Origin of the sequence: Synechococcus sp. MIT S9509 (assembly GCF_047303035.1) — a bacterium.
In the GTDB taxonomy this organism is placed as follows: domain Bacteria; phylum Cyanobacteriota; class Cyanobacteriia; order PCC-6307; family Cyanobiaceae; genus Synechococcus_C.
The window spans coordinates 1,701,538-1,925,672 of sequence record NZ_CP138940.1 but is presented as its reverse complement, the minus strand read 5'-3'; the positions used below and the strand labels follow the sequence as shown (position 1 = coordinate 1,925,672).

Sequence of the window (224,135 nt, the reverse complement as noted above, 5' to 3'; positions counted from 1 at the left end):
GCAGCAGTGCTGTTCTGCACGGGTGTCTGGGGTCTGATCAACAGTCGCAATGCCGTGAGGGTGCTCATGAGTATCGAGCTGATGCTGAATGCTGTGAACATCAACCTCATGGCTTTTTCGTCCTATGTGGATGGCCAGTTGATCCGCGGTCAGATTTTCTCAGTGTTCGTGATCACTGTTGCTGCGGCTGAAGCTGCCGTTGGTCTGGCCATTCTTTTGTCTCTCTATCGCAATCGCGTCACAGTGGACATGGAACGCTTCAACCTTCTGCGCTGGTAGGGCCGGCGCCCTCGTCATGCGCCTGAATCGGGTCTGGTTGATCTACAGGGCTGAAAGCCCACTGGCCTTGAAAGAGGCCAAGGCCTGCGCCAAGACGCTGGAGTCACTGGGTGTAACTGTGTCCGTCGCGATGAGCGGTCTCAGTGCGGATCCCTTCCCTGGCTTGCTCGCATCTGAACCGGAGCTCCCTGACCTGGCAGTGGTGCTTGGAGGAGATGGCACGGTTCTTGGTGCCGCAAGGCATCTGGCTGTGTATGACGTACCGATTCTCTGTTTCAACGTCGGCGGTCATCTCGGTTTTCTCACCCATGAACCTGGTCTGATTCGGCGTGATGGTCTGTGGCAGCGCCTGCAGGATGATCATTTTGCGATGGAACGCCGCATGATGCTCGAGGCTGTCATCAACAGGGCGGATGATCTCAACTGTTCCGTGTCTGGAGACGAGCGGCGAGCAGCTGATGACACCGAGCGTCACTGGGCTCTGAATGATCTCTATCTGCGTCCCTATCAGGAGGATCTTGCGCCCACCTGCACCCTTGAGCTGGAGATCGATGGGGAAGTCGTCGATCAGGTCCGCGGTGATGGTCTGATCCTGGCGACCCCAACCGGTTCAACCGGCTACGCCATGGCAGCGGGCGGACCCATCCTGCATCCAGGCATTGACGCCATCATTGTGAGCCCCATCTGTCCGATGAGTCTCTCCAGTCGTCCGGTGGTGCTTCCACCCAGATCAAGATTGGTGATCTGGCCTCTTGGAGACGGGTACCGGCCGGTGAAGCTCTGGAAGGATGGTGCCGGTGGGCCGGTGCTGTGTCCAGGTGAATGCTGCGTGATTCAACGGGCCCCTCACCATGCGCTGATGGTTCAGCTGGAGCAGTCGCCTTCTTACTACCGAACCCTTTCCCGCAAATTGCACTGGGCCGGCAGCCTGGTGGACACGATGCCCTCGCCCAACTGACAGCTCAGCGATGCCACTTGAGATCGAACGCCGTTTCCTGGTGACCGGGCCCGGCTGGCGTGCTCATGCAGAAGAGCCACAGCACCTCAGGCAGGGCTATCTGGCATCCACTGAAGACGGTTTCACGGTGCGGGTGCGGCTTCGGGCGGATGGGAAAGCCTGGCTCACGCTCAAGGCGCCTGCTGAGGGGATCGCGCGTCATGAATTCGAATATGAACTGCCGACCGCCGATTCCGAAGCCCTCTGGACTCTCGCGCCCCATCGACTGATCAAGACCCGTTATGCCTTGTCACTTCCAGGTGGTGATTGGGTTGTGGATTGCTTCGAAGGAGACAATGCACCCCTTGTGCTGGTGGAGGTTGAGCTCAGTGACGCTGCAGATGCCTTTGACCGACCGGATTGGTGTGGTCAGGAGGTCACGGGCGAAGGGTGCTGGAGCAATGCGGCACTGGCTCATCAGCCGATTTCAAGCTGGTCTGTGGAGATGCGACAGCGCCATGGTCTGGCGCTCACCTGAGGCAACCAAGCCATGCCCCTTGAAAGAGTCTTTGGTTTTCCTTTAGATTTGGTATGGGAATTGTGAAGTGATTCGTGCACGGCCTCTACGACCACGATGGAATCCTGAGGTTCATCGGACTGGATCGAGAAGCCTGTGTCGCGTATGCCGAGCTGTTCGATCTTTCTCTGGCCAGATGTTCCCTGATGGATCTGCCTTTACCACTGCCGCTTGCGGTCAGGACGCGTCGGCGGATGAATCCGGGAGCAGGCAGCAGTTGAAGCCATCGCGGCAGATTTTTCCGTGATCCATCGCCCAGTTGAGCAGGGCGACTCTGTTCTTGGAACCAGTCTTGGTGAAGACGTTGCTGACGTGATTGTCAACCGTCCGTTTGCTGATGGTGAGCCGTTCGGCGATCTCCTGGTTGGTCAACCCTTCTGCCACAAGCTCGATGATTTCAACCTCCCGTGTCGAGAGTGAGATGTTCGAGGACCCGGATCCATCGCCATTCACCATGCTGGACACCGACGATTCTTCCAGGCCCATCCTAGGCATTCATTCCTGACCGGCGATCTTCCATAGTGGCCATCAGAAGCATTTGAAGGGTTTGGGTTCAGCGCTGCAGCGCAGTCTTGAGGCTGGTGCGGTCACAGTCACAGCTGAGGTGATGCCGCCCAGAGGGGGAGATCCCAGTCATACCCTGGCGATGGCCAGCCTTCTGCGAGACTGGGTGCAGGCCATCAATGTCACTGACGGCAGCCGCGCAGTGATGCGCATGAGCAGCCTCGCGGTCTGTCGTCTGCTTTTGGACGCCGGCCTTGAGCCTGTGCTGCAGATGGCCGGGCGTGACCGTAATCGGATCGGGATTCAGGCCGATCTGCTCGGGGCCCATGCGCTTGGGATCCGTAATCTTCTCTGTCTCACAGGGGATTCAGTGAAGGCCGGAGATCAACCTGACGTTCGCCCGGTGCATGAACTGGAGTCGGTGCGGCTGCTTCAGCAGGTGAGCGCCTTCAACCGTGGCGAGGACCCTGTCAAGGAGAGCCTGCCCGATGGGCCTACAGCCTTGTTTGCTGGGGCTGCCGCTGATCCGCACTGTGCCAGCTGGTCGGGTCTCAGGCGCAGGCTCGAACGTAAACGTGACGCAGGTGCCCGTTTCGTTCAGACCCAGATGGTGATGGATCCCCAGGTGCTGGAGCGTTTCTGTCAGGACATGGCAACTCCCATGGAGTTGCCTGTGCTTGCAGGGGTGTTCCTGCTCAAATCAGCCAGGAATGCCAGTTTCATCAATAAGAAGGTTCCAGGAGCCAGCATTCCCGACAACCTGATCGCCCGACTTGAGGCCGCTTCAGATCCTGCGGCTGAGGGCGTCGCCATCGCCGCTGAGCAGGTTCGTCAATTCTCCGGAATTGCAAACGGCGTCCATGTCATGGCTGTGAGAGCGGAAGAGCGGATCCCTGAAGTGCTGGAGAGGGCTGGGCTCAGCTCGCAGCGGTCGTGAGATCGGTTCCGAGCAGTTCGGCCATTGCTTTCTGCTGAGGGGAGGGCTCGATCAGATCCTGGCGCCTGGCATCGGTGATCAACCAGTCGAGAGCAGCTTCCTGAAGGTCGAAATGGTCGCCATTTTTGCCGACGCAGTAGCGGCCGAACACCAGCTTTTCAACGAGCTGAACACCTGCACCGATGCGGGAGTAGTCGAAGATGATCGAGTTATCAATTGTGGCGCCCTCGCAGATGTGGCAGCTCGGCCCGATCATCGTTGGCCCGATCAGCGTTGCACCGTCTTCGATCTTGGTCATGCCGCCCACATAGACAGGGCCCTGAACCTCGATGCGGTCCCAGTTGGCGGCCACATTCAGACCGGTGTAAACGCCTGGCCGAACCTCTTTGCCAGGAATGCCCACCTGGCGAACATCCCCTTGAAGCACGCTTCGGATCGCCCTCCAGTAATCGGGAACCTTGCCGATATCGACCCATTCGAATTCCATTGGAAGGGCATAGAAGGGTGCACCGACCTCCACCAGCCTGGGAAACAGATCCGAGCCGATGTCGAAGGACTCACCCGATGGAATGTGCTCGAAAATCTCCGGCTCGAACAGATAGATGCCTGTATTGATGGTGTCGCTGAGGGCTTCGTCCACCTTCGGCTTTTCCTGGAAGGCCTGAATCCGACCCTCGTCGTCGCTGACGACGACTCCGTAGCTGCTCACCTGATCCTTGGGGACGCGCTTGGTGATCAGGCTGGCGAGAGCGCCTTTCTCTCTGTGGCGTCTAACCGCTTCACTGAGATCGAGGTCGATCAGTGCATCCCCGCACAGCACCACAAAAGTGTCGTCGAAGAACGTCTGGAAATCCTGGATTTTCTTCAGTCCGCCAGCGGAACCGAGAGCGTCACCGATGAGTTCCCCATCCTCGATTCGCCCTTCGAAGCTGTAGGCGATTTCAACACCAAAGCGCTGGCCGTCCCGGAAATAGTTTTCGATCTCTTCTGCCAGGTGCGAGACGTTGACCATCACCTCTGCGAAACCATGCTCTCTGAGCAGTTCCAGCAAAAACTCCATCACCGGCTTCTGCAGGATCGGAATCATTGGTTTAGGGATCACATGCGTGATCGGCTGAACCCTTGTTCCCTTGCCCGCGGCCAGGATCATCGCCTTCATCGGCGTTACAGGCTTACAACGGTCCTGCCAACATAAGGGGGTGATTAAGCAGCCACGGCTCCTTTGGCCGGCAATACAGCTGGCACGTCCAGGCTGGTCAGAGGCATCTGGGCCATGGTCCCGGGGGTGAGCAGGCGCTTGAGCCGGATCGGCCCGTGCAGAGAGTCCATCTGCTCCAGTTCAACCTGGCCTTGTGAAGACAGGAACAGAAGTGCCCAGAACACCCCCACGCGGTCTTTATCCAGGTCTTCATCGGCAATGTCGTTCCACTGAACCACCAGCTGTTCGAAATTGACCCATTGCAGGGCGGCTTCCCAGCCATTCAGAAAGACACCCATGGCAGCTGTGGTCTCTGGCAGTTTCTCTCGATGGGCGAGAGCTGCTACCTGAGCGATGGCTTCCTTGTTGGAGTAGCGCTTCTGACGCTGACGCCGGCGCATGTCCAGTTCGTCCGACTCGAGCTGCTCCGCAATCGATTCCAGTTGTTCGATCAGTTCCCCAAGCGTGACCGGGCGCCGCAGCGGCGGCGGAGCGACCGGTCGGCGTTGAAGGTGCCGTTCGGGGTGGCGTGGGATGTCAAAGCTGGGATCCAGCCATCCCTGATCAGCAAAATCGGCCTCGAACATCTCCTCGACCTCCGGCTGTGGTGGAAACGTGCTGGCTTCGAGGACTTCCGCCTTCAGGCCAACAAGCACCGACGCTGCCAGGAAGGCCTCACTGCTGTCGGCCAGGTCACGTTCGTAGCTTCCGCCGCGGCGCTTCAACGCTTCCTCCACCTGGCGGGGAACTTCGATCCGTTGTTTCAGCTGATCCAGAAAGCCATCGATCACGGCGATGACATCCACATCCCATGGATCAAGGTCACCTTGCTGAGCCGCGTCCTGAAGCAGGCGGATGGCGAGTCTGGCACCGGCATCAGCTCTCTGACTCAGCCGGGCATTCATCTCAGCCTGAGGCCGTCTTCAGGAAAAATACCGGTGATGGATGGACCGGGCCAGCCCCTCCCAGCGTGATTGATCAGGATCCGTTGCTGGAGATCACCTGAGGTGCCCTGAGCATTGCTGGCGTCAGGCTTCCACTGCGAATCAGCGGAGCTGTCGGTCGGCTGATCACCTCCATCGCTGACACATCTCGTTCAACAAGCGCTTCGATTGCTGTGCGGTAGCTGTCGGTCATCAGACGTGGGTAGAGACCGATACCGATGATCGGCACCAACAGGCAGCCAATGATGTAAATCTCACGGGGCTCGGCATCCACCAGATTGGTGTTGGTGGTGAGCTGAGCATTTTCCTTGCCGAAGAAAATTTCTCTCAGCATCGAGAGCAGATAGATCGGAGTCAGGATCACTCCGATCGCAGCCAGTCCGTCGATGACGATCCTGAAGCTGAGTGTGTAGGCCTCGTCAGTGGCAAAACCTGTGAACACCATCAGTTCACTCACAAATCCGCTCATGCCTGGCAGAGCGAGGGATGCCAGGGAGCAGACGGTCCAGAGTGCAAACATGACCCTCATCTTCTGCCCCACTCCTCCCATCTCGTCGAGCTGCAGGGTGTGGGTACGGTCGTAAGTGGCACCCACCAGGAAGAACAGGCTGGCTCCGATCAGGCCATGGCTGATCATCTGCAACATGGCTCCGCTCGTTCCCAGAGCGCTGAAGCTGCCAATGCCTATCAGCACAAAGCCCATATGGCTGATGGAGCTGTAAGCAATTTTGCGTTTGAGGTTGCGCTGAGCGAAAGAGGTGAGTGCTGCGTAAATGATGTTGACCACACCCAGCACAACAAGCAATGGTGCGAACTGAGCGTGCGCTTCAGGCAACATCTCGGCGTTGAAGCGCATCAGGGCATACCCCCCCATCTTCAGCAGGATTCCCGCCAGCAGCATGTGCACTGGAGCAGTCGCTTCGCCGTGAGCATCAGGCAGCCAGGTATGCAGCGGAACAATCGGCAATTTGACGCCGAAGGCGATCAGGAGTCCTGCATAACAAAGCAGCTGGAATCCTGTGCCGAATCCTTTCTGGGCCAGCACGGTGTATTCGAAGTTGGGAGTGTCGCCCCCCATGAAGCCCATGGCCAGTGCGGCAAGCAGGATGAACAGTGAGCTGCCTGCGGTATAGAGGATGAATTTCGTGGCGGCGTACTGACGCCTTTTGCCGCCCCAGATGGCCAGCAACAGATAAACGGGCAGCAGTTCCAGTTCCCAGGCCAGGAAGAACAGCAGCATGTCCTGAACTGCGAAGACTGCGATCTGGCCACCATCCATGGCCAGAATCAGAAAGAAGAACAGCTTGGGCTTGAAGGTGACAGGCCAAGCTGCCAGGACAGCCAGTGCGGTGATGAAGCTGGTGAGCAGGATGAGAGGCATGGACAATCCATCCGCTCCAACAGCCCAGGTGAGTCCAAGATTCGGCAGCCAGCTGACACGTTCGGACAGCTGCAGACCGCTGAAACCGGGGTCATAGCCGCTCAGATAGGCCCCCACCGTGATCAGAAAGGTGACCAGAGCGATTGCCAACGCGAACCAGCGAACCTGTTTCCCCTCCCCCTGATCAGGGATGAAAGGAACAATGAGCGCTCCGACAATCGGAAAGAGGATGGAAAGACTCAGCCAAGGGAACTGAGCTGGAATGATTCCCGCTGCGATATCCGCTGCAGGATCAAAGGGGGCACTGACGGCAAATTCCAGCAAGGGACACGCCTTTCACCACTCATAGGAGTGTAGAAATCCTGGCTGAACTCGCACTGAGTCGATAGGCGTTGACACACATGCCCCGGATTGGTGTGCTGATGTGCTGATCAGATTTCTTCAAAACCTTGAAATTCAAGAAAAGCTCATGATTTCTTCAGTCACAACTTGTGGGTTTGAAGAAAATAGTCTGCGGGCTCAATCTGGTTTCGGAACGGTAGGTAGGGTCCGGATGACATTTCATGATATCAGTCTGAACAGAATCTTCTTTCCAGCTTCGAAGAAGCATCGATTGAAGAAGCATGCTTGGAGAGGAAATCTAATGCCGTGCACGATTCAGGTAATCGGCCCGCCAAGGACACCGAAGAGAACCACAAGTCCGATCACACCGCCAAAAACGATCAGGGCATAGAACTGAGCGCGGCCGGTTTCAAAGTATTTAAGACCTTCTCCGCTGCCGAGAGTGAGCAGACCGGTGAGATTCACAACACCATCAACCACCTTGGCGTCCACCTCCAGCACCTCGCGCGCAATCTTGCGGCTACCCCGGACGAACAGCTTGTCGTTGATGTCATCGAGGTACCACTTGTTGGCAAGGAAGGCATTGACGGATGGGAACCGCGCTGCCACGAGTTCACCCAGATCGATCCGTCGCAGTGCGTAGGCCAGTACGGCCACGCTGATGCCCGTCAGGGAGATGGCCACTGATGCTCCGGCCAGCGGCAGGAATTCCCCCCAGCTGAAGTGTTCTGCCATCTCAAGTGCCTCTTCAGGGTCAAGCAACCCTGCAAAACGACTGTTCCAGGGAGTCCCGAGCAGGCCTATCAACACTGAGGGAACCGCGAGCACCACCAGCGGCAGAGTCATCGGCCATGGCGACTCATGCAGGCTGCCCGCGTGGTGAGCATGCTCTTCATCAGAGGACTTGCCGGCAGCGGCCATGAGCTGGGCCTGCATGGTTTCATCATTCCCCCTGAACTCTCCCTCGAAGGTGAGGAAATAGAGGCGGAACATGTAAAAAGCAGTCATGCCGGCGGTCAGAAAGCCCACCGCCCAGAGGACTGGAAAGGTTTCAAAGGCTTGGCCGAGAATCTCGTCCTTGCTCCAGAAACCTGCAAGGGGAGGAATGCCACTGATGGCAACGCATCCGATCAGGAAGGTGATGGCCGTGATAGGCATCTTTTTGCGCAGACCTCCCATGAGTCGCATGTCCTGAGCGAGCACGGGTTCATGTCCCACCACATCCTCCATGGCATGGATCACGGATCCCGATCCCAGGAAGAGCATCGCCTTGAAGAAGGCGTGGGTCACGAGATGGAACATGCCGGCCACAGGTGCTCCACAACCCATGGCCAGCATCATGTAGCCAAGTTGTGAGACGGTGCTGTAAGCCAGCCCTTTTTTGAGATCCATCTGGGTGAGCGCAATCGAGGCACCCAGAAAGCAAGTGATCGTGCCGGTGACAGCGATGAACACCCCAACGCTCGGGAACTGGCTGTAGAGCGGCTCAAGTCGTGCAACCAGAAACACGCCAGCAGCCACCATCGTTGCCGCATGAATCAGTGCGGAGATGGGTGTGGGCCCTTCCATCGCGTCAGGTAGCCAGACATGCAGTGGGAACTGGGCTGATTTCGCCATCGGGCCCATGAACACAAACAGGCAAAGAGCCAGTGCTGCCCAGCCAGGCACCATCCCACTGCTCACGCCTGCTGCAAGCCCATCAGCGATTCCCTGAAAGTCGAAACTGCCTGTTGCCCAGAACAGACCGAGAATTCCGAGCAGGAGGCCGAAGTCGCCAACCCGGTTGACAACAAAAGCTTTCTGGGCGGCATGCGCTGCGCCATCGCGGTCGTACCAGAAGCCCACAAGCAGATAGGACGACATGCCCACCAGCTCCCAGAACACATAGATCTCCAGAAGATTGGGGCTCACCACAAGCCCGAGCATCGAACTGCTGAAGATGGCCAGATAGGTGAAGAAGCGCACATAGCTTTTGTCGTGCGCCATGTAGCCGTGTGAATAGATCATCACCAGCAGAGCCACCGTGGTGACCAGAGCCAGCATCACCGATGCCAGAGGATCGATCACGTAGCCCATCGGCAGGATGAACTCTCCGGCGCTGGCCCACACGAACAGGTGTTCAACCGGTGGAGCTCCTGACAGCTGTTCCAGCAGCACCGCGTAACTGATCACGGCAGCAGCACCGATGCAGCTGATCAGCAACAGCGCCACCGGTTTTCGCAATCGGTTGATCGTGCGGTTGAAGCTGATCAGGCCGAGACCTGTGATCAGGGCCCCGAACAGGGGCAGCACTGGAATCAACCAGGCGGAGTCGGCAGCCGAGGGCATCCGGACAAAAAAGCTTTTAGCGAGTGTAATCAGCTCAGTTCAACAGCTCACCGAGTCGGGAGTGCAGGAATGCCATGCCCCCTCGGGGGATGTAGCGGTGGGCCCACCAGAACACACCCACAGCGATGGTGATCCCAAGCTGGGCTGGTCGGACCAGTTCGCTCCAGACAAGCTGCTGGCGGCCATCGATTACGGCGGCGAACGGAAACACGGATGTTTCGGCCTGCAGACTGTCGAAGGCTTGCCCGAAGCGGGCTTTCAGGCGCCGGTCGCCATGCCAGACGGCAAACAGATGGTGAGCAATCAGGCCAGCACAGGTGACCAGCATGAAGCTGCTGCCGATCCAGAGAGCGTGGCTCATGCACCAGAGGATCTGGCCAACGGCCTGGGGATGTCGGCTGATCCGGATGATTCCGGTGGCGTAGAGCCGCACCTGGGGCTTCAACACCGCAGGTATTTCCAGCAGGTTGTAGGTGGCTGGGTAGAGGAACAGAAAACTGATCGCTGTCACGATCCAGATGGAAGGCACCATCCCCGGGACTCCCTGCAGGTTCCAGATCCTGATGCCGTCGTAGCGGTGAGCCAGGAAGTAGCCGATCACCACCACTGCAGAGGGAATGCTCAGGGCTGCAAACACCAGCCGCCAGGCGCGCGCGCCGATCCTGGCTTCAGCCCGCGTTCGCAAGGCTGCACCACCGCTGTGGATCACTGCGAAAACAACGAGCAATCCCAGCATCACCAGGCTGCTGTGATGGGTGCCTGCTGTTGCGTCAGCCAACGAGATGCTGCGGGAGACGTGATTCTGGCGTTCTGCAGGAAAGAGCACCCCTACAGTTTTCTGGCTTCCGCTGTTCGCCGGGCAGCTTTTCATGGCCGATCTGCCCTTCACCCTGGATCAGCTGCGCATCCTGCGGGCCATCGTCAGTGAGGGCAGTTTCAAAAAGGCGGCCGACAGCCTCTACGTCACCCAGCCGGCAGTCAGTCTGCAGATTCAGAACCTGGAGAAGCAGCTGGAGGTCGCCCTGTTCGATCGCGGTGGTCGCAAGGCTCAGCTCACTGAAGCGGGCCACCTTCTGCTCAGCTACTGCGATCGAATTCTCAGTCAGTGCCATGAGGCGTGCAGGGCGCTTGATGATCTCCACGACCTCAAAGGGGGGTCTCTCCTGGTCGGCGCCAGCCAGACAACAGGGACCTATCTCATGCCTCGAATGATCGGGTTGTTTCGCCAGAAATTTCCTGACGTGGCCGTGCAGCTGCACGTGCACAGCACGCGGCGCACCGGCTGGAGTGTCGCCAACGGACAGATCGATCTGGCGATCATTGGAGGAGAACTTCCTTCTGAACTGAATGAACTGCTTCAGGTCGTGCCCTATGCCAGCGACGAGCTGGCTCTGGTGCTGCCTGTGAAGCATCCCCTCGCGCGTCTGGTGGAGCTCAGCAAGGATGACCTCTATCGGCTTGGCTTTGTCAGCCTGGACGCGCAGTCAACCACTCGCAAGATGGTTGATCAGCTGCTTGGACGCTCCGGCTTGGATGTGCCGCGCCTGCGTATCGAGATGGAACTGAACTCATTCGAGGCCATTAAAAATGCTGTTCAGGCTGGCCTGGGCGCTGCTTTTCTGCCGGTGGTCTCGATCGAGCGCGAGCTCACTGCCGGAACCCTGCTACGCCCGACTGTCGTCGACCTTCAGGTGCGTCGTCAGCTCAAGCTGATCACCAATCCATCCCGCTACTGCTCAAGGGCTGCCGAAGCGTTCCGAAGAGATGTGCTGCCGGTCTTCGCCAGTGCCGACAGTCCTCTGCGCCAGGGAAGAACAGGCGGCGTTCCGCCTCAGGAAAATGACTTCGAAGAAGCTGAGGGAACCGATCAGAACTGATCAGCTTCTGGTGTGATGCCAACCGTGTCATCCGCCACGCCCCTGGTCAGGAACTTGTTTTGGCTGATGTCGGTCTGGTAGACGCAGCGCACAACCGGTTTGTCTCGAACTGAGCCGATGTAAGCAAACGTGTTCATGCGTTGTTTGCACTCGCGTTCCTGCGCTGAGGTGATGGCTCCTTCCTTGCGCAGCACTGCCCAGTTCTCTCGTCGAATCACGCATCCAGGCTGCAGTGTCGGCTGTGTCACGAAACTGCTGGATGGATTCAGCGTTGTGTACATCTCGATATCCATCACGAAGGCACTGGCACCCCACTGTCTGCAGAATTCCGGGTCTGGAACCGCCATGTCCAGTTGTTGAGAGCTGGCGATGTTGCCCTGGTCTCCCTGCGTGGTGCTGGTGACCGCACTGCCGATGCCGATTCCCACAATCAGCACTCCGGCGAGAACAGCGATGGTGGCGGTGTTCAAGCTCATGCCGTTGCCACCGTTCTTCGGCGGTGGCGGTGGACCTCCATAGCCCCTGATCTCTCGGCGGTCATCTCTCCTGGACTCGTCACGGCGGCGTTCACCGTTTCTCCGGTCGTAGCCGGATCCGGAACGGTCGTAGGGGGAACGACTCACAGCAGTTCAGGGGACCTGGGAAGACCCATCGAATAGTTAAGGACCCGGCAGTCAGGGTTGTAACTCAGCTTCCCGGCCTGAAGAAGTTCGCGAATGCAGCCTTCGAGTTCGGTGCCGATGCGACGCAGGTTGTAGTCATTCAGCGCCTGACCCGCATGGCTTTCGACCAGTTCGCGGAAGCGTTCCTGAACGGTTGCGACGGTGCTGTCAGACCAGATGAATTCGTTGTCGGGATCCAGGTCAAGGGTGAGCCGGCTCGGGTCAGCGACCAGATCGCCATTTTCGACCCGAGCCGTGAACAGGCGCACGTGGCGGGTTGTGCTTTTCAGCAGGGTCTCGGCCATGAATCAGCGGAGCGATGGAAGGATCGCGCAGGCGTGTTGTCGATGACTTTAGGAAGCAGAGAGGAGACCTCTCCTTTTAAGGTTGTTTTCAACTTGTGTTCAGAAGCATGCGCGTCGCCATCGCGGGGGCCGGTCTGGCAGGTCTTTCCTGCGCCAAGTATCTGGCCGATGCTGGTCATACGCCGGTCGTGGTCGAGGCTCGCGACGTGCTGGGCGGCAAGGTTGCGGCCTGGAAAGACGAGGACGGTGACTGGTACGAAACCGGGCTTCACATCTTCTTCGGGGCCTACCCGAACATGCTGCAGATCTTCAAGGAGCTGAATATCGAAGACCGGTTGCAGTGGAAAAGCCACTCGATGATTTTCAACCAACCGGAGGAACCAGGCACGTACAGCCGTTTTGATTTTCCCGACCTACCGGCCCCAGTGAATGGTGTAGCCGCAATTCTGGGAAACAACGACATGCTCAGCTGGCCGGAGAAGATCAGCTTCGGCCTGGGTCTCGTGCCCGCCATGCTCCGCGGTCAGGGGTATGTCGAAGAGTGCGATAAATACTCCTGGACTGAGTGGCTGCGGGTCCACAACATCCCCGAGCGGGTCAATGATGAGGTGTTCATCGCCATGAGTAAGGCTCTGAATTTCATCGACCCCGACGAAATCTCAGCCACAGTTGTGCTCACTGCTCTCAACCGCTTCCTGCAGGAAAAGAGTGGCTCCAAGATGGCGTTTCTGGATGGTGCGCCGCCCGAGAGGCTCTGCCAGCCCATGGTTGAGCACATTGAATCATTGGGTGGTGAGGTTCATCTCGACAGCCCACTGCGTGAAATCAAGCTTAATGACGATGGCTCAGTCGCTGCTTTCCACATCGGCGGCATCAAGGGCAGGGAGAGCTTTGATCTCACAGCTGATGCCTATGTCAGTGCTCTGCCTGTTGATCCCTTCAAGCTGCTGCTGCCACAGCCCTGGAAGCAGATGGACATCTTCAAAAAGCTCGATGGCCTGCGAGGGGTGCCTGTGATCAATCTGCACCTCTGGTTCGATCGGAAACTCACCGACATCGATCATCTGTTGTTCAGCCGCTCACCGCTGCTCAGCGTCTATGCAGACATGAGCATCACCTGCAAAGAGTACGAAGATCCCGACAAGTCGATGCTGGAGCTTGTTTTTGCACCCGCCAAAGACTGGATCGGACGCTCGGATGAAGAGATCATCGAGGCCACGATGGGCGAACTGCACAAGTTGTTCCCCAACCACTTCGGCGGAGACAACCCCGCCACATTGCGCAAATACAAGGTGGTGAAGACACCGCTTTCCGTCTACAAGACCACGCCTGGCTGCCAGCAGCTTCGTCCGGATCAGACCACCCCAATCCGCAACTTCTTCCTGGCTGGGGACTACACAATGCAGCGCTACCTCGCATCCATGGAAGGTGCGGTTCTGAGCGGCAAGCTCTGCGCTGGCGCGGTGGACCGCAAGAGCGATCAGCTGGCATCATCGTCACCTGTCAGCGAGCCGGTCTCGGCCTGAGTCATGCCTCTCGCAGCATCGGATCTCGACGCGGCCTTCGAGGCCTGTCGTCGGGAGACCGCCGAGTGGGCCAAAACGTTCTATCTCGGAACGCTGCTGCTGCCCTATGAAAAGCGAAGGGCCATCTGGGCCATCTATGTCTGGTGCAGGCGTACCGATGAGCTCATGGATAGTCCTGAGGCTCAGGAGCGCCCTCAGGCTGAGCTGGCCGATCGTCTGAATCGCTGGGAGCTGAAGACCCGTGATCTGTTCAGGGGACATGTTGATGATGAACTCGATGCGGTCATGGTTGACACGCTGGAGAGGTTCCCTCAGAGCATTCAGCCTTATCTCGACATGATCGAGGGGCAGCGTATGGATCTCACCTGGACCCGCTACCCCCGCTTCGAAGACCTCAAGCTCTACTGCTACAGAGTCGCAGGCACCGTTGGTCTGATGACACAGGGGGTGATGGGGCTGGATCAGGCCTACAGCTCCGCACCCTGGAGTGACAGCCCTGATACATCGGATGCTGCGGTCGCTCTGGGGATTGCCAACCAACTCACCAACATTCTTCGTGATGTAGGAGAAGATCGTGGTCGTGGCCGGATCTATCTTCCTCAGGAGGATCTCGAGCATTTCGGATACTCCGAGGACGACCTGATGGCAGGACGGCTCAATCAGGCCTGGAAGGATCTGATGGCGTTTCAACTGCGTCGCGCCCGCGAGTGGTTTGATCGTTCCGAGGCAGGCGTGCGCTGGCTCTCACGTGACGCCCGGTGGCCTGTCTGGACCTCACTGCGTCTTTACAGGGGAATTCTCGACGTGATTGAGCGCCACGATTATGACGTTTTCAACAAACGTGCCTATGTCGGGAAACTCAACAAACTGCTTGATCTTCCCCGCTCCTTCGTGCTCGCACAATCTCGCTAACTCTTCGCTGTCGATCAAAAACCGGCGATTTCAGATGGCCGGTTTTTGATCTTGATGCGGTCGTCTCAGACAGCCGTTTTCTGGTTGGCCAGCAGGTCCTTCAACTTGGAGAGCTCACCGGCCCAGCGAGGATCGGGAGCTTCTTCAGCCTTGGCGTCACTGTGAACAACTTTATTCACTGCTTTGCGGGCTGAACCGGGGGCATGGCCACCTCCTGCCTGTCCGCGACGACCACCACCGCCTGCGTTGCTGTCACGTCGTTCAGAGCGTTCGACACGAAGTGCGTTTCCACCGAACTCCTTGCCGTTGAACTGCTCGATCAGGGCATCTGCGACTTTCTCGTCGTCGACATTGGCGAAGCCGAAGCCGCGGCAGGCACCTGTCTCGCGGTCGAGAACGGCTTTGAAGCGAATCCCCTCCCCCACGCTGGTGAGCTGAGCCTCAAGCTCCTTGCTCTCAAAATTCTGCGGCAGATTGCCGATGTAAAGACGCACGCTCATGAAACGGGGAAGGGAAACGGAAGACTGCGTGTCAGGCCGATCGTTGTCGTCACTGCTAGGGCAGTTAATCACAGGACCCATTCGGGTCTGCCTGAACCGCTCGATGGGACAACCAGGATCGCGCTGCATTGAGCGCCTGTTCGCCGGTCGAGATCCGACCATACGCACGCTCGAGGCACAGGTGTTGAATCAGTTCCCCCAGAGCGGGGCCCGCCGCGATGGGGAGTGCATTCAGAAGGGTCGTTCCATTCACAGGGGGGTAAGGGTGGAAAAGGGGGTCCTGGGGGTCTCTCCAGCGCTCCAGCCATGGCTGCTGCAGTGCTTTGGGCCAGGTCACGATCAGCGCAGGCAGATCCATTTCAAGATCCTTGTGAAGCTGCAAACGTTCCTGCTCCGAGAGCTGTTCAAGGCACGGATCCCCCTGCTCAGCTGTCGAACGCTCGATCCAATGACGCAGCCGTTCACAACGCTTCAGCTGACGGCGACTGAAGCGGAGCTCTTTCAGCCCTTCATCAGGCAGCAGCTGGGTGAGCCTCGTAAGGGGGAGAGCCTGCAGTCGTTCGCTGTCTGTCAGCAGATCAGCGTTCTTCACGGTCCCGGCAATCTTCTGATCACCTGATGTGTTGTTCTGCTTTGTCCAGGGCTTCAGCAGCTCCAGATCGAGAAGGGTCTCAATTGCGAGGTCTGCGGCCGGTGCGGCGGTCAGCCGCAACAGTTCCGCCTGAATGCGTTCGGGGGCGGCCTTCGGCAGCAGGTCACGGTTGCGGCGCAACATCGACAGCGTGAGCGGGGCCATGCGCATCTCGAGCTCCGCCATGAGACGCAGGCCGCGAAGCAGGCGCAGTGGGTCGTCCTGAAGATTGGCCTCCTCCACTGCAACGATCGTGCTGGACTGAAGATCCTCCAGGCCACCTGTCGGATCAATCAGTCGTGGGGCGCCATCGAAGCTCAGGGCAATGGCATTGAGCCGATAGTCACGACGGTTGAGATCGTCCTCCAGCGTTACGCCGTCCTGCCTGGCCAGATCGATCGTCCACCCCCTGAGCACCAAGCGGGCCATGTCGCGTGCTTCATCCAGCACAACGCAGGCGCCTCCATGCTTCTGCGCCAGCTGCCGGGTGCTTTCGAGGGCATTCCCAGGCACCACTAGGTCGAGATCAGGGGTGTCCGTGAGTCGGTCCAGGAGGGCGTCACGCACCGCTCCCCCCACCAGCACCGCCCCTGTCGGCAGCTGCGCCGGTGACACCGGCCATTTTGCCGGTTTCAGACGCTGCAAACTGATTTCAGCCAGCTTGTCCCGATCTCCCGCCAGAATGGGAGGAGAACCGCAGCGGGGGGGCATGTGCATCTGTGTTGACTGCCGCTGGGTAGACCGTTGTCAGGCCTATCACGCTGTGGAGCGGCAGCACGGTGCTCCACATCTCGCTGAAACGCCTGATCTCAAGCCGTCAGATCCCCGAATTCACATCAGTGTGATGGATCTGCCTGCTGGACAGGTTGGTGTCGAATGGGATGTGAGGGGCTGTGGATCGTTTCAGCTGGAGCGGGGGCGTTGGAGCAGACTCAGGCCCGGTGAGGAGGTGCCTACATGAGCGGCTGGCTGCTCGCTCTGCACAGCTCCACTGAAACTCTCGGGATCGCACTGGTTGGCGCGGAAGCGCCCCTGCAGGAAGCCCGTGTGCTGTGTCGCTCGCTTGGACGGGCTCTCACCAATGAACTGGTGATTTCGCTGCAGCAGCTTCTGCCCGCGGATCAGTGGACCGGCATCAGGAGGCTGGCGGTGGCCACCGGACCGGGCGGATTCACAGGGACGCGTCTGACCGTTGTGCTGGCGAGGACGCTGGCTCAGCAGCTGGGAGTACCCCTGCACGGTGTGAGCAGCTTCGCCCTGATGGCTCCCAGACTGCGCAATCAGCTGCCGCAGCAGCAGCAGCAGCAGCCGTTCTCGATTGTGCAGACGCTGCCCCGACGAGGAAAGGTGGCCGGTCGCTATCGGATCGCGGACACCGTGGTCGAGGAGCTGGAATCCCCTCGCCTGCTCAACGATCGTGATCAACCTGCTCCGACCGTTCCGATGGACGTTGATGTTCCTGCAGATGTGCTCGAGCTTCTGAAGTGCTGCAGGGACTTTCATGTCCGCGATCTCCCTGGTCCCTGGGATCCGGTCCTGCCGATCTACCCCACATCGCCTGTGGGGCCGGTCTGATGGGTCTTGGTTGTCGTTCGCTGCTGCTTTGTGCGGCGGTGCTGGCCGGTGCCGGCGTCGCCGGCCCCTTGCGCCCTTTCGTTGAGGCCGCCCTCACCAATCATCAGCCGCAGCGCATTCTGGTGCTCGGAGGTGATGCCGATCGTGAGCGCATGGGACTGAACCTGGCCCGTCGGATGAACCTTCCTCTGGTGGTCAGCGGTGGGACCAATCCCGAATATGCACGGTGGTTGATGCGGGATGCCGGTCTGGAGCCGGACAGGGTTCGGCTGGATTACCGGGCCAAGGACACCCTTGGAAATTTCACGTCGCTGGTGGATGAACTGCAGCGCGATGGGGTGCGCCATCTGCTGCTGGTCACCAGTGAAGATCATCTGCCGCGGGCGATGGCAGTGGGTGGCATCGTTGCCGGAAGCCGTGGAATCCGGCTCACGGGCGTTCCCGTCAGCTGCCGGTCCAGATGCCGTGATGAGGGCCTGGGCAAGCGTTTCGGAGATGGCATTCGTGCCGCTGCCTGGGTGATCACAGGTCGGGATCTCAAGCCCTGGGCCCGCAGACAATGGCCTCAGCTGTTCACTGCTCCCTGATCAAGCAGAGCATTGATGCGTTGCTGGAGTTCGCGTGTGGTTGCTTCCAGCTCCGGTTTGCGCCGGCTGCTCGGTGCGGGCACAGGAATTCCGATCCGCATTTCCAGCCTCACCAGCCGTGGTCGGCTGCGACCCACTCCGAGTGCTCTGTGGCTGTTGAGAATGGCCACGGGCAGAAGAGCTGCTCCTGATCTCGCCGCCAGGAGAGCTGCACCTGGCATGGGCTGATTCACACGACCGTTCTCCTGGCGGGTTCCATCAAGAAAGACGCCGATCGCCCAGCCCTCCTGGAGTCTTGCTGTGGCTGTGCGGATGGCTTCGCGGTCGCTGGCGCCACGCTTCACCGGATAGGCGCCACAGGCCCGGATCACTCTTCCCAGAAGAGGGATGCTGAACAGCTCGGCTTTGGCCATGAACGCCACCGGGCGGCCAAGGGCATGGCCAAGCAGCGGTGGATCGAGATGGGACCCGTGGTTGGCCACGACAACCAGAGGCCCGTCCATCGGGACGTTGCCGTTGCCGCGGGTGCGTCCTCGGAACAGAATCCTGAAAACCGGAAACACCAGAAGGCCGCTGACCAGTCTGTAGGCCAGACTCGGCCGCGGCGCCTTGAAGGTCTGCAGGTCGGTGGAGTCGGCCTCAGGGTTGCTGCTCATGGTCAAAGGCCCAGGTCGCCGGCACTCGCCAGCTGTGAGGTGGTGACACCTTTCATTGCGCGTTTGGCCAGTCCGCTGAGCACGTTCCCCGGTCCGATTTCGACCAGGGTGTCCACCCCGGCGGATGTCATCCCAGTCATCGTTTCGCGCCAGCGCACACCTGTGGTCATCTGGCGGCGCAGTCGCCGCTTCAGCTCTGCGGAATCGAGGCTGGGTGTGGGGTCGGTGTTGCTCAGCACGGGAAAGCGCGCGTCCTGGAAGCTGAGACCATCCAGATGGGTGGCGAAGGCATCCGCTGCCTTGGCCATGAAGGGGGAATGGAAGGCCCCGGAAACGGCCAGGGGAATCGCGCGCTTGCAGCTGACGGTCTCACTGACGGAGTTCACCGCAGCCGGGCTCCCAGACAGCACCACCTGGGCATCGCTGTTGTCATTGGCAATCACCACCCCCTCCGTTGCACTCACAATCTCCTCCAGTTCGCTGCGATCGAAACCGATCACCGCTGTCATCGCTCCACCGCGGGCGTTCGCCATCAGCTCCGAGCGGCGTTGCATCAGCGCCAGCCCGGTGGCTGCATCAAACACACCCGCTGCATAAAGAGCCACGAGCTCCCCAAGGCTGTGTCCGGCCACCAGGTCGGGTTCCCTGCTCTGGCGCAGCAGCTCGTCCACAATCAGCGATTCCACAACGAACAGAGCCGGCTGAGTGTTCCGGGTGTCGTTCAGATCGGAGGGGTCAGCGGAACCTGAGACCTCCCCCCTGCAGATCGCGAGCAGATCTCTGCCGAGTAGTTCCGAGGCCAGGTCAAAGCGTTCCTGTGCACCAGGCAGGGTGAGGACGGGATCGGCCATGCCGGCTTTCTGAGACCCCTGTCCGGGGAACACCCAGGCGATCGACATTCACAGTGGTGCAAAGGTCTTGGGAGCCTAAGCGGGACCCTGCCAGCGGAACAGAGCAGCACCCCAGCTCAGGCCTGCGCCGAAGCCGCTGCTGGCCAGCAGGTGCCCCGACCGGACGCGTCCATCACGCACGGCTTCATCCAGAACCAGCGGAATGGTGGCCGCCGATGTGTTGCCGTAGTGCGCCAGGTTGCTCAGCACCTTCGGCCTGGGAATCGCGAAGCGATCGGCAACCGCGTCGAGGATGCGCTGATTGGCTTGATGCAGAAGCAGCCAGTCGAGGCTCTCAGCGCCAACTGCACAGCGCTCAAGCAGGCATTGCAGAACGGCAGGCACTTCCCTGATGGCGAACTTGTACACCTCCTGACCATTCATCTCGATCGGGCGGTACCCGCCCTGACGATGCCGGGCATCCGCTGCCAGGACTTCATTGCTGTCGAGAGCAGGCAGGTTCAGCACTCCGCCGCGAGAGCCATCGCTGCGCAACAGAAATCCGAGCAGCCCGTCTTCATCGGCGGCTTCGATGGCGACGGCTCCGGCTCCATCGCCGAACAGCACACAGCTGCGGCGGTCATCCCAGTCCACAAAACGGCTCAACTGGTCGGCGCCGATCACCAGGGCCCGACGCATGCTGCCTGTGCGCAGGAATTGCGCTGCCGTCACCAGCGAAAACAGAAAGCCACTGCAGGCGGCGGTGAGATCAAAGGCCACCGCGTTGGTGGCTCCAAGAGCGGCCTGCACCGCCGGAGCGGTTCCGAACAGATCATCAGGAGTGGAGGTGGCCAGCAGCACCAGATCGAGGCTTTCGGGGGACCAGCCGGCCATGGCCAGAGCAGACCTTCCCGCGTCTGCCGCGAGGTCGCTCAGGCGTTGATCAGGACTGCTCACCCGTCGTGTGGAGATCCCTGTGCGGCTCTGGATCCACTCGTCACTGGTGTCCACCCGCAGCCCCAGCTGGTTGTTGCTGATCACCTGGGCTGCCTGAGCGCTGCCGCTGCCGATGAGAGCGACGCCCCGGGAGTGCGGTGATGCTCCAGCCAAAAGAGGGTCCAAGCGGTGGCGTCAGTCAATCACAGTCCATCAGAACCCCCTGTCAGGCCAAAGGGTTGCTCAGGCTGCCAGCCGAGATCTGATGATCTCTATGTCGGCCTGCGTTTCAGGTCTTTGAGGTGACCTTCGCTCCCAGCTGGGCAAGGTGGTCCATCACGCCATGGCTGGCGGCGGAATGGGCCAGACGCAGGGCACTGACAACCGACAGTGCCTTGCTGCTGCCATGGCCGATCACGCAGATGCCGTTGACACCCAGAAGCAGCGCTCCGCCGTGTTCGGCATGATCCAGCCTTTTCTTGATGCGCTTGAGGTTGGTGCGCAGGAAGGCGGAACCAACCTTGCCTCGTCGCCCCCGTGGCAGTTCGGCTCTGAGCACGCCGAGCAGCACACTTCCGACCGACTCCAGGAACTTCAGCAGAACGTTGCCGGTGAAGCCGTCACAGACCACAACATCGAACTCGCCGGACAACACATCGCGGCCCTCACAGTTGCCGGCGAAGTGCAGACGTGATTCCCCGATCAGCAGTTCATGGGTGCGCACGGAGAGATCGTTGCCCTTGCACTCCTCCTCCCCGATGTTGAGCAGGCCGATTCTGGGTTTGCTCACCTGAAGCACATCTCTGCTGTAAATGTCTCCGAGCAGAGCGAACTGGTGCAGGTAGGAGGGTTTGCAATCCATGTTGGCCCCCACATCGAGCACCAGAACTGGCTGACCTGGATCCTTCGTTGGAAACAGGGCGCCGATGGCGGGTCTTTCGATCCCTGCCAGTCGTCCCAGCCGGAAGATGGCGGAGGCCATCACGGCTCCGGAGTTACCCGCGGAATACACCGCCTGGGCCTCCCCCCGCTTCACCAGGTCCATGGCCACGTTGATGCTGGCATCACGCTTGCGTCGCACCACTGTTGCCTCCTCATGCATCTCCACCGACGGCCCGCTGGTGATCAGCTCCAGCAGTCCTGCATCGATCGCCGCATTCATCGACTCTCCTAGTCCGGCCGCGGCGGCGGCTTCAAGCACCCGGTCCGTTTCGCCGACGAAGCGGATTTTTACCGCCAGTCTCTCGATGGCCTGCAGACATCCCTCAAGAATCGCAGCTGGAGCGTTGTCGCCACCCATGCCATCCACGGCCATCCAGATGCGCTCGTCGTCGTTGATCTCGAGCTCTTCACCAGGGATTCCCCCCTGCAGACGTCTCAAGGGATCCATCACCGGTTGCAACACTGAACCGGCCATGTTTCCGGCGTTGTTGACCACCGTGCCTGCCATGGAGGTGACGGAACCTGCCACGTTGCCGGCTGCACTTGCTGATGTGGTTGCAGTGTCCACAAGTGTCGTCACTGCCGCATTGCGCCGATACCAGATCACAAGACGACGAACGGCCTTTGAGCGTCGGGCTTTGATCCTCGGCGCAGCGTCCGGGGTGAGATCAGGATCCTTCGGAGGCAACGGAATCGATGATGCGCTGGAACAGATAGCCGGTTCCGCGAGCGGTGAGGATCAGCTCGGGGTTGGCCGGGTCATCTTCGAGTTTGGAACGAAGACGTGAGATGTGAACATCCACCACCCGGGTGTCGACATGACGTTCAGGGGTGTAGCCCCAAACCTCCTTCAGGATCTCACCACGGCTGAACGGTTCTCCCGAGCGGCTCACCAGCAGCTCGAGCAGGCTGAATTCCATTCCGGTGAGTCGGATGCGCTCGTCATTGCGGAACACCTGCCGTTTGTTGGTGTCGATCTTCAGATCCGAAACCTGGATCACGCCCGAGTTGGGGATTCCCGCAGCATGCTCTTTTTCAACACGGCGCAGAACGCAGCGAATTCGAGCCTCCAGTTCCTTCGGGCTGAAGGGTTTGATCACGTAGTCATCCGCTCCAAGCTCCAGTCCGGTGATCCTGTCGGCGACATCACCGAGAGCTGTGAGCATCACGATCGGAACATCCGACTCCTTGCGAAGTTCCTGGCAGACCCCGTAGCCATCAAGCTTCGGCATCATCACGTCCAGGACCACCAGATCCGGATTGCACTCCTGGAAACTCTCCAGGGCTTCCGTTCCATCACAGGCAGTGACCACGTTGTACCCGATCATCGAGAGCCGGGTTTCGAGGATCCTGCGGATGCTGGCCTCGTCATCCACCACGAGGATGGTTTCCTTGGAGGGTGCTGAGGCCGTCATATCGCCGGCAAGGAGCAAAGATAGTGCTCACAAATAGGTGATCAGCGGGTTCAGTCGTTCACGTAGCGCCAACTTTCTTCATCATTCGACGTGCCCCGATCAGCCAATCTCTACGTCTGTCAGAGCTGCGGTGCCCAGACGCGGCAGTTCTTTGGGCGATGCAGCAGCTGTGGAAGCTGGAATTCTCTGGTTGAGCAATCGGTGCCCAAGGATGACGGCCGTAGGCGTCGCACCGGTGCCGACCCTGCAGCTGCGCCCAAAGCACGACGCTCCAGGTCAATGGCCTCACTGGGCGATCAACCGCTAGAGCGCATTGCCTGTGGTTACGAGGAACTCAACCGGGTTCTCGGCGGTGGGCTGGTGCCTGGATCACTCGTGCTGGTGGGCGGGGATCCAGGGATTGGCAAAAGCACCCTGCTTCTTCAGAGCGCATCGGCCATCGCCAGAGAACGTTCGGTGCTCTACGTGAGCGCTGAGGAATCGGCCCAGCAAGTCAAGCTCCGTTGGCAGCGGTTAACAGTCGACCGTGGCGATCTGCAGCTGCTGGCGGAGACAGACCTTGAACTGGTTCTTCAGGAACTGGAGGCTCTGAGGCCAGAGGTGGCGGTCATTGACAGTATCCAGGCGTTGCATGATGCCGAACTCGCCAGTGCACCTGGTTCCGTCGCTCAGGTCAGGGAATGTGCGGCTGCTCTGCAGAGACTGGCGAAGCGTCAGAACACTGCCCTGCTGCTGGTGGGCCATGTCACCAAGGAGGGCGCGCTTGCGGGTCCCAAGGTGCTTGAACATCTGGTGGATGCGGTGCTCACTTTCGAGGGAGACCGCTTCGCCAGCCATCGCCTGCTTCGGGCTGTCAAGAACCGTTTCGGGGCCACCCACGAGCTTGGGGTGTTTGAAATGCGCGGTCAGGGCCTCGAGGAGGTCGACAATCCAAGCGAACTGTTTCTCAGTGGCGAGCGTGCCAATGGGGTGGCAACGATCGTGGCCTGTGAAGGCACCAGGCCACTGGTGGTTGATCTGCAAGCGTTGGTGAGCTCAACCAGTTACGCCAGCCCGCGGCGAACAGCCACCGGCATCGCTGTGAACAGGCTGCATCAGATTCTGGCGGTGCTCGAGAAGCACATGGGTTTGCCGCTGTCCCGCTTCGATTGTTATCTGGCGGTGGCCGGTGGTCTGGATGTGGAGGAGCCCGCGGCGGACCTGGGAGTGGCAGCAGCGGTTGTGGCCAGTTTCCGTGATCTGACTCTGCCCGCTGGAACGGTTCTGCTCGGGGAACTCGGTCTGGGAGGTCAACTGCGACCGGTGGGGCAGCTGGAGCTGAGGCTGCAGGAGGCTGTTCGGCTGGGGTTCAGGCGTGCCGTCGTGCCAGGCGGAAGTGGCCTGGGTCCACTGGCATCGGGTCTCGAGCTGGAACTGCTGGAAGCGGGATCCATCACCGAAGCCCTCGTGCTTGGGCTTGGGGTGAACCCGGAGGACGACGCGACCTGATTCACTCAGCCATCAGAAGTAAACATCCACGTTGCTGCGGCCGCTGGATTTGAGCCAGTTTTCAATGTCCAGGTATCCACCTGGGTTGAGTCGCACGGCCTGTGTCCAGGCCTCAGCCGCTTTGTCAAGCCAGACGTCTGCTTCATCTCGTCGACCCTCCTCTTCGGCGATCCGTCCCCGTTTTTCGTAGATCAACCCCATGTTCTTCAGGCAGGAAGGCTGCTTGGGATTTTCATCAAGAGCCTTTTGATAGGTCTCAATCGCCCTGTCCTCCTCACCGTTGCTCATGTAGATAATCGCCATGTTCTTGAGGGTCTCCCCACGGTCGATCGGGTTCTCCTCGAGCTTCAGACTCTCCTCGTAGTTCTCGAGGGCTTCGGCGTAATCCCCGTCGTTCTGTGCGGACAATCCGTCGCGGTAGTAGACGTAGGCCTCCTTGGCCCGGGCATTGATCGGCAGCAACTTCACGATCAGGTCGGCCATGACCGTGAAGCTCTTGTCGATGAAGTTGTCGTTGCGGTTGCTGCGTGGCACGGAAAGCCGGACGGATCAAACCATCCTGAACCCAACAGGTGCTGCCTAGCGTGGAGTGGTGTGAACCGTTGAAGTGTCAGCAGCGTCTTCCCATATCCATGAAATGACCGCCCAGTCCCACGCTGTGGTTCTGGACGTGGAGGGAATGAAATGTGGCGCCTGCGTACGTGCGGTGGAACGCACGTTGCTCGCTCAGCCAGGTGTGCAGGAGGCCAGTGTCAATCTCGTGACCCGCAGCGCCTGGCTGCGACTGGACAGTGGGTCGACCTCGGCGTCGAAGCCGTTGCTGGATGAGGTGCTGGCGGCTCTCGATGGCCGTGGTTTTTCAGCGAAGCCCCGTCAGAGCGGATTGCTCTCACAAGACATGGAGTCCGACCGGACCAGGGGGTGGTGGCAGCAGTGGCGACAGCTGATGGTCGCTCTTGTTCTGCTTTTGCTGTCAGTGCTTGGTCATCTTGCCGAGGCAGGAACATTCGCATTGCCGCTGATCGGCACACTCAGCTTCCATGCGGCACTTGCCACGGTTGCGCTGCTCGGGCCTGGTCGCCCGATCTTGATCAACGGCTGGTCAGCGGTTCGCCATGGAGTGCCCAGCATGGACACCCTGGTCAGTCTGGGCGTTGGCAGTGCCTACCTGGCAAGTGTGGTGGCGCTGATCTGGCCTTCGGTGGGGTGGCCTTGCTTTTTCAATGAGCCCGTGATGCTGCTCGGCTTTGTGCTGCTGGGTCGATTCCTTGAGGAGAGAGCCCGCCGGCGTACGGGCAGAGCCCTGCAGGAGCTTGCTGCTCTGCAGCCGGACAGTGCTCGCCTGTTCATGGCCGACGGCACGGTTCGCGAGATTCCTGTTGCGATGCTTCGACCAGGTGAACGGATTCAGCTGCTTGCCGGAGACAGGATCCCTGTGGATGGGGTCGTGCGCAACGGCTGCTCTGCCGTGGATCTGTCGAGTCTCACAGGAGAGCCGCTGCCGCTTGAGGCCAAGCCCGGCACCGAGCTGAGTTCCGGTTGCCTCAACCTTGAGGCCAGTCTGGAACTGGAGATTCAACGTGTCGGCAGTGACACGGCCCTGGCCAGGATCATTACCCTTGTTGAGGAGGCTCAGGCCAGGCGTGCGCCGATTCAGGGACTGGCGGACAGGGTCGCAGGCCGTTTTTGCTATGGCGTCGTCAGCCTGGCGGTGGCCACCTTCCTGTTCTGGTGGCAGCTGGGCAGTCGTCTCTGGCCGCAGGTCCTTGAGATTCCTGTGGTGCTGATGGATCATGGTCATGACGCTGCGCTTCATGGCGCCCTCGGCGCTGGAGCTCAGACACCTTTCGGTCTTGGACTTCAGCTGGCGATTGCCGTGCTTGTGGTGGCCTGCCCCTGCGCTCTCGGCCTGGCAACCCCCACGGTGATCACCGTCTCCTCCGGACTTGCCGCCCGTCAGGGCTGGCTGTTCAGAGGTGGAGATGTGATTGAGCAGTCCGCGTCCATTCAGCGAATGGTCTTTGACAAGACGGGAACGCTCACGCTCGGACGTCCGCTTGTGGATGCGGTGATGGCGACTGAGGATCCCTCCCGCACCATCCAGCTGGCAGCGAGCCTTGAACAGACGAGCCGTCATCCTCTGGCCCATGCTCTTCTGCAGGAGGCTCAGCGTCTCAATCTCATGCTGTTGCCTGTTGTCGCCAGTCGGACCCTGCCTGGTTTCGGCATGGAGGGCACACTCGAGTCTCTGAAGGGACAACTGCGCGTGGGCTCACCGGAATGGTTGCGTCAGGAGGGCGTGGTGTGGACTGAAACGCAACGGCTGGTGGTTGAGGAAGCCATGCAGCGTGGACAGACGCTCGTTGCAGTGGGTCTTGATGCCGAACTCCTTGGGGTGGTGGCGATTGATGACCGTCTCAGGCCTGATGCACCTGTTGCACTGCAGCGCCTCAGAGATCAGGGGCTGACACTGGGGATGCTCAGCGGTGATCGCCGTCAGGCGGTTGAAAAAATCGCCCAGATGCTCGGCTTCGCTGATGAAGAACTGGCCTGGCAGCTTCTTCCTGGTCAGAAGCTTGAGCGCCTCGAGCAGTGGCGCTCAAAAGAGTCTGTGGGAATGGTTGGAGACGGCATCAATGATGCTCCTGCACTGGCCGCGGCTGATCTGGGGATCGCTGTGGGGACCGGTACGCAGATCGCCCAGGACACAGCCGATCTGGTGTTGCTCGGCGATCGGCTCGAGGCCTTGCCCGAAGCCCTGACTCTGGCAAGACGCACAATGGCCAAGATCCGACAGAACCTGTTCTGGGCCTTCGGATACAACATGATTGCTTTGCCTGTCGCTGCAGGGGCCCTGTTGCCAGGTTTCAATCTGCTCCTGTCTCCTCCTCTGGCGGCGCTGCTCATGGCGCTCAGCTCCGTTTCGGTGGTTCTGAATGCCCTCAGCCTGAGTATCCGCTGATCATGACCGGATGTTTTCTGGTGCTTGAGGGTATCGATGGCTGTGGCAAGACCACGCAGCTTCGGCAACTGGCCGACTGGCTTCCAGGGAGTGGTCTGATGCCGGCAGGCGCAACGCTGCATCTCACGCGCGAACCTGGCGGCACGCCCCTTGGCCTGGCCTTGCGTGAGCTGCTGCTTAATCCGCCGGACGAGTCATCTCCAGGCCCCACAGCTGAATTGCTGCTTTACGCGGCAGATCGCGCTCAGCATGTTGAACGCTTGATCCGCCCTGCCCTGAAGCGCGGGGACTGGGTTCTCAGCGACCGTTTCAGCGGCTCCACCATTGCCTATCAAGGTGATGGTCGTGGTCTGAACCTTCAGACCATCCTTGATCTGGAACGGATCGCCACCGCTGGTGTCCATCCAGATCTCACGTTCTGGCTCGATTTGCCCTTGCATGAGAGCCTGAAACGGCGCGGAGCCCGCAGCGAAGATCGGATTGAAGCCGAAGGGGAAGCCTTTCTGGCCCGAGTGTCTGCAGGCTTTCAGCGCCTTTCTGCCGAGCGGGACTGGACTCCGGTTGCTGCGGATCAGAGCGCTGATCAGGTGCAGCAGCTCATTCGCCGATGTTTGAGGGATTGGCTTGCAAAGGCATCGCAGTGACTGAGGGGCTGTTCAGCGAGTTGCAGGGGCAGCCCCTGGCGCAATGTTTGCTCGTTGCAGCTCTTGCGAATGACCGACTTGCGCCCGCTTACCTGTTCAGTGGTCCGGATGGTGTGGGACGACGTCTTGCAGCGCTCCGTTTTCTGGAGGGTCTGCTTGGAGGTGGTCACGCTGCCCCGCGTGAACGCCGACGCCTTGAAGAGCGCAACCATCCTGATCTGCTCTGGGTTGAGCCCACCTACAACCATCAAGGTCGGCTGATCCCACGATCGGAAGCCGAGTCCATCGGGGTCAGCAAGCGGACACCACCGCAGGTGCGATTGGAGCAGATTCGCGAGTTGAGCAGATTTCTTGCCCGTCAGCCGCTGCAGTCGCCACGAGGCTTGGTGATTCTCGAACAACCCGAGGCCATGGCCGAGGGAGCGGCCAACGCGCTGCTGAAGACTCTTGAGGAACCTGGTCATGGTCTGTTGATCCTGCTCTCCGCTGCGCCGGAAAGACTTCTGACCACCATCCGATCGAGATGTCAGCAGGTCCGTTTCACGCGTCTCAGTCAGGAGTGCATGCGCTCAGTGCTCTCGCAATTGCCGGATGAGCAGGGCGACCAGGCACTCGACCTGGCAGCCCGACATTCAGAACTTCTCGCCCTCGCTGATGGATCGCCGGGAGCCCTGATGGAGCATGTGCGGTTGTGGAACAGCGTTCCTGAAGAATTGAGGCAAAGATTGCAAACCCTCCCCACCACGCCATTGCAGGCTCTCGCTCTGGCGCGTGATGTCTCAGAGCAGCTGGAAGGGGATCAGCAGCTCTGGGTCATCAACTGGTGGCAACAGAATCTCTGGAATGCATCGACTCAGCCTCAACACCTGAAGAGACTCGATCGCCTGCGTCAGCATCTGCTCAGCTTCGTACAACCCAGACTGGCCTGGGAAGTGGCCTTACTCAATCTCATCGGAGCTTGATCAGCTTTGATTCAGGCGCTAGCTCTGCTCTGCTGATCTTTCTGTTCGCGGTCCTGGCGTGCCTGAGCCAGAACATCCTGCATTCCCTCAAGCTGAGCCCCGGTTGGAAGCTCAAGGCAATATCCAGCTCCGTAAACCGTTTTGATGAATCGGGGTTTGCGGGGATCAGGTTCAAGTTTGGTGCGCAGATGACGCACATGCACCCTGATGGTTTCGATATCGTCATCAGGCTCATATCCCCAGACCTCCTTGAGGATGAGTGAGGGTGCCACGGTCTGACCATGGCGTTGCAGCAGACAGTGCAACAACTCAAATTCCAGATGTGTGAGGCGTACAGGGCGGTCAAACCAGACCGCTTCAAATCTCTCTGGCACCAGGGTGAGCGGACCGTAACTGAGAATTTCGTGATGGTTGCTTGTCGTGCCAACCGGTGCGCGATCGCTGCGGCGCAACAGGGCCTTGACCCTCACCTGCAGCTCCTCAAGATCAAAGGGTTTGGTCAGATAGTCATCAGCTCCGGAGTTGAATCCGCTGACTTTGTCTTTGGTCCCTCCCAGGGCCGTGAGCATCAGGATCGGGATGGCTGAAGTTCGCTCATCGCGACGAAGACGCTGGCAGAGGGTTAAACCATCCACCTTCGGAAGCATCAGATCCAGCAGGATCAGATCAGGGCTGTACTGCAGTGCAAGCGCCTGACCTTTGATCCCATCGTCAGCGCTCTGAACGTCAAAGCCACTGTGCTCAAGGTGACCGCTCACCAGTTCACGCATGTCCCGGTCGTCTTCGATTAGCAGGATGCAGGGCTTCATCGACAGGACAGCGGAGGAAAAGTTGGACGAGGGTGTGCCGCGTCATTGCTTGACAGATTCTCTCAAGGTTCTTTGTTGCTTGCAGTGATGCCCTTCAATGGATTGGACAGGAACACTTGGGCAAGAACTCTTCCTGTTACTGGGGTTTTTGGCCTCTTCGGCCCGTCTTGATGTCGCGGCCTCTACAGAAAGTCTTCGGTTTCGGGGGGGCAACTGTTAAGGAAATTCCGTTTTTCAAAGCATTTTCGGTGACTGAGTCCCTTCACCGGAGCGTTCAATTCAGCCGCCTGGAAAAAGAGGAGAACATTTTTGATCAAAAAAAATCACCACAACCGTTTGGGTCATGGTGATGACAATGATCAAAACTCCCCGGGCGGGATTCGAACCTGCGACCAATCGATTAACAGTCGACCGCTCTACCGCTGAGCTACCGAGGAATGCGACGTGGAGAACCTACCCCTCAGCCCTGCCGCCCCGCAAGGGGTTCAAGTCGACGTCGCAGCGCTGGCCCGTTTTGCCAGGCGCCGACCCGTCCATGCTCCATCCGGGCGGCTCCGTCGGCATGGTCCAGCTCGCCCAGTCGGTGGGTGATCCAGATCGCCGTCAAGGGAGCCCTGGAGCGATGGCACAGCTGCTGGACCGTGCTCAGGATGGCTGACTGACTGGTTGGATCCAGCAGTGCGGTGGGTTCGTCCAGAAGCAGAAGCGTTGCTTCGCTGGCAAGAGCTCCGGCGATTGCCAGGCGTTGCTTCTGGCCACCACTGAGCGTGTGAATTGGACGGCCTGCCAACCCTGCAAGTCCGACCTGCTCCATGAGGTGATGGATTCTTTGTCGCTGTTCACTGCGGCTCAATCCGGAGGGGAGATTGAGCAGAAGCTCGCTGCCGCAGCTGGGTAGTAAGAGCTGATGATCAGGGTTCTGGAAGACAAGAGCCGGCCTCAGTGCATGACTCATCAGGCCTGATTGAGGTCTGATCAGGCCGCTGATGATTCTGAACAACGTGCTTTTGCCGCTGCCATTGCTGCCCACAAGCATCCACAGTCCCGGCCCGGGAATCTGAAAGCTGCAACGGTCCAAAGCTTTAGTGCCGCAGGGCCAGCTGTAGCTGACGCGCTCGCACCTCAGCCCTGCCTGCGCGGTCTGCGGATCCAGGCTCATGCAGTTTCAGCCATCCAGTGAAAACCCCGGACGCTTGCTCCCACTCGAAGCCGCTGTTTTTTCGTAGATCTGAACAGCCAGAAGATCGCTGGTGAGAACACTCAGGCGTTTGCCATCAACCTTTTCGCAGGTGAGCTCCAGCAGGCGGGGCTGCCCCTGCTCAAGAGCCGTCCTCACCTGCTGGTAAACCTCCTCAGCGGCGTTTTGCTCCTTGCGCTGCACCGACACGGGCATGGGGCTCATACGCAGAGCCAGCTCAATCACGTACACGGTCGGAACTTTTCACTGAGTCCATCTTCGCGAATGAGAAGACAGGCGTGGATCCGTGGGCATTTCTACTCATGTCGTTATTAAATCCTGAATCGGTGCCCACAGAATCGCTTGCTCCAACTAGGCTCTGCACGTAAAGCTTCATGAAGCTCTCTCATGACGATCGCTGTAGGACGCGCGCCACAGCGGGGATGGTTTGACGTCCTCGATGACTGGCTCAAGCGCGACCGCTTTGTTTTTGTCGGCTGGTCCGGCATTCTTCTCTTCCCAACGGCCTATCTGGCCATCGGTGGCTGGCTTACAGGCACCACCTTTGTCACCTCCTGGTACACCCACGGCATTGCCTCCTCGTACCTGGAAGGTTGCAACTTCCTGACTGCTGCTGTGTCCACCCCCGCTGATGCGATGGGTCACAGCCTCCTGTTGCTCTGGGGCCCTGAAGCCCAGGGTGACTTCGTTCGCTGGTGTCAGCTCGGTGGCCTCTGGGCCTTCGTTGCCCTGCACGGTGCCTTCGCCCTGATCGGCTTCATGCTGCGTCAGTTCGAGATCGCCCGTCTGGTCGGCATCCGCCCTTACAACGCCATCGCCTTCTCAGGTCCGATCGCGGTGTTCGTCAGTGTCTTCCTGATGTACCCCCTCGGCCAGAGCAGCTGGTTCTTCGCGCCCTCCTTCGGTGTGGCAGCGATCTTCCGCTTCCTCCTCTTCCTCCAGGGTTTCCACAACTGGACCCTGAATCCCTTCCACATGATGGGCGTCGCCGGCATCCTCGGCGGTGCACTGCTCTGCGCCATTCACGGCGCCACCGTGGAGAACACTCTGTTTGAGGATGGTGAGCAGGCCAACACCTTCAAGGCGTTCGAGCCCACCCAGGAAGAAGAGACCTATTCCATGGTCACCGCCAACCGCTTCTGGAGCCAGATCTTCGGTATCGCTTTCTCCAACAAGCGTTGGCTGCACTTCTTCATGCTGTTCGTGCCTGTGATGGGCCTGTGGACCAGTTCCATCGGCATCATCGGTCTGGCCCTCAACCTGCGTGCCTATGACTTCGTGTCACAGGAGATCCGCGCAGCAGAAGATCCCGAATTCGAGACCTTCTACACCAAGAACATCCTTCTGAATGAAGGTCTGCGTGCCTGGATGGCACCGGCTGACCAGCCGCACGAAAACTTCGTCTTCCCTGAAGAGGTTCTGCCACGCGGTAACGCTCTCTGATTCATTGCAAACCATCCATCCCAAGGGTCCTGCAAGGGGCCCTTTTTTATTGCCTGTGCAGAAAAGCTTGCTCCTAACGTCGAGGAAATGCGGTCATCAATGCGCTATCCCAGGGGCGTGCGTCTGACGCATTGGTTGACTGTCGGTCTTGGAACCGCGGCCGTTCTCGCCACGTTCATCGGTCTGGCTCAGGTTGTCCTTTTCGGTCTGGGTGGTGAAACCACAGTCGATCCAGGTTGGTTCCTGCTTGCTCTTGTGCTGGCTTGCCTCACGCTGTGGGGACGCTCATCTCAATGGCTGACACGACTGCTGGCGGATGCTGACTCCACAGCTCACCATGCCCGTGCCGTGGTCGTCTGGCTTCTGACAGCGGCTGTGATCCTGCTGGTTGCCGCGTTGAAAATCAGCTCTGCAGACATGGATGCCTACAAAAGGCTCGTCTTTGGGGAGGGGGGGCTGGTGGAGTGGAGCCAGGTGCTTGTCCTGATTGCTGCCTGTCGAGTGTCATGGCTGATTGGGGATGACCTCAGGCGTCAGCTCCCTCACCCGGCACCCTGTCTTTTGGCCAGAGGTTTCACCGTGCTCCTGGGTTTCTTGCTGTTGGAGGAACTGGCCTGGGGGCAGGTGATTTTTGGCTGGCAGACGCCGGAGTCCATCCGATCCATCAATGCCCAGCAGGAAACCACCCTCCATAACATCGGATGGTTTCAGGATCGACTCGACCTGTTCACGTTTCTGGCAACTGTGGCTTTTCTGGCAATGGTTGTTCTGGTTCCTTGGATCTGCAGAAAAGCCCTGCGTCGATCGTCTTCCCCACAACGGCGCGCACTTCTGCAGGCATTGATGCCCGCTCAATACAGCTGGCCGCTGTTTCTGCTGGTGGCTGCTCTTGCTTATTGCGTCGCCACAGAATCCTTGTCGCACTTCGTTCACAACCGGGACCAGGAGTGGGGTGAGCTCGTCCTCTATGCATCTGGACTGTTGTTGCTGCTCAGAACCCGAGTCCTTCTTGGTGGCTCAGAGCTGCAATCCACCCAACCTTGAGCCCAGGTGATCCTTAACCTGCTCGCACATCAAATCAGGTCGGCATGAGCGACCCCTCCGCAACCGGTCTTTCATCCCGCTGGCCCTTGCCCCGTTCCGTGATCGCTCTGGCCGGAGGTTTTTTTGTTCTGTGCCTGATCGTGCAGATCTGGCGGCTGGTCAGCCTGAGTGCAACCTATGACCAGGCTTTGTTTCTGCAGGAGCTCTGGTCCACTGCTCAGGGGAGGCCTTTTGAAAGCAGCCTCTCCTCTGTTTTGTCGGGTCCTGTGAAGGTGGGTGGTGAACTGCCCCGCATTGACTACCTCCACCTTGGTCAGCATGCCAATGCACTCACGCTGTCAGTCGCTCCTCTGCTGTTTCTCTTAGGCAGCTGGGCATTGCCGCTGGTGCAGGTTTCCGCGCTGACGGCAGCTGGCCTCGTGTTGTGGAGGGTGGCTTCAAGGCGTCTTCCGGAGTCGCTTGCGACAAGGATCACTGCCGCCTACTACCTGAGCGGGGCGGTGATCGGGCCTGCGCTTGAGAATTTTCACGACCTCATCTGGTTGCCGCTGCTCGGCTTCCTTGTCGTTGAGGCACTTCTCGAAAACCGTCGGCGCCAGTTGATCATTGCCGCGCTGTTGCTGTTGCTCGTGCGTGAAGACAGTGGTCTTGTCTTGTTTTCGCTTGGGCTATGGGGGCTCGCGCGGAGGCCGGATGTGCGCTGGATGTCTGCTGGCTTAATGCTCATGGCCTTTTGCTGGGTGCTGCTGATCACGGGCTGGATTCAGCCGGCGGTTGATTCCTCACTCTCTGATCGCTTCCTTCAGGAGAAGTTCGGACATCTCATCAAGGGCGCTTCTGGTGGCACCTTTGCGCTGATGCTCAGCATGCTCAGCCAACCTCTGGCGCTGCTTCAGGCGATTGTGTCGCCACCCGGCAGCACGCTGGGGTTCCTGCTCGCCCTGAGTTTGCCGTTGCTGTTCATTCCGATGCTTTCGGTTGATGCGCTGCTGCTCATGGCTGTGCCGCTGTTCATCGCCCTCGTTTCTCAAGGACGCTCAGCACTATCAGTCACCCTGCGTTATGTCCTGGCACTGGTCCCTGGCCTGTACCTGGGGGCTGTCCTCTGGTGGCAGGCCCATCCCACTGTCTGGTCCAGGCGCTGGATTCGTCGATGCTGGACAGGAGCTCTAACTCTCGGACTTCTGCTCACACTGGTGGGCAATCCCCATCGCAGTCTTTCTGCCCTGGTTCCAGACAGCTTCTCCCCATGGGTGCATGTGCCGCCTGCCGACATGCTCGATCGCAGGGCCGCTGCGCTCGAGGCCGTGGCGATGGTTCCAAATCAGGCTTCCGTTTCCGCTGATACACCGCTTCTACCGCTTCTGGCTCAACGGGATGTGGCTGTTCGTTTTCCGAAACATATCCAGTACCGCGATCGAGATGGCGAACCTCAGAGTGTTGACTGGGTGGTGGCATTCCCAGGGTTTTATTCACCTCTCGCGCCTGTGTTTGATCTTGAGCACAACAAGCAGCGATCGATTCGACGTGAATTGAAAAAGCTCAGTGAATCCGGTGACTATCAGTTGGTCCACTGTCGTCAAGGAACCGTTGTATTGCAGCGAAAAGTCGATGATTCTGCCTCAACATTGAACAGAGCCGGTTCAGCCAGGATTTGTCCATGGCTGAACTGATGACATCTGGATTGATACCTTAAAAGTTGTTTGGCAGAGCCTTGATCGGAACAAGATAAGTTTGGCTGTCTTCGTGAATCCAGGCGTCATTGCTCGATGACGCAATGTGATGAAGTTTCTTCCGGTGGACTTCAGGCATTGACTTATAAGTCTCTTCCCAGAGAAAGCTTCCTGCCAGATGACTGGCTCCCGCTTGCTTCAGTTCAGCGATTCGCGACGGTGTGATTTTTTCGCTGGAGATCAGCCAACCCTGGCGACGTGCCAGGTTGAGAAGCGTCGGGTCAGGTCCGCTCACAGTGATGATGAGGGCCTCAGCAGGGAGCTCGCTGCGGATGTTTTTTGCAAGTGGCATCCAGATTCCGCTCTGGCGTCTCTCAACAGCCCAATAATCAAGCGAAAGCACAACCAAGCTGATCATGATCCAAAGGGTCAGGAATGCCCGTATCAACTTTCGGCTTGTCTTCTTTTGCCAGGAGACCCAGCCGAGTCCAATCAACGGTGATGTGAACAACAGCAGCGGCAGCTGGTAATACTCATGAACGGTGCTGGATTGCATGGTGGCGATTGTGCACAGCAGCAACCCAATCAGTCCTCCGATCGCGATGCGTCCTCCGCCTGTGGACCAGCTGCGAATCCCACCCAAAATCAGAAATGGGATGCCAATCACACTCAACAGCCTGATGCCGGTTCGGAGGGTCAGGTTCAGCCAGCTGGAAAGATTCAGAATCAGCCCCACATTGCTGCGATCGCTGTCTTCCCCCCAGAACCCAAAGCTCAAACCACTGACTTCACCAAGCTGGTAGGCGTGGAAATACCAGACTGAAACAACTGCGATCGATGCTCCGCTGTAGATCCAAAATCCTGGAGATCGCAACAGCTTGAGCAACTGCTGAGTGATGGATTGGAGCGATTCCGCCTGCTCCCGGGGATCTGGAGTGAGATGTACCAGCAGCAAAGGAAGTCCCAGCCAAAGCAATGGGATGACTTTGATCAGTGCGGCGGTTGTGAAAAACAGCCAACTCAGAATCAGCCCCCATTTGGATCTGTGCCTGCTCCAAAAGCCATGGCATTCGAGTGCAGCAGCAGCACAGAGCAACATCAGTGCTTCTGCTTGAAAGCCTCGGCCGTAATAGACGCCCAATGGAGCAACAGCCATTGCCATTCCTCCCCACCACCCAGCGGCAGGATTGAACCATCGTCGACCAAGCCGAATGATCAGCCAGATCGTCAACCCGCTGAAGAGAATGGAGAGAAAGCGCCCCAGCCATTCGTGAACGCCGAACAATTGATAAAGCTGACTTGTTAGATAGGGGAAAACCGGGAACTCTGATTCCACATAGCCAGCGGATGCACCTCCCCAGTCGATCTGTGGAAGCCAGATTGGAGCTCTTGAGAGATAAAAATGTCGAGCCATTGCGGCTGTGTCAGCCTGTCGCCAGCTGTGAATTCCAACGATGGGCATCCACGCCTGAACACCTCGAAGAATGATCCCCAGACAGATTGGAAACAAGATTGATGTTTCGGAGCGACTTTGTTTCTGGTTATCAAAGGACTCCTTCATCATTGAAGCGCCGTCTCAAGGTGCGTTCCAGACAAATCTGGACGATGCCGCATAATTCCAGATGTAGACCACAATGATTCCTGATAGTTGTGCGACGATTGCATTAGTCTGAACAAGATTGTAAAAAACGGTTGCCAGCCCAATGTTGGCGAGTGAAGGTAGAGATGCGACAAGTAGAAATTTGAGTAGGCCTTTAAGCAGTTGCCGCCCGTGCTGACGCTTGTCTTTGAATGTGAGAGTGTTGTTAATCAGATAATTTGAGCTTGCTGCAGAGACAACAGCAAGAGGAAGGGCTTGTTGAAAACTTGGGCCAAGTGACATCACCAACGACGTAATGATGAGTTGAACAAAAACTCCAGAAAGTCCAACAAGGCCAAAGCTAATAGCTCTTCGTGGAAGCAACCTGAACAGGGCAGTGTGGATCAGTGAAATGAGAAAGTCCCACAGCACGGCATAGTCCAGCTTGGAACTCCCATGCAGTCGTGGTTGAAAATTCAATGGGATTTCAATGGTATTCAATCTGCCTTTGCTGATCGCTAGCAGCTCATACAGGAATTTAAATCCGTTGACATCCACCTTCCTGACGAGCTGATTGCAGCGTCTGAGGTCCATCGCAAAGAAGCCACTCATGTAATCAGTCAGGTGGCAATAGTTTTTGGGCAGGCTCCATCGAGCTAAACGGTTGGCCAGATTGGATCCCTCGGTACGTCGTTCACTCAGTCCGTGGATTGCAGAGTTGACAAGAAAACGACTGCCAATCACAAGATCAGCTCCGTTATCGAGCTGTTCAACAGCCGCCAGGACGGCGGGGGGTTCATGCTGTCCGTCACTGTCCATGGCGACGGCAAATGGATAAAGAGCAGCGATGAGGCCTTCCTTGATGGCGCTTGCCAGGCCTGAACGGCCCACACGTTGAATCAGTTTGATTCGTTGGTCCTGTCTTGCCATTGTGCGCACAATGTCTGATGTTCCGTCCTGAGAATCGTCGTCGACTATTAATATCTCTGTTCTCCAGTCGCTGGTGAGTTCAAGAAGTGAAGACACCATTTTTGAGATGGATCCTGCTTCATTAAATGTCGGTAAAATGATTGATAATCCCTGATGTTTGATATTTTCTTGCTCGGTTGTGTTAGGCACGTCTCTAATCTTTGTGATGGACTTTATCGCAATCGCTCAAGGTCCATTGTTGATGTCTGGCCACGACTTCACAGTGTTGCTGTTTGTCGCTAAGGCGCAGGCCCGTGGCTGATTGATTTCGAGGAATCCTCTGCTGTGCATACCAATTCAGGCTGGGTCTTTCGTCGTGCCCTTCGATGGTGATCTGATGCCCACGTCCTTCTCTTGTCAGATCAGCAATCGGTTGCACCGGCCAAGTTTCATTGAGCTCCCAGTGCCAGAGAGGTGTGCTGAAGATCAGTGCAAGAGCGCCCAGGTTTCCGCAGACAAGACTCATCGCTCCCAGCCTGCGTCGGCGGATGCTGCTGGCCGTCAGCAGGTATCCACCTGCGCTCCAGCCGAGTCCCAGGGCCAGGGCTGGGCTTTGATAGTCGCTGAGCGCTGATCCGAGTGGGGTCATGCTCACTCCCGCGACGATGAGCAGCAGCAGGCCGATCAGCATCCAGAACAGTGGAATTCTGCTCAGAACGCCCCGGAACGGCACCGCTGTTTCAGGTGTTTCGCTTCGGCTGACGACCCAGGCCAACAGTGGAGCACAAATCAGGGCCACCGGCACCCACAGAGGATGGCTGTACCAGGGAAGCTGAGTGCGCAGAGGCAGGATTGACGCACCCATGACGGCCAGAAGGCTCAGGCTCCATCGCCCCCAGCGTGTGACTCTGAGCTGCCAGGCCCAGAGCACCGCAAGTGGAAAGAGGGCGAGCCAGGGCCAGCCACCTTCAAGCACTTCGATCAACGGAACTCGCCAGCCCAGGTCGCTTCCCTCGCCTGCGTCCAGAAGAACGCGTCCGGCACCATCTCCCGCCCAGAGCCACAGAGCAGATTGTCCGCGCACCAGAGCGTGCCATCCATGCCACCCAAGGCCAGGCAGCAAGCCCAGTGCCATGCCGGAGCAGGCCTGTGGCAGCTGCCAGTGCCGCCATTCCTTCCCCCAGGCGATGGCAACAGTCCCTGCAGCGATGGCGGGTATCAGCAAAGGGGCTTTCAGCAGCAACATCGCGCTCGCGGCTAAGCCGGTCATGAGTCCGGCACGCCGTGGTTGATGCGTTGAGCTCAGCTGGGTCAGTCCCAGCCAAAGCACAGCCATGACTGTGAGCTGAGTCCCATCGAGCATGGCCATTCGTCCATGGCGAGCGACCGGCAGAAGCGTCATCAGAATGGCGCTCATGCAGAGAGTGCTTGTGCGGTCTCCTGGTCTGAGCGTCCACTGCAGCAGTCCCCCCAGCGGTACGACCAGTGTGGACAGAAGAGCCGGGGCGATTCGGATCGTCCATTCATCAGGCAATCCTGAAGATGGTGTGATTCCGATCACAGCAGCGATAATCAGATGAAGTCCAGGCGCTTTGTTGAGGTAAGGATTTCCCCAGAGTGTCGGCAGCAGTGCCGCTTCACCTTTCCCCTGGTGTAGCTCGAAGGCGACTCTCGCCACTGTGGCTTCGTCAAAATCCCTCAGCGGCACATCACCCAGGCCGATCACGGCGAGACAAGCTGCGATGCCCCAGAGAGCGAGAAGTATCCGCCAGGGAGGCCTTGATGTCACGGGGTTGGAGCCCATGGATGCTCCACAGCACGGATGAAACTGAGTATGGTCCTGAGGTACAGGATGCAGCGTCGTGAATCGGCACTTTCTCTTCGGGGGAACGTCTGATTCGGATGCGCCGCCGGCATTCACAATCCTTCAGGAGGAGGTGTCCATGAGTTCCAGTTCTTTGATTCAGGGTCTGCTGATCGCGGAGAATGCCGGCTGACGGCACCTTCCTCTGAGTGATCATCCGGTTCCGCGCCAGAGTGGACCCGGCGAGAGCCCCCGATCGGTCACCGATCGGGGGCATCGTTTTGAAGGGGCGCTGTCACTCGCGATCGTCTCCTGGATCGGCGCGTGACCAGCAATTGGTCATCGTTGCCACACCAATTTCTTGATCCGGTAACCGTTGCTACAGGTCAAGCGTCGGTCTGTCACATCGAACGTCTTGGCGATGGGCTATCACGCGCAAATTGGATGTGGCGTTTTATACGCCGGTTCTGTGTGAGGACCCTCTTCTCATGAAATTGTTCAAGCAACTGCTTGTTGCCCCCGCTGCCCTGGGCCTGCTGGCTCCTGTGGCTGCTGGCGCAACTGAAATGAATGTTGCCGGTGTTTCTGACTACGCCCCCGTTTCCCAGGACGCGGTTGCTGTGGATCAGGTCACCAGCATCACCCAGTTCTCCGATGTCTATCCGACTGACTGGGCCTATCAGGCACTCAGCAACCTGATTGAGCGCTACGGCTGTGTCGCGGGTTATCCCAACGGCACCTACCGCGGCAACCGTGCGATGACACGCTTTGAAGCGGCCGCGCTGCTCAACGCCTGTCTCGACCGTGTCACTGAAGTGACCGACGAGCTCAAGCGTCTGATGAAGGAGTTCGAGAAGGAGCTCGCCATCGTCAAGGGCCGTGTTGACGGTCTGGAGGCCCGCGTCGGCGAACTGGAAGCAACCCAGTTCTCCACCACCACCAAGCTGAAAGGTCAGACCACCTTCGTGATCGGTGCCAACAGCTACGGCGGCAGTGCTGAAATCGGCGGCGAGAAGGTTGCAGATCTGGCAGCTGCTGCATCCGGCGCAACCACGTTCAACTACGACACGCGCCTTTTCCTCGACACCAGCTTCACCGGTAAGGATCTGCTGCGCACCATGCTGCGTGCAGGCAACTTCGCCTCCTCTGCTTTCGGTGGTAACAGCCCTTATTCAGGCTTGACCACGATGGAAACCGCCTATGAGGAAGGCAGTCCTGATCAGATCAACGTCAACCGAATCTGGTATCAGTTCCCGATCGGATCAAGCTTCACCGCCACAGTGGGTGGCCGCGTCCGTCAGGACGACATGCTGGCTGTATGGCCGAGTGCTTATCCAGCAGATACCGTTCTCGACTTCTTCACCTACGCCGGTGCTCCTCAGACCTACAACCTGCAGCTCGGCGCAGGAGCTGGCATCTGGTGGTCTGACAATGACTTCAGCATCAGCGTCAACTACGTGAGTGGTAACGGCAAAAACGGCAACCCTCAGGTCACCAACGCCGACAATGCGTTCCTGAGATCGACTGAGGACTGCGGCGGAATCGCCACTGATTGCTCCTCCAGCAGCGGCACTGTTCAGATTGCCTATGCCCCCGACAACTGGGGCATCGCTGCTGCATACAACTACGCATCGGGTGACAACGGAGCTGGCATTTATGCCGGTAACGGCACTCCGCTTGCCAACTTGTTCAGCGGCCTGGGCACCACGAACTCTGTGGGTGTGAGTGCCTGGTGGACACCTGAAAATGCAGGCTGGTTCCCCAGCATCAGCACCGGCTGGGGCTACAACTCGGTTGACATCACAAATGCCAATCTCGTTGATGGTGACGGTTCCATTGATGGAGCGACCTCTCAATCCTGGTACGTAGGACTTCAGTGGGCTGATGTATTCCTGAAAGGGAATGCAGCGGGTATGGCTGTTGGTCAGCCCACGTTTGTGACCAGCTGGGACAACAATTCAGACATCAATGATGGAAGCGATTTCGTTGCTGATGGCAATTACGCCTGGGAATGGTGGTACATGTTCCAGGTGACTGACAACATTTCAGTCACTCCGGCCATCTTCTACTTAAGCCGTCCTCTGGGATACAACACCAGTGGTTTGGCTGTTTCCGACGACGACGACACCTTCAACAACTTTGGTGCTCTTGTGAAGACAACCTTCCGCTTCTGAACCTGATTTCTGAAACGGTTTCCTATTCACTTCGCCCCCTTCTTCAGGGGGCTTTTTTTTGGTTTGAAGTTTGGCTGAGTCGGACACAGCCTCAATCGCAGTGCTTTGTCTGTGCCTGTGATGATTGGATGGACCTGGTTTCAGCGACATTCATCCGACGCGCATGCCGATCGCTCCCGACATCACAGCGTTGGTGGGTCGTACACCACTTGTGCGGCTCAATCGTCTGCCGCAGGGTTTTGGTTGCCAGGCTGAAATCATTGCCAAGCTTGAGAGTTTCAACCCCACAGCTTCGGTGAAAGACCGCATCGCGGGAGCGATGGTTGAGGCTGCTGAACAGAGCGGCACCATCGTGCCCGGAAGCACCGTGCTGGTTGAACCCACCAGCGGCAACACCGGCATCGCGCTGGCAATGGTTGCTGCAGCGCGGGGGTATCGCCTCATTCTCACGATGCCCGACACCATGAGCACGGAGCGGAGATCCATGCTTCGTGCCTACGGCGCAGAATTACAGCTCACTCCCGGCAATGAAGGAATGCCTGGCGCCATTGCTCTCGCAAGGGAGCTGGTGGCAGAGATTCCAGGCGCCTATCTGCTTCAGCAGTTCGATAACCCCGCCAATCCCACCGTCCATGCGGTGTCCACAGCAGAGGAAATCTGGCAGGACACCGATGGGCAACTGGATGCTTTGGTGGCGGGGGTTGGGACAGGAGGAACGATCACGGGCTGTGCGCGTGTGCTCCGCAGTCGGCAGAAGGATCTTCAAGTGATTGCAGTGGAACCTGCCGCCAGTGCTGTGCTGTCAGGCGGAGCGGCGGGTTCGCATCGCATTCAGGGCATCGGGGCAGGTTTTGTCCCTCCGGTGTTGCAGCAGGAACTGATTGATGAGGTCATCGCTGTGACCGATGAGGAGGCCATGGAACTGGGGAGGCGTCTGGCCAGGGAGGAAGGACTGCTCTGCGGGGTGAGCAGCGGAGCAGCGGTTGCAGCAGCGTTGAAGCTGGGCCAGCGTCCAGCGATGGCCGGTCGCAGGATCGTGGTGATTCTTGCCAGCTTCGGCGAGCGTTATCTCTCCACTCCGATGTTCAGTGCTGCAGCGGTTCTGCCCGCGCGCCGGGATGGTCAGCTTTGAGCCCTGCGTTCTCCAATCGCTCGGATCACTCCAGGGATCCCTATGAAGTGCTTGAGGTGACATCCAGTGCCACGCAGTCTGAGCTGAAAGCTGCCTATCGACGCCTGGTGAAGCAGCATCATCCTGATGCTGGTGGTGATGAAGAGCACATTCTGGCGCTGAACGCGGCCTGGGAGCAGCTCGGTGATCCGGAGACAAGGCGTTGCTTTGATCGTGAGCATGGAACCTCCGAGTTCGCCCGTGAGGAAGCGCGGGCCCGCGGAGCCCGCAACGCCCGAGCCAGCCAGGCGGCGCGGCGTGCATCAGGCCGGGGAGCCAGCGAGGACCAGGCGCTGTCCTCCTGGCTTCAGAAGGTTTACGCCCCGATTGATCGAATGCTGGGTCAGGTGATCAATCCTTTCGCTGCAGAGGTGAAAGCTCTGTCGGCAGATCCATATGACGACGAACTGATGGAGGCGTTTTGCACCTATCTCGATCAGAGCCGAAAACGTCTCGACAAGATCAAGAGTGTTTTTCAGTCGCTTCCGACCCCGCCTTCGGCCAGGGGCTTTGGCTTAAGCCTCTATCACTGCCTCTCTCAGGTGGAGGATGCCGTTGCGGAGCTTGAGCGTTACACGATGGGTTACGTCGACAGCTATCTCCATGACGGTCGCGAGATGCTGCGTGAGGCCCGTCAACGGCGTCAGCGACTGCATCAGGAACGGCGTCGGCTGGAGATCAGTTGATGGGGGCTGGACCGTTCCGTGTTGGCCTGATTCTGATCTGGCTCTTCGCGACCGCTGCAGATCGTCTTTGGTGGGGGCATCATGCTGGCTTGCCGTCCTGGGATCAGGCGGATTACCTCAACAGTGCGCTTGACCATGGTCGTGCCCTGGGCGTTCTGGCTGGAGGCGGTTGGCAAGGGTGGAATGCTCTTCTCGACCTTTCCCCCAAAATTCCTCCTCTGGCGTCTTTGGTGAATGGCACGGTCATGGCCGTGGCGGGCGATGCTCCGTCTGAGGCGGCATGGACCCTGAGTCTCTGGAATGCGTTGCTGCTGATCTCCACTGCCGGTTGGGCACTCCAGCTCCTGCGCCCGAGAGCAACAGCCAGGGGTTTCGCACTGGTGGCTGCCGCGGCCGTGGCCCTGGCACCGATGCTGCTGGAACTCAGGACAGACTACGTGCTTGAGCTGCCCTTGGCCGCTCTGGTCAGCCTGGCGCTCTGGCGTCTGGGTTCCTGGTGGAGTCCTGGCAGTGGCGGCCGTTGGTGGCAGGCGTTTCTCGCGGCCCTTGCTGTGACGCTCTCACTGCTGGTGAAACAGAGCGCTCTGCTGGTGTTGCTTCCCGCTCTCGCCTGGTCACTGGTTGCGGCTCAACGCATCGGGCAAGGCCGTCGCCTACAGGCGCTGGCAGGACTGATGCTGGTTCTGATTTCAATGTTTCCCTGGTTGCGGCACAACTGGATCACGACCCTGGGCGGCACGAATCGCGCTGTGATCGAATCAGCGGCCCGAGAGGGGGATCCAGGGGTCTTCAGCCTCTCGGGCTGGTTCTGGTATCTGCGTCAGGTTCCCCTGCAGATCGGCTCGGCACTCCTGTGGATCGGTCTGTCTGGTCTTGTGTTGCTGATCGTGATGCGCGTCAGGGGAAAGATGGCAACGCTCAGCAACCAACAGGATCGAGGTGAGACCTGGACCTGGTTGCTGGGCACGCTGGTTCTCGGCTGGATTGTCACCAACCTCAGCCCCAACAAAGACGCTCGCTACATCGCTCCCTTGCTGCCTTCGTTGCTGATCGTGCTGAGCCGTGGATGGTGGCAGTGGGGTTTGTGGATTCATCAACGCTGGCCGGAACGGTCAGCCTGGCTGCCTGGATTGGCTCTGACCGCCGGGACGCTGGTCGCGATCGCACCGGCTTGGACAGCCCAGTTCGCACGTCTGCAACCCAAGGATCGCAATCCGCTGCGAGCGATCGTTGCGAGGGCGGGTGGTGCAGATCCCGCCGCTGATGAAACCACGTTGATCGTTGTTCCCAGCACGCCGGACCTTAATCAGCACAATGTGAGCTATTACGGCCGCCGCAACGGTGGCCGGCTGGTGGGTCGCCAGCTCGGTGGCAGCCGTGATCACATCCAGCCGGTGTTGGACCATGCCAGCTGGGTCCTGCTGGCCGAAGGTGACCAGGGTTCTGTGCGCAAGTCTGCGCGCTCCCTGGATCAGGCCGTGCGTGAGAGCGGAGTCTTTGAGGAGGTCGAAGTCTTTCCCCGTTCCAAGGGAGGCAGCTACTCGCTCTGGAAGCGACGGTCCGATGCCGCCTCGCCAATTGGATTTGAACAGCGCTTCCCTGCACTTGCCACAGGGCTTGCAGAGGGGCCTGCAGGTCTCGATCCCGTCTTCAGCAGCGTGGCGATCGAACACATGCTTGACGGCCATTTCGGCTACAGGACACCATTGCGGCGTGAGGCGCTCGAACAGCTGAGGCAGGACCCATCTGATGTCTCCGCGCGGTGGACTCTGGCCCTGCTGGCTGTCCTGACCAACAGGCCGGCTGAGGCCGCTCATCATTTCGAGTTGTTGGAGAACTCCCTCCCTGACAATCCCTGGCCCAGCGCTTATCGCAGCGTGGTGCTGCTCGCGGGCTGGAATCCCTGGTCTGCTGCTTCGGTGGCTTCAGCGGCACTTGGGCGCCACAAGCGGCATCCAATTCTTGTGAGCCTGGAATCGCTCTCAGCAGTGCTTGGCGGCGCCGTCTGGAGAGTTCCTGAAGCTGTTCAGTCGTTGCCTGCCGCAGTCTCGACAGTTGAGAGGTCGCTGAATTCTCAGGTGAAGGGTTCGAGCTGATCGATGCGTAACCACACATCAGGTACCGGACGTCGCCAACGCACCTGGCCATACTCGCCCTTAATAACAAGCAGTTCCCCCGGGCCATCAAAGATGTAGGCCGGTGGATAAGGATCGCTCGCTCCGGCCTCCACACTGCCGGAGTAGGCCGAACGGTTGACCCGCACCAGCGCACCTTTCTTCAATGGTGCGGGTGGCTTGGCAGCTGGTGCAGGGTTCGACTCTGTCTCTGCCATCACGGGTCGTTATTCGCCGGCCAGGCTAGAACCCTTCAGGACCACATCCATCGCTGGTTTGGACAACGGCCTTTCGCTTTATCTGGTCGCATTCGGTGGTTTGCTGCTGGTTGCAGTTCTGCTCGATGACCTGGCGGCAAGGGTGAGGGTTCCTGGAATCCTCATGGTGCTGCTGCTCGGTCTGCTGATTGAAAATCACGTGGACGTTGTCGGAAGCCGTGAAATCACCCTGCTGAGTATTGAGCATGCCAAGCAGATCACCCAGGCGGCTCTGGTGCTGGTTCTGTTTTTCGGAGGTCTCACAACCAACTGGCAACAGGTTCGAGGTGTGATACCGCCAGCAGCCCGCCTGGCCACCATCGGCGTCTTGATCACGGCTGCTCTGATCACGCTGGTGATTTTCGGTTTCGGCCTGTCGCAAGGCACGGAGTCGATCGCCGTTCTGCTCCCCCGCAGTCTTTTTGTTGGCGCCATGGTTGCGAGCACAGACGCCTCGGCTGTTCTGGCTCTGCTGCGACCTCTCCAGGGCCGTCTGCCCAAACCGCTAACGGATCTGATCGAGTGTGAGTCGGGGTTCAATGATCCGATTGCCGTTGTCCTTGCCGGACTGGCTCTGGCACTGGCCGGTGGTGAGGGTGTCGGCGCCGGGGTGCTGGTGACCGATCTGGTGCGCCAGTTCCTGCTTGGGATTCTGATTGGCTTCCTCGGCGGCAGCCTCACGGTGCAGCTGCTTGGAACACGCATGGGGCTGAACCAGACCGCAATGCTGCCGGTGGTCAGCCTCGCCTTGCTGATGGTGCTGAGCGGTGGCACGTCCCTGCTGGGCGGCAGCTCCTTGCTTGCCGCATATGTGGCAGGTCTGGTCCTCGGTAACAGTGCCGACCTGGACCAGAACGGCCTGGAGGAGGCCCATTCCAGCTACGCAAAAATGGCCGAGCTCCTGCTGTTTCTCTGCATGGGGCTCGTGGTGAACCCTCAGGATGTCGTTCATTCCGCCGTTCTCGCCTTCGTGCTGTTTCTGGTGATGCAGCTGGTGCGTCTGCTGATGGTGCAGATTCTTCTCTGGCGCACAACCTTCAGTCATGGCGAACGGATCTTTGTGTGCTGGGCGGGCCTGCGTGGTGCAGTGCCCATTGCAATGGCTATCCAGGCCTGGTCGACCCCAGGAGTGAGCTGGGGTGTGGCCATGCCTCCGCTTGCTCTGGCCGTGGTTCTCTATGGCCTCTTCATCCAGGGCTTTGCCCTGGTGCCCATGGCTCGCAAGATGAATCTCACCTTGCCTTTCGAGGACACCGATCCCTCTGTCGCTTCCTAACGTCGACGACTTGATGTCGCCATTCCCATGCGCCTTCTGTTGATCGGATGCTCTGGTCTGGTGGGCCGTGGCCTGGTTCCCGTTCTGCAGGCAGCCGGTCATCGGCTGACTCTTGTCAGTCGCCGGCCCTCGCCGGCTGCCTTTCCAGATGAGCTGGCGAAATCGCTTCAGTGGATTCAGGCAGATCCCGGTGCGGCGTCGAGCTGGGCTCCTGCAACGCCACTGCACGATGCACTCGCCGTCAGTGACGGTGTCGTCAATCTCGCCGGCGAACCAATTGCTGAACAGCGCTGGACAACTCAGCACCTTGAAACACTGGAGGCCAGCCGTCTCGGCACAACCCGACATCTGGTGAGTGCCCTGGCCACCCTCGCCAAGCCTCCGTCCGTGCTGGTGAATGCCTCGGCTGTTGGTTACTTCGGCACCAGTCTTGATGGTCGATTTGAAGAGAGCAGTCCCGCAGGCCAGGATTTTCTGGCGCGCCTTTGTCAGAAGTGGGAGCAGGCTGCAGAAGAGAAGCCTTCAGCAACTCGGCTCGTGGTGCTGCGAATCGGCATCGTGCTGTCCTCGGAGGGTGGAGCGCTCGCCAAGATGCTGCCTGTGTTCCGCGCGGGATTCGGTGGCCCGATCGGTTCAGGACAGCAGTGGATGAGCTGGATTGAACGCGGTGATCTGTGCCGCATCATTCAGAGCTCCCTGGAATCTGAATCCTGGTCAGGAGTCATCAACGCGGTGGCCCCTGACCCTGTGACCATGACCGTTTTTGCGGGAAGTCTCGGCCGTTGTCTGGGTAGACCTAGTCTGCTGGCGGTGCCGGGCCCGATGCTTCAGCTGCTGCTGGGTGATGGATCGAAGGTGGTTCTGGAGGGGCAGTTCGTGAATTCGAGTCGACTCGAAGAACTGGGCTTCAAGTTCCGTTGTCCGACCTTGCCCGTTGCACTCGACGTTGCCACCAGCTCCAGCAGCCGCTGAGCAGGGCAGCGCCCATCAGCAGGCCGATGGCAGGAGTGAACAGGGGTTCCCACAGACGCATGAAAACCCGCATCGGCGTTTCAAATCCCTGACTGCTTCCGATAACCGCTGCTGCGAACCAACCAGCTCCAGCGATAACCAGGAAGACATTCAGAACAAGGATGCGATCGAGCCAGCGCTTCCAGATGGGTTCGTTGTTCGGTTTGCTCATTCGGAAGCCCGCAGCAATCGCGAGATCGATTTCGCCATCCTGGCGCCGCCGCCGGCCTCGCCGAGGCGCTTCAGTGCGATGTCCTGACAGAGGCTCTGCAGCTGGAGATCAAGGTGGCTGCGTTCCAGAAGCTCGAGGGCTAGCGCGGCTGTGCTTTTGAGCGTTGTTGCTGCGCCCGCCTCGCCATCCACGCAGAACACCGTCGGGCCCAGCAGACGGCGCTGGGCCTCTGCAAACCCTGGTGTGAACTGAGGCCCCCGACCCGCCAGCTGCAGGACCGGCCTGGCCAGCCCGACGGCCTGTTCCGCTGCCGTTCCTGCCATGCACAACAGCAGATCGGAACTGTGCAGGACTGCTCCGAAGCCACCACGGTGGATCTGCACCCGATGAGCGTCTCGATAGAGCAGGGTTGATTGCCCGTTGTCAGCGGTTTTAAGGCTCCAGCCGATTGGTCCAAGCACCGCCGACAGTGCAGCATTGGGTAGGGCGGACACCAGTGCCAGCTCAAGCTGCAGCTCTCCACTGCTCAGCAACGGTGCCGGCAGTTGTTCAACAACTCCCAGCAGCAGGATCAGGTTCTGCTCCAGCTCAGGCCGTCGGCTCCCTGGCAGCAGTCCCAGTCGACGGCGTGCCTGAGGCAGGCGTCGATCGTCTTTCAGAATCGGATCCATGAACGGATTGCCCAGAAACGAGACCGGCTTGCGGAGCTGTGCACTCAGATCGTCCGCGCTGAGCTGGTCGCGGCTGAACACGGCCTGAAAGCGAGGGCTGCGCAAGCACTCAGCGCATGGCCAGGGCAGGCGCAGCTTTCCCTCATAGTGACTTGAGTACGCCACGAGGTAGGTGGTCACGGGCCGTCTGCAGAGCCAGGCAGCCATCACCGGAATCACATCGCCGATCACCACCACCTGGTCGTAACGCCTGGCGATGCGCAGCAATCTCATCAGGCGTCGCAGCAGATAGACGACCTGTCCCTGCAACAGCTCGGTCAAACGGCCATGCAGGCTCGTGTAACCGAGCCCCCCCGTGCTGAATTCCTGTGTGGTTCCGATCAGGGCGATGCCTGCATCCTGATAAGGCTGTCCCTTGCCGACGAGGGGAAGAGCGTCCACCGCATGGCCTTCAGACTGAAGTGCCTGACCCAGCAGGGCGCCGGAAAGATCCTCTCCGTGGCCGTTGCTGAGCAGCAGCAGTCGGCCCACGTCAGAGCTCCAGCCAGGCCTTCACCTTGAGAAGAGCCGGCCACTCCGGCCGCCGTTTGAGACCGTCCTCAATGGACTCCCTCAGCTCGTCTCCCATTTCAGGGGCGAGAGCAAGAACCTTCTGAATCACTTCAATCTGATCTCTCACGCCCTTGGCTTTGGTCTCCAGCATCGCCAGACACAGATTGATGCGTGCCTGCGGATCCTGATTGTTCAGCTTGACCGCCAGTCGTGCGGAACGCAGGGCCTCCTCGGATTGATCGCAAAGCAACTGGAGCCAGGCCAGACATGTCCAACCCGCTGACTGGCGTGGCGCCGCTGCGGTGATGGTCTCAAAATCCGCCAGCAATTCCTGGGCCGGTGCACCCTGCTGGTAACGGCTCATCGCTTGCTGGAAAAGACTTTCCTGGCTGGACTCCATGGAGCGCTGATCGGTCGGGCAAGGACTTCAGATTCCCACAGCAACCACATGGTCGCCGCTGGATCAGACGGCGAAGGAGCTGCCGCAGCCGCAGGTCTGTGTGGCGTTGGGGTTGGTGAAATTGAACCCTCCGCCGATCAGTGCAGTGCTGAAGTCCAGTTGCATCCCGTAGATGTAGAGCAGGCTCTTGGGGTCACAGATCACTTCGAACGAGGCCCCGTCCGGAGCTTCGTATTGATAACGCTCATCGTCCTGTTGAATCTCTGCTGCGGACACGAAATCCATCGTGTAGCTCATACCGCTGCAGCCACCGGAGCGCACTCCCACTCTCAGCACCTGGTTGGTCCCCTGGTCAGTGCAGAGCCTCGCCAGCTGCTGCATGGCGGGGGCTGTGATCAGAATCCCCTTACCGTCCTTGGCGGTGTGCGACGGGCCTGCTGTCGCGGTCTCTGCAGTGGTGTCGGGTTTGGACATCGGAGGCAGTAGTGCTGGTCCTTCTTTTCACTTTATGGACCTGTCCCCGCTTCTGCCTAAAGCAGTTCAGTCTGTCCAATTCATAGAGTCGCCCCAGTTGCACGACGGACGGTGCGGGTCGCGATTGTGGGTTCCGGGCTGGCTGGCCTCTCCGCCGCAGTGGATCTTGTTGATGCTGGTCATGAGGTGAATCTCTATGAGGCGCGCCCCTTCATGGGCGGCAAGGTGGGCAGCTGGGTTGATCCCGACGGCAATCACATCGAGATGGGATTGCATGTTTTCTTCTTCAATTACGCAAACCTGTTCGCGTTGATGCGCAAAGTGGGCGCGTTCGACAACCTGCTTCCCAAGGATCACACCCACTTGTTTGTGAATGAGGGAGGTGACCTGCGGGAACTGGATTTCCGATTCCCTGTCGGTGCGCCCTTCAACGGTCTCAAAGCGTTCTTCACCACTCCTCAGCTGGGCTGGATTGACAAGTTGCGCAATGCTCTAGCCCTCGGCACAAGTCCGATTGTGCGAGGGCTGGTGGATTACGAAGGCGCGATGCGCACCATCCGAGCCCTGGATTCAGTCAGCTTCAAGGACTGGTTCGTGGGCCATGGCGGAAGCCCGGAGAGCATTCGCAGGATGTGGAATCCGATCGCTTACGCACTTGGTTTCATCGATTGCGAAACAATCTCGGCCCGTTGCATGCTGACCATCTTCATGATGTTCGCTGCCAAAACCGAGGCTTCCAAGCTCAACCTGCTCAAGGGGTCACCCCATCGCTGGCTAACGGGCCCGATCCTCGATTACATCCAGAAGCGAGGTGGGAAGCTTCACCTCCGTCATCCCGTCAAGCAGGTGGAGTTCAGCGAGGGGAATCATCCTGAGGTCACAGGACTGAAGCTGGGGACTCCGGATGGGGAGAAGCATGTTGTTGCCGATGCCTATCTGGCCGCCTGCGATGTGCCGGGCATTCAGCGCCTGCTTCCGGATGAATGGCGTCGTTTCCCGCAATTTGAAGCCATCCATAATCTTGAAGCGGTACCAGTGGCCACCGTCCAGCTGCGTTACGACGGTTGGGTGACTGAACTCGGTGAGGAAAAATCCGCAAGCCGCGCAGACCTCACCCAGCCCGCTGGTCTCAACAATCTCCTCTATACAGCTGATGCCGACTTCAGCTGTTTCGCGGATCTTGCCCTGGCAAGCCCCGAGGACTACCGCAAGGAGGGTGAAGGTTCTCTGCTGCAGTGTGTGCTCACGCCTGGCGACCCCTGGATGCGCAAGTCGGTCAAAGACATTGTTGAGCACACCGATCGTCAGGTGAGAAAGCTGTTCCCCTCTGCTGCCAATCTCACACTCACCTGGAGCAACGTGGTGAAGTTGGCTCAATCGCTCTACAGGGAAGCTCCCGGCATGGAGCCTTACAGGCCTGACCAGAGCACTCCGGTCAGAAACTTTTATCTGGCAGGCAGCTATACCCGTCAGGATTACATCGATTCGATGGAAGGAGCCACCATGAGCGGGCACCTTGCCGCCGCCGCCATCCTGGGGCAACCGGCCCGGCTGGCCGTCAACAACGCAGTTGCCTGAACCCATGGGACGCTGGCTTGAACATTCCGTAACCACTGAGGTCAAGGCTCCCGTTGACCGGGTCTGGGAGGTCTGGAGCGATCTGGAAGCAATGCCCAGATGGATGCGATGGATTGAATCCGTCAAGACGCTCGAGGATCCAGACCTGACCGACTGGACGTTGGCAGCCCAGGGATTCCGCTTCCATTGGAAGGCACGCATCACACAAAGGGTCGAAGCCCAGCAACTCCACTGGGAGTCGGTGGGAGGTTTGCCCACCAAAGGAGGAGTTCGCTTCTATGCGGAACAACCTCAGCTCACTGCCGTCAAACTCAGCGTGACCTACGAACTTCCTGGTGTGTTGGCTCCCTTGATGGAACCCAGCATTCTTGGTGGAATCGTGACGAAGGAACTCCAGGCGAACCTTGATCGATTCCGCGACTTGGTGGAAAGCGGATACGCATCGCAGAGCTGAGGTGTCTGCTTCCCGCATCCCAGCCTCAGCCTCCTGTGCGGCGTTATTGATGGCTGTTGCATGGGGAGCCCTCAGCGGCTGTGGAACGCAAGAGAACATTCAAGGATCGGTCAATCCGACCTCGCCTGATGCCCCCGTTGCTGAGGTGTCTCCCCCCGCACCTTCCTCATCCGAGACTGGACTGATTCCCCTGCCCACAAGTGAACAGGTCCTCTCATCGGTTCCGGAGGGGCGAGTCGACCCGTTCGCACCCATCATTGACCCGTCGAAGGCCTTGATCGCTCAGAACGATTCTGATGGGGCAGCCACACCTGATTTCGATGTCATTGGTGTTTTGGCTGTCGGGTCTGAACTTCGGGCGCTTGTTAGTGGCCCTCAAGTCTCCGGAACAGTGTGCGTCGGGCAGCGCGGCCGTTGCCCCGGCAATCCGGCGGCTCCGCTGCCGAAGGATTGGACCGTGAACGGCATTGATCTCACGCGAGGCTGTCTGAGCTTTTCCATCTCTGGAGAGTCTCAGCCCCCCCGTTGCATCGCCTGAACGCAGGCTTTGACCAGTCCTTCCAGGTCGTGAGGGGTGGCCTCCTGATCCACTCTGCCGAGCAGTTCCCTGCAGCGTTTGCTGGTCTGTGGACCGATGGAAACCACAGCAGGCTTTCTGAACAGTTGTTCAGTCTCTGAACTCCCGAGTGCGTTCTCCAGCAGCTGCACGGTGTGGGTCACGGTTTTGCCGCTGCTGAAGCTGACCACATCGACCTCCCCATTTTCCAGCGCTTTCTGGGTGTCTGCCGGAATCGATGTTGGGCAGCGGGATTCGTAGGCCGCCACCTCCACCACCCTTGAGCCGGCTTCTCCAAAGGCTTCGGCCAGAAGCGTTCGTCCGCCGCTCTGCACCCGAGGCAGCAGGATTCTCAATCCCCAGCCAGACACAGGGAAATGGTCAATCAGGCTGTCGGCCACGAATGTGGGTGGCACGAAATCAGCCGGTGCCCCCAGTTCTTCCAAACACTGAGCCGTCTTCCGTCCCACGGCTGCAATCTTGAGACTCTCGGGGCGTTGCATCAGCCCCATTCCCCTGAGTTGAAGCCGTGACTCCACCGCTTCCACACCGTTGGCACTGGAGACAATCATCCAGTGAAAGTTCTCCAGGTCGGCGAGAGCATCGTCGAGAGGAGCCCAGCTGTCAGGCGGGCCGATTTCCAGAGCCGGTAGGTCGAGAACCCTGGCGCCAAGTGATTCCAGCAGCCTGCGGCCTTCGCTCTGCTGTTCACGGGAGCGAGTAATCACCACCGTGGTTCCCAATAAAGGCTGGGTCTGATCAGCACTCATGCGCTGGCCTCATCGTCCAGCTTCACCAGTCCATGGACCTGGGCATGCAAGGCGGTGGCTTCTCCCTGCCGCTCCTGTGCGCGCAGCAGCGCGATGGCCTGCCGGAAGCCTGTGCGCGCACCATCGATATCCCCCCCCATCAGCTTGGCCACGGCCAGGTTCTGATGGCTTTCCGCGTGGGAGGGATTCACGCTCAGGGATCGCTCGTAAGCCTTGATCGCAGCAAGCAGATCGCCACGACGGCGCTCCATCAGCCCCAGGTTGTACCAGGCGAGTGCCACTTCGGGCGCCCGTTGACAGGCAGTTGTGGTGAGCTGAATGGCTTCCTCCAGTTCGTTGCGCTGCATCAGCAAGGCCGCCAGGTTGAGACGCGCACCCAGGCTCAGACGGGTCTCCAGCGGTTGTTCCAGTGCCTCTCGGTAGCACTTCACGGCAGCCTCGCTGTCCTCGCAAGCCAGCGCGATTCCGAGATTGAGCAGCAGTTCATAGCGTTCAGCACTGTTGCCATCGCCCGTGGGCAACTGCTCCAGGCCGTGGCGAAGAAGGCTGAGACCCCTGTCTCGATTGCCGTCGCTGACCTCCAGAGCACCGAGCTTGGCGCAGGCATAGGGGTCATTGGGCTGGTCTTTCAACCAGCTCTCCATCGATTGACGCAGCCTGTCCGCCTTATCCGATCCAGCCAGCAGATCCGGTCGATAACCCTCATGCAGCAGTGCTGGTTCGGTGCAGTTGGCAATCCGCCAGCCAGGCTCCTCCTTGAGCAGCGCATCCACGCTCTCGTCGATCATCGAGTGGTAGGGCTTGCTCCATCGGAGTTGTGGATGTCGGCGAAACAGGCGGCTCACGTTGGAGTAAGGAGCCATTGCTGCTCCCAGTTCGTGTCGCAGCAGGTTGATCACCAGCACATCCGGTTGTGCCATCAAGGCTTTGAGCTGCGGGATTGCTTCTGAGCGGAGCTCTTCGTCGGCATCGAGCACCAGCACCCAGTCACCCTGCACGAGCTCTAGAGCCGCATTGCGTGCCGGCGCAAAGTCACCGGGCCAGTCCATCCGTTCCACGCGAGCGCCGCAGGCCTCTGCGAGGGCGATGGTGCCATCCACTGAGCCAGTATCGAGAAGAACCATCTCATCCGCGAAGCCCTTGACAGACTTGAGGCAGTCCTCGATCCGCGCTTCCTCATCGCGCACGATCATCGAGAGGCTGAGCATGTTGGTGATGAGCACTGCCGCAGAGGCTAAGGCGCTTCCAACGGTGCGGTTTCGAGAGGCTTCGTTTGTTTAGTCGGTGAAGTCCTGGCGTTCGTGCGCCTCCTCCTTCAAACCCCACATCCGATTCAAGAGCTGCTGTTGTGCTTCAGGCATCTGCCCCGGGCTGTACCCCGCAGGAATGTCGTCCGGGATGAGTTTGCGCAGAGAGTCCCACCGGTAGGGACATCCATAGACCGCCAAGCCCGATAGGCGCTCAACTCCCAGCAACTGCTGGATGGCTTCAACCCAGGGTTCCCGGCGTTGCTGGCCGGCGCGGAATGGATTGCCGCGGACAAACAACTGCAGGAAAACGGGCCCCTCTCCCAGTCGCTCGAGGTCAAGCGGCGCCGCGCTGTCTCTGTCGCTGCTCCAGGGCTCAATCCCCCTGTCGTGGCAGATCAGAGCTTTGTATCCATGGCATTCGGGAGTGGTGATCGCCGCAGCACCGCCGTGCAGAAATGGGCAGGGGAGAACGCCATCCACCCGGATCAAGGTCACACCATCTTGATCACGATGGTGTGAAATCAGGGGGCCCTGCACCTCCAGCGAGCTGTCGATGAGCTCCATGCAGAACGCACGGTCTGGAGCTGTTTCGAGCTCAACCTCGGTGTCGCTGTAGCAGGGCTTTTCGCAGCGATGCAAGGCTTCTGTTCGTCGTTTTAGTGACTCGTGCAGGCGGGATTCAGGGATCCTGCCGTCGGCCAGTGCTGCGGAGATGGCATCAATCGCCGCATCGGCATCAGCGGGCATCAGGATCAGATCCGCTCCCGCAGCAAAGGCCTGAACCGCGGCTTCTCCAGGTCCTGCCCTGCTGCTGATCGCCTCCATCACCAGGGCGTCGGTGACGACGAGGCCCGTGAAACCAAGCTCTGTTCGCAGCAGATCTGTCAGCACCGCTCGCGACAAAGTCGCCGGCTGCGTGTCGTCCAGGGCCGGAATCAGCAGATGTGCTGTCATCACACTGTCGATTCCTGAGTCGATCAGTCGCCGGAACGGCACCAGTTCCACCTGGTCGAGCCGGCTGTGAGCGTGGTTGATCAGAGGCAGTTCAAGATGGGAATCCTGGTCCGTGTCGCCGTGACCGGGGAAATGCTTGGCGCAGCCCAGCACGCCAGCGGCGTTGAGGCCCCGTTGAAACGCTGCCACCAGATCCGCAACGGATTCAGGCTGATCTCCCCATGCCCGCACGTTGATGACAGGGTTCTCAGGGTTGCTATTCACATCGCAGACCGGAGCCAACACCCAGTTGAGGCCGCATCGTTGTGCCTGATCCCCGGTTGTGCGGCCGTAACGCTCTGCCAGTTTCAGAGCCTGTTTCGGGTTGGTTTGATGCAGCCTTCCCAGGGCCATCGGTGGCGCCAACCAGGTGGCACCTGAGAATCTCTGGCCAATGCCTTCCTCCACGTCAGCGCAGAGCAGCAGGTCTTCGCTGTCGCTCCAGCTGCGGAGCATGCGGCATCGTTGCTGCAGTTCCGTGGCTGTGCCGCCCAGCAGGATTACCCCGCCAACCCCTGATTGCAATAGCCTCTGCAGCTCACGATTGCAGTGCTCCCAACGCGGGTACTGACGTTGCCGGTCTTCGGCATGGCCGCTGGCACGGATGACCAGAAGCCGGGCAACGGCCCTGCGACGCTCTGCTTCAGTCATTGAAGCCGGGAGTTTCGCTGTCGTCGCTGCCGGAAGGGATGCTGCCCTTCACCTCGCGTTCTCGCTCCAGCTCTCCGAGCAGATGCAGAACGGAGGTTCCCTTCTCAAGACCACGGTCGAGCTGAAACACCACCTCAGGGGCTCGTCTCATCTGCAGCCGTCGACCCAGTTCCCCTCTCAGGTAGCCACTGGCGGCCTGGAGACCATTCATGACTTCTCTGCGAGCTTCGTCGTCTGCCAGGACGCTGACAAAAATCTTGCAGTGCTGAAGGTCGCCACTGACCTCGACGTTTGTGATGCTCACCATGCCCTGATGCACGCGCTCATCGCGGATTCCGTTGATCAGTAGTTCACTGATTTCTCGCCGGATGAGGGCTGCCACGCGTTCAACCCGACGTCCCGGGGCCATGTCAGCTCTGCGGTGCTGAAGACACCATGGCACGCAGGACAAAGCTCAGACTGAGGAATCCACTGATCAGAGCCCCGATCAGGGCGACAGCAGTGACCGGATTGCTGCGGCGACGTGCGAGTGGTTCTGCGACCGAATTGATCACACCCAGGCTGAAAGCGATCAAGTAGCGCGGATAGCGCGTCACGTTGATGAAAAATTCTTTCATGGCCAGTTATCGCAGGGTGTCTTGGGAATTCCGGTGGCCCCGGAATGACTGACGCATGCTGCAGGTGAGAGGTCACTCAACGACAAGCAGCCAGTTCTCAATAAGAGCATCTTGTTGACACATTTGAGTCTATCTGGAGCAAATACAGATCAAGAACGGTCTTCTGGCCCAGGGCCTTTTCGCTCAGGTGACCTGGGGCCCAGGAACACTGCGGAAAGCAAATGAGTCGTTTGTTACAGCGGCTAGTGATTTTTGTTGATCCAATTAAGGGGAGGTTGATGGCCTCTGAATCACACCAAGATTGGGGGAGTCGGCAGCGAGTCTCCTTTTTTTGAGCATTACACGGGCTCTAAGCATCTCCGCTTGATGAGGTCCTTCGGTATTGGGTTGAACAGCTTCAGTTTCAGCAGGCGGCGTGATTGCTAAGGAGGGATTTCGATGTTGTTGAGCTTGGAAATGAAAGCTTCCTTCCTTTTCACGGCCATGCTCCTGCTCGGGTTCTGCGGTGGCGCCTATGCCGGATCAGTCACGGTTGAGGGCATGGATCGAGAGATCACCATTAATCAGGCTCAGAGCAAAGTGCCTCAAGGGAAAAAGGTGACCGACACCTCCTGCACCACCATTCAGGTCCGCCTGGATCCTAGATATCGCTGCACTGTGATCTGGGAGTGAAGCCACATCCTCTTCAGGCTTTCCATCAATGCCCCGACCTGGGTGGTGAACAACATCAGGCGCTGAATCATCAATCAGGCAGTTTTCATCGCTGTGGACAGTCAGCTCAAGTTGTTGCTGGCACTCTGCGCCTCAGTTTTTGCTCGAACCTTGGAGATCCTCGATCTTTTCCCGAGATCCATTTTCAAGGGCCAACTGCCTGAGCCGCTTTTGAATCAGCTGCTCAGCATCAGCGCCGATGTGCTGGCGCACCCTGGCGCAAGTCTTGACGCTTCAGCAAAGCTGGCTGGTCAGCTCAGCCAGCAACGTGAGCTCAGTGGGGGGCATCCCGCGATCCAGCAGTTGTGTTCCACCCATGTTCTTCCGGCCTGTAACCGTTGGATCGCTCATGTGATGGGGCGTCAACCTCCCCAGGGCCGCGGTCCGTGGGTGCCAGGTCGCTATCAGTTGCAGATGGTGGATCTTTGGCTCAACTGTCAGCGAGCTGGCGACTACAACCCCACCCATACCCACGGAGGCAGTTTTTCAGGCGTGATCTTTTTAAAAGTCCCGCCACAGATCAATGGCCAATGTTTTGACGGTCAGCTCTGCTTCCACGGCCCTGAGGATTGGCATCTGCAGTCGTTTCGTACTGGCATGGCTCACTACGTGCTGCCCGTGCCAGGGGAGTTCTATGTCTTCCCTGCCTGGCAGCCCCACTCCGTTGCTCCCTTCAGGGGTGATGGAGACCGTTGGTCGATTGCGTTCAACGTGCTGGCTGTCCCTCTGCAAGCATCCAAGTCAGTTCAATCCGCTGGTGTCTCGACCCAGCAACGCTTCGGAACCGCATCGCCTCGAAGGTCGCAATCAACGCCAACGAATGTCTCGCTGTCCAGTGGTCGAACAATGCCGAGGGGATTTTGAGGAAGGTCTGGCCCACTCGTGAAGGCTGCTCCAGTGCTGATGGCGAGGTGCAGATCTGAATGGCTACCGTTCCAGCGCCTGACCCGGCTTGGACATGCTGGAGCTACATCAGTTTCGTCACTCGGCTTTCTGTCTCAAGGTGCGGATGGCCTTGCAAGCCAAGGGACTCAGTTTTCGAGAGGTTGAAGTCACCCCTGGCATCGGACAAGTCTCCTTGTTCCGTCTTTCCGGTCAGCGGCAGGTCCCCGTTCTTGTTGATGGCGATGACGTGGTCTCTGATTCCAGTGCCATCTGTCGATACCTGGAGGAAATGAGACCTGAGCCGGCGTTGATTCCCGCTGATCCCAAACAGCGTGCCCAGATGCAGCTGATTGAAGATTGGGCCGACACCACACTTGCCGCTGCTGTCAGGTCTGCTCTTCTTCAGGCTGCGGCAGATGATGCTCAGCTGCGTGAGGTGCTGCTGCCTGATGATGTTCCTTCGCCGGTGCGCCAGCTGATGTCTGGTCTGCCGGGTGGCTGGCTCAGCAGCTTCGGCGAATTGCTTGGTCAGGAGCAGAGAGCATCGATGCTCAGCAGTCTGTGCTCCGTCGCCGATGGTCTCGATCCCAACGGCTGCCTCGTTGGACATGCCATCAGCCTTGCCGATCTTGCCCTCGCCGCCCAGTTATCGCTGTTGCGTTTCCCTGCTTCTTCAGGAGAATCACTCGCCGGGCGAGGGGTTCCAGGCATCAGTGACCATCCCCGTCTTCAGATTCTGTTTCGCTGGCGCGATCAGCTCGAAACCCGCCTTATCAATCTTGACCCTGCTCCAGCGGCCTGAGCGTCAGTCGGAAGCGGCTGCGGCGCCCCTCCAGGGTCTGATCTGTTTCCAGCCCCGGACCTGCATGACTGACCTGGCGCTGATCAGCGCAGATCCCATCCCCGCACCGCACGTAGTGCGTGAGAGTCTCAATCCTGCTCAGCCGAGGAGACCCTGGTCCGTGCAGGATCTGCAGGACCAATTCATCGCTGAAGAAATCAGAGGCCGTTTTCGGATTTGTCTCTCGGCGGCCGATCACGGTGGTCTCGAGCAGCACGTCATCCCGGAACCTTGCCAGCTGACGGTTTACCTGCCCCGGATCCTGTTCAACGGAGAGCAACTGCTCCCCAAGCAGAGCTTTTCCCACAGAAGCCGCGTTGTAAGGCCGATCCCCGATCAGTTCGCCGCGACGGTTTCGCAGAAAACGAACCTTGTGCACAAGAGGGGGATCATCGGGTCTGGCTCGGCCTGAATCATCCAGTGCCTCACTGGTGACCTGCCAAGTGCCTGAAAACCAGTCGGGATAAATCAGATCCTGCTTGGAGCGTGGACGGGGCAGAGGTGCTGGCAGTGACCATTGCGGCCAGCTCGCGAGGCGTTGCTCGAGATAGTGGGTCCCGCCATCGCTGGCCGCGGCGGCGAACGGGACTGCCACAAACTGCAGCAGCATGGTGATCAGCAGTGTCAACAACGGTTTTGCCATGTCCGACCCTCTGATTCGATCCCTTGATCACTACGTGGTGCTGGTGCCAGGCGAGCCTGAGCAGCTGCTGACAGCGGAAGACACCCTGACATGGCTTGCAGGCAGACTGAAGACTCTTGCCCCCTGGCCTTCGGATCTCAGCGGTTGCGCAAGCCCGGAGGAGGCGGCACTTCGCCTGATGGATACAGCCTGTGAACTGGAGATTTCGCCTGGAATCTCTCTGCAGTGGTACGCGGTGCGCCTTGACCCACCCGGCGCCTAACACTCATTCCGGGCGCTCTTTCGGTGGATCCTTGATCAGCTTCGGCAGCAGTTGAAGGATTCCGTCCGCAACAACGGCCGGTGACTCTGACTCAATGACCACTGTGAGATCGGCCTCGTCGTACAGGGGGCGACGCTGCTCCAGGATCTGATCAAGTGTTTCGGCGGGGTCTGCCTTCATCAGCAGCGGCCGCTGAGTGGAGTCGTTGCGAAGACGCTGCAGCAGCTGACCGCGCTCGACGTCCAGCCAGATCACAATGCCCTGGTGCATCATTCCCCAGTTTTCGGTGCGGGTGACAACCCCCCCACCGGTGGCCACGACAAGGGAATGACGTTCGCTGATGGACCTCAGCACCTGAGTTTCAAGGGTGCGGAAGTTCTCTTCACCATCACGTTCAAAGATCTCGGGGATGGTGCAGCCGGCCACCTGTTCGATGACGGCATCCGCGTCGACGAATCCGTATCCCAGCCTTTCTGCCAGAGGCCTGCCTGTGCTGGTTTTGCCGCTGCCCATCATGCCCACCAGATACAGACTGCGTCCCCCCAGACGCTGCCGCAGAGTTGGAGTGGTCTCCGCCATGACTCGGAATCGCCGGTAGCTCATTAGGATGCCTTCTGGCCGGACCGTCACATGACTGAAATGAAGTCACCTGCACGTCATGGCCGGGGACGTGGCTGCGTCATCACTCGACGCGCCTGTTTCAGCGCAAGTCACCGTTACTGGTTGCCTGAATTGTCCGCAGATGACAACGCCGCCCGTTTCGGGCCCTGTGCGCTGGCTCCTGGGCATGGTCACAACTACGAGCTGATCGTGTCAATGGCTGGTGGTCTTGATGCGCACGGCATGGTGCTCAATCTCTCTGAGGTGAAGCACGCCATTCGCAGCGAAGTGACTGGTCAGCTCGACTTTCGCTTTCTCAACGACGCCTGGCCCGAATTTGATGTGTCGAAGCCGGAGGGCTGCCTGCCCACCACGGAGGCCATCGTCCGGCAGATCTGGGCTCGGTTGAGTCCGCATCTGCCCATCACGGCATTGCGCCTTTACGAACAACCAGGCCTCTGGGCCGACTATCTCGGACATCCCATGGACGCCTTCCTCACGATTCGCACCCACTTCGCCGCTGCCCATCGTCTGGCAAGACCTGAGCTCAGCCAGGAGGAAAACGAGCGCATCTACGGCAAGTGCGCCCGTCCACATGGTCATGGTCATAATTATCTGGTGGATGTCACGGTGCGCGGTCCCATCGATCCAAGGTCTGGCATGGTCTGCGATCTCTCTGCGCTGCAACGCCTTGTCGACGATCTTGTGGTCGAGCCCTTTGACCACACATTTCTCAACAAGGATGTGCCTTTCTTCGCTGAATGTGTTCCCACAGCAGAGAACATCGCGCTGCATATCGCGGACCGACTGTCCTCCCCGATCAAGGCGATTGGTGCCAGCCTTCACAAGGTGCGCCTGCAGGAAAGTCCCAACAACGCGGCTGAGGTCTACGCAGAAGTACCTCAGCTTGAGATGACTCCTTCGGCTCTTGAGGCAGCCGTTCCTGTCTGAATTGCCTTCATTTCCTCAGCAGCCCACGGTGCGTCTGGTGCTGGCCGTTAGTCTCGATGGACGACTGGCTCCATCGGGAGGTGGAGCTGCTCAGCTGGGTGGATCAGGAGATCGTCGTGTTCTTGAGGAAGCGCTCGCCTGGAGTGATGCTGTCCTGATCGGAGCAGGAACACTCAGAGCCCATCGCTCCAGCTGTCTGATCCGTGATCGGGACCTGCTGAACCAACGCCAGGTCGAGGGTCGCTCGCCTCAGCCGGCAGCACTGGTTGTCAGTCGAGATGCTGGATTTCCTCTGGAGTGGCCTTTTTTTCAGCAACCTTTCGAACGACATGTGTTGTCAGCAGGCAACGGGGCTGTTCCTGGATTCAAGTCATCGTTTCGATTGGCATCCAGCTGGGGCGAAACGCTGAAGCAACTGGTCTCCAAAGGCTGGGTTCGTCTGGCTCTGCTGGGTGGAGCTGTCCTGACGCACTCCTTGCTCGCTCAGGATGCGGTTGATGAGCTGCAACTGACTCTCTGCCCCAGGATCCTCGGCGGATCCTTCCATTGGTTGCTGCAGTCGGACACGCCACTCCCTCCACCACTGGCGTCCTCTCAGGCATGGACTCTCATCGATGCCCGTTCCCTCGGAGACAACGAACTCCTTGTGCATTACTGCCGCAATCGCTCCATCAGTTCCTGAACGGGTATCTGCTTCAGGCTTGATTGGGGCAGGCCGGTCAGTGATGCCAGGCAACGTTGAATCACCACAGCCGCATCGTCACCGACCTTCCCCCTCAGCAGTTCCGTCAGCACTCCGAGTTCCCTGCCACTGCGGCTGGTTTCCCTGATCAGACACTCGCTCACAGGGCGGGCCAGTGTCCGGCAGGGCTGCTCAACGGCGCTGTTCAACCAGCTTTTCGGAGCGATCTCGTCAGCAACGCCATCCAGAGCCTGTTCAGCCAGCTGACGACACTGGCTCACAAGCTGACGTTCGATCCGTGGTTGCAGCAGCTGAATCAACGGCTGGAACAGCCCTGCCATGGCGGTTTGATGCATTGGGCCCACCTCCAGCAGCACCGGAGAGAGCAACAGAGCTGTGATCCATCCCAGGTTGTGCCGAGACGATCTGGGCATGACTTGGGCCCAAACGCATCTTCATTGTCTCCCCTTGAAGTTTCGCTGGTTAGTGTCATTGCCGAGGCGTTTCAATTGGCCCTGGATGGCATCGCTCACGGCTCGTTGGCATCGAAGCATCCATGAGATTCCTCAATCGCAATGGGAGGAGTTGCTCGCTGGGCAGGCCAGCCCTTTTTATCGATGGTCCTGGCTGGAAGCTCTGGAAACCTCGGGCAGCGTTGCTCCAGATCAGGGCTGGCAGCCACTGCACCTTTCGCTCTGGAGAGACGAAGAAACCCTGATTGCAGTTGCCCCTCTTTATCTCAAGGGTCACAGCTACGGCGAATTCATCTTTGATCAGTCATTCGCACGTTTGGCGGGTGATCTGGGACTTCGTTACTACCCAAAACTGATTGGAATGAGTCCTGTAAGCCCTGTTGAGGGTTATCGCTTTTATATCCATTCGAATGAAGATGAGCAGGACATCACCGTCACGATGCTTCGACTGATCGACGAGTTTGCCGATCGCAATAACATTCTCAGCTGCAATTTTCTCTATGTGGATCCTCTCTGGCAGCCCTTGGCGGAGGAGGCGGGTTGTGCGGGCTGGGTGAATCACCAGAGCCTCTGGTCTGCAGAAGGTCAGAAAGATTTCAGAGACTATCTTGCTGGCTTCAATGCCAATCAGAGGCGCAACATCAAGCGGGAACGCAAGGCCGTGGCAGAGGCCGGACTGGTGGTGACGCCACTGACAGGTTCAGAACTCACCTCAGAGCTTCTGGTTCGAATGCATCGCTTTTATGAGCAACATTGCGCTCGCTGGGGTCCGTGGGGAAGCAAATATCTCCAGGGTTCATTTTTTGATCAACTGAGTTCTCCAGGATTGGCTGAGCATGTGGTGCTGTTCAGTGCCCACCGCGGAGATCCTTTGCAACCGGTGGCGATGTCTCTTTGTGTCCAGGATGATTCCCGTCTCTGGGGGCGCTACTGGGGCAGTGAGGAAGAGATTGATTGTCTTCATTTTGAGGTCTGTTACTACGCGCCAATCGAATGGGCGCTGCATCAGGGCCTGCACAGCTTTGATCCAGGGGCTGGTGGCAGTCACAAACGAAGACGTGGCTTTGTAGCTCAACCTCGGACCAGCCTGCATCGCTGGTATGACCCTCGCATGGATGGACTGATCCGTTCCTGGCTGCCGAGAGCGAATGGTCTGATGGAGGAGGAGATTGTGGCCATCAACGCCGAACTTCCCTTCCGCACCAAGCCGCCCGAATTGATGGTCTGAGGCGATCATTTGTAAGGTGTTCTGATGACAGAAGGCACTTCTCCACTCGATGACCAGCTTTCGCAGCGTTTCATCGAGCTTGATCCGTCTGGTTATTTCCTGATCAAGTTGGATGCTGAAGCTGGCGAACTCGTGGCTGAGCATTACAGCAATGATGTGGATGAACGAGGTCGTGCCACTGATCCGGAAACTGGGGAAGTTCTGTCATGCCGTGGCGGCGGTCCACGTTCGCCCACCACATGCTTCCGCGGCAGAACTGCCAAGGAGCTTGGAATCGCTCTGACCGAAGTCAACGGGTCTGTGCCCCTCAGCCGTCTCGACCATGCTCTCTATCTAGGTAGAGAGCTCCAGAAAGCTGAAGCCTGCCTGAAAGCCGGAGTGCCTTACAGGCAGGACTGAATCAGATCAGGCTGTCAGCAGCTCTCGTGATGTGCTGGGTTCTTCTGGAGGCAGTGATTCGAGCTGTTCACGGATTTCGCGTTGCACGATCGCGCGGTATTCAAGGAAGTGCTCGTTGTGGGCCAGCACCACCAGGAACTGTTCCAGCATCGCTGGATTGCGTCGAGCCATGCTCAGCATGTAACGCCAGAAGCGACTGCGGGTGTTCCGTTTGATTCCCTGCCTCCAGACCACGATTGACAACGCTCTGATATCAGTCCAGGTGGGCAGTTTTGATGTGCCCTTCCAGCGGGGTGCGCCCATCTTCAGGTAGTAGGAATAGACCCGATCCATGTACGCGTTGGGTTCGTAGAGAGCACAGAACGCTTCAACGTATTCGTTGGCTATATCCCGAATTGGGCGTGTGGGTTTGAAATTGAGCAGGTTGGTCTGGTTCACACCCTTGGCTGCGGACTCGTCCTGAATCAGTCGGCCCTCTTTCTCAAGGCGATGCCAGAGCGCAGTATTTGGAAGCGCCTGCAACATACCCATCATGGCTGCGGGGATTCCGGTTCTGGTCACGAATTCAACGATGCGTCGACCGGCGCCATCTTTTTCACCGTCGAAACCGATGATGAAACCTGCCATCACCCGAATCCCATTGGCGGTGATCCTGTCAACTGCCGCATCGAGAGGATTGCGCGTGTTCTGAAGTTTTCGAGAGGTTTCGAGACTCGCCTCATCAGGGGTTTCGATACCTAGGAAAACACTCTCAAAACGCGCTTCGTGCATCATGCGCATCATCTCTTCGTCGTCGGCCAAGTCCACTGAAGCTTCAGTGGCAAAACTGAAGGGATACCCGCGCTCTTCCTGGAACTCTCTGATCTGGGGGAGTAGCTGCTTGGCGTTGCGCTTATTGCCGATGAAATTGTCGTCGACGAGGAAGATCGATCGCCTCCAGCCGAGGTCGTGCAGATACTGCAACTCCGCGATCAGCTGTTCCGGTTTTTTCGTGCGCGGCTTGCGTCCGTAGAGCACGATGATGTCGCAGAACTCGCAGTTGAACGGACATCCCCTCGAGAACTGAACGCTCATCGAGTCGTAGGCCTCGAGCTGCAGCAGATCGAAGCGGGGGATGGGAGTGGAGGTCACATCTGGCTTGTCACCTTCCGCGCTAAACCGACCACCACTGTCACCGCGCTGGATCGCTTCGATGAACATCGGCAGTGTGATTTCACCCTCATCGAGCACCTTGAAGTCGGCTTGGGCGATTTCCGGGGCATCCGGCGTTGAACTGGCGTAAGGACCTCCCACGGCTACAGGCAGTCCTCGACGCTTGGCTTCGGCGATCTGAACCTGCATGTCATCTTTCTGGACGATCATTCCAGAGATCACCACAAGCTCTGCCCAGTTCCATTCGTCTTCGGTGATTTCCCGGACGTTGCGGTCGACGAGCTTCATGTCCCATTCCTGGGGAAGCAGAGCCGCCACAGTCACCAGCCCCAGAGGAGGCAGGAGCACCTTGCGATTCACCAGTTCCAGAATCTTCTCGTAACTCCAGAAGGTTTTCGGGAAGAGGGGATAGATGAATAAGGTGCGCATGATCTGAAACGAGAAAGTGGTCTGTCTGTGACGTGCGGTCGACCCTGCGGACAGAACCTTCCGTTTTTATTTGATTTCGTTGTGCAGAAGCTTAAGGGGGATCTGCTGATTCCAGACCAGATCTCTGATCTAATGGGTGCTGCAATCTGTGACAGGCATGGGCGTCCTCATCTACCTGGGTCTGATCGGAGCCGGACTCACCACCGCTGTGACGATCAGTTTTGTGCTTCGCCGGATCAAACTGATCTGACTTCGTTCAGGACTGTTCCACCGCGGCGCCAGATCTCAAGCAGCGCCAGAACGACTCCAAGGGTGCCACTGATGGCAAACGTTGCCTGAAGCCCCATGGTGTCAGTCAGAACTGCGGCGATCAGACCACTGATGCCGCCGCCGCCAAGAAAGGCAATCTGTCCAAGGCCGGCCATCCGTCCACGCAGGGCCTGGCTGGAGCCAACCTGAGTGATCAGGTTGCTGCTGCTCAGCAGCCCCGCGGTTCCGGCACCGATCAGCAGCGTCATCGTGAGCAAGAAGGAAGCATCTCCTCCAATCGCCATGCCGAGCTGAGCCACGGCAGTCACCAGCGCAAAACCGGCCAGAGTCAGTGAGGGCCTTCTGCAGAAACGATGGCTGTTGCGTTGCAGAAGCAGTCCCCCAGCGATGCTTCCAAGGGCCAGAACGCTTGTGAATACTGCAAGGTCCATCGGCGCATCACCCAGCTCTCGGGCGGCGATCAAAGGGCCGAGTCCCGGGTGGAAGAAACCAACCACGCACATCAGGCCTGTGAACATCAGCACGTGTCGCAAGCTGCTGCCGCATTCCCGCCAGGCCACCCGCAGCGATGCCTTTTCGCCGGGAGCACTGCGCATTTCAAGTTCCGTTCTCGGATGCAGCAACCAGATCACACTGGCGATCGGCATCAGATAAGTCGCCGCATCCAGAGTGAGTGCCGTGGCCGGTCCTGTGAGTGTGATCAGTAAACCGCCCAGGAGTGGTCCCACCAGTTTCCCGACGTTGAAGACCACCGAGAAGCTCGTCAGAAAAGGCGCCAGTTCGGAGTTGTCATCGACCAGCAGAGCGCAGTATTTATTGCGAGCAGTGAGTTCATAGGCCCCGGCGATTCCCACCAGCAAGGTGCTGGCCAGCAGCATCAGGACCTGTGGCTGTCCATCAAGCACTGGAATGGAGAAAGCCCCCAACAGGCCGGCTCCAAGAAGTGCCCACTGTGCCTGGATCAACACCCGCTTGCAGCCAACACGATCGGTCCTTACGCCGGCTGGTCCGCTCACCAGCATGGTTGGCAGTGAAAGTGCGGCGAAATGCAGAGCCAGCACCATGGGTTCCTTGGTTTCATCCATCAGGATCCAGCCCTTGGCGGTGAGACCTGCAAAGGAACCGGCAGTGCTCAACCCTGAAGCGATCAGGAAGATGAGACGTTGGCGCTCATGCGATGACGTGTTGCTCACTGGCTGGTGCGAGCGGAAGCCACCATTTCGGTGGCACCCACGATTTCGCCTCTCAGGTCATAGATGTCTGCTCCATTGATCCGAACCGGCACCATGGTCCCCGGCCCGGCTTGCAGGCCATCCGCGCGGGGCTGCACCTGCACTTCGCCATCGACTTCAGGAGCGAATCGGGCACAGCGCCCGATCATGGCTCCGGTTCGTGGGTTGTGTTGTTCGATCAGCACATCAACGGTTCGCCCCACCCAGCGGGTGTTGGCTTCGGCAGAGATCGGTTGTTGCAGCGTCATCAGCCGATCTTTTCTGGCGGTGGCAATCTCAGCTGGCACCGGATTCGGGAGCTTGGCCGCGGCGGTTCCCTCCTCCGCTGAGTAAGTGAAAACCCCCACATGATCGAAGCGCTGACTCTCAAGGAACCCAGCCAGGTGCTCGAACTGCTCTTCCGTTTCACCGGGAAAGCCCACGATCAGCGTGGTGCGCATCACGGCATCCGGTAACTGCTCCCTTAACTGATGCATCAGTCGTTCGTTCACATCCGCCTGCCAGGGACGATTCATGGCTCTCAGCACTTTGGGATGGCTGTGCTGGAGGGGCAGGTCGAGGTATGGAAGAACATTGGGGACATCCCTGTAAGCCGAGATCACTTCAGCGGTCAGGCCTGTCGGGTAGGCGTAATGCACCCGGATCCAGGGAATCTCCACCTCACCCAGGGCCCTGAGCAGGTCTGCAAGGCGAGGGCGCCCGTAGATGTCCAGCCCGTAATTGGTGGTGATCTGGCTGATCAGAATCAGTTCCTGAACACCCTGCTCAGCCAGTTGATGGGCTTCTGCAACGATCGATTCGATCGTCCTTGATCGCTGATTGCCGCGCAGATGCGGAATGATGCAGAACGCGCAGCGATAGTCACAGCCTTCAGCCACTTTGAGATAGGCAACCGCTTCTCCAGTGGTGCGGTATCTCGGCAGTGTTTCGTCGCCGACAAACGTCGGGTTCTTGCTGACTCGATTGACGCGTTCTCCGGCTTCAACCCGTTCCAGCACCTCCACAATGTGCTGGTAATCGCCTGTCCCCACGATGGCTTTGGCTTCGGGCAGGGAATCGAGCAGCTCCTCCTGAAAATGCTGTGCCAGGCAGCCGGCGATGATCAGTTCCTTGCCTTGTTCCGCTAAGCCAACGAGTGTGCGGACCGATTCCTCACGCGCTTCCTGGATGAAGCTGCAGGTGTTGACCACCACCACGTTGGCGTCGCTTTCATCGCTGCTGACGCCATAGCCGGCTCGTGTCAGCAGGCCGAGCATGTGTTCGGTATCAACCCGGTTCTTTTCGCATCCCAGATGGGCGAAAGCAACGGTCGGCCTCGTGCTGGCCATGCCGCTGCCGGGAAGTTGGTCCGGGGACATGGGCACTGCGGATCAATCATCACCATAAATCTCGTGCTGATGCCTGCCAAAATTTCAGAAATCAGTTCAGTGCGCATGGGCACCACCCGACTCACCAGCCGACGTCGTCAGGACCAGGGTTTCAAATGGGCGCGTATCGGCATGGCGGTGCTGGCGACCGTGGGGGTGATCGACACCGGTTCGATCACCCTTGAACGCTGGGGGATGATCGGCAATCTCACCTGCCCGGTGGGCGCTGACGGGTGTGACAAGGTCCTCAATAGCCCCTGGGGCACCCTTTCTCTGACAAATGCCTTCAGCATTCCGCTCTCCTTCGTCGGTTTGCTGGCCTATCTCGCCGTTCTGGTGATGGCCCTCGTGCCGTTGCTTTCCGGCCTGGCGGACAATCGCAACGATCTCTCCCGCCGGAGCTGGTGGGGGCTCTTCACCGTGTCCCTCGGAATGGCTGTTTTCAGCATGGTGTTGCTGGGCCTGATGGTCTTCAAGATCCAGGCCTTCTGTTTCTTCTGCGTGCTGTCGGCAGTGCTGTCGGTTCTGCTGCTGATCCTTGCCGTGATCGGTGGTGGATGGGACGACTTCTCCCAGCTTGTGTTCCGTGGCGTTCTGCTGGCGCTGGCTGTGCTGCTGGGCAGTCTCATCTGGGCTTCGGTTCTTGACCCTGAACGGCCGGAAGCGGCCATGCCCGGTTCCGGTGCGCCTCCTGTGGTCACCACAGCAAGCTCACCGGCGAAAGTTGCTCTTGCAGAACATCTCACCGCAACGGGAGCTGTTATGTACAGCGCCTACTGGTGCCCTCATTGTCATGAGCAGAAGGAGGACTTCGGTCAGGAGGCTTCCAGCAAGCTCACCGTCATTGAATGTGCGGAGGATGGTCAAAACAGCCAACGCGCCCTCTGCCAGAGCAAAAAGATTGAAGGTTTTCCCACCTGGGAGATCAACGGCAAGCTTGATTCGGGTGTGAAGGATCTGAAAACACTGGCTGATCTCTCCGGCTTCAAGGGAGACAACAACTTCTGAGTGCCTTCATCCGCCGTCTGCTTCTGCACAGTTTGTCCGCACAGCGTGCTGGTTATTCAGTGACGCAGCGGGTCTTGATTCCTTCTCCTCTGAGCTGCCGACTGTGTCGACGCCATTGGGGAAGGCAACTGGGAGCATCACTGCGGAAGTGCCCTCCGCGACTTTCGGTTCTGAACAGACAGGCTTCCAGAAGCAGTGCAGTGGTGCGCTGGCGATGGGCAAGATCAAGCAAGAGGTTCAGCTCCTGGCGGCTGGGCTCCTCAAGCTCCAGAAGTTGCTGATGGGACTGTTGGTTGACCATGCACAGGAGCTCCTCCTGCTCCAGAGGGTTCATTGCTTTTGTGGTCAACTTCAGCAGTGTCTGCATCCCGACTCTGGAGCGATTGACCCCAGCCACGTCCCAGCACTGTTCTCTCAAATTCGCGATTTTGCGCGTTAATTCGCCCATACCGGTGTTGCTGCGGGCATTGGTCTGAGTGGTGCTGATGCTGTGTCCCCGAGTTTTCCAGTGCTTGTCGGCAGCTGAAACAGCTGGCAGGTCGATCGCTCCCAGTTGGCGAGCAAAAACCAGGCATTCCATCAGTGAGTTGCTGGCCAGACGATTGGCACCGTGCAGACCGGTGCAGGCCACCTCTCCCACTGCGTAAAGGCCTGGCAGTGATGTGGCGGCATTGAGATCGGTTGCCACGCCTCCCATCCAGTAATGGGCTGCAGGAGCCACTGGAATTGGTTGCTGAAGAGGATTGAGATTGTGGTTGCGGCATCGCTCCAGAATGGTTGGGAATCGGCGCTCAGCCTGGTCGCGAGGAATTCCTGAAAGGTCCAGACCGACGTGGTCGACGCCCTGGAGGCGCATGCATTTCAACAGTGCACGACTGACCTGGTCTCTGGGCGCAAGATCAGCTCCTGGAAGTTGATTGACCGGACTGTTCCCGGCTGCGTCCACAAGTCTTGCTCCTTCTCCGCGAACTGCTTCTGAGATCAGAAAACAGGGAGCTCCAGGAAGCTTCAGTGCAGTGGGATGAAACTGGACAAACTCGAGATCTTCAACCGCGGCCCCGGCAGCCCAGGCCAGGGCGATTCCCTCCCCCGCGGCTTGGGCGGGATTGGTGGTGTTGGTGTAAAGGTGACCCCCGCCTCCGGTGGCCAGGATCACTGCTCTGGCTCGGATCCATTGCAGCCTGAACCCATCCAGAACCTGCACACCGCAGCACCGTCCGTTCTCCACCCAGAGCTGGCTGACGCGAACACCCCTGCGATGCAGTAACCCAGGCCTTTGCTCGGCGCGCTGTCGCAGCACATCGACCAGCGCATGGCCGGTTCGGTCCTGGACATGCAGCACGCGATGATGGCTGTGGGCAGCCTCGAGTGTGGTGGCCAGACTCCCGTCGCTGTTCCGGTCGAAATCCATCCCCAGCTCGAGCAGCCTGTCGACGCACTGCGGTGCCTGTTCAACAAGAAAGCGAACGGAATCACCGTCGCAGAGGCCGGCACCGGCGTGGATGGTGTCTATCGCATGGCTGTCGCTGTTGTCATCCCGACGCGTCACTGAAGCGATTCCGCCTTGAGCCCATCGGCTCGATGAACGCCTGCTGGTGTTGCGATTGACCAGCAGCACTCGAAGTCCGGCGGGCAGTTCAAGACAGGTCATCAGGCCTGCGGCCCCGGCGCCTACCACCACCACGTCCCAAGGACCTGAGGGAATGGGTTCGCTGCCAGGGTCATAGGGTTTCATTTCACCACCAAAAAACCGCCGGGTTATCCGGCGGTTTCACCGCAATCCAGGCATTCCAATCAGTGGAGATCGGCGTTTTCAGAAAACTGCCTCAGCGGTACTGCCCATCGTTGATCCGGTCGAATCCTTCGTTGAGAGCTATCGACGGTTCCGTAACGGTGAAGTTCTCACGGTATTTGTCGAATAGCTCTTTCTGGCGGTCGGTCAGATCCAGGGAGAGAACGTCATCAACACTCTCGTAGGGGCCACCCAGAACAATTTTGCCGGCGAGGGTGGGATACATACCAGGGAACTGCTGAAACCGACGCACAGAGGAATTGTTCAGATCCACCTTTTCGCCACGCTCGGCGATCTTGTCGTCGGCCACGTTGCGGATGTCAGCAGCCTGAACGCTCGCGGGTAGCAACAGGCCCATCAGCAGACCTGCCATCACAAGAATGCCTGTAAGCCAGGACAGCAGACGCTTCATGGAACTCTCCGTCTTGAGGATCGGAACGGGATGATTACCGGCGATGCCGATCTCCAAACCTTACAAGTGCCATCGCCCGGAACTGTTGCGAGCAGTCGCAGTTTTTTGCAGTTCGTTTCAGACCAGTCCGCTCAGTTCCGGCGCGAACAACGACAACGACAGGAATAAGCCGTCGACTAAAAGAGTTGTGAATAACACCGCTGCAGCAATACTCCAGGCCTTGTCAGTCGAAGCAGAAAGAATGCTGCGATGTCTGCAGTACTGAACCAGCTGAAGAATGATCAAGCCTGCAGCAGAGACCGTTAAGAGAGAACTTGGCCTCAGCACACAGACGGCAGCATCTTGCAGGAGAACAGTTGCTTCTGTGGGGGAAGCAGCAATCACTGCAGGCCAGAGCCCCATGACGCCAGTGAGTGCCATGGCCAGGTCGGTGAAGGCCGTTCCCAGTAAAGATGCGAGATAAAAGGCACAGCCAAGCCGCCAGCGCGTCTGCAGACCGGTGATTGCCAGAGGCAGTGCGAAGGCCTCAACCGGAACATGCAGCAGTGGATGACTCGCCAACCATCCCCAGAAAAGGCTGCCGGCCAACCAGCTGCCACTGAATCCGACCAGCAGTGCCCCGAAGTCCTGACCTTTCCTGGGTGCGATCGCATTGGTGATCACTCCCACACCGAGGAGCACCAGGCCGAACAGGCAGGAGGTGAACGGTTGAATGCGAACCCATGGAGCCTGAATGAACACTGGCAGCACGACCAATGCCGATGCCCAGAAGGGCAGACTTATGCGCCCCAGGGAGAGCGGCTGAACCGGCTCAGCGAAGGCCTGGTTGCGTATCAGCCCACTGAACAACGGTCCACTCCCACCCGGATGTGAAGAAAGGAATGTGACCTTAGAAGATTTCCGCCTGGTTGAGGGTTTTTGTGAGGTCGCTGATGTCATTGGATGTTGGATCCGGCGATAGCGTCCTGGAGCCTTCGTTCAGGACGTCAGAGGTGTCAGATCCCGGGCTTTTCGAGGCCATCTGGAGAAATGTCGTGTTGGGTGTTGTGCAGGGGCTCACTGAGTTTCTGCCCATCAGCAGCACGGCTCATCTGAAGGTGGTGCCCGCACTCGCCGGTTGGGAGGACCCGGGCGTGTCCGCCACTGCAGTGATCCAGCTGGGCAGCATCGTCGCTGTCATTGGCTATTTTCGCGACGACCTCCTGGGGGTCTGGAGGGGAATCAGCGGTGCACTCACGAGAGGTCAGTGGCGAGAACCGGAAGCCCGCCTCGGGATTGCCATGGCCATTGGCACCCTGCCGATCCTGGTGGTGGGGCTTGGCATCAAGATGTTCTGGCCCGGCTACGAAACGTCGCCACTGCGCAGCGAACCGGTAATCGCAGTTGTGTCGATCGTGATGGCGTTGCTGCTGGCCCTGGCCGAGCAGCTGGGCCCGCGTCTCAAACGGCTTGACCAGGTTCAGGGGCGTGATGGTCTTGTGGTCGGTCTCGCTCAGGTGCTTGCACTGATTCCTGGAGTGTCCCGGTCTGGAAGCACGCTCACCGCATCATTATTTGATGGTTGGAAGCGACCGGATGCAGCCCGTTTCTCCTTTCTGCTGGGCATCCCAGCCATCACCCTGGCGGGGTTCGTGCAACTGAAGGACGCCTTCAGCCAGCCCAGCCCAGGCGGCGCGTTGCCGCTGTTGCTCGGAATCCTCTCCGCTGCAGTGGTCTCCTGGCTGGCCATCGACTGGCTGCTGAAGTACCTGCAGCGTCACAGCACCTGGATTTTTGTGATCTATCGACTCCTGTTTGGCGTGTTGCTGCTGGTGTGGTGGTCCGGCGCAGGCTCAAACTGATAACAGTCGACTGCTCGCTGTGTGGAATGAGCCCTCCGCAGGGGTTGCTGTCACAGCTCTGGATCCCGCGAGTCCTTCTCGGCAGCCAGAGCCTGCGGTGGTGGCTTCCGTCGAGGCAGGTTCAATCGGAGAGGAACTGGGATTCGAGCCCGGGGATCAACTGCTGAGCATCAATGGTGTGCGTCCTCGCGATCTCATTGATTACCGATATCTCATCGTTGATGAGGAGCTGACGCTCGAAGTTCGTGACAGCGCCGGTGAGCTGCACTGCGTGGAGCTGGAAAAAGATGCCGATGACGGGCTCGGTCTTGCTTTTACGGAAGCCCTGTTTGATGGCCTTCGCCAGTGCACCAACCGCTGCCCTTTCTGTTTCATTGATCAACAGCCACCGGGTCATCGCGACAGTCTCTATCTCAAGGACGATGACTATCGACTCAGTTTTCTCTACGGCTCCTATCTCACTCTCACCAACCTCAGTGATTCCGACTGGGACCGGATTGAGCAGCAAAGGCTGACACCGCTGTTCGTTTCGGTGCATGCCACCGATCCCGATCTGCGCTCCACTCTTCTCGAGAATCCAAGAGCCGGGAGGCTGTTGGAGCAGCTGAAGTGGTTCGCTCAGAGGGATCTGCAGATCCATGCCCAGGTTGTGGTGTGTCCAGGACTCAACGATGGCGAAGCACTGCTGAACACTCTTCGGGATCTTGCCGGGTTTGCAGGTGTTGAGTGGCCTGCCGTGCTGTCAGCTGCTGTTGTACCGGTGGGCCTGACACGTTTCCGACCTCCGGGCGATGGATTGCGAGCGGTCACTCCGGAGGATGCCGAGCGGGTGATTGATGCGGTGGAACCTCTCCAGGCTGAATTCCAGGAGCGCTTCGGCAGTCGATTTGTCTGGTTGTCGGATGAGTGGTACCTGATCGCAGGCCGTGCCTTGCCACCTCGCTGCAGCTACGAGGATCTCCCTCAACAGGAAAATGGTGTGGGAACGATTCGAGCGTTTCTCGAATCCCTGGATGAGGCCACCGAATCACTCCCTGAGCGTGTCGCTGAGCCGCTGCGCAGCAGCTGGGTTGTCGGGCGACTTGTGGACCGGGCTCTTGAGACCGTGACCAAACGTTTGAACAGGATTGAAGGCGTCAGCTTGCGAATGCATGGTCTACCCAGTCCCTACTGGGGGCAGGATCAGGTGGTCACCGGGCTGCTGACTGGCCAGGATCTGCTGGATGGCCTCAAGGATCAGGACCTGGGTGATCAGTTGCTTTTGCCATCGGTGATGTTGCGGCAGGGGCAGCCTGTGTTTCTGGATGACATGACCTTGGATCAGGTTCAGGCACAGCTTCCTGTCCCCATTCGAATCGTGCATGGAGCAGCTGACATCGTGGCTGCTGTGCTCGGAGATCCGGAGAAAACCACCTAAACTCCGCCAAGCTCGGTATTTGATGTGCGTCGGACTGCTGCAAGCCTTCTTCTGATTGCAGGCATGGTGCCCGTCGACATCGCAGCAAGTGCTCTAGCTCAGGAGCCTTCTGATGTCTCCGCAGACAATGGCTCGTCGCTGATTGATCAGAACACCCTCCCCAATGCCATTGATCTGAAAGGATCCAGGCCACAGGCGGATCCTTCCCTGCTTCCCCCAGCGGCAACAACCTTGCCCGAAACGCTCGATGGGCTCCAGGCGCCGCCGAGTCTTGCCTTGCCCAATCAGCCTGATCAGGTTCGAATTCGTGAGCTCAGACCGCTCACACTGGCTGAAGTCGAACGACTTGCTGAAGTCAATAATCCCAATCTGAAAGCTGTCGCTCTCGAAGTGCAGCAGGCCAAGTCGAGCCTGCGAGCGGCAATTTCAAGTTGGTATCCCAATCTCAATCTCAGTGCCAATGGTCTCCCCCAGTATCTGGCGGGTGAATCACAGAGGTTTAACTCCAGTCGATCTGATTCACAGAGATCGGATTCCAATCAATCAGGTTTCAATCAATCAGATTCCAATCAATCAGATTTTGTGAACCCCTTCACCGATCTTGAGGTTGAAGATGGACGCCTCACCAGAACTGAGATCACTTCCGCCAATTTTTCAGCACAACTTAATTGGAAATTGATTGATCCAGGCCGTGTGCCTGAAATAGCCGCGGCTCGCGATCTCTTTGAAAGGGCTCGTGATTCGTATTTGATTTCCTTAAGAGATCTTCGTCTTCAAACAGCCGAAGCGTATATCCGACTGCAGGAACGCGATGAAACTGTCAACGTTGGCAAGCAGTCAGTTGCTGCTTCACTGGTCAGCCTGCGAGACGCACGGGCTCGTTTTCAGGCGGGTGTTGCCACCAAGCTTGAAGTGTTGGAGGCGGAAACTCAACTTGCTCGAGACAGAGACCTGTTGACTCGAGAATTGAATTTTCAGTCCCGTGCTCGCAGAGAATTGGCAAAGATTATTGATCTCCCTCAAGATGTGACTCCCACCGCCGCCACGCCTGCAAGGGTTTTGGGTGTCTGGGAGCCTTCCCTTCAGGAGAGCATCATCGCTGCCTATGCGTTCAGGGAAGAGCTTGATCAACTCATACTTGATATCTCGATCAATAACAGCAATGCCAATCGTGCTCTTGCTGCAGTGCAGCCTGTTCTCAGCATTTACAACAATTTTCAGACCAGGCGTTTCAAGGGGGGGACATCAGAACCACCTGTAAATACCGATGCTTATGGCTGGAGTTTCGACAATGCCGTTGGGCTTTCAGCACGTTGGAATGTTTTCGATGGTGGTCGCGCTCGTGCCGAATACAGGCGCAACAAGCAGAAAGCTGAAGCCAGTACCTATGACTTTGCTACTCGCAGAGGTGAAATTCGTTTTGAAGTGGAGCAAAGCTTCTTCAATCTGCGTGACAGACAAGCTTCGATTCGTACCACTGCCAGAGAAGTGCTCTCTTCTCAAGAAGCGCTGCGCCTGGCCAGGTTGCGCTTCCAGGCGGGTGTGACTACACAGCGTGAAGTGGTTGAAACTCAAAGGGATGTCACCAACGCGCAGGTTCGCTATGTCAGCGCGATTGCTGACTACAACGTTTCTGTAGCCAAACTAAGGCGATTCACAGGCCTTGATCAGGTTGCGTCCTGCCCACCTTTGAATCTGCCTGGGGACAAGCCTCAACCATCAGCTTCCGAAGTTGTTCCGATCGTTCCTGAACCCAACTTCCCAGCTTGTGAAGCCTCCCTGCTGGGATCCTGATCATGACGGCTAGACGTTGACTTCGAGATTCCTGAACCCTCAGCAGTTGCGCGCCGTCCATCAGCTACTCGACAGGGTTGCGGAACGGCAGAGACAGGATTTCGGTCACATCGTTTCTGATATCAAGGAGGATGGGTCCTTGATCACCGCTTGTGACCGCTGGAGTGATCAGGTTCTGGTGGAAGGGCTCTCCAAGCTTGCTCCCGGTGAATTCACTCTCAGCGAGGAAGGGGAGAAGCGCTGTCCTACCTCTTCGGGCTTCTGGGTTGTCGATCCCCTTGACGGCACCACCAACTTCGCTGCCGGAATTCCTTACTGGGCGATTTCAGTGGCACGTTTTGTCGATGGCCAGCCCACTGAGGCTTTTCTCGATATTCCACCCCTGAATCAACGCATCGTGGCGATCCGTGGTCAAGGAGCATGGCGCAATGGCAAACCTCTGACTCCACAGACCCGTCTGCAGTCAGGCAGTGCCTGCGTGTCGCTCTGCAGTCGTGCGATCAGAGTGCTGCAGCGCCGTCATCAGGATCCTTTCCCAGGCAAAATCCGCCTGCTTGGTGTTGCCAGTGTGAACCTGGTCAGCGTGGCCATGGGGCAGACCGTCGCAGCGCTGGAAGCAACACCAAAGATCTGGGATCTTGCAGCTGCCTGGCTCGTTCTCACCGAACTGAACTGTTCTTTGCAGTGGCTTGACCAGGATCCGGCGATGCTGACTCCTGGAGAGGATCTTTCCGAGGTCAGCTTTCCAGTGCTCGCAGCGAGCTCGCAGGCTGAACTTGACCGTCTCAGGCCCTGGGGAGAGTCTTTGCTGCTTCCCTGACTGGCTGACCAGTTGCGTATTGGGGCAATAGTGAGCTATGTTTTTGGACTGCGCGGCAGGCGGAAGCCTGGAGCGCAGCTTCTGAACATGAAGAGCGCGAGCTTGTAATGTTTGGGGGTGCTTACGAGGCCGGGAGGGAGAGATCCCACGGTGTTGTAAGTTTCACAAGCGGTCGCGAGGCCGCACCGCCAACCGCTCCTGAGAGGGAACGCGTCGGCAGAACCTGGACAATCGAAAAGTTTAGGAACTGACGCTTTCATCGCGTCGAGTTTTGATTACTGAGCTGCAAAGTTGAGTAATTGAGCTTGATGATAATGCGATGTAAGTGTGAGGTCCCGTCAACAATTTTAGTTGCAAGGAAGCAACGTGCTTACAGAGTTGAAAGTTTTCACGAGCTTTTGAATTTGTCGGTGTGCATGTTGTGGAGCAACAACCGGATCTGAGATCCTGGAAAGTCACGAAGGAGAGATTCTTAGTGCACTCTTATGAACCCTTCTGTCAGAGGAAGGTGGTTTTTACTGCAACCAGTGCGCCAGTGCTGAGTGAGCGGGAAAAGCAAATCAGGTTGAGGAAATGAAAATTTTCGAGAGGACTTGATCTACAACGGAGAGTTTGATCCTGGCTCAGGATGAACGCTGGCGGCGTGCTTAACACATGCAAGTCGAACGAACCTTCGGGTTAGTGGCGGACGGGTGAGTAACGCGTGGGAATCTGCCCTCAGGAGGGGGATAACGGCTGGAAACGGCCGCTAATACCCCATATGCCGAGAGGTGAAACGAATTTCGCCTGAGGATGAGCCCGCGTCTGATTAGCTAGTTGGTGAGGTAAGAGCTCACCAAGGCATCGATCAGTAGCTGGTCTGAGAGGATGATCAGCCACACTGGGACTGAGACACGGCCCAGACTCCTACGGGAGGCAGCAGTGGGGAATTTTCCGCAATGGGCGAAAGCCTGACGGAGCAACGCCGCGTGAGGGATGAAGGCCTCTGGGCTGTAAACCTCTTTTCTCAAGGAAGAAGATCTGACGGTACTTGAGGAATAAGCCACGGCTAATTCCGTGCCAGCAGCCGCGGTAATACGGGAGTGGCAAGCGTTATCCGGAATTATTGGGCGTAAAGCGTCCGCAGGCGGCCTTTCAAGTCTGCTGTTAAAACGTGGAGCTTAACTCCATCATGGCAGTGGAAACTGTTGGGCTTGAGTGTGGTAGGGGCAGAGGGAATTCCCGGTGTAGCGGTGAAATGCGTAGATATCGGGAAGAACACCAGTGGCGAAGGCGCTCTGCTGGGCCATAACTGACGCTCATGGACGAAAGCCAGGGGAGCGAAAGGGATTAGATACCCCTGTAGTCCTGGCCGTAAACGATGAACACTAGGTGTCGGGGGAATCGACCCCCTCGGTGTCGTAGCCAACGCGTTAAGTGTTCCGCCTGGGGAGTACGCACGCAAGTGTGAAACTCAAAGGAATTGACGGGGGCCCGCACAAGCGGTGGAGTATGTGGTTTAATTCGATGCAACGCGAAGAACCTTACCAGGGTTTGACATCCTGCGAATCTCTTGGAAACGAGAGAGTGCCCTCGGGAACGCAGTGACAGGTGGTGCATGGCTGTCGTCAGCTCGTGTCGTGAGATGTTGGGTTAAGTCCCGCAACGAGCGCAACCCACGTCTTTAGTTGCCAGCATTTAGTTGGGCACTCTAGAGAGACCGCCGGTGATAAACCGGAGGAAGGTGTGGATGACGTCAAGTCATCATGCCCCTTACATCCTGGGCTACACACGTACTACAATGCTACGGACAAAGAGCAGCAAGTTCGCGAGGACAAGCAAATCTCATAAACCGTGGCTCAGTTCAGATCGTAGGCTGCAACTCGCCTACGTGAAGGAGGAATCGCTAGTAATCGCAGGTCAGCATACTGCGGTGAATACGTTCCCGGGCCTTGTACACACCGCCCGTCACACCATGGAAGTTGGCCACGCCCGAAGCCGTTACTCCAACCCTTGTGGAGGAGGACGTCGAAGGTGGGGCTGATGACTGGGGTGAAGTCGTAACAAGGTAGCCGTACCGGAAGGTGCGGCTGGATCACCTCCTAACAGGGAGACAAACATTGATTTTGATGTCTGAGTACTTAATTCTTAGGCCGAAATCCTGTCACCTTAGGTCGATCGGTACCTCAATTTTGAAATCAAGAATGCATAGCGATATGAATTGCTTGATGGAGATTTTCAGTTCCTAAACTTTGTCTAGGTCACATCCCACAAGGGTTGAGTCTTCCTGGGCCATTAGCTCAGGTGGTTAGAGCGCACCCCTGATAAGGGTGAGGTCCCTGGTTCAAGTCCAGGATGGCCCATTCGGTGTTGGGGGTTTAGCTCAGTTGGTAGAGCGCCTGCTTTGCAAGCAGGATGTCAGGAGTTCGAGTCTCCTAACCTCCACTGATCGAACTCAATCTCCATCGTCTGAAAGATGGAAGGTGAACTCGAGGAGATGTGATTTAGATGTGTCCGCTGGCATGACCCCAGCTTCCTGTCATTCCGAAATGACGTGATTTATCACGATGTTTTGGTTGATAAGATGCTGGGCTCGAACTGATTGATCAGTTTGATGTCTAGCAGAACCTTGACAACTGCATAGGAAAAAGTCTGTAAGAATAAAGCATCTCTCATGGATGCATCATTCTTTTTTAGGATGATGTCAATTCTTGAGCAAGAGCCGAGACTCCATGACGTTCTTCTGATTGTGTCGAGCAATCAGGAGTTTGATGAATAATTCAGTCATGAATCATTCAGAATCTGTTTCAACAACAGCAAGCGTTTTGGAGATGAATGGTCAAGCTACAAAGAGCTCACGGCGGATACCTTGGCACACAGAGGCGATGAAGGACGTGGTTACCTGCGATAAGTCTCGGGGAGCTGGAAACACGCTTTGATCCGGGAATTTCCGAATGGGGCAACCCTTAGAACGGCCAGCTGAATCCATAGGCTGGCACGAGCCAACCCAGCGAACTGAAACATCTTAGTAGCTGGAGGAAAGGAAAGTAAAAACGACTCCCTGAGTAGCGGCGAGCGAACGGGGAAGAGCCTAAACCGATGGTTTCGACCATCGGGGTTGTGGGACAGCAATGTGGAAAAGGGATGTTAGTGGAAGTGTTTGAAAGACACGCCAAAGAGGGTGAAAGCCCCGTACACGAAAACTGAACTGACCTAGCTGTATCCCGAGTAGCACGGAGCACGTGAAATTCCGTGTGAATCCGCGAGGACCACCTCGTAAGGCTAAGTACTACTGTGTGACCGATAGCGAAACAGTACCGCGAGGGAAAGGTGAAAAGAACCCCGGGAGGGGAGTGAAATAGAACATGAAACCGTGAGCTTACAAGCAATGGGAGCCCGACTTATCGGGTGACCGTGTGCCTGTTGAAGAATGAGCCGGCGACTTATAGGCACTGGCGGGTTAAACCGGAAATGGTGGAGCCACAGCGAAAGCGAGTCTGAATAGGGCGTTTGTCAGTGTTTATAGACCCGAACCCGGGTGATCTAACCATGGCCAGGATGAAGCTTGGGTGATACCAAGTGGAGGTCCCAACCAACTGACGTTGAAAAGTCACTGGATGAGCTGTGGTTAGCGGTGAAATGCCAATCGAACCCGGAGCTAGCTGGTTCTCCCCGAAATACGTTGAGGCGTAGCGTCTCGTGCTCCAGCAGGGGGGTAAAGCCACCATTTCGGTGCGGGCTGCGAGAGCGGTACCAAATCGAGATGAACTCTGAATACCCTGTGTGTAGCGAGGCAGTCAGACTGTGGGGGATAAGCTCCATGGTCGAGAGGGAAACAGCCCAGACCGCCAGCTAAGGTCCCCAAATCAACGCTAAGTGATAAAGGAGGTGGGATTGCCCAGACAACCAGGAGGTTTGCCTAGAAGCAGCCATCCTCAAAGGAGTGCGTAATAGCTCACTGGTCGAGCGATCCTGCGCCGAAAATGAACGGGGCTAAGCGTTGTACCGAAGCTGCGGATTTATGGTAGGGGAGCGTTCTATGTGGGGCGAAGCGTTAGCGTGAGCGGGCGTGGACTGCATAGAAGTGAGAATGTCGGCTTGAGTAGCGAAAACATGGGTGAGAATCCCATGCACCGAAACCCTAAGGGTTCCTCCGGCAGGCTCGTCCGCGGAGGGTTAGTCTGGTCCTAAGGTCAGGCCGAAAGGCGTAGTCGATGGATAACAGGTCAACATTCCTGTACCGGTTATGTTTTGGGAAGAGGGACGGAGAAGGCTAGCCGAGCCAGACGTTGGTTACTGGTTCAAGCGTTCGAGGCTATGAGGAGCGGCGAAAACGCTCCGAGCTGAGGCGTGAGTACGAGCTGCTACGGCAGCGAAGTCGGTGATGTCATGCTTCCAAGAAAAGCTCTATACCCGTTAAGGCATAACTGCCAGTACCCGAAACCGACACAGGTGGGGTGGTAGAGAATACCGAGGTGCGCGAGGTAACTCTCTCTAAGGAACTCGGCAAATTAGCCCCGTAACTTCGGGAGAAGGGGTGCCACCGCAAGGTGGTCGCAGTGAAAAGGCCCTGGCGACTGTTTACCAAAAACACAGGTCTCCGCTAAGTCGCAAGACGATGTATGGGGGCTGACGCCTGCCCAGTGCCGGAAGGTTAAGGAAGCCGGTCAGCGTAAGCGAAGCTGGCGACTGAAGCCCCGGTGAACGGCGGCCGTAACTATAACGGTCCTAAGGTAGCGAAATTCCTTGTCGGGTAAGTTCCGACCCGCACGAAAGGCGTAACGATCAGGGCGCTGTCTCGGAGAGAGGCTCGGCGAAATAGAATTGTCTGTGAAGATGCGGACTACATACACCCGGACAGAAAGACCCTATGAAGCTTTACTGTAGCTTGGTATTGTGCCCGGGCTCTGAATGCGCAGGATAGGTGGGAGACGTTGATCTAGTGCTTGTGGGTACTAGGGAGTCAATGGTGAGATACCACTCTTTCAGAGCTAGGGTTCTAACGTTCACCCGTTATCCGGGGAGCGGACAGTATCAGGTGGGCAGTTTGACTGGGGCGGTCGCCTCCTAAAAGGTAACGGAGGCGCACAAAGGTTTCCTCAGGCTGGTTGGAAATCAGCTGACGAGTGCAAAAGCAGAAGGAAGCTTGACTGTGAGACCTACAAGTCGAACAGGGACGAAAGTCGGTTTTAGTGATCCGACGGTTCTGAGTGGAAGGGCCGTCGCTCAACGGATAAAAGTTACTCTAGGGATAACAGGCTGATCTCCCCCAAGAGTTCACATCGACGGGGAGGTTTGGCACCTCGATGTCGGCTCATCGCAACCTGGGGCTGAAGTCGGTCCCAAGGGTTGGGCTGTTCGCCCATTAAAGCGGTACGCGAGCTGGGTTCAGAACGTCGTGAGACAGTTCGGTCCATATCCGGTGTATGCGTAGGAATATTGAGAGGATTTCTCCCTAGTACGAGAGGACCGGGAGGAACGCACCTCTGGTGTACCAGTTATCGTGCCAACGGTAAACGCTGGGTAGCCATGTGCGGAGTGGATAACCGCTGAAAGCATCTAAGTGGGAAGCCCACCTCAAGATGAGTATTCCCATGGGGTAACCCAGTAAGGTCACGGGAAGAACACCCGTTGATAGGCTCTACGTGGAAGTCCAGTAATGGATGCAGCGGAGGAGTACTAATAGACCGAGGGCTTGACCATGATTTGGTTCTTGCCTGAGGCGACGTTTTATTCAAAACAGATGCATCATTGATGATGAAAATCATTGGTGATGTCCTATGCAGTTCTCAGGGTTCAACCTTGGGAATGTTTTCTATCCTGGTGTCCATAGCGTTGTGGAACCACTCCGATCCATCTCGAACTCGGTTGTGAAACGCAGCAGCGGCGACGATATTTGGGGGGTAGCCCCCTGAGAAAATAGCTCGATGCCAGGTAAAACATTCCAATCACATCAGTGATACGAAGAAAGCCACCCAGGAGAGGGTGGCTTTTTTTGTACCCTGACGCGCTAGTTTGGATTCATAACACTGGCGGATTTCATGGCACAAGGGCTGTCGATTCGTCAAATTTGCCGCTCTCTTTGGAGGGCTTATTTGCGTTGGGTTTCTTCGGATTGCGTAGATCTCAGTGCTGCTTTTGCGTACTACACGCTTCAGTCAATCTTTCCGATTCTGGTGATCTCATTATCAGTTGCCTCCTGGTTTTTAGGCAGGCAGCAGAATCTTGACGAACAAATACTGGCCTACGCCAGTGGTGTGCTGCCATCTCCAGCCATTGAAATTATCCGTCAGACTCTCCAGCAACTTGTTTCTCAGCGATTCGGAGCTGGCCTTCTGGGCGCCGTTGTTTTGCTTGTCACTGCTGGGAATGTTTATCTGACCCTGCAGCGAGGAGCCGATCGTTTATGGCGTGATGTTTTGCAGCCTTTGCCTGATGCATTGCCGTTCGGAGTGCAGGCTTATCGTTTTGTGCGGGTGCGGGTTGAAGCTTTTTTTGTCGTGATTCTGATTGGTCTTCTCGTCGTTGTTGATCAAATCAGTGCCAATCTGCGAATGGTTCCGGCAGCTTTTCTTGATGAATTTTTCCGCTCTGTGCCATGGCTGGCTGATGTTTTTCTGGATTTACCAGTGCTTCAATTTGGACGTTTGTTGATTCCCTTTCTTGGATTTTCCGCAATGGCTTTGTTGTTGCAGTTCCTGCTTCCCAGCAGGAAAGTTCCTTTTTTGCCACTGATCCCAGGTTCCTTGTTGATCGGCTTTTTGCTAACAATTTTAAATCTTGCGGTCAGTCGAAGCATTTTTTCACTCGGATCTCGCTTTCAGGCTTATGGCGTTATCGGCGGGGTTCTTGTGCTGACATTATGGATCTGGATGGTCGGTGTAGTGATTTATTTCGGTCAGTGCTGGAGTGTGGAGTTGGCCAATATGCGTATTAAGAAGGGCGGTGATCCGTTCATTTAGCTTGCCCAAGACTGACGTTAATCAGTGATTATGGAGATCCTTCATTCACCGGGTCCCGAGTGATATGGGTCGACTGCCCCCTTTGGTCTGGCTCATGGCCCTGTTGCTGTTGTTGCCGACACCGGTAGGCAGAGCTTTGATCGATGTGCTCGGAGGAGTAGCCCTTGTTCTGCTCGCCCTTCCTCTGCTCCTGGCTGGTCTTGGTTGGATTGGTTGGAGGGTGTTGCAAAGCCGAATGCAGGTTTGTCCCAACTGCGGCTCGGCTTCCCTGCAGGCCAACCCGGTTTGTGCTGTCTGCGGATCTGCTTTCTCAAATGTGGATACATCGCAGACCTCCACTTCGCAATTTAAAGATGATTCGATTCCTGCAAGTTCCGCCACGATTGACGTCACTGCAGAGGATGTAGAAATCTGAGCTAGATCTGATTCAGCTGCTTATCCATTATCTGGATTGATCGGTTGATCCTCCTTTTCAAGCTCCACAAGTCGGCGTTCACGCAAATGCAGGAAAAAGGGGCCGCCGCAGGCAAACGACACGGTCACGCACAACACCAGGGTGATCCACCAGCCCTTGACCTGCAAACGGCGACCCTCAATGGCGATCCAGATGGTGAACGCAGTGGCGCCGATGATCAGATCGCGGCTGAGGGATCGTGATGCTGCATTCAGATTGGCATCCCTGATAAAGCCACTGAGGTCGAAGCCTGAGCCCGTTCCCGTCTGCATGAATTCCAGATTGGCTTGCCAGGGCAATACGGCACCGAGCAGGGCCAGAAGCAAGTAGCTCCAGATCAGAATGTTACGCATCATTCCGCTGCTTGAAGGTCTCTGTGGTCAATGTATCGGGGTTAAGTTGAAGAACATTCTGTTCTGTTTCACTGAGAAGTTGTTCACATCGACTCAAGTAAATCTCCGCCCGTTGATAACTGTTCTGGAGTTCGGATAACGGTAGAGCTTCGTCCTGAAGCCTGGCCAAGAGGAGGTCGAGTGCCTGAAGCGCCTCTTCATAGTTCAGTGTTTCTGCTTGCTTGCGCCAAGTCTCCTGTGACTCGGTCTTGACCGTTTGGGGTTTTTTCGGCATGAAAAAAGGATGACGTTGGCTTCAAATCAGAGGTTTTCGTCCGGAGTCAGGTGTGTCCAAGAGTGTTCTGAACGGTTTGAACAGTCACGCCGATCTGCCCGTCTCGAAGATGAATCTCAAGATTGTCGCTGGGCCTGGCTTCCTTCACTGACTCCAGCACAGTGCCGTCCACTTGCATCACTCTGGCGAAACCTCTGCTCAACCATCGATCCGGTGAGAGGGCCGTGAGTAGTTGCTGTCGTTGGCGCAACTGATGACGGGTGCGCTGCAGCACGGTTTCTGGATGAACACTTTGCAGCTGTAGCTGCTTCTGCTTCAGCCGTTCCTGTTCTCGTCTGAAACGCCACTGTTGTTGTTGAACCAGCTGCAAGCGTTGCTGACGGACTGTCTGCAACGCTGTGACTCGACTCGGAAAAAGGCTGACGATTGCCGCTGTTGGAGTGGCAGCCCTGTGATCAGCTACAAGATCGGCCACCGTGAGGTCGTCTTCGTGCCCCAGACCTGTCACGACCGGAAAGCAGATTGCGGCAATGGCTCGACAGACCTGTTCGTCGTCGAACACCATAAGATCTTCACGGCTGCCTCCCCCCCTGGCCAGCACAAGAGCATCAAGCTTCAACTGAGGTTGAGCCTTGTTGATTTGTTCCAACACTGCACTGATCTGTTGAGCTACTGCTCCCTGAACAGGGATCGGAACAACAAGTAGCTCAGCCAGTGGCCATCGCTCGCTTGCGGTTCTCAGCATGTCCGCCAGGGCTGAACTGGGCACGCTCGTCAACAGCGCAATGCGGGTAGGGATCAATGGCAGGCTTTTTCGCGCTGCTGGATCAATCAACCCTTCTGATGACAGCAGTGCTTTAACCGCTTCAAAGCGTCGATCAACGGTGGAGAGACTCGGGCGGATGTCAATGGCCTGTACGGCGAGACTGGCCCGAGCCGCCCAGAAATTCAGCTTTCCGATCACCGTGATGCCGTCCCCGTCTGCAGGGACGTAATCGAGCTGATTCAACCGTGAGGCCCAGCAGACCACCGTGATGGTTGCTTCCCCGTCGGTGAGGTTCACCCAGAGGTGTCCTTTTTTGATCTGGGGGCGGGACGCACTGCCCTGGACCAGAAAACGGGGGGCGAAACCGCGCTCGAGCAGGGAGCCGACTGCGTTGTTGAGCTCCTTGACGGAGTAGCTGGGGATGGCGTTATCGATCAAGGCGGCGATAGGCGAAACCCCAGTAGATGCAGACAGCACCAGCAATGACACTGAGGATCCGCCCCCACTGATGGTCCAGCTGGGTCAGCCCGATCGATAGAAACACCAGTGCACTGCTCAGCAACCTGGCACCATCGCGGCGGTTGCCGGCGAAGAAACGGGGCAAGGGCAGAGAACAACTTCAAGTACTCTCTCGCAGTGACGGCGGACATTGAAAAACCCCATCGGCAGGCCGATGGGGTTTGCATGGATGCAGGGCTTGCAGTGCCCTCTATCGCTGTCAGCCGAGGCCAATCTGGGACAGGATGCCCTGGCCGGTGAGCAGTTCGGTACCCAGGCCGATCACGAAGCCCATCATGGCCAGCCGGCCATTCCAGGTTTCAGCGAAGTTGACGAAGCCGAAGCGGGATGCGTTGTCAGACATGGGTCGTGTTCCTTGACTTCAACCAATGTAACAAACAATGGAGTTTTGTTGCCTGTCGTGAATGCGACATTACGGCCTTTTCTTCGACTTGCTAGTCGGAAAGGCTGTCATCGGTGATTCCGGCCAGGGGTGTTTCGGGTAGCGGCCGCGCATCTCACGACGCACATCGTGATAGCTGCCCGCCCAGAAGCCGGCAAGATCCCTGGTGCGCTGGAGGGGACGACCAGCTGGGGAGAGCAGTTCAAGGGTTACCGGCAGTGCCCCGTTGAGAAGGATCGGTCCTTGGCTGCTGCCGAACATCTCCTGCAGCTTCACCGAGAGCACTGCGTCGTCATCTCCGTAAATCACTCTGGCTTCTCTGCCGCTCGGAATCTTCAACCGCTCAGGAAGCAATCTGTCCAGCTCCCGGCGCCTTTCCCAGGGGAGATCATTCCACAACGCTTCAATCAGCTCCCGGCTGTCCAGGTCCTGCCAGCTGCTGCAGTTCAGACTGGCCTCCTTGATCCAAAGTTCGGGTCTTTTCTGCAGTTCCTGAAGTGTGCGATTGGGCCATGGGGCTCCAAGATGAATGTGGGCAATCTGAAGGCGCCGACGCAGCTGTTCGCAGCGTTCATTCCAGGGCAGAAGATTGAGGCCATGGTTCTGAAGTCGCTGCAGCAAGGCATGGCTCACCAGATCAGCTGAAGGGCGTGGCAGTTGCTGGCGTTGCAATTCGATCGCACCAAGGCTCAGCACTCGCTCGCCGCTGATCCGTTGCTGGCTGTCGTTCCAGACAACGTGATCGTTCCATTCCCCCTGTTCTTTCGCCATATCCTCGAGATGCTGCCTGCTGATGGGTACCGCCAGGCGGATGCATGCATCTCGATCTTTGAGGTCGAGCCGGGCGATGGCCAGGGCTTCGGCGCCGCTCAGCGGATCGGACTTGGGTAGAACCGCCCCGCGCCCCTGGCGCAGAAGGAACGAACCTGCACGCCCCGGTCGTGCCAGGGCCAGCCATTCGGGGAATGCCGTGGCGATTAACTTTGCGACGCAGAAGTCCTCGGTTTCGCTCGAGAACATCTGCCTCCCCTGTGGTTCGACAGTCCGCAACTGTCTTTGCCACTTTCGGCTCTGCCGCAGCAGCAGATCCTGGACATCGTGATGATCTGATCGCTCTGTATCTCTGAGACGCTGGAGGCGGAGGCCGATGTCACACCCGAGATCGCGGACCCCCGGGAGATCCCTTTCACTCAGCAACGCAGCCAGATCGCAGGCCATCTCCTCCAGTCCCCAATTCCTCGCCTGGATCAGCATCAGTCCCAGTCTTGGGTGCATGCCGAAGGCTGCCACTTGTCGGCCCATCGCTGTGATGTGCCCCTGATCGGTCAGCAGTTTCAGCTGCTTCAGCTGTTGTTGCCCTTCCTGGAACAGTGGTCGGGGGGGAGGTTCCAGCCAGTCGAGCTCTTCACCCAGGCCAGCTCCCCACTGCGCCAGGTCAAGCAAGGTGGGTTGTGGATCTGCCCGTTGCAGCTCCGGAAGGTCTTGCGCTGGTCGGCGTTGCTCTTCAGCCGCTGACCAAAGGCGTACACATCGGCCGGGTCTCTGTCGACCCGCTCGTCCCCGCCTCTGATCTGCGCTGGCCATGCTGGCTGGTACGGTCACCAACCCTTCCATCCCGGTGCCTGGATCAAAACGCGTGTGGCGATTCAGCCCTGCATCCACAACGAGACGTATGCCATCCAGCGTGAGTGAACTTTCCGCAATCGATGTGGCCAGAACGATGCGTCCGTTCCAGCGTTTGTTGCAGGCTTTGAGTGCTTCGGACTGCAGTTTGAGAGACAGCTGACCATGCAGCGCCAGCACCTGCCAGTTCTCCAGCCGCTGCTCCCTGTTCAGCCTCTGTCGGCATCGTTCAATCTCTCGCACGCCGGGTAGAAAAACGAGCACACCGGGGGGACTTCCGCCGTCATGGTGACTGCGTTCGAGCTCGATCAATTCCTGTTCGAGCACGCGCAACACATGAGCTTCGAGGGGCTCTTTGTCGCGAGCAGGGCAGTGGCAGGTTTCCACCGGGAAGGCTCTTCCCTCACTGGTGAGCGTGTCTGCTGCATCGAACTGAGCACTCAGCTCCTCCAGCTCCAGAGTTGCAGACATCAGCAGCAGCTTCAGATCAGGCCTGAGCAGGCGTCGTGCTTCCCGAAGAAGTGCAAGGGCGACGTCACTGTCCCGTCGGCGCTCGTGGAATTCATCGAAGATCACGATGTCCACTCCGGGCAGGTCGGGCTGAGACTGAAGACGCCGCAGGAACAACCCGTCAGTGATGACTTCGATGGTCGTGGCGTCTGATCGCTTTTGCTCGTTGCGAACGGAGTAGCCCACTCGCTGTCCCACGGGTTCGCAGATCGATGCAGCAAGTCGTGTCGCTGCCGCCTTCGTTGCCAGTCGTCGCGGCTCAATCAACAGGAGTCGGCCTTCGACACGCGGTGCATTGACCAGTTCCCCAATCAATGCCAGAGGAACTCGGGTGGTTTTGCCTGCCCCCGGTGGTGCCTTGAGGATCAGTGTTCCTGAGCTGTGAAGGCGAGCGCACAGCTCGTGCAGAAGTGCATCAATGGGGAAGGAACCCAAGGTCGACGATCGGCGTCAGCGGACGAAGTTGAGGATCCCAAGCAGCAGAATGCTGGTCAAAGCTCCCATTGCGGTGAGCAAACGGATGAGCGGGGAACTGCGATGTTTCAGCGTGGCCATGAAGAAATCCTTTAAGGCCTGGCCAGAGTTATTTAGCCCTTTGCCGGGCGGCTTGGCTGTATCCGCTGGCACGGCGTTACACGCAGAAAGGTGCAGAGCGCGGGGGGCTTTCGAATGCGGGGGTCAGCGCACGTGGCGAGCACCATCAACAGGGTGGTAATCCTCTCCGGTTAGTTCCTCGTAGACAATTGCGGGAAGTCCGGTTTCGAACATCGTCTGCAGGGCTTCTTTGAGGTAGGGGTTCCAGCCACCGGTACTCACCTGGCCATGCCTGACTGTCCAGTCCCAGGTTCCCTGAAGATCTCTTGGGATGCGACCTTCACGGTCGCGTCGTGCAACCAGATCGAGTGACTCCACCAGACCCACCTGGATCGGATCCTTGCCGTAAGCCGGAGTGAGGCTGAGTTCCAGACGCACCGGATCCTCCTTGAGCAAACGCAGGCGAAAGCGGGGAGGGAGTTTCACGGATTTGATCACCGCGGCAACGATCCGTGTTCTTTGATCCACCAGGAGGTTCCCCCTACGAGTCCGAGTCGAGCTGCCGCGCAGCTGTCTTACCCAACCTATTCACTGGAGCGCACCCCAGGTTCTCCAGTTTCGTCCTCGCCACTGAAGCGGACGGTGAGCAGATCTTCTTCCGTCAACCGACCATCTCCATCAAGCAGCTCCGGATGAATGGTCACCTTGCCGGTTCGGTCCACAGGGGTGTCAGTCGTCCCTGGAGAACGCACTGCTGCGCTGAACCCTCGCCCCATCACCCGGAAGGCTTGCCACAGCAGGGCAAGGAAAACCAGTCCGTAAATCAGGGGGAAAAGACTGCTGATCATGGGATGTCGGCGGTTGTCGTACTGGGACACACCCTCTCTGCACACCATCATCGCCATTTCCCGCCCAGTTGTGCTTGTTCATGGAGCACTGTTGGTTGCATCTGGTCATGGAATCAGGGGTGCTTCCCCCTGTCCACGGAGGATTGCGCTCATTAACGTCAGATTCTCGAAATTCGTCGATGCCCTCTCCATGGCTGTGGCACCATTCGTTTGTGATTTGAAGTCCGCTCCGGTGATGCATGTTCGCCGCCGGTGTCTGCCTTTGATCGTTGGGCTGTCACTGATCGGCCCTGCCGAGCTGGCCATGCCACTGCGGGAAGGGCATGCCTCAGCGGCGCTCGCAGCTTCCTCCGGTTTGACGGCACAGTCATTTGTCGCCGCGGCTGTGGCCCGAAGCGGTTCCGCTGTGGTCACTCTGGAAACGCAGCGAACCGTGAGAGCCGCCGGTGGCGCAGGGTTACCACAGGGACTGTTGATCGATCCCTTCTTTCAGCGATTCTTCGGTTTGCAGGGATCACCGTCTCCACGGGCTCGCGTCGAACGTGGACAGGGCAGCGGTGTGATCTTCGATGCCCAGGGTCTGGTCCTGACCAATGCGCACGTGGTTGAGAATATGGATCGGGTGATGGTGGGTCTGCCTGACGGCAGACGAGTGTCCGGCGAAGTTGTTGGTCAGGACACGGTGACTGACCTCGCGGTCGTGAAGCTCAAGGGGGGCGGCCTCTGGCCAACGGCCTCCCTCGGTAATTCGGATCGGTTGCGAGTAGGTGACTGGGCCATCGCTGTCGGCAATCCTTTCGGATTGGAGAACACAGTGACGCTCGGCATTGTGAGCAACCTCAACCGCAACGTGTCCCAGCTCGGAATCCAGGGCAAACGTCTTGATCTGATTCAGACCGACGCCGCCATCAATCCGGGGAACTCAGGTGGTCCGCTTCTCAATGCCGCCGGTGAGGTGGTGGGGATCAACACACTGGTGCGTTCGGGTCCCGGCGCCGGTCTGGGATTTGCGATCCCGATCAACAGGGCGAGAACCATCGCCGAGCAGCTTGTGACTCAGGGCAGGGCCAGTCATCCGATGGTCGGTATCGGTCTCTCGACAGTGCCTGCGCCAACGCCTGGAGGCACTGCCCCTCGAGGTGCGGTTGTCCGCTCGGTGATGCCTGGAGGCCCAGGTGCCCTTGCCGGCCTTCAGGTGAACGATGTCATTGTTTCAGTGGCAGGAAAGCCCGTTCGGAATCCTGCTGAAGTGGTCACTGCCATCGATCGCAGTGCTGTTGGTCAGGAACTGATCCTCAGCGTGAAACGGCAGGGACAGAAAATTCCAGTCACGGTGAGACCGGTTGAAATGAGTGCTTTGAAAACGCCCTGATCAACTGTCAAGAATCATCCGAATCCTTGAGTTGCTCCACGCAACGTGTGATGCATTCCCCATCATCCAGGGAGCAGGTGGTGATGCACTCGAAGTAGGTTTCAACGGCATCCCATGTCTGTACGTGTTCGCCTGTTTGATTGGGGCTTGATCCGTTGACTTCACTGAATCCGGCTGGCTGAGTTTCTGTGTTTCTCATCGAGTGCCGAGATCAGTGATGTCAGCTTATGCACACGTTCACAGCGGGTAAAGGGAAATAAGTCTTCCTGCCTAACGGTTTATGAAGTTTCGTCTTCCATGCCGTCAGGTTGGATTCAAGCAGCACTTTTACGTTTCGCGTCCCGCTCTTTCTGCTTCTCGCGTTTGGCCTTTCTCTTTGCGTCCTGTTGCGCCTGTCGGAGGGCGGCTTCGGCGGCTTCTTTCTCTTCGGCTTTCTTTTCAACGTAGTAGGAATAATCCCCTCGGTAGAGCACAAGTTCGCCATCGCGAAGTTCGACGATGCGGTTGGCGACACGTGAGATGAAGTAACGGTCGTGAGACACAAGCAGAGCTGCTCCCTCGTAGGCGCAAAGAGCGTCTTCCAGCATCTGTTTTGCGGGGATGTCGAGATGATTGGTGGGCTCGTCCAACACCAGGAGATTGCAAGGTGTGAGCAGCATCAGAGCCAATGCGAGCCGAGCCTTTTCGCCACCGCTGAGCTTGCCGACCTCCTTGAAGACTGTGTCATTGCTGAAGCAGAAGCTTCCCAGCAGCGAGCGCACCTGCGTCTGTGTCCAGTCAGGGACTGCTTCAAACATGGTGTCGATCACGGTTTTGCTCAGGTCGAGAGCTTCCGCCTGGTTCTGTTCGAAATAACGGGCGATCACGTTGTGTTCACCCAGGTGAGCCGAGCCTTCGTCCGGCGACTCAATGCCCATGATCAGCCGTAGAAGCGTGGACTTTCCAGCTCCATTCGGCCCGACAAAAGCAATTCGATCTCCCCGTTCCACTTCCAGTTCCGCTCCAAGAAAGAGGATCTGATCGCCGTAACTGTGAGTGAGGTTTTCCATCAGAGCAACCTGAGCACCGGAGCGGGGTGCTTCAGGGAAACGGAAACTCGGCCCGGCGACGCTTTCGATCGGAGCGTCGACCAGTTCCACCTTCTCCAGCTGCTTCTCCCGGCTCTTGGCCTGGGTGCTTCGTGTGGCACTGGCCCTGAATCGATCGATATAGGCCTGCTGACTGGCGATCTCCTTCTGCTGACGCTCGAAGGCCGCCTGCGTCGCTTCCTGCTCCAGCCTCTTTTGTTCGAGATGTGCCGTGTAGTTGCCGAGATAACTTCTGGAAATACCCCTTTCAGTGGACACGATCTGGTTGCAGACGCGATCGAGAAAGGTTCGATCGTGACTGATCACCACAAGTGCTGCCGTCTGCTCCTGCAGATAACCCTCGAGCCATTGAATGGTTTCCACATCAAGATGGTTGGTCGGCTCGTCGAGCAGCAACAGATCCGGGTCCTGCAGAAGAATCTTTCCAAGCGCGATGCGCATCTGCCATCCGCCTGAATAGTCCCCAACAAGGCACTCCGCACTGTCCGAAGTGAAGCCGATGGTGGGTAGCAGCTTGTCAATGCGCGCGTCCAGTTCATAGCCGTGCAGGGCCTCGAACCGGTTCTGCAGTTGTCCCAGCTCGTGAATCAGCTTGTCAAGGTGGTCCGGATCTTCAGCTGCGCGGTCAGAGCTCATTGCATCCTCCACTTCGCGCTGACGGTTAAGCACCGTGGCAGCTTCCCCGAAGGCCTGAAAGAGCTCCTGTCGAACTGAACGGCTAGGGTCCACATCAAATTCCTGCTGCAGGAAAGCGATGCGAGGTTCCCCCTGGCGGACAACCGAGCCGCTGGTCGGGTCTTCGTGGCCGGCGATCAGTCGCATCTGAGTGGATTTGCCGGCGCCGTTGACACCGACCAGGCCAATGCGATCCCCAGGTTTGATCTCCCAGGTAACGTCCCTGAGCACTTCCCCTGTGGGATAGATCTTGCTGACGTGCTCAAGTCGCAGCACCGGCCAAGACGCGGAGAAACTCCATCATCTCGCGTCGGGGTGTGGGCAGACTGTGTTGACAGAGAGAAGCTGCGTTGATGCGAAGGCTGGAGCAGGTCGCCGCCCTGGTGGTGGCCGCAGGGCTGGCTCTGGTGAGTTACTGGTTGTTCTTCAGCTGGGCCGGAGGAGGTGGCAGCAGGGAACGTCAGCCTGTGCCGGCTTCACCCACCAAGTCCAGCCAAATGATCAAAGACCGCCCCTCGCTTTGATCAGCCACTGTTTGCTGAGTTCGTCATCCAGACCATTGATGTATGTCTTGACCTCGCTGTCTGTCACTGGAAGGTTCATCTTCTCTCCCATCTGACAGATGGCCTGAATGGCTCCATCTGGGTTCTGTAGAGCCTGTCTGAACAGGGCACGTGTCAGATCCCGGTCCTGTTCGATCTTCGCGTACAGCTCTGCTGCATTGCTCATGACGCACCGACATCTGTGCAAACCCTATCCATGCCTTCGTCGCGTGCCCATGGGCTCTCTGCTTCTGTCTTTTAGGCGGCCTGGTCGAGATCGGCTTCCTTGAGGCCTGATGCCGAGGCGTCCTGCATGCTGCGAGCATCCATGCAGAGAACTTTGCGCAGCTGGGCATAGTTGGCTGCCTGGGACATCCTCCCCTCCTGGACTGCGCCGTATTCGGCTCGCTGCAGCACATGGTGCAGGTGAGTCAGCAGATAGGAGCTGATCACAGCCGACACGAGCACGTCGCTGTTTTCAGCGGCACGTCTGGATCGACGTGAAGCTGCAGCCCTGCGGTTACGTGGGGCTGCCGGGCGGGTGCTGGAGGCCTGGCTGGTTGTACGGGGCATGGCAGTCCTGGCGGAATCGTTGATGAGCAGTCCTGGGGTGATGAGCCGAGCGTCTGGAAATGATTCGATGAGCACATCATAGTGCTGGATACTACCCTTGCGCATCTCTGTACACTTTTAGGTATCTCTGCCTCATGGTTCGTGGCGACCCGCCAAACCTCATCCAGCGGGAAGCCGAAATCGCCGCGGATTCAGGTGGTCTTGCCTGAAGAGCTCTGTCATCGGCTTACGGCCTTGGCCGAACAGGAGTGCAGAACCGTCAGCAACATGGCCAAGGTTTTGATTCAGCAAGGCGTCCTGCGCCTGGAACAGACCGGTTCCTCAATGGCGCCAGCTCCTACTTCTACTGAGCGACTGCGCTCAGCACTGGAGGCTCAGCAGCCTCGTCGACTCCGGGGAGCTCCCAGGAGATTGAGACTGCATCGTCCAGGCTGATCCTTTCGATTGGGACTTGGCTGAGACTGTTCAAGCCGGTTCGGCACGAACTCCAAGAACACAGCTGTGTTCAGCCCCTGTGATTGAGGGTGCATTGCCGGGATGCCGGCGGTGATGCCACCAGGCCAGCAGTGCAAACACCAGAGCTTCGCGCGACTCGCAGGGAAGATTCAGGTTGTCGCTGGGGAGCACTCTCAGGCCAAGGCAACGCGACTGCAGTTCCCGCATCAGAGTTTTGTTGCGTCGGCCTCCTCCCGCCACCACCATTTCCACCGGCAGTGGAAGGTTGAAATGGCTTAGCTGCTGCAGATCCCTCGCCACCACAGCGGCTGTGAAGGCTGTGAGTGTGGCCATCTGGTCTTCGCGGCAGGCCGGTTGAAGTTCACTGAGTCTCCGTTCCAGATCCTTTCGCCCAAACAACTCCCGTCCGGTTGACTTCGGTGCTCTCTGGAGGAAATAAGGCTCACGCAGCCAGTTCGCCAGAGGCTCATCCATCACCCGCCCAAGTTCCGCCATACGTCCGTCCCTGTCGCAGCGCTCCCGCCCATCGCTGAAAGCTTCCATCGCCAGGTCGATCAGGCTGTTGGCTGGGCCGCAGTCCCAGCCGAGCACAGGTCGCTTCCGATCGGGCCCCCGCGATGGGGGAATCAACGTGATGTTGGCGATGCCTCCAAGGTTCAGCAGAGCGCGCCAGCCGTCGATCCTGCCCATGAGAGCAGCATCCGCCATTGGCACCAGAGGTGCCCCCTGACCTCCCAGTGCGAGGTCGGCGGCTCGGAAATCGTGAATGACAGGTCGCTCCAGCATCTGTGCGAGCAGAGGCCCCTGAAGCATCTGCCAGCTGCACCCACGTCGGAGCCTTCCTGTTGCGTCGCTTTCAGGAGGGCGGTGCCAGATCGTCTGACCGTGACAGCCGACGAGGCTGGCTGAACGATCAGGGTCACAGGCTTCTGCAGCGTCTGCCTGCTGTTCCGTGATCGCTTCAGCGAGTTCCAGAATGGCCGCTGCAGGCGTGGCCTCCCCCTGGGCCATCGCGAGCATTCGCCTGCGCAGGTCTGAGGGATAAGGGCATGAGACGTTGTGGATCAGGCTCCAGCGTGGGGTTGTCGATGGCCCGCTGAACTCAGCAAGAACCGCATCCACTCCATCGGCGCTTGTGCCGCTCATCAACCCGAGAACGCGCATGATTCCGCTCAGGTCCTGGGAAGGTTCTGAAGGTCATCGGTCAAGCCCATCACCACAAGAACGTGGCCTTCATTCAGAACGTGTGATGCGGGTGGATTGACCATCAGGTCTGCAGCGGGTCCCGCTGCCAGGACATTGACCCGGTAGTTCTTGCGCAGATTGAGATCGCGCAGTGATAGACCCACAAAGCGCTCCGGCACCTTGATCTCCTCGATCGAATTGAGCTCGTCAAGCTCCAGTCGTTCCATCAGATTGGGGCGAACCAGCTCAAGACCAAGTCGCTCTCCCTGCATCCGCGAGGGAAACACCACGCGGTCGGCACCAACACGTTTCAGCATCTTCTCGTGCAGATCGCTCGTCGCGCGCGCAATCACCCGACGCACGCGAGTGCCCTCGCTGTCTTTGGCAATCAGGGTGGCTGTGATGCTGGCTTCGATCGGTTCGCTGATGGCCACGACAACGGTGTCCATGTCGAGGATTCCCGCTTCCCTGAGTGATTCCTCGTCGGTGCAGTCCAGAACCCTTGCTTCGATGGAGGGCTCAAGCTGCCTGAGCTCCTCGATCGCTTTCGAGGAACGATCCACGGCAAGGACGTCAGCGCCGCTCTGCATCAGCTGGCGGCAAACAGCACTGCCAAAGCGACCCACGCCCACGATCCCGAAGCTGCGGGGGTCGCCGTCTTCAGCAGGCGACCAGTGCCACCACTCCCTCATGCCATCAGTCCCATCGAGCTTCGTTCAGACATAGAGATCCTCACGGGGATAACCGATCCGATTCTGGCGCTGCAGCTGGTTGCGGTCGAAGCTCTCCCAGATGGCACTCAGCAGCAGCAGTATTCCAAGACGGCCAACAAACATTCCCACCACCAGAATCAGTTGCCCGAACCGCCCGAGATGTTCGGTCACGCCGAGGTCCATTCCCACGGTGGCGAAGGCCGAGATGCAGGTGAACAGAAGTTCCAGGAAGGTGACCGGATCTTCGCTGTTCTGATTGATGGTGAGGGCCAGGAGCAGCGCCATCACGAGCACAAACATCAAAGAGGCCATCACGATGCTTACGGCCCTCAGCACGACCTTGTCTGAAATCTGACGGTGACGGATGACGACATCGTCCTGACCGCGAAGTGTGGATCGGGTGGCTGCCATCAGTGCTGCAACCGTGGTTGTTTTGATGCCCCCTCCAGTCCCTCCTGGGCTGGCGCCGATGAACATCAGGGCCATCAGCAGTAACAACCCTGAGTCGGAAACACTGTGCTCAGAGAGCGGAACTGTGGTGAAGCCGGCTGTTCTGGCGCTCACTGATTCGAACAAGGCGCTCATCAGTCGTTCTGGCCACCCCATTGTCGTGAGGATGTGCCCCTTGGATAAGGATTCGGTCAGCAGCAGTCCGAAGGTCCCGATCAGGATGAGGAGAATGGATGTTCTCAGCACCAGGCGTGTGTGAAGACTGAGATTGCGGCGCTTGAGACGTTGCCGATTGCTCCAGAGATCACTGGTCACACGCCAGCCGAGTCCTCCCAGAACGATCAGCAGCATGATCACAGCATTCACCACCCGATTCGTCCGGTAGCTCTCAAGGCTGTCGTTCCAGAGGCCGAATCCAGCGTTGTTGTAGGCCGAGATGCTGTGAAACAGCGCTGCCCAAAGCCTTTCTCCACCCGCAGGAAGATCTGAAAAGCCGTAGGTGTAGAGAACAACAGCTCCGATGACGATCAGTACTGCAGCAGTGAGGGCGATGCTTCTGAACGTGCCTCCGACCCCACCCACCCCGAACTGATCAAGGGCCTGGCCACGGTCCAGACGACGCTTCAGTGAGGCTCCACGCACCACGAATCCCTGAAGGAAAGTCGTGATCGCCATCAGGCCGAGACCTCCCACCAGGATCATGAATGCCAGAACGGCCTGACCAACGATGGTGAGATCCCGACCGACGTCGATCACGGTCAGGCCTGTCACGGTGACCGCTGACGTGGCTGTGAACAGCGCTTCCCAGAGCCCGACACTCTTGCTGGAGCAGAGCGGGCTGGACAGCAGCACTGTCCCGATGGTGATCACCAGCAATCCCGTCACGACCGTGAACTGGGGCACGGTGAGGCGTCTGTACCAAGCCTGAGTGCGATGAATGGCCCGAGGGAGTGCCATGTGCTCAGCCCCCTCCAGACTGGGCAAGGATCAGTCCTGGAACCAGGAAGGTCATCAACACTGTGAGACCGGCTCCGTAGCGAGCCACATCGAAAAAGCGGTAACGGCCTGGTCCGAACACCATCAGGTTGGTCTGATATCCCATGGGAGTCAGGAACGATTGACTGGCTCCGAACAGCACGGTCAGCAACAGAGCCTGGGGTGGGACGCTCAGAGAAGGCGCCAGCTGGGTGGCCACAGGGATCAGCAGAGCGACCGATGCGGCGTTGCTCATCACGCTGGTGATCAGGTTGGTCGCCAGAAAAATCACCAGGAGACCCCAGTAAGGAGGACAGTTCAGCAGGGTTCGCTCCATTGCGGATGCCATGGCGTCGGCCAGTCCGCTGGTCTGAAGAGCCACACTGAAGCTGGAAAGAGATCCGAGCAGAAGAATCACGTCCAGCCTGATCGAGCGTTGGACTTCTCCCGTTCTCAGGCATCCGGTCAGGACCAGCAGCACTACCGCCAGAAGCACCGCTGCGACCAGCGGAACGTCGGTGAGCGTGGGCACCAAGAGCATCAGCGCCGTGATCGTGACGGCTTGAGGCTTGCGCCGAACGGAGGGCAGATCGTTCTCAAGCTGGTCAAGTACAAGCAGATCATTACTGGCCTGAAGCCCCCTGATGGCATCCAGCGGAGCTTGGAGCAACAGAACATCGCCCTCACGCAGCACGGCCTGACCGAGTCGTTCCTGAACCGTCTGCTGACCTCGGCGGAGTGCAAGCACCGTTGCGTTGTGTCGTTGCCGAAAGCGCAGTTCCCGCAGGCTGGCACCGGCCAGCGTGGATCCAGCTGGCAGCAGCACTTCCACCGTTTTCTGACCGACGACCCCTTCGCCGGCGGCTTGTTCGGTGTTGACAACGGCGAGCTGATCCGTGGAAGCCTCACTGGCTGAGGCGAGCTGAATGGTGTGGTCCTGTTGCAGACGAAGCAGATCTGTGCGGGTGACCCTCAGCAGCAGGCGATCCTCGGCTTCGATGCAACGATCGGCCAGTGGAGGAAGGATTCGTTCCCCACCTCTCTGAAGTTCGAGAACGTCCACATCAAAGCGACGTTGCAGCCGGCTGTGCCGGAGTGTCTGTCCGATCAGGGAGGACGAGCTTGGGATGGTCACTTCTGTGAAGTACCCAGTCAGTGACTGATTGCTGCTGAGCTGGTCATCGGTTGTCTTCCTGTCCGGAAGCAACGCGCGAGGCGCCAACAGCATGTAGCTCGCTCCGGCCAGCCACACCGGCACTCCGATAGCGCTGAAACTGAAGAGATCCAGAGACCCGAAGCCAAGTTGCTGGCTGATGTCACTGGCCAGCAGATTCACAGAGCTGCCGAGCAGCGTGAGTGTTCCCCCGAGCAGTGTGGCGAATGAAAGAGGAAGCAGCACCCTTGATGGCGCGATCCCTCGCTTCTGGCACCAGCTTTCAAGCACCGGCAGCAGGCTGGCGACGATCGGGGTGTTGGGCACCACCCCGGAGATCGGTGCCACCACAAGGCCCAGCAACCCGACCATGCGCCTGGGACTGTTAATGCGTTCGGACGCAATCAGTTCCCGCAGTCGATCAAGTGCGCCGCTGCGGAACAGGGCTGCGGAAACGGCGAACAAACCCATCAGAGTGATCAGTGCCGGGCTTCCGAACCCGCTCAGGGCCTGCATTGGGGTCAGCACTCCTCCGATCATCAGCAGGGACACACTGAGCAGCCCCACCAGCTCGGGTGCCATTGCGCCGTTGATGAACAGCACCACCGCAAGCATCAGCACTGCAAGAGTGATCTGAGCGTCTCCGTTCTGCAGAGCGGCAACGAGCTCAACCATTGGGGGGCGCGCCTGTCGGCTCCGGAAGAGGTGGGCTGACTGCTTCTGGTGTGGACTCCCAGAACGTCTGTTCCAGCCATGATCGCAGACCCTTCAGGCCTGTCCCAAGGGTGGCGGAGACATACAGGGCTTCAGGCTCCAGTTCACGGATCCGTTCCAGGGCTCCTGCGAGGCATCGGTCGATCTGGTTCGCCACCACCTGTCTTGGCTGTTCACAGCCAAGACCATCGAGGATTGAGTGAACGGCCTTGAGCTGGCCCTGCCAGTCGGGATCTCCGAGATCCACCACCAGCAGCAGCTGGTTCGCATTGCGCGTTTCCTCCAATGTGGCCATGAAGGCCTGCATCAGAGGGGCCGGCAGTTCACGGATGAATCCCACTGTGTCGGTGATCAACAGCTCGCGGGGTGCGGCGCCGGCCCTCGGCAGGCAGAGTCGACGTGTGGTGGGATCGAGGGTCGCAAACAGAATGTTTTCTGCTTGCACAGCTCCTCCCGGCGTGCGATCACAGAGCGCATTGAGCAGTGATGACTTGCCGGCATTCGTGTAGCCGACAAGCGCGACACCGGGAATGTCCTGGCGTCGCTCCCTTAGCCGGGCTCGGTGTGCTCCCAGCTGGCCCAATTCCCTGTCCAGGTGGTCGATGCGTCTGCTGATGGCACGCCTGTCTTTCTCAAGCTGGGTTTCACCTGGTCCGCGGGTGCCAATGCCACCCCCCTGCCGAGACAGGCTCAATCCGCGCCCCGCAAGCCTCGGCAGTCTGTAGCGAAGCTGGGCCAGTTCGACCTGAAGGCGTCCAGCAGCACTGGAGGCTCTCTGGGCAAAGATGTCGAGGATCAGCTCACTCCGATCCATCACCGGGCAGTCCAGCAGTCTCTCCAGGTTTCTCGCCTGAACAGGTGTCAGTTCTCTGTCGGTGATGACCAGCGTTGCACCGTGCTTGCGGATGTCCAAGGCCGCTTCCTGCAGCTTGCCGGTGCCCCAGAGTGTCTGAGGATTGATCTGTCCCTGACGCTGTCGGCAGACGGCAACCGTTCTGGCACCGGCACTGCGCGTCAGTCCTTCAAGTTCGGCCAGTTCACGCTCGTTCCTTGCCTGGTCTGTGCCGGTGAGAGTGAGCAGCAGCACCTGCTCCACTGTTGTGGGGTGCTGCTGCATTGCCTCAAAAGGTTCGCCAACCGGATCGGCATGGCTTCCATGGCTTTGGCAGCTGCACAACATCGGCAGATCGCCAGTTTCACTGCAGGTCCAGCCGCAGTCCGCCATGGGCTCTGGAACCCAAAGTGACCCGCTGCGAGTTCCACCTCGAGAGGTCACGGCCTGGTAGCGCAGCCATGACTCGGGCTGAACATCCAGGGCGATCACCGCATCGCGGCCATCCGGCACCAGATCCGGTGAACGGCGTCCATTCAATGCGCTGATCAGGCGCCATTCCCTTGAACGGCGCCTGGAGCCGCCTGGAAGATGACGGTCCAGTCGATCGGATTCTCCGAGTGGCCCAATCCAGAGCAGGCGGCAGACACCGCGGTTGTCGATCAGCAGATGCAGCGTTTCCTCAAGTTTCAAAGCCAGTTCGGCAAGCCGTTCCAGCGTGAAAACGTCAGCACCGGAATCATCGGGGTGGCGACGGTGGCTGAGGCGCTCCAGCTGCTTGAGCTGCGATGGACGCAGTCCCCTGGTTCTCCCTGCCAGATGAGCCTGTCTCAAGGACTGATCAGCCAGGCTCCGGCTGCACGAAGACCAAGCGAGAGCCCAGGAAGTCGCGTCAGGTAGGTGAGCCTGCGCAGCTTGAAAGCCAGAGGGCCCGCCAGGGTCAGTCCCAGACCGGTGACGGTGGCATCGCCCACACCAAGGCTGAGCATTTCGCCGAGATCCTTGAAGGAAAAAGCACTGTCATCCTCGTTCCGGAGCTTCGCCTGCAGTCCTCTGGCAGCAAACTGCCCCTGCTGAATTGCTGCCTGCGCGGAATGAGGCCAGCTGTTCAGCTCATCCCGATCGGGATCAACAGCGATGTCACCAAGCACGAGAACATCCGGATAGGCCGGCAGACGCAGCCCCTCTGTCACGGGCACCCGTCCTCTGTGGAGCTCCATGCTCGGGGAGAGATCAGGAAGCGTGGGGCGGCTGCCCGCAGTCCAGACCAGTCCGTCATGGAGCAACTCACGGGTGCCCTCTTGTCCGCTCAGCGTTACGGATGTTGCTGAAACCGACTCAACTCTGGTGTTGAGCTGGATGGTGACCCCCCGTTTGTGCAGTGCTTTTTCGGCCTGCTCCCTGTTGAAGGCTTTGGATCTCGGCAGGATCTGATCGCCCAGCTCAATGAGTTGCACACTGGCAGCCCCATTGAGAATGTCCACGACCTTGCACGCCAGTTCGACCCCTGTGGCGCCGGCGCCGGCAATGATCAGTGATCCTGTGCCGGATGGTCGCCGTCGCAGCTGCTGGAGTCTTTCCTGAAGAGGTTGCAGATCGGTCAGCGTGTGGAATTGCAGTGCGTTCTCGCGCACTCCCGGAATCCCGAAATCGTCAGGTTGAGCACCTGTGGCCATCACCAGCTGGCTGTAGTGCAGCGATTGTCCAGAGGCAGTGGTGACGCTTCTGGAATCCAGGTCGATGGAACTCACTCGATCCTGCAGATGACTGATCCCACGCCCCTGGAGAAGGGACGCATAATCAGGAGCAACCTCCCATCCCTTGAGCTCTCCGCTCATCAGCTCGTAAAGCAGAGGCACGAACACGAAGCGGTCACGGGGTTCGATCAGCACGACCGCTGGTCGGGGATGCAGACGACTGAACTCGAGTGCTGTTGTTAATCCGGCGAATCCACCGCCGATCACCACAATCGGTTTCACTTGACCGGTTGCAGGAGAAGCCAAGGCATTCTGTTGAGTGTGTTGAAACCATAGGCAGACCTGTGGTCACCTCGGCATTGGAGGATGGGTGCATGAGCCAGAGCACCACAGACATGATCAGCACCGCTGATGGTGTGAATTCGGGGACGGCGTCTGACGGGCTTGAAACCATGCGAGCAGAGTTGGATCCGATGAATCCTCTGCAACGTCTGCAGTGGGCGCTTAATCGATTCGGTGGCGGTTTCGCGGTCACGACCAGTTTCGGCATCCAGTCGTCGGTGCTGCTGCACATGCTCAGCTGCCTCTCCGGAGCGGAGAACGTGCCTGTGATCTGGGTTGATACGGGATATCTGCCTGCGGAGACCTACCGCTACGCCACCACTCTCTGTGAACGACTGGGTCATGAGCTCGTGGTGGCGCAGTCCTCCATGTCTCCCGCCCGTATGGAGGCACTGCACGGCAAGCTCTGGGAGACCGGCAGAGAGCAGGACCTGGATCTGTATCTGCAGCTACGCAAGGTGGAGCCGCTCGAGATCGCGCTCACCGAACGGGGAGTGTCGTGCTGGGCCAGTGGAGTCCGGCACGGCCAGACCGAACTGCGCAAGACCATGACTGTGATTGATCCGATCCGCGATCGCCTGTCTCTGCGCCCTTTGTTGAGCTGGACCAAGCGAGATGTTTTCTATTACATGCAGGAGCATGATCTGCCGCAGCATCCTCTTTTTGATCAGGGCTACTCCACAGTCGGAGACTGGCATTCCAGTGCGCCTGACGGTCTTGAGTCCGATGGCCGCAGCACTCGCTTCGGCGGCCAGCGTCAGGAGTGCGGAATCCATGTGCCTGGAGTCATGGGCGATGGCATCTGACCATGCGGTCTGAGCAGCGCTGTCTGCTGATTGGAAACAGTCGCTGGCACTGGGCTGAGCGATCCCGGAGCGGCTCATGGAGCTACAGCCACTCCCAGCCGGAGCCTTCACTGCTGACTGATTCTGCTTCGCTGTGTTCTTGGGCGGCTGTAGGACGCGTGCCTGACGATTCGGTCCTCAGCCCAGACAGCCGTCTCTGCCTTGATGCAATTCCGCTCAGGGATATGCCGCCATGGCTTGGCATTGACAGGGCGCTGGCGGCATGGGGTGCCTGGGATCTATCTGCAGGAACTGGTCCGCTGATGGTTGTTGATGCCGGAACCGTTCTCAGCCTCACGCGCGTGACAGGCGATGGCGGATTCCATGGTGGCTGGCTTGCTGCCGGATTCAGGCTGCAGTTGCTGGCTATGGCAGAAGGAACCGAAGCGCTGTCAGTTCCTGACGAATGGAATGAGGACCTCTGCGATGGGATGTCATTCCCAAGAACTCCATGTTCGGCGATGCGCCGGGGCGTGCTCGAAAGTCTCGCCGGTCTGATCGTCAGAGCTCAGGAACTCGATCCCTCTTCACTCTGGCTGTGCGGGGGTGATGCTCCTTTATTAGTGCAGTCTTTACGAGATCAGGGGCTTGCTCTGAATCATGCCCCTGATCTTGTAATGCAGACGATGGTCAAGCTGGTCAGCCCAGTCCAAGATCGCTCAGCACTTGATCGGCCATTGAATCGGCTTTGACCTTTCTGTAGATCAGTTCAAGCTTTCCCTCCGCATCCACCACAAAGGTGTGACGCATCATTCCCATGAACTCACGACCCATGAATTTCTTCAGGCCATAGCTCTCATAGCTGCTGGCCACTGCGCAGGGCTCCGCGTCGGTCAGCAGGGTGAAGGGAAGCTCCTGTTTGGCGATGAAGCGCGCATGGGATGCGGCGTTGTCTTTGCTGATGCCCAGCACCTTGATGCCATGGGCCTTGAGGTCGCTCCAGCGGTCGCGGAAATTGCACGCTTCCTTTGTACAGCCGGGAGTCGCGTCTTTCGGATAGAAATAGATCACCACGCGTTGTCCTTTCAGAGACGAAAGTGTGATGGGCGTGCCGTTTTCATCGGGAAGTGTGAAGTCAGGGGCGGGATCGCCGATCTGCAGAGTCATGAGTAGCCGCACTGTCGGCGGAAGCGTAACCGCGTTGTGGATGCAGCAGATCAGGCCTGATGCTCCGACTGAAGTGCTTGCGGTGAGCCAGCAGGAGCGTGACTGGGCCTCAGGAATTCCAGGGACCCGTGCCCAGCTGTTCCTGGCATCGCGAAGCTGGATACGAAATTGTCTGGCCACGCTGCATGGCTCTTCACCTCTCCAGGTGCCGTTGCAGGCACCTCCATCTGCGCCACCGCGTCTTCGCGACGGGTGGGGATATGTAAGTCTCAGTCATTGCGCTGATGCTTGTCTGTTGGGTTGGTCTCAGCAACCCATCGGTGTGGATCTGGAGCGTGCGGACAGGAAACTTCAGGCTGCAAAGGCCTTGGTGCGCCGATTCTTCACTGAGTCTGAGCAGAGTGAGTTGATTGAATTGGAAGGGGATCAGCTGCGACAACAGGTTCTCGATCGATGGCTGGTCAAGGAGGCTGCAATCAAGTGGCAGCAAGGCTCCATCGCAGAAGACCTGGGTTTCTGGGAGGTGAGCTCCACACTTCGCAGTGCCATGCATCGCAATCTTGATCTGGAGGTTGCTGCTCAGTTGAGATCTCAGGGGGCATGGCGCTTTGGAGTTGTCGTCTCCAAAAAGATTTTTCTGCAGAACTGTCTTCTCTGCATTGCGTGAACAGTCGCTTTTTCGAAACCCCAACGCTTGTTTTCGCTGTCATCCACCCTCCCGGAAGTACAGGCTTGAGCACAGCCCAACTATCAGGAGTATCTGGATCGTGGTCAGTGTCAACTTCAGGTCTGACTGTTTGAGCTTCTGCTGCTGGATGCAACCTGAAACAGCATCAGTTTCCTGATAAGGCGATTGACTCGTTCAAATCAGATAACTTTGGATTCAAGTGAAACCGATGCTTCTCGGGACGGACTTCACGTAACGCGCGAATCAATCGAGACGCTTCACTCCGAGATCCATGCATCCATTGAGATTCATGAGTCTTGTTTGAGTGGTCCTTTTGAGGCGAATTTGTCCTCATTTGCGTTTTCAGCCCCCGTTTTGTTGGCAACTCATTTTCCTACGGATATGATTAAAAAGACGTCTTTTCTCGCCGTCCGTGTTCACCCGTTTTGCAGCCGGCGCTCTCGCCGCCGCTTCCATTTCCACTCTGGCTGTCGCCGCTGAAGCTGGCACCAAGCGCCCTGTGCGCTGGGTGTCCGGTGGCGCTGTCTGGACCACCAAAGCATCAGCTTTCGCCAAGTTCTTCAACGATGGCGAAATCACTGACCGTGCTCTTCAAGCAGGTATCAACAACTCCGGTTGGACTGCTGAAGAAATTCAAGAGGGCATGACCAAGACCTACGACGTGGATCTTGTTGGTGTGTCTCGCTTCCTGTACTCCGCCGATGGAGTGGCGTTTCTGGATGACCAGACCCGCAGCTACTTCCCCTACTGGCAGAAGAAGAAGACCGCAGTGGTCGCCCTTCGCTCCGCCATCATTCTCGATGCTGCTGATGGAGAAATTTCCTCCGCAGGCATCATGAGAGAGCTTCCCGTCGACTTCCGTCTGAACGACAACGGCGTTTCTGATGGCGCTCAGAACGTCTGTAAGGAAGGTCTTGACGAGCCTCAGTCCACTTCACTGCTGTCCTGGTACGTGTTCCTGCCCGCATGTGTGCAGGCCAATCAGATTCTCCCCGCTGAGGAGCCAGCACCTGCAGCTCCCGTTCGCGGCCTCTGGTGATCGCTGGAAACCCTTCCGGTTTCTTCAAATGCGTCTTACAAGCTCCGGCACTGCCGGAGCTTTTTTTGTAGGCGTTCAGTCCAGTCGGCCTTCGATACGCCAGTGACGAAGACTCTGGGGAAGAGCTCTGCCCCGTTGCCGCAAAAGCCCGCGACGCAGTTCAGACAGTGCGGCTTCACTGACTTCACCGGTTCCTTCAAGCGCTCTTCGGTATGGGCGGTTTGCTCCGAGCCAGCGTTCGATCAGGCTTGGCTCAATAGAGAGCTTGAGCGATTCCTGCCAGCTGCTTTGATTCGTCACCCAACCGCACCGCTCCAGCTGATTCAGCAGCAACCGGCGCTGTTCCGCCTGATTCAGCCAGATCGATTCCAGTGAGGCCAGGGTCTTCAGCGATGACTGAGAACTGCTTGTATCTCCAGCGCGCGCATCAAGCTCCAGCAACCCTCCCGCCGGCCCCAGTTGGGGTTCACTCAGCAACAACCTCAACTGAGCGCCGCGTGTCGAACGCGAGCTCACCTGAGTCCAAAAAATCTCAAGGTCAGGAGCTCTGAGATCCTCCTGATTCAGTCGCCCGCCCACCACTTCAAACAGGTGGTCAGGGCTCAGTTGCTCCAGTGCCGCACCATCGGCAAGGACAGCTGGTTGATGGAGAGGATCAAGCAACTGCAATTGCGCTTCCAGCCGGAGCTGTTCCGTTGAGGACGAACAGAGAATGGTGAGCCCGCCCTCGGCCACGGATCCGAGGGGATCAAGCGACCAGAGCAGTGAACGTCCTCCAATGATCAGTACGCGATCTGTGCGTTGCCAGCAAAGATCGGACCACAATCTCTGACGCAGCTCCTGCAGACGTTCGCCATCCACGGACAATTGACGTTGCAGCCAACGCTCCAGCTGGGGTTGCTCCGGTCCGCTGCTCACCAACAGCGGATATTCGTCGACCGCCTCGGCTGATGCCGCCAGCTGAGCGGCACGCCGTTCCAGCATCCGTTCGCGACGTTGTCCCTCCCATCCCTGGCGACTTGGTGACCAGAAGGCCTCACCCTGCAGAGCGCTGGGCAGGTACTGCTGTGCCACCCAGTGTTCACGAAAGGCATGGGGGTAGCGATAGCCCTTGCCGTCACCGAAGGCATCGCCATCGCGGTTGGCGTCGCGCAGGTGAGGAGGCACATCCTGTCCCTGTGCTTCACGCACCTGACGCAGCGCTTCGAACATGCCGCTGGTGCTGTTGCTTTTTTCGGTGCATGCCAGGTACAGAGCTGCCTGGGCCAGTGGATACAGTCCTTCCGGCAGGCCGATGCGCTCAAAGGCCGCGGCACAGGCTTCGACCACCACCACCGCCTGCGGGTCCGCAAGGCCCACGTCCTCGCCGGCAGAGATCAGCATGCGCCGGAAAATGAAGCGAGGGTTTTCACCGGCTTCGATCATCCGTGCCAGCCAGAACAGTGCAGCGTCGGCATCCGAGCCCCGCAGGGATTTGATGAAGGCACTGATCGTGTCGAAGTGCGCATCACCCTGCTTGTCATAGAGCACGGCGCGCTGCTGAATGGATTCCTCCGCAATGCCAAGGTCGATGGCGATCACGCCCTGCTGATTTTCAGGGGTGCTTTCCACGGCGAGCTCGAGCGCATTGAGCAGGCTGCGCGCATCACCTCCCGCCACATTGACGAGGTGGTCAGAGGCCTCAGCGCTGATCTCCACATGGCGTTCGCCGTAGCCACGCTCCTTGTCGTGGAGTGCTGTCTGCAGCAAACGATTCAGGTCTTCCGGACCCAGGCTCTGCAGACGAAACAGCCTGGAGCGACTGACGAGCGCCTTGTTGACTTCGAAGAAAGGGTTCTCAGTGGTGGCACCGATCAGGGTGAGCGTGCCGTTCTCCACCCAGGGCAGCAGAGCATCCTGCTGGGCGCTGTTGAAACGATGCACCTCATCGATGAACAGGATGGTGCGCAGCCCATGGCGTTCGAGCCGTTGACCGGCATCGTTCACTTCAGAGCGCAGGTCCTTGACGCCGGCGAGCACGGCATTGAGAGAACTGAAATGGGCTCTTGTGTGATTGGCGATGATCCGCGCCAGGGTGGTCTTTCCGACCCCTGGTGGGCCATGCAGAATCAGATTTCCGACACGGTCAGCTGAGATGGCTCGCCGCAGTAAGCGACCCTCCGCCAGGATCGCTCCCTGCCCCACGAATTCATCGAGAGTGCGGGGTCGCAGCCGATCGGCGAGGGGTGCCTGCCTCAGCCGAGCAGCTTCTCCATGATGGCTGAACAGATCCTGTTTCAAAGGTCCGCCCACGGCATTGATTCCCGATCGGATGATTCTTGCTCAATTTGAGCCTTTGACATCGAGAACGCCGTCATAATGCGGCCGATTGAGTCATGGCTGTGCGTCTCACCCGACCCTTCCTACCTTTCGCACTGACGCTGTTCATCCTCGGTGCCTGCGGAAAAGGTGGTGACCCGCAAAGACCCCTGCCAGAGGTGCAGCAGGCTGCAGTCACCGAGTCTGCATTCACCGATGACGTCGATACGGTCAGCACCCTCGAAGCCAGCGATCTGGTTCAGCTTGCTGCCCAGGCATCAGGCCGGATCATTGAACTGAAGATCACACAGGGAGATCGGGTGATCCCGGGGCAGTTGCTCATGACCCTTGATCAGGCTCAGGAGCAGGCCAAGCTGGCCGGGCTGAAAGCCAAAGAGCAAAAGGATCTGCTGGAGCTGAAACGCTATGAATTCCTGGTGCCTCTGGGTGCTGCGGAAGCGTCAGAGCGTGATCAACGGCGTGCGATCTACATCGCCTCTAGAGAAGAGGTCAAAGCTCAGGAGGCCACCCTGGCCTACAGCAATCTGCAGTCACCGATCGCTGGAACAGTCGCAGACATCTCTGTGCAGGTCGGGGATGTGGTGAGAAATGGCGACCCATTCACCAAGTTGATTCGCAACAACTCCCTCAAGGCCAGGGTGGAGGTGCCTTCAACCTATGCCGACCGCATCAGGATTGGACTGCCGGTGTTGCTCAGTCTTCCTGGCCGGAACGAGGTGATGGCCAGGAGCTCGGTAATGTCGGTTGACCCCGGAATCAACTCTGGAACACAGGCGCTTCTGGTGATGGCGCAGTTCCCCAATCCAGATGGCAAGCTGCGTAACGGTCAGAGGTTGCGCACCAGGGTTCAGCTGGACTCCCGCCAGCAGCCTTCCGTTCCATTTGCTGCCGTAACGCAGACGTCCGGCCAGAGCTTTGTGTTCCGTGTTGGAACGCTCAAGGAGCTTGAAGCACAGCCTGGCAAGGCTGACCTGGACAGGATCAAACGGGGAATTGATCGCGGCGTGATTTCTCCCGGCACTCTGTTTGCGCTGCAAACGCCGGTCAATCTTGGTGCCCTGCAGAACAATCGCTATCCCGTCATCAAAGGCTTGAAGCTGGGGCAGAACGTGATCACCAGCAATCTGCTCAGCCTGCGTCACGGTGTGCCGGTGAAGGTGAAGAACTGAGCGACTGAGTCATGTCCGCCTCGAATAATTTCATCACCAGACCCGTTCTTACAACGGTCTGCAGCATTCTGATCGTGATCGTGGGATTGATTGCGATTCCGATCCTTCCAATCGAAAACCTCCCGGACATTGCTCCTCCCACCGTCAAGGTGAGGGCCAACTACACCGGTGCCGATGCCGTTTCTGTTGAGGAGGGTGTCACCAGTGTTCTTGAGCAGCAGATCAACGGTGTCGAGAACATGGACTTCATCAGGTCCAACAGTTCCGCGGACGGGGTCAGCTCCATTGATGTGGCTTTCGCCAGCGGCACCAACGGTGACATCAACCAGGTCAATGTTCAGAATCGTGTGGCTCTGGCTGAACCGCAACTCCCTGAGGAGGTACGTCAGGCCGGCGTGAGCGTCAACAAAGCGTCCAATTCGATTCTGCTCGTTTACAACTTCGGCAGCGCGGATCCTGACCAGATCACCTACAGCGCTGAGACGATCAGTGGACTGCTGGATCTGAATCTGACCGATGCCATCAAGCGGGTGAGCGGTGTCGGGGATCTCACCTACTTCGGTAATCGAAAACTGGCGTTTCGGCTGTGGCTTGACCCCGACAAGCTCGCCAGTTTTGGCCTCACCTCCAGTGATGTGGTCAATCAGCTGTCCAGCCAGAATCGTCTTGTTCCTGCTGGTCAGGTCGGCGGTGAGCCCTCACCGAAGGGGCAGCAATTCACCTTCACTGTGCAGCTGCAGGGCCGCCTGCGCAGCGTTGAGGACTTCGAGCAGATGGTGGTGCGAGCCGCTGAGGAGGGTGGTCTGGTACGCCTCCGGGATGTGGGCAGCGTTCAGCTTGGTGGTGAGTCCTATGCCGTCAGCGCCACCGACCTTCAGGGGGTTCCGTCTGTTGGTTTGGCTGTTTATCAGCTCTCAGGCAGTAACGCTCTCGAGGTGTCGGACGGTGTGAAGCAGGTGCTCGCTGACTTTGAGATGACCATGCCTGTGGGCATGAAGATGGAGAAGATCTACGACAACACCGACTTCATCAGTGCCTCCATCCAGGGCGTGGTGAATTCCCTGCGGGATGCCGTGGTGCTTGTGGTTCTGATTCTTTTCCTGTTTCTTCAGAACTGGAAGGCCACTCTTGTTCCGGGGATCGCCATCCCTGTGGCATTGATCGGCACCTTTGGCCTGGTCCTGGGCTTCGGCTTTTCCCTGAATCAGCTGACGCTGTTCGGTCTGGTGCTGGCCACGGGTCTCGTGGTCGACGATGCGATCACCGTGATCGAGGACACTTCCACCAAAAAAGTGGAGGGGATGACGGCCCTGGAGGCAGCGAAAGCCACCATGGATGAGCTGTTCTCAGCGATCATCGCCACCTCGCTGGTGAAGTTCGCAGTGTTCCTGCCAGTTCTGTTTTTCCCTGGTGCGACAGGAACGATCTACAAACAGTTCGCGGCCACGGTGATCTTCTCGATCGCCATTTCCACTTTCAACGCTCTTACCTTCTCGCCGATGTTGTCAGCACTGCTGCTGGCGCGTGAATCAAAGGATCCCGGACGTCGGAGCTATGCCATCGCAGGCATGGTGATCGGTTTTGTGTATGGGTTGCTGGTGGTTGGTGCTGGGGCGCCTCTGGTGATGATCCCGATGGCTGTTGGTGCCTTGATTGGTCTGCTGCTTGGCCGCCTGATCGATCGACCGGTCACACTGCCCTTCACCATCGGTGGAGCCATTACCGGCTTGATTCTTGTTGGAGTCAGTCGGGTCATCCCCGTGATGCTCTATCCAGCTCTGGGACTGACTCTGGGTTGGTTCACGCCAATCATTTTCTCCCAATTCAATAGCGGGTATGCCGTGATGGAGAGCCGCTACGCCGCCGCTTTGGAGTGGGCTCTCGGTCGACGTCGACTGGTGATGAGCATCCTCGGCATCGGCATCCTGCTCACGGCCGTTGCCTTCCGGGCCATTCCCGGTGGGTTTGTGCCGATTGAAGATCAGGGTTATGCGATTGGCGTGGTGCAGGCGCCGGAGGGCGTCTCCACACAGGTCACTGAAGCGATTAACCAGCAGGTGGCTGCCGTACTGCGCACGGAAAAGAACATCACTGCGGCGTCCGTGTTCAGCGGTGCAAGCCTGGATGGCAACAGTCCCAACAAGGGCCTGTTCTTCTTCGGCACCAGCAATTGGTCTGAGCGAAAGCAGCGGGACCAGACCGTGGGGGCGATCGTCGGAAGGCTCAATCAAAAGCTGGCCCGGTCGGTGGATGGTGCCAGGGTGTTCGTCGTTGAACCTCCGGCCATTCCTGGTTATGGCACCGGAGGTGGATTCGAGTTTCAGCTTCTCGATCAGAGTGGTGGGGCCTACAGCCTGGCTGATTTTTACAGCACGGCAGGGCGCCTGATCCAGGCGGGTAACGCAGACCCTGATCTCAATCGTGTCTACACGCTGTTCGCTCCTGAATCGCCACAGATCGAGATTCAGGTGGATCGTGATCGCATGGCCGCCGTTGACGTTGACTTCGGAGCTGCGATGAAGACCTTCAGCATCAACTTCGGCGGCCTCTATGTGAACGACACCTTCCAGGAGGGCAAGGTGCGTCGGGTTTATGTGCAGGCTGATGCTGAGAGCCGTGCGACCCCTGAGCGCCTTTCAGCTCTTTACGTCAAAAGCTCCAACGGTGATCTGATTTCGCTCGCGGAGTTTTTCAGCGTGCGTGAAACACTCGGCCCCACGGTGGTACCTCACTTCAATCTCTACAGGGCCATCAAAATCGAAGGAGCGCCTGCGGCCGGAAAGAGCTCTGGTCAGGCGATCACGGCAATGAAGGGCATCTTTGAGACCTTCAGTCCGCAGGGCCTCAGTTTCGACTGGACTGGAATTTCCCGTGAGGAAGTGAAGGCCGGTGCCCTGGCAGTGGTGATCTTTGCGCTCGGCATCCTCGCGGTGTATCTGGTGCTGTCGGCGCAATACGAAAGTTATTCCGATCCGCTGATCATTCTGATGACGGTACCGACAGCCATGCTCGGCGCACTCGCCTTCCTGGCCTTGCGGGGTGAGGTGCTCAATGTCTACGCACAGGTGGGTCTGGTGATGTTGATCGGCCTGGCGGCTGGCAATGGAATCCTGATTGTGGATATGGCTAACCAGCGGATGCAGGCTGGTGCGAATGCACTGGAGGCTGCACGTTTTGCAGCAGGTTCCCGCCTCAGGCCGATCTTGATGACGGCGATTTCCTCGCTCTTTGGTTTCATGCCGCTGGTCTTCGCCAGCGGTGCAGGCGCTCGCAGTCAGACGTCTCTCGGAGCTGTTGTGTTCGGTGGTCTGTTGATTGCCACCGTTCTGTCGCTCATTGTTATCCCGGTGTTTTATGTCGTTCTCAAGTCTCTGCTTGGGCAGGCGGGTGGTGCATCTGAGGGATCCCCGTCAAGCGCTGATGACGGCTCTCCACTGATCAGCTCATGAAGTATGCACCAAGTGGATTCAACGGTTTCAAAGTTCTCTGGGCTGCTCTCATCGGTGCCTGCATCGGCATCATCCTCACGATTTTTCTTGGCACATTCGTTCGCAATACACCGGCGGAGATTCCTCGCACCAGATTGATTTATCTGCGAGGCGTCTTGATCGCCTCCGCGATGCTGTTTGGCTCATCGGTCGAGAGCATCCGTCAGCTCCAGGAGAGTGCGCCTGAGCAGGAGTATCGCTCTCAAAAGACAACTGGGCGTCAGCAGCGGCGTCGCTGACGCTCAGGTGATCACGGTGGGGCGGTCCATTCCTGTCCGCTGCTGAATCTCCGCCAGTGAGTTGATGCTGCTGATCATCTCTGCCAAAGCGATCTGGGGATCCTGATGGAGATCACCGGTGCTCGGGACATAGCTCTCCAGATAGACCCGGATGGTCGCCCCCTTGGTGCCGGTGCCAGAGAGGCGTACAACAATGCGGCTGCCGTCCTCCAAAAGGATGCGTAAGCCCTGGCCCTTGGTGACCGACTGATCCACAGGGTCGGTGTAACTGAAATTGTCGGCTCCAGTGATGTTGCGACTGGCGAAGGATTGGCCGACCAGACCAGGCAATAGGCCTTCGAGACGGTCATACAAGCCATGGGCGGCGTCGCTGGGCACTGCCTCGTAGTCATGACGTGAGTAGTAGTGCCGCCCAAAGCGCTGCCAGTGGCTGCTCATGATGTCCGCCACGCTGCAACGCCGTGCCGCGAGGATCTGCAACCAGAACAGCACGGCCCACAGGCCGTCTTTTTCACGCACGTGGTTGCTGCCGGTGCCGAAACTTTCTTCGCCGCAGAGTGTGATGCGTCCGGCATCCAGGAGATTGCCAAAGAATTTCCAGCCGGTTGGCGTCTCGAAGCATTCAATACCCAGCGCCTTCGCGACAACGTCAACGGCGGAGCTGGTCGGCATGGAGCGCGCCACGCCTGTAAGGCCTGAGGCGTAGGCCGGTACAAGCGTGGCGTTGGCGGTCAGCACGGCAAGGCTGTCGCTCGGATTCACAAAACAACGGTTGCCGAGGATCATGTTGCGGTCGCCGTCGCCGTCACAGGCTGCACCGAAGCGGTAATCGTCTCCTTTGAGGAGAAGATCGGCCAATTCGTGTGCGTACGTGAGGTTGGGATCCGGATGTCCGCCGCCGAAATCCTCTAGTGGAATTCCATTGCGTACGCTTCCTGCTGCTGCTCCCAGCAGATCTTCGAAAACACGTTTGGCATAAGGCCCCGTGACGGCGTGCATGGCGTCAAAGGCCAGTGGAAAATCGCTGCGCAGGAGAGCACTGATCTGATCGAAATCGAACAGTTGCTGCATCAATGCCACAAAGTCATCGACACCGTCGATAATTTCAACCTCCAGACCACCGATGTTGTGTGTTCCTGGAGTTACGAGAGTCAGCTCGGGGGCTTCAACCGTGGCGTACTGCTCCAGTGACTTGGTGCACTCGAAAACCGCATCGGTGAAGGAGCCTGGTGTGGGGCCTCCATTAGAGCCATTCACCTTCACTCCGAAATCACCATCGGGTCCGCCTGGATTGTGGCTGGCTGAAAGAATGATTCCGCCAATGGCGTTGCGTTTGCGGATCAGGTTGGACGCGGCCGGTGTGGAGAGAATGCCATTGGTGGTGAGGATCACCTTGTTCAGGCCATGGGCTGCACCCATGCGCAGAATCACATTGATGGCGCGCAGATTGCCGTAACGGCCATCGCCTCCGAGCACCAATGTGCCCCCCTTAACTCCTGGAAGGGTGCGAAACACTGCCTCAACAAAGCTTTCGAGGTAGTGCGGTTGCTCGAATTGCCGGCTGCTCTTGCGCAATCCGGAGGTGCCCGGCTTCTGGTCGGTGAAGGGGGCTTCGAGCCGCACAACGATTTGAGCGGGTTCGGCCGAGGGGGAGGCGGTCATCCCTGACGGGAGCAGATACTTAGAACCCTTGCATGTCAGATGCTTCTCAGGGTTGTCGGCGCGACCACTTGTCGCAGCTACCTCGACGACACCATGGTCTCTGAAGCAGTTTGGGCACTAACCATCTGATCGCTGATGCTCTCTTTGAGCCGCAAAGAACCTTGCTGGTGACTTTTCAGGCACCCTTTGCAACCATCGTGTTCAGGCAAAAAAAACTCGATCAGGGTGATTGTCAACAACGAACCTGTGAGCTTCGCTTCGATCTGCTGATTCAAGTCAGATTTGGCTCGAAGTCGGGAGTGATCTGACGCTGCTGTTTGTTGTCACGCTCGAACCTCGAATGGGATTGAACCGTTGAGGGTTCAGGTTTGTGTCGGTGAGGGTGCTTCCTGCTTGGGTTTTTCAGGCTCCGTGCAGACCAACGTGAGTCGGCGTGCAGGCCGGTCGATGCTGTCACGACGCTGAAAACTGTTGGTGGTGACCACCTGTGAGGCCTTTACAAGTTCCCAGACGGTGTCCTTGCATGCCGCCGAAAGTCTGGGGTGATCCATAAGTGGATCTGCAAGCGTGCGAGTCTTCCGGCAGCTGTCCTGATCGTTCGCACGTGAGCAGCTGTAAGCCAGCAGCTGGAGTGAACGCAGTTCATCCCTGGTCGGGAATGGAACCTTTTTGATCTTGGCCTCAACCCCTGCGGGCAGCATCAAGGCGAACCCCAAAAGGAGTGATGGAAGTCTCATGGGGTGGTTTCAGCACGTGGCGGCATTCTGGCCTGAGTTCCTCAGCCTCAACCGGATGTGATCAACACGTTGTGGATGCGTTCGGAAAGCTGCCATCGTTCAGCTCCTGCTGGTAAGTGATCAATCACCTCCTGGCAATACCCATTGAGCAATAATGCTGTTGCTTCCACTTCGGTGATTCCGCGGCTGCGGAGATAAAAGAGTTCATCTTCCTGCAGCTGGCTGACCGTGGCTCCGTGTGCGCATTTCACATCATCAGCGATGATTTCAAGCTCCGGTTTTGTATCAACGCGTGCTCGACTCGACAGCATCAGATTACGACTCAATTGAGCGGCATTGGTTTGTTGCGCTTCCTTGGGTACTTGTATTGAGCCATTGAAAATCGTGTGTGATCTCCCTGAAACCAGGCTTTTTTGCAACTGATCAAGTTCGCCCTCGGGCCCGTCAAATCGCATGGAGGAGTGCACTCCGATCTGCTGTTCATCGGTCGCAACAGCCAATCCCATCAGTGATGTGAATGCCTGGCCTCTCAGTTGCACGATTTTCGGTTCAATTCGAGCAAAAATCGAACCCTGTACAAAAGAAGACAATGCATAGTGGCTTCGCGGCTCCTGCTGTATGGCAAGTGTTGTCAGAATTGAGCTGGAGCCATCACCAATCGAGAGCAAACCATGTTGAAGATGTGATTCTTCAGCGAGCAGAACTTCGCAGAGATGGCTATGGGCAACGCCGCTCTCTGCTCGAAAGACTTCAAGCAGCTCAAGTTCGGCATTCTCATCAAGAATCAGCAGCACACGTGTCGCCATCAAGCCGGAGCCACGGGCATCAATCACGAGTTCCAGCGGAGGAACCTTGCCACTGATCTGCAGCGCCAGGATGTGTCGGCTGGAGGACTTGTTGAGCTCCACCGTCCAGTCTTCAGAGCATCCGCAGTGATCTGTTGCACGACCGAGGAGACTCTCGATCTCATCCCTGTGCAGGGCTTTGATGCCGCTGGGGAGTGTCACCCCCTCCAAGGGATTCTGTTCTTCATCACCGAGCAGCAAGCGAAGCCCGCCCTGTGGCGGCTCCGGCAGATCAGTGCGCGCATCAGCGCCAATGAGCGGCAGGTCATGAACCGCCCCAAGTCGTTTGAGATCGGTGAGTCTCCAGGCTTCCTGTTTACGGGTGGGCAAGCCCAGACGCTGGAGGGCTTCACGTCCTCGCTGCTGCACCGGTGCCAGTACGTTGCTCACCATGATCAGGCCACTCCCTCGGCAGCGAGCTGCTTATCAACCCAGTCGTAGCCGGTTTTCTCCAGCTCGATTGCCAGATCACGCCCACCGGTGCGCAGGATGCGGCCCGCAGCCATCACATGCACGTAGTCGGGAGTGATTTCATCGAGCAACCGCTGGTAATGGGTGATCAGGATCGTTGCGTTCTGCGGACCGGAAAGCTGATTCACGCCGCCGGCCACGATGCGCAGGGCGTCGATATCAAGACCGGAATCGGTTTCATCAAGAATCGCCACGACCGGTTCCAGCAAGGCCATCTGCAGGATTTCATTGCGCTTCTTCTCGCCACCGGAGAAGCCCTGGTTGACGCTGCGTTCGAGGAAGGCAGGATCCATCTGCACCACCTTGAGCTTTTCGCGCACGTGGTCTTCAAAGTCAAAGGTGTCGAGTTCTTCCTGGCCCCGCTTCTCACGCCGAGCATTGGTGGACACGCGCAGAAATTCCAGATTGCTGACGCCGGGGATCTCAACCGGATACTGGAAGCTGAGGAACACACCGAGGCGTGCACGCTCCTCCGCCTCCAGTTCAAAGAGATCTTCACCGCGATAGCGGACACTGCCACCGGTGACCTGATAAGCGGGATGGCCGGCCAGAACCTTCGAGAGGGTGCTCTTGCCACTGCCGTTGCGACCCATGATCGCGTGAATTTCACCAGCTCTGATCTGGAGATTCACGCCTTTAAGGATGGGCTGATCTTCAACGGATGCATGCAGATCGTTGATGTCGAGAAGCAGTTCGGCGTCGGAATTGATCATGGAATAAATAGGCTGATAATCGGTGATGGTCTATTTTGTGATGAGGAAGATTCAGCCCACAGCTCCCTCCAGACGAAGTGAAAGCAATTTGTCAGCTTCTGCCGCGAATTCCATCGGCAATTGGTTATAAACATCCTGGCAGAAACCGCTAACCATCATAGAGACCGCCTCCTCGAAACCGATGCCGCGGCTCTGCAGATAAAAGAGCTGGTCTTCTGAGATACGGCAGGTGCTGGCCTCATGTTCCACAGAAGAATTCATTTGTTGACAATGAATATAGGGATAGGTATTAGCACTGGCGTTATCACCAATCAGCATTGAGTCGCATTGGCTGTAATTGCGTGCACCTTTTGCTGACGGATTGACATGAACCAGGCCTCGATAACTGTTGCTCGATTTACCGGCGCTGATCCCTTTGCTGACAATGGTTGAGCGTGTGTGTGGGCCGATGTGAATCATTTTGGTCCCGGTATCTGCCTGCTGAAGATGATGTGTCAGAGCGACGGAGTAAAATTCACCAACCGAGTCTTCTCCAATTAAAACGCAGCTGGGATATTTCCAGGTGATTGCCGATCCGGTCTCCACCTGGGTCCAGCTGATGCAGCTGCGGGCGCCGCGGCACTGGCCACGCTTGGTGACGAAGTTGTAGATACCGCCAACGCCGTTCTCATCGCCTGGGTACCAGTTCTGCACAGTGGAATACTTGATCGATGCATCATCAAGCGCAATCAGTTCGACCACGGCAGCGTGCAACTGGTTGGTGTCGAACATCGGAGCCGTGCAGCCCTCGAGATAGCTCACGGAAGCACCTTCCTCCGCCACGATCAGGGTGCGCTCGAATTGTCCTGCATCTCCGGAGTTGATCCGAAAGTAGGAGGACAGCTCCATCGGACATTCAACTCCCTTGGGGATATACACGAATGTGCCGTCGCTGAAAACGGATGCATTCAATGCCGCAAAGAAATTATCGTTGCTGGGAATAACAGTCCCAAGATATTTTTTGATCAGTTCAGGATGCTCCTTGACCGCTTCCGCAAAGCCGCAGAAAATCACTCCAAATTCTGCAAGCTTTTCTTTGAAAGTTGTCGCAATCGAAACACTGTCGAAGACGGCGTCAACGGCAACGTTGCCGAGTCTTTTTTGCTCATTTAAAGGAATACCAAGTCTGCTGAACGTGTCGAGAAGCTCTGGGTCAACCTCCTCAAGACTTCGTTTCTTTTCTTTCGTTTTAGGCGCCGCATAGTAAATGATATCCTGATAGTCGATTGCTGGATAGCCAAGTTTGGCCCAGTTGGGTTCATCCTGTGTCAGCCAATTTTGATAAGCCTTCAGCCTGAATTCGAGCATGAAATCGGGCTCCTCTTTTTTGGCAGAGATCAGACGAATCACCTCCTCATTGATGCCTTTGGGAATTTTTTCTTCTTCAATCTCCGTGACGAATCCATATTTATAAGGCTGATCGACCAGCTCTTCGGCTGAGGATTCATTGGGAGTGTTTTTCATAAATCAATGCCTTGTCCGGGTATTTTTGAATGAGAGTTGAATGAGATTAAGATGAGAGGGCTTGTTCTTTTAATTAAAAAGCTAACAGCCTTGTGACCGTAAGCAGCATGCAAATTGTGATTCCCTTGTAAACTAATCAATGATGAGTCAATGGTCAGCCTGCAACTGATACGCGCTTGTGCATCATTCGGGCATGTACGGTTTGCTTGGACAGATTCTGCAGAATGAACTTTTAGAATTGATACTGCAATCCATGAAATTCTTCAGTGTCAGGAGCAGATAGTTAAAAATTATCTATCCGATGTTTAAATAAAGACCTAGTTAATAGTGATATTGTTCCTTTTTGTTGGCAAGTGCTAACGCTGTGAAATACTTGTTGACGAATTACATGAGAGCAGATTCAAGAGCTAGGCTTAGGCAAATTTAGTGACCCAATTTTGCCTTCGCACGTCTGCTCCAAAATGCGATTAGCGATTAAAGTTGGCCTCGTGTATGGTCTTTGCACCATCGTCGCAGCTTGTCAAAGCAAAGTCGCCACCCCTCAGCTTATTCCGGTTGATGCGACGAGGATTCAAATGCGTGATTTTGACAATGTCATTCAAGCAGAGGGTACTTTGACTGATCCTGGATATATTCAACTGAAACCGCAAACTAGTGGATTGATAACCCAAGTACTCGTTAAAGAAGGTGACCCTGTTCGAACTGGTCAAATATTGGTTGTTTTGGATGATGCAGAAGAACGGGCAGATCTCAAAACAGCGCAAGCGCAGCTGAAAGAAGCGCTTGTACAAGCAAATAGATATAAAAAATTAGCATTAGTTGGCGGTGTAGAAAAGGAACAAGCTGAAGAAAAACAAATAAAAGCAATTGAAGCCCAGAGTAATGTCGTTTCTAAGCAGGAAGCTCTTTCGAAAAGATCAATGCGTTCTCCTATAGATGGGATTGTAGGAGATCTTTCTGGTATTAGCCCTGGGCAATACTTGCAGACAGGCCTGGAGCAAGGCCAGAATAATTTTGTTGTTGTCAATAACGAAAATCTTTCAATTGACATTTCTATTCCCGCTCTTCAAGCAGGGCAAATTAAGTTGAACCAGAAGGTTAAAATGTATGATGTATCAAATAGCAATGTAATAGGCGAGGGCAGGATTTCATTTATACCTCCATACTTTGATTTAGACGGTGACATTAGTAATTATCAGCCATCTAACACTTTGAAGGTGAGAGCAGTTTTTGTTAACGGAACAGGCTTTCGGCCTAATCAGCTAATCCGATCAAGCATTATTATCGGTGATGAACAACTTCCTGGTTTGCCAGCTACAGCGGCATTGTTTAAAGCGCAGCAACCGTATACTTACAAACTAATTCCAATTAAGACTTTTCTAAAGGATTCTGATATCACATCTAATCAAAAAAAATTGATGTCAAAGTTGCCTGCAAGTACTTTAATTGCAATTGACACACCCCTAAAGCTCGGTACATTGCAGGATGATTATTTTCGTATTCTAGGTGGTTTAAATACCGGTGATTTGATTGCAATAAGTGGTTCAGGTATGCTTGCCAATGGCACTCCAGTTTCAATTAAATCTTCTAAATAAAGTACTAATAAGTGTCATTATCTAACCGTTTCATCAATAGACCAGTTCTTACCAGTGTTTGCAGTCTGGTGATCTTTATCCTCGGATGGCTTTCTTTCGAAAGTTTGCCGATTGAGTTTCTTCCTGATATTGCTCAGCCCACAATCACTGTCACTGCCGAATACCCAGGTGGAAATGCATCATTTGTCGAACTATCTATCACAGACCAATTAGAAGATATTTTATCAGATACGCCAGGAGTAGAGTATTTTACCTCTTCATCAAAATCTAATACAACCTCTATTACTTTGCATTTAGAGCCTGATACCTCGGCTGACACTGCTTCATTAGATGTTCAAAATCGTGTCCAACAAGCAAAGTCATCTCTTCCTCAGATTACTCAAACTAGGGGGATTAACATTTCGCAGACTACAGATACGCCAATTGCTAACTATTTAATCACTTCAACTAAAGGGCAACATGACAGTGCTTACTTAACAACCCTGGTCAAAAATCAGTTGTACAAGCAAATTCAAATGATTTCAGGAGTTGGAAGACTAGATATTTTCCCACAAAGACCTCTCTTCGAAATTTCAGTAGATTCTAATTTGTTGCGTACATACGGATTAAGTGCTGAGGATGTAAAGCAGAGTATTAATTCGCAGAATACTCCCGCATCTGGTGGATCTGTTGGTGCTCAACGGGTTGGCGAAAAAGAGACCTATTTTTATTCAGTAATGATTGAGAATAGTGGATATATTCAATCGATTTCAGATTTCAAGAACATTGTTGTAAAACGACTGGAGTCTGGAGCTGTCTTAAGAGTCAAAGACATTGGCGATGTCAAATATACATCTAGTGCTGACCATGATATTAAATCTAGCAATGGTTATCCTGGTGTATTTATTTCAGTAAATCTTAAGTCAGGCAGTAATGCTGTTGAGGTAGGTGAGAATGTCGGCCAGGTGATTGAGGAGTTCAAAACTGCTGCACCTTCCGGAATCAAAGTTGTGCGAATCAGGGATCGCAAGGCATTTATATTGGATTCCATAGCTAATGTCAAAGATGCACTTGGCTTAGCAATAGTTCTGGTTGTTCTTATTTTATTATTGTTTTTGCAAAATTGGCGTACAATTTTAATCCCTGGCTTAGCCATACCCATTTCAATTATTGGTACATTCTCATTTCTTAGGCTTTTTGACTTTACGCTAAATTTTCTCACAATGACGGCACTGGTGTTGGCGACAGGGCTGGTGGTTGACGATGCAATTCTTGTAGTTCAGCAAGTGTCATCCAATATTAAAAAGGGAATGAATCCAGTTGATGCAGCATTTGCGTCAATGAACGATTTGTCAGGGGCGATTATATCCACTTCTTTAGTGCTGATAGCCTTGTTTCTGCCTGTGACATTGGTTAGTGGTCCTATTGGCAACATCTACATTCAGTTTGCAATAACAATCATAAGCTCCATTGCGATATCAACTTTTAATGCGCTCACATTTTCACCAATGATGTCTGCTCTGCTATTAAGTTCAGAGCCGACTAAACCTACGCGACCGTGGATCACCGCATTCTTAGGAGCTGCTGTAGGTCTTTTGATGGGGTTTTTCACTAAAGCTAGTTTTGGAAATTTTGCTATTCCGATTAGCATTGCTATATTTTCCATCATTGGATTTAAGATTGAGAACGTTTATCAAACTTTCAATCGTTTTTATTTAAAAACTGAGAATACCTACGAGAATCTTTTGCGCCGTTTTTTGAAGAGAAGCAAGTTGGTTTGTGCGTCTTTATTGCCACTTGCGTTAGTAACTCTGTATTTATTTAGGATTATTCCTACTGGTTTAATCCCGAATGAAGACATGGGTAATTTAAGTAGTTTGTTATTGCTCAATCCTGGAATATCGCTAACAGCAGCTCAACCTGTTAGCAACCAGGCAAGAAAAATATTAAATGGTATAAAAGAAGACAAAGAGTCTGGCCTTCTTGATTTTGTTGCTGTCGACAGTAGGAATGACGCCCTAATATTTCTATATATGAGTTTAACTCCGCTAGATCAGCGTCGCAAAAAAGATCAGAGTATTGAGAGTATTAAAGCTAACATTGCAACAAAGCTAGCACCTTTACCAACAAGGGTTTTCCCACCGGTATTGGAAGATCCGATGATTCAAGGATTTGGTGAGGATAACTCTACAACTGTATCTTTGATCGACAAAAGTAGTGGCCGTTATTCAATTAATGAGTTCTTTGATTTAGCCCAGAAATTTTCAGACAAATCATCTCAGCAATCGTCAATCCAGAACATCTCAACCCAGTTTTCTCCTGATAACCCAACCTATGAGCTGAAAATAGACCGGTCATTGCTCGGGTCCCTTAATCTTACCTACGATGAAGTTGTAAACACGATTAGTACTTTCGCAACCAGTACACGTGTTACTCAAACATCATTAGAGGGAGGTCCAAAAGATGTCAACATCATCAGTCAACCTCAGGATAGAAGTACTATAGATGACATAATGAATTTCCCACTACAAACCTCTAAAGGAGATTTTGTAAAATTAAAAGAAGTGGCTTCATATAAATTGCTAACAAGTCCAGTACAGATAAATCATTTTAATTTTCAACGCTCAATTGAGTATAAAGTCGTTCCTGCCCCTGGATATACTACAGGCCAGGTTATCAATGACATTAAAAATGTTTTTGAAACCCTTGATTTTAATGATATAGGTTATGAGTTTACAGGTCTTTCTAGAGTCCAGAATAATTCAGGCTCTGCAATTGTTTTCTTGTTCTTGATGGCAGCATTGGCTGTTTTCTTGGTTCTTTCTGCGTTGTATGAAAGCTACATTACTTCAACTGTCATCATGATTACAGTCCCAATAGCCATACTGGGTAGTCTTGTATTCCTTAAATTGCGATCAATGGAGATTAATATTTTTGCTCAAATAGGATTTCTTATGTTAATAGGACTTGCCGCTAAAAACTCAATTCTGGTTGTCGAAGCGGCAGATCAACGAGTTTCTAAAGGAGTCGATATTGTTGTAGCTGCCGCAGAAGCTGGAAAGGAAAGGCTTCAGCCTATCTTGATGACATCCGTTGCGTCTCTTGCTGGCTTTTTCCCACTTGTGATTGCGCAAAATGCTGGCGCAAATACTCAGCAGTCAATTGGTACGGTTGTTTTTGGAGGCCTTTTGATGGGAACCACATTGTCGTTGCTGGTTGTACCTTCTGTTTATGTGTTGATTAAAAATCTGGAAAATAGAATTTTTTCGCGAAGTTCAAAGGCCAGTCTTTCTTGATAGTTGATTTGCTGCTCTCGGTTGATTGCTTGAAATTGTGAATCTTCCAGCAGTTTTCTGGCTCTTAAGCAAGCCTCTGTGGATAGTTTGATCAGAGTATTGCCATGAAGGGTTAATGCAATACCGCTAATATTATTTTCCAAAAATAATCTCAGCTGACCCCGCTCCCGCATCTGGATGGCTGCCGATTCAGCTTGTGTTGTATCCGTAGCTCGAAAGGAAACAGCGACGTAGAGCAATGAAACGGCTGGCCAGGTGTGAGCGGTCTGCCAAGTATTTCGGCATCAAGAGAGGCAGGAAGCCAGGCCCTAAGCCAGCGGCACCGCCAACGCTTGCTGAACGAATGGAACAGGCATTCCTTCGGCTGGAGCTGGACGCGTCATGACTCTGTTGGAACCAACCACGTCAGCGCAGTCTGGGAATCCCCCGAATCAGGTCGCTCCTGGTGCTGGGCTCGGCTGCGGGGCTGATGAAGCTACAGCGGTAAAGGGATCGGGGGCGTTCCCTGAACCTGCTGTGGCTTTCCCCTCCGAACTGATGGATTCCGCCTGGGATTCACTCTTGGCCACTGACGGTCGTGGTGTCCCAACTGATGTGGCTGAACTCACTGCAGCGCTGGAGTCATCACCAGAACTCCGCTCAGCGGCACTGCTGTCAGCTCTTGAGCGTGCCCGTCAGGCACTTGTGTCGACACCGTCCAGCGCGGCGATTGATCAAACGGTGACGCTGCCTGTTGTTGACCTGATCGCGATGACGCGGTCATTGATGAGTCGCCTGCGCTGATGGCCAAGAGAAGACCGAAACGGACCAAGGCACGGGCAGCGGCAGAAACCGAAATCCTGGAAAAGGGTCGGTGGAGTCAGCTCCGAGCAAACGACCGATTGCACACGCCTGCTGAAAACAAAGCGGCACGGCAACGATGCAGGCAGCTGATTGATGGCGGCGCTGATGCAGTGGATTGGGTGGTGCTGTACGGGTAGAAGTGATCAACACTTGTGCGGGCAAACCCTCTGCGCTGCAATTCACATCGGACATAGGCCATTACAGCCTTACCTTCTGCCAAGCCTTTAGTTATGTAAGTAACGAGGATGCTCATTGAAGACATATCAACGAATGATGACACTTTTATATCGTATTAAACAAGCCTACAAACACATTGAAAATTGATTCAAGTTTCACCTAGTCTTTGCGTAGGTTTTTTGGGTCATTATCTTTAATACACTTTATGCGAGTTTCTTCCCGGGTTAATAATGGAGGGCTATCATTAAAAAGGCGAGGCCGGGGCAAGTTGGGTCTTTCAGCCGCAGTGTCGGGGCAATTGTACAAGCATCTACTTAATTTCGTTTGCGCTCGAGCTACTAACTCCTTTACGATTCTTTCTTTATCCAGATCAGCTGGACTCGGGTTTTGATTTGGTTCCCCTAGATCTCCAAGTCGCCTGTAAGCATCACTAGCTTCGTATGCATATTCATCGCAACATTTGGAATAGCAAGTAGGTTCGGGGGTAATATTTTCATCGCGCTTTGTATTATCATCAACTTTTTGTGCAGGAGGAGACCATGCCAGGCAAGTCAAAGCGATAGGTGAGACAAGTAAGATCTGAATTGATTTTCTATAATTTTTAAAATTAAACATAGTTCAACAAATCCGATAGACAGCAATGTAAGTCAATCGAAGGAAATAGTCAACAAGCTGTATTGCTTACTAAATTCAGCCAAGTTGATATTGGCTCACGCATCAGCAAAGAAGACGCCGTTATCGACGACCAATGGAAGGAATTCACCGATACCTGCTTCATTTGACGTTCCAACACCCTGCCGTGCGCCTTGGAAACCGAAGGCAGGTTTAACCACATCCTTAAAGCTGATGCTCATCACATCACCGAGATCCTCAGCACTACCGTCCTGTGCCTTCAAAGGCAGTGGGGCAACGGCAACTCCAGAAGCCAGCAATCCGATCGAGATGTGACGGAGCATTGGTGAGGTAGCGAATGTCATCTGGAGCGAGGTGACAAACCATAAGTGCTCATTGACCTCTCATTGATTTTCAAGGTTCTGAAAGCCTTGCCCATATCAGATGGGTAGGTATGTACACAGCGAGATGACCAGTGCGATCAAGGGCTTCGGTCCTTCAGAAAAGAAACAGGCTTCCAATCTGATCTTTTACATCGTGATTTGTGCCTTGATCGCTCCTTGCATGGTTGGGGTTGGACTTTCTCAAAAGTTGAGCCGCTGGCCTGAGGGAGGACTCCCGTTCTTCTTTTGGTGATACACCTCGGAGGGTAGACCTAAACGCTCTATCCAAAAGTGAAACCCACTTTTCAATGCTTAACAATGCAAACAAATTGATTGGTCTTGGCTATGAAGTGAAAAACCAGTTTTCAAGGCATGATTCGTACTTTCTTGCTTGCATCGGCATTAACTTTGACTGGAGTCATGCCAATGCAAGCTAATCATCATCACCACGGAGGTGGTGGTCATCATCACCACGGAGGTGGTGGTCATCATCACGGAGGCCATTGGCATCACAATAATTGGCGTTGGTATCGAAACAGAGAAGCTGCTTGGGGACTTGCAGGATTAGCAACTGGTGCAATCATCTCATCAGCGATTGCTAATTCTCGTGCACAAGATTCTCCTACGATTGTCGTACCAGAAACCAATCGAATGCTTGATTATGACCTTGATCAGTCATCCCCTCAGCTTGAAGATGTTAATTTTACTTATACCGTTGACGGAGTAAGAGTGAATGCTCAGGCAAATTGCGTACAAGGTTTGATCAACGGCAATCCGCCTGAAAGTGCAGCAGACGCGCATACACTGAATGCTGTCTGTCACACTGCAAGCAATTAGTTAGTATTGCTTCGGTTGTGTAGAAGAGAAACAGGTTCCCATGCAGAAGCCAGCAATCCGATGGAGAGTCGGCGGAGCATGGATCAAGCGTTAGTCCGCGCATGATGCCGGTCTCTGCTTGGTTGCGCTTGCAGTCGTCACCACCTGGGCGGGCATCGCTTCCAACCGCCTGACTAACAGGAATGGTCCTTTTGGGTGATGCGCCTTCACCATCCTTTCCGCGACGGTGCTTGGGTTCGCAATCATGCATTGAAAAACGGGTCTGCAGTCGGTTCTGCTGCTGTTCAGTCTTCAGTGCAAATGTGTCTGCCGATACACTCACCTATTCGTAGCATTTGTTGGCCAAGTCCGCATCAAATGAAAATTCTCAGGCGTGTTGTTATCGGTTCTGCTGTTGTGGCGGCAAACATCACGCCAGCAATGGCATCGGACGTTTACCAACAGAACAGAATGAGGCAAATGGAACAAAATAGGTATTTTCAGCGGCAAAGGGAGACGAGAGAGCGCTTGTACAGGCAAGAAAAACAGCTGAGAGATTTCGAGCGGCGACAGAATCAAGAGTGGTGGAGATGAGAACGATGTTTGCGGCGGCCTATTAAGCGGCCCATTGAAAGTAGATCTCAGTGGTGGTGAGTTTGTAGGGCAATACGCCAACTAATAACTCTCACCACCTAGGCGGGCATCGTTTCCAGCAGCCTGACTTCTGCATGGTTTCCCATGCCTCGATGGCGTTGTGGCGAAGCATTCGTCTGATGACTGGCTGACCACCGCCGCGTAATGGCCTGGTTTCAACGACAACCCACTGCGCATGTTGGGTTGGCATGTCGTTTTTGAAGCTGCAGACCTTGCCTTCCTGGTCGTTCATCAACCAGCCGACACCGTTCTTCGGTGCATGGCGATCAACAAGCGGCCTGTCCTTATTCGGCATGGATCCACGATGGCGAAACCTCAACACCAGCTGCTGCTAGCGGGGCTTCAGAGGCTCAGCACCACTTCCCGCATGAGAACGAGATCGCTTGTCTTCATTGCTGCGATCTGATCCAGCGGTTACTGAACTAATCGGTAGCCGCTAGAAGCAGCTCCAACTCTCCAATTCCGCAGTTACAGCCGTTCCGCTCGCCATCACATGGCTCCATGTTGGGATGCCCCTTGGCACAGGACTCAGAGCAGAAATGCTGCCCACCAATCCTAATTGACCTCGATTCTTCAACGCTGCGCTTGCAAAGCGAGCAGTCGCACAAAAGTAAAACTGCAGTCATCACACAACTCTCGGTAACAACTCGTCAGGTCTATTGCATTCAGGGCATCGTTTCTTTGGCGGCTAACCGAACACTCAATATTGACTTATCGAAAGTGATTCTCAGCAGCAGAATCACACTCCTGAATGTGATTCTCAAAAACATATCTGCAGCTTTTGAATGTGATTCTTAAAAGCATATTTTGATCCGCTAATATTCGGTTTTTACGCATATCTTTCGCTGTTTTGTGATGTAGAACTGATTCATCCCTCCCAGAGGAAGAGACATGACAGCTTCACAAATCCAAGCCCCCATCGAAGTCCCCACCGGTCCCGCAGGCCGTGCCATGGCTGAACCCATGTCAGCCGAAATGCTCGACCTGATGGAAGCCCATCTCAACCTCGAGCGTCAGTCAGCTGCTGATTACTTCGCTGCTGCTGTCTGGTTTGCTGAGCGTGAGCTGACCGGCTTTGCCGAACACCTCCGTGATGAGGCCAAGCAAGAGGAGCAGCACGCTGCCAAGTTTGCTGACTATCTGATCAGCAGAGGTCAGCGCCCTGTGCTCGACACCATCGAGCCACCCCGCCAGCAGTGGACTGGCGTGGAGCAGGTGATTGCCAACGTCTTCCGCATGGAAGCTGATGTGACCGCCTCGGTGCTGCAGCTCTACAACACTGCGGAAAAAGACATTGATCGCCGCACCACCGTCTTCCTTGATCCCATCGTTGATGATCAACGTCTCTCCGAGCACAAGGCCGCTTACCTGCTGGGTCGCGTCAAGTTCGCTGCAGGCAACCCTGCTGCCGTGATGATCATCGACGCGGAACTGAGGGAAGGCGAGGCCGAGCCCGCCAAGCTTGAAGGCTGACCCTCTGTTCATTCAGCTCAAAGCTCAACCTTCCAACTCCATCCAACAGCCCCGCCAAGTGCGGGGTTTTTTATTGATTAAACCTCACATTTGTGAGGCTTTGATTTGCTGTGATCAGCCAGCTACAGCTGAAATGCTGTACAGAGCTTCAGGGGAGCTGGTGGGCATTGGGTCGAGCTTTCCTGCTGCCAATGCTTTGGCGCGGATATACATCTGACTCGATGTAGCTCCAGCTGCTTCCATCGCTTTGGCGACGACATCCCAGTTGCGGATTTCAGTTGACATTGCTGTTCGTTTGACGGTGAGGAAACCATCGCCAGCCAGCTGGTCTGCTCGTGACGGTGAAATCCGCCAAGGGACCGAACACGCGAAACGGGATATTCCCAGCTATTGACACCCCGATCAAATGGAGCGGAGATCAGTGAAAGCTGAGTTACGGAGCTTGGGGAGCCTCGATCGGTATCGGTGACTCAATGGGAACTTGCTTGATTCCGTCTTTGGCTGCTTCTGCCGTGATGAAGCCGCCAACGATCACCACCACCAAGCAACCCAGACCACCAATGACTCCAACTGCTGTGATCACAGCGGTGATTTGATCACCTGTGTTCCGTGGATCAGTGCTTGGAACCATTGAGTCAATCCAGCTGCTTCTGTTCTGGCAGGTGCTGGTCCGCGAAGCAAGAAATCATCAAATTCCCTCAAACCAACCGTTTTCGATCTCTGGCCAGAATCAAACTGAGTCACCACCTGGGCTGACAGCGTTTCCACCCGCCTGACTTCTGCATCGTTTCCCAGGCTTCGATGATGTTAGTTGCTGTTCAGAGTGCTTTAAGCTCTAAGCAGAGATTCAACCAGTGCACGTCTAGAATTAATTTTCGCTTTCTGCGTGAAGTGATCATGGAGAGTTCTTTGCGCCGATAAAAATTGATATCCCCGCATTCCTGCAGCAGGATATGATTTTCTCTTTCGTAGAATTCTATGGCTTCAAGTGCGGTTATGTTGTCGATGTAGTCAGAAAAGGTTGTCATTGATTTGTGCCCTGATGGGACTTTTTCGGTCTATTCCACCTCGATTCCGCTTGGAAGATGGGACAGCCGTCCTTAAAGGTTCGGTTTTAGGACCTTTTCGGACGGGATCCATGGGAGCGAATTCACCGGCCATGACCAGCTGCTGCTCTTGAGGCTGCGGGCTGCACTACTGCTGCAGGAGCAGCGAATTGAACTCCTGAGCAGGTCAAACATGAGGTCGTACTCCTGCAGTCCATGCCTCTCCTCGAGTCCCTGAGATCAGGTGGTGACTCGTCGTGTGAGACCCTCAGATCTGCTTGATGGAAATGCATTTCACATCTGATGCTTTGGCTGATAAACCGACCTCCTTTGTTCGGTTTTGAGTAGTGACTTAGATACTCAGCAGGTCTAGACCAAAAATGCCTCAGAAATTCACGACATGGCTTCTCGAACTGAACTAAAAGAAGACGCCCTCGATTTAGCCTTAGGCATTCTTCAGTTAGCCAGGGATCCTGAGCATGGTTTCAAACACAGCAGACACTTTTCACCAATTTTCAAATGGGATCTGCAGAAAGAATGGCTCAAAGCCTTTTTAAATCATCCCAAGATTAAGCCTCTTGTCGATGAGCAGTTTGACATTCCATGGCCATCATTTGAAGCTATGCGTGCGATGCCAGTTGGAAGCCTGGGAAACTGCGCTCAGCTAATGTTTAGTCAGCTCGAAATTGATCCGTTACCACCAGTAAATAAAAACCTTAGAAAGGTTGTAGAGACCAATGAAAAGGAAGATTATTTATCTCGCAGGCTTAGAAAATTTCATGACATTTTCCATTTAGCTCTTGGTGTTGACACTTCGGTAGCTGGGGAAGCAGCTGTGCAAAGCTATATCGCTGTTTCACAACGTCAACCGGCAGTCGTCGCGGCTATCTCCGCTTTCATGACTCACAGTTTCTTCTATCCCGATGAACATCGTATGATCTGGGAGGCTATTAACTTTGGCACTCAAGTCGGTCTCGCTGGGGTCTTCCTGGAAGGGTGCCGCTGGGAAGAGGGATGGGAGCGACCTTTAGCTGAATGGAGATCTGAGCTTGGACTTACTTCTTTACTGAAGAACTCCCCTTTTCAGGATGAAATACATCGGTGGGAAACGCTTCCCTCTTGAAAAATCAACACTAATCCTTTAAGTAATAAAGCCCCATGCACCGGACCGACAAAGGCCACATCTGTTAGCCACGCTTGCTACTTATGACTGCGACTGGAACACTTACCTTGAGGCTGGCCATTAATGAAACCAGCGCTCCAGCTAACACTACATTGGAGGAGCAACAGCGCGTCAAGCTGTCTGCTGACCCACTGAAATTGATTGGAACCACACTCAGCAACATCACATGAGCCTGAGCACTGTTCGCAGTCAGCGAACCTCTTGATCCACCTGCGGTAAAACCAAGCTGACTTTTGCTTGGGACGATGGCATAAAGAGCACAAACAGTTGAGGCAGGTCAGCATCTTCATTCAAGCGAATGAAGCTGAATAACCTGATGAATGCTGAATCAACTAGTCCAATAAACGAATCGCTCTCTGTTGGGATAAATTCTTATTTTGTATACCTGCTTGCTGTAATTATTGTGAGCTTTGCTGGGCCACTCATATTGCCCAGCGGGACGGGCTTCTCGAACTAATGATTAATTGCTATAGATGATTCAGGTGCTTTTGGCAATTGACAATAAAAATCAAGGATGTCAGAGCTATCTTGCTCTCTATTCCTTTTGAATCTGCCGGCTCAGGTGAAGGCATCATGCCAACGGCTTGGACAGAACTTGAGTTCTGTCTTGTAAGGATTGAAACTGATCAAGGCCTTATCGGCTGGGGCGAGGCTTTCAGTTATTCCTGCAGCCGATCGGTAGCAGCGTTTATTAGAGAATCTATCGCCCCATTGCTCATTGGCCAGGATTTGCCCGATCCAATCCTCTTCGGAGAAAGTACCCAGCACAAGCTGATTCTTCAGGGGCGCAGCGGTGTGTCGATGTTCGCTCTCTCAGGCATTGATATAGCGCTTTGGGATCTAAAAGCCAAGACAGAGTCGATGAATCTGGCCCAGCTGTTGGGTGGTCGCTGCAGAGAGACCATTCCCTCTTATGCCAGCCTCATTCGCTACGGAAATATTGATCTTGTTGCTGCAACTTGTGAGCATGTTTTAAATATTGGCTTCAATGATTTCAAGTTGCATGAAGTTGCTTTGCCCGTGATTCGTCGAGGAGCTGAATTATTAGGTCAAGATAATGGTCTAATGGTGGATGTGAATTGCAACTGGAACGAGGTTCAATGCCAGGAAGCAATCCCAGAGCTGCTGAATCTGAATGTGAAGTGGCTTGAGGAACCGATCTTTCCCCCCGAGAACGTGCGGGCCCTCGCGCTTCTACGAGACACCGGTATCAGGATTTCTACAGGAGAAAACGCATGCACGGCCTTTGCTTTTGAACAAATCTGTCTCGCTGGAGCATCAGATTTCTTGCAACCCAGTGTGACTAAGGTGGGTGGTGTAAGCGAAGTTCTGAAGATCCTGAAAAACCATGGCGGGTCACTAGGACTTCCTTTCACTCCTCACTCTCCATACTTCGGTCCAGGATTTCTAGCAACTCTTCAACTGGCTGGAGCCGTTGAGAGCACAAGGTTTGTGGAGTATCTATATGTTCAGCCTGAGTGCTGGATTTATGCAGACATGCCCCTCCCTGAGGACGGTATATTTTGTATTCCAGATGGCGAAGGTCTCGGGATGGACCCAGACCCTCGTGTGCTTGAGCGTTATTTCGTAAACGGTTGAAAACCTGGGGATCATGGACCTTGAATTAAAAGGGAAGGTGGCGCTCGTTACAGGTGGAAGCCGCGGTATCGGTCGTGCAACTGCATTACGTTTTGGTTCCGAGGGATGCAGAGTGGCGATCTGTGCTCGCGGTGAAGAGGGGCTTCATAAAACGCTCGGAGATCTCAAGGCTTTAGGTGTGTTGGTTTTCGGTGTAGTGGCCGACATGTCGATCGCGGGCGAGGCTGCTCGATTCGTTGCTGAGGCAGCCGAAGCGCTTGGAGGAGTGGATATGCTCGTAAATAATGTTGGTGGCTCAACTAACAGCACATTCGCTGAAGCCTCTGACGATGACTGGGTGAAAACCTTCGACCTGAATCTCTTCCACTCAGTGAGGGCGACTCGAGCATCATTGCCATACTTTCGCAAGCGAGGAGGCGGAAGTGTCGTCACGATTGCGTCGATATCTGGTTGGAGACCAGCACCAGAAAAAGTAATTTATGGGGCGACCAAAGCAGCTGAGATTTTCCTATCAAGTTCTTTAGCTTGGGAGCTATCTGCACAGAATGTTCGCGTAAACACGGTTTCTCCTGGATCGATCGACTTCCCAGGGGGCACATGGGAGCGATTTAGGAACCAAAATCCTCAAGATTATGCCGCCTTCGTAAATAGGGAGTTTCCTGCGGGGCGGCTTGGCAAGGCCGGAGAAGTCGCCGACGTCATCGTCTTCCTCTCCTCACCCAAAGCCAACTGGATTAATGGGGCCCACATTCCAGTCGACGGTGCTCAGGGGCGCCCAACAGTCTTCTGACCTAATCCACTAAGCCGAGATCGTGGTTGGATATACGCTTACGTTTAGTCATAACTAGTGAAGTCAAAGAGAACTTTGACCAGATTATCTGTAGTGAATCAATTGGAGATTTCGCTTGGCGAGGTGCAATCCCAATCTGAAAACAGTCGCCGATGTGTGGTTGGCGTCACAGTAAAAATCGCCGACTGGAACCTGAGCAATAACTGATCAAATTCCAGTTGACTAGTGGTAGCCGCATCCACGTTGGATTGAAGGCTTGCGGCAAGACATTGAGAGCAAACTTTCAGAAATCCATTGACCAATGCAGTTCAACAACTGGCCACTGGCTAAGGACAGCTCCGTTAACCATGCCTTTTCACAAAAGTGCCGATCTCCTCAATTGCTGTAGTGGCTTCTGGGAGGTACGGAGCGAATATATGCCAGACATGGGGCATGTCGGGATATACGCAAAGTGTGACGTCGATACCCGCCACACGGGCCTTCTCAACGGCTTGTATCGAGTCGTCAAGAAGAACTTCTGCGTCGCCAACTTGAAATAGCAGAGGTGGAAGGCCTGCAAAGTCGCCGTAAAGCGGCGAGACCAGCGGATCTTCAAGTTTGCTGTTGCCTTGCAAATAGATGTCAGCAGCCCTTCGCATCCCGTCGGGGCCCATTCTGAGGATCGGGTCGCGAGCGGCTCGTGTGCGATGGGAGTTGCCCGTTGCAAGAAAGTCGGTTGCGGGTGAGATCATGACCGCGGCATTTGGGAGCGGCAATCCGCGCTGCTTTATTGCCAGCAGAAGAGAGAGTGTGAGGTTACCGCCAGCTGAGTCACCCGCCACAAACATGCTCCGCGCCGAGCTTGCGCCGCCTGGTCCATTCTCGCGAAGCCAGCCGTAGCAGATGAGGCAGTCGTCGAGGCCCGCAGGGTAAGGATGCTCTGGAGCGAGGCGGTACGCAATGGAGAGAACGGCACAGCCCGTTGTGGCCGAGAGGCGCGCTGAGAGTGGACGGTGTGAGTCAAGACTGCCAGAAGTCCAGCCGCCGCCGTGGATGTATAGGAGCCGTCGCTTCGGGTCAGCGCCGGAGGCAAGCAGCCATTCGCAGGGCACGTCTTCAACACGAGTCGGGAGCACCTCGGCTTCAAACTCACGCTGTGAAGGGTGCAGTTCACCAAGGCGATTAAGCAGGTGCCGACTGTCTTCGATATCAACAACGGCACTTGCTTCAGCGGCAATGGCCTCAAGGTGCTTGATGACGCTGGCGAGTTCTGGGCTAGGCATCGGCAGATAGTCGACTTTAAAAATAAGACCTAAATAGATGGAAGGTTGAGAGAATTCAGCCTTTACGGGCAATGTTGACCATAGATGTAATTGTGAAACATCCCTGGCAGGAGCCCCTTAAGCAGCGACAGACGAGTGTCTTTTGAGTTCGGCTGCATTCGTATCATCACCAACACGAATTGGCCTGATTCCACAACAACCTACTGAGTACTCTCAAAGAGAGCCGTCCTATCTATTGCTAGTAAATTGAGTGGATGCAAATATATGTGCAACAGGTTTTTTCTTCTATAAAGGGTATTGAAAGCGCCAGTAAAGGTTCTTTGGCTAAAAACGAACCACTTCGCTCTGATATCTGTAGTGAGTACTGCACAGCTGCTATTGATCGCAATGGCTTTCGGTTCTGCTCTTTCGACTCTTTGGGCATGGAGAGTGGGCACTTCTCAAAATCAAGGAGAGGACTCGTGATTACTCCTGCTTCTTTGGTTTGGGCAAAGATTCTCAGGCTCTTATTTGGTCGCCAAGTCGACAAGAGCTGATGTTAAGCAGCTGGCAACGAGCAACTTGCTGACAAGATAGGCTGCAATTTTGATGCTGTATGTACCCACTCGGATCAGTGATGTGTTTTCGTTCTGAGCCTACGAGGATGAGTACAGGTGACTTAAAACTGTAAAAGCGATACTTCTTATGGCTGCAATATTCGCAAGCGTGGCGATTTCGGGTTGCAGTGGTGGAATACAAGCCTTGTCCGAGCCAGAACAGTCAGTCCCATCGACTGTCTCTGAAGGCGACTCGCCAGAAGCCACGAAATATGAGATGCACGAAGCATTTTTGGCAATTCCCTTATCGAAAGGGGGCATCGCACATGATGCTTTGCAACGAATACTTCCGGTAAGTAAACCCTGCAGCGGGCAACGCTTCCAGCCGCCTGACTTCTGCATGGCCTCCCAGGCTTCGATGGCGTTGTGCCTGTAGTGGCCTGGGCTACATCTACATTGCTAATGATGAAAACCACTAATAACTGGTCACTCTTTTCTCAATGGAGAAATATCTCAATCTGAAGCATCAAGACGCTTCACTTCCTCTACAAACTTTTCTCCACTGTGAGAATGCTCCCGATGTTTTTCGTTGGGATGGCTGTGTCGTTCCTCTGCACTGCCTTGCTTCAGCGGCTCTTTCTCTCGATGTATAGGATCAAGACGTTCAAGATCAGCTTTGTTTGGGCGTCTGCCGGTTTGATGATGTTCGTTGCTCATATCAGTTGCTCTCCCTGCGAAATGAGGCTGGCCCCTGGTCCTTCATAAGTTCACTTGTTTCGTTATCAATTTTCTTGAGTGCTTCATCTTTAATAGTATTTGTTGACAAGTGATTCACGCTGCGATTTCGCTCTACTTCGACGTTAAGCGAACCAGCTTTAGTGCGATGTTGCTGATCACTCTCGTGACGATTCGCATCTTGGCTCTGATTCATAGGGGTGAATTCAACTCTCCATTAAATAGCCAAACCTGAATCCACTGCCCCTTTCTTCTCAGAGACCTCTAAGAGATGCCAGTAATTTGCTCGTCCATGCCCAGAGCTTGTGGTTTACAACGCTTCCACCCGCCTGACTTCTGCATGCGGGAACATTTAGCTTTCAGCTCAGCAGCTGTAGAGCTTGGAACTGGGTCGGAAGGCAGCCGCTGCAAATCCCTGCTACATCAACACAACCAGTCGCACTTCTATGGGCCTGTCTTGGTTGAAACCCTCTGCTGCTCTGTTGCTGGGGGCAGCCCTGATGGGTGCGGGCTTCCCTGAGCCGGATCCCAAAAGAATGGTGGGCACCTGGGTGCTCACTGATAACGAGAACGTGCCATTCAATTTGATCCTGCGGCCTGATGGCAGTTCTCTCACGGTGACCGGCAAACGCCACCCCGATGTCGGTACTTCGCAGCGGATGACACGTAACCAACTTCTCGAGAACGGTAACTGGCAGACCTGGGGTAATGGCATCCGCTCTACCTATTCAGATGGCTGGACTGACACGATCCAGATCGGCCCTGCAGGAGCGGTGCAGTGGTCATGGAAGCCAGGATCTTCACTGAATGACGGCCCTAGCAATCACGGCAAAGCTGTGCAGCTGAAAAGCCCGGTAATGAACTGGGTGGGGGCCTACAAGCTAGAGCCCATGCAGCAAGAAAAGCCGCCCTATCTGGCAGTTCTCACCTCCTCAGGGATGGCCTTCAACAACATCGATCAGGTGGCTGATGGTTCCTGGTCGCTGACAGGCAACGGCAGCGTGCTGATCAAGTGGACCAGCGGCTGGCGCAGCCTGATCAAGCCAACCGCTAATGGCATCCCTGGCCCTGAGGAGAGCTTTGCAGTGCAGCATTGGCGCCCCGGGGTGCCAACCAGCAAGCCAGCCAACGCCAACCGCAGCGGTGTTCGGCTCTAATCGCCAGTGATGCAAACGCGGCAGGCCGTTACCAAGCATCTCTGCCTTCCTGGTGGTTCATCAACCAGCTGACACCGTTCTTTGGTGCGTGGCGGTCAACAAGTGGCCTGTCTTTGTTCGGCATCGGTGGAGTCTGGCGAAACCGTCTGCCCACCAAGCGAAAGACCGACTGCTCTATGAACAGCGGGTCGATCCCTATAGATACTGGGGTTCAAGGCAATTTTTATCTGTTCGTGCGCAGAAACGTTCGTAGAGTGGATGAAATTGCATACGCCTCGCGATGGATCTATCGCCCGCTAATGGTTCAGCACTGCTGTGGCGATACCACTCCGCAGATGCGGTGCGATATGCGATTACTGCGGCTAATCGCTGTTGTGAAAATCTCTCTTAAATCAGCGCACGAGATACTTGTCGTAAAAACTGATTGCAAATTTCCTGTCTTGGAAAGTTTATTGCTAGAGCAAGGCAAGTAAGCCAATGATTCCGTGCAATTTACCTCTACTTTGTTTAGGGCAGTTTTTCTTGTGGGAGTATCTTTGTCATTTTCGTCAACTCCTCTCTCGGCTAAGCCAGGCCTTTTCTGTGGGCCTAGGCCCTATCGTTGCACTGACCTAGAAGGTTGTTTTATCAACAACGTAAAACAACCTTGTGCCTATGAAAGCGGAGGGGCAGCCCTTGGAGTCCTGGCCTTTAGGCAGGGAGAATTTGAGATTAATTACAAAGACGACAAAGCTAATACTGCGTGGGTTGTTTATGGGAAGAATCGAGAGTTCAACGCTAATGCAACATTTTATGAGGATGATGGTTGTAGGGTGATGAATCTAGATGATGGTGTAGTCGTAAAGTTTCCAGTTAAGGCAGGCTCTTGCAGGGCTAATAAAGTGCATAAAAATATAGGGGATGCAATGGTGGACGACCCGCCAAGCAATATACGCGCAACCCCTAATGGAAAAATACTTTGCTCTGTAACTGTCAAAGATCAAAGCATACCCATCTTAGGAAAAGAGGGTGAGTGGTTTAAAACTAATTACTGCGGTTCAACAGGTTATATCCACCAAGATCAGGTTCTTTTTAGTTTTAGGCCTCATTGACTCTTCCGTCTCTCGGCAGGCCTTAAAGCGGCGACATACAGGTCATTGCCGCAGAGCTGATGGAAGGCCATCAGATGGTGGAGCTTCTGACGCTCGGCTTCGAGGTGGAGTCCGGAATCGGTCCCTGCGAAGCCTTCGAGTGGAATACCCATTAACTGTGGGGGATAGGCGTGGGTGCATGCCAATGCGATTGGATGCGGCTCACATCGGCGAAGCCGCGGCGGGTCAACCCGTGAGTCCAGACAGTGCTGTGGTGATCGCTTCGCGGTGATCCCGTTCCAGTTGTTGCTGGATGGCCAGGTCGCCGTCGAATAAATCCAGATACACCTGCTCCAGCCGTGATCGAGCCGTCACCGGATCAATGGCATCCATCTCGACGCAGACCTCCTGATCAGGTGTGAAACCGTGGCGGGTCAGAAAAGCGCGTGTCCGTGTGTCCTGTGGGTTCGGTGCCCTGAGAGCAACGGCATCACCCATGCGAGCCAGGTCTTCGATCCGAACCAGTTCCCGACGCCAGATCACAGCGTCCTGTTCCAGATGGCGTTCAATCTCAGCCTGTGCTGCTCGTGGCCAGTCGCAGCAAGAGGGATCGAAATCCGCCGCCACAATCACCTGAACCATCTGGCCGGAATCAATCCAGCTGCTGATCTTCTCGGCGGTGTCCTTCAGATATGTCGCGGAGCCGTAGCCCTTGCAGGCCACAACGTCAATACCATGCCGGGCAGCGTGTTGTCGATAGACAGGAACCTGTCCTGCCTTCTCCACCATCAACAGCGGTCTGATCTCCTGATCTCGCCAGTAATCAAGGCTGAAATAAAGGGGAGCGGTCTCAGCGAATCCAGCAGGGTCAACCCACCGGGGTTGGCCGTAATCAGATCGCGACCGATCAACGATGCAGCCCCATGGGATCTCTCCCGATTGCCGCAGCTCCAGAACACGGGATTGGATCATCCTGTAATTCGTTCTGGCTCCGCCCTTGTCCTTCGTGATGAATGGCAGCGCTGAGCTGATCACTGCCTGGTAGTAGAGGCCTCGGACAGTGACGGGGGCCAGCCTTCTGGCCATGGCCACCAGATGATCCCGCAGCAGATTGGAATTCTGTGGCGACAGTCTCATGACGCCACCTTCTGGAGATGCCGGATCCGCTTCGTGACCCAGGCGGGGTCGCGATCAACACGGCGGGCTAGTTCAACCTTCCAGCCTCGCGGCATGATCCCTGCTGCTTCGTCAGCAAGGCACTTCAGGATGATCTCGTCAGCCTTGGCTTGAACTCGGGGATCAAGGCATGGCTTCCGGGTTGACCCCTTCTTCTTATTAGGTGCCGCGGTGATCGGTCCTTCGATCCTGGTTCGAACCCGCTCGGGCAGAGCCAGGGATTCAATGGGCAGTGTGTCCGGATCGGACTTGAAAAAATTGACTTCTGGATCCTGCTTCTGAACGGGGTAGCCCTCAGGCAGGTGCTGTTCCATCGGCAGGACGCAGAAACCACAGACCAGCCGATTGCTGGGCTTGGAATACGCGAGATTCCCGCAGTTGGGACAGGTGAACTTCACCCGGTCGCGTCTGAGTCTGATGGTCATCGATCTGTCGCAGCGGAGCGACAGGTGCAAGGTTCGCGGATTGCTTACCTACAGCACTGTTTTGTTGTCGATCACCGCGAACTTGTGATGGAGCTTGTCGCCGTTGGCCAGTTTTGGTGTTCCAACACTTTGCAGTGGTGTTTTGAGAGGGTTATTGCCTGCTTCAAGTTTGCAAAAGCGGTCGGGCAGTTCCAATCCAAGCAGATCCAACACTTCGGAAAAGGAACGTCCTGCGAAGCCTGGATCAGCCAACAGCCGAATTCCCACACCAGCTTTCAGTCGCTCCGCAAGAATATTAGTCAGTGATTGGTCTGAAAAGACAAACAGCGCCATATCAATATTCCTCTGCGCTGCAGTCAGCTGCTCACCGATCAAGTCGAGGCCGTGTCCGGGGAGTTGATCGGAATGCGGTGAAAACAGAACTTTGATCTGTACGCCATTGGCTTCAACGGATTGCACGCCGCGGTTGTTTTTGCCGCGTCCGAACCGACTGTTCCTCTGGCCTCCAGGTCCATCTCCCCACATGCGTTGAAATTCTTCTCGGAACAGCTCAGCAAGTTCGGCGCTTTGGATGCTCAGCTGGTGATTTACATTGCCGCGACTGCGGGATACTCCCGCATCTCCATGCATTCCCGAACTGGTGAAGTTTGCACTGCCGGTGATCACCAGAGCCCGATCCACCACCAAGAACTTGTGATGCATCAGGCCGCTGCCTCGGCTCCCATCTTCGGTGTCATCGATCATCGGTATCCCACTACGTTTCAGCAGCGCAATGGCATCACCTGCCAGCCGTTCCTCAGCCGTCAGCCGGCCGTCGCGATTGCTGTCCGAGAGCAGCTGCAATTGCTGGAGTCGGCGTCTGTTGTGAACTGTCAGATCGCTGGGATGCTGTTCCGACCAGGGGCTGCTGTAGTTGTTTTCCAGCACAACCTGAACCTTCACTCCTCGCCCCTGTGCGCGAATCAATGATTCAGCGATTTTCGGCAGTGTGAGTTCCTGAATTGCCAGCAGCACTTCCTCCCTGGCTGAATCGATCTGTTGGATCAACCGTTTCTCGAGGTTGTCGCCGTTGCGCCAACCTCCGTTTAGGGGATCGCGGTAGCGGCTGGAAGCCCGATGATTGAAATGCAGCTTGAAGCTCTGCGGCAGTGGAAGTTCAGTTTCGTTTGGTCCGACAATTCGCCCCGCCTGGCTGCAACCAAACATCAGTGACGTCAGAAGGGTCAGCAGGACCTTTCGTCTGGTCTTTTGGAGCAGCCTGACCAGCATGCTCTGCGCTTCGGGTGCTGTAAGTGTTCCACCGCCTTGTGGTGAGGTCTTCAGTGGGGCATTTCAGAGGTTCGAAGCATGCCGACAAACCAGAGGCTGCTGAGAACGAGTGCCACTACAACACCCGCACCGATCCCCATCCTTGCCATCGTCAGAGGGACAAGAACAGGGAATGCCACAGCCCCTGCCACGGGGGTGACCGCCACAACCAAGCGCAGGGCTTTTCGGTTCACTCCCACAGAATCAGAACCACTCGGCTTTGGCTTCGCTGGCAGGGTTGCTGTTGTCTTCGGGGGTGACGCGCTCGAAATTGAGCGTGATGTTTCGCTTCTGTTCACCATCGGCAGCTGTTGCTTCAACGGCATACATCTGCTCGCCGTCACGGAATGGAACCTGAATGCGGAAGGTTCCATCGCTGGACAATGGCACTTCTTCTCCGCCGATGGTGAGTCGGGCGGAAGGATCAGTGGCGCCGTAAACGATCAGCTCGGCATCTGCCACCAGCCAGAAGGTGCGTTGGCGAGGGGCGACTCCTCCCAGGCCGGATTCACTGCGGCCGCTGGCCCATAAACCAGCACCGGAATCAGAAAGGCCTCGCTGATCTCCGGAGAGAGAGTCATGCTCGTGAAGAACCTCCGATCCGACTCTGCGGCTGCGGAAGTGGGTCGTCGCACTTTGGTAAAGGCGCTCATGCAAGCCACTGTCGCTGGGCTCAAAGGTGGGTGAGCTGATGGGCGCTGGAGAAGGGGCGGTGGCTTCGAGGCTGAAAGGAACGAACTGATCGAGGATCTGGTCGCTGGGGTGCAGTGCCGGCACCCTGGCCACGGACGAGAATGCGAGGGAGATCCATTGGCTGCCGGAGCGGAAGCCGAGCTCCACGCGGTAGTCACGATCACAGAGAGGCACCGGCAAATACCACTCGGTGCTGTGGCTGTCGACGGGCACCTCCTGGAGTGTGTGGGGATGGGCTGAGCCGTCCTGCAGGCCTGTCACATCGGCCAAGCGGAGATTCAGATGTGCGGCACCCTCGCTCTGAGCGCGGCGACGATCGTTATCTGAGATTTCCCAGAACACATAGGCCCACTGTGGATCTCTGGGAAGAAAAACCACGCGAGTCTCGGACTGGGGCCGTGACGGTGGATTCAACTCGGCTTCAATGGCCTTGAGATCGCCGCCACGACGTTCCTGTTTTTCGGCGATGGCGGAGACCAGGTCTTCCTTGCTCTTGCGGCTGTAGAGAGTAACGCCAAGATCACTGGCCATCTGACGCAGCTGACGCAGGGTCATGCGGGCGAGGGATGTGATGGCTTGCGTCACGGTCGGGCTACCGGGTTTCTTTGGGATCAGTTTGCTGGAAAGTCCCGCTTTTCAGGGTGCTTGTTCGCCCGTGGTCAGCATCTTCTGACTGCATCACCTGCCGGGACCGCATCCGGCTCGATCCTGAGGCTGCGCACGAAAAAGCGGAGCTCCACAGGGGGCTCCGCTCAGAAGTCTTCGGCTGGGAAAGCGATTCAGCGGCCGATGCTGCGGTATGGAACTTTCGACAGATAATCCATGTCGAGATTGCCTTCGGGTGAGGCTGAGCCTGCGGCGGCAATGCCTCGGACCCAGGGAAGATAATCTTCGCTGAATCCTCCACGTCTGCGGGTTGCGCGTGCGGGCAGGCTCTTCGCAGTGCCGGTGTAGATGATCTTGGGGAAACCGAGAATTCCCCGGTAGTACTCGTCGTAACGAGGTGTGGTGATGTTGAAAGGGGTTTCGCCGAGCTCGCGGCCGGGAAGCACCCGGTTGCGTTGATAAGGAACAGTGTCGTAACCGAAGGCTTCGAGATATTCCTCGCTGTCAAGAAGGGCATCAACAATGCCTTCGACACCTTTGGTCGCGATCACGATCGACCACGAGATTTCTTCGGATCGTCCGTGGGTCTTGCGGCCGAGGATTTTCTGGACAAGGTGTCGAACCACTTTGTAGTTCGAATTGAAGCCATAGAACGTCCGTTTAAAGGTGTCCGACAGACACAGCCCTCGGATGAAATCACGAACGGTGATCTGCCCGTCACGCAGTTGTGATTCGAGGAAGGAGTCGCGGTCACTCTTGAACGCGTGAAAGAAAATCTGGCGGTAAGCCGATTCGATCACCGTTTTGATGTTGTCAGCGTCCATCGAGATGTCCATCTGAAGGGAGCGCTGTGTCTCTTCAGAGGCAACGTTCAGGGCTGCGACGCGGTTGTTCTGCGTCGTTGGTGCGTACTGAAGAAGAGGAATGGCCACTCGAGTCGGAACACACTGGCTGGATCGTATAAGTGCGAGTCAACACACTTCAAAACTGGCTTCGGCCTACTCACAGTCCGTAACAGAGGACACTCACCAGCCGAAGGGTGATACGAGCGCTGTCATCCCCTGTGAGCCGGTCGATGAGCTGTCGTTTCTGAGCCTGGTTTCCACGCAGAAGGATGCGTTGTTGGACAGTCCTTCAACGGTGTTGGAACGAATGCGTACATCAGGACCAGAGAAGCTGAAGCGCTCCCAGACCGTCATCATTTCGTAGCTCGTACAGAGAATCAGACCATCTCTGTCGTCCATGTCGAAGGTCGACGTTGCAGGAGCTTTTTCTGCGTAGCCCTGGTCCCTGAGCAGGGTGCCAGAACGGGCGGTTTCACTGTCTCCGATCAAGGCGAAGCAGGTTTCGCCATCGTGGGCATCGCCATCGCGGTCCCAAGCCATCGAGGCGCTCCAGCGGACGTAGCTGCCGCCGATTATCAGGCCAGGATCCTTGTCGTGCTGCTTGGCCATGGCCAGCAATCGCTCGTCATTGAGTTCCAGGTCCTCGACCACGATCAGCGAACCACCAGCCTCGCTGCGGCGGTGTAAGAGGTGGTGCACGCTGCGTTGTGAACGCCAGTTTCCACAGCTCAGCCGGAAAAATGTCGGCGCGTCGGGGATGTCCAGGGTCATCGGCTGTGGACGATCTGTTATTGATGATCGCAGGGGAGAGATCAGAATGCGACATACGTCATCGTTGAAGCGATTCGTTCACTTCGATTCGGACAAGCGTTGACGGCTGTTCTCTTCTGCGTGTTTGATCAAATTGTTGAGGTTGAGCTCCAGTGGGGTGAGCTCAAGCTGTGTGGCCAGCTCCTCAAGCTGGCTTGCAATCAAGGTGAATTGCATCATCAGCTGTTCTCTGAATTCTCCATCGTTGGCGAGTTGAGGCTGGCGATCACACCAGTCTTGCCAGCGATCACGGGTCGGTAAAGGACCCTGCTGCAACGGCATGGCAATTTCTTGGAATGTCGCCAGGCAGTGGGCCTGGAGCCGTAGAAGGTGGCGGTCCACCACCGGCAGAAGGGTGGCGTCAATTTGTTCGATCTGCTTTCGGTCCAACGGGCCTGCAGCAGGCTCTGGGTCCATGCTCACGGGCTGGATCCTGGTTTGGATTCCTTGGACGTTGTGCTGAACGGACTGATCTGAAACCCGCATGAATGCCCGGATTCCAGCCGCCAGTGCACCCGTTCCACATGACAGTCGGGGAAGGTCATGCGAATCAGTTGAAGTTCCTGATCGCAAAGAGCCGGAAACTCTTCAGCGATCCTTTGCACGGAACAGTGAAATTCATTGATGCACCAGCCGACACCACTCTCGGCTGGAACCATTTCGCTGACATATCCCTCGTGACTGCGCAGATTCACCAATCTGCGAATGCGTTCTTCGAGCGGTCCATCGCCGAGCTGATGTTTGTATTGATGGGCTTTTTCCTGAGCCTGGCGGCTGAGCAGAGTGGCCAGTGTTTCCGGCGGCAGACTGGTCGTCATCGACTCAAGCAGACTCAGCGCAAAGGTGTCACTGCCATCTGGGAAGTGTTGATGCCCCCGCTGTGTGAGTCTCCATTGGTTGGAAGGTCGGCCTGGCCCTGCTGCTACGGGACTCGCTTCCACCAAACCTGCTTCCTCCAGGGTGCGCAGATGACGACGCATCGCCTGAACGGAAATTCCCAGTTCATTGGCTAGATCGGCAGCACTGATCTCACCGTGCCTAAGGAGCAAGGTGAGGGTCGCTTCACGTGTGGGTGCCTGAGCTGCCGCGCCCATGAGTTCTGGCCGATGGTTTCACCATGCCACGGGATCGGTGCAACTGACTTGGCTCGCCCCCGGCTTGGATTTGAGACGTATCGCTGAATCACTGCGCATCGATTGAAGACTGCGCTTGTCTTCCGCGATCCGGTTCTCTGGGACTGATCGGAGCCAGCCCTTGGCTTGTTTGAGTCCGTGGCAGGCATGAATTGATCCAAATCAAGTCGTTCACTGGCCTGCCGCGGGTATCAACTGCTGCCTGGCCCTGTCCCGACCTCCCGTGGCTCCTCGTCTGAAGCTGGCTCTTGATGGAAGCTCTTTCCCCAGTCATCTGTGGTGGCTCCGCGACAGCCGTCTTTTCCAGCTAGAACAACTCTCCGTCACAATGGTCACATGGTCGGGTGATGGAACCGTGCTTTAGGCTCCAAATACGAAACCATTTTGTTTCGTATCTCCCTGGCTACGACCCTTTTGCCAACGTTCATCTCCATGACTGATGCCATGACTGGCAATCGAGTGCCGACCTCGGAGAAGTTGGAAGTCATTCACGAATTTGCCGGGATTTGCGCGAAGCGAACCAACACCATTTCCTGTGGAGAAGAGGGCGCTACAGCAGCTGCTCGGGAAGGTTTCACTCTTTGCAAGCAGATGTTTTCGGCAGCCTTGCATCAACGAGCGCCCAACCTTGAGCACGAGTTGTGCCGTTCCGCGCTGTTTCTGATTGAAGAAGATTCTTTCCGCAGGTCAGACCGCAGTGTCTCCGTGGAAACGATTCAAGCCTTGGCAGGTCGATTGATATGACATCCACTTCCACGCAGGATCTAGTCAGCCAGCCGTACAAATACGGCTTCGTGACTGATATTGAGACTGAAAAAATTTCCAAAGGTCTCAGTGAAGAAATTGTTCGACTTATTTCCAGCAAAAAAGAGGAGCCCGAGTTTCTTCTCAGGTTCCGGCTCAAGGCCTACAGTCATTGGCTCACCCTGGAAGAACCTGACTGGGCTGAGCTGGGATACGACCCAATCGACTACCAGAACATCGTCTACTACGCGGCTCCAAAGCAGCAAGTCAAAAAAAGCTCACTCGACGAAGTTGATCCAAAGCTTCTCGAAACGTTTGACAAACTCGGCATTCCCCTCAGCGAACAAAAGCGCCTGAGCAATGTCGCGGTTGATGCTGTGTTTGACAGCGTTTCAATTGCCACGACCTATAAGGAAAAACTCGCAGAGCACGGTGTCGTGTTCTGCTCTTTCAGTGAGGCTGTCAAGGAGCATCCGGAACTGATTGAGCGCTACCTCGGTTCTGTTGTTCCCAGTAATGACAACTATTTCGCAGCCCTCAACTCTGCGGTTTTCAGCGATGGCTCCTTTGTTTTCATCCCAAAAGGAGTTGAATGTCCAATGGAGCTCTCCACATATTTCCGGATCAATTCCGGGGATACTGGGCAGTTCGAACGCACCCTGATCGTGGCGGAGGAAGGTGCTTCCGTGAGCTATCTCGAGGGCTGCACGGCCCCGATGTTCGACACCAATCAGCTCCATGCCGCAGTGGTTGAACTGGTGACGCTTGATGATGCTTCGATCAAATACTCCACGGTTCAGAACTGGTATGCCGGTGATGAAAACGGTGTTGGTGGTATCTATAACTTCGTCACCAAGCGTGGCCAGTGCCGCGGCGCTCGCAGTCGTATCAGCTGGACCCAGGTGGAGACCGGTTCGGCGCTGACCTGGAAATATCCCAGTTGTCTGCTTCAGGGAGCTGATTCCGTTGGTGAGTTCTATTCAGTGGCTCTCACCAACAACAAACAGCAAGCCGACACCGGTACGAAAATGGTTCACATCGGTGCCCGCACCCGCTCCACAATCGTCAGCAAAGGAATCAGTGCCGGCAAATCCAGCAACAGTTACCGCGGGCTGGTGCAGATTGGGCCCTCAGCCAAGGGAGCGCGGAACTACAGCCAGTGTGATTCGATGCTCATCGGAGACCAGGCAGCCGCCAACACCTATCCCTATATCCGCTCCCAGCAGCCGGAATCAGCGATCGAGCACGAAGCCAGCACCTGCCGTATCTCAGAAGACCAGCTCTTTTATCTGCAGAGCCGCGGCATCGGTTTCGAGGAGGCGGTCTCCATGATGGTCAGCGGTTTCTGCCGAGATGTGTTCAACCAGCTGCCGATGGAGTTCGCAGCCGAAGCCGACAAATTGCTGGCTCTAAAGCTAGAAGGCTCGGTGGGTTGAATTCTCCTTCCCTGCGCCTGCTCTAACGGTCATTTGCTCTTTTCTTCTCAACTGTGATTCGCTCCGACGCCGAGCTGCTTCTCGACATCAACGATCTGCATGCATCCGTTGAAGATCAGCCCATCCTCAAAGGCGTGAATCTCCAGATCAGAGCTGGTGAAATTCACGCGATCATGGGTCGCAACGGCAGTGGCAAGAGCACCCTCTCGAAGGTTCTGGCCGGCCATCCCGCTTATCAGGTCACCGGTGGCAGTGTCCGCTATCGCGGTGAAGATCTCTTTGAACTGGAGGCGGAGGAGCGTGCACGCCTCGGTGTGTTCCTCAGCTTCCAGTATCCGGTTGAGATCCCCGGCGTCAGCAATCTGGAATTTCTGCGCGTGTCCACCAATGCTCGGCGTGAGAAGCGGGGCCAGGAAGAACTCGACACCTTTGACTTTGAAGACCACGTGCGCGAAAAGCTCAAGGTGGTGCAGATGGATCCTGCCTTCCTCGAACGCAGCGTCAACCAGGGCTTCTCCGGTGGCGAGAAGAAGCGCAATGAAATCCTGCAGATGGCCTTGCTGGAACCGGTCGTGGCGATTCTTGATGAAACCGATTCCGGTCTTGATATCGACGCCCTGCGCATCGTGGCCGGCGGCGTGAATCAGCTTTCCGGTCCGCAGAACGCAACGATCCTGATCACCCATTACCAGCGGTTGCTCGATGAAATCACTCCCGACTACGTGCATGTGATGGCTGCGGGCCGCATCCTGCGCACCGGTGGGCGTGATCTGGCAATCGAGCTGGAGAAAACCGGCTACGACTGGGTTGATAAGCAGCTCGCTGCCGAGGGAGTGGCCTGATCATGGTGAGCAACGTACTGGCACCGGTGCAGCAGCGAGGACGTGAAGCCCTCCAGCGTCTGGGCTTGCCCACCCGTAAACAGGAAGCCTGGAGACTCACCGATCTCAAACGACTTGGGGAGATCGCCGCACTCCCGGAGGTCAGAGAAGCTCTCGACATCGTTTTGCCGGAAGTGGCTGAAGGAGTGACGAGGATCGTGCTGGGCGCGGAGTCGGATCCCCTTGATGGAGTCCGTCTTCCAGAGGGGGTGACATCACTCACAGAGGCCGAGTTGCATTATCACCTTGGACAGTCTCTCGACCATTGCGGTTGCTCTCAGGCCTGGCCTGTGCAACTGAACCATGCCCACAGCCGGCAGCTGCTGGCGCTGCGTATTCGCGGCAAAGTTGCGCCTCTGGAACTGGTGTTGCCCACGTGTGTTGGTCTGACCGCCACAAGAGTGTTGCTGCTGCTCGAGTCGGACGCCGAACTGGAACTGTTTCAGGTCTTTCCTGCCGAGGGATCTCCTCCGGACGTACATCAGGCTCACAGTCACGTTCTGGAAGTGCATCTCGGTCAAGGCGCCAGGTTGGATCATGGTGTTCTCGCCAGTGGTTCAGGAGATGCATCGTTGATGGTGCATCTGGCCATCGAGCAGGAGCCTGGCAGTCACTACGGGCTGACGAGTGTCTGCCGCGGCTGGCGATTCGGAAGGCTTGAACCGCGCGTGTTGCAACTGGACGGCCAGGCCACCACAGGGATCCATGGCCTGTCGATGACAACAGCGGAAGAACAATTTGCGACGCACAGCAGCATGCGTTTCGACGGCCCTGAAGGGGGACTTGATCAGCTTCAAAAAGCTGTTGCAGCTGATCGTTCCCACAGCATTTTCAATGGCGCCATTCAGGTGCCCAGGCCGGCGCAGCGCACTGATGCATCCCAGCTCAGCCGCAGCCTTCTGCTCTCACGCCGTGCGCGTGTGGATGCCAAGCCTGAGCTGCAGATCATCGCCGACGATGTGAAATGTGCACACGGCGCCACGGTAACTCAGCTGCAACAGGAGGAACTTTTCTACCTGCGAAGTCGTGGAGTTGACGCCGATGAAGCAGCTGCCTTGCTACTTAGGGGATTCTGCTGCGAAGTGGTGGATCGTCTGCCAGCAGCGGTCAAGGCCTGGATGGCCTCCGGAGCAATCGCTGACCCCTCTCGACCCTTATGACCACTCTTTCTCGCGATATCGGTGTCTCTTTAGCGGAACGGACCCGTGCTGATTTCCCGATTCTCGATCAGCGATCCGCCCAGGGCGACCCTCTGATCTACCTCGATCATGCCGCCACCAGCCAGAAACCCCGGGTTGTGCTGGAGGCGCTGCAGGCCTACTACTCCTGTAACAACGCCAATGTGCATCGAGGAGCACACCAGCTCAGCGCCAGAGCCACCGAGGCCTTTGAAGCGGCCCGCTCCACCACTGCCTCTTATGTCGGGGCGGCGGGAGCTCAGGAGATTGTGTTCACCCGCAACGCAACCGAGGGCATCAATCTGGTCGCCCGCTCCTGGGGCGACGCCAACCTGCGTGAAGGGGATGAGATCCTGCTCACGTTGATGGAGCACCACAGCAACCTGGTGCCTTGGCAGCTGTTGTCACAGAGAACCGGTTGTGTTCTGCGTCATGTGGGCATCACTGAAACCGGTGAGCTCGATCTCGACGACTTTCACTCCAAGCTGAGCGATCGCACACGACTGGTCAGCCTCGTGCAGATCAGCAACACGCTGGGTTGTCGCAATCCTCTTGAGCTGGTGATTCCCGCTGCCCATGCTGCAGGTGCTCTGGTGCTGGTGGATGCGTGCCAGAGCCTCGCCCATCACCCCACGTCGGTCGCGACTCTGGATGCTGATTTCCTCGTGGGTTCCTCACACAAGCTCTGTGGTCCCACAGGGATGGGGTTCCTGTGGGCCAGGGAAGCTCTTTTGGAATCGATGCCGCCTTTCCTCGGTGGTGGGGAAATGATTCAGGACGTCTATCTGGATCACAGCACCTGGGCCAGCCTTCCATACAAGTTCGAGGCCGGCACTCCCGCCATCGGTGAGGCCGTGGCAATGGGCGCTGCGCTCACTTATCTCACGCAGATCGGACTTGACAACATCGCCGCATGGGAAGCCGAACTCACGGTGCATCTGTTCAATCGCCTTCAGATGATTGACGGCCTGCGCATTCTCGGACCAACTCCTCAGCAACAGTCAGGCCGGGGTGCTCTTGCCACCTTCCTTGTGGATGGAATCCATGCCAACGACATCGCCGCCATGCTCGATCTGGCAGGAATCTGCATCCGCAGTGGTCATCACTGCTGCCAGCCTCTGCATCACCACTACCAGGTCACGGGTTCAGCCAGAGCCAGCCTCAGCTTCATCACAACGACGGCGGAGATTGATCGTTTCGCCGATGAGCTTCAGGGTGTCATCAACTTCTTCCGGGATAACGCCTGAGTCCTGTCTCAGGTTCTTTGACTGGTTTGCGTCAACAACCGCTGTAAAGCGGACAGGCAGATTGGCTCAGGTCTCTCCAATCGATCCGGATGAACATTGACGGTCAGGCCTGGCGCACCATCGGACTCGAACCGGATGGTCGCTCGGTCTGGGTGATTGATCAGACCAAGTTGCCCCATCGCTTTGGAACTCGAACCCTCTGCAGCTGTGAGCAGGCGGCTGCGGCCATCAGCACCATGGTGGTTCGTGGCGCTCCATTGATTGGGGTGACCGGCGCCTATGGCCTGATGCTGGCCCTGCTGGAAGATTCCAGTGATGCTGCTTTGGCGGCTGCTTTTGACCAGCTCAATGCCACGCGCCCCACGGCTGTGAATCTGCGCTGGGCTCTGGAGCGAGTGCGAGATCGTGTGCTGCCGCTGTCTCCGTCGGGACGGGCAGCTGCCGCTCGGGAGGAGGCCGGTTTGATCGCTGATGAGGATGTGGCCATGTGCTCCGCCATCGGTGACCACGGTCTGGAGATCATCAAGCGGCTTGCGGCGGCCAGGCCGGAGGCCCGGAGGAACAGGCCATTTCAGGTGTTGACCCACTGCAACGCTGGCTGGCTGGCCACGGTTGACTGGGGAACGGCGTTGGCTCCGATTTACAAGGCCCGACGAGCCGGCCTTGATCTTCATGTCTGGGTGGATGAGACCCGCCCCCGCAATCAGGGTGCATCGCTCACGGCCTATGAGCTCGGTCGAGAAGGAATTCCCCACACGGTGATAGTGGACAACGCCGGAGGTCACCTGATGCAGAACGGTGAAGTGGATGCGGTGATTGTGGGAACGGACCGCACCACTCGCCGCGGAGATGTGTGCAACAAGATCGGGACCTATCTGAAGGCCCTGGCGGCCCATGACAACGCGGTGCCGTTTTATGTGGCTCTTCCCGCATCAACCATCGACTGGAATCTGGATGACGGGGTGCGGGAAATCCCGATTGAAGCCCGGTCCCCCCAGGAGGTCACGGCGATTCAGGGCCGCCTGCTCGATGGATCAGAGGCAGGCACTCTTGCCCAGGTGCAGCTCACACCCGAGGGCAGCGACGGCTTCAACCCTGCTTTTGATGTGACGCCTGCCCGGCTGATCACTGCGCTGATCACCGATCGGGGTGTGGCGGATGCCAGTGAGGAGGGGCTGAAGAGTCTTTATGGCTGTGGCTGACCACCGCGAGGATCAGGCGCTGCGTCAGCAGCTGGTGAATGTGGCTCGCCGCATGAACAGCACAGGGCTCAACCAGGGCACGTCCGGCAATCTGTCAGTACGGATTGAGGGAGGGATTCTGGTCACTCCCAGCTCCCTTCCCTATGAACAGATGGAGGCCGATGATCTGGTGGCGCTGGATCTGAGCGGTCATCCCCTGCGCGAGCAGCAGCGGCGGCCCTCATCGGAGTGGCGCCTGCATGCGGATGTGCTTGCTGGTCGTTCGGAAGCGACGGCCGTGGTTCACTGCCACCCAATTCATGCCACTGCACTGGCCTGCCATGACCGTGGCATTCCTGCGTTTCACTACATGGTTGCGGTGGCCGGCGGTGATGAGATCCGCTGCGCCCCTTACGCCACCTTCGGAACGAAGGAGCTTTCCGACAATGTGGTGAAAGCTCTCGGTCCTTGCAATGCCTGTCTGCTGGCCAGACACGGGATGGTGACACTGGGGAAGGATCTGGAGTCAGCACTGCGGGTGGCGGTTGAGGTGGAAACCCTGGCGCGCATGTATCTGCAGGCTCTCCAGGTGGGTGAGCCGCCAGTTCTCTCCGACGAGCAGATGCAAGCGGTGCATGCCCAGTTCAGAGGTCTTGATTACGGGCAGGTGGATCAGAGCCCGAGGTGATGCCGGAAGAAGCGCTCCGTTTCCTCCAGCACCTGCACTTTCACCTCACTGTCGCGGAAGCCATGGCCTTCCTCCGCAAAAGTCTGCACCTCGACAGCAAGTCCGTTTTTTCTGAGAGCAGCCGCCATCCGTTCCGTTTGCTCGGGAACCACCACCTTGTCCTGCAGGCCCTGGAAAAAGATCACCGGGCAGCGAATGGATTGCGCATGCAGGAGCGGTGAGCGCTGCTCATAGCGGGCTTGATCCTCAGGCCAGTCCCCCACAAGTGAGTCGAGATAGCCGGCCTCGAAGCGGTGTGTCTCGGAGGCCAGAGACTTGAGGTCGCTGACGGCGTAGCGGCATGCCCCTGCCCTGAAGACATCGGTGAAGCAGAGGCAGGCCAGGGTGGTGAAGCCACCGGCGCTGCCCCCTTCGATCGCAATCCGTTCTGGATGGGCCTTGCTGGCCTCGACAAGAGCTGTTGCTGCTGCTGCGCAATCTGTGACATCAACCACGCCCCAGCCGCTGTTCAGTCTTTCTCGGTAGGCCCGCCCGAACCCGGTGGATCCTCCGTAGTTCACATCCACAACGCCCCAGCCCCGAGTGGTCCAGAACTGGATGCCGAGGCTGAGGCCGCGGCGGGCCATGGCGGTTGGTCCGCTATGGCTTTTCACAAGGAGGGGAGTCTCGCTGCTGGCTCCACCCAGCGGCGGGTAGTACCAGGCGTGCGTGCGCAGGCCATCGGCACCTTCGAACCACAATGGCTCGGCGCAGCTGATGGCTTCGATCGGCAGTGCGGCTTCGCTGGCTGGAGTGTGCTGCCAATCACCGGTGGCCAACTCCAGCTCCAGCAGGCCCTGGCCGACGGAGGAGCTGCTGGCGATGACCACGGCCCGTCCCCCATTGGCATGGAGATCAGCCAGATCATCGAAGGGCTGATCGACGCTGCTGATCGTGCCGTCGCCCCTCAGCTGCTTCAGCTGCCAGCGGCCTTCAGCACAGATGGCTGCCAGCAACTGTTCGCCATCCCAGGCACTGGTGCTCATGCCGAACACCCACTGAGGCATTGCGGTTTCCGCCTGCATGGGCCATGGACGCTCCCAGTTGCTTCCGCTGAGGGGGTCGGCAAGCCGCATGAGGTTCCACCAACCACTGCTGTCTTCAGCAACGACCAGGCTGCCGTCGGGTTGCCACAGGGGCTGAAACACGGAGATGGCCTGTTCGGCGCCAGGTCGGCTCCCGGCGAGTGTCTGTACCTGCGTCAGCTCTCCATCCGGTGTGAGGCAGGCGCAACGAAGTTCGCTGGCATCCCAGGGCATGGCTGGCTGTCGCCATTCCACCCAGGCCAGCTTGTTGCCATCCGCGCTGAGTGCTGGGTAGCCAACGAAATCATCGGCTGCATGAAGCAGCTGTGGTTGTTGATCGTTCTGATTCAGGGCAACGCACACCAGATGGTCACGGCTGTCGCGCTCCATCACTCCCACCCAACGCTGCCGCTCCTGGTCAATCAGGCCTCCGCCCAGGGCCCAGGTGCCTGGTGCACTGATCCGGACCGGCTGAGTTTCCGCAGTGAGGGCTGCGCAATCCTCTCTGCTCAGTCCAAGCCAGGTCTGCTGCCAGAGGCAGCGGTCGTCATCATCGATCCAGGTCAGCAGCAGTTTGTCCCCCGTCAGGGCCACGGCCATTGGGCCACCGCCGTATTCGTGAATGCGGCAGCGCAGGTTGGCTGGGGCCTGCGTCAGCTCTTTCGCCGGTTTGTTGGTATGACGCCAGGGGCGGATCATGGCCGTTGTCCGGCCTTTTTCCTGAGGGCGCTGCTCCAGCCACAGCACCCAGTTCCCCAGAACTTGAGGTGCTTTCAGCGTCGGCTGGCGTCCGAGGGCGGTCCTCGCAGACAGGGGCTGAGAGCTGCTCATCGCTGCAATCGGATGCAAATGGGAAGACTGCCTAAGATCAGCACAGTTTTGATTCAGGTTGAGACCTTGGCCAGGAGCTTCGCCCAGTTGGCACGATCCGCCGAGAAGACCAGCTCTTCAGTGGCCGTGCCGAAGAAGCCTCTGGATTCTCCTCCGCTTCACATTCACCAACTTGGTGCTGAAGCTCTCAGGGTCGAAGGCCGTCGTGTCGGCAAAGTTGATGAATCGGTGAGGGATCTTGCCAGAGACATGCTGCGCAGCATGTACACGGCCCATGGCATAGGCCTTGCCGCTCCCCAGGTGGGCGTCGACAAGCAGTTGCTGGTGATCGATCTCGATCCGGAGACCCCGAGCACACCACCCCTGGTGTTGATCAACCCCGAGGTCATTTCCGCCAGTGCAGGGCTTGACACCTACGAAGAAGGTTGCCTGAGTATCCCTGGGGTTTATCTCGATGTGGTGAGACCCACCGCAGTGCAGGTGAGTTTCCGCGATGAGATGGGGCGCCCGCGCACGATGAAAGCCGATGGCCTGATGGCCCGCTGTATTCAGCACGAGATTGATCACCTCAATGGGGTGCTTTTCGTTGATCGGGTCACGGACAAAGACGGACTTCTCAAGGAGCTCAAGGACCATGGCTTCCAGTCGTCCGACGTGCGCTCCATCCCCTGATTCCATGCCGATGAAACCCCTCGCAGGGCTGTTCCTGGCCCTGGCCTGTGTGCTCGGTATCGCTGCCACAGGGAGTGTGTTCGAGCTTGCCTATGGCGATCCTGATCTTGGTGTCACGCTCACGCGATGGATCCTCGGCCTGACTCTGCCGGCCACGGTCGGGTCGCTTCTGGTTGCGATTCGGCTCAACAAACCGGCCTGATTGATGCAGCCGAAGAGCCGCGGCACTTTTACGATCCAGGCACATTCTTCTGCTTCGATGGCCCGTTTCCGGATCGCCGCTGCCGCTTTAACGGTCTTCGGTGCCACTGTCGCCACTGGACTGATGTCTTCGGTGCGTGCGCAGGGCTCCCTGTTCACCACCACTGAGGTCGATGAAACCAAGTTTGTTCTGGTTTCAGCTCCGATCGGCTCCGGCGAACGTTCCCAGCTGAACATCTATGAACAACGCACTAGTGCTCGTCCCTGCTACTCGGTGACTGGCAGTGCGCCTGCGGTGGTTGATCCGTTGCTGGCAACCTTCGATTTCACGGGAATCTGCAACCGCTATATCGACGGCAATGGTTATTCGCTGCGCATCGGCGGTAACGATCTGGGAACCCGCTACCGCCTCTCGGTCATCAAATCAGCGAATGACGTTCAGTTGATGGCTGTGCCAACGCGTAACCCTTCTGAACCCACTTTCCTAGTGGCTCGAGCAGGCGGCTTCGGCAACAACTTTGTTGAACTGAAGCTCGAGCCCGGCTGGAAGCTGATGCGACGCCAATATGGAAAGCGCACCCTTGGACATCTCTACGTCTACCGCGATGGAGTGCAGTCCGAATCTAGGGGAGCGGCTGAGACCGCTGTACCGGGAGAAACAGAACAGACCCCCTGAGGTCACTTGCTAGGTTAGTGCGCTGGAAATCATTGCTTGTTGAATGACTCAGGTCACGGTCGGCGAAAACGAAGGCATCGAATCGGCGTTGCGTCGCTTCAAGCGTCAGGTCTCCAAGGCTGGAATCTTCGCTGATCTCAAGCGTCTGCGTCACCACGAGACACCGATCGAGAAGTACAAGCGCAAAGCTCAGCAGCGTCGTCGTCGCCGCTGATTCACTTTCTGCCGGTGAGGCGTTGAACGTCTCACCGGCTTATAAGTCCTGGACTCGTGCCGGGTCACCGGCTGAAAACCCGTATATCGGCCTGTTGGCTTCCTCTTCAGTGTTGTCAAGACTGAATGCAGAGATGAGTAATCAGTGCCATGGGTCGATCAATCAACGCATTCCGCTCCTGGATGGCGGAAACTCTTTCACATGCCGTTGGCAACCCCAGGGAGGAGAAGATGACTGTTCCTCCCGCCATCGGTCCTCAGCCCTATAGGGATGATCCCAGGTCAGGTCGGTGAAATCCTGATTACGTTCCTGCAGGGGCCATGGTCAGCATCATGGCTCAGCAGTATCGAAGCTTCTGAAGCAAAGTGCGGAAGCCAGATTCTCAAGGTTCACCTGGTCACTGGCATTTAAGTCGGCCACCGTTCTGGCGACCCGCAACAGACGCAGTCCGCTGCGCATGCTCAGACCTCTTGCGCGGATGACCTCCTCCCAGTGTTCGATGGTTTCCGCCCTGAATCCACCATGCTGTTTGAGCTGTTGGGCACTGAGTTCACGGTTGGGCAGATCGTCCGGATTGCGCTCACGCATCAGCACCCTGGCGCGATCGACTGAGGCGGCGCTGAAGGTCGGGTCCTGCTCTCGGGAGTTCCTAGCCAGGCTGCGGCGCAAACTGTCAGGCTCTGCTGGTTCGAGTTTCAGCTGAAGATCCAGCCGGTCGAGCAGCGGTCCTGACAGCCGCCCCCAGTAACGCCGACGTTTCAGCTCACTGCAGATGCAGCGGCGATCGCCCCACCAACCGCAAGGACAGGGATTGGCGGCAGCGACCAGGGTCACTCGGCTGGGAAAGCGGCAGCTGATTCTTGCTCTGCTCAGCCAGATCACGCCTTCCTCGAGGGGCTGGCGGAGTTGGTCAAGCACCGATCGGGGGAATTCGGTCAGTTCATCCAGGAACAGCACTCCACCGTGGGCGAGGCTGACTTCCCCCGGTCGGGGATGGGCACCTCCTCCAAGCAATGCGGCAGCTGTTGCACTGTGATGCGGGCTTCGAAAAGGCCGTTGCCGGATCAACTGCCCTTTACCACGAATGAGTCCGGCAATCGAATGCAGCCGGGTGATTTCCAGAGCTTCCTCTCTGTCCAGAGGAGGCAGAAGTGATGGCAACTGATGGGCCAGAACTGTTTTGCCGCATCCAGGTGGACCCACCAGCAGCAAATGGTGGCCGCCTGCAGCAGCGATGGCGAGGCCCTGACGAGCGAGACCCTGTTCTGGGAGATGGAGCAGTTTCTTGGTTGAGTCAGATTCCAGAGAGGCCTGCTGAATGGTTTCAGGGACCGACCGTCTGCAGCTTTGAAGAGCTCTTTCCCCGCCATTGCGCAGGCATTCCACCAGTTCTCGAAGCGTGGCGGCGCTGCGGACTTCCAGGCCGGTCACCAGGGAGGCCTCGGCTGCATCATCCGCGGACACGGCGATGGCGCTTGCCTTTTGTTCAGCCGCCTCGCAGGCGATGGCGAGAATCCCTCGGCAGGGTCTGATGCGGCCATCCAGCCCCAGTTCTCCGGCACACCAGAGCCCATTGAGCAGAGGCGCATCCAGCTGCCCACTCGCCACGAGCAAGGCCAGTGCGATGGGGAGGTCGAATGCGGGACCTTCCTTGCGCAGGTCTGCAGGTGCAAGGTTCACCACCACTCGCACAAGGGGGCCGCGAAATCCGCTGTTGCGCAGCGCAGCCCGAACACGTTCCCGCGACTCCTGGATCGCGGTGTCCGGTAAGCCCACCAGCTGTAGGCCTGGTAACCCAGGAGCCAGATCAACCTCGACAGTGACTGGAATGGCGTCGAAACCGAGCAGTGACGCACTCAGGCAGCGTGCCAGCATTGAGATGATGAGCGGTGCATGGATCTGATGCCCTGCCTGTCCCATCACCTCCCCCACCACGAGCCCAGGTGTCATGGCCGAGGACACGATCTTTTCCCGCATCCTCAGGGGTGAGATTCCCTGTGATGAGGTCTACAGCGATGAGCAGTGCCTCGCTTTTCGCGACATCGTTCCCCAAGCTCCCGTTCACGTGCTGGTGATTCCGCGTGAACCGATCAAGAGTCTCAGGGAGGCCGCTGAGGAGCATGCCGGTCTGTTGGGCCACCTACTGCTGGTTGCCGCCAGGGTGGCCAAGCAGGAGGGGCTCGATGACTGGCGAACCGTGATCAACACAGGTGCCGGAGCCGGTCAAACAGTGTTTCATCTGCATGTGCACTTAATAGGAGGCCGTTCGCTCGAGTGGCCTCCCGGCTAGGTCTCAGCTGGTCAGAATGGTTTCATGACCATCACTCCCTCAGCTTCCGCATCTGGCCTGGCAGGCCAGATGCGCAAACTGCGTAATCTTGCTCAGCCGTTCTTCCTTCCCCTGGATCAGGCCTCGGGTTGGCAGTTCTCAGGCCTGCTGCTTTCGCTGTTGTTCTGCGTTGGCGGTCTGGTGCTGGTGGCTTTAACCGGGCTGACCGGCTTGGCAGAACGCCTGCTTCCTGAGCTCACGGAAAAATATTTCAGTGGAGTGTCCTCCACGATTGACCTCATCTGGAGCGGCTGGTGGGGTGTTGTTTTCACGGCACTCTTCCTGATCGGTGTGTCGTCGTTCTTGCTGATGCGTCAGCAGTTGCGTAACAGGCGCTGGCTGCATTGGTTGATGCTCGGTGTGATTGTGCTGATGCTGCTCGCAGTCAATGGGATCAATGCAGGAATTGGATTTATTGCAAGAGATCTGACCAATGCGCTGGTTGCAAAGCAGGAAGATGGTTTTTATCGAATTCTCACGATTTATGCGGCTTGTTTTGTTGTTGCCCTTCCTATCCGTGTCTCTCAAATCTTTTTTACGCTGAAGCTTGGGATTATCTGGCGGGATTGGCTTTCTCGCAGTCTGATCGGCGATTATATGAGTAACAAGGCATATTATGTTCTCAATCCAAATGATGAGCAGATCACTGATGTCGACAACCCGGATCAGAGGATCACGGATGACACACGATCGTTTACTACGCAAAGTCTTCAGTTCACTCTTGGAGTGTTTGATGCGCTGCTGACCTTTTCTCTCAACATTCTGATCCTGTGGAGTATCAGTACAACGCTGACTCTCTCTCTGTTCGGCTATGCCGCATTTGCGACAGCAGTTCTCGTGATTTCAGGTCGGAAGCTGGTTCGAATTAACTTCGATCAGCTTCGTTATGAAGCTGATTTTCGATATGGCCTGGTCCATATTCGTAACAATGCTGAGTCAATTGCTTTTTATTCAGGGGAAGAGCAGGAGTCCGCTGAAACGAAGCGACGCCTGGGTGAGGTCGTACGAAATTTCAATTTGCTGATTGTCTGGCGCGTCATTATCGATGTCATGCGTCGTTCAATTGGTTATGCAGGTAATTTTTTCCCTTATCTGGTAATGGCCGTTCCGTATTTTGCGGGTGAAATTGATTATGGAGGATTCATTCAGGCCAGCTTTGCCTTCTCAATGGTGGAGGGCTCGCTTTTCTTCATTGTCAACCAGATCGAGGAGCTTGCCCAGTTCACTGCAGGAATCAGTCGACTGGAAGGTTTCCAGAGCAAAGTCGAGCAGGTGAGTCGAGAGAAAGTTGATGTCTCCAACGTCAACACCGCGGTTAATTCGATCGTGATCCGTCACGCTGATCTCACGCCTCCCGGCAGCGAATTGCCCATCCTCCGTGATCTCAGCCTGAGCGTCGGAGAGTCTGACCGCTTGCTCGTCGTCGGGCCTTCAGGTTGTGGAAAAACCTCGCTTCTGCGCATGATCAGTGGTCTCTGGTCCCCAAGTCATGGCGAGGTGGAACGCCCTGCAACCGGTGAGCTGCTTTTCATCCCCCAGAAGCCTTACATGCTGCTGGGGTCCTTGCGGGAGCAGCTTTGTTATCCGACTGATGAAAGCCGCTACAGCGATGAGCAACTGCGCCACGTTCTTGAAGAGGTCAATCTCGGGACACTGCTCAATCGATACCCCGACCTGGATGTGAAGCAGGACTGGCCCAGGATCCTGTCCCTTGGAGAGCAGCAGCGACTTGCGTTTGGTCGACTTCTACTCAACGCTCCGCGTTTTGTGGTGCTAGACGAGGCCACCAGCGCGTTGGATGTGGCCACGGAGGATCGTCTCTACAAGCTTTTGCATGAGCGTGAACTTTCGGTGGTCAGCATTGGCCATAGGCCAACGCTCAAAAACTTCCACGACAGCGTTCTTGCCCTCGATGGTCAGGGCGGATGGCAACTCCTTCCTGCCACCAGTTATGACTTTGATCGTTCCTGACTCCCCACCATGACCAGCAGCAGTGCCGACGCGAGTACGAAGGAGTCAGGCTCTGAGTCGATTCCTGTTACCAGCGCAACGACATCCGATGTTCCTGAATTCGGCTGGAGCGGTTACGCAGAGCGGATCAATGGTCGTTTCGCCATGCTCGGCTTTCTTTCGGTGCTGCTTGTGGAAGCGCTGAGTCATGACACCTTCCTGCACTGGTCTGGTCTGGTGCCCTGAGGCTCAATCGCTGATCAAGGCAGACGAATGAGATCCACATCCCATCGCCCCTTCCGGCTTACCTGAACGGCGAGAAGTCGTCCTGATCCATCCAGGCTGACCTCCCTCGGTACTCCGGCCGGCTCCACCGGTAAGCGCTGCAGAACTCCGACACCACGTCGGTAAAGCATCAGCTCCGTGCGTCCATCACGGCTGCGGATCAGAGCAATGCGTTTGCCATCGCCGCTGACGCTGACACTGATCGGCTGCGAATCCGACTGGTTGATGCCAGGCAAAGGGACTGGCTGACCGTTGCGCAGATCCACAAGCTCGATGCGTTCCCGACCGTTGCGACTGGCGATCGACGCCAACCAGCGGTTGCCTAAGGATGGCCATCGGCGGCTGTCGGAACTGCGCTGCAGGGCACTGCTGATGCTCCGCTCAGGGCGCAGTCCGGACGGACCACAGCCCATCAGGCATAGCCCAATCAGCAGTGCAGTCAATCGTGGCCAATGTGGTCTCATGGCTGAGGCTCCGCTGGAGTGGATCGGCGCAGTCCACCGCGTCGATCGGCTTCAAGCAGTTCGCTGAGATCAAGCAGCTCCACCTGCCAACGCCCACGATCGGCTGTCTGCACCGCAAGCTGACGCCCATCCGGAGAGAGGCTCAGTCGGACGGGAGAACGACCTGAGGGGAGGCGAAGGGGATGAGCGCGCCCATTGAGTCGGTCCTCGATCAGAACAAGCCGTCGGTTACCGCGCTGAATGATCACGGCCAGATAGCGACCGTTCCAGCTCAGTGAAGGAGAGCTGTGGGGCTGTTGCCTGCTCAGATGGCGCAGGGGGAGACGACCGCCACTGCGAAGATCCTTCAACTGCACGGTGGGTCTGCCGCGCTGGTCAACGATCACAGCCAACTTGCTGCCATCTCCACTGAGTGCGGGCTGCTGCTGCTGCTCAGGCAGAAATGAGCCAGGAGCCCGCTGGGTTTGGCCGCTGCATCCGACTATCCACAAGCCGATAAGCAGCAGCAGCGCAGGGATGCGGATCAGTCGTCGAAGCGGGAGCTGTTGTCCCGTGGACGCGAGCTGCGGGGAGGAGTTCGCCCTGGATCCTGGGAACGCGTGCCGGGCGTAGTCTCCTGGCCGGACTGACGTCGGCTCGGACTGTAGGCCGCATCCTCGGCAGCCTGGCGGAACGGTGTCCCCTGAGGAACTCCAGGCGGCGTTGTCGTTGTTGAGCGGTTGATAAGAGGAGAGCTGGATGCTGAACCCTGTGACTCTTCGTTTGGACGTCGGGAGGCTGCGCGAGGAGAGGTGGTTGATGGGGCTGCCGCACGGGCAGAAGCTGCACTGGGCCTGCTGCCCCGCCGCTGGTCATCCCGCTGATTGCGGCGATCCCCGAAGCTGGGACCGGTGGATGGGCGGTCGTCGTCCCGAGTCCCGAAGCGGGCCATTCGGCGCTCCTGCTCACTGTCCTGCCTCCAGCTGGAAGGTTCTTCAGGGCGACCGCGTCGTCGACTGGCGGCTTGTTCGGGAATCGCAGCTCTGGAATTTCGTCGTGGACGATAGAAATCGTCGTCCTGCCCCTCACTGCGGTCGAATTCCTGGCCTGCGAAGCGACGTCTCAGCGGCTGAGGTTCGTCAAAGCTTTCATAGGACTCGTCGTATCCACCGCGCATTCCAGGTGATTGTCCCCTGGCGGGCGGTTCGTCATCGAAGTAGGCCGAGCGGCGCGCTTGCTCCGCTGAGATTCCTCGCAGACGAACGCTTTCGTACGCAAAAAAGACTGTTGTGCCGGCCAAAAGGAATTGTCCGAACTGGAGTATCGGATCGAGTCTCCAGCCCTGGAAGAAGAGAATGCCGCCGCAGAGCAGGCCGATGGCTGCAAAAAAAACGTCGTAATCGCGGGCCAGTGCAGGTTTGAAGCTGCGCATGAAATACAGCATTGCGCCGCCAACGGCCAGCACGATGCCAACGATGCTGGCCCAATTAAGACTGGCGTTAACCACGATCAGGACCTCGAAATGCGTTCGCCGGGCTCATTGAAACCGGGAACAGTTGTTTCAAGTTTACGAAGTGCGCCAGGCCCTTCAGAGCTTTCGGTCCACCTGGTCGGTCTGGCTGAACAGGAAAAGAGCGATCGAAGCAGGCACCACCACAATCACGGCACCCGCGACCAGGCTGAGCAGGAAATTGGTGAGGGAGGGAGTCATAGTGATCGGGCCGGAACCAAACCCTGGATTCAAGGCAAGAGCGATCTTAGGGATCGTTGGCGACTTTCTACGATGCTGAACCCGTTGCTTTGAGCTTTGTGACGCCGACCCTGCTTCAGATTCTGCCAACGGTGCATCTGATCCTGGGTCTTCTCCTGGCCGCCTGGAGCCTGATGTTTCTGATGAGGATCGTGCTCACCTGGTATCCGAAGGCCGATTCCAACTCGGGGGTCTGGGCTGTGGTGATCTGGCTCACTGAGCCGGTACTGGCCCTCACGCGTCGTGTTGTCGCACCGATCGGTGGTGTCGATGTGACGCCGGTCATCTGGCTTGGATTGGTCAGCCTTGTGCGTGAGCTGTTAGTGGGTCAGCAGGGTGTGCTGTCCCAGATCCTGATGCGTTCCCAGGCCGTTGCTTGAACTGCGGCCGTTCACCTGGAGCTCAGGGAAGCATTTCCTGCTCAACGAATTTGGTATGAACGTCGCCGCTGATGAATTCCGGTCGGTCGATCATCTCAAGATGAAAGTCGACCGTTGTGGGAATTCCCGTGACGGCGCACTCGTTGAGCGCGCGCTTCATGCGTGACAGTGCGTGGGTGCGATCCGTTCCCCACACAATCAGCTTTCCAATCAGGGAGTCATAAAAGGGTGGAATGTCGTAACCGGTGTAAACGTGACTGTCGACGCGTACGCCAGGACCTCCAGGGGGCAGCCAACCGGTGATCCGTCCGGGTGCGGGGCGGAAGTTATGACGAGCATCTTCCGCATTGATCCTGCATTCGATCGCGTGACCGCGAAGCTTGATGTCCTTCTGAAGGACGCTGATCGGCTCGCCTCCCGCGATGCGCAGTTGTTCAGTGATCAGGTCAACTCCTGTGACCATCTCAGTGACAGGGTGCTCCACCTGAATACGGGTGTTCATCTCCATGAAATAGAAACCGCCGCTGCGGTCCAGCAGGAATTCGACCGTTCCTGCGCCCTCGTAGTCAATGCTGCGTGCTGCAGCCACAGCAGCTTCGCCCATGCGTCGACGCAACTCAGGGTCAAGAGCAGGGCTGGGCGCCTCTTCCAGAAGTTTCTGGTGGCGACGCTGAATCGAGCAGTCGCGTTCGCCAAGGTGAACGACGTTGCCATGGCGATCGGCCAACACCTGCACTTCAACGTGACGCGGGCGGTCGATGAATTTCTCCATGTACAGCCCGGGATTGCCGAACGCCGCTTCGGCCTCTCCCTGTGCTGCCTTGTAAAGGGTGTCGAGCTGATCAGGGCCCTGGACGAGGCGCATACCTCTGCCACCGCCACCGGCCGTGGCCTTGATCATGACGGGATAACCCATGCTGGCTGCAAGTTCAGCCGCTTCTTTGGCTCCGGACAGCAGCCCTTCACTTCCGGGAACTGTGGGAACACCCACCGATTGCATGGTGGTTTTTGCGGTGGACTTGTCGCCCATCGAGCGGATCGCATGGGGAGACGGTCCGACAAAGGTGAGGCCATGGTCGCGGCACATCTCCGCGAACTTGTCGTTTTCGGCAAGGAATCCATAGCCGGGATGAATGGCGTCAACGCCTCTTGAGGTGGCGGCAGCGAGAATGTTGGGAACGTTCAGATAACTGCGGTTGCTGGGCCCTTCTCCGACGCAAACCGCCTCATCTGCCAGTTGGACGTGGAGCGCATTTCGATCAACGGTGCTGTAAACCGCCACAGTGGCGATCCCCATCTCCCGGCAGCTTCTCAGGATTCTGAGAGCAATTTCGCCGCGGTTGGCGATCAGCACCTTGCCGATTGGCATCCCGCAGTTTCCAAGCCAGGGCGGATCGTATCAGTGTCCGTGCGTGAGGGTTGATCCATGCTCTGAAGGCAGAGCCTGGAGGGCATTAACGGGCACCCCAGCCGGTATGATCCTTTCCCGATGAGGCCCATTGGGCTCAATCGGCCACGCGGATGTGGTGGAATTGGTAGACACGCACGTTTGAGGGGCGTGTGGCTTCGGCCTTGCGAGTTCAAGTCTCGCCATCCGCATTTTCTTCCTAAAACACGGTCCGTTTCGCTTGACGTTCCGATCCACGGATTCAACGCTCTCTGTGGTGTTCGTGTCCAACGGACCAGGCGAACTGAGTACCTGGGTTCGTCCGCTGGCGGAACAGCTCCACAGGCAATTGCTGCTCAGGCCCAGAGCAAGGCATTCGCCTCTCAGTCTGCGGCTGGTGCTGGTGCCATGCCCTAATGCCACTGGCATGGAGGCTGAGGCTGCCAGCCGTTGGCAGCAGTTCGACCGCATTTTTCCTGCAGCTCAGTTCTGGTCTCTTTTGCTTCATCCGGATCGGTTCGGCCACTGGCCGGCTCGAGGAGTGGTGGTTTTTCTTGGTGGAGACCAGTTCTGGAGTGTGTTGCTCTCAGCAAGACTCGGCTACCGACACATCACCTACGCCGAGTGGGTAGCCCGCTGGCCGCGTTGGAATGACCGAATTGCGGCGATGTCTTCAGGGGTTCAGCAACAGCTGCCCAAGCGCTTTCGTTCGCGTTGCAGGATTGTTGGCGACCTGATGGCCGATTTGTCCAGCCATGCTCGGGTGAGCGATCCTCTGCCTGAGGGAGAGTGGGTGGCGCTGCTGCCCGGGTCCAAGCCAGCCAAGCTGAGCGTGGGAGTTCCTTTCCTTGTCGAAACCGCTGACCGCCTGAGCGTTCAGCGGCCGGGTTGTCGATTTCTTTTACCCGTTGCTCCCACGACCAGTGCCGAGGATCTGCTCCGTTACCTGGAACCTTCCAATCGCATCATGGATGGTTATGCGGCCGGCGTCAGGGAGGTGCTCCCCCCTGGTGAGTGCTGGCCATGGAGGCGGCTCCTGACGGAGGCCGGCACTCTCATTCACCTACAGGAGGACCCCCCTGCCCACGGAGTGCTGAGTCAGTGTTCCCTCGCACTCACCACAGTGGGGGCCAACACGGCTGAGCTTGGAGCTCTCGGAGTGCCGATGATTGTGCTGGTGCCCACCCAGCATCTTGGTGTGATGCAGGCCTGGGACGGTGGGATGGGGCTCCTGGCCCGGTTGCCAGGACTGCGGAGACTGATCGGTCTTCTGCTCAGCGCCTGGAGGATGAGAAACCAAGGTCTGCTGGCCTGGCCGAATATTTCCGCAGGCCGGATGGTGGTCCCTGAGCGGGTAGGCACCATCACACCCGAGCAGATTGCAGCCGAAGCATCGGGCTGGATGCAGCAGCCCGAGCGACTGCAGGGTCAGCGCGAGGATCTCAGGGCGTTGCGTGGCCAGCCTGGAGCAGTGGCGGCTCTGGCTGAAGAGGTGAGAAGCCTGCTGCCTAAGGCTCTTTCCGACTAGCTTTTGATACCAAACCTTCTCTCTGTCCATGACCACTCCATCAACCTCCGGCGGCGATCGTGATGAACGCTCCCCTGAGGAGTGGAAACAGCATCTAACTCCTGAACAGTTCCAGGTGGCTCGCAGAGGAGGTACTGAAAGGGCCTTCACAGGTGCTTACTGGAATCTCAAAGACCGAGGGATGTATCACTGCATTTGCTGTGACATCCCCTTATTCAGTTCCGAAACCAAATTTGACTCCGGCACCGGCTGGCCCAGTTTCTGGCAGGGAGTCAGTTCCGGGGCCATCGTCACCAAGGAGGATTTCAGCCATGGAATGGTGCGCAGAGAAATTCTCTGTGCACGCTGTGATTCCCATCTCGGACACGTGTTCAGCGATGGACCAGCTCCCACGGGTCAGCGCTACTGCGTCAACAGCGCTTCACTGCAGTTCAAGAATGGTTCTGAGTCCTGATTGGACTGACTTTGATCGATTTGACACGCTGCTCAGATTGATTCACCAGGGATCTTCAACGGGCTCGCCGGAAGACCTTTCCGGAAGTTCGTTGCTCCATGGCTCGCGCGCCTTCGGTTCCAGTGGTTGTCGCTTCATGGGTTGCACATCCATCGGTTCCACATCCAGGGGTTCTCCGGGCCGCTCGGCTGGTCGCCGAGAAGCCGGACGGGGACGATCGTCGTACCTAGGCCTTTCTTCATCGATGAATGAATCCCTTTCGCCCCGAGGGTTGATGTAGCGGGAGGGATCTGGCTCCCGGAAAGACCGTTCGTCCTGGTCCTGATTCCGGTAACGATGATCCAGAGGCTCAGGTTCGCGTCTGGAATAGCGCTCAGCCTCTCTGTAGCGCTCGGTCTCTCTGTAGGGCTCGGGTTCATCGATGGGCAATTCATCGAGGTAGCGGCGCCGGCGTAGGCCCTGCTCCCGTGGCTGTTCCAGCTCCACATATTCCAGTTCCGGCTGTTCAGCTTCAAAACGCTCGGCCTGAGAAGACTCAAGCTGTAGTGGAGCCGTTTCAGCTGGCTGACCAGAGCTGAGTTGGTTCTCAACGGGCACAACATTGAGGCGGTAGCGCTCTCTTTCCTGCTCCTCCCAGCTGGCGCCTCCCACTCCCAGCTTTTCAAGGAATCCACTGTTGAGTTGTTTGAGTTTGTCTTCGGCGCCCTCGTAAACAATGATCCGGTCAGCACCGCTGCTGACGATTTCGTCGACGGGAATCTCCCAGGTGCTGAGTACTCCTTCACCGAGCAGCGGTACACCCAAAGCCCCCATCACCAGGGTGGTCAGCTCGCCGGTTTCAATGTCGAAGGAGAAGCCCAGAACTCGGCCAAGTTGCTGCCCTGATTCCGTGATGACCTGGCAATTGATGATGCGGCCGTAACGATCAGCTGCAAAGCCTTCGCTGAGGGAGTCCGCTGAGTCGACAAGGATCACGTCCCCAACCTGGCGGATTCGGTCGAGGGGCATCCAGCGCGGCAGGCCCGGCAGAAACCTGGTGAGTGGATTGTCCCGTAATCCCAGGGCCACCACTTCGCGGCGGTCGATATCCACGACCACTTCACCCACAACGCCAAGGCGCCTTCCGCTGTCGCGGGTGATGACCTGCGTACCCATCAGTTCCGACCTCAGCCAGAGGCGGTCACTGGGCACGTTCGCCAGGGGGTCATTGGAAGTTGACGACAAGCTCAACCGCGGGCCTCAGCCGGAGGGATTCGTGACATTTTGGCGCAAGGCCCCTTCACTGGCTGTTCAGGCTGCATCAGGAAGGCCAACCACCTGGGTATGGGCCCCGCGGGCCTGGGTCACGCCGATCGTACGTGTGGAGGCTCCGATCATCGGGCGGCGGTGGCTTACCACCAGGAACTGAGCCTGTTCAGCCTGGCGGGCAATCAGGGCCGCCAGGCGTTCCACATTGACCCCGTCGAGGAAGCTGTCGACCTCATCGAGCGCATAGAACGGTGATGGGCGGAAGCGCTGCAGAGCGAACAGAAAGCTCAGCGCAGTGAGCGATTTCTCGCCCCCTGACATGGCGGCCAAACGTCTGACGGCTTTGCCCTTGGGATGGGCCACGAGTGTGAGGCCACCCTCGAGAGGGTCGTCTGGATTGTCGAGCTGAAGCTTGCCATCGCCATCGGAAAGGCTGGCGAAGATTTCGCGGAAATGGCTGTCGACCGCCTCAAAGGCTTCCATGAAGGCTTCCTGGCGCAGCGTGGCCACGGTTTCAATCCTCAGCAGCAGTTCTTCCCGCTCCTGGCTGAGCACATCCAGCCGTTCACCCAGGTCGCCCAGGCGTTGTTCCAGTTCTTCCAGCTCCTCCAGGGCCAGCATGTTCACCGGTTCCAGAGCTTCCATGCGCAGCTGCAATTGCTGCAGGCGTTCCTGAAGGCTCTCCAGACCACTTTCACGCAGCTCGTCGCTCATCTCCGGCAGTGGATCAGGCAGCGTGGCCCGCAGCTCCTCCAGGCGAAGTCCACCGTTGCGCAGTTGCTCCTCGAGTGAGCTGCGCTCTTCGCGCAGGCGCTCCAGTTCCCAGCGGGCCTGCTGCAGGGCTTGCCTCTGTTCTGCGACGGCAGCCTCAGCTTCATCTCTGGCGCGTCGCTCTTCTCCGAAACGGGTTTGCAGTTCCTGCTGCTGAGCTTCCAGTTCATTCCGGCGGGTTTTCAAAGCCTGTTGCTGTTCTCTCCAACGGCCATGAGCTTCAGTGAGAGCCTGAACCGCCTGCTGTAGGGCTGCTTCTTCCCGTTCAATCGTTTGCTGCTGATCCCCGAGTCTCTGTTGAGAGAGCTGTCGGTCGCGTTCCTGTTGGAGCAGCGCATCACGTTGCTGCCGTGCGGCCTCAAGACCGGAATCCACCCGTTCAAGCTCCTGCTGCAGAGCTTGCCAGCGCTCGGCATCACCACTGGCTTCAACACTGGCTTCCTGGGCATTCAGCTGCTCGAGTTGCGTTTGCAGTGGGTTCAGGCTTGTCTCCAGCTGATCAAGCCTCAAGCGGTGTTTCTGCTGGGCCTGCTGCAGCTCGCTGAGTTTGTGCTGACGCTGCTGCACGCGTTCAAGCAGTGGTCCATGGGCACGCTTGGCGGCCTGGCGTTCCGCCTCCAGAGCAGCCTGGCGCTGCTCTCGTTGGCGCAGTGCTGGCCGCAGCTGATCCACGGCCTCCACCAGTCGCTGCTCCTCCCTTCGACAGGCGGCCAGGGTCTCTCCCAGCTCCAGCAGTCGCTGACGCAGTGGGGCCGCTTCATCGCCTTCACTGCTGGCTCCGAAGCTGAGTCCGCCTCCGCGCTGCGAGAAGCTGCCTCCAGTCATGGCACCACTTTTTTCAAGCAGCTCACCCTCGAGGGTGACGGCCCGCGAACGGCCGAGGAATTGTCTGGCACTTCCCAGATCGTTGAACACCTGCGTGTCGCCGAAGACATAGGCGAACACGTCGGCATAGATCGCTTCGTAGCGGATCAGGTCGACAGCGCGTCCGACAAGGCCGCTCCCCTCACCGGCCTGGGGGCGGCGGCCGCGTGCCGTGGCAGCGGCAGATCCCACACCAGGGGCTCTGATCTTGTTGAGCGGCAGGAAGGTGAGTCGGCCGGCGCGGCGACTTTTCAGCAGATCAATCGCACGCGCCGCGATCCGGTCATCGTCCACCACCACCTGACCCATTCTTGCGCCGGCAGCCACTTCAAGAGCCAGGCGATGGCGTTCATCAACCTCGCCAAGTTGAGCAACAGGGCCATGAAGCCCTTCCAGGCCCGATTCGAGCAGCAGTCTCAGGGCGCCAGTGCCTCTGCTTTCCTGGAGGGTTTCCCTGCGGCTGTCGTGGCGGGCAATGTCGCGCTCCAGCCGTGTCTGTTCCTGTTCGAGCCTGGAACGGGTGCGCTGCTGGATGGCGGCCGACTCCAGCAGTTGCTGCAGTTGCTCTCTGCCGCTGCGGACCGACTCCAGCAGGGTCTGCCACTCCAGCTCGAGCTGTTCCAGCAGGGTCTGGACCTGCTGATTTTCCGCACCGTCTCGATCCCGTTCCTGTTCCAGCTCCAGCTGACGCTCTTCGTCTTGTCGAAGCCTTTCCTTCAGTTGTTGACGCTCTTCCTGAAGGGGTGTGACACGACCTTGGAGTTCCTGGCGCTGACCGGAGCGCTGTTTCTGCTCTTCGAGCCAGGTGCCTGAACGCCCTGCCACCTCTCCCAGCCGCCGCCTGGAAAGCTCCACAGCTGCTTCCGCATCTCTGCAGTCCTGTTCGGCTTTCTCCAGCAATCCATTGTCAGTATTCAGGCGCAGCTCTTCCGTTTCAACCTGCAGTTGGCCGCGGCGGGCCTGAAGCTGATGCCGCTGTCCCTGCAGACGTTCCCCCTCCTGCTGATGCTGACTGGCTTGCCGTTCCAGTTCGCGGCTCTGTGGCTCCAGACCGGCCAGTTCAGCCTGCACGCTCAGCAGCTGGTCTTCGCCAAGTGCCTTGACGTTCTCCTGAAGAGTCTGCAGCCGCTCGGCCGCTTCCTGCAGGCTCAGGTCGCGTTGCTGGATTGACCGGGCGTCGCTGTCTTCCTTCACGCTCAGCTGTTCCTGGCGCTGCTGCAGGCGGCGGCGTTCCGCCTGGGCTGCTTCGAAGGCCAACACCAGCTCCTGGCGGCGTCCCAGCTGCAGCTGCTCCTTAAGTTCCTGATAAGCCCTGGCCTTGGCGCAGTCCTTTTCAAGCCGCTGTCGTGCTGCAAGCAGTTCCTGCTCCACGATCCGGCAGCGATCCTGCCGCTCCTGCACCTCGTCAAGCTTGCGCCGGGTTTGTTCGATGCGCGTGTCGAACAGTGCAACACCAGCCAGCTCATCGATCAGGCCGCGGCGATCACGGTTGCTCATCGAGACGATGCGGGTCACATCGCCCTGCATCACCACATTGCTGCCTTCAGGGTCGATGCGTAGTCGTCGCAGCTGTGATTGCAGCTGCTGAAGATTGCATGGGACTCCATCAGCGCTGTAGCTGCTGCTGTAGGAACCGCCTGGCATCACCCGCAACTTGCGTGTGACGGTCCATTCCGTCTGGTCGGCGCGGATCCACGGACCCTCCTCTGGAGGCTCCAGTCCTTCCTCTGCGGCGTCAGGCTGCCACTCGGACAGATCGAAACGCACGCTGACCGTGGTTTCCGCTGACTTTCCGGCCTTCAACACATTGCTGTTGACCAGATCGGGCAGGCGATCAGCACGCATGCCCTTGCTGTTGGCCAGTCCGAGGCAAAACAACACTCCATCAAGGATGTTGCTCTTGCCAGATCCATTTGGTCCGGTCACCACCGTGAAACCCGGTTCCAGGGGGATGGTCATCGCCCCCCCGAAGGACTTGAACTGTGTCAGCCCGACCTGATTGATGTGTACCAACAGGGGCCACGGCTGTCAGCAATCTGAAATTAGCGGAGCTTCGAAAAAGCTCAAGTGCCTTGGGCGGCGTTCCTCTCATCCGGACTGCTCATGCTGCATCGGTCTGCTGTGATTTCCAGAACAACTGGTTCGCTAAGGCCGATCACAGCCATGCCTTCCAGTTCCACCTGGATCGGCTGATCGATATCAGCAGGCAGACGGCTGCGCATGATGCCTGCCACGACACGGCGTGCCCAACCTCGATCGCCGGAGACGACGGCTGCTTCCCGCTCCAGCCAGACCAGTCGATGAGGAGGTATCCGTGTGGCCCTCACTGCGGGACCGTTTAGGCGTGGGATCGCCTCCAGCCGCCAGCTGCGACAGCTGTCCCCGTCCTCAAGCAACAGGTCGAGGTGGCAGCCATAAGGGTCGTCCGGTGCAGCGAAATGTTCGAGCAAGGCGTAGCGCAACCGTTTACCCACCAATGCCAATGGGTTTCATCTCTGAGTTACCACCCTTACTCTGCGTTTGGCTGTCAGGAACGTCATGGATTCAGCTCCTACTCCAACCGATGCCCCTGAGGATTCCCAGGATCTCGCTTACCGCTTTCGTGATCGCTTTGAAAGTCTTTTGCCGGAGATCCAAAAGCGCTGGCCAGAGGTCACCCATCAAGCTCTGGAAGCCACCCGCGGCAGTTTCGATGAGGTGGTGCATCTGATTTCCACCCACAGCGACCGCGCTGCCAGCATCGTGTCGGTTCAGCTTGAGGAGTTGCTGCATCAGGCAGGCGATCGCTCTCGAAGCCTGGCTGACAATCTCGATCCGCTGGAAGAGCAGCTGGAGCATCTGCTCGATGAGCTCAACAGAACGCTGAGGCCGAAGCTTGAAAAGCCTGTGCGAGACAGACCTCTGATGTCACTCGCTGTGGCCGCTGGTGTGGGGGTTCTTGTGGGTGCGCTACTGACCGGTGGAAGGAGATCCTCATGAGTGAACTGCCACGTTCCGAGCAACCGCGCTCCAGAGGCCTTGGTGCCGCTGCCCGGGTCACGGCACTCGCGGGTTCGGTGATGGATCTGCACGTCCGCATCGCACTGCAGGAGGTGGATCGCGAGAAACGCCGCCTGATCAGCGGTGGTGTGTTTCTGGCCATGGGCGGCACGTTGATGCTGATGGCCCTTGTTGCTGGAGAAGCCGCCCTGCTGGTCTGGATGCTGGAGTCGTGGGGTTGGTCGTTGATCCAATCGCTGCTGGCGATGGCGATTCTCAATCTGGTGGTGGCCGGTTTCAGCCTGCGGATTGGTGGTCAGCTCGCCAAGGGACCGTATCTGCCTCAGACGCTGGAAGGTCTGCTTCGCACCACGCGGGCTGTTCTCGGTAAGTGAGCCGCCTGCGCTCAGTCTTTCCGGAGGCTTGAATCCGGCGAGCGTCTGTTCAGTTCGTAATGCAGCCAGCGGCAATCCAGGCCACCGTTACTGACAGGGATCCTGCGTTTCGCTTTGAGACGCAGAGATGCGGTCAGCTCTCTGTTGCCGCTGAGAAGCCATAGATCCCAGCCTCCATAGTTGTTTTTCAGCACCTCTCCCAGCTCTCTGTAGAGCTTCTCAAGTTCGGCACTGTTGCCCAGCCGCACTCCATAAGGGGGGTTGCAGACCACCACGCCTCGGTGGTGCTCAGGAGGAGGTGCATCCCTGAAATCGCCTTCAAACACTGTGATCACGTCCTCGAGGCCTGCTGCGCTCACGTTGTCGCGGGCCTGCTGGGCGATGTTGTGGTCCTGCTCGTAACCAATGATCTGTGGGGCTGCCTGGGCGGGTTGCTGTCTTGTTCTTGCTCGTTGCTGTTCCGAATCCCAGAGCTTCCCTTCGAAGTCCGCCCATGATTCGAGCAGGAAATTGCGATGCAGCCCTGGGAATCGCTGCAATGCCATGGCTGCTGCTTCGATCAGCAGCGTTCCCGAACCACAGCAGGGATCCGTCAGAGGGCTGGTTCCATCCCAGCCGGTGAGTCTGATCAGACCGGCTGCCAGGTTTTCCTTCAGCGGAGCAGCACCAACAGCTGCCCGGTATCCCCGGCGGTGGAGGCTGCCACCGCTGCCATCCAGGCTGAGCACTGCTTCACCACGATGCACGTGAACATGCAGACAGAGATCGGGATCATCCAGATCGATGGATGACCGTCTTCCCCAGAGTTCACGCTGAAGATCAATCAGAGCGTTTTTCACCTGCAGCGCCGTGAAGTGGCTGTGATTCAGCCCTGGAGCATTGCCAGTCACATCCACACGGAAGCTCATCGATGGGTGAAGCCAGCGTTCCCAGTCGAGAGCCTGCTGCACGCCCTTGTGAAGCGAATCTCGGCCGTCGCAGCGGAAGCGCGCCATTTCCCGCAGAAGCCTGAACGGCAGACGAGATTGCAGGTGAAGCCTGTAAAGACAGGCCATGTCGCCTTCAAAGGATGCTGCACGTCGCAGGGGCGTGACCTGCTTGGCACCGAGTGCCTGCAACTCCTGACAGCCGATCTCTTCGAAACCCTGGGGCAACACTGCGACGCCACGAATGACCTGTGGTGAGGGTCGCTGCTTTTTCCCCAAATCCGCTGCTCCGCTTCACCACTGCTGTCAGAATGACAATGTTCGATCTTGATCGGACTAGGTGATCCACACCAGTGTTTCGGACAGCGGTTCGATTCCGCTCAGCTCCATTCCCCCCTTTTCCGGGGCTGCAATGGTTTCGACGGGGCATGAGGAGGGTGACTGAAGCCTGCTCGGTAAGAGCAAACCCGTAACTGCGAACAACATCGTTCGTTTCTCCCGTCAAGCAGCCCCTGTTGCTGCCTGATCCTTAAAGGAGATGGGGTGAAGTCAGCCTTATCACCCAAGTGACTCGCGGGGGCTGGAAGGCCCCCACCACTGTTCCTTCACAACAGTTTCTGACTTTTATACGTCCACTTGAATCGGCTCTGATTGTCATTTGATGGTGCCCAGGTACCACCGCCATGCAGAGTGTGGTTATGAATCAGCCAAGTCTTCAACAACTCAGATCACTGCGGCTCGATGCACTAGCCCGTGACGACAGGGCTGTGGCTGATCTCAATGCTCGCATCTCCAACTCTCCTGATTATCTGGTGGAGGAGTTGATGAACAACCATGGGTGGCCTGCCCATGAGGCTCTTTGCGCTGTCAAGCAACTTCAGGAGAAAGTTCTTCGCAACACTTCCGAGCAAGCTGCCGCCTGAGTCTGTAGCGCTGCACGATGTGGTTCATGCGCTGACCAGCAGAAGACTCATGGATGAAGACACCAGCAAAACAACAAAAACTGTCTGGTTCTGGGCGATCGGACTGAATCTGATCGCCTGGAGCGGTTATCTCGTTTTGACAAGAGTCATGGGAATCACCTTTGATTCGGTTCATTAGGCTCTGAAGCGTTGTTGCGTGGCCACAGCTCAGAGACTGAGTAGAAGAAAAGGATGTGCCATTGACTCAGAAGTCTTGAAGACAGCCTGGTGCAAAGTGATCCAGGTTGGTTGGCCGATGTCGTTAAAAACGGATGTTCAGGATTTCCGTGGGTAAGGGGGATTTCCCGCCAGCTTGACATTGATCTCCTTGCAGATATTCATCCAGGCACCCAGCCCAAAGTTCACTCCGTTTGGGCCATCGATAAAATCTTGGAACTGTTGAGCCGTGGTCCCTTCTCGAACTTCCCAGATGCAGAAGGCAGGGCCTGCAGGACCAATCGGGCAGAAGCAGTGGTTGTAGAAACCAGCTTTTAAGTTATTTGCAACCGCATCATCCCAACCTCCTCCGGGTGCCATTGCTTTCTGCGCTGCATCCCACCATTGCTGCGCTTTGCCAGCCCGAAACTCATGGTGAACGTGGAAGAATTTGGAAGCCAATAATCAGTGCTGGACATGCTCTGATTATTGCGTATTACAGCAATTGCAATGGTAGTTGATGTTTTCAAAACAGTTCTTACTTCTCGATAGTTGGATTTGTTGTTCGGAAAGAATCCCAAAAGACGTAGAGGTGCCCTTTTCTTTTTTTTTCAACAAGCCAGCGCCAGCTGGCTCGATGAGAGCGATTGCTTGGCGCTGCGCTCAAAAGGAAGACCTCGGTGATTTTCGCCAAAATTTAAGAATCATGGTATTGAGTGACTCATCATTCTCAGTTTTTTCGAATTAGTTTGAAATTAATCCGGTTCGGTGAATAAAAATGAATGCATTCGAGCGTATCAAAAGCAAAATCAAGACTGAGATGCTTTCGGTTTTTGTGACATTGCTTGAAATTTGTTACCAGGCCTACGGAAATGTCTGAACCAGCGCAGCAAATAAACTTTCTCTTTTGAGTTGACAGTGCGATCTGTGCACCGATAGAGGTAATCCAGTTTGCACTTATCGGATGGTTTTGCCATGGCTTAGCAGTTGGCGGTTGCTTCGATTCTTCTTGGAGTGATTTTCAACACTCGCTAATGATGGCTTTCATTAATCGACTCACCCAGATACTGCCTTGTTCATGTATCTCTGCTGAATTAGTACTGTTCCCACAGTTCTGAAAATATTTCAGGAACAGTCCAGCTCTGATGACATTTTGTTTATGCCTTGTCTCGGTGGTTGGCTGAAAACCTCATTCGGAGAGCTATCAGTTTTTTTCAGCAATCGTTTTGTTGCAATAAGCATGCTGAGATTGTGCCCAGAGCTGATACCACCTGGTTGAGTTGGTGGTTGGAATGTGCCTGATGTCTTGAGCGGTGAATGCCACTGAGGGCAGATAATGACTGGCTTCTCGAATGCAGTGCAATTCTTTTTCCATTGTTCTCCTGGCTTCGTCTTCCCAATGAATAGCTGTATCGCTGATCAAGACCGCCTATGTGGGCTGATCCACACAGGCGCAAGCAATGAAGCGATGTTTTCACATTAGGATTTCTCCTGAAGTGATTGTTTTAAACGAAGAACCATTGCGGCATCATCCTTCTGCGTAGTCGGCGTTGATTGAAATCACGGTGCTCGACTTCAATCTCAGCAATACCTTTGAAGAATACAAAAATTATATGGAAGCGCCTGATCAGCAGGTAATGTTCTAAGAATTGGCATCAAAATGTTTGATTGAGTTGTTCCGTAAAATGACCCTGATAGTACAATTGTCATGTTCAAGAGCCCGAAAATGTATTGAATGACATTGCTATGAATCCATTGACTAGCCTCTTGTTGAGTCTCTGGTTATTTTGATGAGGCGACAGTGATCACAAGTTTGCTTAATAGGTTTGGGTGATGCAAAGAATTGTGGTATTGGCAGCATGTCTCTATGCGGTGCGATGATCTGATGATGTCAGTTATTCAGTACCCGGTGATCGATATTAATGTCTGGATGATCATTGGCTTTCTGCTTGCCGCCTTTTCAGTCGTTTCCAACGACTCCCTGCAAACGCTTGGTACTTATATCTCCTCCAACCGACAGCGAACACCCAAGAGTGTTCAGATGGTTTTTGTTTGTGGCGTTACGATTTTTGTCCTGTTTCTGGGTTGGTCGATCAATCATGGGGAGAGCGCTTGGGGACGTTTGCAGTTATTTCCCGTACCCGAACCTTTTACCTGGGCTTACATCATTCCTCCTGTTGCAGTCTTAGCACTGACAGCCTGGGGTGCACCTGTAAGTACATCATTTCTGGTGCTTTCTTCGTTCGTTCCTGAAAATATAGTGAAGCTTTTAGGTAGTTCAATTTCCGGCTATGTCATGGCATTTTTTCTAGGACTTGCCTTCTGGGGACTGGGAGGATGGCTTTTAGAAAGATGGATTTTTCGACGTAATCAGGAATCAAAAGATATCAATAAAATTTGGTTTGTCGTCCAGTGGTTTTCGACTGGTTTCCTATGGAGTATGTGGTTAGTTCAGGACATGGCGAATATTTTTGTTTACTTACCTCGCAATCTTGATCTCACTTCCATGCTCGTGTGCACTCTGATTCTTTGCATGGGTCTTTGTTTTTTGATCGTGGTTGGTGGTGGTCCGATTCAGGGTGTTTTGCGCTCCAAAACGAACACTACCGATTTACGATCAGCTACTGTGATTGACTTCATGTTTGGTCTTTGTCTACTCTACAGAGCATTTATAAGCAACTTTCCCTTGAGTACAACTTGGGTTTTTCTTGGTTTACTTGGAGGCAGAGAACTAGCCTTGCGGATTAAGGAACACGCACAAACCACTGTTTTCACCAACCAGACGCACGGAAGTCTAGTGAGGGTGATTGGCAGTGATCTTGGAAAAGCATCCGTCGGGCTTGTTGTGAGTTTGCTGATTGCACTTGGAATACAGCCCTTGATAGCTTGGAGCAGTCTGTAACCGCTTACTCCGGGAAAGTGAGAGTTACTGGGCTGTTTGATTGATTTTGTAGATGCTTAATACAAGACAGGCAGTCCCAAAGCTGACAAACAGAACTAGCAGATTCTCACTGGTCATGGACTTGATCTAAGTATAAATACTCTAAGAGCTCTGTCCCTCTGTCGTGGCTGACAGCGGTTTTTGAATGGTTGAGGACTGTCTGCGTATGGTGGGTGAGCAGACATCGCCATTAATTTTTGATGAGAATAATATTCCTCTGGACTCATGCCTGTAGTTAACAAGCATGATGAATCAGGATTTGATGGAAACAACAGAATATTATCCCTGGCGATATCGATTGGTTGTTGCGGTTCAATTAAACACGATTAAATGCTGAGATTGTTTTTAACCCTGGATTGAGTCGGTTCAGTCTTTAACTATAACAATCTATAGGTCAACTTCCACAAGGCCATGTGTTAAAGCAAATACAGCGGCTTGAGTTCTGTCTCTAACACCCAGTTTTTGAATTGTTGTACTGACGTGGCTCTTAATTGTTTCAGAGGATAAAAATAATGATTCTGCGATTTCAGAATTCTTCATGCCTTGGATAATGCAGCGCAGAACTTCTCGTTCTCGTTCAGAGAGTGCATCGATGAATTTAGGTGCTTGTTTGATCTTGGCTGTTGCTGCTGCACGAACTGATTTTGGGTAATAAACACCGCCATCATTTGTTGTGGTCAGTGCATTGATAAAGTCTCCATGACCCGATCCCACGGACGAAATAAACATGACGCCATCTGCTCCAGCGTCCATTGCTTCATGGACAACGTCAGTTGTTTCTCTTCCCAGAAAAATGAGCGCAATGATTTTTGGATTATGTAACTTTACCTTTTCGACAAGACGAATGCCGTATCCTTTTTCAAGATCTTCACTTGTGATTAATAGATCGGGGTTCGTTTGAAGCTGCAATTCCAGACCTTCGTCCTCAGTTGTTGCTCCACCAACCAGTGATTGTAAAATTGGCGAGCATAGACATAATGCTGTGAGAGTTAATCGATTTTTGCTACACACCAAGACTCTTTTATCTTTGAGTAGTTTATGGCATTGATCAGCTGCTTGCATAAGTGGCTGATCGTTTGGGTTGATGAGCACGCGCAGAACATCATCTGAAATCATTCTACTAGAGCGTTGTTTGAATGCAATTCTTTGCGTTTTTGTTTGCTTGATTCGGATCAAGCTCATCTTGCGCAGGACGCATCATTTCCACCAACACTGCTGAGCAAGTGACTTTTTTAATGATCACAATCATCTTTTGGTGTTTGTTTTCTTTATACGTCCATTTTGATTTGTCGACGAATTGGTGGAAGGAATGCGGATGTGGCTGTTTCGTGTTGGGCGAATATTGATCATTTGCAGGGTTGATTATCTTTCGCTCAGGCGCCAGTATTTTTACAAAGCATTATTTTGCTTGCAAGTATTGATTGATGCTCTGTTCGTGCTTCGCTCGGATTTCAGGGTTGAAATTTAAAAAATTAATTCTGTCAATTCAGCAGTAATGATTAGAATATTCGTATCAAATGATTTTGCGCTTTATCTCAATGTCTTTCCTCTCGTCTCCAGCCTATGCCGAAGCTGTGCCATACGTGTGGTCGCTTGTTTTGTCGTTCTTCATGGTGATTTTGAGTATTGCCTCTCTTTATGCGGCTCGGTTTAACTCACAGTTTGAGATGAGTGATTTGTCGTCTCTGCGTACAATGTTTGATCGTTATCCAGCTTGGGGAAAAAGGGCAAGTTGGGCACAAAAAATAGCTTTGAATCGTTTACGCTGCACGCTCCGGCAGCGTTATTGGCCATCCTTGTTGTTTTGAGTGGTCTCGATCTTCCGCCTATTGCCACCTTTGTTGCTGTTGCTCATCCAATTCTTCGAGCTATCTACGTCATTGTGTACATATCGAATCTTGCTTTCTTGAGGTCGCTTACCTGGGCTCTTGGTTTGATCTGTAGTGGTACTCTTTATGGTCTTTGCTTGTCGGTAATCACTTAACTTTGAAACTGTTTTTTTGTGATGAACCGATCGCACACTACAGCTTCCAGAAATGACAACGATATTCTTATGATGTAATTTTGGTAAACAAAGCCTATATTTTTCACCCCCAATCTCGTTGACTATCCAGATGGTCAACAAATTTCTGGATGATTTTGATGCAGAAAGCATGATCCACCCCATGAACAGACTTCCAGCTTTCATACATTACGCCTAGATCTTCCCAGGCATCTTCATACACCGAATCGGGATAGTTATTGCATTCTATGGTTGACAACAGTTGACTCCCGTTTCCAATGGTTTTAATATTCAGGCCCTTGTTTTGATCACTTTTTATTGATTCTTAACGAGTTGTCTGTTCCTGGCTTTGGATCTGCCTGATATAGGCTGATTCGTGCGGGCTTTGCTGAATTTTTTGAAGGCTAGGTTATATTTTTGAATTCTAATGACTTGAATCTTTGGCTGTGAAACTTTTGTGGCGGCTGCTATTGCGCTCATTGCTTAATCACAAAAATAATACATTTTATTCAAATTGTTCTGAGCACGGCTGATAGATTTGTCGACTAAAATTAGGCATGCTTCAAATATTTTTGCTGTGACCACTCTTGTTGCTTCATTACTAGGTATAGGAAATTGGTGAATGCATCTTCCTTTTAAAGTTTACTTATAACGAGTCGTAGGCCAGTCCTGTTGATACGAATAAAAAACCTGCAATAAAAATGCCTGCGTAAATCAGGAGTACTCGCATGCTCACAGGACGTCCTGCAGATCAAATAGACTAATATCATTGTTGATGACGGCTTCAATGTGTTGTGTAACACCAGCCTCCTTGAGTGATATGCATTATGGTCAATTGAATTTTTGATGTGATGCAAAAATTACTAGCCTTGTTCACCAATTTGTTCCAAACGTTCTTCAATGTTTTGAAGGGAGGTGACCGATGGTTCTTGGTGATTGATGAGGTTGTTGTTGCTCAAGAAACCATCGAGAGTCGGAACAAGCAGCTTGAAGAGAAGAGGATAAACTCAGCACGCCGAGATGATTTCAACCGTCGTTATGAGTTGCAGTGCCTTAATTCTTCTGACCATTTAACATTTACAGAGATTTGGTCAACTTTGAACCCGATATCTATTTTTAATTTCTTGAGGTATAGTTTGAGTGACGTTGTGTAATCTATTCTGAAACGATCATGCTTTCTATATGCTTTTAGTGGAAATTAATTTCCACTAAAAGCATAATTTTTTCGTGTTTTCCTTTATAGGCGTCAAAACAAGGTCATTATGTTTCTTTTCAGTACTAGGTTTGTCGTTCGCTTCGTGGATGTAGCCAATGTTGCCAAGGCGTCGAAGCATGCAAATTCATTCTTCATACGAATTCATGAAGTTCTATACTACGCACATCTGAGCTTTTTATCATCGGCGACCTTACTCCAAAGAGCATTCCTGTTCGAACCCTTCGACGTGGGTACATCAGTGAGTTTATTAGCATGGCCAAAACTGTGCAACCGCAGGGTTTTGCGCCTTCGAAAATTGATAATTTAGAAACTTTTGATTATATGGAAGTTGCTTCTCGCGTCAAAAAATAACTATCAATAATTGCCATCCTTTTAACTTTATATTGCTTCAAAAGTGTTGGGAGTATTCTATAAAGCGCTTATGGTCTATCTAAAAATCTAGTCCTATTTGAGTATGGTCATTATTTATTTTTTGATTAGACTGTGAGGAGTCTTTTTTATTTTAATGTATTTTTTTGTAGATTCCGATGAGAATATTGATGTGATTTGGCAAAAAATCATTGAAACGATGAGCTCTGGTTTGTCTAAAACTATATGTCCTAATGCTTCTAGTTTTATTACGACGAATGATGGGCTTGAATGCATCGTTCGTACAGCTAAAGGCGAATTGTTGGCTAATTGTTATTCAGAAGATAATCGCATGGGTGGCAGGCGATGGACAATTATGCTTGTCGGTTAATTAACCCTATAACAGCAGATTGCAATTTTAAGTGGATCGCAGTTGTTTCTGATTCTTGCTTTACCTATAATTTGTTTTTCGTCTACCGCATGATCAGCTAGTCATTTTTATTTGCATCTTGATTTTTCTTTGTTGAACAATTTTGTCGATTTGTTGACTGACTTAATCTAAAGTTTGTTTCCTGATTGTTAGCAATTCCACGATTAGTCGTATGGTTGTATCTGATTTTAGATTTTTATGACTCAGCAATCCCAATTACCTTTTTACATGGGAAGACTCAGAGACTGTCAGCGGGCCGAAAAAGATCTCTGCTTTTTCCTCGCACGTCTCAAGAACGATCATGTTCTCCAGCAGAAAATTAGGATGGCCAACAATGAAGATCATGTTGTTGCGATTGCCTTGGCAGAGGGCTTTGTTCTCGATAAGGAAAAGTTTTGGTTGTTTGAATCAAACGATTTCAAGCGACACGTTGAGCGCAGAGGTTTTTATATTAAAAAATAAATATCCTGACTTTTGCTCATTAATGTTTTTCTGTGAGAATTGGATTGGAATTTTAGACGCTTACCCTGGTAATTCTACCTGCCGTTGTTTTTTTGCCGCCGTTTCTTCGGAATGATTCGACTTTGAATAAATCTTGTTTTGTTTATACTACACTCGCTAGATTGGAGCATCATGCTTCTCCATTCTGGATAGTTTTAAACAAGGGCATTGAGACTGCGGTCTTAATGTGCATCAATTGTTCAAAAGATGATGCAATAATTGATCTGATGGTTTGGATTACGGCTGTTCCACTACTGTTTAATTGAGGTGCGTCAATCGATACATCTCTGTGCATAGTTGCATTTGCCGATTTCTTTGATTTGCAGCATTGTGATTTTGAGATTTACCTGGAATGAACTTCTTGAATAAACGATTTTTTCTAGGCTTCTTTTCCTTTCTCATTTCTATTTTTATTTCTGCTACTGCCGTCGAAGCACTTGATCTCGAATTGAGTCAGCTTGATCTAGTGAAGTGCGATACAGCTGACCCTGCATCGAAGCAGCCCAAGGGATATCGTTCTGGTTGCTACATATTAGATGGACAAATCAGAAGCGACGCCCAAAGTGTGATTAAAGATGTGGATGTTTTTGCTTTTATCTATGATGCTTCAGGCGAAGAAGTACTTCCAAATCGTCCAAGAATTGGATCTATTAATAATGTGCCTGTAGGCACTAGCCAATTTTCTGTTCGTGTACCAATACCTAATTTTGCTGTACCACCTTTCACGATCAAAAAAGCCAAAGCCAGGGTGGCAATACCAGTCCCAACAATTTCTCAGGATCCGTCCGACGAGGACATACTTCCTCTTGAACGTGATATAAATTTTAAATAGTCTCTTAGTGTCCCTTTATCCAAAAATACATTTGTTTATTCAATTACTTATATAGTGATCTGGCTATCTTCAATCCGTCTTTTTGTTTTAGCTGTTTTGGCTTGCCTGTGACAGCCTGAATTTTCGGGGAGCGTGTGTCGTTTTTATTTCGTTGATTCTGAGCTCGAATCCAATAACTCATGAGTCGCGATCAATACGTGTTTGTATTTAGAATGATTTATCTTTATTGATACGATGTTTATCGCGCTTGGTTTGTTTCTAGCTATCGGAATTGGACTTTTTGTTTTGTCATTATTTGAATGATTCGGCCTCTTCGTTGACATCGATCTGCTCTTTTCGCTTGTCGACTATAATTAATATTCCGCTTCCTTCTTGTTTCTGAGATCTGGTTGCAGATTTTTTGCTCTTTCCTTATGCTGACTCACGGTGATGCATTTCACTATTGCTTGCTAAGATAATTTTCTTCGCTAATGTATTCATTGGTTCTTTTATTTTTCGCATTTTGTGCGACTCTGCCTGAGTCAATCATTCCATTTATGACTTTTTTGATGCATTGGTCTTTTAAGATTGGATATCACGAAATTGCAGCGAAGAAATTCCTGTCCACGGGAGCACCTTTTCCCGCCTGTAAATCCTGGAAGCGCTTCCACGGCCCTGGTTCTGTAGAAGGTTGGATTCTTGTTGAAGCTGACAGTGCTGATGCCTGTTACGAGCACGCTGCTGAATGGGCAGAGTGCCTTGATTGGGAGCTGACACCAGTGCTCACCGATGATCAGGCTGGCCCGTTGATTGCCAAAGCCTATAGCTGAATATCGAGACATACAGAATGCTTCATACTATTGGTATGAAGCATTCTGAGTTGAAATTGATTAATAACCGGCTTGAGTCACGCTTGGCGCCCATGCATTGCGCTGATATTCTTAATCACAATTTTTGCTTTCAGAATACTTTTTTCCAGCGTTGATTGGTGATCATGTTGCTGTTTCTGAGTTGTCTGAAAAGTGTCTAATAGTTTTTGTGTTTAATATTTCATCATCGAATATATTTTAATTTTTCTCATTTCATTTTTATTTTTACTGTCATTAGTCGCATGTATAGGGAATGTCAGCTTAAATTTCTCGAGTACTATCTCTCCTTTTACTCTTTTCGTTAATCACAAGGCTTGTAGCATTCAAGGCTCCAGATTTGACCTGATGATCCACTGTTTTGTCGCAAATGAAGCGCACTCGGTCGACCCCTCGTTCACAATTGAAGTGCGACTTGGATAATCGCTGCTCATTCAGATTCATCTGATATGAGTAAGATGCAGGTGGGCACCGGCATCATGATTGTAGAGTTGTCGGGCTGACAGCTCTACAATCCACCACAAAAAAATTTATGTCAATTTGTCAAAAGCTGATATTGATTCCTAAAATTATTCCTTTATATTGCTCCTATCTTTTTATGGACGAGGAAGGTTTCGTGGATTAATGACAAAACATTTTATATCTCTCATAATTGATTTTGGAGACACAAATAAGTGCTCTGAAATCATTTGATAAGTCCATCCTTGTTGTCTCAAGGCCATTGCAATTCTCACACGTTTGCTACGCCAGCCTTCGCTAGGCCCTAATCGTCTTGAGATCTGATTTGAGGAACTCACTGATACGTTGAGCATCAAACAATTAATTATCCGCTTTAGCGGCGTGATTGACTGTTAGTAATGATTGCACCCTTGGTAGATTTTGAATATTTCAACATGGCCGAGTAGTAAAAGTCGATTGTTATCTTCAGTTTGATTAATAGTTGAGGTTTTAAATCGCGCTTGTGCGGTCTAAGCTGTGTTTTTTTTATTTCAGTAAAGTTGCTCCAGAACCTCTTGCGATTTTCTGCTTCTTATTCTTATTTTTGTTGATTTCAGAATAAGTTAACCGTAGTCGCTTTCACAGCACGCGAGGGCTACCTGGATGTGCTGTAGCCCATTCGATAAGGCTGATTTGTTTGGTTTGAACTGAGGTTGTTGTCGACAGTATCGTGCGGATTTCGATTCAGCTTTGATTTCGCCAGCCCTGACAATTGCTGAGCATCTGTTTTGTTTATTACATCAAGCCTCGTATCCTTCCAAGTAAAATTTACCTTTTAGAAGATTTGGCCACCCTTCATGGCGCCTCAGCAATGCCCCTGTCATCCGCTACATGCATGGGTTAAAAAAGAAAATTTTGATCGTCTCATAAAATTTCAGCTTGAAAACTATTGTTAACGGATGATTGGAGCAAATTGATTGGTACTTAGGTTGTGATTGCCTTTCATTTTCCCAATGCAATCGTATGGAAATTCATCAGTCACTTATGACTGGTGGGCGGGAAATTCTGGAGTAGCGAAGCGCTCCGGCTCTTTCATCGCTGCGCATGCTGCACATGCCGGTCTCATCATGTTCTGGGCCGGAGCATTTACTCTTTTTGAACTCGCTCGATACGACGGCTCCCTTCCGATGGGTGAGCAGGGTCTGATTTTGATTCCTCACCTTGCTGGTTTAGGTCTCGGTGTTGGGGATGGTGGAGTCATCATTGACCAACAGCCCTTGATCGTGGTCGCTGCAACTCACCTGGTTTCTTCAGCCGTACTTGGTGCTGCAGGCATCTGGCACACACTGAGAGCTCCCAAGGATCTTTCAGAGGCAACAGGACGGGCGAAAAAGTTTGATTTCAGTTGGGACGATCCCAAAAAGTTGACTTTCATCCTTGGCCATCACCTGATCTTCCTTGGCCTGGGCGTCATCGCATTCGTTGAGTGGGCTCGTGTTCACGGTATTTATGATGCTTCTATCGGGGCTGTTCGTACTGTTGAGCCTAATATCGACCTGGGAATGGTTTGGGGTTATCAAACAAACTTCCTGACAATCAGCAGTCTTGAAGATGTAATGGGTGGCCATGCTGTTTTGGCGTTCATCCTCACCTTTGGCGGTGTTTGGCATATCATCAGTTCACCTTTTGGTCCGTTCAAAAAAGTCCTTATTTACAATGGTGAGTCAATCCTTTCTTACTCACTTGCTGGCATCGCATTGATGGGTTTTGTGACCGCCATCTGGTGTGCACAAAATACAACTATTTATCCAGTTGAATTGTATGGTGCTCCTCTGAAGCTTAATTTTGCTTTCTCTCCTTATTTCACAGACACCTCAACTCTTCCTGGTGATGCACACACAGCGCGTGCATGGCTTGCAAACACCCATTTCTATCTCGCATTTTTCTTCCTCCAGGGTCATCTCTGGCATGCTTTGAGAGGCATGGGTTTCAATTTCAAGAGTGTTGTTAATGCATTCGAGTCTATGGATAAAGCAAAAATCAACTGATTTTATCTTTGTTCTTTAATCAACCAAAGCCCCTTCTCCAGGGGCTTTTTTAATGTCATTAGATCGTTGCTATGCAGTCGCAGTCCTCATACTTCGATTGCCATACCCCCACTTTTACTGCTTCCCCAAGGATCAAAGCAAACTGCTAGACCCTTTCAGTTCAATCTCGTTAAAGGCAAGATGTTCATAGATCAGCTCACTGATCAGTCATCTGTTTCTGCTGAGCTCCAGCAGCAGCGTTGTTTTGCATGGAACGCTGCAACGATGCTTTTTATACTTGGTTGTTGTGTGTGATTCGTTTATTTTTGCTTAATAATTGAGAGCTATTGTTTTGATTAGTGCTCGATCGGAATTTTTCTCTAATGAGTCAAGGATTGTAGACCTATACCTTGCGACTACCTGCTCGGGTTCCATCACTGATAGCGCCTATCAATCGTTGGTCTGTCTTGAAGAATCCGCTGATCAGGGTGATCGGAAACTCATCAAGCATTTAAAAAAAAGGATTATGCAAGGGTCAATCCTGGTGACTGATCCTTTGTGATCAGTAGATCACTCACCAAGCTCGAAGCTATTTTATACAACGCCTTGTTCGTTGTGATTTACTTCGGGTTCCGCGCTCTTTCAAAATAATTGAAATGGTGCAACATATGTCTCAAGACAAGGTCCTCTGGATCGACTTGCAGCCGACCTTGCATTGTCTCAATCAGCGAGTAGCTCAATCATTGAGTCGTACGTTTGTTGTGCAACGTTGGTCTTTTCAGCACGATCTCGATGAGTCCTGTACTGTTGGCACAATTCATGAGCTGCTGAGACAGACCCTTCAGGCGTCTTCAGAGCAATACCATCTGATAGGGCATGGGCTCAGTGGCACTATTGCTGCCCTTTTTGCAGAAAAGTACCCCACCCTGGTAAAATCTCTTACACTGATATCGGTGGATACCCTTTCTGCCAACCACTGGTCCTCCCACTATCTGGGACTGAGGAGCCAGTTGCCGTCTTCAAGGCAATCTATTTTGAGACATTTGTCCTCGTCACTTTTTAACACAGACAGCTCTCGTACTGCTGATGCGTTGTCGTGCCTACTTGCAAAGTGTTTAGACAGTGAATTTATTCAAGGTTCAATAATTAACAACCAATACGTGGATAATTTATCTCTAACTGTTGTTCCCACTTTTGTCTTAAATGGCGAGCATGATTTTGTTATCGATATCAATGCGCGCGACCGCTGGTCCAAAACGCTAAAGTCTGGTGATCGTTATGTTTGTATGAAGCTGGGGCGTCATTTTTTCCACTTTGATCAATCTCAACAAGTGGCAGATTTAATCACCGCTTTCCTGCAAATGGTTCCTGGTTCATGGATTGATAGGGAAATCAGTTCTTGTGATTTCACGTCCTTCGTTCGGAGTTAATCATGTCAGATATCTTTGAAGCCGATGTGATTATTGTCGGAGGAGGTCCTGCCGGCTGTGCGTGCGCTCTCTACACAGCTCGCTCATCACTAAAAACTTACATTTTGGATAAGAATCCAGCTGTTGGTGCGCTCGCAATTACTCATAAAATTGCGAATTATCCTGGTGTTCCTGCGGACACATCTGGCGCAGATCTTTTGAAAACAATGAGAGATCAAGCTATCAGTTATGGTGCCGAATATAAACAAGTCCAAGTGTATGGCATAGATTTATCTGATCCCCAAAAGACTGTGTATACACCTGAAGGTACTTTTAAAGGAAAAACCCTTGTTTTAGCTACTGGCGCAATGGGACGGACCTCAACATTGCCTGGAGAAGATGAGTTCTTGGGGCGAGGTGTTAGTTACTGTGCAACTTGTGATGGTGCTTTTTATAAAAATCAGCAGGTTGCTGTTTATGGATCCAATCAAGAAGCTATCGATGAAGCTCTTGTTTTGACAAAGTTTGCTTCGACCGTGCATTGGATCACCAACAGCAAGCCTAATACAAATTCTAATGGTCTTTCTCAACTTCAATCCGCACCCAATGTCCAGCATTGGAAGCGTACTCGACTGACTTCGGTTGAGGGTGATGATTCGGGTGTCACATCTGTCAAAGTCCAAGAGTCTGGAAGTCAGGAGGATTCAAGTTTGGATGTGAACGGTGTTTTTGTTTATTCCTCTGGTAGCTTACCGATCACTGATTACTTGCATGGTCAAATTCCCTTAACTGAAGAAGGTGGCGTTCAAGTCAATGACGATATGATGACTGGCTTAGACGGTGTTTGGGCCATTGGTGATATTCGGAATACTCCTTTCAAGCAAGCAGTGGTCGCCTGTTCAGATGGATGTATAGCTGCAATGTCAATTGACAAGTTCCTGAATCAACGGAAGGAAATTAGAGTCGATTGGGTTCACCGTTAACGATACTTCTGTAAGCAAAAAAAAAAGCGCCTGAGGGCGCTTTGTCTGTAAATGATGTTTTGAAAGCAGATCAGGCTTCAGAGTTGATTTGCTCAACCCAGGCTGAAAGTCTCTGATCAGTCAGTTCAGACTCATTGTCTTCATCGATTGGAAGTCCGCAGAATTTGCCATCAACGACACTTTTTGACTCGTCGAAGGTGTAACCCTCGGGAGAGACCTTGCCAATCAGTTTGGCGCCTGATTTCTGGAATGCACTGTAAAGCTCTTCCATTGCATCACAGAAGTAATCTCCATAACCTGAAGAATCTCCAAGTCCGAGAATCGCTACAGGCTTGCCTGCAAAATCCTGATCAGGAATTTCAGTGATCAGATCATCCCAGGCAGTGCCTGAGCGGGCTTCATCGGCTCCAGTGTTCCAGGTTGGAATGCAGCAGACAAGAGCTTCTGCTGAAACCAATTCGTCTACACCGCTGATGCTGTCAACGTCTTTTGCATCAGTCCCTAGGAGTTCCTTCAGACGATCGGCAATATCTTCCGTTTTGCCTGTTGATGTTGCAAAGAAAATCGTGAAAGCCATAGGAATTGGATAACCAGGACATCATCCTTGCTTTGGAGCGAGATTGTTCCTGCTTTTGACGCGCTGCTTCGTTATATCGAACACTGCGCGGCGTACTTTTGCTACATACTTATAACATTTTGTGTTGACACTGCTTTTTTTAGCACGCTTCGCGTCTCATCTGTAACGGCATCTCTTGTGGCGTTGTCATTTCGCGATATTCGGACAGTGCCTGGTCGAATCCTGCCTCTCGGACCCTTGTGAGCCACTGCTTGCGTTTGCGCGAGTCAGATTCAATGTGATCAATAAATGCCTCGAGAATCTGCTTGCCAGCAAGGGCCATGTCTGCACTTTTTTGCTTCTAAGACTCTATCCCTGGTCATGGTTGGCTTTGGCTTGAGTTTTACGGTTTAGCGTATCTATTGTTAGGACGCTATTTCTTGGGTTGTGGTGGAGCCGGCCTGTGGTTTTTCTGTCGTTTCCAGTTCCTTCAACCGTTGCAATTTTGCGATTTTTTGATTTCAGGAGCTTCCTTTATCTGGTTCTGTTGGATTGTTGCTCAGCTTGCTGGCCTCAATGCTTTTATAGAACGGAATAGCCAAGGCTGGGTTTTTAAAAGTCATTGGATGGCTTTGCTCAAGATTCCTTGTTGATTTTTTCTAAGGCCACGTTTAATGCTTCGAATCTGTCGTCGATCAGGTGAATGACTCCGAGTTGTGCAAGTCGTTGTTTGACTTTCCCACTTGCGCCAGTGACAATTACTGTTCTACGGTGACGTTTTGCCTCGTTTGACATCCGCTCGATTGCAAGGCTTGCGGTGATACCGAGATGAGGAACCTCAGTGATGTCCAGGAGCAGGATTCTGTACTGCTTTATCAGCATCATTCGTTCGCTGATTCCCTTTGCAGCTCCGAAACTCAAAGGTCCTTTCATCCTGAACAGGAGGAGATCGTCGCCGCAGCACTTCAGTAAATTTTGTTCTTTTTCTGTTAGATGACCAGTCGCGGTGTTCATGTTTCCGAGCTGATGGTTGGTCAACGATTCAATGGTTAAAAGGTTGGCCACGAACATCCCTACCAGGACCGCTCCGATCAGGTCCCAGAACACAGTCATCAGCAGAACTCCCCACATCACCAGGGCAGTTTTGAATGACAATCTGTGGGCACGAAGCAGAAAGCCCCAGTCAATGATGTCAAGCCCAACTTTGATCAGAATTCCTGCGAGCAGAGCCGTGGGAATCCCTTCAGCCAGCGGGCCGGCTCCAAGCAATAAAATCAACAACACCACGGAATGTGTCATTCCTGAGAGTGGTGTTTTTCCACCTGATCTGATATTGATCACAGTGCGCATCGTTGCGCCTGCACCTGGGAGACCGCTGAACAATCCAGAGACGCTGTTGGCTATGCCCTGACCCACCAGCTCTCTGTTGGATAGATGTCGACTCTGGCTGATGTTGTCGGCAACCAGTGAAGTCAGCAGAGAGTCAATGGACCCAAGCACCGCGAGAACCATGCCTGCTCGCAGCAGTAGCGGTAAGTCGGTTCTCCAGTTCGGACTGTTGAAACTCAGTCCTCCTGCTGGTATAGCACCGATTCGGGGCAGGTTCTCTGGAAAAATCCACAGGGCAAGTGGTGTGATCAACAGGAGGCCAAGTAACGGAGAGGGAATGATTTTTGTGACACGTTTCGGAGTTGTGAACACCACCACAAGTGTTGCGATTCCGACCATCAGCGCTCCAGGGTTCGGCGTGAAGTTGTTGCTCACCATCTGCAGTGATTGCAACACCCCTCCCTGACTGCTGATTCCCAGAAGTGGCCCAATCTGAAGGCCAATGATGATCACTCCGATCCCTGACATGAACCCAGAGATCACGGAATAGGGGACCAGGGTGATGTATCGCCCCAGGCGTAATACCCCCATCAGGATCTGCAGTAATCCACCAAGAACCACCGCCGCCATCACCAGGGAAAGCATGTCCTGCTGACTCAGCTCCCGGCTTGTTCCCGCAGCGGCGAGGCTGCTGACAACACCGGCAACTGTGACACTCATGGGGCCTGTGGGACCGGTCACCTGGGCAGGTGTTCCGCCAAACAGGGCGGCAAGAAAGCCGGTGATGATTGCTCCGTAGAGACCGTAAATCGCGCCTCCGGGGCCTAGTGCGGCATTGCCGAATGCCAGAGCCAGAGGCAGAGCCACTACAGCTGCAGTGACGCCACCTGTGAGATCTCCTCGCCAGTGGCGCCAATGAAAGCCATTGATCAGTGGCTCTCTTCTTGTGGTCATGGCCTCAGGGGTTATCTGTCATTCCCGACCAGATTTCAAGCTCTTTGAGAGATAGAACGCCTTCTCTTCGTTCACCGTTGGGCAGGATCCAGGTTGGATAAGCCTGGATTTTTGCCTGCTTGCAGGCAGCTGCCTGAATCGGCAGTTCCTTGGGTTTGCCGCATTCCACGTAGGGAAGACGTACAGCTGCTTCACCAAAAAGACGCCCCTGGTACTGACAGGCTGGACAACGCCATGAGCCGTAATACGTGACTTTGGTCCGGTTCAGGAAGTCGGCAAGAGCTCCGGGGTCAGGGTCTGCCTTGGCGGTTTCGCATCCCAGGCAGACAGCGCTGAGGCCGCTCAGTGCGCCAAGCAGAAGAACTTTGTACATGCGCGAAATGTACGTGTGTTCCGACGTACGGGCATCCGGCCCCCTTGATTGGTGCCGAATTCCGGACGGAACTGGGACACTGTGGCCAACCGGAGCTCATGGAGCTCACCGATCACTATGGCCGGAAGTGGATACCGCGATTACTTCAAAGTGCTCGGTGTCGAGAGAAGCGCTGATTCCGATGCGATCAAGCGGGCTTTTCGCAAGCTGGCTCGCCAATACCACCCTGATGTGAACCCAGGTGACGCCGGCGCTGAGGCTAAATTCAAGGAGGTCAGCGAGGCCTATGAAGTTCTTTCCGATCCTGACAAGCGACGCAGATACGAACAGTTCGGTCAATACTGGAACCAGGCTGGAGCTGCGGGTTCAGGACCTGGTGCTGGGGGATTTGATGTTGATTTCGGTCGTTACGGCAACTTCGACGATTTCATCAACGATCTCCTAGGTCGTTTCGGCGGCCCTGCCGCTGGAGGCTTTGGAGGCGGGCCGGGTGGATTCGCCGGTGGAGGTTTTCCTGGAGGAGGTTTTCCAGGTGGAGGCTTTGCCGGTGGTGGCTTTCCGCGTGGGTCGTCGAGAACCCCCGTCAATCTTGACGCGGAAGCCAGCGTGAAGGTGAGTTTTACCGAGGCCTTCCGCGGTGCGGAGCGGACTCTGTCCGTGAACGACGAAAGAGTTCAGGTCAAAATTCCCGCAGGTGTCAGAACAGGGTCCAGGCTTCGGCTCAAAGGCAAGGGAAATCTTCAGCCTGGGACCGGCCGCCGCGGAGATCTCTATCTCAACCTTGAGGTGCTGACTCACCCTGTCTGGCGCCTCGAGGGTGACCAGCTGCGAGGAGAACTTCCCGTGTCCATCGATGAACTGGCACTCGGTGGGACGGTGAAGGTCATGACGCCTGATGGTGAGGCCGAGGTCTCAATTCCTGCCGGCACGGCTCCAGGAAGAAGTCTGCGACTGAAAGGCAAGGGCTGGCCTCTCAAGTCAGGTCGTGGTGATCTGCTGCTCAATCTCAGCGTTCAGTGGCCCAGCAACTGGTCCGATGAGCAACGCAAGCTGCTGGAACAGCTTCGCAACTCCAGAACAGAAGATCCACGCCAAGACTGGTTCCAGAGCGCCCGTCTCTGAGTGGGTGTCGGCTTTCGACGCTTACGATCGCCTCCTTCGATCATGGCCTGCTGATGGACCTCACTTACCGCCCGCGCCGCCTGCGCCGATCTCCGGCTCTGCGCGCCATGGTTCGTGAAACAAGTCTTTCTCCCGCAGATTTCATCTATCCCCTGTTTGTGCATGAAGGCGCAGGGGTCGAGCCGATCGGGGCCATGCCCGGAGCAAGTCGCTGGAGCCTCGATCAGCTCACGGGGGAGGTGAAGCGTGCCTGGGATCTCGGCATCCGCTGTGTGGTGCTGTTCCCGAAGGTGTCTGAAGGTCTCAAAACAGAGGACGGTGCAGAGTGTTTCAACGAAAACGGTCTGATACCGCGTGCGATCCGCCAGCTGAAGCAGGAAATCCCTGAGATGGCGGTGATGACGGATGTCGCTCTGGATCCTTATTCCTGCGATGGCCATGACGGCATCGTGAGCGAGCAAGGTGTTGTGCTCAACGATGAAACCATTGAGCAGCTGTGCAGGCAGGCCGTGATGCAGGCCCGCGCCGGCGCTGATCTCATCGGTCCCAGCGACATGATGGATGGTCGGGTCGGCGCCATCCGCGAGGCGCTAGATGACGAAGGTTTCGAGCATGTTGGGGTGATCAGCTACACCGCCAAATATTCTTCGGCCTATTACGGGCCTTTCCGGGAAGCTCTTGATTCAGCGCCCCGCTCTGCAGGCAGCAAACCGATTCCTAAAAACAAGGACACCTATCAGATGGACCCTGCCAATGCCAGGGAGGCCATCACCGAGGCTCAGCTCGATGAACAGGAGGGCGCCGACATCATGATGGTGAAGCCAGGTCTCGCCTATCTCGACATCATCCATCGGTTGCGCCTGGAGTCGGAGCTTCCCATCGCTGCTTACAACGTCAGCGGCGAATATTCGATGGTGAAAGCCGCGGCGGAAAGGGGATGGATTGATGAACGCTCAGTGGTTCTCGAAACGCTGCTCAGCTTCAAAAGAGCAGGGGCTGATCTGATCCTCACTTATCACGCCTGTGATGCTGCTGAATGGTTGAAAAAGGGATGAGCCCGTGTTTCAGAGATTGAGATTCAGGCCTGGGTTTTGATCGAATTCATGATTCCGCCTTCGATCAGCGGCGGGCACCTTCAGAATGGACCCGCACTCTGGGAGCCCACATGTCTGCGGTGCAGCGCCTTGGTCATGTCGCCATCCGCGTGAGCGACATGGACCGGGCTGTTGGTTTTTACACTGCCCTTGGCATGCGCATGGTCTGGGAAGCCGACGACTGGTGTTATCTCGAGGCCGGTGACTCCCGCGACGGGCTGGCTTTGCTGGGGCCCAAATACAAGGCTGCAGGTCCTCATTTCGCCTTCCATTTCCGCGATCGCGGCGAGGTGGATGTGGTGCATGACCGCTTGAAGGCCTCAGGTGTCGCGGTGGGCGGAGTGCATGATCATCGTGACGGCACGGCTTCGTTCTACCTGCGCGATCCCGAGGGCAACTGGCTCGAGATGCTCTATGAGCCGCCAGGGGGAATCCCCACCAATCAGCCCGGAGCCGCTCAGTCCGATTGATGTCTGCTCTCGAGGAAACCCTGGAGCTGCTCGAGTGGCCCCGCCTCTGTCAACATCTTTCCAGCTTCGCCAGCACGCGTCAGGGCCGCCGGCACTGTCGTCTCGGTTCACTCCCCGATACCCTGCCTGAAAGCATCACCCTTCAGGCCAGAACGCTGGAGATGGCAAGCCTGGATGGTCTCCTCGACGGGGGTCTCAGTTTCCGTGGGGTGGGTGATCTCGAGATGACCTTGCTGCGATGCAGCAAGGGCGGTGTCGCTTCCGGAGAGGAACTGCTCACGGTCGCTGACACCCTTGGAGCGGCCCGTCGTCTGAGACGACAGATCGATGATCCTGAGTTGAGGCCGGTCTGCACAGCCCTGCTCGTGGATGTGGCCACCTTGCCCGAGCTGGAGCAGCAGCTCAAATTCGCCATTGAGGAGGGTGGTCGCGTCGCGGATCGGGCCAGTGCCGTGCTTGAAGGATTGCGCCGGCAATGGCAGGAGATGCGTTCACGGCGTCGCGACAAACTTCAGGATGTGATCCGGCGCTGGTCAGTGCACCTTCAGGACACGGTGATCTCTGAACGGCATGGACGACCTGTGCTGGCCGTGAAAGCGGGAGCCGGTGGCCAGTGTCCAGGCATGGTTCATGACAGTTCCGCCTCCGGGAGCACAGTCTTTATTGAGCCCAAGTCAGTGGTTGATCTGGGCAATCGGCTGGCGGATCTCGACGGCAGGATCCGTGAGGAAGAGCGGCGCGTTCTGGCCGAGCTCAGCTCTGCTGTTGCCGAGCAGATCGATGGACTGTTCGCGCTGACGCTGGTGCTTTTGCAGCTCGATCTGGCTTTGGCCAGAGGTCGTTATGGGCAGTGGCTCGGTGCCGTACCTCCACGGCTTGAAGCGTCTGGTGAGGCACCGTTCACCCTCCAGGATCTCCGTCATCCACTGCTGGTCTGGCAGGAGAGGAAAGAGCAGGGCCCATCCGTTGTTCCTGTCAGTGTCGATGTCTCGCCTGGTCTGCGGGTTGTCGCGATCACAGGGCCGAACACCGGCGGAAAAACCGTCACGCTCAAGAGTCTTGGCCTTGCAGCATTGATGGCGCGTGCAGGGCTCTGGATTCCCTGCTCCCGGCAGCCAGTTCTGCCTTGGTGCGCCCAGGTCCTTGCCGATATCGGCGATGAGCAGTCTCTGCAGCAAAGCCTTTCCACATTCAGCGGCCATGTGAAGCGCATCGGCCGCATCCTTGATGCCGTCGGCACCGGCCCCGCCCCGGCGCTGGTACTGCTGGATGAAGTTGGAGCAGGAACGGATCCCAGCGAAGGCAGTGCTCTGGCCACCGCATTGCTGCGCACTCTGGCGGACAGGGCCAGGCTCACTGTGGCAACAACCCACTTCGGTGAGCTCAAGGCCCTGAAATACAGCGACTCCCGTTTCGAGAACGCATCGGTCGCTTTTGACAGTGAGACACTGTCTCCCACCTATCACCTGCTCTGGGGAATTCCCGGGCGAAGCAATGCTCTTTCCATTGCCTCCAGGCTGGGTCTCGATGAGGGGGTGATCGCTCAGGCGCGAAGCCTTCTCTCTCCGCGCGGAGACGGTGAGGCCAACACGGTGATTCGTGGTCTTGAGGAGCAGCGTCAACGACAGCAGTCGGCTGCCGAGGATGCTGCAGCTTTGCTGGCGCGCACAGAACTTCTGCATGAGGAGCTGCTGAAGCGATGGGAAAAGCAGAAACAGCACTCCGCCGAACAGCAGGAGCGTGGTAGGCAGCGTCTCGAGACCTCCATTCGCTCAGGGCAGAAGGAAGTGCGTCAGCTGATCCGCCGTCTCCGTGATGATCAGGCCGATGGTGAAACGGCACGCAAAGCAGGTCAGCGTCTACGCAAGCTGGAGGATCGGCATCGTCCCGAGCCGGAGACAAGACAGCACGTTGGCTGGCGTCCTCAGGTGGGTGATCGCATCCGTGTTCTGGCACTCGGCAAAGCTGCCGAGGTGCTGGCTGTTTCTGACGATGGCTTGCAGTTGAACGTGCGCTGCGGGGTGATGCGCAGCACCGTTGATCTCTCAGCTGTGGAGAGTCTTGATGGACGCAAACCTGAACCTCCGGCACCGGTGGTTCAGATCAAGGCGCGCCGAGGCACTGGTGCTGCTGAGGTGCGCACCTCCCGCAACACGATTGATGTACGTGGCATGCGTGTGCATGAAGCTGAGGCTGCCGTTGATGAGGTGCTGCGGGGGGCGAATGGCCCCGTCTGGGTGATCCATGGAATCGGCACCGGTCGCCTGAAACGCGGCTTGCGCGACTGGTTGGCTTCACTGGCTTATGTGGAGCGTGTGCTGGATGCCGAGCAGGGTGATGGTGGCGCTGGATGCAGTGTCGTCTGGGTGCGCTGATCGATCTTCCCTTCAGTTCAGATCGGGAAGCATGGGTGTGTCGTCTCGATCTGGTGGGGGTGTCGGCATGGGAATGGCGTTCCCATGGTCGTCAAACAGGCGCCATCCACGGGGATCAGCATCCAGATGAATGCGATTCCCTGGCATTGCTCTGAAACCCGGATCCGCCCTGACCTGCACCAGGTGCTGTCCATCCAGCAACCTGCAGGTGATCAGCTGTTCGTTGCCCAGCACTTCGCTGTGACAGACGTCTGCCTGCAGGTTTCGGTTGGTGGCAGGTGCCACCTTGAGATCTTCCGGGCGGATGCCGCCATTGAGCTGTTTGCCCTCGAGACCTTCGAGAGCTGCGGCAAGTGGGCCCTCCACACTCACACGTCGTTCGCCAAGGTGGAGGGTGTGGCTGCGACCGACCTGAACTGGCAGAACATTCATGGGTGGGCTGCCGATGAACTGGGCCACAAAAAGGTTTGACGGCCAGCGGTAGAGCTCCATCGGGGTGCCCAGTTGTTGAAGTCGACCCTGATTAAGGACGGCGATCCTGTGCCCCATGGTCATGGCCTCCACCTGATCGTGGGTCACGTAGAGAGTGGTGGTCCCCAGCTGACGCTGGAGGTCCACGATGCGAGTGCGGGTGCTGCCGCGCAGCTTTGCATCGAGATTGCTCAGCGGTTCGTCCATGAGGAACACATCCGGCTGACGCGCCATGGCTCGCCCGAGGGCCACCCGTTGTTTCTGACCACCGGACAGCTCCTTGGGTCGTCGATCCAGCAACTGATCCAATTCGAGGGCGCGGGCAACCTCCAGCACCCGATGTTCCACCCTCTCTTCCCGTTCAGATCTGACTTGAAGCAGGCGCGGCAGCTCACGTGTGCTGCGATGCAATTGGTCATGAAGCTGCTGCGCGGCGCTGCGGCGGTGGCTGCGACGCAGTCCGAACCCAAGGTTGTCGCGAACGCTGAGATGGGGATAGAGCGCGTAGCTCTGGAACACCATTGCCACATTCCGCTTGGCTGGCCTCAGCCTGGTCACAGGCTGCTGCCCCACCAGGATTTCACCGGCACTGGGGGTCTCAAGGCCTGCCATCAGTCTAAGCAGGGTGCTTTTCCCGCAGCCGGAAGGACCGACCAGCACCAGAAACTCACCATCCTCAATCGACAGTGAGAGGTCACGAATCACCTCGATCGGCTCCTCACCACCACGACCTGGATAGCTCTTGCTGAGCGCCTCGAAGCGAACGCCGGCCAAGCTCAATCTCCCGTGCCCTGCGATCCTAGGGTTGGTGACTGGCACCGATCGAAGCTTTTCGTGCAGTTCATCGACCAGGCGCGCATCACCGTCCGTGGCGGCCGTGGCGGTGACGGCATCGTGGCCTTCCGTCGTGAGAAGTATGTGCCAGCCGGGGGCCCCTCAGGCGGCGATGGGGGGCATGGATCCCACGTGATCCTTGAGGCTGACTCGAATCTTCAAACGTTGCTGGATTTCAAGTACAAGCGATTGTTCGCCGGCACTGATGGTCGTCGGGGCGGCCCTAACCGCTGCACCGGGGCGTCCGGGCAGCCTCTGGTCATTCATGTTCCCTGCGGAACTGAGGTGCGACACCTCACCACGGGAATCCTCATGGGTGATCTGACCGCGCCTGGGGAGCAGCTCATGGTTGCTTTCGGAGGCCGCGGCGGTCTGGGGAATGCCCACTATCTGAGCAACCGCAACCGGGCGCCCGAAAAGTGCACCGAAGGACGTGACGGAGAGGAGTGGCCTTTGCAGCTTGAACTGAAGCTGCTGGCAGAGGTCGGCATCATCGGTCTGCCCAATGCCGGCAAAAGCACGCTGATCAGCGTCTTGTCTGCAGCCCGTCCCAAGATCGCCGAATACCCCTTCACCACTTTGGTGCCGAACCTCGGTGTGGTGCGCCGTCCGACCGGGGATGGAACTGTCTTCGCCGACATTCCCGGTCTGATTGCCGGTGCAGCCCAGGGCGCTGGACTTGGTCATGACTTTCTCCGCCACATCGAGCGCACCCGTCTGCTGATTCACGTGGTGGATGGAGGCGCGGATGATCCTCTGGACGATCTGAAGGTGGTGGAGCAAGAGCTGCAGGCGTATGGCCATGGCCTGGTCGATCGCCAGCGCCTGCTGGTGGTCAACAAGCTTGAGCTTCTCGATGACTCGGCTCGCGACGAACTGGTGGCCTCTTTGGAACAAGTGAGTGGTCGAAAGCCACTGCTGATTTCAGCGGTGATGGCTCAAGGTTTGCAGGAGCTTCTGAATCAGGTCTGGAAGGAGCTTGGCGTATGAGCTTGTGGGCTCAATCAAGTGAATTGACCTGTTTGCCTTGAACTGTGTACGCGGCCGCATCAGGACTTGTGCGTTCAGCTTGGGATGGCGATAACGGAAGTAATGAGAGAACGTCCGATGACCTTCTTCACCTGTTTCGACTCCCAGGGCCAGTTGATCGCCCGCTGTCAAACGCCTGAGCAAATCGAGGCTCTTCGCCGTCGCGGCCGTCCCATTGCCGGCGTGCAGGCAATGAAGCCTGAGGAAGCCGTGGTTTGCAGCCTCACCGGCAGTCCCGCTGATTTCAACGAAGATCAGTGATCGATCGATCCTGCAGGGTTCACCATGCAGAGTTCTTGACCGGAGTTTCTCAAGAAAAAAGCGGGGAGACTTCCCCGCTTTTTTCTTGAGCTGATTACGGCGCACTTAATTCAGTCGTCGTACACGCGGCATTCATCAGCTTCCGGATTGTTTTCACAGTAGAGCTCAAGGGGAGTCGGGTCGTGGCTGTCGCCGGGGTGCTCCTTCTTGTAGTCCTGAAGGGACTCAAGCTCCTCGCTGAAGTGGCGAACCTTGGCATCGTTGCCCTCTGCCTTGGCAGCTTCGAGTTCGCTCTGGTCCTTCTTGATGTGCTCGTCGATGGATTTCATGGAGTCGTTGGCGTGTCCCAACCAATGTCGACGCACACACCATACGGCTGTTGCGCTGTGCTGCCAGCCGTTGGAGGTGACAGCTCGTTTCCGTATCAACACTCATGCCCTGATTGAGTGATTTCGGCTACCAGCAAAGAAGAAAGGGTTCGTGGTCATGGTGCGAATCAGGCAACGACAGGGCCGCCACTTCATGGATGAAGAGGGTCGAATGTTCTGGATCAATGGTCCGGACAACTTCTGCTACCTCTCGGAACAGCGTCAGTGGCGCAGCGGTCTGAGCTTTCAGGAGATTCTTGACTGGAAACAATGTGCGCCTTCAGGGCTGGTGAGTCAGCGCTTCGGCTCGCTACGGGCCGCCTGCGAAGCGTTTGAACACAATCAGGTTCTCTGGTCTCATGATCTCTACCTGCGTCGCATGGGTGACCAGATGGCTCTGCATCGCTCATCGGATGATTACCGCCCCACCGTGATGAAGCTGGCCGAAGCAGCTGGTCGAGCAGTGAGACCAGCGCCATGGAATGGTCGACAGTCCAACCCATTGAGCTGTCCTGTTCCCTTGATGAATTCCAGTGCGGGTCTGGTGGGTGAACCTGGCGGCGAACTGACGCATCCTCGTCGCCGACGTCGTTCTCTCAGGGAACCAGTTCACTGAGTTCCAGCCAGCGTTCCTCACTGGTTTCGAGTGTTTCCAGCAGGCTGGCCAGATCATGACTCAGGCTGGTGAGATCCCCCTGGCCGCTGGAGATGGCTTGCTCCAGATCTGATTTGCGCTGCTCCATCTGAGGCAGTTCACGTTCAAGTGATTCCAGCTCCCGTGATTCCTTGAAACTGCGTCGACGAGGGCCCTGGTTCTTCAGAGCCTGTTCTTTTGTGGCTTGCGCTCCATTGGATCGGTTGCGATCGTCTTCAGTCGCAGCAACCTTTTCTTTGCTGCGGCGATGGTCAAGAAAGGCGCTGTAATTGCCTTCAAAACGCTCTAGCCGGCCCCCCTCAAAGCAGAACAGCCGATCGACGGTTCGATCCAGAAAGTATCGATCGTGAGAGACCACAACCACACAGCCGCGGAAGTCCTCGAGCAGGTCTTCAAGAACGCTCAGCGTTTGAACATCGAGATCATTGGTGGGTTCATCCAGCAGCAGCACATTGGGAGCCTGAATCAGCATCCGACAAAGACTCAGCCGTCGCCGTTCCCCTCCTGACAACTTGCTTAGGGGGCTGTGCTGTTGAGCTGGTGGGAACAGGAAGCGCTCCAACAGCTGCGATGCGCTCAACTGCTCCCCACCCAGGTCAATCCTGGATGCAGCCTCTTCGACGAATTCGATCACCTTGCGTTCAAGCCCTCGACCTTCGGTGAGGGCATCGGTGTGCTGATCGAGATAGCCAAGATGCACTGTTTCCCCAACTCGAAGAGTGCCAGAGGTTGCTTGCCGCCTTCCGGCGATCAGATCCAGCAGGGAGGATTTGCCGCTGCCGTTGGGGCCGATGATTCCAACCCGATCCTCTGGACTGAAGCTGTAGGTGAAATCCTTCAGCAGCAAGGCTCCGTCGACCCGGCCATCAGCTGTGACCGTCAGTTGCTGAGCTTCGATGACGAGTTTGCCGATCCGACGACTGATGCTGCTCATCTCCAGGTGGCTGCGATTGGTTTTCGCGGGAGCCGACCGCATTTCCTCAATTCGCTGGATGCGAGCTTTCTGCTTGGTGCTCCGCGCCTTGGGGCCCTGACGCAGCCAGGCCAGTTCACGTCGCATCACGCTCTTGAATCGGGCGGCTTCCGCGGCTTCTGAGATCTCCTGGTCAGCTTTGCGCTGAAGATAGGCGCTGTAATTGCCATCAATGCTGGAGGCCTGTCCCATATCCACCTCCACGATTCGGCGTGTCACACGGTCGAGCACATAACGGTCATGGGTGACGAGCACCACAGCTCCCGGGTATCGATCCAACCAGCTCTGCAGCCATTCCACAGCCGCTGCGTCCAGATGGTTCGTCGGTTCATCCAGGAGAAGCACATCAGGTCCTGCAACCAGTGCCGAGGCCAGGCCCACTCGCTTGCGATATCCCCCTGACAAATCCTCCACCGGGCGGTGAAGATCGCTGATCCCCAGGCGCTGCAGCACTTCCTGGCACTGCTGCTCGAGCCCCCAGGCGCCCTCTTCATCCATGCGCTCACTGAGAGCGCCGAGTTCACGCATCAGCATTGTGTCCTCGGGAGACTGGGCCACCGCCTCAGAGACTGCGCTGAAGCGCAGCAGCAGTTCCCGCTTCTCTCCGCACCCTGCCAGCACCTGTTCGAGCACGGTGAGTCCAGGCTCCACCGTGCTGTCCTGACCAACGAGCTCAATTCTCAGACGTGAGGAACAGCGTCGCTCTCCGCCGCCGAGAGGTTCCTTCCCTGACAAAACCCGCAGAAGAGTGGACTTACCCGCTCCATTCGGTCCGATCAGCCCAACCCTGTCCCCTTCACGGATGTGCAGCGTGAGGTTCTCGAACAGGGTTCGAATCCCGAAATCCTTGGAGGCATCAACCAGGCTGATCAGACTCACGGGCCCGCCACCTCTCTCTGGGCGTCCAGATACGCAAACACGCTCTTGTCTCCCACATCGGCTGCTGCCTCCATGCCGAATTTCCGAACGGCAAGCACCACCAGCAGCAATCCCGCGAACAGCACCAGAAACCAGCAGGGGCCATTGCCAATCAGCCCCAGCAGCCGTCCGAGAAGAGCAACAGGAAGCAGCAGGGTGAGGCCGATGGCCTCAGGTCGCCGGAAGCAGAAGAACTCTTTGAAGCCGATGCCTGTGAGAGCCGCAAACATCGGCCCGATGGCAAGAATCCACAACGGCTGACTGGCCAGCGTGTCCAGAGCTGTACCGGCTGATCCCTGAAGCATCAGCACCAGCCATCCTCCACAACCGAGCAGCCAGAACAGCTGCAGCGCCTGATGCAGCGGACGCAGGTAGATGTGAATCCACTGGAGCGCCAGTCCAAGGCTGACGCCAAGGGGAAGAAGCCACAACCATGCCCACTCACCGCCAGCCAGCCACCACTGCAGAAGGCCAGCGCTGAGCGATGCTCCGCTGATCAGCAGGCACACCCTGTAGCGCTGCACCTCCTCCCTGTCCTTCGAGGTGATGGTGAAAGGTCCATACATTCCGTCGAACTGTGGATCGGCGGTCGTCATGGCAAGGGAATGGTGCTGTTCACCAGTGTGCTCAGCTTCGGGCCGTCCGGAACGATTCCGCCCGGATTCAGGGGAAACAGGGCGCCGAAGTAGTCGTTGCGCCAGGCAGAGGCATCACAGGTGGCAGCCACTCCAGGTAGGGCCAGGAACCGTTGCCGCCATCTCCAAAGTCCAGGCAGCATCCACAGGGGACTGGCGCTGCATCCGAACAGGGGGGAATAAACCGTTTCCCAGCGGATCAGGGTCGGAAACAGACGGATGTCCGCAAGGGTCAGCGTTTCACCGCAGAGCCATGGCCCCTCACTCTGGAGGCTGCGTTCCACCTCGTTCAAGGCTTCGATCATGGCGGCACTTGCCCGGTTGTAAGCCTCCTGGTTTCTGGCGAAGCCGCAGCGGTAGACCCCGTCATTCACGGCTGGCTGCAGGAGCTGCTGCCAGCTTTCGATCTGTTCCAGCAGGTTGTCCGGTGCCAGGTCCGGAGCGCCAGCTTCCGCAGGCCAGCGATTGAGTGCCTCACTCAAAGGTGTGCTGTCGTTGCCAAGAAGTTTTGGATTGTGCTGTTCGCTGTGGCCAGGATCCACCAGCACCGGCACCGTTGCCCGCAGACTTGGTTCAGCTCCGCAACGGCGATACAGCTCAAGAAGGCTTGTGCAGCCCAGCCAGCCGGGATCCAGCCGCCATCGTCCCTCCTCATGGTCAGCCCTGGCGGTGATCACTTCGAGGGTGCTTTCAAGGTTTCGCAGCTTCACCATCAGCCAGGTGCGATGTGCCCATGGACAACTGCGTCCGATCAGCAGCCGCGGTCGACGCTTTGGGTCTCGCCGCTGGAGATCCTCCGCCTCGGGAACCAGGGTCTGCATGGGTGTGCTGTCCGGCCTTTGATAGTTGCCCTGGTCATCCGCCGGCCCCAGCCCTGTCATCAGGCGTTTCCACTGCCACTGCCAGCCATTGCGCACGCTGCGAACGATCAGCGGAGGAATCGACATCACGGTTCCGTTTCAGGGCATTGTCCTTCAGGCTGTGAATGAGTGCAGCGAGCTGATGGCAAGCCCCCGAGTGTTGGTGGTGGCTGGTACCCACGGCAATGAAGTCAATGCCCCCTGGCTACTTGAGCAATGGGCCGTTCACGAGGAGCTGATTGACGCCTGTGGATGTGTCGTCCAAACGGCGATTGGTAACCCGGAGGCCCGAGCAGTTGGTCGTCGTTATTGCGATCGCGATCTCAATCGCTCCTTCCGTCCCGATCTCCTTCAGCAGAGCGCAACCCACCCCGATCAGTGTGATCGTGAAATGCTCAGGGCCCTGGAACTTCTGCGTCAGTTCGGGCCTGACGGTCAAACACCCTGTGAACTGGTGATTGATCTGCACAGCACCACATCGGCAATGGGTAACTGCCTAGTGGTTTACGGCCGCAGGCCAGCCGATCTGGCTCTGGCAGCGCTGGTTCAGTCAATGCTGGGTCTGCGAATTTATCTGCATGAAGCAGATGCAGCGCAACAGGGTTTCATGGTGGAGCGCTGGCCATGTGGCCTTGTGATTGAGGTGGGGCCCGTGCCTCAGGGCGTTCGACGGCATGACATCGTTCAGCAGACGCGGCTGGCGCTTCAGGCGGTGTTTCGGGCCATTGCTGATGTCATGTCAGGCGAAGCCAGCTATCCCAACGGGCTTGTGCTCCACCGGCATCTCAAAAGCCTTGATCTGCCTCGACAACCCTCAGGCGAGGCTGCAGCCTTGATTCATCCTGAGCTGCAGGACCGGGATTGGATTCCCCTGCGCAGCGGCGATCCTCTGTTTGTCTCGGCGCAGGGAACAACCATTGCCTACGAAGGGCCCGATGGAGCCATTCCCGTCTTCATCAATGAAGCGGCTTACGCAGAGAAAGCCATTGCGCTCAGCCTCACAAGCCGTGAACAGTGGCCTCTGTCGGAAACATGGACAGAGGCTCTCGATCTTTTCTTGAACGGCAATCAGCGCGGTGGACCGTTGTAGATGATGCTGACGACGCTGCGGCCGTCAGGAGCGACCTCGATTTCCGTTTCCGTTGTGGCGTCGCTGCCATTTTCAGGCCATCCAGGACTTCCCCCCAGGAAGCTGAAGGTGAAGCCATCTGGGGAATCATTCACAAGACAATCCCCCCCGCCTGAGCTGGTCTGGAACATGCAGGGCTGGGGGCGATAGACACTGAGACCACCGTTCTCGGTCACTGCTGTGTTGCGTGCCAGGTTCAGCGCTCGCACCTGGGATGCCGGAACTGGCGCTTGTGCCAGCGCAGGGGCACCGGCAAAAGCACCTGTGCCGGCAATCACAGCCAGGGTGGTAAGGGAGGAGAGGTTCATGACCTTTGTAAAGACTCTCCTATCGGAGACAGAGCTTCAACGTCTGTCAACCAATCCGTTGTGGTCTGTTGAACGACTGGATCAGCGGATCGGTCCGTTGTAAGGAACAGCCAGAATTCTGTCTCCATCACGGGAGACAAGAACTTCAGTTTCCATTGTTGGATCGGGTGGAGACTGTTGTTCCCAGCCTGGTGGACCTCCGCTGAACCCGAACAGAAACCCCTGATCCGATTTGGAGATCAGGCAGGACGTCGCTCCGGTTTCGTACATGCAGGCCGCGGCACGGTATGAGGAGAGGCCGCCATTGAGAGATTCCGCTCTCATCCTCGCGAGATTCGCTGCCTTGGGTTGTGCAAGGGGCAGAGCAGGTGCAGCCTGCAAAGCGCTGATCCCTCCCAGGGAGAGAACAAAACCGGCGGCTGTGGTCAGCAGTGGCTTCATGGGTTCGAAGGATGGCATTCCAGCCTGGTGCCAGGCCCCAGGGCATCTATGTCTAGACCTTGGAAAGACATGTCCTGTTGTGACTGTCCCCTCAGCTCTCTGAGAGTCTTCATCCGCAGGCCCACGTCCCCTGCTCAAGTGTGCAGGGAAGACTGCTGACCTTGCCGTCCTCCCAGTAGATCCTCAGCCTGTCGTCGGCAGTGCCGCTGCGGAATGTGATCGATTGGATCGGCCCGGGAGGAACGCGCTCTCCACTGTCATCAGCTTCCGGCATCGATTCGCTGACCCGACGCTCAAGCTGGTCGAGACGGGTTTTCAGTTTCGTGATTTGTGCATCACGACTGATGTCTGTTGTCGGCTGAACCTCAGATCGTTGTTGACAGGCACCGATGAGCGAAGCCGCCATGACTGCGCTGCACGCAATCGCCATTGATCGAACGGCGGGGGCTGAAGACAAAACCATGACCGCGGCGGTTGTTGTTGATCCAGTGTGGGTGTTCAGCCTGCTTCGACCAGTCGTTCGCTCCAGTAGACAACAGCTCCCTGAGCTTCCAGCTCATGACGCCTGTGGCGCGCAGCCTTGGTGGGAACGGTTTCCTCCAGACGCTGTCCTGCGATCAACCAACGAATCAGGACCACAAGCGTCTCCCAAGACACAACCTGAGAATCTTAAGCGTTCCTTTAGGCCGCGGTCTTCTGTTCTGCCTGCGCCTGAGCGAGGTCTCAATGGTTCTTCATGTCGGCTTCATAAAGCAGGCGACATCTTGCGCAATGTTGCTTTACAATCGTCCTTGGCAGGGCTTCCTGCCCTTCCGTAACCGTCTCTTCGGAGACATTCTTTCCCGTTCTCATGACCACCACCATTCAGCAGCGCTCCGGCGCCAATGGCTGGCAGTCCTTCTGCGAGTGGGTCACCTCCACCAACAACCGCCTGTATGTGGGCTGGTTCGGTGTGCTGATGATCCCCACCCTGCTGGCTGCCACCACCTGCTTCATCGTTGCGTTCATCGCAGCACCCCCCGTCGACATCGACGGCATCCGTGAGCCCGTCGCCGGTTCACTGATCTACGGCAACAACATCATCTCCGGTGCTGTTGTGCCCTCCTCGAACGCCATCGGCCTTCACTTCTATCCCATCTGGGAAGCTGCCTCTCTCGACGAGTGGCTGTACAACGGCGGTCCTTACCAGCTGGTTGTCTTCCACTTCCTGATCGGCATCTTCTGCTACATGGGTCGCGAGTGGGAACTCTCCTACCGCCTCGGCATGCGCCCCTGGATCTGCGTTGCTTACAGCGCACCTGTGGCTGCTGCCTCCGCCGTGTTCCTGGTGTACCCCTTCGGTCAGGGTTCCTTCTCTGACGGCATGCCCCTGGGCATCTCCGGCACCTTCAACTTCATGCTGGTGTTCCAGGCCGAGCACAACATCCTGATGCACCCCTTCCACATGCTTGGTGTGGCTGGTGTCTTCGGTGGTTCACTGTTCTCCGCCATGCACGGTTCACTGGTGACCTCCTCCCTGGTCCGCGAGACCACCGAGAGCGAGTCCCAGAACTACGGCTACAAGTTCGGCCAAGAGGAAGAGACCTACAACATCGTGGCTGCCCACGGTTACTTCGGTCGCCTGATCTTCCAATACGCATCGTTCAACAACAGCCGCAGCCTGCACTTCTTCCTGGCTGCCTGGCCCGTTGTCGGCATCTGGTTCACCGCCCTGGGCGTGTCAACCATGGCCTTCAACCTGAACGGTTTCAACTTCAACCAGTCCATCCTTGATGGTCAGGGCCGCGTCCTGAACACCTGGGCTGATGTGCTGAACCGCGCCAACCTCGGCATGGAAGTCATGCACGAGCGCAACGCTCACAACTTCCCCCTCGACCTGGCTGCTGCTGAGTCCACTCCTGTGGCTCTGCAAGCTCCCGCCATCGGCTGAGGCTGAAGTCTCCAAGAGATTCAGCTTTAGCTGAATCGGAAAGCCCCCTCTCACGAGGGGGCTTTTTGATGGCTGGCTGGTTGATTGACGAGCTGTTCGATCAGCCAGCTGTTTGATCAATCAATTGTTGAATTATCGATTCACAACCGGTGATCCGCGTTCCCATTGCAGGCTTCGGCGGCGGGCTACTGGAAAACCAGAAACGCTCACCTGGGCAGGCAGGCCATCACTCGCCATGGGCTTCATGGTGTTGAGATCAATGGTCGTTTCGCGAATCAGTGTCGCGGGTCGTGTCCACTCAAGAAGCGTCAGAGATGGTGGTGAAGGCAAGCTGCTGCCGATGATCCGGCGTGGTCCGCTGCCCATGGCCCCCAGGCTCAGCAGCCGTAAACCCATTGATTCAGACGGGTACCAGGCGTGGTGGTGACCCGAGATCAGCAGATCAACCCCACCGTTTCGCATCAGAGCGGCGAGCCCCTGAGGGTTGGCGATGCATTCTCCAGTGCGCGCCCGTCCATCACTGAATGCAGTGAGCGGCAGATGGCCCATCACCAGGCATAGATCGTCAGGCTGGCGATGGGCGGAGTTCAGTGCTGCTTCGATCCATCGTCGTTGTGAAGAATCGACGTTTGCTGAAGAGGCATCGATCACGATCACAAACAGTCCAGGACGTCTCCACGCGTAGTGAAACGGAAATCGCTTGCTCTCAATGAACCCTGATTGCAGATTCCCACAATGCTTTCCCCAGAACAGCTCTGCCTGCCGACGCTCACGCCCGAAGACCCAGTGTCCCTGCTGTTGTTGACTCGACCCATCGTGATTGCCAATGGCGGGAAGCAAGGGGATGCCTGCCTGCTCAAGGGGTGCTCTCACCGATTGATCAAAACCGGCCCACATCGCCTGCAGCTGTGATGTGGGCAAGGATGTTTTCTGGCCAGCCACCATGTCTCCGGCACAAAGCACCAGGTCAGGTTTTGCCTGCAGCAGCAACCCCATGCCAAGCTGCACAGCATCACCGTAAAAGGTGCTTCCGTAAGAGCCGTTCAGATCGCTGATTAAGCCCAGTTTCAACCCTTTAATCGGCTGATCTGGGGAGGGTCTCAACTTTGTTGAGCCAATCCTGCGAAGCAGCCCGTCCAGAACGACACCTGAAAGTCCAGCGCCAGCGATCAGCCGCAGAAATTCTCGACGCCCGGTCTGAATCATCTGCTGAGTTTATGGCCGGTATCCATGCATGGCCTGCATCAATGGAGGGATGGCACCAGATTCAGCACGATTGTCTGACTGTTGATCTCTGAATGTCATTGAGAAGACGCGGGAGATTGCTTTATTGATCAAAGTGTTAAGGCTCGCCAGGCGCATTGCTGGCTTCCTGAGCAAGCGGAACGTCATCAGGTTCACGAAGCTCATCCTGGTCACTTTGTGGGGCTTGGTTGATCTCAGAATTTGCAGGCTGCTGCTCTGAAGGATCAACTTTGACAGGTCCAACCACATCCACTGCAGTGCGTTGGGCTACAAGTTGAAAATTGCTTTTAAGGCGTTTGTTGATCTCCTCCTGAACCAAGGTGACCTGTTTGAAGCTCGGAAGATCAGGATCAGTTACACGAACAATGATGCGTATTTGCTCTTTATCCCAGTCAATATTAATCTGTTGAATATCAACTAATTCAGGGTCGCTGAAAGTGAGAGTTTCTTTCACAAGAATCTTGCGAACAGTCTCTTCAACTTCTCCTTGTCTCAGTAATCCGATGAAGCTGCCACCAAGTGGAATCAGCAGCATGCCTGTCAGGGTGAAGCTGGCCACGCTGAGACGACTTCGGCGCAGCACGTGGCGGAATTCGGAATCCTTCCAGGCCATCAGAACAAGACCTCCTGTGAGGATCCCGAGCAGATTTGTCGTGAACAGCAATCCTGCTCCGTAAGCATCACTCCAGCGCTGATGTGACAGCAGCAGTCCCATGACGCAGACAGGTGGCACCAGGGCAACGGCGATTGCCGTTCCCGCCAGTGAACTCACGGCATCGCTACGTAGCTTTGCGTAGGTCGCCAACCCACCAGCCACAAGTGCGATGCCGAGGTCCAGCAGGTTTGGCATCGTTCTGGTGAGAACCTCTGATCCCAGCTGAGGCAGGCCTGCGAGCCATCCGAGGATGAAGGAGAGCAGCGTGCTGATCGAAACTCCCATCAGCAGTGTGCGCAGTGACCGGCCCAGCAGACGCACTTCTCCAAGCAGGATTGCGAAAGTCGCCGCCCGTAGAGGCATGATCCACGGCGCCACCACCATGGCTCCGATCACCACTGCAGGGCTGTCGGCAAGCAACCCCAACGTGGAGATCAGACTTGCTCCAATGCTGAGCACGATGAACACCTCATCCAAGGCGGCATCGCGCATGTGACTGCGATGGAGCTGTTCAATTTTGCGGCTTGAGACGCTGCCTGATGTCATGAACTCCCCAATGGTCCGAGCAGTCTGATTGTTTATGTACGTTCGATCAGGTGCTGTCGACGCAAAGCTCCCTGATCACGGGCCCCACCTGTCGTTCTTCACTGTTCAAGAGCTTCTGATGTTGTTTTGTGAATCCAAATCGATAGCTGTGCATGCAATTAATTCTCAGAGGACTGTGCGTTTTCTGAGGAGATCGTCTGATTGTGCGTTATGCATTGCTGGCGCAGGAGCTTCCTGTCAGTGTTCGATGGAAATAATCTGAGAGACCGTCAAGGCAATCGTATGCTCCGGTACCAACTTCCAAATCATTAAAGGTTTGATTGCTGTTGCAATGTCGGAAACCGGCAACCTTTCCATTATTTTGGAATGCCCTCTTTTGCACAATGCCTCCTTCCGATCTGTCTTCTTTGGAGTGGGAAGCGGATGGTGAGATGTCTGCCCAGGACACTTGGGATCTCGTAACACGACTGGCAAAAGTTGAAGAACAGGAGAAAGCATCGAGTCTTCTGCAGTTATCTTCGAAGCACAGCCATTCGAAAAGCAAAAAGCTTCGGTTTGATGCGTAATCCAATTCTATTATTTCCCGGATTCATTGTAATCAGATCAAAATTATTTTTAAAATTCGGCGCATTTATTCAACCATAAAATCAACTTCAAGCAAATAAAGTTATAGTTTGATTCGAACTTGTGATTAAGCCTGGTTGTTCTTGCGTGCATTCATGATTGCTATTGCAGATTGAGTGAGCACTAAATTTTTGTCAAATTCTTTGCCTGAATAAGTGGTTGATCACATCCAGTATTCGATCGTTTGGCTTCTCCAATCACGTGGTCCAACCTGACTAAGCTGTGATTCAGGCAGAGATGAACTGATTCTCGATGTCTCTGGTTTGGTCTGGCGAGTTTTGCTTACTTCGGAGTCGCGAAAAGCTCTTATTTAGGCCTTTTGGTCAGGTCGCCGAAATCGTCATCATTCGGTTGCATGAACTGCCAGACGACCGGCACGGTGAAAACCACCACAAGGCCAATGGTGGCCCAAATCGCAACCGTGTAATCGCCCATCTGATCGTTCCTGTTGAGCAAGACCCTAACGGGAAAACGTTTGAGAAGGCCATCATCGGCCTCTCAAGGTTTCCTGCGTATGCGGATGCGTCGGATTGAGTGGTCAGCCTCCCAGGTCTTTCCCTGGTCATCAGGTCACGAACGACCATGAAGCCTCTCTTCAGAGACGTCACCAGGCATGGAGTCGAGACTGTGAGCTGAGGAACGTGACGGGACTCTCGGTCGTTGTTGCGGTCTTCCTGCCAAAGCTGGTTCGGTATCCACATCACCAGCTCAACATCATTCGATTATGTTGAACACACGTTGGTCCCGACAGGGGCGCAGTCCGATCTCAAACAGGCAACGGGGTTTGGGACGCTGTAGGAGGTTCTCATGAACACCCTCGCAATGATCAAAGAAAAGGAGCTCAAAGCTCGTCGGCTGCATGACGCGCAGCACTCTTTTGCTGCTTCGTCTGAAGGCAGCGATTTCACGTCGGCTCACCTGTCACCCACCAAGCTGGTGGATAGCGCAATCTGAGCTCAGGTCTGGGTTCTTGCAGACATTGCCCCGCGGAAGCGGGGCTTTTTGCTGGGCCAACTTGTTTCACGCGTGGTGTTGCTCCCGCTTGCTGAACGGGTGCCAGGATCTCAATCGCTCAAAAGCCCCCAAATCGAAGGCACACTTCCAGTGCCCCAAGACCAAACAGGAACGTGCCGCCAAGAAACGCCAATTCTTTTGGACTCCTGGCCATGATTTGAGGGGGGAAAGCCCGAAAAACGTTGAGGCAAATCTAAAGGAAACCTGAAGACCTGGCATTTCGAATGGTTGCCATTTCGCTGCTTGAGCCGCCACCTGTTGCACAGCTTCATGAAAAAAGCTTCACAAATCGGTTGTTTCCTGGCGTCTCTTTACAGATCTAAATTCTTAGTGGAAAGAATATTCAGAAGGCTTCAACCTTTTGATGGGATTCCGGCAGAGGAAGCTTGCTGCACGTGGTTGGCTGGGAATGCGAGACAACTTGCTGGTCAGTGCCTCATCCCCATGCACTTTTCACCAGAACGGATGCATCGAGGTCGGAGCCGCAGGCAGGGCAGAGTCAAACCAGTGTTGGTATGTGTCTTGCTTGGACATCGAAAACCCCGCTCCAGCAAAAACGGCCGCTGAAACAGGGTTCAACATCGAAGCCGATGACCTGACTTGAACAGGCGACCCACGCTTTACGAAAGCGTTGCTCTACCGGCTGAGCTACATCGGCGACCCTAGGAAATTAACATTCAGGTTCACGCAAACAGCTTTTGAGCGCTGAACCCGAGGGAGATCAGGGATTGGATCCGGCTATGCGGGAACGGCTGCTGCGTGAATCACGCACCCCCTGGCGGGGGCTGCGAAGGTTGCTCTGGACCGCCTTGTTCGCTTCCGGTGGCCTCGGACTCTTCGTGATGAGCTTCAGCATCAGTGCCGGCAGCAGCGCTGTCGGCACTGACCTGGCCATCCAGGTCGGGGCCGTGGTGCTCTTCGGGGGATTGCTGTGGTTTGATCGCGACCGTGGCGGTGACTGAGGCTGCGTCATCGTCATCACTGTCAACCAAGACCGGGCTCAAATCGGTTTGCCTCAAAATCTCCTGAGCCGGTTTCACGGCAGCGGCTGATTCTTTCGGTTCGGGTTGGGAGTCGAGTTCGTTATCCCGAGCTGATGCCTGACCTGTTTTGGCATCATTTTCGGCGTCATTGCCGATGACAGCCGTTTCCTCACTGAACAGCAGCTTGTGTTCAGGGTTCTGGAGCTCATCCAGGGACTGCTCAGGTTGTGCTGCTTCGCGGTCTGCAGATGCCCGTGTCTGATCAGGGTCTTCGTTGTCTGTCGAAGGGATTTCTACGTTTTCTAGAACTGGTTCAGGCTCGTCGTTCTGGGCATTCGCAGTTATTTCGGGCACTGCAGTGCCCGGTTTGGAATCGGGCGCTGGCTCAGCAGCGGATCGGCTGATCTGAGCTAGGTCGTCTCCCGAGGGGTTGGTCTTCGGTTTTTGAGGGTTGTCATCGCCTGCCTCCCATTGCAGGGGCGGCAGTTGCAGCAGTCCCACACCGAGGGACAGGCGGTTGGTCTGCAGGTCGGTCGCATTGATCGGAGTGAGGTCTGCAAATGTCTCATCACTCCGTGACAACAGCCAGATGGACTGAACAATCTGTTGCCACTGCCAGAGCATCAGAGCCAGTAAAGGAGCAGCGATCAGCAACGCTGTGAGTCGGCTGCTGTTCTGCGTGGGCGAAAACTCAGCCACCAGCAGAGCTGAATGATCAATGCTCCAGAACAAGGGAAGGAGCAGCGCAATCCCGATGATCAGAGCCGCTTTCAAACTCAGCGGTTGCTGGATGGCGCTGATGCGGCGTTGATCAACATTGCGCCTGGCAGGGGCAATGCGCACAAGCAGCAGCGAGGCCCAGTCGGGCGGACGACGCCACAGCAGCACCCCCGGCGCGACAACCGCGAGACCCCAGATCAGCAGACGCTCGAGAGCTGGTGCCGGTCCGTATGCGGGTCCTGCCAAAACGAGCCTCATGAGCTCCAGCTCCAGTGGAATGACACCAATGGCCATTAACTGAAGCCAGAGCAGTGGCTCTCGGCGGCTGATCATCAGGTGGTGAGCTTGCGACGCTGTGTGACCATTTTGAAGGCTTCGATGCGATCACCTTCTTGCCAGTTGGCAAAGCGATCGGTGCCAACACCACATTCGAAACCTGTGGCCACTTCCTTGACGTCGTCTTTGTTGCGACGCAGGGAGTCGAGGTCGCCGGCGTAGACGATCTCCTTGCCGCGGTGGACCCGAACCTTGCAGTTGCGCTGAATTTTGCCTGTGGTGACATAACAGCCGGCCACAGCGCTCTTGCCGATGGTGAACACGGCGCGAACCTCTGCTTCACCCAGGGCTTCCTCGACAAGCTCCGGTTCAAGCAGTCCTTCCATCGCCAGCTGGATGTCCTCCAGCAGCTTGTAGATCACGTCGTAATCACGCACGTCCACGCTGTTGGCATCAGCAGCCTTTCTGGCGCCAGAGGCCATCGAGGTGTTGAAGCCGATGATCACAGCTCCGGATGCAGCCGCGAGATCCACGTCGGTTTCGGTGACTTCTCCAGGCGCAGACAACAGAACCCTCACCTGGACCTCGTCCTTGGGCAGCTGCTCCAGAGAACCCAGAATGGCTTCGACAGAACCCTGCACGTCGGCCTTCAGGATGAGGTTGAGCTCCTTGAGCTCTCCCTCGTTGGCCTGACCTGACATTGCGGTCAGTGAGACCCTGCGCGACGCCATCTGCTGAGCAAGGCGCGTCGCTCGAGCGTCCGAGGCGCGGTCGCCAACAACGGCTCGTGCGGATTTCTCATCGGCGTAGACCTCAAACTCATCGCCCGCAGTGGGAACTTCGCTGAATCCGAGAGCTTCAACCGCGAAGGATGGACCGGCGTCCTTCAGGCGCATTCCTGCATCGTCGACCATCGCACGCACTTTCCCCAGCACAGGTCCAGCTGCCACCACATCACCTGTCCGCAAGGTGCCGTTCTGAACCAGGAGTGTGGCGACAGGGCCCTTGGCCTTGTCGAGGTGCGCTTCGATCACCGTGCCTCGGGCCATGCGATCGGGGTTGGCCTGCAGGTCCTCCACTTCGGTGACCAGCAGCAGCATTTCCAGCAGTTTGTCGATGTTCTCGCCCTTGATGGCGCTTACCGGCACCATCACCACATCACCGCCCCATTCCTCCGCCAGCAGGTTCTGTTCGGACAGTTCCTGTTTGACGCGGTCAGGAGAAGCGCCTTCCTTGTCGATCTTGTTGATGGCCACAACGATCGGCACTTCCGCAGCGCGGGCGTGGCTGATGGCCTCCAGGGTCTGAGGGCGCACACCGTCGTCGGCCGCCACCACGAGCACAGCCACGTCAGTGACCTTGGTGCCGCGTGCACGCATGGCCGTGAACGCTTCGTGACCAGGAGTGTCGAGGAAGGTGAGCTTGCGCGCCGCGTTGTTGTGCTCGATCTCGACCTGATAGGCACCGATGTGCTGGGTGATTCCACCGGCTTCTCCGGCGGCCACTCTTGCTTTGCGGATCGCATCGAGAAGACTGGTTTTGCCGTGATCGACGTGGCCCATCACGGTTACGACAGGTGGACGTCGGATCAGGTGTTCCCGATCCGCTTCCTCGATCATCTCGACGGTCTTCTTGGCTGCCTCCTCAACGTCGTCCTGAAGGACCGGCACACCGAATTCCTCGGCCACCGTTTCGATCGTGGGCATATCCAGGGTCTGGGTGACCGTGGCGATGATCCCCTTGAAGAAGAGGGATTTGATGATTTCTGAGCTCTCCACGCTGAGCATGTCGGCGAGCTCCTGCACCGTGAGGTTGTCCTCCGGCACAACAATCATCTCCGGCCGCACCTGCTTGGCTTCGCGTGCAGCACGCAATTCCATGGCCCTGCGCCGCTGACGCTGGCGAGCGGTTTCCTTGCGCCGCTTGCGCATGGCCGCCACAGGCTTGGGTGTGGTTCTCTGCTGGGATTTGGGTTTGGCGGGACGAGCAAGGCTCGCCGACAGCACCATGTTTTCCTGCTCACCGGCAAAACCACCGGTCTGAGCTGCCAGCGAATCATCGTTTTCGCCGATGATGTGAACCTTCTGGCGTTGCTTCTGAGGAGAGCGATTGCGCAGTGCCTCGAGTTTCGCGCTGTCATCCCAGTCAGGCCTGCCAGGACGCCTCTGACCTCCTGGACCTGCTCCAGGTCGGAAGCCCGGACGGCGTGGCGCCGTTGCTGGAGAGGGAGTGGGTCGATTGACCGGTGGTGTTGCCTTGGGGCCATCACCACGGGGTGTAACAGGGGTCCCGTCGGGACGGCGTGGAGGAGGGACGGCCGGACGCCCTGTGGGCTTCTGCAGTTGCATGAGCTCACCGGGTGCCACCGGTTTGCGCATGCCAGGCGGCATTGCCGGTCGACTGGAGCCAGGAGCGCCGCTGCGAGGACCGGTTCCCGCCCGTCCTCCTTCGCCGCGGTTGCCGCTGCCGTCGCGTCGGATCGGCTTGCCGACCAATTCAAGAGGGCTGCCTGAGCGACCTGCACCGGGCCGGCCGGACGGTGAACCCGGACGGGTGGGTGCGCCTGGACGTTGTACACCGGTTGGACGCTGTGGCGATCCGGTTCGCTGTCCCCCGGCGGCTCCAGGACGAGGAGTCCCCGGTCTGGAGGGAGCCCCGGTTCCAGGCCTCTTCGGTTGGGGGCGACCCACCAGTTCCGGCTTGGCCGGTCTCTGCGGGGAAGGCACCGTTCGGTTCACCGGTGATTTGGGCTGGGGCCGTCCTGGCGGTGGGGGAGTTGGGCGTGCTCCCCCCTCGTTCGGTGCTCGACGGATTGGAGCCGTATTGCGGGGTTTGGCTGCTGTAGCGGGCGACGGCGCACTGGGTCTCGCCGGCGGCGGTGCAGGTCGGCTGGCGCTGCGAGCTGGAGCTGGTGAAGCAGTGGGTCGCGGGGCGGGCTGCTGCGGTGGCTGGGACTGGCGTTCAACCGGTTTCTGAGGAGGTTGCTTCTGAGCGGTTTCCCTGCGAATCAGTGTCTGTGGCGGAGCCACCGGTTTCTGTGGTGTTGCCTTCGGAGGGGCAGCTGCCTGAGGTGCAGAAGGTTTTGCGGGTGCGGAGGGCCGTGCAGGCGGTCGCTGGGGGGATGTGACAGCGCGGGTAGGGGCTGCCGGTGCAGCAGCCGGTTTTGGTTGAGCTGGCTTAACCGGTGCAGGGGAATCTGGGCTGACGGCCTTTTTGACCGACAGGATTGATTTCCCAGGTGCGGGTTTCGAGGGAGCTGCAGCCGGGCTGGACGCACCACCACCGCTTTTCAGCATCGTGCGGATCTTGCCTGCTTCGGCTTCGCTGATCGAGCTGCTGTGGCTTTTGGCCGCAATGGACAGCTTCTCAGCGGCATCCAGCACGTCTTTGTTGTCCAGGCCTAGGTCCTTGGACAGCTCATAAATTCTGACTTTGCCGCTGCTGGTCATTCAAGTCTCCGGTCGGTCCGGGCACTGGGTGCTCGGGGCACCACACAAGGTGGGGCCAGTGTTCATCTTGCCTCAGCGGCTGATTCCTTGTTTGGTTTCAGTCGCCTTCTCAGCTCCTCAATCGCACTGTCGGGCACCTGGCATCGCAGGGCTTTGTGCAGGCGTTTCCGGCGCTGTGCCTCCTCAAGACAGCTCTCCCTTCGACAGAGATAGGCGGAACGCCCCGTGCCCTGATCGAGGAGAACCCCGTCCCGATGGTCGCGGATGACCCGCCAGAGAATGCTGCGGTCAAACAGCTCTCGGCAGGCGACACAGCGACGCAGGACAGGGCGTGAGGCGTTCACCGGGCTCCTTCCTCGTTGGGGTCATTGACCACCTCTGCGGTCTCGCCGTCCTGGTCAGTGGCGGCTTCCTCTGACGCCGGTTCAGCTGATTCCTCGTAGGCATCAGCCTCTGTCATTGTCTCTTCCGATGCTTCGCCGTACTCCTCATCGTCTTCCGGCAGGGGATACAGCTCACGCAGGCGTGCATCCTCTTCCGCTCTTGCGGCCTGCTCAGCGGCAAGACGTTCGTCGGCTTCACGCTGCAGGGCCTCCTCCTGCTCCCGTTGGGCGATCAGTTCCGACACAACGGCATCCTCGGCAGCCTGGTCGTATTCACTTGCGTTCTTGATGTCGATCTTCCAGCCGGTCAGGCGTGCTGCCAGTCGCACGTTCTGACCTTCGCGACCAATCGCCAGGCTCAACTGATCCGGAGGCACCAGCACATGGGCATGTTGGCCGACGGGGTCGACGAGCCGAACCACATCGACCCTTGCAGGGCTGAGCGAGTTGGCGATGTACTGGCCAGGATCCTGCGACCAGCGGATGACATCGATTTTCTCTCCTCGCAGTTCATTCACCACCTGCTGAATCCTTGAGCCGCGGGCGCCGATGCAGGCCCCGACGGGGTCCACCTCACGCTCGATGCTGTCCACGGCAACTTTGGTGCGGGGACCGACAGATCGAGAAGGGGGGTTGGCCTCCCTTGCAACGGCAACAATGCGCACGGATCCTTCCTGGATTTCCGGCACTTCGTTTTCAAACAGATACACCACAAGACCGGCATTGGCTCGGCTCACGAAGAGCTGGGGACCTCGCCTTGGGACCTCGCTGACTTCTTTAAGAAAGACTTTGAAGGTGGCGTTAGCGCGGTAGTTGTCATTGGGCAGCTGATCACGACGAGGAAGCTCCGCTTCCACTTCAGGGCGGCCCAGGCCTGAACTCACAGCCATGATCACGGACTGGCGTTCGAAGCGGATCACTCGCGCCGTCAGGACTGGATCCTCAAGGTCGGCGAATTCCTCCTGAATCATCCGCCGCTGCTGATCACGCAGCTTCTGAGCCAACACCTGCTTGGTTGTGGCCGCTGCCATGCGGCCGAAATCCTCTTTCTCCGGGGTGACATCCAGCACAACCGTGTCGCCAGCCTGGGCGTCTTCGGCCACCTGCATCACCTCAGCCAGTGCGATCTGGTGGTCTTCGCTCTCAACCTCCTCCACGATGATCTTGCTGGCGAGGACCCTGTAACCCTCTTCCTCCAGATCGAGCGCGACATCGAAGTTGCTGAAGTACTCCTCGTCAAACGGGTCTTCCCCGATTCCCAGGTACAGGGTGCGGCGGTAGCGCTCATAGCCCTTGAGCAGTGCCTCCCGCAAAGCGGCTTCAACCACCTGAGGAGGAAGCTTCTTCTCCTCACTGATGTCATCAATCAGGTTGCTGAGGCCGGGAAGAAGAACGAGTGCCATGGCGGAGACGAGGAGGAGTGAAAGAGAGGAAAGTCGGGAGCGGTTGTGATCTGTTCAGCCTGTGGGGCTTGTGAGTTCAACGCTGATCACTGAATCCCTCGGGATCCGTTTGACTCGGCCGCGCATGTTGATTTGCACGTGGTGTTCGGTGCGTTCCAGCAGGGTTCCTGACAAACGCTGTTCCCGGCCTTCGTCGTCCTGATGGACGACATCAACTGGATAGCTCCGGAAGGTTTGAAAATCCCTGTCCGACTGGAGTCTGTCCCCAATCCCGGGACTGCTGATCTCCAGAACATAAGCCTCCGCGAGCAAGGCAGAGGCTTCGATGGCATCTCCCATCGGCGCGCTGAAACCCGCGCAGTCATCCAGTGAAACGTCATCTCCATTGCTGCGTCGGATCTGCAGCTGAAGGGTCATCGGCTGCAGATGCGTCAGCACCTGGGCATTGACCAGTGAAAATCCATGGCTTTCAGCCGTGGCCTTGGCCAAAGACGTGAGATCCGGAAGAAGTGGATGGGGCAAGGGCGCGGGAAGGGTGGTCTCGGGCTCAGGCCCGATGGTGGATGCGTTGATCACCCTCCCGGAGAGAGGATCTCACCAGGCCATGAAGCCAATTTAAAGGATTGTCGCCCCCCCCCCCAAATCTCCGAACGGAGTTCGGTCACCTGTTGATCTCCTGCCCTGTTCAGGGCCCGGCTGCAGTTTCGAGCTTCTCCAGCAGCACATCCACGGGGATCTGACTGGAAAAACGACATGCACAGGTCTCTGTGGCGTCCAGACTGCCGTGCTCCCAGTATTTGTTGCTGCCGGTTCCACCACCGCAGAACCCGTAGTACTCGCATTCCTGTTTGCATCGCTTCATTCCGGAAGACATGTCACGAAGCAGTTTCTGAAACGGTTCCGTCCTGGTGGCTTCCATCAGAGACACATCGCGGATGTTGCCCAGATTGAACAGGCCATAGCGTTCGGTTTCGACCGACAGCAGTTCCGGATCGAAGGTTGAGAAGTTGCCTTTGGCATCCACGCTGAGAATCGCGTAGGGCCGATTCATCTCGTTTTGCAGCAGGCGTTGTCCCCCGGCGATCATGCCCATCACCTGATCGAACTCACGAACCTGGATGGGGAAACCATCCTTTTCATTGCAGGCCCAGAAGCGTGAAAGGAAGTCGCGATACAGCTTTTCCTTCAACAGGCCCTGCATGGACGAGCTGGTGTGGACTCCCTCCTGCTCCTCCACATTGAAACCGAGCTGATGAATCCCTTCATCACGGAAGAAGGCGTACATCCGCTCCGGTTGCTCGAGAGCATCGGCGGTCAGAACAGCAATCGCATGGAAGTCGATTCCGCGCTCACGCAGGGTGCGGATACCGCGCATGGTCTGGGCGTAAGAGCCCTTGCCGTTTCTGAAGCGGCGGTGGCTGTCGTGAATGTCCTCAGGCCCGTCGACACTCACTCCAACCACAATCCGGTTGCGCACAAAGCAGTCACACCAGTCTTCGTTGATCAGCGTTGCGTTGGTTTGCAGATGTTGTTCGATCACCACCCCCTGCTCCTGCAGACCGGCTGTCTGGCGCTGGATAATCGCGCTGGCCTGGTCATAGAAGCTGGTGGGCAGGGTCAGCGGTTCACCGGCGTGCCAGAGAATCGAGAGATGGGGCCCCCAGAATGGGCTTTCATAAACCCTCTCCAGCAGCAGAGGTAACTGCTGCTGGAGGTTGAACACATTGCGCCGCTGGCGATCGGGGAGGTAGCAGTAGCTGCAGTCGAGGTTGCAGAGCGACGTCGACTGGATCACCAGCAGACCGATCGGGCCGTAGTCGGAATGCTTCACCAGTTGACGAATCCACCGCGGTAGGCGTTGGCGAAGCCGCCACGGCCACCATTTGCGAAGCCCCTGCGAGCGCCGCCATTGCCCCAGGCCCGGCCGCCGCCGTTGCCCCAGGCCCGGCCGCCGCCGTTGCCCCAGGCGCGAGCGATCTGCTCGTCAGTCAGAACGCCATTGCGTTGCATGACGGCCCAGGCTTCGGGGCTCATCCGCTCGATCCGCTGTTCAAGGGAGTTGCCCAGATCGGGTTCGTTGTGTACGGCGGCTCTGGACGATTCACAGAGCACCGCACTTGTTGCCAGAACGGCGGCGAAGGTGAGAAGGCTTGTCTTGTTCATGGTTGACAGAAAAAGTGGATCAATTACGGCTCAATATCAGGACTGCGGATTGAATTCAGCGGCAGTGGAGAGCACGATCGTGAAGAAGCGGTTGATCTGCTCGTCCTTGAGTCCCACGGTGCTGTCGGTGCCGATCCAGGTGTTGATGGCCGAGCGGACTCCGTCGTCGTCGTTGATATATCCGGAAAGCAGGCGACCAATGCCCAGATTGCTGATGTTGAGCAGATGGGGAGTGGTGTCAGCCACCACGCAACCCACTCCGGAACGGGCATAGGGCCTGTCAGGAACAAGTGCTGCCTCAGGTGCGGTCTCAGCCTGGTTGGCTCTCAACCAGAGACTGTCGCCGCCAAGAATTTCAATGTTGCCGTCCTTGAGAGCCGCCAGAGCTTGATCAGGCGTGTCAAAAAACTGGAATTTGGCGTCATCAACCGATTCCGCCAGAACGGTGGCCGCCATGCTGTCTTTCA

General features: G+C 56.3%; 228 protein-coding genes, 5 tRNA genes, 3 rRNA genes and 2 pseudogenes (2 of these 238 only partly in view). 114 read left to right on the top strand and 124 right to left on the bottom strand.

Features of this window, described 5'->3' with window-relative positions; all coding sequences use genetic code 11:
- The 3 genes in view from nuoK to SIB73_RS11085 are tightly spaced (at most 16 nt apart) and all read left to right on the top strand, a layout consistent with a single transcriptional unit that may run on beyond the window.
- Positions 1–279: the 3' portion of an NADH-quinone oxidoreductase subunit NuoK gene (gene nuoK, locus SIB73_RS11095; RefSeq protein ID WP_413405123.1), read on the top strand. Its footprint begins 54 nt before the window's first position; 279 of the gene's 333 nt are visible here — the last part of the coding sequence; the start codon falls outside the window, past its left edge; it ends in the stop codon at positions 277–279.
- A gap of 16 nt (positions 280–295) precedes the next feature.
- Positions 296–1,237: an NAD(+) kinase gene (locus tag SIB73_RS11090; protein WP_413405125.1), complete on the top strand. Its 942-nt coding sequence runs from the start codon at positions 296–298 to the stop codon at positions 1,235–1,237.
- A gap of 10 nt (positions 1,238–1,247) precedes the next feature.
- A complete protein-coding gene (locus tag SIB73_RS11085) occupies positions 1,248–1,754 on the top strand; it encodes a CYTH domain-containing protein (protein WP_413405127.1) in 507 nt (168 codons plus the stop codon).
- A gap of 216 nt (positions 1,755–1,970) precedes the next feature.
- Here SIB73_RS11085 and SIB73_RS11080 read toward each other — a convergent pair whose 3' ends face one another.
- Positions 1,971–2,249 (bottom strand): helix-turn-helix domain-containing protein, encoded by a 279-nt coding sequence (locus SIB73_RS11080; RefSeq protein ID WP_413406255.1) that lies wholly within the window; start codon positions 2,247–2,249, stop codon positions 1,971–1,973.
- A gap of 91 nt (positions 2,250–2,340) precedes the next feature.
- Here SIB73_RS11080 and SIB73_RS11075 point away from each other — a divergent pair, with 91 nt between their 5' ends.
- Positions 2,341–3,234: a methylenetetrahydrofolate reductase gene (locus tag SIB73_RS11075; RefSeq protein ID WP_413405129.1), complete on the top strand. Its 894-nt coding sequence runs from the start codon at positions 2,341–2,343 to the stop codon at positions 3,232–3,234.
- Here SIB73_RS11075 and SIB73_RS11070 read toward each other — a convergent pair.
- The 5 genes from SIB73_RS11070 to SIB73_RS11050 form a co-directional block, all read right to left on the bottom strand.
- Positions 3,215–4,393, bottom strand: a complete 1,179-nt coding sequence (locus SIB73_RS11070; RefSeq protein ID WP_413405131.1) for a sugar phosphate nucleotidyltransferase — start codon at positions 4,391–4,393, stop codon at positions 3,215–3,217. The genes SIB73_RS11075 and SIB73_RS11070 overlap by 20 nt on opposite strands.
- Before the next feature lie 44 nt (positions 4,394–4,437).
- Complete coding sequence (locus SIB73_RS11065; RefSeq protein ID WP_413405133.1) at positions 4,438–5,337, bottom strand: segregation/condensation protein A; 900 nt, start codon at positions 5,335–5,337, stop codon at positions 4,438–4,440.
- A gap of 73 nt (positions 5,338–5,410) precedes the next feature.
- On the bottom strand, positions 5,411–7,081 hold the full coding sequence (locus SIB73_RS11060; protein WP_413405134.1) for an NAD(P)H-quinone oxidoreductase subunit 4: 1,671 nt from the start codon (positions 7,079–7,081) through the stop codon (positions 5,411–5,413).
- Positions 7,082–7,414: 333 nt separating this feature from the next.
- Positions 7,415–9,427 (bottom strand): NAD(P)H-quinone oxidoreductase subunit 5, encoded by a 2,013-nt coding sequence (locus tag SIB73_RS11055; RefSeq protein WP_413405136.1) that lies wholly within the window; start codon positions 9,425–9,427, stop codon positions 7,415–7,417.
- 34 nt (positions 9,428–9,461) lie between these two features.
- Positions 9,462–10,163, bottom strand: coding sequence for an NnrU family protein (locus SIB73_RS11050; protein ID WP_413406258.1), 702 nt, complete (start codon positions 10,161–10,163; stop codon positions 9,462–9,464).
- Between the two features lie 133 nt (positions 10,164–10,296).
- On the opposite strand from SIB73_RS11050, the gene SIB73_RS11045 reads away from it, so the two are divergent.
- A complete protein-coding gene (locus SIB73_RS11045; RefSeq protein WP_413405138.1) occupies positions 10,297–11,304 on the top strand; it encodes a LysR family transcriptional regulator in 1,008 nt (335 codons plus the stop codon).
- Here the strand turns inward: SIB73_RS11045 and SIB73_RS11040 are convergent.
- Both SIB73_RS11040 and ndhM read right to left on the bottom strand, forming a co-directional pair.
- Positions 11,295–11,927 (bottom strand): DUF3172 domain-containing protein, encoded by a 633-nt coding sequence (locus SIB73_RS11040; protein WP_413405140.1) that lies wholly within the window; start codon positions 11,925–11,927, stop codon positions 11,295–11,297. The genes SIB73_RS11045 and SIB73_RS11040 overlap by 10 nt on opposite strands.
- On the bottom strand, positions 11,924–12,271 hold the full coding sequence (ndhM, locus tag SIB73_RS11035; protein WP_413405142.1) for an NAD(P)H-quinone oxidoreductase subunit M: 348 nt from the start codon (positions 12,269–12,271) through the stop codon (positions 11,924–11,926). Before ndhM ends, SIB73_RS11040 begins: the two co-directional genes overlap by 4 nt.
- A 107-nt stretch (positions 12,272–12,378) precedes the next feature.
- Here ndhM and pds point away from each other — a divergent pair, with 107 nt between their 5' ends.
- Together pds and SIB73_RS11025 are read left to right on the top strand one after the other, a co-directional pair.
- Positions 12,379–13,797, top strand: a complete 1,419-nt coding sequence (gene pds, locus SIB73_RS11030) for a 15-cis-phytoene desaturase (RefSeq protein WP_413405144.1) — start codon at positions 12,379–12,381, stop codon at positions 13,795–13,797.
- Positions 13,798–13,800: 3 nt separating this feature from the next.
- Positions 13,801–14,709 (top strand): phytoene synthase, encoded by a 909-nt coding sequence (locus SIB73_RS11025; protein WP_413405146.1) that lies wholly within the window; start codon positions 13,801–13,803, stop codon positions 14,707–14,709.
- Positions 14,710–14,774: 65 nt separating this feature from the next.
- Here SIB73_RS11025 and SIB73_RS11020 read toward each other — a convergent pair whose 3' ends face one another.
- Together SIB73_RS11020 and SIB73_RS11015 are read right to left on the bottom strand one after the other, a co-directional pair.
- Positions 14,775–15,209 (bottom strand): RNA recognition motif domain-containing protein, encoded by a 435-nt coding sequence (locus tag SIB73_RS11020; RefSeq protein WP_413405148.1) that lies wholly within the window; start codon positions 15,207–15,209, stop codon positions 14,775–14,777.
- A 64-nt stretch (positions 15,210–15,273) separates the two neighbouring features.
- Entirely contained in the window at positions 15,274–16,485 is a 1,212-nt protein-coding gene (locus SIB73_RS11015; RefSeq protein ID WP_413439603.1) for a CCA tRNA nucleotidyltransferase, read from the bottom strand.
- 64 nt (positions 16,486–16,549) lie between these two features.
- Here SIB73_RS11015 and SIB73_RS11010 point away from each other — a divergent pair, with 64 nt between their 5' ends.
- From SIB73_RS11010 to SIB73_RS11000, 3 genes are read left to right on the top strand one after another with little or no spacing between them, the layout of a single operon-like run.
- Positions 16,550–16,801, top strand: a complete 252-nt coding sequence (locus SIB73_RS11010) for a Ycf34 family protein (protein ID WP_413405151.1) — start codon at positions 16,550–16,552, stop codon at positions 16,799–16,801.
- On the top strand, positions 16,798–17,415 hold the full coding sequence (gene tsaB / locus SIB73_RS11005) for a tRNA (adenosine(37)-N6)-threonylcarbamoyltransferase complex dimerization subunit type 1 TsaB (protein ID WP_413405153.1): 618 nt from the start codon (positions 16,798–16,800) through the stop codon (positions 17,413–17,415). The genes SIB73_RS11010 and tsaB overlap by 4 nt, the downstream gene beginning before the upstream one ends.
- Positions 17,415–18,002, top strand: coding sequence for a YdcF family protein (locus tag SIB73_RS11000; RefSeq protein ID WP_413405154.1), 588 nt, complete (start codon positions 17,415–17,417; stop codon positions 18,000–18,002). Before tsaB ends, SIB73_RS11000 begins: the two co-directional genes overlap by 1 nt.
- On the opposite strand, the gene SIB73_RS10995 is transcribed toward SIB73_RS11000, so the two are convergent.
- From SIB73_RS10995 to rpaB, 5 genes are all read right to left on the bottom strand, one after another.
- Positions 17,981–18,658, bottom strand: a complete 678-nt coding sequence (locus SIB73_RS10995; RefSeq protein WP_413405155.1) for a lysophospholipid acyltransferase family protein — start codon at positions 18,656–18,658, stop codon at positions 17,981–17,983. The genes SIB73_RS11000 and SIB73_RS10995 overlap by 22 nt on opposite strands.
- Before the next feature lie 2 nt (positions 18,659–18,660).
- Positions 18,661–19,557 carry an ACP S-malonyltransferase gene (fabD, locus tag SIB73_RS10990; RefSeq protein WP_413405157.1) on the bottom strand — a complete coding sequence of 299 codons (897 nt, stop codon included), beginning with the start codon at positions 19,555–19,557 and terminating at the stop codon, positions 18,661–18,663.
- Positions 19,558–19,584: 27 nt separating this feature from the next.
- The gene (locus tag SIB73_RS10985; protein WP_413406260.1) at positions 19,585–20,598 is read right to left on the bottom strand and encodes a beta-ketoacyl-ACP synthase III; all 1,014 of its coding nucleotides are present in this window, start codon (positions 20,596–20,598) and stop codon (positions 19,585–19,587) included.
- Positions 20,599–20,713: 115 nt separating this feature from the next.
- Positions 20,714–22,054 (bottom strand): phosphate acyltransferase PlsX, encoded by a 1,341-nt coding sequence (gene plsX, locus SIB73_RS10980; protein ID WP_413405159.1) that lies wholly within the window; start codon positions 22,052–22,054, stop codon positions 20,714–20,716.
- Positions 22,035–22,781, bottom strand: coding sequence for a response regulator transcription factor RpaB (gene rpaB / locus SIB73_RS10975; protein ID WP_413405161.1), 747 nt, complete (start codon positions 22,779–22,781; stop codon positions 22,035–22,037). The genes plsX and rpaB overlap by 20 nt, the downstream gene beginning before the upstream one ends.
- A 90-nt stretch (positions 22,782–22,871) precedes the next feature.
- On the opposite strand from rpaB, the gene radA reads away from it, so the two are divergent.
- Positions 22,872–24,269 (top strand): DNA repair protein RadA, encoded by a 1,398-nt coding sequence (gene radA, locus SIB73_RS10970; protein WP_413405163.1) that lies wholly within the window; start codon positions 22,872–22,874, stop codon positions 24,267–24,269.
- 12 nt (positions 24,270–24,281) lie between these two features.
- Here radA and SIB73_RS10965 read toward each other — a convergent pair whose 3' ends face one another.
- Entirely contained in the window at positions 24,282–24,803 is a 522-nt protein-coding gene (locus SIB73_RS10965) for a photosystem I assembly protein Ycf3 (RefSeq protein ID WP_413405165.1), read from the bottom strand.
- Positions 24,804–24,906: 103 nt separating this feature from the next.
- Between SIB73_RS10965 and SIB73_RS10960 the strand changes: the two genes are divergently transcribed.
- Genes SIB73_RS10960 through SIB73_RS10950 form a run of 3 tightly spaced genes read left to right on the top strand, consistent with a single transcriptional unit; the run spans position 24,907 to position 28,837 of the window.
- Entirely contained in the window at positions 24,907–27,231 is a 2,325-nt protein-coding gene (locus SIB73_RS10960) for a heavy metal translocating P-type ATPase (RefSeq protein ID WP_413405167.1), read from the top strand.
- A 2-nt stretch (positions 27,232–27,233) separates the two neighbouring features.
- Entirely contained in the window at positions 27,234–27,875 is a 642-nt protein-coding gene (tmk, locus tag SIB73_RS10955; RefSeq protein ID WP_413405169.1) for a dTMP kinase, read from the top strand.
- Positions 27,839–28,837 carry a DNA polymerase III subunit delta' gene (locus SIB73_RS10950; RefSeq protein ID WP_413405171.1) on the top strand — a complete coding sequence of 333 codons (999 nt, stop codon included), beginning with the start codon at positions 27,839–27,841 and terminating at the stop codon, positions 28,835–28,837. Before tmk ends, SIB73_RS10950 begins: the two co-directional genes overlap by 37 nt.
- Before the next feature lie 11 nt (positions 28,838–28,848).
- Here SIB73_RS10950 and SIB73_RS10945 read toward each other — a convergent pair whose 3' ends face one another.
- From SIB73_RS10945 to SIB73_RS10930, 4 genes are all read right to left on the bottom strand, one after another.
- Positions 28,849–29,646 (bottom strand): response regulator transcription factor, encoded by a 798-nt coding sequence (locus SIB73_RS10945; RefSeq protein WP_413405173.1) that lies wholly within the window; start codon positions 29,644–29,646, stop codon positions 28,849–28,851.
- A gap of 365 nt (positions 29,647–30,011) precedes the next feature.
- Positions 30,012–30,083 (bottom strand) — tRNA-Asn (locus tag SIB73_RS10940).
- A gap of 23 nt (positions 30,084–30,106) precedes the next feature.
- Positions 30,107–30,805: an ABC transporter ATP-binding protein gene (locus tag SIB73_RS10935; protein ID WP_413405174.1), complete on the bottom strand. Its 699-nt coding sequence runs from the start codon at positions 30,803–30,805 to the stop codon at positions 30,107–30,109.
- A 6-nt stretch (positions 30,806–30,811) separates the two neighbouring features.
- Positions 30,812–31,075, bottom strand: a complete 264-nt coding sequence (locus tag SIB73_RS10930; protein WP_413405176.1) for a hypothetical protein — start codon at positions 31,073–31,075, stop codon at positions 30,812–30,814.
- Positions 31,076–31,231: 156 nt separating this feature from the next.
- Here SIB73_RS10930 and psbD point away from each other — a divergent pair, with 156 nt between their 5' ends.
- From psbD to SIB73_RS10915, 3 genes are all read left to right on the top strand, one after another.
- Positions 31,232–32,287 (top strand): photosystem II D2 protein (photosystem q(a) protein), encoded by a 1,056-nt coding sequence (psbD, locus tag SIB73_RS10925; protein WP_006041823.1) that lies wholly within the window; start codon positions 31,232–31,234, stop codon positions 32,285–32,287.
- Positions 32,288–32,386: 99 nt separating this feature from the next.
- Entirely contained in the window at positions 32,387–33,331 is a 945-nt protein-coding gene (locus tag SIB73_RS10920; protein ID WP_413439602.1) for a pectate lyase, read from the top strand.
- Between the two features lie 44 nt (positions 33,332–33,375).
- Positions 33,376–35,004, top strand: coding sequence for a DUF2079 domain-containing protein (locus SIB73_RS10915; protein ID WP_413405180.1), 1,629 nt, complete (start codon positions 33,376–33,378; stop codon positions 35,002–35,004).
- A 19-nt stretch (positions 35,005–35,023) separates the two neighbouring features.
- Here SIB73_RS10915 and SIB73_RS10910 read toward each other — a convergent pair whose 3' ends face one another.
- The 3 genes from SIB73_RS10910 to SIB73_RS10900 all read right to left on the bottom strand — a co-directional run bounded on the left by SIB73_RS10910 (position 35,024) and on the right by SIB73_RS10900 (position 39,296).
- Positions 35,024–36,514, bottom strand: a complete 1,491-nt coding sequence (locus tag SIB73_RS10910) for an ArnT family glycosyltransferase (RefSeq protein ID WP_413439601.1) — start codon at positions 36,512–36,514, stop codon at positions 35,024–35,026.
- A 66-nt stretch (positions 36,515–36,580) separates the two neighbouring features.
- Entirely contained in the window at positions 36,581–37,702 is a 1,122-nt protein-coding gene (locus SIB73_RS10905; RefSeq protein ID WP_413405184.1) for a glycosyltransferase, read from the bottom strand.
- 4 nt (positions 37,703–37,706) lie between these two features.
- Positions 37,707–39,296, bottom strand: a complete 1,590-nt coding sequence (locus SIB73_RS10900; protein WP_413405186.1) for a 4-amino-4-deoxy-L-arabinose transferase — start codon at positions 39,294–39,296, stop codon at positions 37,707–37,709.
- Positions 39,297–39,354: 58 nt separating this feature from the next.
- Here SIB73_RS10900 and SIB73_RS10895 point away from each other — a divergent pair, with 58 nt between their 5' ends.
- From SIB73_RS10895 to SIB73_RS10875, 5 genes are all read left to right on the top strand, one after another.
- Positions 39,355–39,489: a hypothetical protein gene (locus SIB73_RS10895; RefSeq protein ID WP_413405188.1), complete on the top strand. Its 135-nt coding sequence runs from the start codon at positions 39,355–39,357 to the stop codon at positions 39,487–39,489.
- Positions 39,490–39,784: 295 nt separating this feature from the next.
- Positions 39,785–41,470 carry an iron uptake porin gene (locus SIB73_RS10890; RefSeq protein WP_413405189.1) on the top strand — a complete coding sequence of 562 codons (1,686 nt, stop codon included), beginning with the start codon at positions 39,785–39,787 and terminating at the stop codon, positions 41,468–41,470.
- Between the two features lie 163 nt (positions 41,471–41,633).
- Complete coding sequence (cysK, locus tag SIB73_RS10885; RefSeq protein ID WP_413405191.1) at positions 41,634–42,602, top strand: cysteine synthase A; 969 nt, start codon at positions 41,634–41,636, stop codon at positions 42,600–42,602.
- Complete coding sequence (locus SIB73_RS10880) at positions 42,599–43,327, top strand: J domain-containing protein (RefSeq protein WP_413405193.1); 729 nt, start codon at positions 42,599–42,601, stop codon at positions 43,325–43,327. The genes cysK and SIB73_RS10880 overlap by 4 nt, the downstream gene beginning before the upstream one ends.
- Positions 43,327–45,423: a 4-amino-4-deoxy-L-arabinose transferase gene (locus tag SIB73_RS10875; RefSeq protein WP_413405195.1), complete on the top strand. Its 2,097-nt coding sequence runs from the start codon at positions 43,327–43,329 to the stop codon at positions 45,421–45,423. Before SIB73_RS10880 ends, SIB73_RS10875 begins: the two co-directional genes overlap by 1 nt.
- Here SIB73_RS10875 and ndhO read toward each other — a convergent pair.
- Positions 45,402–45,659: an NAD(P)H-quinone oxidoreductase subunit O gene (gene ndhO / locus SIB73_RS10870; RefSeq protein ID WP_413405197.1), complete on the bottom strand. Its 258-nt coding sequence runs from the start codon at positions 45,657–45,659 to the stop codon at positions 45,402–45,404. The genes SIB73_RS10875 and ndhO overlap by 22 nt on opposite strands.
- A 58-nt stretch (positions 45,660–45,717) precedes the next feature.
- On the opposite strand from ndhO, the gene SIB73_RS10865 reads away from it, so the two are divergent.
- Together SIB73_RS10865 and SIB73_RS10860 are read left to right on the top strand one after the other, a co-directional pair.
- On the top strand, positions 45,718–46,974 hold the full coding sequence (locus SIB73_RS10865) for a cation:proton antiporter (RefSeq protein WP_413405199.1): 1,257 nt from the start codon (positions 45,718–45,720) through the stop codon (positions 46,972–46,974).
- A gap of 27 nt (positions 46,975–47,001) precedes the next feature.
- Positions 47,002–47,946 carry a TIGR01777 family oxidoreductase gene (locus SIB73_RS10860; protein ID WP_413405201.1) on the top strand — a complete coding sequence of 315 codons (945 nt, stop codon included), beginning with the start codon at positions 47,002–47,004 and terminating at the stop codon, positions 47,944–47,946.
- On the opposite strand, the gene SIB73_RS10855 is transcribed toward SIB73_RS10860, so the two are convergent.
- From SIB73_RS10855 to SIB73_RS10840, 4 genes are all read right to left on the bottom strand, one after another.
- A complete protein-coding gene (locus SIB73_RS10855) occupies positions 47,882–48,157 on the bottom strand; it encodes a hypothetical protein (RefSeq protein WP_413405203.1) in 276 nt (91 codons plus the stop codon). The two genes, SIB73_RS10860 and SIB73_RS10855, sit on opposite strands and share 65 nt — an antisense overlap.
- Positions 48,154–49,359: a lipid-A-disaccharide synthase-related protein gene (locus tag SIB73_RS10850; RefSeq protein ID WP_413405204.1), complete on the bottom strand. Its 1,206-nt coding sequence runs from the start codon at positions 49,357–49,359 to the stop codon at positions 48,154–48,156. The genes SIB73_RS10855 and SIB73_RS10850 overlap by 4 nt, the downstream gene beginning before the upstream one ends.
- Before the next feature lies 1 nt (position 49,360).
- Complete coding sequence (locus SIB73_RS10845; protein WP_413405205.1) at positions 49,361–49,780, bottom strand: tetratricopeptide repeat protein; 420 nt, start codon at positions 49,778–49,780, stop codon at positions 49,361–49,363.
- A 63-nt stretch (positions 49,781–49,843) separates the two neighbouring features.
- The gene (locus SIB73_RS10840; RefSeq protein ID WP_413405207.1) at positions 49,844–50,254 is read right to left on the bottom strand and encodes a HesB/IscA family protein; all 411 of its coding nucleotides are present in this window, start codon (positions 50,252–50,254) and stop codon (positions 49,844–49,846) included.
- Positions 50,255–50,365: 111 nt separating this feature from the next.
- Here SIB73_RS10840 and zds point away from each other — a divergent pair, with 111 nt between their 5' ends.
- The 3 genes from zds to SIB73_RS10825 are packed head-to-tail and all read left to right on the top strand — an operon-like array spanning position 50,366 to position 52,824.
- Positions 50,366–51,832 carry a 9,9'-di-cis-zeta-carotene desaturase gene (zds, locus tag SIB73_RS10835; protein ID WP_413405209.1) on the top strand — a complete coding sequence of 489 codons (1,467 nt, stop codon included), beginning with the start codon at positions 50,366–50,368 and terminating at the stop codon, positions 51,830–51,832.
- Between the two features lie 4 nt (positions 51,833–51,836).
- On the top strand, positions 51,837–52,286 hold the full coding sequence (locus SIB73_RS10830) for an SRPBCC family protein (protein ID WP_413405211.1): 450 nt from the start codon (positions 51,837–51,839) through the stop codon (positions 52,284–52,286).
- A gap of 49 nt (positions 52,287–52,335) precedes the next feature.
- Positions 52,336–52,824 carry a hypothetical protein gene (locus tag SIB73_RS10825; protein ID WP_413405213.1) on the top strand — a complete coding sequence of 163 codons (489 nt, stop codon included), beginning with the start codon at positions 52,336–52,338 and terminating at the stop codon, positions 52,822–52,824.
- On the opposite strand, the gene SIB73_RS10820 is transcribed toward SIB73_RS10825, so the two are convergent.
- The 5 genes from SIB73_RS10820 to SIB73_RS10800 form a co-directional block, all read right to left on the bottom strand.
- Complete coding sequence (locus SIB73_RS10820) at positions 52,800–53,612, bottom strand: uroporphyrinogen-III synthase (RefSeq protein WP_413405215.1); 813 nt, start codon at positions 53,610–53,612, stop codon at positions 52,800–52,802. The two genes, SIB73_RS10825 and SIB73_RS10820, sit on opposite strands and share 25 nt — an antisense overlap.
- Entirely contained in the window at positions 53,609–54,820 is a 1,212-nt protein-coding gene (locus SIB73_RS10815) for a glycosyltransferase (protein WP_413406262.1), read from the bottom strand. Before SIB73_RS10815 ends, SIB73_RS10820 begins: the two co-directional genes overlap by 4 nt.
- Positions 54,821–54,889: 69 nt before the next feature.
- A complete protein-coding gene (locus SIB73_RS10810; RefSeq protein WP_413405218.1) occupies positions 54,890–56,506 on the bottom strand; it encodes a glycoside hydrolase family 3 N-terminal domain-containing protein in 1,617 nt (538 codons plus the stop codon).
- The gene (gene rbfA / locus SIB73_RS10805) at positions 56,499–56,915 is read right to left on the bottom strand and encodes a 30S ribosome-binding factor RbfA (RefSeq protein WP_413405220.1); all 417 of its coding nucleotides are present in this window, start codon (positions 56,913–56,915) and stop codon (positions 56,499–56,501) included. The genes SIB73_RS10810 and rbfA overlap by 8 nt, the downstream gene beginning before the upstream one ends.
- Position 56,916: 1 nt before the next feature.
- On the bottom strand, positions 56,917–57,123 hold the full coding sequence (locus tag SIB73_RS10800; protein WP_066911775.1) for a DUF751 family protein: 207 nt from the start codon (positions 57,121–57,123) through the stop codon (positions 56,917–56,919).
- Between the two features lie 456 nt (positions 57,124–57,579).
- Between SIB73_RS10800 and SIB73_RS10795 the strand changes: the two genes are divergently transcribed.
- The 3 genes from SIB73_RS10795 (at position 57,580) to SIB73_RS10785 (ending at position 59,521) form a co-directional block, all read left to right on the top strand.
- Positions 57,580–57,795 (top strand): hypothetical protein, encoded by a 216-nt coding sequence (locus SIB73_RS10795; RefSeq protein WP_413405222.1) that lies wholly within the window; start codon positions 57,580–57,582, stop codon positions 57,793–57,795.
- A gap of 150 nt (positions 57,796–57,945) precedes the next feature.
- Positions 57,946–58,698: a putative 2OG-Fe(II) oxygenase gene (locus SIB73_RS10790; protein ID WP_413405224.1), complete on the top strand. Its 753-nt coding sequence runs from the start codon at positions 57,946–57,948 to the stop codon at positions 58,696–58,698.
- Between the two features lie 94 nt (positions 58,699–58,792).
- The gene (locus SIB73_RS10785) at positions 58,793–59,521 is read left to right on the top strand and encodes a glutathione S-transferase family protein (protein ID WP_413405226.1); all 729 of its coding nucleotides are present in this window, start codon (positions 58,793–58,795) and stop codon (positions 59,519–59,521) included.
- On the opposite strand, the gene SIB73_RS10780 is transcribed toward SIB73_RS10785, so the two are convergent.
- Positions 59,493–60,170, bottom strand: a complete 678-nt coding sequence (locus SIB73_RS10780; protein ID WP_413439600.1) for a DUF6816 family protein — start codon at positions 60,168–60,170, stop codon at positions 59,493–59,495. The genes SIB73_RS10785 and SIB73_RS10780 overlap by 29 nt on opposite strands.
- Positions 60,171–60,201: 31 nt before the next feature.
- On the opposite strand from SIB73_RS10780, the gene SIB73_RS10775 reads away from it, so the two are divergent.
- Positions 60,202–60,465 carry a chlororespiratory reduction protein 7 gene (locus SIB73_RS10775; RefSeq protein ID WP_413405229.1) on the top strand — a complete coding sequence of 88 codons (264 nt, stop codon included), beginning with the start codon at positions 60,202–60,204 and terminating at the stop codon, positions 60,463–60,465.
- A 3-nt stretch (positions 60,466–60,468) separates the two neighbouring features.
- On the opposite strand, the gene SIB73_RS10770 is transcribed toward SIB73_RS10775, so the two are convergent.
- Complete coding sequence (locus SIB73_RS10770) at positions 60,469–61,044, bottom strand: shikimate kinase (protein ID WP_413405231.1); 576 nt, start codon at positions 61,042–61,044, stop codon at positions 60,469–60,471.
- 51 nt (positions 61,045–61,095) lie between these two features.
- Between SIB73_RS10770 and SIB73_RS10765 the strand changes: the two genes are divergently transcribed.
- Positions 61,096–62,016 carry a 6-pyruvoyl trahydropterin synthase family protein gene (locus SIB73_RS10765; RefSeq protein ID WP_413405233.1) on the top strand — a complete coding sequence of 307 codons (921 nt, stop codon included), beginning with the start codon at positions 61,096–61,098 and terminating at the stop codon, positions 62,014–62,016.
- Position 62,017: 1 nt separating this feature from the next.
- Positions 62,018–62,698, top strand: coding sequence for a RibD family protein (locus SIB73_RS10760; protein WP_413405235.1), 681 nt, complete (start codon positions 62,018–62,020; stop codon positions 62,696–62,698).
- Here SIB73_RS10760 and SIB73_RS10755 read toward each other — a convergent pair.
- Positions 62,668–63,132, bottom strand: a complete 465-nt coding sequence (locus SIB73_RS10755) for a hypothetical protein (RefSeq protein WP_413405237.1) — start codon at positions 63,130–63,132, stop codon at positions 62,668–62,670. The two genes, SIB73_RS10760 and SIB73_RS10755, sit on opposite strands and share 31 nt — an antisense overlap.
- An 85-nt stretch (positions 63,133–63,217) precedes the next feature.
- Here SIB73_RS10755 and SIB73_RS10750 point away from each other — a divergent pair, with 85 nt between their 5' ends.
- Both SIB73_RS10750 and SIB73_RS10745 read left to right on the top strand, forming a co-directional pair.
- Positions 63,218–64,399 (top strand): GNAT family N-acetyltransferase, encoded by a 1,182-nt coding sequence (locus SIB73_RS10750; RefSeq protein ID WP_413405239.1) that lies wholly within the window; start codon positions 63,218–63,220, stop codon positions 64,397–64,399.
- A gap of 24 nt (positions 64,400–64,423) precedes the next feature.
- Positions 64,424–64,798: a DUF4346 domain-containing protein gene (locus SIB73_RS10745; RefSeq protein WP_413405241.1), complete on the top strand. Its 375-nt coding sequence runs from the start codon at positions 64,424–64,426 to the stop codon at positions 64,796–64,798.
- A gap of 6 nt (positions 64,799–64,804) precedes the next feature.
- On the opposite strand, the gene SIB73_RS10740 is transcribed toward SIB73_RS10745, so the two are convergent.
- A complete protein-coding gene (locus tag SIB73_RS10740) occupies positions 64,805–66,379 on the bottom strand; it encodes a B12-binding domain-containing radical SAM protein (protein ID WP_413405243.1) in 1,575 nt (524 codons plus the stop codon).
- A 157-nt stretch (positions 66,380–66,536) separates the two neighbouring features.
- Here SIB73_RS10740 and SIB73_RS10735 point away from each other — a divergent pair, with 157 nt between their 5' ends.
- Positions 66,537–66,629, top strand: a complete 93-nt coding sequence (locus SIB73_RS10735) for a cytochrome B6 (protein ID WP_413405245.1) — start codon at positions 66,537–66,539, stop codon at positions 66,627–66,629.
- Here the strand turns inward: SIB73_RS10735 and SIB73_RS10730 are convergent.
- Positions 66,616–67,842: an MFS transporter gene (locus tag SIB73_RS10730; protein ID WP_413405247.1), complete on the bottom strand. Its 1,227-nt coding sequence runs from the start codon at positions 67,840–67,842 to the stop codon at positions 66,616–66,618. The genes SIB73_RS10735 and SIB73_RS10730 overlap by 14 nt on opposite strands.
- Positions 67,839–69,239, bottom strand: a complete 1,401-nt coding sequence (rimO, locus tag SIB73_RS10725) for a 30S ribosomal protein S12 methylthiotransferase RimO (RefSeq protein ID WP_413405249.1) — start codon at positions 69,237–69,239, stop codon at positions 67,839–67,841. The genes SIB73_RS10730 and rimO overlap by 4 nt, the downstream gene beginning before the upstream one ends.
- 75 nt (positions 69,240–69,314) lie before the next feature.
- On the opposite strand from rimO, the gene SIB73_RS10720 reads away from it, so the two are divergent.
- On the top strand, positions 69,315–70,256 hold the full coding sequence (locus tag SIB73_RS10720) for a vitamin K epoxide reductase family protein (RefSeq protein WP_413405251.1): 942 nt from the start codon (positions 69,315–69,317) through the stop codon (positions 70,254–70,256).
- A 52-nt stretch (positions 70,257–70,308) separates the two neighbouring features.
- Here SIB73_RS10720 and nadB read toward each other — a convergent pair whose 3' ends face one another.
- The 3 genes from nadB to SIB73_RS10705 all read right to left on the bottom strand — a co-directional run bounded on the left by nadB (position 70,309) and on the right by SIB73_RS10705 (position 73,309).
- On the bottom strand, positions 70,309–71,991 hold the full coding sequence (gene nadB / locus SIB73_RS10715) for an L-aspartate oxidase (protein WP_413405253.1): 1,683 nt from the start codon (positions 71,989–71,991) through the stop codon (positions 70,309–70,311).
- 91 nt (positions 71,992–72,082) lie between these two features.
- Positions 72,083–72,460, bottom strand: coding sequence for a photosystem II complex extrinsic protein PsbU (gene psbU, locus SIB73_RS10710; protein ID WP_413405255.1), 378 nt, complete (start codon positions 72,458–72,460; stop codon positions 72,083–72,085).
- Between the two features lie 117 nt (positions 72,461–72,577).
- Entirely contained in the window at positions 72,578–73,309 is a 732-nt protein-coding gene (locus tag SIB73_RS10705; RefSeq protein ID WP_413405257.1) for a DUF3120 domain-containing protein, read from the bottom strand.
- A gap of 83 nt (positions 73,310–73,392) precedes the next feature.
- On the opposite strand from SIB73_RS10705, the gene SIB73_RS10700 reads away from it, so the two are divergent.
- The 11 genes from SIB73_RS10700 (at position 73,393) to SIB73_RS10650 (ending at position 85,688) form a co-directional block, all read left to right on the top strand.
- A complete protein-coding gene (locus SIB73_RS10700) occupies positions 73,393–74,301 on the top strand; it encodes an undecaprenyl-diphosphate phosphatase (protein ID WP_413405259.1) in 909 nt (302 codons plus the stop codon).
- 19 nt (positions 74,302–74,320) lie between these two features.
- Positions 74,321–75,718 (top strand): TIGR03279 family radical SAM protein, encoded by a 1,398-nt coding sequence (locus SIB73_RS10695; protein ID WP_413406263.1) that lies wholly within the window; start codon positions 74,321–74,323, stop codon positions 75,716–75,718.
- A 24-nt stretch (positions 75,719–75,742) separates the two neighbouring features.
- A complete protein-coding gene (locus SIB73_RS10690) occupies positions 75,743–77,512 on the top strand; it encodes a TolC family protein (RefSeq protein WP_413439599.1) in 1,770 nt (589 codons plus the stop codon).
- 16 nt (positions 77,513–77,528) lie between these two features.
- Positions 77,529–78,332, top strand: coding sequence for an inositol monophosphatase family protein (locus SIB73_RS10685; protein ID WP_413405263.1), 804 nt, complete (start codon positions 77,529–77,531; stop codon positions 78,330–78,332).
- Between the two features lie 600 nt (positions 78,333–78,932).
- Positions 78,933–80,417 (top strand): 16S ribosomal RNA (locus SIB73_RS10680).
- Positions 80,418–80,600: 183 nt separating this feature from the next.
- Positions 80,601–80,674 (top strand) — tRNA-Ile (locus SIB73_RS10675).
- Positions 80,675–80,683: 9 nt separating this feature from the next.
- Positions 80,684–80,756 (top strand) — tRNA-Ala (locus SIB73_RS10670).
- Between the two features lie 392 nt (positions 80,757–81,148).
- Positions 81,149–84,014 (top strand): 23S ribosomal RNA (locus SIB73_RS10665).
- A 116-nt stretch (positions 84,015–84,130) separates the two neighbouring features.
- Positions 84,131–84,247: ribosomal RNA gene (gene rrf / locus SIB73_RS10660) — 5S ribosomal RNA — on the top strand.
- The 16S, 23S and 5S rRNA genes sit together here with 2 tRNA genes alongside, the layout of an rRNA operon.
- Positions 84,248–84,352: 105 nt before the next feature.
- Positions 84,353–85,273, top strand: coding sequence for a YihY/virulence factor BrkB family protein (locus SIB73_RS10655; protein WP_413405265.1), 921 nt, complete (start codon positions 84,353–84,355; stop codon positions 85,271–85,273).
- Positions 85,274–85,337: 64 nt separating this feature from the next.
- Complete coding sequence (locus SIB73_RS10650; RefSeq protein WP_413405267.1) at positions 85,338–85,688, top strand: hypothetical protein; 351 nt, start codon at positions 85,338–85,340, stop codon at positions 85,686–85,688.
- Between the two features lie 20 nt (positions 85,689–85,708).
- On the opposite strand, the gene SIB73_RS10645 is transcribed toward SIB73_RS10650, so the two are convergent.
- The 9 genes from SIB73_RS10645 to SIB73_RS10605 all read right to left on the bottom strand — a co-directional run bounded on the left by SIB73_RS10645 (position 85,709) and on the right by SIB73_RS10605 (position 91,536).
- Positions 85,709–86,080 carry a DUF2834 domain-containing protein gene (locus SIB73_RS10645; protein ID WP_413406265.1) on the bottom strand — a complete coding sequence of 124 codons (372 nt, stop codon included), beginning with the start codon at positions 86,078–86,080 and terminating at the stop codon, positions 85,709–85,711.
- On the bottom strand, positions 86,073–86,354 hold the full coding sequence (xseB, locus tag SIB73_RS10640; protein ID WP_413405269.1) for an exodeoxyribonuclease VII small subunit: 282 nt from the start codon (positions 86,352–86,354) through the stop codon (positions 86,073–86,075). Before xseB ends, SIB73_RS10645 begins: the two co-directional genes overlap by 8 nt.
- A gap of 46 nt (positions 86,355–86,400) precedes the next feature.
- Positions 86,401–87,558, bottom strand: coding sequence for an exodeoxyribonuclease VII large subunit (gene xseA, locus SIB73_RS10635; protein WP_413405271.1), 1,158 nt, complete (start codon positions 87,556–87,558; stop codon positions 86,401–86,403).
- Entirely contained in the window at positions 87,548–87,724 is a 177-nt protein-coding gene (locus SIB73_RS10630) for a hypothetical protein (protein ID WP_170953712.1), read from the bottom strand. The genes xseA and SIB73_RS10630 overlap by 11 nt, the downstream gene beginning before the upstream one ends.
- A gap of 114 nt (positions 87,725–87,838) precedes the next feature.
- On the bottom strand, positions 87,839–87,982 hold the full coding sequence (locus tag SIB73_RS10625; protein ID WP_066911871.1) for a chlorophyll a/b-binding protein: 144 nt from the start codon (positions 87,980–87,982) through the stop codon (positions 87,839–87,841).
- Positions 87,983–88,051: 69 nt separating this feature from the next.
- Positions 88,052–90,589, bottom strand: a complete 2,538-nt coding sequence (hrpB, locus tag SIB73_RS10620) for an ATP-dependent helicase HrpB (RefSeq protein ID WP_413405273.1) — start codon at positions 90,587–90,589, stop codon at positions 88,052–88,054.
- A 15-nt stretch (positions 90,590–90,604) separates the two neighbouring features.
- On the bottom strand, positions 90,605–90,781 hold the full coding sequence (locus SIB73_RS10615; protein ID WP_413439598.1) for a hypothetical protein: 177 nt from the start codon (positions 90,779–90,781) through the stop codon (positions 90,605–90,607).
- A 51-nt stretch (positions 90,782–90,832) separates the two neighbouring features.
- Positions 90,833–91,216 (bottom strand): hypothetical protein, encoded by a 384-nt coding sequence (locus SIB73_RS10610; protein ID WP_066911878.1) that lies wholly within the window; start codon positions 91,214–91,216, stop codon positions 90,833–90,835.
- 56 nt (positions 91,217–91,272) lie between these two features.
- Positions 91,273–91,536, bottom strand: coding sequence for a DUF2973 domain-containing protein (locus tag SIB73_RS10605; protein WP_413406266.1), 264 nt, complete (start codon positions 91,534–91,536; stop codon positions 91,273–91,275).
- Positions 91,537–91,771: 235 nt separating this feature from the next.
- On the opposite strand from SIB73_RS10605, the gene SIB73_RS10600 reads away from it, so the two are divergent.
- On the top strand, positions 91,772–92,908 hold the full coding sequence (locus SIB73_RS10600; RefSeq protein ID WP_413439792.1) for a trypsin-like peptidase domain-containing protein: 1,137 nt from the start codon (positions 91,772–91,774) through the stop codon (positions 92,906–92,908).
- A 7-nt stretch (positions 92,909–92,915) separates the two neighbouring features.
- Here the strand turns inward: SIB73_RS10600 and SIB73_RS10595 are convergent, their stop codons facing one another.
- Complete coding sequence (locus tag SIB73_RS10595) at positions 92,916–93,107, bottom strand: hypothetical protein (RefSeq protein WP_413405276.1); 192 nt, start codon at positions 93,105–93,107, stop codon at positions 92,916–92,918.
- Between the two features lie 115 nt (positions 93,108–93,222).
- Complete coding sequence (locus tag SIB73_RS10590) at positions 93,223–94,947, bottom strand: ABC-F family ATP-binding cassette domain-containing protein (RefSeq protein WP_413405278.1); 1,725 nt, start codon at positions 94,945–94,947, stop codon at positions 93,223–93,225.
- Between the two features lie 77 nt (positions 94,948–95,024).
- On the opposite strand from SIB73_RS10590, the gene SIB73_RS10585 reads away from it, so the two are divergent.
- Positions 95,025–95,195, top strand: coding sequence for a hypothetical protein (locus SIB73_RS10585; protein ID WP_413439597.1), 171 nt, complete (start codon positions 95,025–95,027; stop codon positions 95,193–95,195).
- Here the strand turns inward: SIB73_RS10585 and SIB73_RS10580 are convergent.
- Both SIB73_RS10580 and SIB73_RS10575 read right to left on the bottom strand, forming a co-directional pair.
- A complete protein-coding gene (locus tag SIB73_RS10580; protein WP_413405280.1) occupies positions 95,173–95,400 on the bottom strand; it encodes a hypothetical protein in 228 nt (75 codons plus the stop codon). The genes SIB73_RS10585 and SIB73_RS10580 overlap by 23 nt on opposite strands.
- A 71-nt stretch (positions 95,401–95,471) precedes the next feature.
- The gene (locus SIB73_RS10575) at positions 95,472–95,786 is read right to left on the bottom strand and encodes a hypothetical protein (protein ID WP_413405282.1); all 315 of its coding nucleotides are present in this window, start codon (positions 95,784–95,786) and stop codon (positions 95,472–95,474) included.
- A 141-nt stretch (positions 95,787–95,927) separates the two neighbouring features.
- Between SIB73_RS10575 and SIB73_RS10570 the strand changes: the two genes are divergently transcribed.
- Positions 95,928–96,221, top strand: coding sequence for a ribbon-helix-helix domain-containing protein (locus SIB73_RS10570; protein ID WP_413405284.1), 294 nt, complete (start codon positions 95,928–95,930; stop codon positions 96,219–96,221).
- Between the two features lie 30 nt (positions 96,222–96,251).
- Here SIB73_RS10570 and SIB73_RS10565 read toward each other — a convergent pair whose 3' ends face one another.
- From SIB73_RS10565 to SIB73_RS10540, 6 genes are read right to left on the bottom strand one after another with little or no spacing between them, the layout of a single operon-like run.
- A complete protein-coding gene (locus tag SIB73_RS10565; RefSeq protein ID WP_413405286.1) occupies positions 96,252–97,406 on the bottom strand; it encodes an anhydro-N-acetylmuramic acid kinase in 1,155 nt (384 codons plus the stop codon).
- A gap of 8 nt (positions 97,407–97,414) precedes the next feature.
- Positions 97,415–98,119, bottom strand: coding sequence for a potassium channel family protein (locus SIB73_RS10560; protein ID WP_413405288.1), 705 nt, complete (start codon positions 98,117–98,119; stop codon positions 97,415–97,417).
- 24 nt (positions 98,120–98,143) lie between these two features.
- Positions 98,144–99,547 carry a TrkH family potassium uptake protein gene (locus tag SIB73_RS10555; RefSeq protein WP_413405290.1) on the bottom strand — a complete coding sequence of 468 codons (1,404 nt, stop codon included), beginning with the start codon at positions 99,545–99,547 and terminating at the stop codon, positions 98,144–98,146.
- 4 nt (positions 99,548–99,551) lie between these two features.
- Positions 99,552–101,393: an SLC13 family permease gene (locus SIB73_RS10550; protein WP_413405292.1), complete on the bottom strand. Its 1,842-nt coding sequence runs from the start codon at positions 101,391–101,393 to the stop codon at positions 99,552–99,554.
- Positions 101,386–103,098: a GTPase HflX gene (hflX, locus tag SIB73_RS10545; RefSeq protein ID WP_413405294.1), complete on the bottom strand. Its 1,713-nt coding sequence runs from the start codon at positions 103,096–103,098 to the stop codon at positions 101,386–101,388. The genes SIB73_RS10550 and hflX overlap by 8 nt, the downstream gene beginning before the upstream one ends.
- A complete protein-coding gene (locus SIB73_RS10540; RefSeq protein WP_413405296.1) occupies positions 103,095–104,267 on the bottom strand; it encodes an NAD(P)/FAD-dependent oxidoreductase in 1,173 nt (390 codons plus the stop codon). The genes hflX and SIB73_RS10540 overlap by 4 nt, the downstream gene beginning before the upstream one ends.
- 68 nt (positions 104,268–104,335) lie before the next feature.
- On the opposite strand from SIB73_RS10540, the gene SIB73_RS10535 reads away from it, so the two are divergent.
- Positions 104,336–105,109: a phosphoadenylyl-sulfate reductase gene (locus SIB73_RS10535; protein ID WP_413405298.1), complete on the top strand. Its 774-nt coding sequence runs from the start codon at positions 104,336–104,338 to the stop codon at positions 105,107–105,109.
- A 2-nt stretch (positions 105,110–105,111) separates the two neighbouring features.
- Positions 105,112–105,840, top strand: coding sequence for a type III pantothenate kinase (locus tag SIB73_RS10530; RefSeq protein WP_413405300.1), 729 nt, complete (start codon positions 105,112–105,114; stop codon positions 105,838–105,840).
- Here the strand turns inward: SIB73_RS10530 and bcp are convergent.
- On the bottom strand, positions 105,788–106,255 hold the full coding sequence (gene bcp, locus SIB73_RS10525; protein WP_413405302.1) for a thioredoxin-dependent thiol peroxidase: 468 nt from the start codon (positions 106,253–106,255) through the stop codon (positions 105,788–105,790). The two genes, SIB73_RS10530 and bcp, sit on opposite strands and share 53 nt — an antisense overlap.
- On the opposite strand from bcp, the gene SIB73_RS10520 reads away from it, so the two are divergent.
- Positions 106,254–106,922: a 4'-phosphopantetheinyl transferase family protein gene (locus SIB73_RS10520; RefSeq protein ID WP_413405304.1), complete on the top strand. Its 669-nt coding sequence runs from the start codon at positions 106,254–106,256 to the stop codon at positions 106,920–106,922. The two genes, bcp and SIB73_RS10520, sit on opposite strands and share 2 nt — an antisense overlap.
- Before the next feature lie 433 nt (positions 106,923–107,355).
- Positions 107,356–107,982, top strand: coding sequence for an alpha/beta hydrolase (locus SIB73_RS10515; protein WP_413405306.1), 627 nt, complete (start codon positions 107,356–107,358; stop codon positions 107,980–107,982).
- Positions 107,983–108,057: 75 nt separating this feature from the next.
- On the opposite strand, the gene SIB73_RS10510 is transcribed toward SIB73_RS10515, so the two are convergent.
- Positions 108,058–110,262 (bottom strand): AAA family ATPase, encoded by a 2,205-nt coding sequence (locus tag SIB73_RS10510; protein WP_413406268.1) that lies wholly within the window; start codon positions 110,260–110,262, stop codon positions 108,058–108,060.
- A gap of 95 nt (positions 110,263–110,357) precedes the next feature.
- On the opposite strand from SIB73_RS10510, the gene SIB73_RS10505 reads away from it, so the two are divergent.
- Genes SIB73_RS10505 through SIB73_RS10495 form a run of 3 tightly spaced genes read left to right on the top strand, consistent with a single transcriptional unit; the run spans position 110,358 to position 115,197 of the window.
- Positions 110,358–111,470, top strand: a complete 1,113-nt coding sequence (locus SIB73_RS10505) for an efflux RND transporter periplasmic adaptor subunit (protein ID WP_413405307.1) — start codon at positions 110,358–110,360, stop codon at positions 111,468–111,470.
- 11 nt (positions 111,471–111,481) lie between these two features.
- Positions 111,482–114,919, top strand: coding sequence for an efflux RND transporter permease subunit (locus SIB73_RS10500; RefSeq protein WP_413405309.1), 3,438 nt, complete (start codon positions 111,482–111,484; stop codon positions 114,917–114,919).
- Positions 114,916–115,197 (top strand): hypothetical protein, encoded by a 282-nt coding sequence (locus SIB73_RS10495; RefSeq protein ID WP_413405311.1) that lies wholly within the window; start codon positions 114,916–114,918, stop codon positions 115,195–115,197. Before SIB73_RS10500 ends, SIB73_RS10495 begins: the two co-directional genes overlap by 4 nt.
- 3 nt (positions 115,198–115,200) lie before the next feature.
- Here the strand turns inward: SIB73_RS10495 and SIB73_RS10490 are convergent, their stop codons facing one another.
- The 5 genes from SIB73_RS10490 to sufB (SIB73_RS10470) all read right to left on the bottom strand — a co-directional run bounded on the left by SIB73_RS10490 (position 115,201) and on the right by sufB (SIB73_RS10470) (position 121,128).
- Positions 115,201–116,859 (bottom strand): alpha-D-glucose phosphate-specific phosphoglucomutase, encoded by a 1,659-nt coding sequence (locus tag SIB73_RS10490; RefSeq protein WP_413405312.1) that lies wholly within the window; start codon positions 116,857–116,859, stop codon positions 115,201–115,203.
- A gap of 362 nt (positions 116,860–117,221) precedes the next feature.
- Complete coding sequence (locus SIB73_RS10485) at positions 117,222–117,596, bottom strand: hypothetical protein (protein ID WP_413405316.1); 375 nt, start codon at positions 117,594–117,596, stop codon at positions 117,222–117,224.
- Between the two features lie 47 nt (positions 117,597–117,643).
- On the bottom strand, positions 117,644–118,834 hold the full coding sequence (locus SIB73_RS10480) for a SufB/SufD family protein (protein ID WP_413405318.1): 1,191 nt from the start codon (positions 118,832–118,834) through the stop codon (positions 117,644–117,646).
- 2 nt (positions 118,835–118,836) lie between these two features.
- Positions 118,837–119,625, bottom strand: a complete 789-nt coding sequence (gene sufC, locus SIB73_RS10475) for a Fe-S cluster assembly ATPase SufC (protein WP_413405320.1) — start codon at positions 119,623–119,625, stop codon at positions 118,837–118,839.
- 51 nt (positions 119,626–119,676) lie between these two features.
- Positions 119,677–121,128, bottom strand: a complete 1,452-nt coding sequence (gene sufB / locus SIB73_RS10470) for a Fe-S cluster assembly protein SufB (RefSeq protein WP_413405322.1) — start codon at positions 121,126–121,128, stop codon at positions 119,677–119,679.
- Positions 121,129–121,589: 461 nt separating this feature from the next.
- Here sufB (SIB73_RS10470) and SIB73_RS10465 point away from each other — a divergent pair, with 461 nt between their 5' ends.
- From SIB73_RS10465 to SIB73_RS10445, 5 genes are all read left to right on the top strand, one after another.
- Positions 121,590–122,723 (top strand): efflux RND transporter periplasmic adaptor subunit, encoded by a 1,134-nt coding sequence (locus SIB73_RS10465; protein WP_413405324.1) that lies wholly within the window; start codon positions 121,590–121,592, stop codon positions 122,721–122,723.
- A gap of 11 nt (positions 122,724–122,734) precedes the next feature.
- A complete protein-coding gene (locus SIB73_RS10460) occupies positions 122,735–125,998 on the top strand; it encodes an efflux RND transporter permease subunit (RefSeq protein ID WP_413405326.1) in 3,264 nt (1,087 codons plus the stop codon).
- 257 nt (positions 125,999–126,255) lie between these two features.
- A complete protein-coding gene (locus SIB73_RS10455) occupies positions 126,256–126,468 on the top strand; it encodes a hypothetical protein (RefSeq protein WP_413439596.1) in 213 nt (70 codons plus the stop codon).
- A gap of 46 nt (positions 126,469–126,514) precedes the next feature.
- On the top strand, positions 126,515–126,781 hold the full coding sequence (locus SIB73_RS10450; RefSeq protein WP_413439595.1) for a hypothetical protein: 267 nt from the start codon (positions 126,515–126,517) through the stop codon (positions 126,779–126,781).
- Positions 126,781–126,978: a hypothetical protein gene (locus SIB73_RS10445; RefSeq protein ID WP_413405329.1), complete on the top strand. Its 198-nt coding sequence runs from the start codon at positions 126,781–126,783 to the stop codon at positions 126,976–126,978. Before SIB73_RS10450 ends, SIB73_RS10445 begins: the two co-directional genes overlap by 1 nt.
- A 753-nt stretch (positions 126,979–127,731) precedes the next feature.
- On the opposite strand, the pseudogene SIB73_RS10440 reads toward SIB73_RS10445, so the two are convergent.
- Positions 127,732–127,974: pseudogene (locus tag SIB73_RS10440) on the bottom strand (carbamoyl-phosphate synthase); the annotation flags it as partial.
- Positions 127,975–128,385: 411 nt separating this feature from the next.
- On the opposite strand from SIB73_RS10440, the gene SIB73_RS10435 reads away from it, so the two are divergent.
- Positions 128,386–128,850 carry a hypothetical protein gene (locus SIB73_RS10435; RefSeq protein WP_413405330.1) on the top strand — a complete coding sequence of 155 codons (465 nt, stop codon included), beginning with the start codon at positions 128,386–128,388 and terminating at the stop codon, positions 128,848–128,850.
- Positions 128,851–129,514: 664 nt separating this feature from the next.
- Here SIB73_RS10435 and SIB73_RS10430 read toward each other — a convergent pair.
- Both SIB73_RS10430 and SIB73_RS10425 read right to left on the bottom strand, forming a co-directional pair.
- On the bottom strand, positions 129,515–129,778 hold the full coding sequence (locus tag SIB73_RS10430; protein ID WP_413405332.1) for a DUF1651 domain-containing protein: 264 nt from the start codon (positions 129,776–129,778) through the stop codon (positions 129,515–129,517).
- A gap of 127 nt (positions 129,779–129,905) precedes the next feature.
- Positions 129,906–130,109 (bottom strand): conjugal transfer protein TrbI, encoded by a 204-nt coding sequence (locus SIB73_RS10425; protein WP_413405333.1) that lies wholly within the window; start codon positions 130,107–130,109, stop codon positions 129,906–129,908.
- Positions 130,110–130,374: 265 nt separating this feature from the next.
- On the opposite strand from SIB73_RS10425, the gene SIB73_RS10420 reads away from it, so the two are divergent.
- Positions 130,375–130,956, top strand: coding sequence for a ferritin (locus SIB73_RS10420; protein WP_413405335.1), 582 nt, complete (start codon positions 130,375–130,377; stop codon positions 130,954–130,956).
- 114 nt (positions 130,957–131,070) lie between these two features.
- Here SIB73_RS10420 and SIB73_RS10415 read toward each other — a convergent pair whose 3' ends face one another.
- Entirely contained in the window at positions 131,071–131,241 is a 171-nt protein-coding gene (locus SIB73_RS10415; protein ID WP_413405337.1) for a hypothetical protein, read from the bottom strand.
- A gap of 148 nt (positions 131,242–131,389) precedes the next feature.
- Positions 131,390–131,587 (bottom strand): hypothetical protein, encoded by a 198-nt coding sequence (locus tag SIB73_RS10410; protein WP_413405339.1) that lies wholly within the window; start codon positions 131,585–131,587, stop codon positions 131,390–131,392.
- An 815-nt stretch (positions 131,588–132,402) separates the two neighbouring features.
- Here SIB73_RS10410 and SIB73_RS10405 point away from each other — a divergent pair.
- The 3 genes from SIB73_RS10405 to SIB73_RS10395 all read left to right on the top strand — a co-directional run bounded on the left by SIB73_RS10405 (position 132,403) and on the right by SIB73_RS10395 (position 135,574).
- The gene (locus SIB73_RS10405; protein ID WP_413405341.1) at positions 132,403–133,125 is read left to right on the top strand and encodes a Coq4 family protein; all 723 of its coding nucleotides are present in this window, start codon (positions 132,403–132,405) and stop codon (positions 133,123–133,125) included.
- A 555-nt stretch (positions 133,126–133,680) separates the two neighbouring features.
- Positions 133,681–134,784: a mandelate racemase/muconate lactonizing enzyme family protein gene (locus SIB73_RS10400; RefSeq protein ID WP_413405342.1), complete on the top strand. Its 1,104-nt coding sequence runs from the start codon at positions 133,681–133,683 to the stop codon at positions 134,782–134,784.
- Between the two features lie 13 nt (positions 134,785–134,797).
- Entirely contained in the window at positions 134,798–135,574 is a 777-nt protein-coding gene (locus tag SIB73_RS10395) for an SDR family NAD(P)-dependent oxidoreductase (RefSeq protein WP_413405344.1), read from the top strand.
- Between the two features lie 341 nt (positions 135,575–135,915).
- On the opposite strand, the gene SIB73_RS10390 is transcribed toward SIB73_RS10395, so the two are convergent.
- Together SIB73_RS10390 and SIB73_RS10385 are read right to left on the bottom strand one after the other, a co-directional pair.
- Positions 135,916–136,836, bottom strand: coding sequence for an alpha/beta hydrolase (locus tag SIB73_RS10390; RefSeq protein ID WP_413405346.1), 921 nt, complete (start codon positions 136,834–136,836; stop codon positions 135,916–135,918).
- A gap of 1,049 nt (positions 136,837–137,885) precedes the next feature.
- The gene (locus SIB73_RS10385) at positions 137,886–138,089 is read right to left on the bottom strand and encodes a hypothetical protein (protein WP_413405348.1); all 204 of its coding nucleotides are present in this window, start codon (positions 138,087–138,089) and stop codon (positions 137,886–137,888) included.
- A 398-nt stretch (positions 138,090–138,487) separates the two neighbouring features.
- On the opposite strand from SIB73_RS10385, the gene SIB73_RS10380 reads away from it, so the two are divergent.
- Positions 138,488–139,264 (top strand): hypothetical protein, encoded by a 777-nt coding sequence (locus SIB73_RS10380; protein WP_413403484.1) that lies wholly within the window; start codon positions 138,488–138,490, stop codon positions 139,262–139,264.
- 485 nt (positions 139,265–139,749) lie between these two features.
- Positions 139,750–140,355: a hypothetical protein gene (locus tag SIB73_RS10375; protein WP_413405350.1), complete on the top strand. Its 606-nt coding sequence runs from the start codon at positions 139,750–139,752 to the stop codon at positions 140,353–140,355.
- Here SIB73_RS10375 and SIB73_RS10370 read toward each other — a convergent pair.
- From SIB73_RS10370 to sufR, 10 genes are all read right to left on the bottom strand, one after another.
- Entirely contained in the window at positions 140,349–140,507 is a 159-nt protein-coding gene (locus tag SIB73_RS10370; RefSeq protein WP_413439594.1) for a hypothetical protein, read from the bottom strand. The genes SIB73_RS10375 and SIB73_RS10370 overlap by 7 nt on opposite strands.
- A gap of 73 nt (positions 140,508–140,580) precedes the next feature.
- Complete coding sequence (locus SIB73_RS10365) at positions 140,581–141,471, bottom strand: hypothetical protein (protein WP_413405354.1); 891 nt, start codon at positions 141,469–141,471, stop codon at positions 140,581–140,583.
- Positions 141,468–141,935, bottom strand: coding sequence for a hypothetical protein (locus SIB73_RS10360; RefSeq protein WP_413405355.1), 468 nt, complete (start codon positions 141,933–141,935; stop codon positions 141,468–141,470). The genes SIB73_RS10365 and SIB73_RS10360 overlap by 4 nt, the downstream gene beginning before the upstream one ends.
- Positions 141,936–141,983: 48 nt before the next feature.
- A complete protein-coding gene (locus SIB73_RS10355) occupies positions 141,984–143,204 on the bottom strand; it encodes a phospholipase D-like domain-containing protein (protein ID WP_413405357.1) in 1,221 nt (406 codons plus the stop codon).
- 50 nt (positions 143,205–143,254) lie between these two features.
- Positions 143,255–143,437, bottom strand: coding sequence for a hypothetical protein (locus tag SIB73_RS10350; protein WP_413405359.1), 183 nt, complete (start codon positions 143,435–143,437; stop codon positions 143,255–143,257).
- 10 nt (positions 143,438–143,447) lie between these two features.
- Positions 143,448–144,521, bottom strand: coding sequence for a DUF4912 domain-containing protein (locus SIB73_RS10345; RefSeq protein WP_413405361.1), 1,074 nt, complete (start codon positions 144,519–144,521; stop codon positions 143,448–143,450).
- Between the two features lie 194 nt (positions 144,522–144,715).
- The gene (locus tag SIB73_RS10340) at positions 144,716–145,474 is read right to left on the bottom strand and encodes a phycobilisome rod-core linker polypeptide (protein ID WP_413405363.1); all 759 of its coding nucleotides are present in this window, start codon (positions 145,472–145,474) and stop codon (positions 144,716–144,718) included.
- Positions 145,475–145,567: 93 nt separating this feature from the next.
- Positions 145,568–146,158 (bottom strand): phycobiliprotein lyase, encoded by a 591-nt coding sequence (locus tag SIB73_RS10335; RefSeq protein WP_413405365.1) that lies wholly within the window; start codon positions 146,156–146,158, stop codon positions 145,568–145,570.
- A gap of 78 nt (positions 146,159–146,236) precedes the next feature.
- Positions 146,237–146,587: a hypothetical protein gene (locus SIB73_RS10330; RefSeq protein ID WP_413439593.1), complete on the bottom strand. Its 351-nt coding sequence runs from the start codon at positions 146,585–146,587 to the stop codon at positions 146,237–146,239.
- Positions 146,588–146,616: 29 nt separating this feature from the next.
- The gene (gene sufR, locus SIB73_RS10325; protein WP_413405367.1) at positions 146,617–147,291 is read right to left on the bottom strand and encodes an iron-sulfur cluster biosynthesis transcriptional regulator SufR; all 675 of its coding nucleotides are present in this window, start codon (positions 147,289–147,291) and stop codon (positions 146,617–146,619) included.
- A 471-nt stretch (positions 147,292–147,762) separates the two neighbouring features.
- Here sufR and SIB73_RS10320 point away from each other — a divergent pair, with 471 nt between their 5' ends.
- The 7 genes from SIB73_RS10320 to SIB73_RS10290 all read left to right on the top strand — a co-directional run bounded on the left by SIB73_RS10320 (position 147,763) and on the right by SIB73_RS10290 (position 154,685).
- The gene (locus tag SIB73_RS10320) at positions 147,763–148,074 is read left to right on the top strand and encodes a hypothetical protein (RefSeq protein ID WP_413405368.1); all 312 of its coding nucleotides are present in this window, start codon (positions 147,763–147,765) and stop codon (positions 148,072–148,074) included.
- The gene (gene sufB, locus SIB73_RS10315; protein ID WP_413405369.1) at positions 148,071–149,510 is read left to right on the top strand and encodes a Fe-S cluster assembly protein SufB; all 1,440 of its coding nucleotides are present in this window, start codon (positions 148,071–148,073) and stop codon (positions 149,508–149,510) included. Before SIB73_RS10320 ends, sufB (SIB73_RS10315) begins: the two co-directional genes overlap by 4 nt.
- Positions 149,511–149,563: 53 nt before the next feature.
- The gene (gene sufC / locus SIB73_RS10310; protein ID WP_413405371.1) at positions 149,564–150,352 is read left to right on the top strand and encodes a Fe-S cluster assembly ATPase SufC; all 789 of its coding nucleotides are present in this window, start codon (positions 149,564–149,566) and stop codon (positions 150,350–150,352) included.
- Between the two features lie 2 nt (positions 150,353–150,354).
- Positions 150,355–151,551 carry a SufD family Fe-S cluster assembly protein gene (locus SIB73_RS10305; protein WP_413405373.1) on the top strand — a complete coding sequence of 399 codons (1,197 nt, stop codon included), beginning with the start codon at positions 150,355–150,357 and terminating at the stop codon, positions 151,549–151,551.
- Positions 151,548–152,816, top strand: a complete 1,269-nt coding sequence (locus SIB73_RS10300; protein WP_413405375.1) for a SufS family cysteine desulfurase — start codon at positions 151,548–151,550, stop codon at positions 152,814–152,816. The genes SIB73_RS10305 and SIB73_RS10300 overlap by 4 nt, the downstream gene beginning before the upstream one ends.
- Positions 152,817–152,905: 89 nt before the next feature.
- Positions 152,906–154,018 (top strand): S-methyl-5-thioribose-1-phosphate isomerase, encoded by a 1,113-nt coding sequence (mtnA, locus tag SIB73_RS10295; protein WP_413405377.1) that lies wholly within the window; start codon positions 152,906–152,908, stop codon positions 154,016–154,018.
- Positions 154,005–154,685, top strand: coding sequence for a class II aldolase/adducin family protein (locus SIB73_RS10290; protein WP_413405379.1), 681 nt, complete (start codon positions 154,005–154,007; stop codon positions 154,683–154,685). Before mtnA ends, SIB73_RS10290 begins: the two co-directional genes overlap by 14 nt.
- On the opposite strand, the gene SIB73_RS10285 is transcribed toward SIB73_RS10290, so the two are convergent.
- Positions 154,670–156,580 carry a prolyl oligopeptidase family serine peptidase gene (locus SIB73_RS10285; protein ID WP_413405381.1) on the bottom strand — a complete coding sequence of 637 codons (1,911 nt, stop codon included), beginning with the start codon at positions 156,578–156,580 and terminating at the stop codon, positions 154,670–154,672. The genes SIB73_RS10290 and SIB73_RS10285 overlap by 16 nt on opposite strands.
- A 66-nt stretch (positions 156,581–156,646) precedes the next feature.
- Here SIB73_RS10285 and def point away from each other — a divergent pair, with 66 nt between their 5' ends.
- The 5 genes from def to SIB73_RS10260 all read left to right on the top strand — a co-directional run bounded on the left by def (position 156,647) and on the right by SIB73_RS10260 (position 158,636).
- Positions 156,647–157,252 (top strand): peptide deformylase, encoded by a 606-nt coding sequence (gene def / locus SIB73_RS10280; protein ID WP_413405383.1) that lies wholly within the window; start codon positions 156,647–156,649, stop codon positions 157,250–157,252.
- A 4-nt stretch (positions 157,253–157,256) separates the two neighbouring features.
- Positions 157,257–157,454, top strand: a complete 198-nt coding sequence (locus SIB73_RS10275) for a hypothetical protein (RefSeq protein WP_066910887.1) — start codon at positions 157,257–157,259, stop codon at positions 157,452–157,454.
- 57 nt (positions 157,455–157,511) lie between these two features.
- Positions 157,512–158,129: a DUF3747 domain-containing protein gene (locus SIB73_RS10270; protein ID WP_413405385.1), complete on the top strand. Its 618-nt coding sequence runs from the start codon at positions 157,512–157,514 to the stop codon at positions 158,127–158,129.
- 43 nt (positions 158,130–158,172) lie between these two features.
- Positions 158,173–158,343 (top strand): 30S ribosomal protein S21, encoded by a 171-nt coding sequence (gene rpsU, locus SIB73_RS10265; RefSeq protein ID WP_006043142.1) that lies wholly within the window; start codon positions 158,173–158,175, stop codon positions 158,341–158,343.
- 149 nt (positions 158,344–158,492) lie between these two features.
- Positions 158,493–158,636: a hypothetical protein gene (locus SIB73_RS10260; protein ID WP_413405387.1), complete on the top strand. Its 144-nt coding sequence runs from the start codon at positions 158,493–158,495 to the stop codon at positions 158,634–158,636.
- Positions 158,637–158,673: 37 nt separating this feature from the next.
- Here the strand turns inward: SIB73_RS10260 and SIB73_RS10255 are convergent, their stop codons facing one another.
- Positions 158,674–160,218 carry a YifB family Mg chelatase-like AAA ATPase gene (locus SIB73_RS10255; RefSeq protein ID WP_413406271.1) on the bottom strand — a complete coding sequence of 515 codons (1,545 nt, stop codon included), beginning with the start codon at positions 160,216–160,218 and terminating at the stop codon, positions 158,674–158,676.
- 73 nt (positions 160,219–160,291) lie between these two features.
- Between SIB73_RS10255 and SIB73_RS10250 the strand changes: the two genes are divergently transcribed.
- From SIB73_RS10250 to SIB73_RS10240, 3 genes are read left to right on the top strand one after another with little or no spacing between them, the layout of a single operon-like run.
- Positions 160,292–160,633 carry a histidine triad nucleotide-binding protein gene (locus tag SIB73_RS10250; protein ID WP_413405388.1) on the top strand — a complete coding sequence of 114 codons (342 nt, stop codon included), beginning with the start codon at positions 160,292–160,294 and terminating at the stop codon, positions 160,631–160,633.
- Between the two features lie 24 nt (positions 160,634–160,657).
- Positions 160,658–162,643: an ABC transporter ATP-binding protein/permease gene (locus tag SIB73_RS10245; RefSeq protein ID WP_413405390.1), complete on the top strand. Its 1,986-nt coding sequence runs from the start codon at positions 160,658–160,660 to the stop codon at positions 162,641–162,643.
- A 9-nt stretch (positions 162,644–162,652) separates the two neighbouring features.
- Positions 162,653–162,868 (top strand): chlorophyll a/b-binding protein, encoded by a 216-nt coding sequence (locus SIB73_RS10240; RefSeq protein ID WP_413405392.1) that lies wholly within the window; start codon positions 162,653–162,655, stop codon positions 162,866–162,868.
- Between the two features lie 14 nt (positions 162,869–162,882).
- Here SIB73_RS10240 and SIB73_RS10235 read toward each other — a convergent pair whose 3' ends face one another.
- From SIB73_RS10235 to psbX, 4 genes are all read right to left on the bottom strand, one after another.
- On the bottom strand, positions 162,883–163,320 hold the full coding sequence (locus SIB73_RS10235; protein ID WP_413439592.1) for a TolB family protein: 438 nt from the start codon (positions 163,318–163,320) through the stop codon (positions 162,883–162,885).
- A gap of 47 nt (positions 163,321–163,367) precedes the next feature.
- Positions 163,368–163,862: a TolB family protein gene (locus SIB73_RS10230; protein ID WP_413405396.1), complete on the bottom strand. Its 495-nt coding sequence runs from the start codon at positions 163,860–163,862 to the stop codon at positions 163,368–163,370.
- A 32-nt stretch (positions 163,863–163,894) separates the two neighbouring features.
- Positions 163,895–164,857, bottom strand: coding sequence for a Ycf66 family protein (locus tag SIB73_RS10225; protein ID WP_413405398.1), 963 nt, complete (start codon positions 164,855–164,857; stop codon positions 163,895–163,897).
- A gap of 81 nt (positions 164,858–164,938) precedes the next feature.
- Positions 164,939–165,061, bottom strand: coding sequence for a photosystem II reaction center X protein (psbX, locus tag SIB73_RS10220; RefSeq protein WP_066910860.1), 123 nt, complete (start codon positions 165,059–165,061; stop codon positions 164,939–164,941).
- 89 nt (positions 165,062–165,150) lie between these two features.
- On the opposite strand from psbX, the gene SIB73_RS10215 reads away from it, so the two are divergent.
- The gene (locus SIB73_RS10215; protein ID WP_413406273.1) at positions 165,151–165,480 is read left to right on the top strand and encodes a YggT family protein; all 330 of its coding nucleotides are present in this window, start codon (positions 165,151–165,153) and stop codon (positions 165,478–165,480) included.
- A 22-nt stretch (positions 165,481–165,502) separates the two neighbouring features.
- On the opposite strand, the gene accC is transcribed toward SIB73_RS10215, so the two are convergent.
- Positions 165,503–166,849 (bottom strand): acetyl-CoA carboxylase biotin carboxylase subunit, encoded by a 1,347-nt coding sequence (gene accC, locus SIB73_RS10210; protein ID WP_413405400.1) that lies wholly within the window; start codon positions 166,847–166,849, stop codon positions 165,503–165,505.
- 148 nt (positions 166,850–166,997) lie between these two features.
- Between accC and SIB73_RS10205 the strand changes: the two genes are divergently transcribed.
- The 3 genes from SIB73_RS10205 (at position 166,998) to msrB (ending at position 168,849) form a co-directional block, all read left to right on the top strand.
- Positions 166,998–167,079 (top strand) — tRNA-Leu (locus SIB73_RS10205).
- Between the two features lie 29 nt (positions 167,080–167,108).
- A complete protein-coding gene (locus tag SIB73_RS10200; protein WP_413405402.1) occupies positions 167,109–168,395 on the top strand; it encodes a glycosyl transferase in 1,287 nt (428 codons plus the stop codon).
- 28 nt (positions 168,396–168,423) lie between these two features.
- Positions 168,424–168,849 carry a peptide-methionine (R)-S-oxide reductase MsrB gene (gene msrB / locus SIB73_RS10195; RefSeq protein WP_413405404.1) on the top strand — a complete coding sequence of 142 codons (426 nt, stop codon included), beginning with the start codon at positions 168,424–168,426 and terminating at the stop codon, positions 168,847–168,849.
- A gap of 42 nt (positions 168,850–168,891) precedes the next feature.
- Here the strand turns inward: msrB and SIB73_RS10190 are convergent, their stop codons facing one another.
- Genes SIB73_RS10190 through SIB73_RS10180 form a run of 3 tightly spaced genes read right to left on the bottom strand, consistent with a single transcriptional unit; the run spans position 168,892 to position 174,206 of the window.
- Positions 168,892–170,079, bottom strand: a complete 1,188-nt coding sequence (locus tag SIB73_RS10190; protein WP_413405406.1) for a PRC-barrel domain-containing protein — start codon at positions 170,077–170,079, stop codon at positions 168,892–168,894.
- Positions 170,080–170,139: 60 nt separating this feature from the next.
- Positions 170,140–173,745 carry a chromosome segregation protein SMC gene (gene smc / locus SIB73_RS10185; RefSeq protein WP_413405408.1) on the bottom strand — a complete coding sequence of 1,202 codons (3,606 nt, stop codon included), beginning with the start codon at positions 173,743–173,745 and terminating at the stop codon, positions 170,140–170,142.
- Between the two features lie 50 nt (positions 173,746–173,795).
- Entirely contained in the window at positions 173,796–174,206 is a 411-nt protein-coding gene (locus SIB73_RS10180; RefSeq protein WP_413405410.1) for a hypothetical protein, read from the bottom strand.
- Positions 174,207–174,270: 64 nt separating this feature from the next.
- On the opposite strand from SIB73_RS10180, the gene SIB73_RS10175 reads away from it, so the two are divergent.
- On the top strand, positions 174,271–174,711 hold the full coding sequence (locus tag SIB73_RS10175; RefSeq protein WP_413405412.1) for a glycine zipper domain-containing protein: 441 nt from the start codon (positions 174,271–174,273) through the stop codon (positions 174,709–174,711).
- A complete protein-coding gene (locus SIB73_RS10170) occupies positions 174,708–175,106 on the top strand; it encodes a phage holin family protein (protein WP_413323689.1) in 399 nt (132 codons plus the stop codon). Before SIB73_RS10175 ends, SIB73_RS10170 begins: the two co-directional genes overlap by 4 nt.
- An 11-nt stretch (positions 175,107–175,117) precedes the next feature.
- Here SIB73_RS10170 and SIB73_RS10165 read toward each other — a convergent pair whose 3' ends face one another.
- Positions 175,118–176,311: a THUMP domain-containing class I SAM-dependent RNA methyltransferase gene (locus tag SIB73_RS10165; RefSeq protein ID WP_413405414.1), complete on the bottom strand. Its 1,194-nt coding sequence runs from the start codon at positions 176,309–176,311 to the stop codon at positions 175,118–175,120.
- 57 nt (positions 176,312–176,368) lie between these two features.
- Entirely contained in the window at positions 176,369–176,518 is a 150-nt protein-coding gene (locus SIB73_RS10160; protein ID WP_413405416.1) for a hypothetical protein, read from the bottom strand.
- Between the two features lie 212 nt (positions 176,519–176,730).
- On the opposite strand from SIB73_RS10160, the gene SIB73_RS10155 reads away from it, so the two are divergent.
- Both SIB73_RS10155 and SIB73_RS10150 read left to right on the top strand, forming a co-directional pair.
- Entirely contained in the window at positions 176,731–176,955 is a 225-nt protein-coding gene (locus tag SIB73_RS10155; protein WP_413405418.1) for a hypothetical protein, read from the top strand.
- Positions 176,956–177,004: 49 nt separating this feature from the next.
- Positions 177,005–177,133: a hypothetical protein gene (locus tag SIB73_RS10150; RefSeq protein WP_413405420.1), complete on the top strand. Its 129-nt coding sequence runs from the start codon at positions 177,005–177,007 to the stop codon at positions 177,131–177,133.
- Between the two features lie 137 nt (positions 177,134–177,270).
- On the opposite strand, the gene SIB73_RS10145 is transcribed toward SIB73_RS10150, so the two are convergent.
- The gene (locus tag SIB73_RS10145; RefSeq protein WP_413405421.1) at positions 177,271–177,612 is read right to left on the bottom strand and encodes a hypothetical protein; all 342 of its coding nucleotides are present in this window, start codon (positions 177,610–177,612) and stop codon (positions 177,271–177,273) included.
- 742 nt (positions 177,613–178,354) lie between these two features.
- Positions 178,355–178,573 carry a hypothetical protein gene (locus tag SIB73_RS10140; RefSeq protein ID WP_413405423.1) on the bottom strand — a complete coding sequence of 73 codons (219 nt, stop codon included), beginning with the start codon at positions 178,571–178,573 and terminating at the stop codon, positions 178,355–178,357.
- A gap of 142 nt (positions 178,574–178,715) precedes the next feature.
- Between SIB73_RS10140 and SIB73_RS10135 the strand changes: the two genes are divergently transcribed.
- Entirely contained in the window at positions 178,716–178,796 is an 81-nt protein-coding gene (locus SIB73_RS10135; RefSeq protein ID WP_413406275.1) for a hypothetical protein, read from the top strand.
- A 239-nt stretch (positions 178,797–179,035) separates the two neighbouring features.
- Positions 179,036–180,052, top strand: coding sequence for a hypothetical protein (locus SIB73_RS10130; RefSeq protein ID WP_413405425.1), 1,017 nt, complete (start codon positions 179,036–179,038; stop codon positions 180,050–180,052).
- A 426-nt stretch (positions 180,053–180,478) separates the two neighbouring features.
- Here the strand turns inward: SIB73_RS10130 and SIB73_RS10125 are convergent, their stop codons facing one another.
- Positions 180,479–181,273 carry a LuxR C-terminal-related transcriptional regulator gene (locus SIB73_RS10125; protein ID WP_413405427.1) on the bottom strand — a complete coding sequence of 265 codons (795 nt, stop codon included), beginning with the start codon at positions 181,271–181,273 and terminating at the stop codon, positions 180,479–180,481.
- Between the two features lie 335 nt (positions 181,274–181,608).
- On the opposite strand from SIB73_RS10125, the gene SIB73_RS10120 reads away from it, so the two are divergent.
- The 8 genes from SIB73_RS10120 (at position 181,609) to SIB73_RS10085 (ending at position 191,122) form a co-directional block, all read left to right on the top strand.
- A complete protein-coding gene (locus SIB73_RS10120) occupies positions 181,609–181,899 on the top strand; it encodes a hypothetical protein (RefSeq protein WP_413439800.1) in 291 nt (96 codons plus the stop codon).
- A complete protein-coding gene (locus SIB73_RS10115) occupies positions 181,806–182,075 on the top strand; it encodes an MAPEG family protein (RefSeq protein WP_413439591.1) in 270 nt (89 codons plus the stop codon). Before SIB73_RS10120 ends, SIB73_RS10115 begins: the two co-directional genes overlap by 94 nt.
- A gap of 2,210 nt (positions 182,076–184,285) precedes the next feature.
- A complete protein-coding gene (locus SIB73_RS10110) occupies positions 184,286–184,549 on the top strand; it encodes a Nif11-like leader peptide family RiPP precursor (RefSeq protein ID WP_413405431.1) in 264 nt (87 codons plus the stop codon).
- A gap of 400 nt (positions 184,550–184,949) precedes the next feature.
- Positions 184,950–185,420, top strand: coding sequence for a hypothetical protein (locus SIB73_RS10105; protein WP_413405432.1), 471 nt, complete (start codon positions 184,950–184,952; stop codon positions 185,418–185,420).
- 536 nt (positions 185,421–185,956) lie between these two features.
- A complete protein-coding gene (locus SIB73_RS10100; protein WP_413406278.1) occupies positions 185,957–186,229 on the top strand; it encodes a DUF3303 domain-containing protein in 273 nt (90 codons plus the stop codon).
- 1,487 nt (positions 186,230–187,716) lie between these two features.
- Positions 187,717–188,751 carry a chlorophyll a/b binding light-harvesting protein gene (locus SIB73_RS10095; RefSeq protein ID WP_413405434.1) on the top strand — a complete coding sequence of 345 codons (1,035 nt, stop codon included), beginning with the start codon at positions 187,717–187,719 and terminating at the stop codon, positions 188,749–188,751.
- 677 nt (positions 188,752–189,428) lie between these two features.
- Positions 189,429–190,160 (top strand): alpha/beta fold hydrolase, encoded by a 732-nt coding sequence (locus SIB73_RS10090; protein WP_413405436.1) that lies wholly within the window; start codon positions 189,429–189,431, stop codon positions 190,158–190,160.
- Between the two features lie 2 nt (positions 190,161–190,162).
- A complete protein-coding gene (locus SIB73_RS10085) occupies positions 190,163–191,122 on the top strand; it encodes an NAD(P)/FAD-dependent oxidoreductase (RefSeq protein ID WP_413405438.1) in 960 nt (319 codons plus the stop codon).
- 70 nt (positions 191,123–191,192) lie between these two features.
- Here the strand turns inward: SIB73_RS10085 and fldA are convergent, their stop codons facing one another.
- The 3 genes from fldA to SIB73_RS10070 all read right to left on the bottom strand — a co-directional run bounded on the left by fldA (position 191,193) and on the right by SIB73_RS10070 (position 194,334).
- Positions 191,193–191,699 (bottom strand): flavodoxin FldA, encoded by a 507-nt coding sequence (fldA, locus tag SIB73_RS10080; RefSeq protein ID WP_413405440.1) that lies wholly within the window; start codon positions 191,697–191,699, stop codon positions 191,193–191,195.
- Between the two features lie 615 nt (positions 191,700–192,314).
- Entirely contained in the window at positions 192,315–193,961 is a 1,647-nt protein-coding gene (locus SIB73_RS10075) for a SulP family inorganic anion transporter (protein ID WP_413405441.1), read from the bottom strand.
- A 4-nt stretch (positions 193,962–193,965) separates the two neighbouring features.
- Positions 193,966–194,334: a hypothetical protein gene (locus SIB73_RS10070; RefSeq protein ID WP_413405443.1), complete on the bottom strand. Its 369-nt coding sequence runs from the start codon at positions 194,332–194,334 to the stop codon at positions 193,966–193,968.
- A 117-nt stretch (positions 194,335–194,451) separates the two neighbouring features.
- On the opposite strand from SIB73_RS10070, the gene SIB73_RS10065 reads away from it, so the two are divergent.
- From SIB73_RS10065 to SIB73_RS10050, 4 genes are all read left to right on the top strand, one after another.
- Complete coding sequence (locus SIB73_RS10065) at positions 194,452–195,456, top strand: DnaJ C-terminal domain-containing protein (protein ID WP_413406280.1); 1,005 nt, start codon at positions 194,452–194,454, stop codon at positions 195,454–195,456.
- A gap of 53 nt (positions 195,457–195,509) precedes the next feature.
- A complete protein-coding gene (gene hemB / locus SIB73_RS10060; protein ID WP_413405445.1) occupies positions 195,510–196,511 on the top strand; it encodes a porphobilinogen synthase in 1,002 nt (333 codons plus the stop codon).
- Positions 196,512–196,621: 110 nt separating this feature from the next.
- Positions 196,622–197,020 (top strand): VOC family protein, encoded by a 399-nt coding sequence (locus tag SIB73_RS10055; RefSeq protein ID WP_413405446.1) that lies wholly within the window; start codon positions 196,622–196,624, stop codon positions 197,018–197,020.
- On the top strand, positions 197,020–199,395 hold the full coding sequence (locus SIB73_RS10050; protein ID WP_413405448.1) for an endonuclease MutS2: 2,376 nt from the start codon (positions 197,020–197,022) through the stop codon (positions 199,393–199,395). The genes SIB73_RS10055 and SIB73_RS10050 overlap by 1 nt, the downstream gene beginning before the upstream one ends.
- A 12-nt stretch (positions 199,396–199,407) precedes the next feature.
- Here SIB73_RS10050 and SIB73_RS10045 read toward each other — a convergent pair whose 3' ends face one another.
- On the bottom strand, positions 199,408–200,640 hold the full coding sequence (locus SIB73_RS10045; protein ID WP_413405450.1) for an ABC transporter ATP-binding protein: 1,233 nt from the start codon (positions 200,638–200,640) through the stop codon (positions 199,408–199,410).
- Between the two features lie 60 nt (positions 200,641–200,700).
- Between SIB73_RS10045 and obgE the strand changes: the two genes are divergently transcribed.
- Both obgE and SIB73_RS10035 read left to right on the top strand, forming a co-directional pair.
- Positions 200,701–201,690 carry a GTPase ObgE gene (gene obgE / locus SIB73_RS10040; protein ID WP_413406281.1) on the top strand — a complete coding sequence of 330 codons (990 nt, stop codon included), beginning with the start codon at positions 200,701–200,703 and terminating at the stop codon, positions 201,688–201,690.
- 117 nt (positions 201,691–201,807) lie between these two features.
- The gene (locus SIB73_RS10035) at positions 201,808–201,990 is read left to right on the top strand and encodes a hypothetical protein (protein WP_413405452.1); all 183 of its coding nucleotides are present in this window, start codon (positions 201,808–201,810) and stop codon (positions 201,988–201,990) included.
- Positions 201,991–202,100: 110 nt separating this feature from the next.
- Here SIB73_RS10035 and SIB73_RS10030 read toward each other — a convergent pair whose 3' ends face one another.
- On the bottom strand, positions 202,101–202,319 hold the full coding sequence (locus SIB73_RS10030; protein WP_413323665.1) for a CP12 domain-containing protein: 219 nt from the start codon (positions 202,317–202,319) through the stop codon (positions 202,101–202,103).
- A 157-nt stretch (positions 202,320–202,476) separates the two neighbouring features.
- On the opposite strand from SIB73_RS10030, the gene SIB73_RS10025 reads away from it, so the two are divergent.
- Positions 202,477–202,974, top strand: a complete 498-nt coding sequence (locus tag SIB73_RS10025; RefSeq protein ID WP_413405453.1) for a hypothetical protein — start codon at positions 202,477–202,479, stop codon at positions 202,972–202,974.
- Here SIB73_RS10025 and SIB73_RS10020 read toward each other — a convergent pair.
- Genes SIB73_RS10020 through SIB73_RS10010 form a run of 3 tightly spaced genes read right to left on the bottom strand, consistent with a single transcriptional unit; the run spans position 202,955 to position 206,486 of the window.
- Positions 202,955–204,865, bottom strand: a complete 1,911-nt coding sequence (locus tag SIB73_RS10020) for an ABC-F family ATP-binding cassette domain-containing protein (protein WP_413405455.1) — start codon at positions 204,863–204,865, stop codon at positions 202,955–202,957. The two genes, SIB73_RS10025 and SIB73_RS10020, sit on opposite strands and share 20 nt — an antisense overlap.
- A complete protein-coding gene (locus tag SIB73_RS10015) occupies positions 204,862–205,500 on the bottom strand; it encodes a DUF2301 domain-containing membrane protein (RefSeq protein WP_413405457.1) in 639 nt (212 codons plus the stop codon). Before SIB73_RS10015 ends, SIB73_RS10020 begins: the two co-directional genes overlap by 4 nt.
- A complete protein-coding gene (locus tag SIB73_RS10010) occupies positions 205,497–206,486 on the bottom strand; it encodes a glutathione S-transferase C-terminal domain-containing protein (RefSeq protein WP_413405459.1) in 990 nt (329 codons plus the stop codon). The genes SIB73_RS10015 and SIB73_RS10010 overlap by 4 nt, the downstream gene beginning before the upstream one ends.
- Before the next feature lie 55 nt (positions 206,487–206,541).
- Here SIB73_RS10010 and SIB73_RS10005 point away from each other — a divergent pair, with 55 nt between their 5' ends.
- Positions 206,542–207,489: an aspartoacylase gene (locus SIB73_RS10005; RefSeq protein ID WP_413406283.1), complete on the top strand. Its 948-nt coding sequence runs from the start codon at positions 206,542–206,544 to the stop codon at positions 207,487–207,489.
- On the opposite strand, the gene SIB73_RS10000 is transcribed toward SIB73_RS10005, so the two are convergent.
- The 4 genes from SIB73_RS10000 to SIB73_RS09985 all read right to left on the bottom strand — a co-directional run bounded on the left by SIB73_RS10000 (position 207,468) and on the right by SIB73_RS09985 (position 208,934).
- A complete protein-coding gene (locus SIB73_RS10000) occupies positions 207,468–207,836 on the bottom strand; it encodes a hypothetical protein (protein ID WP_413405461.1) in 369 nt (122 codons plus the stop codon). The genes SIB73_RS10005 and SIB73_RS10000 overlap by 22 nt on opposite strands.
- Positions 207,837–207,917: 81 nt before the next feature.
- Positions 207,918–208,295: a hypothetical protein gene (locus tag SIB73_RS09995; protein ID WP_413405463.1), complete on the bottom strand. Its 378-nt coding sequence runs from the start codon at positions 208,293–208,295 to the stop codon at positions 207,918–207,920.
- Positions 208,296–208,386: 91 nt separating this feature from the next.
- On the bottom strand, positions 208,387–208,683 hold the full coding sequence (locus SIB73_RS09990; RefSeq protein WP_413405465.1) for a hypothetical protein: 297 nt from the start codon (positions 208,681–208,683) through the stop codon (positions 208,387–208,389).
- 92 nt (positions 208,684–208,775) lie between these two features.
- Positions 208,776–208,934: a hypothetical protein gene (locus tag SIB73_RS09985; RefSeq protein WP_413406592.1), complete on the bottom strand. Its 159-nt coding sequence runs from the start codon at positions 208,932–208,934 to the stop codon at positions 208,776–208,778.
- Between the two features lie 193 nt (positions 208,935–209,127).
- Here SIB73_RS09985 and psbA point away from each other — a divergent pair, with 193 nt between their 5' ends.
- The gene (gene psbA / locus SIB73_RS09980) at positions 209,128–210,207 is read left to right on the top strand and encodes a photosystem II q(b) protein (protein ID WP_007100687.1); all 1,080 of its coding nucleotides are present in this window, start codon (positions 209,128–209,130) and stop codon (positions 210,205–210,207) included.
- A 132-nt stretch (positions 210,208–210,339) separates the two neighbouring features.
- Here the strand turns inward: psbA and SIB73_RS09975 are convergent, their stop codons facing one another.
- From SIB73_RS09975 to SIB73_RS09965, 3 genes are all read right to left on the bottom strand, one after another.
- The gene (locus SIB73_RS09975; RefSeq protein WP_413405467.1) at positions 210,340–211,413 is read right to left on the bottom strand and encodes a metallophosphoesterase family protein; all 1,074 of its coding nucleotides are present in this window, start codon (positions 211,411–211,413) and stop codon (positions 210,340–210,342) included.
- Between the two features lie 136 nt (positions 211,414–211,549).
- A complete protein-coding gene (locus SIB73_RS09970) occupies positions 211,550–212,653 on the bottom strand; it encodes a DUF389 domain-containing protein (protein WP_413405469.1) in 1,104 nt (367 codons plus the stop codon).
- A gap of 930 nt (positions 212,654–213,583) precedes the next feature.
- Complete coding sequence (locus tag SIB73_RS09965) at positions 213,584–213,712, bottom strand: hypothetical protein (protein ID WP_256359648.1); 129 nt, start codon at positions 213,710–213,712, stop codon at positions 213,584–213,586.
- 372 nt (positions 213,713–214,084) lie between these two features.
- On the opposite strand from SIB73_RS09965, the gene SIB73_RS09960 reads away from it, so the two are divergent.
- Positions 214,085–214,231 carry a hypothetical protein gene (locus tag SIB73_RS09960; RefSeq protein ID WP_413405472.1) on the top strand — a complete coding sequence of 49 codons (147 nt, stop codon included), beginning with the start codon at positions 214,085–214,087 and terminating at the stop codon, positions 214,229–214,231.
- A gap of 645 nt (positions 214,232–214,876) precedes the next feature.
- Here the strand turns inward: SIB73_RS09960 and SIB73_RS09955 are convergent.
- Positions 214,877–214,949 (bottom strand) — tRNA-Thr (locus SIB73_RS09955).
- An 82-nt stretch (positions 214,950–215,031) separates the two neighbouring features.
- On the opposite strand from SIB73_RS09955, the gene SIB73_RS09950 reads away from it, so the two are divergent.
- Positions 215,032–215,253: a DUF3493 domain-containing protein gene (locus tag SIB73_RS09950; protein ID WP_413406285.1), complete on the top strand. Its 222-nt coding sequence runs from the start codon at positions 215,032–215,034 to the stop codon at positions 215,251–215,253.
- A 510-nt stretch (positions 215,254–215,763) separates the two neighbouring features.
- Here SIB73_RS09950 and SIB73_RS09945 read toward each other — a convergent pair.
- From SIB73_RS09945 to grrP, 8 genes and pseudogenes are all read right to left on the bottom strand, one after another.
- Positions 215,764–216,327, bottom strand: a pseudogene (locus SIB73_RS09945) (low-complexity tail membrane protein); the annotation flags it as partial.
- Positions 216,327–219,719, bottom strand: coding sequence for a translation initiation factor IF-2 (infB, locus tag SIB73_RS09940; RefSeq protein ID WP_413405474.1), 3,393 nt, complete (start codon positions 219,717–219,719; stop codon positions 216,327–216,329). The gene infB and the pseudogene SIB73_RS09945, both read right to left, overlap by 1 nt.
- 62 nt (positions 219,720–219,781) lie before the next feature.
- Positions 219,782–220,063: a YlxR family protein gene (locus SIB73_RS09935; protein WP_413405476.1), complete on the bottom strand. Its 282-nt coding sequence runs from the start codon at positions 220,061–220,063 to the stop codon at positions 219,782–219,784.
- Positions 220,060–221,505, bottom strand: coding sequence for a transcription termination factor NusA (gene nusA, locus SIB73_RS09930; RefSeq protein WP_413405478.1), 1,446 nt, complete (start codon positions 221,503–221,505; stop codon positions 220,060–220,062). Before nusA ends, SIB73_RS09935 begins: the two co-directional genes overlap by 4 nt.
- 54 nt (positions 221,506–221,559) lie before the next feature.
- Complete coding sequence (rimP, locus tag SIB73_RS09925) at positions 221,560–222,027, bottom strand: ribosome maturation factor RimP (protein WP_413406287.1); 468 nt, start codon at positions 222,025–222,027, stop codon at positions 221,560–221,562.
- Between the two features lie 163 nt (positions 222,028–222,190).
- Entirely contained in the window at positions 222,191–223,336 is a 1,146-nt protein-coding gene (gene grrM, locus SIB73_RS09920) for a cyclophane-forming radical SAM/SPASM peptide maturase GrrM/OscB (RefSeq protein WP_413405480.1), read from the bottom strand.
- Positions 223,333–223,668, bottom strand: a complete 336-nt coding sequence (grrA, locus tag SIB73_RS09915) for a GrrA/OscA1 family cyclophane-containing rSAM-modified RiPP (protein ID WP_413405482.1) — start codon at positions 223,666–223,668, stop codon at positions 223,333–223,335. The genes grrM and grrA overlap by 4 nt, the downstream gene beginning before the upstream one ends.
- Before the next feature lie 36 nt (positions 223,669–223,704).
- Positions 223,705–224,135 carry the 3' end of an extracellular substrate binding-like orphan protein GrrP gene (gene grrP / locus SIB73_RS09910; RefSeq protein ID WP_413405484.1) on the bottom strand. Its footprint extends 490 nt past the window's final position, so the window shows 431 of its 921 coding nt (coding positions 491–921); its start codon lies off the right edge, out of view; the stop codon is at positions 223,705–223,707.

What these genes read in the sequence shown, in the direction of transcription:
- SIB73_RS10405 (WP_413405341.1), top strand. Translation starts at nt 132,403, where the DNA reads ATGGCTTCTCGAACTGAACTAAAAGAAGACGCCCTCGATTTAGCCTTA.
- SIB73_RS10055 (WP_413405446.1), top strand. Translation starts at nt 196,622, where the DNA reads ATGTCTGCGGTGCAGCGCCTTGGTCATGTCGCCATCCGCGTGAGCGAC.
- SIB73_RS11050 (WP_413406258.1), bottom strand. Translation starts at nt 10,163, where the DNA reads ATGCTGGGATTGCTCGTTGTTTTCGCAGTGATCCACAGCGGTGGTGCA.
- SIB73_RS10555 (WP_413405290.1), bottom strand. Translation starts at nt 99,547, where the DNA reads ATGGCACTCCCTCGGGCCATTCATCGCACTCAGGCTTGGTACAGACGC.
- SIB73_RS10420 (WP_413405335.1), top strand. Translation starts at nt 130,375, where the DNA reads ATGACAGCTTCACAAATCCAAGCCCCCATCGAAGTCCCCACCGGTCCC.
- psbA (WP_007100687.1), top strand. Translation starts at nt 209,128, where the DNA reads ATGACCACCACCATTCAGCAGCGCTCCGGCGCCAATGGCTGGCAGTCC.
- SIB73_RS10240 (WP_413405392.1), top strand. Translation starts at nt 162,653, where the DNA reads ATGACCAGCAGCAGTGCCGACGCGAGTACGAAGGAGTCAGGCTCTGAG.
- SIB73_RS10000 (WP_413405461.1), bottom strand. Translation starts at nt 207,836, where the DNA reads ATGAACCTCTCCTCCCTTACCACCCTGGCTGTGATTGCCGGCACAGGT.
- SIB73_RS10015 (WP_413405457.1), bottom strand. Translation starts at nt 205,500, where the DNA reads ATGACGACCGCCGATCCACAGTTCGACGGAATGTATGGACCTTTCACC.
- SIB73_RS10290 (WP_413405379.1), top strand. Translation starts at nt 154,005, where the DNA reads ATGGCTGTGGCTGACCACCGCGAGGATCAGGCGCTGCGTCAGCAGCTG.
- SIB73_RS10535 (WP_413405298.1), top strand. Translation starts at nt 104,336, where the DNA reads ATGAGCCAGAGCACCACAGACATGATCAGCACCGCTGATGGTGTGAAT.
- SIB73_RS10100 (WP_413406278.1), top strand. Translation starts at nt 185,957, where the DNA reads ATGACTTTTTTGATGCATTGGTCTTTTAAGATTGGATATCACGAAATT.
- SIB73_RS10175 (WP_413405412.1), top strand. Translation starts at nt 174,271, where the DNA reads ATGGATTCAGCTCCTACTCCAACCGATGCCCCTGAGGATTCCCAGGAT.
- SIB73_RS10800 (WP_066911775.1), bottom strand. Translation starts at nt 57,123, where the DNA reads ATGAAAGAATTTTTCATCAACGTGACGCGCTATCCGCGCTACTTGATC.
- SIB73_RS10415 (WP_413405337.1), bottom strand. Translation starts at nt 131,241, where the DNA reads ATGTCAACTGAAATCCGCAACTGGGATGTCGTCGCCAAAGCGATGGAA.
- SIB73_RS10505 (WP_413405307.1), top strand. Translation starts at nt 110,358, where the DNA reads ATGGCTGTGCGTCTCACCCGACCCTTCCTACCTTTCGCACTGACGCTG.
- sufC (WP_413405320.1), bottom strand. Translation starts at nt 119,625, where the DNA reads ATGATCAATTCCGACGCCGAACTGCTTCTCGACATCAACGATCTGCAT.
- SIB73_RS10770 (WP_413405231.1), bottom strand. Translation starts at nt 61,044, where the DNA reads ATGGCGGAGACCACTCCAACTCTGCGGCAGCGTCTGGGGGGACGCAGT.
- SIB73_RS10005 (WP_413406283.1), top strand. Translation starts at nt 206,542, where the DNA reads ATGGCAAGCCCCCGAGTGTTGGTGGTGGCTGGTACCCACGGCAATGAA.
- SIB73_RS10795 (WP_413405222.1), top strand. Translation starts at nt 57,580, where the DNA reads ATGAAAGCTTCCTTCCTTTTCACGGCCATGCTCCTGCTCGGGTTCTGC.
- SIB73_RS10740 (WP_413405243.1), bottom strand. Translation starts at nt 66,379, where the DNA reads ATGCGCACCTTATTCATCTATCCCCTCTTCCCGAAAACCTTCTGGAGT.
- SIB73_RS10435 (WP_413405330.1), top strand. Translation starts at nt 128,386, where the DNA reads ATGATTCGTACTTTCTTGCTTGCATCGGCATTAACTTTGACTGGAGTC.
- SIB73_RS10565 (WP_413405286.1), bottom strand. Translation starts at nt 97,406, where the DNA reads ATGCGCGTTCTCGGGTTGATGAGCGGCACAAGCGCCGATGGAGTGGAT.
- SIB73_RS10495 (WP_413405311.1), top strand. Translation starts at nt 114,916, where the DNA reads ATGAAGTATGCACCAAGTGGATTCAACGGTTTCAAAGTTCTCTGGGCT.
- msrB (WP_413405404.1), top strand. Translation starts at nt 168,424, where the DNA reads ATGACCACTCCATCAACCTCCGGCGGCGATCGTGATGAACGCTCCCCT.
- SIB73_RS10120 (WP_413439800.1), top strand. Translation starts at nt 181,609, where the DNA reads ATGATTTTGCGCTTTATCTCAATGTCTTTCCTCTCGTCTCCAGCCTAT.
- SIB73_RS10250 (WP_413405388.1), top strand. Translation starts at nt 160,292, where the DNA reads ATGGCCGAGGACACGATCTTTTCCCGCATCCTCAGGGGTGAGATTCCC.
- SIB73_RS10655 (WP_413405265.1), top strand. Translation starts at nt 84,353, where the DNA reads ATGGCACAAGGGCTGTCGATTCGTCAAATTTGCCGCTCTCTTTGGAGG.
- pds (WP_413405144.1), top strand. Translation starts at nt 12,379, where the DNA reads ATGCGCGTCGCCATCGCGGGGGCCGGTCTGGCAGGTCTTTCCTGCGCC.
- SIB73_RS10700 (WP_413405259.1), top strand. Translation starts at nt 73,393, where the DNA reads ATGTCATTGGATGTTGGATCCGGCGATAGCGTCCTGGAGCCTTCGTTC.
- SIB73_RS10065 (WP_413406280.1), top strand. Translation starts at nt 194,452, where the DNA reads ATGGCCGGAAGTGGATACCGCGATTACTTCAAAGTGCTCGGTGTCGAG.
- SIB73_RS10845 (WP_413405205.1), bottom strand. Translation starts at nt 49,780, where the DNA reads ATGGAGTCCAGCCAGGAAAGTCTTTTCCAGCAAGCGATGAGCCGTTAC.
- psbX (WP_066910860.1), bottom strand. Translation starts at nt 165,061, where the DNA reads ATGACTCCCTCCCTCACCAATTTCCTGCTCAGCCTGGTCGCGGGTGCC.
- SIB73_RS10935 (WP_413405174.1), bottom strand. Translation starts at nt 30,805, where the DNA reads ATGAGCCTGGATCCGCAGACCGCGCAGGCAGGGCTGAGGTGCGAGCGC.
- SIB73_RS11085 (WP_413405127.1), top strand. Translation starts at nt 1,248, where the DNA reads ATGCCACTTGAGATCGAACGCCGTTTCCTGGTGACCGGGCCCGGCTGG.
- SIB73_RS10645 (WP_413406265.1), bottom strand. Translation starts at nt 86,080, where the DNA reads ATGCGTAACATTCTGATCTGGAGCTACTTGCTTCTGGCCCTGCTCGGT.
- SIB73_RS10775 (WP_413405229.1), top strand. Translation starts at nt 60,202, where the DNA reads ATGTCCGACCCTCTGATTCGATCCCTTGATCACTACGTGGTGCTGGTG.
- hemB (WP_413405445.1), top strand. Translation starts at nt 195,510, where the DNA reads ATGGACCTCACTTACCGCCCGCGCCGCCTGCGCCGATCTCCGGCTCTG.
- SIB73_RS10030 (WP_413323665.1), bottom strand. Translation starts at nt 202,319, where the DNA reads ATGAAATCCATCGACGAGCACATCAAGAAGGACCAGAGCGAACTCGAA.
- sufB (WP_413405369.1), top strand. Translation starts at nt 148,071, where the DNA reads ATGACATCCACTTCCACGCAGGATCTAGTCAGCCAGCCGTACAAATAC.
- ndhM (WP_413405142.1), bottom strand. Translation starts at nt 12,271, where the DNA reads ATGGCCGAGACCCTGCTGAAAAGCACAACCCGCCACGTGCGCCTGTTC.
- SIB73_RS10050 (WP_413405448.1), top strand. Translation starts at nt 197,020, where the DNA reads ATGTCTGCTCTCGAGGAAACCCTGGAGCTGCTCGAGTGGCCCCGCCTC.
- fabD (WP_413405157.1), bottom strand. Translation starts at nt 19,557, where the DNA reads ATGTCGATCGCCTGGGTGTTCCCCGGACAGGGGTCTCAGAAAGCCGGC.
- SIB73_RS10875 (WP_413405195.1), top strand. Translation starts at nt 43,327, where the DNA reads ATGGGGGCTGGACCGTTCCGTGTTGGCCTGATTCTGATCTGGCTCTTC.
- SIB73_RS10010 (WP_413405459.1), bottom strand. Translation starts at nt 206,486, where the DNA reads ATGTCGATTCCTCCGCTGATCGTTCGCAGCGTGCGCAATGGCTGGCAG.
- SIB73_RS10465 (WP_413405324.1), top strand. Translation starts at nt 121,590, where the DNA reads ATGCGATTAGCGATTAAAGTTGGCCTCGTGTATGGTCTTTGCACCATC.
- SIB73_RS10755 (WP_413405237.1), bottom strand. Translation starts at nt 63,132, where the DNA reads ATGCCCAGATCGTCTCGGCACAACCTGGGATGGATCACAGCTCTGTTG.
- SIB73_RS10650 (WP_413405267.1), top strand. Translation starts at nt 85,338, where the DNA reads ATGGGTCGACTGCCCCCTTTGGTCTGGCTCATGGCCCTGTTGCTGTTG.
- SIB73_RS10365 (WP_413405354.1), bottom strand. Translation starts at nt 141,471, where the DNA reads ATGAGACTGTCGCCACAGAATTCCAATCTGCTGCGGGATCATCTGGTG.
- nadB (WP_413405253.1), bottom strand. Translation starts at nt 71,991, where the DNA reads ATGAAACCCTATGACCCTGGCAGCGAACCCATTCCCTCAGGTCCTTGG.
- SIB73_RS09975 (WP_413405467.1), bottom strand. Translation starts at nt 211,413, where the DNA reads ATGATTCAGACCGGGCGTCGAGAATTTCTGCGGCTGATCGCTGGCGCT.
- nusA (WP_413405478.1), bottom strand. Translation starts at nt 221,505, where the DNA reads ATGGCACTCGTTCTTCTTCCCGGCCTCAGCAACCTGATTGATGACATC.
- SIB73_RS10235 (WP_413439592.1), bottom strand. Translation starts at nt 163,320, where the DNA reads ATGGGCTGTGGTCCGTCCGGACTGCGCCCTGAGCGGAGCATCAGCAGT.
- SIB73_RS10425 (WP_413405333.1), bottom strand. Translation starts at nt 130,109, where the DNA reads ATGACTGCAGTTTTACTTTTGTGCGACTGCTCGCTTTGCAAGCGCAGC.
- tsaB (WP_413405153.1), top strand. Translation starts at nt 16,798, where the DNA reads ATGAGCGGCTGGCTGCTCGCTCTGCACAGCTCCACTGAAACTCTCGGG.
- SIB73_RS11090 (WP_413405125.1), top strand. Translation starts at nt 296, where the DNA reads ATGCGCCTGAATCGGGTCTGGTTGATCTACAGGGCTGAAAGCCCACTG.
- SIB73_RS10430 (WP_413405332.1), bottom strand. Translation starts at nt 129,778, where the DNA reads ATGCCGAATAAGGACAGGCCGCTTGTTGATCGCCATGCACCGAAGAAC.
- SIB73_RS10445 (WP_413405329.1), top strand. Translation starts at nt 126,781, where the DNA reads ATGGCCAAGAGAAGACCGAAACGGACCAAGGCACGGGCAGCGGCAGAA.
- accC (WP_413405400.1), bottom strand. Translation starts at nt 166,849, where the DNA reads ATGCCAATCGGCAAGGTGCTGATCGCCAACCGCGGCGAAATTGCTCTC.
- SIB73_RS10585 (WP_413439597.1), top strand. Translation starts at nt 95,025, where the DNA reads ATGCGAAGGCTGGAGCAGGTCGCCGCCCTGGTGGTGGCCGCAGGGCTG.
- SIB73_RS10890 (WP_413405189.1), top strand. Translation starts at nt 39,785, where the DNA reads ATGAAATTGTTCAAGCAACTGCTTGTTGCCCCCGCTGCCCTGGGCCTG.
- SIB73_RS11010 (WP_413405151.1), top strand. Translation starts at nt 16,550, where the DNA reads ATGTGCATCTGTGTTGACTGCCGCTGGGTAGACCGTTGTCAGGCCTAT.
- bcp (WP_413405302.1), bottom strand. Translation starts at nt 106,255, where the DNA reads ATGACTCTGCAGATCGGCGATCCCGCCCCTGACTTCACACTTCCCGAT.
- SIB73_RS10275 (WP_066910887.1), top strand. Translation starts at nt 157,257, where the DNA reads ATGCCGATGAAACCCCTCGCAGGGCTGTTCCTGGCCCTGGCCTGTGTG.
- SIB73_RS10605 (WP_413406266.1), bottom strand. Translation starts at nt 91,536, where the DNA reads ATGATCAGCAGTCTTTTCCCCCTGATTTACGGACTGGTTTTCCTTGCC.
- SIB73_RS10550 (WP_413405292.1), bottom strand. Translation starts at nt 101,393, where the DNA reads ATGGTTGAGCTCGTTGCCGCTCTGCAGAACGGAGACGCTCAGATCACT.
- SIB73_RS11065 (WP_413405133.1), bottom strand. Translation starts at nt 5,337, where the DNA reads ATGAATGCCCGGCTGAGTCAGAGAGCTGATGCCGGTGCCAGACTCGCC.
- SIB73_RS10270 (WP_413405385.1), top strand. Translation starts at nt 157,512, where the DNA reads ATGGCCCGTTTCCGGATCGCCGCTGCCGCTTTAACGGTCTTCGGTGCC.
- SIB73_RS09990 (WP_413405465.1), bottom strand. Translation starts at nt 208,683, where the DNA reads ATGGCGGCTTCGCTCATCGGTGCCTGTCAACAACGATCTGAGGTTCAG.
- SIB73_RS10765 (WP_413405233.1), top strand. Translation starts at nt 61,096, where the DNA reads ATGACTGAAATGAAGTCACCTGCACGTCATGGCCGGGGACGTGGCTGC.
- SIB73_RS10785 (WP_413405226.1), top strand. Translation starts at nt 58,793, where the DNA reads ATGCTGGAGCTACATCAGTTTCGTCACTCGGCTTTCTGTCTCAAGGTG.
- tmk (WP_413405169.1), top strand. Translation starts at nt 27,234, where the DNA reads ATGACCGGATGTTTTCTGGTGCTTGAGGGTATCGATGGCTGTGGCAAG.
- SIB73_RS10520 (WP_413405304.1), top strand. Translation starts at nt 106,254, where the DNA reads ATGAGTAGCCGCACTGTCGGCGGAAGCGTAACCGCGTTGTGGATGCAG.
- SIB73_RS10490 (WP_413405312.1), bottom strand. Translation starts at nt 116,859, where the DNA reads ATGACCGCCTCCCCCTCGGCCGAACCCGCTCAAATCGTTGTGCGGCTC.
- SIB73_RS10780 (WP_413439600.1), bottom strand. Translation starts at nt 60,170, where the DNA reads ATGCTGCTGCAGTTTGTGGCAGTCCCGTTCGCCGCCGCGGCCAGCGAT.
- SIB73_RS10285 (WP_413405381.1), bottom strand. Translation starts at nt 156,580, where the DNA reads ATGAGCAGCTCTCAGCCCCTGTCTGCGAGGACCGCCCTCGGACGCCAG.
- rpsU (WP_006043142.1), top strand. Translation starts at nt 158,173, where the DNA reads ATGACTCAGGTCACGGTCGGCGAAAACGAAGGCATCGAATCGGCGTTG.
- SIB73_RS10995 (WP_413405155.1), bottom strand. Translation starts at nt 18,658, where the DNA reads ATGAGCAGCAACCCTGAGGCCGACTCCACCGACCTGCAGACCTTCAAG.
- SIB73_RS10410 (WP_413405339.1), bottom strand. Translation starts at nt 131,587, where the DNA reads ATGGTTCCAAGCACTGATCCACGGAACACAGGTGATCAAATCACCGCT.
- SIB73_RS10960 (WP_413405167.1), top strand. Translation starts at nt 24,907, where the DNA reads ATGACCGCCCAGTCCCACGCTGTGGTTCTGGACGTGGAGGGAATGAAA.
- SIB73_RS10575 (WP_413405282.1), bottom strand. Translation starts at nt 95,786, where the DNA reads ATGCCCCGTACAACCAGCCAGGCCTCCAGCACCCGCCCGGCAGCCCCA.
- grrA (WP_413405482.1), bottom strand. Translation starts at nt 223,668, where the DNA reads ATGAACAAGACAAGCCTTCTCACCTTCGCCGCCGTTCTGGCAACAAGT.
- cysK (WP_413405191.1), top strand. Translation starts at nt 41,634, where the DNA reads ATGCCGATCGCTCCCGACATCACAGCGTTGGTGGGTCGTACACCACTT.
- SIB73_RS10130 (WP_413405425.1), top strand. Translation starts at nt 179,036, where the DNA reads ATGATGTCAGTTATTCAGTACCCGGTGATCGATATTAATGTCTGGATG.
- SIB73_RS10860 (WP_413405201.1), top strand. Translation starts at nt 47,002, where the DNA reads ATGCGCCTTCTGTTGATCGGATGCTCTGGTCTGGTGGGCCGTGGCCTG.
- SIB73_RS10480 (WP_413405318.1), bottom strand. Translation starts at nt 118,834, where the DNA reads ATGGTGAGCAACGTACTGGCACCGGTGCAGCAGCGAGGACGTGAAGCC.
- SIB73_RS11080 (WP_413406255.1), bottom strand. Translation starts at nt 2,249, where the DNA reads ATGGTGAATGGCGATGGATCCGGGTCCTCGAACATCTCACTCTCGACA.
- SIB73_RS10950 (WP_413405171.1), top strand. Translation starts at nt 27,839, where the DNA reads ATGTTTGAGGGATTGGCTTGCAAAGGCATCGCAGTGACTGAGGGGCTG.
- SIB73_RS10485 (WP_413405316.1), bottom strand. Translation starts at nt 117,596, where the DNA reads ATGAGACTTCCATCACTCCTTTTGGGGTTCGCCTTGATGCTGCCCGCA.
- SIB73_RS10260 (WP_413405387.1), top strand. Translation starts at nt 158,493, where the DNA reads ATGGGTCGATCAATCAACGCATTCCGCTCCTGGATGGCGGAAACTCTT.
- SIB73_RS10625 (WP_066911871.1), bottom strand. Translation starts at nt 87,982, where the DNA reads ATGTCTGACAACGCATCCCGCTTCGGCTTCGTCAACTTCGCTGAAACC.
- SIB73_RS10815 (WP_413406262.1), bottom strand. Translation starts at nt 54,820, where the DNA reads ATGCTCAGCCTCTCGATGATCGTGCGCGATGAGGAAGCGCGGATCGAG.
- SIB73_RS10085 (WP_413405438.1), top strand. Translation starts at nt 190,163, where the DNA reads ATGTCAGATATCTTTGAAGCCGATGTGATTATTGTCGGAGGAGGTCCT.
- SIB73_RS10600 (WP_413439792.1), top strand. Translation starts at nt 91,772, where the DNA reads ATGCATGTTCGCCGCCGGTGTCTGCCTTTGATCGTTGGGCTGTCACTG.
- SIB73_RS10070 (WP_413405443.1), bottom strand. Translation starts at nt 194,334, where the DNA reads ATGTACAAAGTTCTTCTGCTTGGCGCACTGAGCGGCCTCAGCGCTGTC.
- SIB73_RS10855 (WP_413405203.1), bottom strand. Translation starts at nt 48,157, where the DNA reads ATGAGCAAACCGAACAACGAACCCATCTGGAAGCGCTGGCTCGATCGC.
- SIB73_RS10735 (WP_413405245.1), top strand. Translation starts at nt 66,537, where the DNA reads ATGGGCGTCCTCATCTACCTGGGTCTGATCGGAGCCGGACTCACCACC.
- SIB73_RS09960 (WP_413405472.1), top strand. Translation starts at nt 214,085, where the DNA reads ATGAACACCCTCGCAATGATCAAAGAAAAGGAGCTCAAAGCTCGTCGG.
- SIB73_RS10150 (WP_413405420.1), top strand. Translation starts at nt 177,005, where the DNA reads ATGGATGAAGACACCAGCAAAACAACAAAAACTGTCTGGTTCTGGGCG.
- rimO (WP_413405249.1), bottom strand. Translation starts at nt 69,239, where the DNA reads ATGTCCCCGGACCAACTTCCCGGCAGCGGCATGGCCAGCACGAGGCCG.
- SIB73_RS10900 (WP_413405186.1), bottom strand. Translation starts at nt 39,296, where the DNA reads ATGGGCTCCAACCCCGTGACATCAAGGCCTCCCTGGCGGATACTTCTC.
- SIB73_RS10255 (WP_413406271.1), bottom strand. Translation starts at nt 160,218, where the DNA reads ATGCTGGCACGCTGCCTGAGTGCGTCACTGCTCGGTTTCGACGCCATT.
- SIB73_RS10830 (WP_413405211.1), top strand. Translation starts at nt 51,837, where the DNA reads ATGGGACGCTGGCTTGAACATTCCGTAACCACTGAGGTCAAGGCTCCC.
- SIB73_RS11020 (WP_413405148.1), bottom strand. Translation starts at nt 15,209, where the DNA reads ATGAGCGTGCGTCTTTACATCGGCAATCTGCCGCAGAATTTTGAGAGC.
- SIB73_RS10820 (WP_413405215.1), bottom strand. Translation starts at nt 53,612, where the DNA reads ATGAGTGCTGATCAGACCCAGCCTTTATTGGGAACCACGGTGGTGATT.
- sufB (WP_413405322.1), bottom strand. Translation starts at nt 121,128, where the DNA reads ATGAAAAACACTCCCAATGAATCCTCAGCCGAAGAGCTGGTCGATCAG.
- SIB73_RS09950 (WP_413406285.1), top strand. Translation starts at nt 215,032, where the DNA reads ATGCGGGAACGGCTGCTGCGTGAATCACGCACCCCCTGGCGGGGGCTG.
- SIB73_RS10355 (WP_413405357.1), bottom strand. Translation starts at nt 143,204, where the DNA reads ATGCTGGTCAGGCTGCTCCAAAAGACCAGACGAAAGGTCCTGCTGACC.
- SIB73_RS09970 (WP_413405469.1), bottom strand. Translation starts at nt 212,653, where the DNA reads ATGACATCAGGCAGCGTCTCAAGCCGCAAAATTGAACAGCTCCATCGC.
- SIB73_RS10370 (WP_413439594.1), bottom strand. Translation starts at nt 140,507, where the DNA reads ATGGGTATTCCACTCGAAGGCTTCGCAGGGACCGATTCCGGACTCCAC.
- SIB73_RS10580 (WP_413405280.1), bottom strand. Translation starts at nt 95,400, where the DNA reads ATGAGCAATGCAGCAGAGCTGTACGCGAAGATCGAACAGGACCGGGAT.
- SIB73_RS10245 (WP_413405390.1), top strand. Translation starts at nt 160,658, where the DNA reads ATGACCATCACTCCCTCAGCTTCCGCATCTGGCCTGGCAGGCCAGATG.
- SIB73_RS10920 (WP_413439602.1), top strand. Translation starts at nt 32,387, where the DNA reads ATGCGCTATCCCAGGGGCGTGCGTCTGACGCATTGGTTGACTGTCGGT.
- psbU (WP_413405255.1), bottom strand. Translation starts at nt 72,460, where the DNA reads ATGAAGCGTCTGCTGTCCTGGCTTACAGGCATTCTTGTGATGGCAGGT.
- SIB73_RS10025 (WP_413405453.1), top strand. Translation starts at nt 202,477, where the DNA reads ATGGTGCGAATCAGGCAACGACAGGGCCGCCACTTCATGGATGAAGAG.
- SIB73_RS10075 (WP_413405441.1), bottom strand. Translation starts at nt 193,961, where the DNA reads ATGACCACAAGAAGAGAGCCACTGATCAATGGCTTTCATTGGCGCCAC.
- SIB73_RS11000 (WP_413405154.1), top strand. Translation starts at nt 17,415, where the DNA reads ATGGGTCTTGGTTGTCGTTCGCTGCTGCTTTGTGCGGCGGTGCTGGCC.
- SIB73_RS09995 (WP_413405463.1), bottom strand. Translation starts at nt 208,295, where the DNA reads ATGCCATCCTTCGAACCCATGAAGCCACTGCTGACCACAGCCGCCGGT.
- rbfA (WP_413405220.1), bottom strand. Translation starts at nt 56,915, where the DNA reads ATGGCCCCGGGACGTCGGGTTGAACGCGTGGCAGCCCTCATCCGGCGA.
- SIB73_RS10945 (WP_413405173.1), bottom strand. Translation starts at nt 29,646, where the DNA reads ATGAAGCCCTGCATCCTGCTAATCGAAGACGACCGGGACATGCGTGAA.
- SIB73_RS11045 (WP_413405138.1), top strand. Translation starts at nt 10,297, where the DNA reads ATGGCCGATCTGCCCTTCACCCTGGATCAGCTGCGCATCCTGCGGGCC.
- SIB73_RS10335 (WP_413405365.1), bottom strand. Translation starts at nt 146,158, where the DNA reads ATGACCCTGGACATCCCCGACGCGCCGACATTTTTCCGGCTGAGCTGT.
- SIB73_RS10825 (WP_413405213.1), top strand. Translation starts at nt 52,336, where the DNA reads ATGGCTGTTGCATGGGGAGCCCTCAGCGGCTGTGGAACGCAAGAGAAC.
- SIB73_RS10110 (WP_413405431.1), top strand. Translation starts at nt 184,286, where the DNA reads ATGACTCAGCAATCCCAATTACCTTTTTACATGGGAAGACTCAGAGAC.
- SIB73_RS10170 (WP_413323689.1), top strand. Translation starts at nt 174,708, where the DNA reads ATGAGTGAACTGCCACGTTCCGAGCAACCGCGCTCCAGAGGCCTTGGT.
- SIB73_RS10500 (WP_413405309.1), top strand. Translation starts at nt 111,482, where the DNA reads ATGTCCGCCTCGAATAATTTCATCACCAGACCCGTTCTTACAACGGTC.
- infB (WP_413405474.1), bottom strand. Translation starts at nt 219,719, where the DNA reads ATGACCAGCAGCGGCAAAGTCAGAATTTATGAGCTGTCCAAGGACCTA.
- SIB73_RS11025 (WP_413405146.1), top strand. Translation starts at nt 13,801, where the DNA reads ATGCCTCTCGCAGCATCGGATCTCGACGCGGCCTTCGAGGCCTGTCGT.
- SIB73_RS10160 (WP_413405416.1), bottom strand. Translation starts at nt 176,518, where the DNA reads ATGTTGTTCGCAGTTACGGGTTTGCTCTTACCGAGCAGGCTTCAGTCA.
- SIB73_RS10320 (WP_413405368.1), top strand. Translation starts at nt 147,763, where the DNA reads ATGACTGATGCCATGACTGGCAATCGAGTGCCGACCTCGGAGAAGTTG.
- SIB73_RS10810 (WP_413405218.1), bottom strand. Translation starts at nt 56,506, where the DNA reads ATGACTGAAGCAGAGCGTCGCAGGGCCGTTGCCCGGCTTCTGGTCATC.
- SIB73_RS10390 (WP_413405346.1), bottom strand. Translation starts at nt 136,836, where the DNA reads ATGCCTAGCCCAGAACTCGCCAGCGTCATCAAGCACCTTGAGGCCATT.
- SIB73_RS10095 (WP_413405434.1), top strand. Translation starts at nt 187,717, where the DNA reads ATGCAATCGTATGGAAATTCATCAGTCACTTATGACTGGTGGGCGGGA.
- SIB73_RS10395 (WP_413405344.1), top strand. Translation starts at nt 134,798, where the DNA reads ATGGACCTTGAATTAAAAGGGAAGGTGGCGCTCGTTACAGGTGGAAGC.
- SIB73_RS11070 (WP_413405131.1), bottom strand. Translation starts at nt 4,393, where the DNA reads ATGAAGGCGATGATCCTGGCCGCGGGCAAGGGAACAAGGGTTCAGCCG.
- SIB73_RS10595 (WP_413405276.1), bottom strand. Translation starts at nt 93,107, where the DNA reads ATGAGAAACACAGAAACTCAGCCAGCCGGATTCAGTGAAGTCAACGGA.
- SIB73_RS10035 (WP_413405452.1), top strand. Translation starts at nt 201,808, where the DNA reads ATGACCTTCTTCACCTGTTTCGACTCCCAGGGCCAGTTGATCGCCCGC.
- SIB73_RS11055 (WP_413405136.1), bottom strand. Translation starts at nt 9,427, where the DNA reads ATGCCCTCGGCTGCCGACTCCGCCTGGTTGATTCCAGTGCTGCCCCTG.
- rpaB (WP_413405161.1), bottom strand. Translation starts at nt 22,781, where the DNA reads ATGACGGCCTCAGCACCCTCCAAGGAAACCATCCTCGTGGTGGATGAC.
- SIB73_RS10915 (WP_413405180.1), top strand. Translation starts at nt 33,376, where the DNA reads ATGAGCGACCCCTCCGCAACCGGTCTTTCATCCCGCTGGCCCTTGCCC.
- SIB73_RS10300 (WP_413405375.1), top strand. Translation starts at nt 151,548, where the DNA reads ATGACCACTCTTTCTCGCGATATCGGTGTCTCTTTAGCGGAACGGACC.
- SIB73_RS10745 (WP_413405241.1), top strand. Translation starts at nt 64,424, where the DNA reads ATGACAGAAGGCACTTCTCCACTCGATGACCAGCTTTCGCAGCGTTTC.
- SIB73_RS10385 (WP_413405348.1), bottom strand. Translation starts at nt 138,089, where the DNA reads ATGAGCAACGAACATCATCAAACCGGCAGACGCCCAAACAAAGCTGAT.
- SIB73_RS10560 (WP_413405288.1), bottom strand. Translation starts at nt 98,119, where the DNA reads ATGAGGGAGTGGTGGCACTGGTCGCCTGCTGAAGACGGCGACCCCCGC.
- mtnA (WP_413405377.1), top strand. Translation starts at nt 152,906, where the DNA reads ATGAACATTGACGGTCAGGCCTGGCGCACCATCGGACTCGAACCGGAT.
- SIB73_RS10750 (WP_413405239.1), top strand. Translation starts at nt 63,218, where the DNA reads ATGGCATCGCTCACGGCTCGTTGGCATCGAAGCATCCATGAGATTCCT.
- psbD (WP_006041823.1), top strand. Translation starts at nt 31,232, where the DNA reads ATGACGATCGCTGTAGGACGCGCGCCACAGCGGGGATGGTTTGACGTC.
- SIB73_RS10360 (WP_413405355.1), bottom strand. Translation starts at nt 141,935, where the DNA reads ATGACCATCAGACTCAGACGCGACCGGGTGAAGTTCACCTGTCCCAAC.
- SIB73_RS10720 (WP_413405251.1), top strand. Translation starts at nt 69,315, where the DNA reads ATGGGCACCACCCGACTCACCAGCCGACGTCGTCAGGACCAGGGTTTC.
- sufR (WP_413405367.1), bottom strand. Translation starts at nt 147,291, where the DNA reads ATGGGCGCGGCAGCTCAGGCACCCACACGTGAAGCGACCCTCACCTTG.
- xseB (WP_413405269.1), bottom strand. Translation starts at nt 86,354, where the DNA reads ATGCCGAAAAAACCCCAAACGGTCAAGACCGAGTCACAGGAGACTTGG.
- SIB73_RS10125 (WP_413405427.1), bottom strand. Translation starts at nt 181,273, where the DNA reads ATGAGCTTGATCCGAATCAAGCAAACAAAAACGCAAAGAATTGCATTC.
- SIB73_RS10305 (WP_413405373.1), top strand. Translation starts at nt 150,355, where the DNA reads ATGGTGAGCAACGTACTGGCACCGGTGCAGCAGCGAGGACGTGAAGCC.
- SIB73_RS10530 (WP_413405300.1), top strand. Translation starts at nt 105,112, where the DNA reads ATGCGGTCTGAGCAGCGCTGTCTGCTGATTGGAAACAGTCGCTGGCAC.
- fldA (WP_413405440.1), bottom strand. Translation starts at nt 191,699, where the DNA reads ATGGCTTTCACGATTTTCTTTGCAACATCAACAGGCAAAACGGAAGAT.
- ndhO (WP_413405197.1), bottom strand. Translation starts at nt 45,659, where the DNA reads ATGGCAGAGACAGAGTCGAACCCTGCACCAGCTGCCAAGCCACCCGCA.
- SIB73_RS10840 (WP_413405207.1), bottom strand. Translation starts at nt 50,254, where the DNA reads ATGTCCAAACCCGACACCACTGCAGAGACCGCGACAGCAGGCCCGTCG.
- SIB73_RS09965 (WP_256359648.1), bottom strand. Translation starts at nt 213,712, where the DNA reads ATGGGCGATTACACGGTTGCGATTTGGGCCACCATTGGCCTTGTGGTG.
- SIB73_RS10155 (WP_413405418.1), top strand. Translation starts at nt 176,731, where the DNA reads ATGAATCAGCCAAGTCTTCAACAACTCAGATCACTGCGGCTCGATGCA.